Origin of the sequence: Shinella sp. AETb1-6, from assembly GCF_009826875.1 — a bacterium.
GTDB lineage: Bacteria > Pseudomonadota > Alphaproteobacteria > Rhizobiales > Rhizobiaceae > Shinella > Shinella sumterensis.
Genome location: NZ_WUMM01000006.1, coordinates 1 through 218918, shown reverse-complemented (window position 1 = coordinate 218918; position 218918 = coordinate 1). Strand labels below are relative to the sequence as shown.

General features: G+C 62.9%; 253 protein-coding genes, 4 tRNA genes and 2 pseudogenes (1 of these 259 running past the window's edge). 118 read left to right on the top strand and 141 right to left on the bottom strand.

Features of this window, described 5'->3' with window-relative positions:
• The 5 genes from rnr to rpmG all read left to right on the top strand — a co-directional run.
• On the top strand, positions 1 to 147 hold the 3' end of the coding sequence (rnr, locus tag GR158_RS12970) for a ribonuclease R (RefSeq protein WP_160871402.1). The gene continues 2205 nt to the left of window position 1, outside the view; the window shows 147 of its 2352 coding nt (coding positions 2206-2352); its start codon lies off the left edge, out of view; the stop codon is at positions 145 to 147.
• A gap of 63 nt (positions 148 to 210) precedes the next feature.
• Entirely contained in the window at positions 211 to 681 is a 471-nt protein-coding gene (locus GR158_RS12965) for a DUF983 domain-containing protein (protein WP_160871401.1), read from the top strand.
• Positions 678 to 1340 carry an NUDIX hydrolase gene (locus GR158_RS12960; RefSeq protein ID WP_202402266.1) on the top strand — a complete coding sequence of 221 codons (663 nt, stop codon included), beginning with the start codon at positions 678 to 680 and terminating at the stop codon, positions 1338 to 1340. Before GR158_RS12965 ends, GR158_RS12960 begins: the two co-directional genes overlap by 4 nt.
• A 13-nt stretch (positions 1341 to 1353) precedes the next feature.
• Positions 1354 to 2538: an MFS transporter gene (locus GR158_RS12955; RefSeq protein WP_134650719.1), complete on the top strand. Its 1185-nt coding sequence runs from the start codon at positions 1354 to 1356 to the stop codon at positions 2536 to 2538.
• Positions 2539 to 2632: 94 nt separating this feature from the next.
• Entirely contained in the window at positions 2633 to 2800 is a 168-nt protein-coding gene (rpmG, locus tag GR158_RS12950) for a 50S ribosomal protein L33 (RefSeq protein WP_134650720.1), read from the top strand.
• Between the two features lie 654 nt (positions 2801 to 3454).
• Here rpmG and GR158_RS12945 read toward each other — a convergent pair.
• The gene (locus GR158_RS12945; RefSeq protein WP_134650721.1) at positions 3455 to 4822 is read right to left on the bottom strand and encodes a PleD family two-component system response regulator; all 1368 of its coding nucleotides are present in this window, start codon (positions 4820 to 4822) and stop codon (positions 3455 to 3457) included.
• Positions 4823 to 4837: 15 nt separating this feature from the next.
• Positions 4838 to 5209, bottom strand: coding sequence for a response regulator (locus GR158_RS12940; protein ID WP_003547430.1), 372 nt, complete (start codon positions 5207 to 5209; stop codon positions 4838 to 4840).
• Between the two features lie 141 nt (positions 5210 to 5350).
• On the opposite strand from GR158_RS12940, the gene GR158_RS12935 reads away from it, so the two are divergent.
• From GR158_RS12935 to GR158_RS12925, 3 genes are all read left to right on the top strand, one after another.
• Positions 5351 to 5650 (top strand): DUF3572 domain-containing protein, encoded by a 300-nt coding sequence (locus GR158_RS12935; RefSeq protein ID WP_160871400.1) that lies wholly within the window; start codon positions 5351 to 5353, stop codon positions 5648 to 5650.
• Between the two features lie 82 nt (positions 5651 to 5732).
• Complete coding sequence (locus GR158_RS12930) at positions 5733 to 7109, top strand: DNA polymerase IV (protein WP_160871399.1); 1377 nt, start codon at positions 5733 to 5735, stop codon at positions 7107 to 7109.
• A 131-nt stretch (positions 7110 to 7240) separates the two neighbouring features.
• A complete protein-coding gene (locus GR158_RS12925; protein WP_160871398.1) occupies positions 7241 to 8551 on the top strand; it encodes a L,D-transpeptidase family protein in 1311 nt (436 codons plus the stop codon).
• A gap of 64 nt (positions 8552 to 8615) precedes the next feature.
• Here GR158_RS12925 and GR158_RS12920 read toward each other — a convergent pair whose 3' ends face one another.
• Both GR158_RS12920 and dnaE read right to left on the bottom strand, forming a co-directional pair.
• Positions 8616 to 9566: a tetratricopeptide repeat protein gene (locus tag GR158_RS12920; RefSeq protein ID WP_160871397.1), complete on the bottom strand. Its 951-nt coding sequence runs from the start codon at positions 9564 to 9566 to the stop codon at positions 8616 to 8618.
• Between the two features lie 118 nt (positions 9567 to 9684).
• Positions 9685 to 13179 carry a DNA polymerase III subunit alpha gene (gene dnaE, locus GR158_RS12915; protein WP_160871396.1) on the bottom strand — a complete coding sequence of 1165 codons (3495 nt, stop codon included), beginning with the start codon at positions 13177 to 13179 and terminating at the stop codon, positions 9685 to 9687.
• 144 nt (positions 13180 to 13323) lie between these two features.
• Between dnaE and GR158_RS12910 the strand changes: the two genes are divergently transcribed.
• Positions 13324 to 13527 (top strand): hypothetical protein, encoded by a 204-nt coding sequence (locus GR158_RS12910; protein WP_160871395.1) that lies wholly within the window; start codon positions 13324 to 13326, stop codon positions 13525 to 13527.
• Positions 13524 to 14102, top strand: a complete 579-nt coding sequence (locus GR158_RS12905) for a hypothetical protein (protein ID WP_160871394.1) — start codon at positions 13524 to 13526, stop codon at positions 14100 to 14102. Before GR158_RS12910 ends, GR158_RS12905 begins: the two co-directional genes overlap by 4 nt.
• 34 nt (positions 14103 to 14136) lie before the next feature.
• Here GR158_RS12905 and GR158_RS12900 read toward each other — a convergent pair whose 3' ends face one another.
• From GR158_RS12900 to GR158_RS12770, 27 genes are all read right to left on the bottom strand, one after another.
• Positions 14137 to 14823 (bottom strand): ABC transporter ATP-binding protein, encoded by a 687-nt coding sequence (locus tag GR158_RS12900; RefSeq protein ID WP_134650729.1) that lies wholly within the window; start codon positions 14821 to 14823, stop codon positions 14137 to 14139.
• An 11-nt stretch (positions 14824 to 14834) separates the two neighbouring features.
• Positions 14835 to 16133, bottom strand: a complete 1299-nt coding sequence (locus GR158_RS12895) for a lipoprotein-releasing ABC transporter permease subunit (protein WP_160871393.1) — start codon at positions 16131 to 16133, stop codon at positions 14835 to 14837.
• A 186-nt stretch (positions 16134 to 16319) separates the two neighbouring features.
• Positions 16320 to 17648, bottom strand: coding sequence for a proline--tRNA ligase (proS, locus tag GR158_RS12890; protein WP_160871392.1), 1329 nt, complete (start codon positions 17646 to 17648; stop codon positions 16320 to 16322).
• A gap of 718 nt (positions 17649 to 18366) precedes the next feature.
• On the bottom strand, positions 18367 to 18636 hold the full coding sequence (locus tag GR158_RS12885) for a DUF1467 family protein (RefSeq protein WP_160871391.1): 270 nt from the start codon (positions 18634 to 18636) through the stop codon (positions 18367 to 18369).
• A gap of 75 nt (positions 18637 to 18711) precedes the next feature.
• Positions 18712 to 19116, bottom strand: a complete 405-nt coding sequence (mce, locus tag GR158_RS12880) for a methylmalonyl-CoA epimerase (RefSeq protein WP_160871390.1) — start codon at positions 19114 to 19116, stop codon at positions 18712 to 18714.
• Between the two features lie 191 nt (positions 19117 to 19307).
• Entirely contained in the window at positions 19308 to 20975 is a 1668-nt protein-coding gene (locus GR158_RS12875) for a ribonuclease J (RefSeq protein ID WP_134650735.1), read from the bottom strand.
• Positions 20976 to 20990: 15 nt separating this feature from the next.
• On the bottom strand, positions 20991 to 21731 hold the full coding sequence (locus tag GR158_RS12870; RefSeq protein ID WP_134650740.1) for a biotin--[acetyl-CoA-carboxylase] ligase: 741 nt from the start codon (positions 21729 to 21731) through the stop codon (positions 20991 to 20993).
• A 23-nt stretch (positions 21732 to 21754) separates the two neighbouring features.
• Complete coding sequence (gene nuoN, locus GR158_RS12865) at positions 21755 to 23197, bottom strand: NADH-quinone oxidoreductase subunit NuoN (RefSeq protein ID WP_134650736.1); 1443 nt, start codon at positions 23195 to 23197, stop codon at positions 21755 to 21757.
• A 16-nt stretch (positions 23198 to 23213) separates the two neighbouring features.
• Positions 23214 to 24728: an NADH-quinone oxidoreductase subunit M gene (locus GR158_RS12860; RefSeq protein ID WP_134650737.1), complete on the bottom strand. Its 1515-nt coding sequence runs from the start codon at positions 24726 to 24728 to the stop codon at positions 23214 to 23216.
• Positions 24728 to 26725 carry an NADH-quinone oxidoreductase subunit L gene (nuoL, locus tag GR158_RS12855; RefSeq protein WP_160871389.1) on the bottom strand — a complete coding sequence of 666 codons (1998 nt, stop codon included), beginning with the start codon at positions 26723 to 26725 and terminating at the stop codon, positions 24728 to 24730. The genes GR158_RS12860 and nuoL overlap by 1 nt, the downstream gene beginning before the upstream one ends.
• A gap of 7 nt (positions 26726 to 26732) precedes the next feature.
• The gene (gene nuoK, locus GR158_RS12850; RefSeq protein ID WP_134650739.1) at positions 26733 to 27041 is read right to left on the bottom strand and encodes an NADH-quinone oxidoreductase subunit NuoK; all 309 of its coding nucleotides are present in this window, start codon (positions 27039 to 27041) and stop codon (positions 26733 to 26735) included.
• Between the two features lie 25 nt (positions 27042 to 27066).
• The gene (locus GR158_RS12845) at positions 27067 to 27681 is read right to left on the bottom strand and encodes an NADH-quinone oxidoreductase subunit J (RefSeq protein WP_160871388.1); all 615 of its coding nucleotides are present in this window, start codon (positions 27679 to 27681) and stop codon (positions 27067 to 27069) included.
• Positions 27682 to 27779: 98 nt separating this feature from the next.
• The gene (gene nuoI / locus GR158_RS12840; RefSeq protein ID WP_023513863.1) at positions 27780 to 28271 is read right to left on the bottom strand and encodes an NADH-quinone oxidoreductase subunit NuoI; all 492 of its coding nucleotides are present in this window, start codon (positions 28269 to 28271) and stop codon (positions 27780 to 27782) included.
• Between the two features lie 36 nt (positions 28272 to 28307).
• Positions 28308 to 29354 carry an NADH-quinone oxidoreductase subunit NuoH gene (nuoH, locus tag GR158_RS12835; RefSeq protein ID WP_134652270.1) on the bottom strand — a complete coding sequence of 349 codons (1047 nt, stop codon included), beginning with the start codon at positions 29352 to 29354 and terminating at the stop codon, positions 28308 to 28310.
• A gap of 20 nt (positions 29355 to 29374) precedes the next feature.
• Positions 29375 to 31453, bottom strand: coding sequence for an NADH-quinone oxidoreductase subunit NuoG (nuoG, locus tag GR158_RS12830; RefSeq protein ID WP_160871387.1), 2079 nt, complete (start codon positions 31451 to 31453; stop codon positions 29375 to 29377).
• Positions 31454 to 31548: 95 nt separating this feature from the next.
• Complete coding sequence (locus tag GR158_RS12825) at positions 31549 to 32229, bottom strand: hypothetical protein (protein ID WP_202402265.1); 681 nt, start codon at positions 32227 to 32229, stop codon at positions 31549 to 31551.
• A 4-nt stretch (positions 32230 to 32233) separates the two neighbouring features.
• Complete coding sequence (gene nuoF / locus GR158_RS12820; protein WP_160871386.1) at positions 32234 to 33538, bottom strand: NADH-quinone oxidoreductase subunit NuoF; 1305 nt, start codon at positions 33536 to 33538, stop codon at positions 32234 to 32236.
• Between the two features lie 11 nt (positions 33539 to 33549).
• Positions 33550 to 34683, bottom strand: a complete 1134-nt coding sequence (locus tag GR158_RS12815; RefSeq protein ID WP_160871385.1) for an NADH-quinone oxidoreductase subunit E — start codon at positions 34681 to 34683, stop codon at positions 33550 to 33552.
• A 16-nt stretch (positions 34684 to 34699) separates the two neighbouring features.
• Entirely contained in the window at positions 34700 to 34939 is a 240-nt protein-coding gene (locus GR158_RS12810) for a hypothetical protein (protein ID WP_134652280.1), read from the bottom strand.
• Positions 34939 to 36129, bottom strand: a complete 1191-nt coding sequence (locus GR158_RS12805) for an NADH-quinone oxidoreductase subunit D (RefSeq protein ID WP_134652282.1) — start codon at positions 36127 to 36129, stop codon at positions 34939 to 34941. Before GR158_RS12805 ends, GR158_RS12810 begins: the two co-directional genes overlap by 1 nt.
• 64 nt (positions 36130 to 36193) lie before the next feature.
• Entirely contained in the window at positions 36194 to 36580 is a 387-nt protein-coding gene (locus GR158_RS12800; RefSeq protein WP_160871486.1) for a four helix bundle protein, read from the bottom strand.
• Positions 36581 to 36622: 42 nt separating this feature from the next.
• On the bottom strand, positions 36623 to 37228 hold the full coding sequence (locus GR158_RS12795) for an NADH-quinone oxidoreductase subunit C (protein WP_134652283.1): 606 nt from the start codon (positions 37226 to 37228) through the stop codon (positions 36623 to 36625).
• A gap of 18 nt (positions 37229 to 37246) precedes the next feature.
• Positions 37247 to 37822 (bottom strand): NADH-quinone oxidoreductase subunit B family protein, encoded by a 576-nt coding sequence (locus GR158_RS12790; protein ID WP_134652285.1) that lies wholly within the window; start codon positions 37820 to 37822, stop codon positions 37247 to 37249.
• Positions 37813 to 38178 (bottom strand): NADH-quinone oxidoreductase subunit A, encoded by a 366-nt coding sequence (locus GR158_RS12785; protein ID WP_134652287.1) that lies wholly within the window; start codon positions 38176 to 38178, stop codon positions 37813 to 37815. Before GR158_RS12785 ends, GR158_RS12790 begins: the two co-directional genes overlap by 10 nt.
• 288 nt (positions 38179 to 38466) lie before the next feature.
• Positions 38467 to 39354 (bottom strand): prohibitin family protein, encoded by an 888-nt coding sequence (locus tag GR158_RS12780; RefSeq protein ID WP_160871384.1) that lies wholly within the window; start codon positions 39352 to 39354, stop codon positions 38467 to 38469.
• A 139-nt stretch (positions 39355 to 39493) separates the two neighbouring features.
• A tRNA-Asp gene (locus GR158_RS12775) sits at positions 39494 to 39570 on the bottom strand.
• A gap of 46 nt (positions 39571 to 39616) precedes the next feature.
• Positions 39617 to 39693: transfer RNA gene (locus GR158_RS12770), tRNA-Asp, on the bottom strand.
• Between the two features lie 245 nt (positions 39694 to 39938).
• Between GR158_RS12770 and GR158_RS12765 the strand changes: the two genes are divergently transcribed.
• From GR158_RS12765 to GR158_RS12715, 11 genes are all read left to right on the top strand, one after another.
• Positions 39939 to 40014 (top strand) — tRNA-Val (locus GR158_RS12765).
• An 80-nt stretch (positions 40015 to 40094) separates the two neighbouring features.
• Positions 40095 to 40907 (top strand): DUF6538 domain-containing protein, encoded by an 813-nt coding sequence (locus tag GR158_RS12760; protein WP_371731643.1) that lies wholly within the window; start codon positions 40095 to 40097, stop codon positions 40905 to 40907.
• Positions 40837 to 41301 carry a hypothetical protein gene (locus tag GR158_RS12755; protein ID WP_160871382.1) on the top strand — a complete coding sequence of 155 codons (465 nt, stop codon included), beginning with the start codon at positions 40837 to 40839 and terminating at the stop codon, positions 41299 to 41301. Before GR158_RS12760 ends, GR158_RS12755 begins: the two co-directional genes overlap by 71 nt.
• The gene (locus GR158_RS12750; protein WP_160871381.1) at positions 41276 to 43504 is read left to right on the top strand and encodes a hypothetical protein; all 2229 of its coding nucleotides are present in this window, start codon (positions 41276 to 41278) and stop codon (positions 43502 to 43504) included. Before GR158_RS12755 ends, GR158_RS12750 begins: the two co-directional genes overlap by 26 nt.
• Complete coding sequence (locus GR158_RS12745) at positions 43480 to 44223, top strand: ribonuclease HI (RefSeq protein ID WP_371731642.1); 744 nt, start codon at positions 43480 to 43482, stop codon at positions 44221 to 44223. The genes GR158_RS12750 and GR158_RS12745 overlap by 25 nt, the downstream gene beginning before the upstream one ends.
• A gap of 92 nt (positions 44224 to 44315) precedes the next feature.
• A complete protein-coding gene (locus GR158_RS12740; RefSeq protein WP_160871379.1) occupies positions 44316 to 44915 on the top strand; it encodes a hypothetical protein in 600 nt (199 codons plus the stop codon).
• Between the two features lie 15 nt (positions 44916 to 44930).
• Positions 44931 to 45458, top strand: a complete 528-nt coding sequence (locus GR158_RS12735; protein WP_160871378.1) for a hypothetical protein — start codon at positions 44931 to 44933, stop codon at positions 45456 to 45458.
• A 186-nt stretch (positions 45459 to 45644) separates the two neighbouring features.
• On the top strand, positions 45645 to 46001 hold the full coding sequence (locus tag GR158_RS12730; protein ID WP_160871377.1) for a BRO family protein: 357 nt from the start codon (positions 45645 to 45647) through the stop codon (positions 45999 to 46001).
• A gap of 633 nt (positions 46002 to 46634) precedes the next feature.
• The gene (locus GR158_RS12725) at positions 46635 to 46991 is read left to right on the top strand and encodes a MarR family winged helix-turn-helix transcriptional regulator (protein ID WP_160871376.1); all 357 of its coding nucleotides are present in this window, start codon (positions 46635 to 46637) and stop codon (positions 46989 to 46991) included.
• A 135-nt stretch (positions 46992 to 47126) separates the two neighbouring features.
• On the top strand, positions 47127 to 47684 hold the full coding sequence (locus tag GR158_RS12720; RefSeq protein ID WP_160871375.1) for a recombinase family protein: 558 nt from the start codon (positions 47127 to 47129) through the stop codon (positions 47682 to 47684).
• A gap of 113 nt (positions 47685 to 47797) precedes the next feature.
• Complete coding sequence (locus tag GR158_RS12715) at positions 47798 to 49177, top strand: HEPN domain-containing protein (protein ID WP_160871374.1); 1380 nt, start codon at positions 47798 to 47800, stop codon at positions 49175 to 49177.
• 51 nt (positions 49178 to 49228) lie between these two features.
• Here GR158_RS12715 and GR158_RS12710 read toward each other — a convergent pair whose 3' ends face one another.
• The 3 genes from GR158_RS12710 to GR158_RS12700 all read right to left on the bottom strand — a co-directional run bounded on the left by GR158_RS12710 (position 49229) and on the right by GR158_RS12700 (position 50327).
• Positions 49229 to 49516, bottom strand: a complete 288-nt coding sequence (locus tag GR158_RS12710; RefSeq protein WP_160871373.1) for a DUF2293 domain-containing protein — start codon at positions 49514 to 49516, stop codon at positions 49229 to 49231.
• 297 nt (positions 49517 to 49813) lie between these two features.
• The gene (locus tag GR158_RS12705; protein ID WP_160871372.1) at positions 49814 to 50122 is read right to left on the bottom strand and encodes a hypothetical protein; all 309 of its coding nucleotides are present in this window, start codon (positions 50120 to 50122) and stop codon (positions 49814 to 49816) included.
• Positions 50123 to 50177: 55 nt separating this feature from the next.
• Positions 50178 to 50327: a hypothetical protein gene (locus GR158_RS12700; protein ID WP_160871371.1), complete on the bottom strand. Its 150-nt coding sequence runs from the start codon at positions 50325 to 50327 to the stop codon at positions 50178 to 50180.
• A gap of 232 nt (positions 50328 to 50559) precedes the next feature.
• Between GR158_RS12700 and otsA the strand changes: the two genes are divergently transcribed.
• Entirely contained in the window at positions 50560 to 51984 is a 1425-nt protein-coding gene (gene otsA / locus GR158_RS12695) for an alpha,alpha-trehalose-phosphate synthase (UDP-forming) (protein WP_160871370.1), read from the top strand.
• Here the strand turns inward: otsA and GR158_RS12690 are convergent.
• Positions 51974 to 52249: a hypothetical protein gene (locus GR158_RS12690; RefSeq protein WP_134652295.1), complete on the bottom strand. Its 276-nt coding sequence runs from the start codon at positions 52247 to 52249 to the stop codon at positions 51974 to 51976. The genes otsA and GR158_RS12690 overlap by 11 nt on opposite strands.
• Before the next feature lie 112 nt (positions 52250 to 52361).
• On the opposite strand from GR158_RS12690, the gene GR158_RS12685 reads away from it, so the two are divergent.
• Positions 52362 to 52619, top strand: a complete 258-nt coding sequence (locus GR158_RS12685) for a PepSY domain-containing protein (RefSeq protein WP_160871369.1) — start codon at positions 52362 to 52364, stop codon at positions 52617 to 52619.
• A 24-nt stretch (positions 52620 to 52643) separates the two neighbouring features.
• A complete protein-coding gene (locus GR158_RS12680) occupies positions 52644 to 52793 on the top strand; it encodes a hypothetical protein (protein WP_160871368.1) in 150 nt (49 codons plus the stop codon).
• 11 nt (positions 52794 to 52804) lie between these two features.
• On the opposite strand, the gene GR158_RS12675 is transcribed toward GR158_RS12680, so the two are convergent.
• From GR158_RS12675 to GR158_RS12665, 3 genes are all read right to left on the bottom strand, one after another.
• Positions 52805 to 53068, bottom strand: coding sequence for a hypothetical protein (locus GR158_RS12675; RefSeq protein ID WP_134652299.1), 264 nt, complete (start codon positions 53066 to 53068; stop codon positions 52805 to 52807).
• 217 nt (positions 53069 to 53285) lie between these two features.
• Positions 53286 to 54041, bottom strand: coding sequence for a histidine utilization repressor (hutC, locus tag GR158_RS12670; protein ID WP_160871367.1), 756 nt, complete (start codon positions 54039 to 54041; stop codon positions 53286 to 53288).
• Positions 54042 to 54119: 78 nt separating this feature from the next.
• Positions 54120 to 55466 (bottom strand): formimidoylglutamate deiminase, encoded by a 1347-nt coding sequence (locus tag GR158_RS12665; protein WP_160871366.1) that lies wholly within the window; start codon positions 55464 to 55466, stop codon positions 54120 to 54122.
• 104 nt (positions 55467 to 55570) lie between these two features.
• On the opposite strand from GR158_RS12665, the gene hutI reads away from it, so the two are divergent.
• The 8 genes from hutI to GR158_RS12625 all read left to right on the top strand — a co-directional run bounded on the left by hutI (position 55571) and on the right by GR158_RS12625 (position 64674).
• Positions 55571 to 56794, top strand: a complete 1224-nt coding sequence (hutI, locus tag GR158_RS12660; RefSeq protein WP_160871365.1) for an imidazolonepropionase — start codon at positions 55571 to 55573, stop codon at positions 56792 to 56794.
• Positions 56795 to 56835: 41 nt separating this feature from the next.
• Positions 56836 to 58371, top strand: a complete 1536-nt coding sequence (gene hutH, locus GR158_RS12655; RefSeq protein WP_160871364.1) for a histidine ammonia-lyase — start codon at positions 56836 to 56838, stop codon at positions 58369 to 58371.
• A gap of 1 nt (position 58372) precedes the next feature.
• Positions 58373 to 59173: an N-formylglutamate deformylase gene (gene hutG, locus GR158_RS12650; RefSeq protein WP_160871363.1), complete on the top strand. Its 801-nt coding sequence runs from the start codon at positions 58373 to 58375 to the stop codon at positions 59171 to 59173.
• A 16-nt stretch (positions 59174 to 59189) separates the two neighbouring features.
• The gene (gene hutU / locus GR158_RS12645; RefSeq protein WP_160871362.1) at positions 59190 to 60866 is read left to right on the top strand and encodes a urocanate hydratase; all 1677 of its coding nucleotides are present in this window, start codon (positions 59190 to 59192) and stop codon (positions 60864 to 60866) included.
• 2 nt (positions 60867 to 60868) lie between these two features.
• Entirely contained in the window at positions 60869 to 61456 is a 588-nt protein-coding gene (locus tag GR158_RS12640) for a HutD family protein (RefSeq protein ID WP_160871361.1), read from the top strand.
• A 96-nt stretch (positions 61457 to 61552) separates the two neighbouring features.
• A complete protein-coding gene (locus tag GR158_RS12635) occupies positions 61553 to 62329 on the top strand; it encodes an ABC transporter substrate-binding protein (protein ID WP_160871360.1) in 777 nt (258 codons plus the stop codon).
• A 183-nt stretch (positions 62330 to 62512) separates the two neighbouring features.
• Entirely contained in the window at positions 62513 to 63469 is a 957-nt protein-coding gene (locus GR158_RS12630; protein ID WP_134652317.1) for a LysR family transcriptional regulator, read from the top strand.
• Between the two features lie 80 nt (positions 63470 to 63549).
• Positions 63550 to 64674: an FAD-binding oxidoreductase gene (locus GR158_RS12625; RefSeq protein WP_160871359.1), complete on the top strand. Its 1125-nt coding sequence runs from the start codon at positions 63550 to 63552 to the stop codon at positions 64672 to 64674.
• Between the two features lie 36 nt (positions 64675 to 64710).
• Here GR158_RS12625 and secD read toward each other — a convergent pair whose 3' ends face one another.
• From secD to GR158_RS12605, 4 genes are all read right to left on the bottom strand, one after another.
• The gene (gene secD / locus GR158_RS12620) at positions 64711 to 67248 is read right to left on the bottom strand and encodes a protein translocase subunit SecD (protein WP_160871358.1); all 2538 of its coding nucleotides are present in this window, start codon (positions 67246 to 67248) and stop codon (positions 64711 to 64713) included.
• A gap of 105 nt (positions 67249 to 67353) precedes the next feature.
• Positions 67354 to 67776, bottom strand: a complete 423-nt coding sequence (locus tag GR158_RS12615; protein WP_160871357.1) for a hypothetical protein — start codon at positions 67774 to 67776, stop codon at positions 67354 to 67356.
• A 139-nt stretch (positions 67777 to 67915) separates the two neighbouring features.
• Positions 67916 to 71380, bottom strand: coding sequence for an AAA family ATPase (locus tag GR158_RS12610; protein WP_160871356.1), 3465 nt, complete (start codon positions 71378 to 71380; stop codon positions 67916 to 67918).
• A gap of 1 nt (position 71381) precedes the next feature.
• Positions 71382 to 72650, bottom strand: coding sequence for a DNA repair exonuclease (locus tag GR158_RS12605; protein ID WP_160871355.1), 1269 nt, complete (start codon positions 72648 to 72650; stop codon positions 71382 to 71384).
• A gap of 227 nt (positions 72651 to 72877) precedes the next feature.
• On the opposite strand from GR158_RS12605, the gene GR158_RS12600 reads away from it, so the two are divergent.
• A complete protein-coding gene (locus GR158_RS12600; protein WP_134650955.1) occupies positions 72878 to 73372 on the top strand; it encodes a MarR family winged helix-turn-helix transcriptional regulator in 495 nt (164 codons plus the stop codon).
• A 111-nt stretch (positions 73373 to 73483) separates the two neighbouring features.
• Here the strand turns inward: GR158_RS12600 and GR158_RS12595 are convergent, their stop codons facing one another.
• From GR158_RS12595 to lon, 3 genes are all read right to left on the bottom strand, one after another.
• Positions 73484 to 75676: an esterase-like activity of phytase family protein gene (locus GR158_RS12595; protein ID WP_160871354.1), complete on the bottom strand. Its 2193-nt coding sequence runs from the start codon at positions 75674 to 75676 to the stop codon at positions 73484 to 73486.
• Between the two features lie 164 nt (positions 75677 to 75840).
• The gene (gene hupB, locus GR158_RS12590; RefSeq protein WP_023516583.1) at positions 75841 to 76116 is read right to left on the bottom strand and encodes a DNA-binding protein HupB; all 276 of its coding nucleotides are present in this window, start codon (positions 76114 to 76116) and stop codon (positions 75841 to 75843) included.
• 205 nt (positions 76117 to 76321) lie between these two features.
• Complete coding sequence (gene lon / locus GR158_RS12585; protein ID WP_160871353.1) at positions 76322 to 78745, bottom strand: endopeptidase La; 2424 nt, start codon at positions 78743 to 78745, stop codon at positions 76322 to 76324.
• A 464-nt stretch (positions 78746 to 79209) separates the two neighbouring features.
• Between lon and GR158_RS12580 the strand changes: the two genes are divergently transcribed.
• Positions 79210 to 79527, top strand: a complete 318-nt coding sequence (locus GR158_RS12580; protein ID WP_371731641.1) for a carboxymuconolactone decarboxylase family protein — start codon at positions 79210 to 79212, stop codon at positions 79525 to 79527.
• A gap of 62 nt (positions 79528 to 79589) precedes the next feature.
• Here the strand turns inward: GR158_RS12580 and clpX are convergent, their stop codons facing one another.
• From clpX to GR158_RS12565, 3 genes are all read right to left on the bottom strand, one after another.
• Positions 79590 to 80867 (bottom strand): ATP-dependent Clp protease ATP-binding subunit ClpX, encoded by a 1278-nt coding sequence (clpX, locus tag GR158_RS12575; protein WP_134650951.1) that lies wholly within the window; start codon positions 80865 to 80867, stop codon positions 79590 to 79592.
• 293 nt (positions 80868 to 81160) lie between these two features.
• The gene (gene clpP / locus GR158_RS12570; protein ID WP_160860377.1) at positions 81161 to 81793 is read right to left on the bottom strand and encodes an ATP-dependent Clp endopeptidase proteolytic subunit ClpP; all 633 of its coding nucleotides are present in this window, start codon (positions 81791 to 81793) and stop codon (positions 81161 to 81163) included.
• A 1-nt stretch (position 81794) separates the two neighbouring features.
• Positions 81795 to 82070, bottom strand: coding sequence for a hypothetical protein (locus tag GR158_RS12565; protein WP_134650949.1), 276 nt, complete (start codon positions 82068 to 82070; stop codon positions 81795 to 81797).
• Here GR158_RS12565 and ggt point away from each other — a divergent pair.
• Positions 82069 to 83820: a gamma-glutamyltransferase gene (gene ggt / locus GR158_RS12560; RefSeq protein WP_160871351.1), complete on the top strand. Its 1752-nt coding sequence runs from the start codon at positions 82069 to 82071 to the stop codon at positions 83818 to 83820. The genes GR158_RS12565 and ggt overlap by 2 nt on opposite strands.
• A gap of 78 nt (positions 83821 to 83898) precedes the next feature.
• Positions 83899 to 85149, top strand: a complete 1251-nt coding sequence (locus tag GR158_RS12555; RefSeq protein WP_160871350.1) for a cytochrome P450 — start codon at positions 83899 to 83901, stop codon at positions 85147 to 85149.
• 4 nt (positions 85150 to 85153) lie between these two features.
• Here the strand turns inward: GR158_RS12555 and GR158_RS12550 are convergent, their stop codons facing one another.
• On the bottom strand, positions 85154 to 85954 hold the full coding sequence (locus GR158_RS12550) for an SDR family oxidoreductase (RefSeq protein ID WP_160871349.1): 801 nt from the start codon (positions 85952 to 85954) through the stop codon (positions 85154 to 85156).
• A 109-nt stretch (positions 85955 to 86063) separates the two neighbouring features.
• Here GR158_RS12550 and GR158_RS12545 point away from each other — a divergent pair, with 109 nt between their 5' ends.
• A complete protein-coding gene (locus tag GR158_RS12545; RefSeq protein WP_160871348.1) occupies positions 86064 to 86537 on the top strand; it encodes a MarR family winged helix-turn-helix transcriptional regulator in 474 nt (157 codons plus the stop codon).
• Here GR158_RS12545 and GR158_RS12540 read toward each other — a convergent pair.
• The 4 genes from GR158_RS12540 to GR158_RS12525 all read right to left on the bottom strand — a co-directional run bounded on the left by GR158_RS12540 (position 86534) and on the right by GR158_RS12525 (position 89257).
• Positions 86534 to 86878 carry a cupin domain-containing protein gene (locus GR158_RS12540; protein ID WP_134650945.1) on the bottom strand — a complete coding sequence of 115 codons (345 nt, stop codon included), beginning with the start codon at positions 86876 to 86878 and terminating at the stop codon, positions 86534 to 86536. The genes GR158_RS12545 and GR158_RS12540 overlap by 4 nt on opposite strands.
• A 54-nt stretch (positions 86879 to 86932) precedes the next feature.
• Positions 86933 to 88216 carry an O-acetylhomoserine aminocarboxypropyltransferase gene (locus GR158_RS12535; RefSeq protein ID WP_160871347.1) on the bottom strand — a complete coding sequence of 428 codons (1284 nt, stop codon included), beginning with the start codon at positions 88214 to 88216 and terminating at the stop codon, positions 86933 to 86935.
• Positions 88217 to 88327: 111 nt separating this feature from the next.
• Positions 88328 to 88756, bottom strand: a complete 429-nt coding sequence (locus GR158_RS12530) for a CoA-binding protein (protein ID WP_160871346.1) — start codon at positions 88754 to 88756, stop codon at positions 88328 to 88330.
• Positions 88757 to 88819: 63 nt separating this feature from the next.
• Positions 88820 to 89257: a CoA-binding protein gene (locus GR158_RS12525; protein WP_160871345.1), complete on the bottom strand. Its 438-nt coding sequence runs from the start codon at positions 89255 to 89257 to the stop codon at positions 88820 to 88822.
• Positions 89258 to 89509: 252 nt separating this feature from the next.
• Between GR158_RS12525 and GR158_RS12520 the strand changes: the two genes are divergently transcribed.
• Positions 89510 to 90346 (top strand): EamA family transporter, encoded by an 837-nt coding sequence (locus GR158_RS12520; protein ID WP_160871344.1) that lies wholly within the window; start codon positions 89510 to 89512, stop codon positions 90344 to 90346.
• 1 nt (position 90347) lies between these two features.
• Here the strand turns inward: GR158_RS12520 and GR158_RS12515 are convergent, their stop codons facing one another.
• Positions 90348 to 91169 carry an enoyl-CoA hydratase gene (locus GR158_RS12515; protein ID WP_134650941.1) on the bottom strand — a complete coding sequence of 274 codons (822 nt, stop codon included), beginning with the start codon at positions 91167 to 91169 and terminating at the stop codon, positions 90348 to 90350.
• 135 nt (positions 91170 to 91304) lie between these two features.
• Between GR158_RS12515 and GR158_RS12510 the strand changes: the two genes are divergently transcribed.
• From GR158_RS12510 to rpsI, 3 genes are all read left to right on the top strand, one after another.
• Positions 91305 to 91736 carry a PaaI family thioesterase gene (locus tag GR158_RS12510; protein WP_160871343.1) on the top strand — a complete coding sequence of 144 codons (432 nt, stop codon included), beginning with the start codon at positions 91305 to 91307 and terminating at the stop codon, positions 91734 to 91736.
• A 229-nt stretch (positions 91737 to 91965) separates the two neighbouring features.
• A complete protein-coding gene (gene rplM, locus GR158_RS12505) occupies positions 91966 to 92430 on the top strand; it encodes a 50S ribosomal protein L13 (RefSeq protein ID WP_134650939.1) in 465 nt (154 codons plus the stop codon).
• A 2-nt stretch (positions 92431 to 92432) separates the two neighbouring features.
• Positions 92433 to 92909 (top strand): 30S ribosomal protein S9, encoded by a 477-nt coding sequence (gene rpsI / locus GR158_RS12500; RefSeq protein ID WP_134650938.1) that lies wholly within the window; start codon positions 92433 to 92435, stop codon positions 92907 to 92909.
• Between the two features lie 56 nt (positions 92910 to 92965).
• Here the strand turns inward: rpsI and GR158_RS12495 are convergent, their stop codons facing one another.
• Positions 92966 to 93904 carry a DMT family transporter gene (locus GR158_RS12495; RefSeq protein WP_160871342.1) on the bottom strand — a complete coding sequence of 313 codons (939 nt, stop codon included), beginning with the start codon at positions 93902 to 93904 and terminating at the stop codon, positions 92966 to 92968.
• Between the two features lie 85 nt (positions 93905 to 93989).
• Between GR158_RS12495 and GR158_RS12490 the strand changes: the two genes are divergently transcribed.
• The 4 genes from GR158_RS12490 to GR158_RS12475 all read left to right on the top strand — a co-directional run bounded on the left by GR158_RS12490 (position 93990) and on the right by GR158_RS12475 (position 97389).
• Positions 93990 to 94469, top strand: coding sequence for an Lrp/AsnC family transcriptional regulator (locus GR158_RS12490; protein WP_160871341.1), 480 nt, complete (start codon positions 93990 to 93992; stop codon positions 94467 to 94469).
• Positions 94470 to 94592: 123 nt separating this feature from the next.
• On the top strand, positions 94593 to 95546 hold the full coding sequence (gene speB, locus GR158_RS12485; RefSeq protein WP_160871340.1) for an agmatinase: 954 nt from the start codon (positions 94593 to 94595) through the stop codon (positions 95544 to 95546).
• The gene (gene argC / locus GR158_RS12480; protein ID WP_256365813.1) at positions 95543 to 96550 is read left to right on the top strand and encodes an N-acetyl-gamma-glutamyl-phosphate reductase; all 1008 of its coding nucleotides are present in this window, start codon (positions 95543 to 95545) and stop codon (positions 96548 to 96550) included. Before speB ends, argC begins: the two co-directional genes overlap by 4 nt.
• Positions 96547 to 97389, top strand: a complete 843-nt coding sequence (locus GR158_RS12475) for an aminoglycoside phosphotransferase family protein (protein WP_160871338.1) — start codon at positions 96547 to 96549, stop codon at positions 97387 to 97389. Before argC ends, GR158_RS12475 begins: the two co-directional genes overlap by 4 nt.
• Positions 97390 to 97394: 5 nt before the next feature.
• On the opposite strand, the gene GR158_RS12470 is transcribed toward GR158_RS12475, so the two are convergent.
• Positions 97395 to 98486 carry a COX15/CtaA family protein gene (locus GR158_RS12470; RefSeq protein WP_160871337.1) on the bottom strand — a complete coding sequence of 364 codons (1092 nt, stop codon included), beginning with the start codon at positions 98484 to 98486 and terminating at the stop codon, positions 97395 to 97397.
• 197 nt (positions 98487 to 98683) lie between these two features.
• Between GR158_RS12470 and GR158_RS12465 the strand changes: the two genes are divergently transcribed.
• The 3 genes from GR158_RS12465 to GR158_RS12455 all read left to right on the top strand — a co-directional run bounded on the left by GR158_RS12465 (position 98684) and on the right by GR158_RS12455 (position 101095).
• Positions 98684 to 98902: a DUF2842 domain-containing protein gene (locus GR158_RS12465; protein ID WP_134650931.1), complete on the top strand. Its 219-nt coding sequence runs from the start codon at positions 98684 to 98686 to the stop codon at positions 98900 to 98902.
• A 5-nt stretch (positions 98903 to 98907) separates the two neighbouring features.
• Positions 98908 to 99651 (top strand): metallophosphoesterase family protein, encoded by a 744-nt coding sequence (locus GR158_RS12460; RefSeq protein ID WP_160871336.1) that lies wholly within the window; start codon positions 98908 to 98910, stop codon positions 99649 to 99651.
• A 187-nt stretch (positions 99652 to 99838) separates the two neighbouring features.
• Positions 99839 to 101095 carry a GNAT family N-acetyltransferase gene (locus GR158_RS12455; RefSeq protein ID WP_246665644.1) on the top strand — a complete coding sequence of 419 codons (1257 nt, stop codon included), beginning with the start codon at positions 99839 to 99841 and terminating at the stop codon, positions 101093 to 101095.
• 4 nt (positions 101096 to 101099) lie between these two features.
• On the opposite strand, the gene GR158_RS12450 is transcribed toward GR158_RS12455, so the two are convergent.
• Complete coding sequence (locus GR158_RS12450; RefSeq protein WP_160871335.1) at positions 101100 to 103343, bottom strand: exopolysaccharide transport family protein; 2244 nt, start codon at positions 103341 to 103343, stop codon at positions 101100 to 101102.
• 192 nt (positions 103344 to 103535) lie between these two features.
• Between GR158_RS12450 and GR158_RS12445 the strand changes: the two genes are divergently transcribed.
• The 5 genes from GR158_RS12445 to GR158_RS12425 are packed head-to-tail and all read left to right on the top strand — an operon-like array spanning position 103536 to position 109311.
• Positions 103536 to 104111 (top strand): polysaccharide biosynthesis/export family protein, encoded by a 576-nt coding sequence (locus GR158_RS12445; protein ID WP_134650928.1) that lies wholly within the window; start codon positions 103536 to 103538, stop codon positions 104109 to 104111.
• Positions 104112 to 104116: 5 nt separating this feature from the next.
• Entirely contained in the window at positions 104117 to 105304 is a 1188-nt protein-coding gene (locus GR158_RS12440; protein WP_160871334.1) for a glycosyltransferase family 4 protein, read from the top strand.
• A gap of 55 nt (positions 105305 to 105359) precedes the next feature.
• Positions 105360 to 106916: an undecaprenyl-phosphate glucose phosphotransferase gene (locus tag GR158_RS12435; RefSeq protein ID WP_134650926.1), complete on the top strand. Its 1557-nt coding sequence runs from the start codon at positions 105360 to 105362 to the stop codon at positions 106914 to 106916.
• A complete protein-coding gene (locus GR158_RS12430) occupies positions 106913 to 108157 on the top strand; it encodes an O-antigen ligase (protein WP_246665643.1) in 1245 nt (414 codons plus the stop codon). The genes GR158_RS12435 and GR158_RS12430 overlap by 4 nt, the downstream gene beginning before the upstream one ends.
• The gene (locus GR158_RS12425; RefSeq protein ID WP_160871333.1) at positions 108157 to 109311 is read left to right on the top strand and encodes a glycosyltransferase family 4 protein; all 1155 of its coding nucleotides are present in this window, start codon (positions 108157 to 108159) and stop codon (positions 109309 to 109311) included. The genes GR158_RS12430 and GR158_RS12425 overlap by 1 nt, the downstream gene beginning before the upstream one ends.
• A gap of 65 nt (positions 109312 to 109376) precedes the next feature.
• On the opposite strand, the gene GR158_RS12420 is transcribed toward GR158_RS12425, so the two are convergent.
• Both GR158_RS12420 and GR158_RS12415 read right to left on the bottom strand, forming a co-directional pair.
• Complete coding sequence (locus tag GR158_RS12420; protein ID WP_134650924.1) at positions 109377 to 109628, bottom strand: GlsB/YeaQ/YmgE family stress response membrane protein; 252 nt, start codon at positions 109626 to 109628, stop codon at positions 109377 to 109379.
• 109 nt (positions 109629 to 109737) lie between these two features.
• A tRNA-Pro gene (locus GR158_RS12415) sits at positions 109738 to 109814 on the bottom strand.
• A gap of 594 nt (positions 109815 to 110408) precedes the next feature.
• Between GR158_RS12415 and GR158_RS12410 the strand changes: the two genes are divergently transcribed.
• From GR158_RS12410 to GR158_RS12390, 6 genes are all read left to right on the top strand, one after another.
• Complete coding sequence (locus GR158_RS12410; protein WP_160871332.1) at positions 110409 to 110615, top strand: dehydrogenase; 207 nt, start codon at positions 110409 to 110411, stop codon at positions 110613 to 110615.
• A complete protein-coding gene (locus GR158_RS25260; protein WP_210253302.1) occupies positions 110605 to 110931 on the top strand; it encodes a hypothetical protein in 327 nt (108 codons plus the stop codon). Before GR158_RS12410 ends, GR158_RS25260 begins: the two co-directional genes overlap by 11 nt.
• A 373-nt stretch (positions 110932 to 111304) precedes the next feature.
• Entirely contained in the window at positions 111305 to 111961 is a 657-nt protein-coding gene (locus GR158_RS12405; RefSeq protein ID WP_160871331.1) for an SOS response-associated peptidase, read from the top strand.
• A gap of 250 nt (positions 111962 to 112211) precedes the next feature.
• The gene (locus GR158_RS12400; protein WP_160871330.1) at positions 112212 to 112415 is read left to right on the top strand and encodes a hypothetical protein; all 204 of its coding nucleotides are present in this window, start codon (positions 112212 to 112214) and stop codon (positions 112413 to 112415) included.
• 844 nt (positions 112416 to 113259) lie between these two features.
• On the top strand, positions 113260 to 113484 hold the full coding sequence (locus GR158_RS12395; protein WP_160871329.1) for a DUF982 domain-containing protein: 225 nt from the start codon (positions 113260 to 113262) through the stop codon (positions 113482 to 113484).
• A 103-nt stretch (positions 113485 to 113587) separates the two neighbouring features.
• Complete coding sequence (locus tag GR158_RS12390) at positions 113588 to 114232, top strand: outer membrane protein (protein WP_160871328.1); 645 nt, start codon at positions 113588 to 113590, stop codon at positions 114230 to 114232.
• 44 nt (positions 114233 to 114276) lie between these two features.
• Here the strand turns inward: GR158_RS12390 and GR158_RS12385 are convergent, their stop codons facing one another.
• The 18 genes from GR158_RS12385 to GR158_RS12310 form a co-directional block, all read right to left on the bottom strand.
• Positions 114277 to 114708 carry a hypothetical protein gene (locus tag GR158_RS12385; protein ID WP_202402264.1) on the bottom strand — a complete coding sequence of 144 codons (432 nt, stop codon included), beginning with the start codon at positions 114706 to 114708 and terminating at the stop codon, positions 114277 to 114279.
• A complete protein-coding gene (locus GR158_RS25340; RefSeq protein WP_246665650.1) occupies positions 114708 to 114932 on the bottom strand; it encodes a hypothetical protein in 225 nt (74 codons plus the stop codon). The genes GR158_RS12385 and GR158_RS25340 overlap by 1 nt, the downstream gene beginning before the upstream one ends.
• A complete protein-coding gene (locus GR158_RS12380; protein ID WP_160871327.1) occupies positions 114835 to 115077 on the bottom strand; it encodes a hypothetical protein in 243 nt (80 codons plus the stop codon). Before GR158_RS12380 ends, GR158_RS25340 begins: the two co-directional genes overlap by 98 nt.
• On the bottom strand, positions 115074 to 115907 hold the full coding sequence (locus tag GR158_RS12375) for a glycoside hydrolase family 108 protein (RefSeq protein WP_160871326.1): 834 nt from the start codon (positions 115905 to 115907) through the stop codon (positions 115074 to 115076). The genes GR158_RS12380 and GR158_RS12375 overlap by 4 nt, the downstream gene beginning before the upstream one ends.
• A gap of 309 nt (positions 115908 to 116216) precedes the next feature.
• The gene (locus GR158_RS12370; protein WP_256365812.1) at positions 116217 to 117308 is read right to left on the bottom strand and encodes a glycosyltransferase family 4 protein; all 1092 of its coding nucleotides are present in this window, start codon (positions 117306 to 117308) and stop codon (positions 116217 to 116219) included.
• 84 nt (positions 117309 to 117392) lie between these two features.
• Positions 117393 to 119075, bottom strand: coding sequence for a hypothetical protein (locus GR158_RS12365; RefSeq protein WP_160871324.1), 1683 nt, complete (start codon positions 119073 to 119075; stop codon positions 117393 to 117395).
• Between the two features lie 12 nt (positions 119076 to 119087).
• Positions 119088 to 120683 (bottom strand): hypothetical protein, encoded by a 1596-nt coding sequence (locus GR158_RS12360; RefSeq protein ID WP_160871323.1) that lies wholly within the window; start codon positions 120681 to 120683, stop codon positions 119088 to 119090.
• Between the two features lie 77 nt (positions 120684 to 120760).
• Positions 120761 to 122152 carry a hypothetical protein gene (locus GR158_RS12355; protein ID WP_160871322.1) on the bottom strand — a complete coding sequence of 464 codons (1392 nt, stop codon included), beginning with the start codon at positions 122150 to 122152 and terminating at the stop codon, positions 120761 to 120763.
• 2 nt (positions 122153 to 122154) lie between these two features.
• On the bottom strand, positions 122155 to 123009 hold the full coding sequence (locus GR158_RS25145; RefSeq protein ID WP_202402263.1) for a hypothetical protein: 855 nt from the start codon (positions 123007 to 123009) through the stop codon (positions 122155 to 122157).
• A gap of 3 nt (positions 123010 to 123012) precedes the next feature.
• The gene (locus tag GR158_RS12350) at positions 123013 to 123945 is read right to left on the bottom strand and encodes a hypothetical protein (protein ID WP_160871321.1); all 933 of its coding nucleotides are present in this window, start codon (positions 123943 to 123945) and stop codon (positions 123013 to 123015) included.
• A 15-nt stretch (positions 123946 to 123960) separates the two neighbouring features.
• The gene (locus GR158_RS12345; RefSeq protein ID WP_160871320.1) at positions 123961 to 124761 is read right to left on the bottom strand and encodes a DUF2612 domain-containing protein; all 801 of its coding nucleotides are present in this window, start codon (positions 124759 to 124761) and stop codon (positions 123961 to 123963) included.
• Positions 124761 to 125651 carry a hypothetical protein gene (locus GR158_RS12340; protein ID WP_160871319.1) on the bottom strand — a complete coding sequence of 297 codons (891 nt, stop codon included), beginning with the start codon at positions 125649 to 125651 and terminating at the stop codon, positions 124761 to 124763. The genes GR158_RS12345 and GR158_RS12340 overlap by 1 nt, the downstream gene beginning before the upstream one ends.
• Positions 125648 to 126013 (bottom strand): hypothetical protein, encoded by a 366-nt coding sequence (locus tag GR158_RS12335; RefSeq protein WP_160871318.1) that lies wholly within the window; start codon positions 126011 to 126013, stop codon positions 125648 to 125650. The genes GR158_RS12340 and GR158_RS12335 overlap by 4 nt, the downstream gene beginning before the upstream one ends.
• On the bottom strand, positions 126010 to 126669 hold the full coding sequence (locus GR158_RS12330) for a Gp138 family membrane-puncturing spike protein (RefSeq protein ID WP_160871317.1): 660 nt from the start codon (positions 126667 to 126669) through the stop codon (positions 126010 to 126012). Before GR158_RS12330 ends, GR158_RS12335 begins: the two co-directional genes overlap by 4 nt.
• Complete coding sequence (locus GR158_RS12325; protein WP_160871316.1) at positions 126669 to 127637, bottom strand: hypothetical protein; 969 nt, start codon at positions 127635 to 127637, stop codon at positions 126669 to 126671. The genes GR158_RS12330 and GR158_RS12325 overlap by 1 nt, the downstream gene beginning before the upstream one ends.
• A complete protein-coding gene (locus GR158_RS12320; RefSeq protein WP_134652620.1) occupies positions 127637 to 127951 on the bottom strand; it encodes a hypothetical protein in 315 nt (104 codons plus the stop codon). The genes GR158_RS12325 and GR158_RS12320 overlap by 1 nt, the downstream gene beginning before the upstream one ends.
• Positions 127951 to 128523 carry a phage baseplate protein gene (locus GR158_RS12315; protein WP_134652618.1) on the bottom strand — a complete coding sequence of 191 codons (573 nt, stop codon included), beginning with the start codon at positions 128521 to 128523 and terminating at the stop codon, positions 127951 to 127953. The genes GR158_RS12320 and GR158_RS12315 overlap by 1 nt, the downstream gene beginning before the upstream one ends.
• Positions 128523 to 130193, bottom strand: coding sequence for a tape measure protein (locus tag GR158_RS12310; RefSeq protein WP_134652616.1), 1671 nt, complete (start codon positions 130191 to 130193; stop codon positions 128523 to 128525). The genes GR158_RS12315 and GR158_RS12310 overlap by 1 nt, the downstream gene beginning before the upstream one ends.
• Before the next feature lie 54 nt (positions 130194 to 130247).
• Between GR158_RS12310 and GR158_RS12305 the strand changes: the two genes are divergently transcribed.
• Both GR158_RS12305 and GR158_RS12300 read left to right on the top strand, forming a co-directional pair.
• Positions 130248 to 130571, top strand: coding sequence for a hypothetical protein (locus GR158_RS12305; protein ID WP_134652614.1), 324 nt, complete (start codon positions 130248 to 130250; stop codon positions 130569 to 130571).
• Positions 130556 to 131032 (top strand): thermonuclease family protein, encoded by a 477-nt coding sequence (locus GR158_RS12300; protein WP_134652612.1) that lies wholly within the window; start codon positions 130556 to 130558, stop codon positions 131030 to 131032. Before GR158_RS12305 ends, GR158_RS12300 begins: the two co-directional genes overlap by 16 nt.
• A gap of 178 nt (positions 131033 to 131210) precedes the next feature.
• Here GR158_RS12300 and GR158_RS12295 read toward each other — a convergent pair whose 3' ends face one another.
• Genes GR158_RS12295 through GR158_RS12240 form a run of 12 tightly spaced genes read right to left on the bottom strand, consistent with a single transcriptional unit; the run spans position 131211 to position 138317 of the window.
• Positions 131211 to 131648 (bottom strand): phage tail assembly chaperone, encoded by a 438-nt coding sequence (locus tag GR158_RS12295; protein WP_134652610.1) that lies wholly within the window; start codon positions 131646 to 131648, stop codon positions 131211 to 131213.
• Positions 131641 to 132075: a phage protein gene (locus tag GR158_RS12290; protein WP_134652608.1), complete on the bottom strand. Its 435-nt coding sequence runs from the start codon at positions 132073 to 132075 to the stop codon at positions 131641 to 131643. Before GR158_RS12290 ends, GR158_RS12295 begins: the two co-directional genes overlap by 8 nt.
• A 13-nt stretch (positions 132076 to 132088) precedes the next feature.
• Positions 132089 to 133231, bottom strand: coding sequence for a DUF3383 family protein (locus GR158_RS12285; RefSeq protein ID WP_134652606.1), 1143 nt, complete (start codon positions 133229 to 133231; stop codon positions 132089 to 132091).
• A gap of 32 nt (positions 133232 to 133263) precedes the next feature.
• Positions 133264 to 133773: a hypothetical protein gene (locus GR158_RS12280; RefSeq protein ID WP_160871315.1), complete on the bottom strand. Its 510-nt coding sequence runs from the start codon at positions 133771 to 133773 to the stop codon at positions 133264 to 133266.
• On the bottom strand, positions 133770 to 134096 hold the full coding sequence (locus GR158_RS12275) for a hypothetical protein (RefSeq protein WP_160871314.1): 327 nt from the start codon (positions 134094 to 134096) through the stop codon (positions 133770 to 133772). Before GR158_RS12275 ends, GR158_RS12280 begins: the two co-directional genes overlap by 4 nt.
• Positions 134093 to 134572, bottom strand: coding sequence for a hypothetical protein (locus GR158_RS12270; protein ID WP_160871313.1), 480 nt, complete (start codon positions 134570 to 134572; stop codon positions 134093 to 134095). The genes GR158_RS12275 and GR158_RS12270 overlap by 4 nt, the downstream gene beginning before the upstream one ends.
• Positions 134569 to 134784 carry a hypothetical protein gene (locus GR158_RS12265; protein WP_160871312.1) on the bottom strand — a complete coding sequence of 72 codons (216 nt, stop codon included), beginning with the start codon at positions 134782 to 134784 and terminating at the stop codon, positions 134569 to 134571. The genes GR158_RS12270 and GR158_RS12265 overlap by 4 nt, the downstream gene beginning before the upstream one ends.
• 10 nt (positions 134785 to 134794) lie before the next feature.
• The gene (locus GR158_RS12260) at positions 134795 to 135184 is read right to left on the bottom strand and encodes a DUF4054 domain-containing protein (protein ID WP_160871311.1); all 390 of its coding nucleotides are present in this window, start codon (positions 135182 to 135184) and stop codon (positions 134795 to 134797) included.
• Between the two features lie 49 nt (positions 135185 to 135233).
• Positions 135234 to 135746 (bottom strand): hypothetical protein, encoded by a 513-nt coding sequence (locus tag GR158_RS12255; protein WP_160871310.1) that lies wholly within the window; start codon positions 135744 to 135746, stop codon positions 135234 to 135236.
• Positions 135747 to 135756: 10 nt separating this feature from the next.
• Positions 135757 to 136695, bottom strand: coding sequence for a DUF2184 domain-containing protein (locus GR158_RS12250; protein WP_134652592.1), 939 nt, complete (start codon positions 136693 to 136695; stop codon positions 135757 to 135759).
• Positions 136696 to 136707: 12 nt separating this feature from the next.
• Positions 136708 to 137172, bottom strand: a complete 465-nt coding sequence (locus GR158_RS12245; protein ID WP_134652590.1) for a DUF2190 family protein — start codon at positions 137170 to 137172, stop codon at positions 136708 to 136710.
• Entirely contained in the window at positions 137172 to 138317 is a 1146-nt protein-coding gene (locus GR158_RS12240) for a DUF2213 domain-containing protein (protein WP_160871309.1), read from the bottom strand. Before GR158_RS12240 ends, GR158_RS12245 begins: the two co-directional genes overlap by 1 nt.
• A 35-nt stretch (positions 138318 to 138352) precedes the next feature.
• Between GR158_RS12240 and GR158_RS12235 the strand changes: the two genes are divergently transcribed.
• Positions 138353 to 138544 carry a hypothetical protein gene (locus GR158_RS12235; RefSeq protein WP_134653274.1) on the top strand — a complete coding sequence of 64 codons (192 nt, stop codon included), beginning with the start codon at positions 138353 to 138355 and terminating at the stop codon, positions 138542 to 138544.
• Here GR158_RS12235 and GR158_RS12230 read toward each other — a convergent pair.
• From GR158_RS12230 to GR158_RS12210, 5 genes are all read right to left on the bottom strand, one after another.
• Positions 138541 to 139230: a phage minor head protein gene (locus GR158_RS12230; protein ID WP_160871308.1), complete on the bottom strand. Its 690-nt coding sequence runs from the start codon at positions 139228 to 139230 to the stop codon at positions 138541 to 138543. The genes GR158_RS12235 and GR158_RS12230 overlap by 4 nt on opposite strands.
• A gap of 125 nt (positions 139231 to 139355) precedes the next feature.
• A complete protein-coding gene (locus GR158_RS12225) occupies positions 139356 to 141212 on the bottom strand; it encodes an anti-CBASS protein Acb1 family protein (protein ID WP_160871307.1) in 1857 nt (618 codons plus the stop codon).
• The gene (locus GR158_RS12220; RefSeq protein WP_160871306.1) at positions 141205 to 141363 is read right to left on the bottom strand and encodes a hypothetical protein; all 159 of its coding nucleotides are present in this window, start codon (positions 141361 to 141363) and stop codon (positions 141205 to 141207) included. Before GR158_RS12220 ends, GR158_RS12225 begins: the two co-directional genes overlap by 8 nt.
• A complete protein-coding gene (locus tag GR158_RS12215) occupies positions 141360 to 142694 on the bottom strand; it encodes a phage terminase large subunit (RefSeq protein WP_160871305.1) in 1335 nt (444 codons plus the stop codon). The genes GR158_RS12220 and GR158_RS12215 overlap by 4 nt, the downstream gene beginning before the upstream one ends.
• A gap of 3 nt (positions 142695 to 142697) precedes the next feature.
• Positions 142698 to 143243: a terminase small subunit gene (locus GR158_RS12210; protein ID WP_160871304.1), complete on the bottom strand. Its 546-nt coding sequence runs from the start codon at positions 143241 to 143243 to the stop codon at positions 142698 to 142700.
• An 89-nt stretch (positions 143244 to 143332) separates the two neighbouring features.
• On the opposite strand from GR158_RS12210, the gene GR158_RS12205 reads away from it, so the two are divergent.
• Together GR158_RS12205 and GR158_RS12200 are read left to right on the top strand one after the other, a co-directional pair.
• Positions 143333 to 143578: a BrnT family toxin gene (locus tag GR158_RS12205; protein ID WP_160871303.1), complete on the top strand. Its 246-nt coding sequence runs from the start codon at positions 143333 to 143335 to the stop codon at positions 143576 to 143578.
• Positions 143578 to 143889, top strand: a pseudogene (locus tag GR158_RS12200) (BrnA antitoxin family protein); the annotation flags it as partial. The gene GR158_RS12205 and the pseudogene GR158_RS12200, both read left to right, overlap by 1 nt.
• Before the next feature lie 139 nt (positions 143890 to 144028).
• Here GR158_RS12200 and GR158_RS12195 read toward each other — a convergent pair.
• The gene (locus GR158_RS12195; RefSeq protein WP_160871301.1) at positions 144029 to 144349 is read right to left on the bottom strand and encodes a hypothetical protein; all 321 of its coding nucleotides are present in this window, start codon (positions 144347 to 144349) and stop codon (positions 144029 to 144031) included.
• Positions 144350 to 144474: 125 nt separating this feature from the next.
• Between GR158_RS12195 and GR158_RS12190 the strand changes: the two genes are divergently transcribed.
• Positions 144475 to 145245: a hypothetical protein gene (locus tag GR158_RS12190; RefSeq protein WP_160871300.1), complete on the top strand. Its 771-nt coding sequence runs from the start codon at positions 144475 to 144477 to the stop codon at positions 145243 to 145245.
• A gap of 69 nt (positions 145246 to 145314) precedes the next feature.
• On the opposite strand, the gene GR158_RS12185 is transcribed toward GR158_RS12190, so the two are convergent.
• The 15 genes from GR158_RS12185 to GR158_RS12115 all read right to left on the bottom strand — a co-directional run bounded on the left by GR158_RS12185 (position 145315) and on the right by GR158_RS12115 (position 153034).
• Entirely contained in the window at positions 145315 to 145875 is a 561-nt protein-coding gene (locus GR158_RS12185) for a hypothetical protein (RefSeq protein WP_160871299.1), read from the bottom strand.
• Between the two features lie 2 nt (positions 145876 to 145877).
• Complete coding sequence (locus GR158_RS12180; RefSeq protein WP_160871298.1) at positions 145878 to 146363, bottom strand: helix-turn-helix domain-containing protein; 486 nt, start codon at positions 146361 to 146363, stop codon at positions 145878 to 145880.
• Positions 146360 to 147001: a hypothetical protein gene (locus GR158_RS12175; protein ID WP_160871297.1), complete on the bottom strand. Its 642-nt coding sequence runs from the start codon at positions 146999 to 147001 to the stop codon at positions 146360 to 146362. Before GR158_RS12175 ends, GR158_RS12180 begins: the two co-directional genes overlap by 4 nt.
• Positions 146994 to 147479, bottom strand: coding sequence for a DUF1376 domain-containing protein (locus tag GR158_RS12170; RefSeq protein ID WP_160871296.1), 486 nt, complete (start codon positions 147477 to 147479; stop codon positions 146994 to 146996). The genes GR158_RS12175 and GR158_RS12170 overlap by 8 nt, the downstream gene beginning before the upstream one ends.
• Positions 147476 to 148057: a hypothetical protein gene (locus GR158_RS12165; protein WP_160871295.1), complete on the bottom strand. Its 582-nt coding sequence runs from the start codon at positions 148055 to 148057 to the stop codon at positions 147476 to 147478. The genes GR158_RS12170 and GR158_RS12165 overlap by 4 nt, the downstream gene beginning before the upstream one ends.
• Positions 148054 to 148428 (bottom strand): DUF1064 domain-containing protein, encoded by a 375-nt coding sequence (locus GR158_RS12160; protein WP_160871294.1) that lies wholly within the window; start codon positions 148426 to 148428, stop codon positions 148054 to 148056. Before GR158_RS12160 ends, GR158_RS12165 begins: the two co-directional genes overlap by 4 nt.
• Positions 148425 to 149084 carry a methyltransferase gene (locus tag GR158_RS12155; protein WP_160871293.1) on the bottom strand — a complete coding sequence of 220 codons (660 nt, stop codon included), beginning with the start codon at positions 149082 to 149084 and terminating at the stop codon, positions 148425 to 148427. Before GR158_RS12155 ends, GR158_RS12160 begins: the two co-directional genes overlap by 4 nt.
• Positions 149081 to 149266, bottom strand: a complete 186-nt coding sequence (locus GR158_RS12150; RefSeq protein ID WP_160871292.1) for a hypothetical protein — start codon at positions 149264 to 149266, stop codon at positions 149081 to 149083. The genes GR158_RS12155 and GR158_RS12150 overlap by 4 nt, the downstream gene beginning before the upstream one ends.
• Positions 149263 to 150474, bottom strand: a complete 1212-nt coding sequence (locus GR158_RS12145; RefSeq protein WP_160871291.1) for a DNA cytosine methyltransferase — start codon at positions 150472 to 150474, stop codon at positions 149263 to 149265. The genes GR158_RS12150 and GR158_RS12145 overlap by 4 nt, the downstream gene beginning before the upstream one ends.
• Positions 150474 to 150641, bottom strand: coding sequence for a hypothetical protein (locus GR158_RS12140; RefSeq protein WP_160871290.1), 168 nt, complete (start codon positions 150639 to 150641; stop codon positions 150474 to 150476). The genes GR158_RS12145 and GR158_RS12140 overlap by 1 nt, the downstream gene beginning before the upstream one ends.
• A gap of 591 nt (positions 150642 to 151232) precedes the next feature.
• Positions 151233 to 151400 carry a hypothetical protein gene (locus GR158_RS12135; RefSeq protein ID WP_160871289.1) on the bottom strand — a complete coding sequence of 56 codons (168 nt, stop codon included), beginning with the start codon at positions 151398 to 151400 and terminating at the stop codon, positions 151233 to 151235.
• Positions 151397 to 151750, bottom strand: a complete 354-nt coding sequence (locus tag GR158_RS12130) for a hypothetical protein (protein ID WP_160871288.1) — start codon at positions 151748 to 151750, stop codon at positions 151397 to 151399. The genes GR158_RS12135 and GR158_RS12130 overlap by 4 nt, the downstream gene beginning before the upstream one ends.
• On the bottom strand, positions 151747 to 151932 hold the full coding sequence (locus GR158_RS12125) for a hypothetical protein (protein ID WP_160871287.1): 186 nt from the start codon (positions 151930 to 151932) through the stop codon (positions 151747 to 151749). The genes GR158_RS12130 and GR158_RS12125 overlap by 4 nt, the downstream gene beginning before the upstream one ends.
• Positions 151929 to 152816 (bottom strand): hypothetical protein, encoded by an 888-nt coding sequence (locus GR158_RS12120; protein ID WP_160871286.1) that lies wholly within the window; start codon positions 152814 to 152816, stop codon positions 151929 to 151931. The genes GR158_RS12125 and GR158_RS12120 overlap by 4 nt, the downstream gene beginning before the upstream one ends.
• A complete protein-coding gene (locus tag GR158_RS12115; RefSeq protein WP_160871285.1) occupies positions 152813 to 153034 on the bottom strand; it encodes a helix-turn-helix transcriptional regulator in 222 nt (73 codons plus the stop codon). The genes GR158_RS12120 and GR158_RS12115 overlap by 4 nt, the downstream gene beginning before the upstream one ends.
• 93 nt (positions 153035 to 153127) lie before the next feature.
• Between GR158_RS12115 and GR158_RS12110 the strand changes: the two genes are divergently transcribed.
• Complete coding sequence (locus GR158_RS12110; protein WP_160871284.1) at positions 153128 to 153559, top strand: helix-turn-helix transcriptional regulator; 432 nt, start codon at positions 153128 to 153130, stop codon at positions 153557 to 153559.
• 142 nt (positions 153560 to 153701) lie between these two features.
• On the opposite strand, the gene GR158_RS12105 is transcribed toward GR158_RS12110, so the two are convergent.
• Entirely contained in the window at positions 153702 to 153953 is a 252-nt protein-coding gene (locus GR158_RS12105; RefSeq protein WP_230640051.1) for a hypothetical protein, read from the bottom strand.
• Between the two features lie 193 nt (positions 153954 to 154146).
• On the opposite strand from GR158_RS12105, the gene GR158_RS12100 reads away from it, so the two are divergent.
• From GR158_RS12100 to GR158_RS11975, 27 genes and pseudogenes are all read left to right on the top strand, one after another.
• A complete protein-coding gene (locus GR158_RS12100; RefSeq protein WP_160871283.1) occupies positions 154147 to 154623 on the top strand; it encodes a hypothetical protein in 477 nt (158 codons plus the stop codon).
• An 8-nt stretch (positions 154624 to 154631) separates the two neighbouring features.
• A complete protein-coding gene (locus GR158_RS12095; protein WP_134649919.1) occupies positions 154632 to 154820 on the top strand; it encodes a hypothetical protein in 189 nt (62 codons plus the stop codon).
• Positions 154817 to 154993, top strand: coding sequence for a hypothetical protein (locus GR158_RS12090; RefSeq protein WP_160871282.1), 177 nt, complete (start codon positions 154817 to 154819; stop codon positions 154991 to 154993). The genes GR158_RS12095 and GR158_RS12090 overlap by 4 nt, the downstream gene beginning before the upstream one ends.
• A gap of 88 nt (positions 154994 to 155081) precedes the next feature.
• The gene (locus GR158_RS12085) at positions 155082 to 155726 is read left to right on the top strand and encodes a DUF433 domain-containing protein (RefSeq protein WP_160871281.1); all 645 of its coding nucleotides are present in this window, start codon (positions 155082 to 155084) and stop codon (positions 155724 to 155726) included.
• The gene (locus GR158_RS25635) at positions 155723 to 156106 is read left to right on the top strand and encodes a DUF5615 family PIN-like protein (RefSeq protein WP_160871280.1); all 384 of its coding nucleotides are present in this window, start codon (positions 155723 to 155725) and stop codon (positions 156104 to 156106) included. Before GR158_RS12085 ends, GR158_RS25635 begins: the two co-directional genes overlap by 4 nt.
• Before the next feature lie 895 nt (positions 156107 to 157001).
• The gene (locus GR158_RS12075; protein ID WP_160871279.1) at positions 157002 to 157745 is read left to right on the top strand and encodes a methyltransferase; all 744 of its coding nucleotides are present in this window, start codon (positions 157002 to 157004) and stop codon (positions 157743 to 157745) included.
• Between the two features lie 69 nt (positions 157746 to 157814).
• Positions 157815 to 158204 carry a hypothetical protein gene (locus GR158_RS12070; RefSeq protein ID WP_160871278.1) on the top strand — a complete coding sequence of 130 codons (390 nt, stop codon included), beginning with the start codon at positions 157815 to 157817 and terminating at the stop codon, positions 158202 to 158204.
• 2 nt (positions 158205 to 158206) lie between these two features.
• Complete coding sequence (locus GR158_RS12065) at positions 158207 to 158347, top strand: hypothetical protein (protein ID WP_160871277.1); 141 nt, start codon at positions 158207 to 158209, stop codon at positions 158345 to 158347.
• A 9-nt stretch (positions 158348 to 158356) separates the two neighbouring features.
• A complete protein-coding gene (locus GR158_RS12060; RefSeq protein WP_160871276.1) occupies positions 158357 to 158878 on the top strand; it encodes a siphovirus Gp157 family protein in 522 nt (173 codons plus the stop codon).
• Positions 158878 to 159366, top strand: coding sequence for an HNH endonuclease (locus GR158_RS12055; protein WP_160871275.1), 489 nt, complete (start codon positions 158878 to 158880; stop codon positions 159364 to 159366). The genes GR158_RS12060 and GR158_RS12055 overlap by 1 nt, the downstream gene beginning before the upstream one ends.
• A complete protein-coding gene (bet, locus tag GR158_RS12050) occupies positions 159354 to 160283 on the top strand; it encodes a phage recombination protein Bet (RefSeq protein WP_246665641.1) in 930 nt (309 codons plus the stop codon). Before GR158_RS12055 ends, bet begins: the two co-directional genes overlap by 13 nt.
• Before the next feature lies 1 nt (position 160284).
• Positions 160285 to 160725, top strand: coding sequence for a recombination protein NinB (locus tag GR158_RS12045; RefSeq protein ID WP_160871274.1), 441 nt, complete (start codon positions 160285 to 160287; stop codon positions 160723 to 160725).
• A complete protein-coding gene (locus GR158_RS12040; RefSeq protein WP_160871273.1) occupies positions 160722 to 160910 on the top strand; it encodes a hypothetical protein in 189 nt (62 codons plus the stop codon). The genes GR158_RS12045 and GR158_RS12040 overlap by 4 nt, the downstream gene beginning before the upstream one ends.
• Positions 160907 to 161140, top strand: coding sequence for a hypothetical protein (locus GR158_RS12035; protein WP_160871272.1), 234 nt, complete (start codon positions 160907 to 160909; stop codon positions 161138 to 161140). Before GR158_RS12040 ends, GR158_RS12035 begins: the two co-directional genes overlap by 4 nt.
• Entirely contained in the window at positions 161140 to 161568 is a 429-nt protein-coding gene (locus GR158_RS12030; RefSeq protein WP_246665640.1) for a DUF968 domain-containing protein, read from the top strand. Before GR158_RS12035 ends, GR158_RS12030 begins: the two co-directional genes overlap by 1 nt.
• Positions 161565 to 162005, top strand: coding sequence for a hypothetical protein (locus GR158_RS12025; RefSeq protein WP_160871271.1), 441 nt, complete (start codon positions 161565 to 161567; stop codon positions 162003 to 162005). Before GR158_RS12030 ends, GR158_RS12025 begins: the two co-directional genes overlap by 4 nt.
• Positions 162002 to 162295 carry a hypothetical protein gene (locus GR158_RS12020; RefSeq protein ID WP_160871270.1) on the top strand — a complete coding sequence of 98 codons (294 nt, stop codon included), beginning with the start codon at positions 162002 to 162004 and terminating at the stop codon, positions 162293 to 162295. Before GR158_RS12025 ends, GR158_RS12020 begins: the two co-directional genes overlap by 4 nt.
• Entirely contained in the window at positions 162292 to 162492 is a 201-nt protein-coding gene (locus GR158_RS12015) for a hypothetical protein (RefSeq protein WP_160871269.1), read from the top strand. Before GR158_RS12020 ends, GR158_RS12015 begins: the two co-directional genes overlap by 4 nt.
• 279 nt (positions 162493 to 162771) lie before the next feature.
• A complete protein-coding gene (locus tag GR158_RS12010) occupies positions 162772 to 163140 on the top strand; it encodes a hypothetical protein (RefSeq protein WP_160871268.1) in 369 nt (122 codons plus the stop codon).
• On the top strand, positions 163130 to 163396 hold the full coding sequence (locus GR158_RS25140; RefSeq protein ID WP_202402262.1) for a hypothetical protein: 267 nt from the start codon (positions 163130 to 163132) through the stop codon (positions 163394 to 163396). Before GR158_RS12010 ends, GR158_RS25140 begins: the two co-directional genes overlap by 11 nt.
• Positions 163393 to 163947: a hypothetical protein gene (locus GR158_RS12005; RefSeq protein ID WP_160871267.1), complete on the top strand. Its 555-nt coding sequence runs from the start codon at positions 163393 to 163395 to the stop codon at positions 163945 to 163947. The genes GR158_RS25140 and GR158_RS12005 overlap by 4 nt, the downstream gene beginning before the upstream one ends.
• On the top strand, positions 163940 to 164167 hold the full coding sequence (locus GR158_RS12000) for a hypothetical protein (RefSeq protein ID WP_160871266.1): 228 nt from the start codon (positions 163940 to 163942) through the stop codon (positions 164165 to 164167). Before GR158_RS12005 ends, GR158_RS12000 begins: the two co-directional genes overlap by 8 nt.
• Entirely contained in the window at positions 164164 to 164376 is a 213-nt protein-coding gene (locus tag GR158_RS11995; protein WP_160871265.1) for a hypothetical protein, read from the top strand. Before GR158_RS12000 ends, GR158_RS11995 begins: the two co-directional genes overlap by 4 nt.
• A complete protein-coding gene (locus GR158_RS11990) occupies positions 164369 to 164746 on the top strand; it encodes a hypothetical protein (protein WP_160871264.1) in 378 nt (125 codons plus the stop codon). Before GR158_RS11995 ends, GR158_RS11990 begins: the two co-directional genes overlap by 8 nt.
• A pseudogene (locus tag GR158_RS25335) lies at positions 164743 to 164916 on the top strand (DNA-binding protein); the annotation flags it as partial. The gene GR158_RS11990 and the pseudogene GR158_RS25335, both read left to right, overlap by 4 nt.
• A 20-nt stretch (positions 164917 to 164936) precedes the next feature.
• Positions 164937 to 166094 (top strand): site-specific integrase, encoded by a 1158-nt coding sequence (locus GR158_RS11980; protein WP_246665639.1) that lies wholly within the window; start codon positions 164937 to 164939, stop codon positions 166092 to 166094.
• Between the two features lie 539 nt (positions 166095 to 166633).
• Positions 166634 to 166852, top strand: coding sequence for a dehydrogenase (locus GR158_RS11975; RefSeq protein ID WP_160871261.1), 219 nt, complete (start codon positions 166634 to 166636; stop codon positions 166850 to 166852).
• A 67-nt stretch (positions 166853 to 166919) separates the two neighbouring features.
• Here the strand turns inward: GR158_RS11975 and GR158_RS11970 are convergent, their stop codons facing one another.
• The 6 genes from GR158_RS11970 to GR158_RS11945 form a co-directional block, all read right to left on the bottom strand.
• Positions 166920 to 167450, bottom strand: a complete 531-nt coding sequence (locus GR158_RS11970) for a MerR family transcriptional regulator (protein WP_134649898.1) — start codon at positions 167448 to 167450, stop codon at positions 166920 to 166922.
• Between the two features lie 130 nt (positions 167451 to 167580).
• Positions 167581 to 167919: an integration host factor subunit alpha gene (locus GR158_RS11965; protein ID WP_064329714.1), complete on the bottom strand. Its 339-nt coding sequence runs from the start codon at positions 167917 to 167919 to the stop codon at positions 167581 to 167583.
• 98 nt (positions 167920 to 168017) lie between these two features.
• Positions 168018 to 168989, bottom strand: a complete 972-nt coding sequence (locus GR158_RS11960; RefSeq protein ID WP_160871260.1) for a beta-ketoacyl-ACP synthase III — start codon at positions 168987 to 168989, stop codon at positions 168018 to 168020.
• On the bottom strand, positions 168986 to 170047 hold the full coding sequence (gene plsX, locus GR158_RS11955; RefSeq protein ID WP_160871259.1) for a phosphate acyltransferase PlsX: 1062 nt from the start codon (positions 170045 to 170047) through the stop codon (positions 168986 to 168988). Before plsX ends, GR158_RS11960 begins: the two co-directional genes overlap by 4 nt.
• Positions 170048 to 170162: 115 nt before the next feature.
• Positions 170163 to 170717: a DUF177 domain-containing protein gene (locus GR158_RS11950; protein ID WP_160871258.1), complete on the bottom strand. Its 555-nt coding sequence runs from the start codon at positions 170715 to 170717 to the stop codon at positions 170163 to 170165.
• A 16-nt stretch (positions 170718 to 170733) separates the two neighbouring features.
• A complete protein-coding gene (locus GR158_RS11945) occupies positions 170734 to 171288 on the bottom strand; it encodes a ubiquinol-cytochrome C chaperone family protein (protein ID WP_134649937.1) in 555 nt (184 codons plus the stop codon).
• A gap of 152 nt (positions 171289 to 171440) precedes the next feature.
• On the opposite strand from GR158_RS11945, the gene GR158_RS11940 reads away from it, so the two are divergent.
• The gene (locus tag GR158_RS11940; RefSeq protein ID WP_160871257.1) at positions 171441 to 171917 is read left to right on the top strand and encodes an outer membrane protein assembly factor BamE; all 477 of its coding nucleotides are present in this window, start codon (positions 171441 to 171443) and stop codon (positions 171915 to 171917) included.
• Between the two features lie 72 nt (positions 171918 to 171989).
• Here GR158_RS11940 and GR158_RS11935 read toward each other — a convergent pair whose 3' ends face one another.
• The 12 genes from GR158_RS11935 to GR158_RS11880 form a co-directional block, all read right to left on the bottom strand.
• Positions 171990 to 174125 carry a sodium-translocating pyrophosphatase gene (locus GR158_RS11935; RefSeq protein WP_160871256.1) on the bottom strand — a complete coding sequence of 712 codons (2136 nt, stop codon included), beginning with the start codon at positions 174123 to 174125 and terminating at the stop codon, positions 171990 to 171992.
• Between the two features lie 190 nt (positions 174126 to 174315).
• Positions 174316 to 175542, bottom strand: coding sequence for an MFS transporter (locus GR158_RS11930; protein WP_160871255.1), 1227 nt, complete (start codon positions 175540 to 175542; stop codon positions 174316 to 174318).
• Between the two features lie 14 nt (positions 175543 to 175556).
• Positions 175557 to 176039: a transcription antitermination factor NusB gene (gene nusB, locus GR158_RS11925; RefSeq protein WP_134649891.1), complete on the bottom strand. Its 483-nt coding sequence runs from the start codon at positions 176037 to 176039 to the stop codon at positions 175557 to 175559.
• Complete coding sequence (gene ribH, locus GR158_RS11920; protein WP_134649890.1) at positions 176036 to 176497, bottom strand: 6,7-dimethyl-8-ribityllumazine synthase; 462 nt, start codon at positions 176495 to 176497, stop codon at positions 176036 to 176038. Before ribH ends, nusB begins: the two co-directional genes overlap by 4 nt.
• Before the next feature lie 155 nt (positions 176498 to 176652).
• Positions 176653 to 177789 (bottom strand): diguanylate cyclase, encoded by a 1137-nt coding sequence (locus GR158_RS11915; protein WP_160871254.1) that lies wholly within the window; start codon positions 177787 to 177789, stop codon positions 176653 to 176655.
• Between the two features lie 132 nt (positions 177790 to 177921).
• Positions 177922 to 178536 (bottom strand): riboflavin synthase, encoded by a 615-nt coding sequence (locus tag GR158_RS11910; protein WP_134649888.1) that lies wholly within the window; start codon positions 178534 to 178536, stop codon positions 177922 to 177924.
• Entirely contained in the window at positions 178536 to 179651 is a 1116-nt protein-coding gene (ribD, locus tag GR158_RS11905) for a bifunctional diaminohydroxyphosphoribosylaminopyrimidine deaminase/5-amino-6-(5-phosphoribosylamino)uracil reductase RibD (RefSeq protein WP_160871253.1), read from the bottom strand. Before ribD ends, GR158_RS11910 begins: the two co-directional genes overlap by 1 nt.
• Positions 179652 to 180131, bottom strand: coding sequence for a transcriptional regulator NrdR (gene nrdR / locus GR158_RS11900; protein ID WP_134649886.1), 480 nt, complete (start codon positions 180129 to 180131; stop codon positions 179652 to 179654).
• Between the two features lie 66 nt (positions 180132 to 180197).
• Entirely contained in the window at positions 180198 to 181496 is a 1299-nt protein-coding gene (gene glyA / locus GR158_RS11895) for a serine hydroxymethyltransferase (protein ID WP_160871252.1), read from the bottom strand.
• A gap of 190 nt (positions 181497 to 181686) precedes the next feature.
• A complete protein-coding gene (locus GR158_RS11890) occupies positions 181687 to 183009 on the bottom strand; it encodes a murein L,D-transpeptidase (protein ID WP_134649884.1) in 1323 nt (440 codons plus the stop codon).
• Positions 183010 to 183283: 274 nt separating this feature from the next.
• Positions 183284 to 183796, bottom strand: coding sequence for a transcriptional regulator LdtR (gene ldtR / locus GR158_RS11885; protein ID WP_134649883.1), 513 nt, complete (start codon positions 183794 to 183796; stop codon positions 183284 to 183286).
• Between the two features lie 130 nt (positions 183797 to 183926).
• A complete protein-coding gene (locus GR158_RS11880; RefSeq protein WP_371731640.1) occupies positions 183927 to 184397 on the bottom strand; it encodes a DUF6163 family protein in 471 nt (156 codons plus the stop codon).
• Positions 184398 to 184523: 126 nt separating this feature from the next.
• On the opposite strand from GR158_RS11880, the gene hemB reads away from it, so the two are divergent.
• Positions 184524 to 185540, top strand: coding sequence for a porphobilinogen synthase (gene hemB, locus GR158_RS11875; RefSeq protein WP_134649881.1), 1017 nt, complete (start codon positions 184524 to 184526; stop codon positions 185538 to 185540).
• Between the two features lie 49 nt (positions 185541 to 185589).
• On the opposite strand, the gene GR158_RS11870 is transcribed toward hemB, so the two are convergent.
• Complete coding sequence (locus tag GR158_RS11870) at positions 185590 to 186096, bottom strand: hypothetical protein (protein ID WP_134649880.1); 507 nt, start codon at positions 186094 to 186096, stop codon at positions 185590 to 185592.
• A gap of 123 nt (positions 186097 to 186219) precedes the next feature.
• Between GR158_RS11870 and GR158_RS11865 the strand changes: the two genes are divergently transcribed.
• From GR158_RS11865 to GR158_RS11845, 5 genes are all read left to right on the top strand, one after another.
• The gene (locus tag GR158_RS11865) at positions 186220 to 186684 is read left to right on the top strand and encodes an RDD family protein (protein ID WP_160871250.1); all 465 of its coding nucleotides are present in this window, start codon (positions 186220 to 186222) and stop codon (positions 186682 to 186684) included.
• A gap of 105 nt (positions 186685 to 186789) precedes the next feature.
• Positions 186790 to 187554 carry an arginyltransferase gene (locus tag GR158_RS11860; protein WP_134649878.1) on the top strand — a complete coding sequence of 255 codons (765 nt, stop codon included), beginning with the start codon at positions 186790 to 186792 and terminating at the stop codon, positions 187552 to 187554.
• 18 nt (positions 187555 to 187572) lie between these two features.
• Positions 187573 to 188490, top strand: coding sequence for a DMT family transporter (locus GR158_RS11855; protein ID WP_134649877.1), 918 nt, complete (start codon positions 187573 to 187575; stop codon positions 188488 to 188490).
• A 55-nt stretch (positions 188491 to 188545) separates the two neighbouring features.
• A complete protein-coding gene (locus GR158_RS11850) occupies positions 188546 to 188767 on the top strand; it encodes an AbrB/MazE/SpoVT family DNA-binding domain-containing protein (protein WP_160871249.1) in 222 nt (73 codons plus the stop codon).
• A complete protein-coding gene (locus tag GR158_RS11845; protein WP_160871248.1) occupies positions 188764 to 189156 on the top strand; it encodes a type II toxin-antitoxin system death-on-curing family toxin in 393 nt (130 codons plus the stop codon). Before GR158_RS11850 ends, GR158_RS11845 begins: the two co-directional genes overlap by 4 nt.
• Here the strand turns inward: GR158_RS11845 and parC are convergent, their stop codons facing one another.
• The gene (gene parC / locus GR158_RS11840) at positions 189157 to 191409 is read right to left on the bottom strand and encodes a DNA topoisomerase IV subunit A (protein WP_134649874.1); all 2253 of its coding nucleotides are present in this window, start codon (positions 191407 to 191409) and stop codon (positions 189157 to 189159) included.
• A 208-nt stretch (positions 191410 to 191617) separates the two neighbouring features.
• On the opposite strand from parC, the gene GR158_RS11835 reads away from it, so the two are divergent.
• On the top strand, positions 191618 to 192808 hold the full coding sequence (locus GR158_RS11835) for a hypothetical protein (protein WP_160871247.1): 1191 nt from the start codon (positions 191618 to 191620) through the stop codon (positions 192806 to 192808).
• Positions 192809 to 192885: 77 nt separating this feature from the next.
• Here the strand turns inward: GR158_RS11835 and creD are convergent, their stop codons facing one another.
• The 6 genes from creD to GR158_RS11805 form a co-directional block, all read right to left on the bottom strand.
• Entirely contained in the window at positions 192886 to 194316 is a 1431-nt protein-coding gene (gene creD / locus GR158_RS11830; protein WP_160871246.1) for a cell envelope integrity protein CreD, read from the bottom strand.
• Between the two features lie 173 nt (positions 194317 to 194489).
• Positions 194490 to 194819 carry a DUF1236 domain-containing protein gene (locus GR158_RS11825; protein WP_134649871.1) on the bottom strand — a complete coding sequence of 110 codons (330 nt, stop codon included), beginning with the start codon at positions 194817 to 194819 and terminating at the stop codon, positions 194490 to 194492.
• 90 nt (positions 194820 to 194909) lie between these two features.
• Entirely contained in the window at positions 194910 to 196700 is a 1791-nt protein-coding gene (gene aspS / locus GR158_RS11820; RefSeq protein WP_160871245.1) for an aspartate--tRNA ligase, read from the bottom strand.
• 198 nt (positions 196701 to 196898) lie between these two features.
• Positions 196899 to 197207, bottom strand: a complete 309-nt coding sequence (locus tag GR158_RS11815; protein ID WP_160871244.1) for a hypothetical protein — start codon at positions 197205 to 197207, stop codon at positions 196899 to 196901.
• A 504-nt stretch (positions 197208 to 197711) separates the two neighbouring features.
• The gene (locus tag GR158_RS11810) at positions 197712 to 198311 is read right to left on the bottom strand and encodes an NUDIX domain-containing protein (protein WP_160871243.1); all 600 of its coding nucleotides are present in this window, start codon (positions 198309 to 198311) and stop codon (positions 197712 to 197714) included.
• Positions 198312 to 198337: 26 nt separating this feature from the next.
• Positions 198338 to 200518: a molybdopterin-dependent oxidoreductase gene (locus GR158_RS11805; RefSeq protein WP_160871242.1), complete on the bottom strand. Its 2181-nt coding sequence runs from the start codon at positions 200516 to 200518 to the stop codon at positions 198338 to 198340.
• Between the two features lie 35 nt (positions 200519 to 200553).
• Between GR158_RS11805 and GR158_RS11800 the strand changes: the two genes are divergently transcribed.
• From GR158_RS11800 to GR158_RS11790, 3 genes are read left to right on the top strand one after another with little or no spacing between them, the layout of a single operon-like run.
• Complete coding sequence (locus GR158_RS11800) at positions 200554 to 201414, top strand: 23S rRNA (adenine(2030)-N(6))-methyltransferase RlmJ (RefSeq protein WP_134649867.1); 861 nt, start codon at positions 200554 to 200556, stop codon at positions 201412 to 201414.
• Complete coding sequence (locus tag GR158_RS11795) at positions 201411 to 202217, top strand: ribonuclease T(2) (RefSeq protein WP_371731639.1); 807 nt, start codon at positions 201411 to 201413, stop codon at positions 202215 to 202217. Before GR158_RS11800 ends, GR158_RS11795 begins: the two co-directional genes overlap by 4 nt.
• A 31-nt stretch (positions 202218 to 202248) precedes the next feature.
• Complete coding sequence (locus GR158_RS11790; protein ID WP_160871241.1) at positions 202249 to 202839, top strand: glutathione S-transferase family protein; 591 nt, start codon at positions 202249 to 202251, stop codon at positions 202837 to 202839.
• Positions 202840 to 202909: 70 nt separating this feature from the next.
• Here the strand turns inward: GR158_RS11790 and GR158_RS11785 are convergent, their stop codons facing one another.
• The gene (locus GR158_RS11785; protein ID WP_134649865.1) at positions 202910 to 203548 is read right to left on the bottom strand and encodes an outer membrane protein; all 639 of its coding nucleotides are present in this window, start codon (positions 203546 to 203548) and stop codon (positions 202910 to 202912) included.
• A gap of 357 nt (positions 203549 to 203905) precedes the next feature.
• Here GR158_RS11785 and GR158_RS11780 point away from each other — a divergent pair, with 357 nt between their 5' ends.
• From GR158_RS11780 to GR158_RS11755, 6 genes are all read left to right on the top strand, one after another.
• Entirely contained in the window at positions 203906 to 204670 is a 765-nt protein-coding gene (locus GR158_RS11780) for an SDR family oxidoreductase (protein WP_202402261.1), read from the top strand.
• A complete protein-coding gene (uvrC, locus tag GR158_RS11775) occupies positions 204667 to 206718 on the top strand; it encodes an excinuclease ABC subunit UvrC (protein ID WP_160871239.1) in 2052 nt (683 codons plus the stop codon). The genes GR158_RS11780 and uvrC overlap by 4 nt, the downstream gene beginning before the upstream one ends.
• A gap of 58 nt (positions 206719 to 206776) precedes the next feature.
• Complete coding sequence (locus tag GR158_RS11770) at positions 206777 to 207250, top strand: hypothetical protein (protein WP_160871238.1); 474 nt, start codon at positions 206777 to 206779, stop codon at positions 207248 to 207250.
• 140 nt (positions 207251 to 207390) lie between these two features.
• The gene (gene pgsA / locus GR158_RS11765) at positions 207391 to 207975 is read left to right on the top strand and encodes a CDP-diacylglycerol--glycerol-3-phosphate 3-phosphatidyltransferase (protein ID WP_134649861.1); all 585 of its coding nucleotides are present in this window, start codon (positions 207391 to 207393) and stop codon (positions 207973 to 207975) included.
• A gap of 1 nt (position 207976) precedes the next feature.
• Entirely contained in the window at positions 207977 to 208231 is a 255-nt protein-coding gene (moaD, locus tag GR158_RS11760) for a molybdopterin converting factor subunit 1 (RefSeq protein WP_134649860.1), read from the top strand.
• A gap of 3 nt (positions 208232 to 208234) precedes the next feature.
• Entirely contained in the window at positions 208235 to 208708 is a 474-nt protein-coding gene (locus tag GR158_RS11755) for a molybdenum cofactor biosynthesis protein MoaE (protein WP_160871237.1), read from the top strand.
• Positions 208709 to 208729: 21 nt separating this feature from the next.
• On the opposite strand, the gene GR158_RS11750 is transcribed toward GR158_RS11755, so the two are convergent.
• On the bottom strand, positions 208730 to 209626 hold the full coding sequence (locus tag GR158_RS11750) for a branched-chain amino acid ABC transporter permease (protein ID WP_160871236.1): 897 nt from the start codon (positions 209624 to 209626) through the stop codon (positions 208730 to 208732).
• A 63-nt stretch (positions 209627 to 209689) separates the two neighbouring features.
• Between GR158_RS11750 and GR158_RS11745 the strand changes: the two genes are divergently transcribed.
• The 3 genes from GR158_RS11745 (at position 209690) to GR158_RS11735 (ending at position 211846) form a co-directional block, all read left to right on the top strand.
• A complete protein-coding gene (locus GR158_RS11745) occupies positions 209690 to 210244 on the top strand; it encodes a CGNR zinc finger domain-containing protein (protein ID WP_160871235.1) in 555 nt (184 codons plus the stop codon).
• The gene (locus GR158_RS11740) at positions 210241 to 210744 is read left to right on the top strand and encodes a hypothetical protein (RefSeq protein WP_160871234.1); all 504 of its coding nucleotides are present in this window, start codon (positions 210241 to 210243) and stop codon (positions 210742 to 210744) included. Before GR158_RS11745 ends, GR158_RS11740 begins: the two co-directional genes overlap by 4 nt.
• 187 nt (positions 210745 to 210931) lie before the next feature.
• A complete protein-coding gene (locus GR158_RS11735; protein WP_246665638.1) occupies positions 210932 to 211846 on the top strand; it encodes a glycosyltransferase family 8 protein in 915 nt (304 codons plus the stop codon).
• Between the two features lie 119 nt (positions 211847 to 211965).
• Here the strand turns inward: GR158_RS11735 and ndk are convergent, their stop codons facing one another.
• Both ndk and GR158_RS11725 read right to left on the bottom strand, forming a co-directional pair.
• Complete coding sequence (gene ndk / locus GR158_RS11730; protein ID WP_062274915.1) at positions 211966 to 212388, bottom strand: nucleoside-diphosphate kinase; 423 nt, start codon at positions 212386 to 212388, stop codon at positions 211966 to 211968.
• A 104-nt stretch (positions 212389 to 212492) separates the two neighbouring features.
• On the bottom strand, positions 212493 to 213182 hold the full coding sequence (locus GR158_RS11725; protein ID WP_160871233.1) for a glutathione S-transferase family protein: 690 nt from the start codon (positions 213180 to 213182) through the stop codon (positions 212493 to 212495).
• A gap of 124 nt (positions 213183 to 213306) precedes the next feature.
• Between GR158_RS11725 and GR158_RS11720 the strand changes: the two genes are divergently transcribed.
• From GR158_RS11720 to GR158_RS11700, 5 genes are all read left to right on the top strand, one after another.
• Entirely contained in the window at positions 213307 to 213822 is a 516-nt protein-coding gene (locus GR158_RS11720; RefSeq protein WP_160871232.1) for a DinB family protein, read from the top strand.
• A gap of 191 nt (positions 213823 to 214013) precedes the next feature.
• Positions 214014 to 214298 (top strand): hypothetical protein, encoded by a 285-nt coding sequence (locus GR158_RS11715; RefSeq protein ID WP_134649853.1) that lies wholly within the window; start codon positions 214014 to 214016, stop codon positions 214296 to 214298.
• Between the two features lie 178 nt (positions 214299 to 214476).
• On the top strand, positions 214477 to 215559 hold the full coding sequence (locus GR158_RS11710) for a diguanylate cyclase domain-containing protein (protein ID WP_160871231.1): 1083 nt from the start codon (positions 214477 to 214479) through the stop codon (positions 215557 to 215559).
• Between the two features lie 60 nt (positions 215560 to 215619).
• The gene (locus GR158_RS11705; protein ID WP_160871230.1) at positions 215620 to 217506 is read left to right on the top strand and encodes an ABC-F family ATP-binding cassette domain-containing protein; all 1887 of its coding nucleotides are present in this window, start codon (positions 215620 to 215622) and stop codon (positions 217504 to 217506) included.
• A gap of 191 nt (positions 217507 to 217697) precedes the next feature.
• Entirely contained in the window at positions 217698 to 218804 is a 1107-nt protein-coding gene (locus tag GR158_RS11700) for a TRAP transporter substrate-binding protein (protein WP_160871229.1), read from the top strand.
• The last annotated feature ends 114 nt before the right edge of the window (positions 218805 to 218918 follow it).

Below are 218918 nucleotides of genomic sequence, written 5' to 3'. Positions count from 1 at the left end.
CCGCTTGCCGGCGCGCTGCGCTTCGACATGGTCAGCGAAGGCCGCAAGATGCCGACGGCGGTCCGTTCGTTCCACAAGTCGGGCCGGCGCAAGGGATCGGCTCCTCGCCGCCAGCCGGGCACACGCCCGCCACGCGGCCGGCGCTAAGCCCAGACAGGACATGCCGGGCGCGGTTTACACAAGCGGCCTCCGGCAGGAAGGACAGGTGACATGCAAGCCAACGAGACCGGCGAGACGACGCAGCATTTCGGGGAGAGCGGACAGCCCGTTCCGAACGACCGGCCCGTGTGGCGTTCCATCCGTCGCGGCATGCTCAACCGCTGCCCGGCCTGCGGCACCGGCCGCCTGTTCCGCGCCTTCGTCAAGCCTGCCGATCACTGCGCGGCCTGCGGCCAGGATTTCACCCCCCAGCGTTCCGACGACCTGCCGCCCTATATCGTGATCACCATCGTCGGCCATATCGTGCTTGGCGGCTACATGGCGACAGACCTGATCCTGCCCCTGAACACATGGCAGCATCTCATGATCTGGGTGCCGATCACCATCATCATGGCGATTGCCCTGCTCCAGCCCGTCAAGGGCGGCACGATCGGCCTGCAATGGGCGCTGAAGATGCACGGTTTCGGCGACAAACCCGCCGATGACGCGGAAGCGCCGGCGCGCGGCGACAGCGTGGCATGACAGCCATCCGGCCCGTCGACGCCGCCTCGATCCTGCTTCTCGACCGGACGGGCACAAACGTTCGCGTCCTCGTGGGGCGGCGCAGCAGCAGGCATGTCTTCATGCCGGATGTCTATGTCTTCCCCGGCGGCCGGCGCGATGCCAACGACCGGCTTTTGCCCATCGCCAGCCCGCTTCATGCGCTCGCCTGCGAGAGGCTGGCGATTCGCGCCGGCGCGCGCTGTTCCGATTCGCGGCTGCGGGCGCTGGCCGTCGCGGCCATCCGCGAACTCTACGAGGAGACGGGAATCAGCGTCGGCACGCCGCTCGCCGATCCCGCAGGCAATGCCCTGCCCTTCCTGCCCGATCTGTCGCGGCTGCGCTTCCTTGCGCGCGCGATCACGCCCGCCGGCATGGTGCGCCGCTACGATACGCGGTTCTTCACGCTTTTCACCGACGAAGCCGGTGTCGATCCTGCCGCGGCGACAGCCAGTCACGAGCTGGAGGACCTGCGTTGGGTCAATATTTCTGATCAGACATGCGTTGAGATGCCCGACATAACCGTCTTGATCCTTGAAGAGCTGCAAAAAAGCCTTCAGGAAGACAAATCTCTGCCGTTTGGAAGAGCCGTGCCCTTGTATCACACGCGGCACGGACGCTTCCTTCGAGACCTGCTTTGAGGACAGACCGCATATGACGCAGCCGCAATCCGGCACATCCGGCCCGGTGGAACACATTCACTGGCGTTCTCTCATTGCAGCCGTCGCCGCGATCTCCGCCGTGGGACTTGCCATCGGGCTCGGGCTTCCGCTGCTGTCGATCATCATGGAGAAGCGCGGGATCTCGCCGACCCTCATCGGCATCAATTCCGCCATGGCGGGCGTCGCTGCGATGGTGGCCGCCCCCTTCACCACGCGTCTCGCGCACGGGCTGGGCACCTCGACGACGATGCTGCTGGCCATCGTGCTGGCGGCCATCAGCGGGCTGGGCTTCTACTATATCGAGAACTTCTGGCTGTGGTTTCCGCTGCGCCTCGTCTTCCACGGCGCGATCACCACCCTGTTCATCCTCTCCGAGTTCTGGATCAACGCCGCAGCACCGCCGCGCCGCCGAGGGCTGGTCCTGGGCATCTATGCGACGGTGCTGTCGCTCGGCTTCGCCGCCGGCCCGCTGCTCTTCTCGCTGCTCGGCAGCCAGGGCGTTCTGCCGTTTGCGGTCGGCGCCATGATCATCCTCCTCGCCGCCGTGCCCATCTTCATCGCACGGCGCGAGAGCCCCATCATCACCGAGAAGCCGGAAGCGCACTTCATGCGCTATGTGCTGCTCGTGCCCACGGCGACGGCGGCGGTCTTCGTATTCGGCGCGGTCGAGGTGGGCGGACTGTCCCTCTTCCCGATCTACGCCACCCGCGCGGGCTTCAGCGAGCCGCAGGCCGCCCTTCTCCTCACCGTCATGGGCATCGGCAACATGGCGTTCCAGATCCCCCTCGGCATGGTTTCCGACCGCATGCGCGACCGCCGGGGCCTGCTGACGATCATGGCCGTCATCGGCCTGATCGGCGCGCTGTCTCTGCCCCTGGTCTCGCAGAACTGGATTCTGATGGCCGTCGTGCTGTTCGTCTGGGGTGGCTGCGTTGCGGGGCTCTATACGGTCGGGCTCAGCCATCTCGGCTCGCGACTCGTCGGCGCGGACCTTGCGGCGGCCAATGCGGCCTTCATCTTCTGTTATGCGGTCGGCACGGTGGTGGGCCCGCAGGCCATCGGCGGGGCCATGGACGTCTCCGGCAATGACGGTTTTGCCTGGGCGATCGTCGCCTTCTTCGGCTTTTACCTCATACTTTCTCTTGGTCGGATGGTTTTCCGGCCGAAACAGGGTTGACTTTTCGGGCGCTATTTGTAGTTTCCGCGCAGATTTAAAGCCGTGGAGCAGACTGGCTGTCCGCGGCTTCGTTTTTCATAAAGGCAGGACGACCATGGCCAAGGCTACCACCATCAAGATCAAGCTGCTGTCGACGGCCGACACCGGTTTCTTCTACGTAACCAAGAAGAACAGCCGTACGATGACGGACAAGATGTCCAAGACGAAGTACGACCCGATCGCCAAGAAGCACGTCGAATTCAAGGAAACCAAGATCAAGTAATCTTGGGAACCTGAGCGGTTCGCAAAGGCGCGGGGCGGAAACGCCCGGCGCCTTTTTCTTTGCCGGAGATTCCGGCACTCCTTGCATAACGCGAATCGAAAACGCCGCCCTCCTTGCGGAGAGCGGCGCGGAATTGGGGGCCGGCCAGGCACGACGACGGCACGAGGATTCCGTAGTTGTCGTAACTGACCGACCGACCCCACGACCCAGGAGATGCGGCGGACCTAGCATCATGGGGTAACCGGTTGTACGGGATCACATCCCGTCCATGAGTTGAACATCGCCCGGAAACGAAAAAAAATCAACGAATTCTTAACGCTCCACCATCCGTACGTTGTCTCATAGTTAATCGCCGTCCGATTTTCTGTCACGAAAACGAGACAGTTTGCGGTGCCGTTGCAACCAAGTGGTGAACAGGACAAAAGCCGAACACATCAGAAGCCGCATGCACGGCCTGATTGCACAATCGACAAGATATTGATAAATTTCGGAAAAACGAAACCACGGCGCTATAGCCAGATTTCACTACAGCGGAACACGCTTCCGCAATTCGTTCCCGGGTCGTGAGCCGGCTTCTTAATTTTTGGCAGCCGGTATAAAAAGTCCATCCGGCCGGCGGCGCCGAGATGGCTGTGGACAAAGGTCGCGGTGCGTTCAGGCCGCCGCGGCCACGACCCGGTTACGGCCGGAACGCTTGGCCTCATAGAGCGCGTTGTCGGCACGTTTCAGCAGCGCATCCGGGGTGTCACCACCGGGCAGCATGGCGGCGATGCCGAGCGATGCCGTCACCGAAAGAGCGACATCCGTGCCCGGGATGCGGAACGGCTCGGACTCGACGATCGCGCGCAGCCGTTCGGCAACGCCGGCCGCCATGTCCGGTGTCGTGTCGGGCATGACGAGCACGAATTCTTCGCCGCCATAGCGGCAGGCGAGATCGGCGCCGCGCACGGCCGAACGGACGCGGCTTGCAAATTCCCTGAGCACGACATCGCCGGCGTCATGGCCATAGGTGTCATTGACGAGCTTGAAGCGATCGATGTCGGTAATGCAGACGGCGAGCGCCCTGCCCCGTGCGGCGGCACGGTCGATCAGAAGCTTGAGATGGTTGTCGAGATAACGACGGTTGTGCAGCCCGGTCAGCCCGTCCGTGACGGCAAGCTCGATCGTCTGGCGCACGCTGGCGCGCAGGCGGTCGTTGCAGCGCTTGCGGCGGATCTGCGTGAGGCTGCGGGCGATCAGCTCGTTGGGATCGATCGGCCGCATGATGTAATCCGTCACGCCCAGATCGAGCGCGCGCACGATCAGGTCGTCATCGCCCTGCTCGGCGATCAGCAGGATCGGCAGGAAGCGCGTGCGCTCGAGCGAACGCAGCTGCGAGCAGAGGCGCAGTGGATCGTAATCCTCGAAATTGGCATTGACGATGACCAGTTCGAAATTGCTCTCCGCCGCCTGGAAGACCGCCGCCTGCGGATCCGACATGCAGGTGACCTCGGCAATCGGCTTCAAGGCGCGTGCGATGCGGTCCTGCGAACTGCCGCGTCCGTCGACGAGCAGGATGTCGCCGGGCTCGTCGCCCAGGCCGGTTTCCAGCCCGTCCTCCAGCGAGATGGCGCGGGCCGTGGCCGCACGCAGCCGCAATTCGTCCGTCAGCATCTTGAGGCGAACGAGGCTCTTGACGCGCGACATGAGCTGCAGGTCGTTGACCGGCTTGGTCAGGAAATCGTCTGCGCCGGCTTTCAGGCCGCGCACGCGGTCGGACGGCTGGTCGAGCGCCGTCACCATGACGACGGGGATATGCGCGGTCCGCGGATTGGCCTTCAGCCGCTCGCAGACCTCAAAACCGTCGATGCCCGGCATCATGATGTCAAGCAGGATCAGATCGACCTGGGTGCGCTCGCAGATCGACAGCGCGTCGTAACCGTTCTCGGCCGTCAGGACATCAAAATACTCAGCAAGAAGCCGCGCTTCGAGCAGCTTCACGTTTGCGGGGATGTCGTCGACGACGAGGATGCGTGCGGTCATTCTGCGGCCCCTCGCTCAGGCGTCGCCGAGATAGGTCTTGATGGTTTCGATGAACTTCGGCACGGAAATGGGCTTGGAGACATAGGCCTCGCAGCCGCCCTGGCGAATGCGCTCCTCGTCACCCTTCATCGCGAATGCGGTAACGGCGATGACGGGAATGACGTGAAGCTCGTCGTCCTCTTTCAGCCATTTGGTGACCTCAAGCCCCGAAACTTCCGGAAGCTGGATGTCCATCAGGATCAGGTCCGGGCGGTGCTTGCGCGCCAGATCAAGGGCTTCCATGCCGTTGCGCGTCTGAATGGTCGTATAACCGGACGCCTCGATAAGGTCCCGGAAGAGCTTCATATTCAGCTCGTTGTCCTCGACAATCATGACCTGTTTGGGCATCGTGCGTCCCTGTTCCTCTGACCGGCCTTGCAACCTTCCGGTAGATAGATAAGTTGCGGCGGAGCCGAATTCAGCCAGCCGGACCGCATTCACTTTAGCGGCACTTGGTTGATTAAAAGGTAAATTTCCCAAGGAAAAACGATGAAGAGCCAGAAAGAGACAGCGGCGGGAGAGAGCGCCGAAGCGACCGCCATCGCCATCCTCGGCTGGCTCGCCGGCGAGCCGGAACTGCTTTCGCGTTTCCTTTCGCTGACGGGCGTCCTGCCATCGGACGTGCGCCATGCGATGGACGATCCCGGCTTTCGCGCCGGCCTCGTCGATTTCCTGATGGCGCATGAGCCCACCCTTCTCGACTTCTGCGCGGCAACCGGCACGCGGCCGGAAACCGTTGTGGCGGCCCATGCGGTCTTGTCGGGGCCGCACGGCGACATCGATTTTTGAACCGGCAACGACACCCGCCGTGCCTGTGCACTGCGCGACATCAGGCGACAGCCCGTCTTGAGACTCATGAACTTACGCGGTAATGTCGCGATGTTCAACTTTTGTTCCTGACATGCGCTCCGCTGCCACGCGATTTCCGGGTTTCTGTCGCGACTGCCTCTCCGGGCAGGTTGCGGACCTGCGCCGCTGTCGTGCCTGCGGCAGCCCGCGCCTTGTCCACCACCCCGAACTCAACGACCTGACGCTGGCCCATATCGACTGCGACGCCTTCTATGCGGCGATCGAGAAGCGCGACAATCCCGACCTGGCCGACAGACCGGTCATCATTGGGGGCGGCAAGCGAGGCGTGGTGTCCACCGCCTGTTATGTTGCGCGCATCCACGGCGTGCGCTCGGCCATGCCGATGTTCAAGGCGCTGGAAGCCTGCCCGGACGCGGTGGTGATCCGGCCCGACATGGAGAAGTATGCGCGCGTCGGCCGGCAGATACGCACCATGATGCAGGAACTGACGCCGCTGGTGCAGCCGCTGTCGATCGACGAGGCCTTCCTGGAGCTGAAAGGCACCGAGCGGCTGCATCACGACACGCCTGCCCGTGTGCTCGCCCGCTTCGCGCAGCGGGTCGAGAAGGAGGTGGGAATCACCATCTCCATCGGCCTGTCCTATTGCAAGTTCCTCGCCAAGGTCGCCTCCGACCTCAACAAGCCGCGCGGCTTCTCCGTCATCGGCGAGGCGGAGGCGCTCGCCTTCCTCAAGGACAAGCCGGTTCGCATCATCTGGGGCGTCGGCAAGGCCTTCGCGCAGACGCTGGAGAGCGACGGCATTCGCACGGTCGGCCAGCTCCAGACCATGGAGGAGACGGACCTGATGCGGCGCTACGGCATCATGGGCAAGCGCCTCTTCAACCTCTCCCGCGGGCAGGACGACCGCGAGGTCCACGCCAATGAAGCGGTCAAGAGCGTATCGGCGGAAACCACCTTCTTCGACGATATCTGGCGCTATGACGATCTTGTCGCCCATCTTCGCCAGCTCAGCGAAAAGGTCGCGAGCCGCCTGCGCAAGTCGCAGATCGCCGGCCATACGGTGGTGCTGAAGCTCAAGAGCGCCGATTTCAAGAGCCGGACGCGCAACCGCAAGCTCGAGGACCCCACCATGCTGGCCGACCGGATCTTCCGCACCGGCATGGAGCTCCTGCGCAAGGAAGCCGACGGCACGAAGTACCGGCTCATCGGCATCGGCGTCAGCGACCTGACGGATTCCGGCCGCGCCGACCCGCCCGACCTGGTCGATCCCGCCGCCAGCAGGCGCGCCGCGGCGGAAGCAGCGATGAACACGCTGCGCGACAAGTTCGGCAAGGCGAGCGTAGAGACCGGCTACACATTCGGCCGCTCCGGCCCCGAGAGAACTCACGGAAAAGTGAGCCTGAAGGCCGTGGGGAAATTCGACGACCCGAGCGAATAAATCCCGGCAAACCGGCGTTTTCCTGTGTATCGGGATGGCACCGCAGGGGACATCGGAACGGTGCATCAAGTGTTCCTTAAACCGGATGCACTAGGATTACCCCCGGTTTGTATTGCGTACGGGTGGGTTACATGAAGTTTCGTCTTGCCGCTGGCATGAGCATTCTGGGTCTGATGCTGAGTTGCACGAGCGCCCTTGGCGGCACGCTCGAAGGGCCGCTCCAGATCGTGGTTTCGAAGGATCTCCAGGAATTGAAGATCTACGATGGCGGCGTGGTCGTGGCGACCTCGCGCGTTTCCACCGGCAAGGCCGGCCACTCGACGCCGACGGGCATCTTCTCCATTCTCGAAAAGAAGCGCACGCACTTTTCCAATATCTATGACAGCGCGCCGATGCCCTTCATGCAGCGGCTGACCTGGTCGGGTATCGCGCTGCACGCCTCCAACAGCGTGCCCTCCTACCCGGCTTCGCACGGCTGCGTGCGCCTGCCCAACGATTTCGCCAAGACGCTGTTTTCCGCCACCCGTCGCGGCGGGCATGTCCTGATCTCCGACCGGGACGTCGCGCCGCAACGCGTGGTTCATGCCGCCCTCTTCAAGCCTTCTATCGTCGTGCCGGATACGCCCCTGCTTTCCGATGCCGGCCTGCGGCCTGCGCTGATCGAGGCCGGCGACAAGAGTGTCGAGGTCGCGATGACCGAGACCAAGCCGTCGGCGGTCGAACCCGTCGTCGTCAGGACCGAGCAGGACCCGATCCGTATCCTGATCACCCGCCGCGGCGAGCGCGAAGCGCTGCTCGACCTGCAAACGCTGCTCAACACGCTGGGTTACGACGCCGGCGCGCCGGACGGCCGCCACGGCAAGCAGACGATCACGGCGATCCGCGCCTTCCAGCTGGCGGAGGGATTGAAGGAGGACGGCATGGTGACGCCTGAGCTCGTTGCCGCCGTCTATGCCAAGGCCGGCAAGGGTGCACCGCCGAACGGCCAGATCCTCGTGCGGCAGAAGTTCAAGCCGCTCGTCGAGGAAGCGATCACCATCCGCCAGCCGGACGTCGCATTGGGCACGCATTTCCTGCTCGCGCGCGCCGTCGATGCCGACAAGGGCACGGCCGAATGGTACGGCGTGAGCATGGACAACCAGTTGCCGAAATCGACCCTGAAGCGGCTCGGAATCACCACCGAGGCGGACGCGAGCGCGCCGGACGCGATCGCCCGCACGCTGGACAGGCTGGATATCCCCGAGGATATGCGCAACCGTATTTCCGGCTTGATGGGCGAAGGCGCGTCGCTGTCCATTTCCGACACGGGGCTTGGCACGGAAACCGGCGACGGGACGGACTTCATCACCATCACACGCAAGGTGCAGAAGGCCGACGCGTCCGTCACGCAGGGCAGCAGGAAATCGAAAAAGAAAAAGTCGTCGGTGACGGTCATCAACTGACCCTCCGCGACGATGTCAACTAAGGCCACCCGGCATCCGGCGGGTGGCCTTTTGCTTTGCGTGTTCACTCGCCAAGGCGGCGCAGCAGCTCGTCGTAATCCTCCTGCGCCGTCGCCAGCTGGCCTTCGTCGCCGGCCGCGCGCAGACGCTCGATCCGGGTCAGCATGAAGGCCTTGGCGTCCTCCTTCCGTCCCAGCTCGTAGGCGAGCACGCCGCGCTGGAACAACAGGTCCTGCACGGTATCGAGGTCGTTATCCGCCTCGGCGATGGCCAGCACACGTTCCAGATACGGCTCGGCCTCCTGCTTTCGGCCCATCGCGTGCAGGTTCTGCGCCAGATTGGTCAGCACGGTCGTCAGGTTGGGGTGACTTTTGCCAAATATCTTCTCGCCGCGGGCGAGCACATCGAGATTGAGCGTGTAGGCCTGCTCGTAGAGCTTCGCCTCGTGCAGCTGATAGGCCTGCTTCTGGCGCACACCGGCACGCTGGTCGTCGCTGTAGCCGTCGTAACGGTCGGCGATCAGTGCCGCCTTGCCATATTGCTCGGCGGACAGCGCGTGGCTGGCGCTGTTGCCGGGGATCTTCGCGTAACCACCGAGAATTTCGGCATAGAGATAGCGGTCTTGAAGCTGGCGCCCGAGCGGGCGGCTGTCGCTGTCCGCCAGTGTCATGAGCTCCGCCAGGGCATCTATCCCGTCTTCAAACGGAACGACAGAAGAGCGGCTCGTGACGAGACCGATCATCGACAGGATGTCGCGGCGTTCGTCGATCAAATCCTGCCGCTTGCCGACATAGCTGCGCAAGACCTTCAGCTCCTCCACCGCGTCGGTGCCGCTGAACTGCACGTTCTCGTCGTCGACGCGGCTGCGCATCAGCGCGACCCGCTGGCGAAGTTGCGCATCGTCGGCCGGTGCGGCCTGCTTTTCGATGGTGATCGTCTCGCGTTCTGCCATGGCAATAGACGGAAGGCTGAGGACGGCGAAGAGGCAGTACACAAGGGCAGCGCGCAATCGCATCCGTTTCCTCCGGTTCCCTGTTGATGGTTACAGGTCAGGAATTGGCAAACGACGCCCTGAAGATCAAGATCGCAAACCGTCTTTTTGGACGGCCCGGGCGGCAGCGCAACGCGACCGCCTAGACCAACTCCACATCAAGCACGCCCGGCGCCGAGCGCAGGGCGGCTGCGATTTCGGGGGAGATGCGGAAGCGCTCGTTGAGTTCGACCTCGATTTCGCGCTGGCCGTTGTCCTTGATGACGATGAAGGACACGAGGCCGTCGCCCTTGGTGTTGAGATGGGCGGCGATGGACCGTAGCGGGCCGGAATCACGCACATAGACGCGCAGCGCCTTCTGCGTCTGCAACGCTTCCTCCTCCAGCGAACGCAGCGTCTGGATGCGCAGGCCGATGCCTTCCGGCCGCTCTTCCGCCTGGACCGTCATGACCAGCGATTTGCCGGGCTCCAGCAGATCGCGATACTGGTTCAGCATTTCGGAAAACAACACGGCCTCGAACTGGCCGGAGGAATCCGAGAAGGCGACGATGCCCATCTTGTTGCCGGTGCGCGTCTTGCGCTCCTGCTTGGATGTGACGGTGCCGGCAAGGCGGCCGGCCGTCGCGCCGCGCTTTACCGCGACGGAGAAGTCGCCGTAGGTCTGTACGCGCATCTTCGACAGGATGGGTTGATAGGTATCGAGCGGGTGGGCCGAAAGATAGAAGCCGAGCACCTGGAACTCGCGGTGCAGCTTTTCCGAGGCAAGCCATGGCGTGTAGGCCGGCAGCGTGATGACCTCGGGTCCCGTCGCGGCCCCCATGCCGAAAATATCGCCCTGCCCGCTCGTCTTGTTCTCCTGGGCGCGCTGGGCTGCGCCGAGCAGCCGGTCCAGCCCGGCGATCATCGCCGCCCGGTCATGGCCGAAGCAATCGAAGGCGCCGGCGATGATGAGGCTTTCGAAGACGCGGCGGTTGACGAATTTCGGATCGATGCGGGTGCAGAAATCCTCCAGGCTCTTGAACGGCGTCGTGCCGCGCACCTCGACGATGTGCTGCACGGCGGCCTCGCCGACACCCTTGATGGCGGCGAGCGCATAATAGATGCGGTTCTCACCCGTTTCGAAATGCGCAAAGGACGTCTGGACCGACGGCGGAATGACCGCGATGCCGAGGCGCCCGGCATCCTGCCGGAAATCGTTCAGCTTGTCGGTGTTGGACATATCGTAGGTCATCGACGCGGCGAGGAACTCGACCGGGTAATGCGCCTTCAGATAGGCCGTCTGGTAGGAGACGATGGCGTAGGCCGCGGCGTGCGACTTGTTGAAACCGTAATTGGCGAACTTGGCGAGCAGGTCGAAGATCAGGTCGGCTTGCGGCTTGGACACGCCGTTCCTGACCGCGCCCTCGACGAAACGGGCGCGCTGCTTGTCCATCTCCTCCTTGATCTTCTTGCCCATGGCTCGACGCAGCAGGTCGGCTTCGCCGAGCGAATAGCCCGAGAGCACCTGGGCGATCTGCATCACCTGCTCCTGGTAGACGATGACGCCCTGGGTCTCCTTGAGCAGGTGGTCGATCATCGGGTGGATCGACTCGATCTCCTCTTCGCCGTGCTTGCGCGCATTGTAGACCGGGATGTTTTCCATCGGGCCCGGGCGATAGAGCGCGACGAGCGCGATGATGTCCTCGATGCAGTCGGGCCGCATGCCGATCAGCGCCTTGCGCATGCCAGCACTTTCCACCTGGAACACGCCGACCGTTTCGCCGCGCGAGAGCATTTCGTAGGTCAGCTGGTCGTCGAGCGGCAGGCTTTCGAGCTTGACCTCGATGCCGCGCTTGCGAATGAAGTCGACGGCGGTTTTCAGGACGGTCAGCGTCTTCAGGCCGAGGAAGTCGAACTTCACGAGGCCCGCCTGCTCCACCCACTTCATGTTGAACTGGGTGACGGGCATGTCGGAACGCGGATCGCGGTACATCGGCACGAGCTGCGACAGCGGCCGATCGCCGATCACGATGCCGGCGGCGTGCGTGGAGGCGTGCCGGTAGAGGCCCTCGATCTTCTGGGCGATGTCGAGCAGGCGCGCGACGACCGGCTCCTTCTCCGCCTCTTCCTGCAGCTTGGGCTCCTCCTCGATCGCCTTGTAGAGCGGCGTCGGGTTGGCCGGGTTGTTCGGCACGAGCTTGCAGATCTTGTCGACCTGACCATAGGGCATTTCCAGCACGCGGCCGACGTCGCGCAGCGCGGCGCGGGCCTGCAGCGAACCGAAGGTGATGATCTGCGCCACCTGCTCGCGGCCGTATTTCTGCTGCACGTAGCGGATCACCTCTTCGCGGCGGTCCTGGCAGAAGTCGATGTCGAAGTCGGGCATCGAGACGCGTTCCGGATTGAGGAAGCGCTCGAAGAGCAGCGAGAAACGCAGCGGATCGACGTCGGTGATGGTGAGCGCATAGGCCACCAGCGAGCCCGCGCCCGAACCACGGCCCGGCCCGACGGGAATGTTGTGCTGCTTGGCCCATTTGATGAAGTCGGCAACGATGAGGAAGTAGCCGGGGAACTTCATGCGCTCGATGACGCTGAGTTCGAAATCCAGCCGCTCGCGGTAATCCTGCTCGGTATAACCCGGCGACAGCCCCAGAAGGGCCATGCGGCTTTCAAGGCCTTCCACCGATTGCCGGCGCAGCTCTGCCGATTCGGCCCGCTCGGCCTCTTCCGGATCATCCGTGGCGCCGGTGAAGCGCGGCAGGATCGGGCCGCGCGTCTTCAGAACGAAGGAGCAGCGCTGCGCGATCTCGACCGTGTTCTCCAAGGCCTCCGGCAGATCGGCGAACAGCGCCGCCATGTCCTTGCGGCTCTTGAGGTAGTGATCGGGCGACAGGCGGAACCGGTTGTCATCCGACACCATCGCATTATGCGCGACCGCCATCAGCGCGTCATGCGCGTCGTAATCGTCCGGCGCGGGAAAGAAGGGCTCGTTGGTCGCGACCAACGGCAAATCCTCGGCATAGGCGAGTTCGACCATGCGCCGCTCGTGCTGGCGGTCGTAACGGCCATGGCGCTGCAACTCGATATAGAGCCGGTCGCCGAAGGCCGCCTTCAGCGCCTTGAGCCGCGCCTTGGCGACGGCCGGCTGGCCGGCGAGATACGCCATGTCGACCGGACCGCCGAGCGCACCGGTCAGCGCGATCAGCCCCTCCGTGCCCTCCTCCAGCCAGCTTCTCGTGATGCGAACCGACTGGCCGCTCTCGCCGCCGAGATAGGCGCGGCTGACAAGCTCCACCATGCGCACATAACCGGCATCGGTTGCCGCCAACAGCACGATCGACGGCAGCTTGACGAGCTGCGCCTGCGAGCCGCGCCGCTCCCCCTCGCCTTCGTCTTCCATGTCGATCGACAGCTGGCAGCCGATCAGCGGCTGGATCCCGTCGCCGATCGCCTTCTGCGAAAACTCGAGCGCGGCGAACAGGTTGTTCGTGTCGGTGATGGCGATGGCCGGCTGCTGGTCGGACACCGCCTTGCCGATGATCTTCTTGATCGGCAAGGCGCCCTCGAGCAGCGAGAACGCAGAATGCACGCGCAGATGCACGAATTGCGGCGTTTCCGCGATCTTCTCGTTGTCTGAGCCCGGTGCCGCTTCCGCCATCTGCTTCGTCCTTTCAATCAGGCAGGAAGCTTAAGCGGATTCGCACCCGCCTCGTCCAGACGGTTCTTGCCCTTGCACCCGATATCCACGCGGCAAGGCGCATTCCGTTGACGGATGCGGCGAAAATGTCAGATGCCGAAGAGAATGACGGAGAAGCTGGCGACGAACATTGCCATGGTGGTGAAGGCTGCGAGATCGCGAAGAAAGTCGGTCATTGGTGTCTCCCTTTCCTTTTATGTTTTTATTTTGTTCCACTCTTGTTCTCATGTCAACAGTTTTCCACAGCCCCTCTGGACCGTCGCCGCCAAGCGCAATACGGTCTGGTCGATCAACGGAGAATTGAGATGAAGTCGTTTGCCGCCGCCCTGCTGTTTTCCACGACCGTTCTGCCCGCCGGCGCGATCGCCGCCGACTTTCCGGCAGAACGCATCATCGCCATGGCGAGTGGCGACTGGAACAAGGACGGAACCGCGGATCTCGCCGTCATCGCGACCCCGGAAAACGACGGCGACGACAACGGGCTCTATGTCTATCTGGCCAAACCGAACGAAAGTCGGCTGACAGTCGCGCTGTCGCTGCCAAACACCGTCTGGGGCAGCCTCACCCTGTTCGGCCAGGAGCCCGAGCTTGCCGCACTCGCCAACGGCTCCTTCACTTTGTCGACGAAGAACGAGACCATCGGCCGCGACCGTTGGCGCCAGTCGCTCACCATCGCCTATCGCAACTTCGATTTCATCGTGGCGGGCTACACCTTCACGTCCTACGACACGCTGAACCCCGACGGCGGGCAGGAATGCGACCTGAACGTCCTGACCGGCAAGGGAAAGAGCAGCGGCCGGCCGGTGGCCGGCCAGGCGCAGTTCGTTCTCCTGAAGGATTGGAAGGACGATATCGGCCGCTCGATCTGCGGCCTCGACAACTGATCCTGACGCGCGTCACCGCACGCCGGGTGCGGCCTCAGGCGAGTTCGCGCACGAGGCCGTCTTCGATCGTCACGCGGCGGTCCATCAGGCCCGCCAGCTCATGGTTGTGCGTGGCGATCATCGCAGCAAGCCCGGACTGGCGGGCAAGCGCCTCCAGCGCCTCGAAGACGTAGCCGGCGGTTTCCGGGTCGAGATTGCCGGTGGGCTCGTCGGCCAGAAGCAGAAGCGGCGCGTTGGCCACGGCGCGGGCAATCGCCACGCGCTGCTGCTCGCCGCCGGAAAGCTCCGAGGGCCGATGGTCGGCACGGTGGCCGATGCGCATGTAATCGAGCAGCTGCGCTGCGCGTTCGCGCGCTTCCGCCTTGGTGAGGCCGGAAATGAGCTGCGGCATCATGATGTTTTCGAGTGCCGTAAATTCCGGCAGCAGGTGGTGGAACTGGTAGACGAAGCCGATCTCGCCGCGGCGGATGGCCGTGCGCTCGTCATCGCCGAGCGTCGCGCAGGAATGGCCGTTGACGAGGACCTCGCCGGCATCGGGCTTTTCCAGCAGGCCCGCGATATGCAGCAGCGTCGATTTGCCGGTGCCGGACGGGGCGACGAGCGCGACCGTCTCGCCGCTTCGCAGCGTGAAATCGGCGCCGCGCAGGATCGACAGCGTGGTTTCGCCCTGGCCATAGTGCCGTTCGATGCCCTTCAGTTCCAAAGCGACGCGCGCAGTCATGCGTTCTGTTCCTATTCGTACCGAAGGGCCTGGACGGGATCGAGCTTGGAGGCGCGCCAGGCGGGGAAGATCGTCGCGAGGAACGACAGCGCCAGCGCCATGACGACCACCGATACCGTCTCGCCGGCATTCATGTCGGCGGGCAGCTGGCTCAGGAAGTAGAGTTCCGGGTTGAACAGCGTCGTGCCCGATATCCAGGAGAAGAACTGGCGGATGGATTCGACGTTGAGGCAGACGATGACGCCGAGCAGCACGCCGGCGAACGTGCCGACCGTACCGATGGCCGCGCCCGTCATGAAGAAGATGCGCATGATGGCGCCCGACGTCGCCCCCATGGTGCGCAGGATCGCGATGTCGCTGCCCTTGTCCTTCACCAGCATGATCAGGCCGGAAATGATGTTGAGCGCCGCGACCAGCACGATCAGCGTCAGGATCATGAACATGACGTTGCGCTCGACCTCGAGTGCGGAGAAGAACGTCTTGTTGCGCTGGCGCCAGTCGGTGATGAAGATCTGCCGCTCCGCTGCCGCCTCCAGCGGCTGGCGAAGTTCATCGACCGCATCCGGGTTCGACACGAACAGCTCGATCGACTGCACGATGCCTTCGGCATTGAAATAGAGCTGCGCTTCCTCGAGTGGCATGTAGATGATCGACGCATCGTATTCCGACATGCCGATCTCGAAGATCGCCGAAACCGTATAGGTCTTCACGCGCGGGTTGACGCCGAGCGGCGTCACGTCGCCGTCCGGCGCGACGAGCGTGATCTGCCCGCCCGCGCTGAGACCGAGCTGCTCGGCCATGCGCGCGCCGATCGCCACGCCGCCCGTGGCGAAGCCGACGAGATCGCCTTCCTTGATGTGATCGGAGACGGCCTTCATCTTGGCGAGATCTTCGGGACGCACGCCGCGCACCAGCGCGCCGGTGCCCGCCCCCGCCGTGCCCGAGGCCAGCGTCTGGCCCTCGACGAGCGGGATCGCCATGGTGACGCCGGCCACTTTCGAAAGCCGCTCGGCCAGCTGACCGTAGTTGGTCAGCGGCGTATCGATGGGCTGAACGATCATATGGCCGTTGATGCCGAGGATGCGGGAGATCAGCTCCGTACGGAAACCGTTCATGACCGCCATGACGATGATGAGCGTCGCCACGCCCAGCATGATGCCGATGAAGGAAAAGCCGGCAATGACCGAGATGAAGGCTTCCTTGCGCCGGGAGCGCAGGTAGCGCCAGGCGACCATCCGCTCGAAAGCGGAGAACGGGCGGCTCTTCTTGACGGCCTGGGCCTCTGTCGCCCCGCTCGCTGCGTCAGCCATGCTGTCTCCCTGTTACACCGGGAGCATGCCGCATGCCCCCCTCATCCGCCTGCCGGCACCTTCTCCCCGTGGGGGAGAAGGACAATGTCGCCACCTCCTCTTTCCTTGCCCCCGCCGGGGAGAAGGTGGCCCAAAGGGCCGGATGAGGGGGCGATTTCCGCATTCTCTGTTCCTGCTCTGCCCGTATCAATTCCCAGATGTCAGGCGGTTGATCGCCGCCTCGATGGTCAGCGTCTCGCGTTCGCCGGTCTTGCGATCCTTGATCTCGACCTCGCCATTGGCGATGCCACGCGGGCCGGCAATGATCTGGACCGGTGCGCCGATCAGGTCGGCAGTCGCGAATTTCGCACCCGCACGCTCGTCCTTGTCGTCGTAGAGAACGTCGATGCCGGCCTTCAGGAGCGCGTTGTAGATCGTCTCGCAGGCGGCGTCGCAGGCGGCATCGCCCGACTTCATGTTGATGACGATGGCCTCGAAGGGCGCGATGGCCTTGGGCCAGATGATGCCGTTCTCGTCATGCGAGGCTTCGATGATCGCCGGCACAAGGCGCGTCGGGCCGATGCCGTAGGAACCCATATGCACGGCATGTTCCTTGCCGTCGGGGCCCTGGACCTTGGCGCCCATCGTTTCGGAATACTTGGTGCCGAAATAGAAGATGTGGCCGACCTCGATGCCGCGGGCGGACAGGCGCTCGCCCTCCGGGATCGCATCGAAGGCCGCGGCATCATGCATTTCGGACGTGGCCGCATAACGCGACGTCCACTTGTCGAAGATCGCCTTCAGTTCCGCGGCATCCTCGAAGTTGGTGTCTTCCGAGGGAATGTCGAGGTTCAGGAAGTCCTTGTGACAGAACACTTCCGACTCGCCCGTATCGGCCAGGATGATGAATTCGTGGCTGAGGTCGCCGCCGATCGGGCCCGTATCGGCACGCATCGGAATGGCGCGCAGGCCCATGCGCGTGAAGGTGCGCAGATAGGCGGTGAACATGCGGTTATAGGCGTGGACCGCGCCTTCGCGGTTCAGGTCGAAGGAATAGGCGTCCTTCATCAGGAATTCGCGCGAGCGCATGGTGCCGAAACGCGGGCGGATCTCGTCGCGGAACTTCAGCTGGATATGGTAGAGATTGAGCGGCAGGTCCTTGTAGGACTTCACGAACGAGCGGAAGACGTCCGTGATCATCTCCTCGTTGGTCGGGCCGTAGAGCATCGGGCGCTCCTGGCGGTCCTTGATGCGCAGCATTTCCTTGCCATAGGCGTCGTAACGGCCGCTTTCCTGCCAGAGCTCGGCAGACTGCAGCGTCGGCATCAGAAGCTCGACGGCGCCGGCACGGTTCTGCTCCTCGCGGATGATCGCGTTCACCTTGTCCAGCACGCGCTTGCCGAGCGGCAGCCAGGTGTAGATGCCCTGGGACTGCTGCTTGATCATACCCGCACGCAGCATGAGCCGGTGGGAGACGATTTCAGCCTCCTTGGGATTTTCCTTGAGGATGGGCAGGAAGAAGCGGGAAAGACGCATAAGGAAGGGTTCCGAACTGACCGAACCGCCCTATGGGGGGAATCGGGCAAAATGACGTTGATTTTCACGCGTTCATAAACGCTTCGCGAAAGGAAGGAAACCCGGCAGGCCTCATGGGCGCGACGGCGCGAAGCACTGTCCACCGCTCTTGGCGGCTCGGAGGAATGTGGCAAAAAAAGGGGCGATCAATAACGGAAATTGCGCGCGGCTTGTCAATGGAAAAATTTTATTCCACTGTAGCAAAAATGCAAAAAAACCGGATGACAACGCCTAAGCTTTGGGCTAATTTCAGGTCACAAAACAGGCAGGAAGTGCAAATTCCAGCCAAATTCGCGGTCAAGTCTTGGGAGGATTAGATCTTTGGCGCGCGCAGACGCTGCCACCGCACAACGGATAGAGATCACGCGATACCTGTAAAACAAGGCTTTAAGCCTTGTTTTTTTTTGACTTCATGCCGACCCTTCCCGTTACGTCAGCATTTTTCGGCAATGTCCACGGGACATAGGCGCGCACCCTCTTACGCTGCGACACTCGGCCTCACCGGCGCATCTCCGCGCCTTCATTTCCAGATCGTCGAAATTCCGCCTGCCCGCGCCATTTACAGGATGCGTATAACGCCAAAGCGCGCGACGTGCCAAAGGAACGGATTTCCTGGATATCCGCGGAACAGGAATGGAATGCTTCGGCCCTTGTCGGGCCGTTAAGATATGCGGCAGGGCTATTCGAAGTCGGGATAGAGCTGCGGAAGGGAATCGATGCCGTAGCCGAAGCGCACGGACAGGATATACCAGCCGCCATAGATCAGCGCCGAGACAAGGGTGGTCATCAGGACCACACGACCGCCGCGAAAGCGCGCCGGCGCGCTTTCCACGGAGCCGGGCACCACCTCGTTCGCCTCGGCCTGCGTGCGCAGTCCGAACGGCAGGACGGCGAAAAGCGTCATCCACCAGACGATGAAATAAACGGCAAAGTAGGAAACGAATTGCATGGGCGGCCCTCGTGCGACAGCGCCCTTTTACGCCGGGCGAACGCGAAGTTCAAATGGAAGACGGGCGGCGCGCTGTCACACCTGTTCGAGCTCGACCAGAGTGCCGAGGAAATCCTTGGGATGCAGGAAAAGCACCGGCTTGCCGTGGGCGCCGGTCCTGGGGTTTCCGTCGCCCAGCACGCGCGCGCCACCGGCGACCAGCCGGTCACGCGCGGCGAAAATATCATCCACCTCGTAGCAGATATGGTGCATGCCGCCCGACGGCGCTTTTTCGAGGAAGGCCGCAATCGGCGATGCCTCGCCCAGCGGCTCCAGCAGTTCGACCTTGGTGTTCGGCAGTTCGACGAACACCACCGTCACGCCATGCTCCGGCAGTGCCTGCGCCTGCGATACCCTCGCGCCCAGCGTATCGCGATAGGTCGCCGTGGCCGCGGCGAGATCCGGCACGGCGATGGCGATGTGGTTGACCCTTCCGAGCATGTTATCCCCTCCGTTCAGAGCATCCTGCGTGGCCTGCCCCCTCATCCGCCTGCCGGCACCTTCTCCCCGAGGGGAGAAGGGAGAAAACGAGACGTCTGCAGTCTCCCCTTCTCCCCTCGGGGAGAAGGTGGCCCGAAGGGCCGGATGAGGGGGCCTGAGCGCTTCCGATATCATTCCCCCGACATCGGCAATCAGACCTTAGTCAGGAACACCGTCACGACGGGCTTCTTGCCCCAGATCTCGTTTGCGGTGGAACGCACCGCGCGGCGCACCGCTTCGCGCACCATTTCGAGATCCTTGCGGCGGGCCCGCGGAATGCTTTCGACGGCGCCGAGAATGGCATCGTAGAGCGTATCGCCCATATCCTCGCCCTCGTCGTCGAACTGCGGCAGGCCGAAGGGCTCGACCTCGGGATCGCCCATGAAATCGTAACGGCTGTCGAGCAGAACGCTGACGGCGACGTGGCCGACGAAGGCCAGCTTGCGCCGCTCGCCGATCCCCATCTCCTCGAAATCGCCGATCAGGTTGCCATCCTTGAAGATGCGGCCGAACGGGGCGTGATCGACGACTTCGGGCTCGCCGGGGGCAAGTTTCAGGACGTCGCCATTGCGCACGCGCGGGACCTTGCCGATGCCGGACTGTTCCGCAAGCTCGGCATGCGCCGTCAGATGGGCGGCCTCGCCGTGCACGGGCACGACGATCTTCGGGCGCACCCAGCCATACATCTGCTGCAGCTCGTGGCGACGGGGGTGGCCCGACACATGCACCAGCGCCTCGGAATCGGTGATGATATGGATGCCCTGCTCGATCAGGCCGTTCTTGATATCGTTGATCGCCTTCTCATTGCCGGGAATGGCGCGCGAGGAGAAGATGATCGTATCGCCGGCGGTGAAGGCGACGTTGCGCATCTCGTCGCGGGCGATCTTGGCCAGTGCCGCGCGCGGCTCGCCCTGGCTGCCGGTGAGGATCACCACGACCTTGTCGCGGGGAATGTAGCCGAATTCGTCCTCGGCAATGAACGGCTTGATGCCTTCCATCAGGCCGATGTCGCGCGCCACATCCGTCACGCGCTTCATGGAACTGCCGAGCAGCAGCACCTCGCGCCCGGCGGCCTCGGCGGCGCGCGCAATCGAGCGGATGCGCCCGACATTCGACGAGAAGGTGGTGATGCCGACCCGGCCCTCGGATGCCTCGATGATCTTGGTCAGGCTTTCCGACACCTCGCGCTCGGAAGGCGAAACGCCGTCGCGCAGGGCGTTGGTGCTGTCGCAGATCAGCGCCAGCACGCCCTCGTCGCCGAGCTTGCGGAAGCGCGTCTCGTCCGTCAGCGGACCAAGCGACGGCTCAAGGTCGATCTTCCAGTCGCCGGTATGGACGACCGTGCCGAGCGGCGTCTTGATCGCCAGCGACATGGGCTCGGGGATCGAGTGGTTGACGCCGATCGCCTCGATTTCGAAGGGCCCGACATGGATGCGGTCGCCCTGCTTGAAGATCGTGACGGGAATTTCGACGCGGCTGCGCTCGTAGTCGCGCTTGGCCTCCAGCATGCCGGCCGTGAAGGGCGAGGCATAGACCGGCACGTTGAGGCCGGGCCACAGGTCGTTCAGCGCGCCGTAATGGTCCTCATGCGCGTGGGTGATGATGATGCCCTTCAGCCGGTCGCGTTCCTTGGCCAGGAAGCGGATATCGGGCAGGACGAGATCGACGCCCGGCAAATCCGGTCCCGGGAAGGTGACGCCGCAATCGACCATGATCCACTGGCGGTTGGCCTTCGGGCCGTAGCCGTAGAGCGCCAGGTTCATGCCGATTTCGCCGACGCCGCCAAGCGGCAGGAACACCAGTTCGTCTTCTTGTGCCATCGTGTTCAAAACATCCTATCCAAAAAATACGTCGCCGGCCGCGATCAAGCGCGTGCCGCCGTCATCCGTCTCCAGCTTGAGGAGACCTGTATCATCAATTCCCGCAAAGCGCCCGGAAATCGAACGGTCCGGGAGATTGACCGTTATGTTTTCGCCGATGCCGCCGGCGACCTGCTTCCAGCGCTCCATGATCACGGCGATGCCCTGCCCGCCATCCCACAAGGACAGCGTCTTTGCCATCGACTGGAAGAGATGGGCGAAAAGTTCGTCGGGGGAAGCGGATACGCCGAAATCGCGCAGCGTGGCCACGGGATAGAGGCCCGCCTCCGGGGCGACGGCCACATTGATGCCGATGCCGATGACCAGCGCATGCCGGCCGTCGGCAAGCGTTTCCCCTTCCACCAGGATGCCGCAGACCTTGCGGCGCTCGATGAGGATGTCATTGGGCCACTTGATCAGCACATCGGGCGCATCGAGCGGCACCACGCGGCTGATCGCATCCTGCACCGCAACGGCGACGGCGAGCGGCAGGGAGCCGAGACGGTCCATCGGCGCCGCATCGATCAGCAACAGCGACGCGTAGAGATTGCCGGGCTCGGAGAACCATGCGCGGCCGCGCCGCCCGCGACCGCCGGTCTGGCGCACGGCGGTCACCCAGAGACCGGAAAGCGCGCCCTTTCGGGCGCGCTCCAGGCATTCCGTGTTGGTCGAACTCACATCCGTGAGCGCCTCGTGCCGGAAGTCGTCAAGCGACATCAGGCGAGGATGACCGGACCGGCTCAAAAGAAGGTCCGTGCCGCCGCTTCGGCTGCGTTGCCGATCGGCCCGCCGATCAGGATATAGCCGAGAACGAAGAGGCCGGAGAGACCGAAGACCAGCTTCAGCTCGCCCGACGTGCGCGCGAATTCGCCGGTCGGCTCGTCGAACCACATCACCTTGATGACCCGCAGGTAATAGTAGGCGCCGACGACCGACGACAGCACGCCGATGATGGCCAGCGCATAGAGATGCGCCTCGATCGCCGCCATGAACACGAAGTACTTGGCGAAGAAGCCGGCCATGGGCGGAATGCCGGCAAGCGAGAACATGAGGACCGTCAGGACGGTCGCCATGAAGGGATTGGTCGAGGACAGACCCGCGAGGTCGTTGATATCCTCGACATTGCCGCCTTCCTTGCGGCGCATGGCGAGGATGCAGGCGAAGGTGCCGAGCGTCATGACCATGTAGATGAGCATGTAGAGCGCAACGCCGCGCACACCGGCCATGGAGCCGGCGGCAAGGCCGACCAGCGCATAGCCCATATGGCCGATGGAGGAATAGGCCATCAGGCGCTTGATGTTCTTCTGGCCGATGGCGGCGAACGAACCGAGCAGCATCGAGGCGATCGAGATGAAGACGATGACCTGCTGCCAGTCGGCGACGACGGGCTCGAAGGCGTCGATGACGATGCGCACGAGCATGGCCATGGCGGCGACCTTCGGCGCGGCCGCGAAGAAGGCCGTGACCGGGGTGGGCGCGCCTTCATAGACGTCCGGCGTCCACATGTGGAACGGCACGGCGGAGATCTTGAAGGCAAGGCCGGCAAGGATGAAGACCAGGCCGAAGACGAGACCGAGCGAACGGCCCTCGGCGGTCAGCGCGGAGGCGATTTCCTGGAAGCCGATCTGGCCGGTGAAGCCGTAGACCAGCGACATGCCGTAGAGCAGCATGCCCGAGGACAGCGCGCCGAGCACGAAGTACTTCAGGCCGGCTTCCGTCGAGCGCAGGCTTTCGCGGTTGATGGCGGCGACGACATAAAGCGCGAGCGACTGGAGTTCCAGCGCCAGATACAGCGACAACAGGCTGTTGGCCGAGATCATCAGCAGCATGCCGAGCGTCGACAGCACGATCAGCACCGGGAACTCGAAGCGGTCGAGCTGGTCGGAACGCGCGTGACCGACCGTCATGACCATGGCCGTGATCGAGCCGATCAGCGCCAGCACCTTCATGAACCGCGCGAACGGGTCGGAAATGAAGGCGCCGCCATAGGCCTGGCCCTCGCCCGTGGCGAGCACCAGCCAGAGGCCGGAGATGATGAGCAGCGCGACGGCAAGACCGGTGACCGTCGTCCCGGAGCGTTCGCCCGAGAAGACACCGATCATCAGCAGGGCCAGGGCGCCAACGGCCAGAATGATCTCCGGCATCGAGAGCTGCAGGCTGGCGAGGATTGTATCAGCAGTCATGTCTAGGGTCCCGTCGTCAGTTCGCCAGAAGCGCAACAGAGTGCTGCGCCGCTTGCAGAGCCGCGGAATATTGGTTGAGCAGGGCGTCGACCGAAGCCGCCGTCACATCGAAGACCGGTGACGGATAGACACCGAAGAAGATGGTCAGGATACCCAGCGGATAAAGCAGGAGCTTTTCACGGCCCGAGAGATCGAGCAGCGACTTCAGGCTTTCCTTCTCGAGCGCACCGAAGATCACCCGGCGGTAGAGCCAGAGCGCATAGGCGGCCGAGAGGATGACGCCGGTGGTCGCAAAAAGCGCAACCCAGGTGTTGGCGCGGAAGACGCCGAGCAGCGTCATGAACTCGCCGACGAAGCCGGACGTGCCGGGAAGGCCGACATTCGCCATGGTGAACAGCATGAAGGCGACGGCGTATTTCGGCATGTTGTTGACGAGGCCGCCATAGGCCGAAATCTCGCGGGTATGCAGCCGGTCATAGACCACGCCGACGCAGAGGAAGAGCGCGCCCGAGACGATGCCGTGCGACAGCATCTGGAAGATGGCGCCCTGCAGGCCCTGCGCATTCGCCGCGAAGATGCCCATCGTGACATAGCCCATGTGGGCGACCGACGAATAGGCGATCAGCTTCTTGATGTCGTCCTGCATCATGGCCACCAGCGAGGTGTAGATGATGGCGATGACCGACAGCGTGAAGACGAAGGGCGCGAAATAGTCCGAGGCGAGCGGGAACATGGCGAGCGAGAAACGGATGAAACCGTAGCCGCCCAGCTTCAGGAGCACGCCCGCCAGGATGACCGAACCCGCCGTCGGCGCCTGAACGTGCGCGTCGGGAAGCCAGGTATGCACCGGCCACATCGGCATCTTCACCGCGAAGGATGCGAAGAAGGCGAGCCACAGCCAGGTCTGCATATGGGCCGGGAAGTTGTAGGCGAGCAGTTCCGTGATGTCGGTCGTGCCGGCCTGCCAGTACATCGCCATAATGGCGAGCAGCATCAGCACCGAGCCGAGCAGCGTGTAGAGGAAGAACTTGTAGGATGCGTAGACGCGATCCTTGCCGCCCCACACGCCGATGATGATGAACATCGGAATGAGGCCCGCTTCGAAGAACACGTAGAACAGCACGATGTCGAGCGAGACGAAGACGCCGACCATGAACACTTCCAGAAGCAGGAAGGCGATCATGTAGGCCTTCAGGCGCTTCTCGATGGTGTTCCAGCTCGCCAGCACGCAGAACGGCATCAGGAAGGTCGAGAGGATGACGAACAGCATGGAGATGCCGTCGACGCCCAGATGGTAGGAGATGCCGGTGCCGAGCCATTCATGCTTCTCGGTCATCTGGAAACCGGGGTTCGAATAGTCGAAGCCGATCCAGATGAAGAGCGAGAGCACGAAGGTGAAGACCGTCGTCAGCAGCGCGACATTCAGGATGTTGCGGCGGCCGTACGGGCTGTCTTCACGCGTCAGCAGCAGAAGCGCCACGCCGACGAGCGGGAGAAAGGTGACCGCTGAAAGAATGGGCCAATCGGTCATCAGAGGGAACTCCCGAGCATCATCCAGGTGACGAGTGCTGCAATACCCAGCAGCATCGCGAATGCGTAGTGATAGAGGTAACCGGTCTGGAGGCGCACGACACGGTCGGTGACGTCGACGACGCGGGCGGCGACACCGTTCGGGCCGAGACCGTCGATGACGGCGCCGTCACCCTTCTTCCAGAGGAACCGGCCCAGAGCCTTTGCCGAACGCACGAAGAGGAAATCGTACAGTTCGTCGAAGTACCACTTGTTGAGCAGGAACTGGTAGAGGCCGCGGTGCTGTTCCGCCAGGTATTTCGGGGTCTCCGGCGAGCGGATGTACATGTACCAGGCGGTGACGAAGCCGAGTGCCATGGCGGCGAACGGGCTCCACTTCACCCACAGCGGGACGTGGTGGTACTCGTTGACGAGGTCGTTGCCTGGCAGCGTGAACAGAGCGCCCTGCCAGAACTCGCCGTAGTGATGGCCGAAGAAATATTCGACGAAGATCACACCGGCGAAGATCGCGCCCACGCCCAGAATGTAGAGCGGGATCAGCATCACGGCCGGCGATTCGTGCACGTGGTGCATGACGTCTGCGGATGCGCGCGGCTTGCCGAAGAAGGTCATGAAGGCCAGGCGCCAGGAATAGAAGCTCGTGAAGAGCGCGGCGATGACCAGCAGCACGAAGGCGAAACCGGCAACCGGGCTGTGCGACGCGAAGGTCGATTCGATGATCGCATCCTTCGAGAAGAAGCCGGCGAAACCGATGACGGTGCCCGGAATGCCGACGCCGGTCAGCGCGAGCGTGCCGATCGTCATCATCCAGAAGGTGATGGGGATGTGCTTGCGCAGGCCGCCCATGTAGCGCATGTCCTGCTCGCCATCGACGGCGTGGATGACGGAACCCGCGCCGAGGAACAGCAGGGCCTTGAAGAAGGCGTGCGTGAACAGGTGGAAGACGGCCGCGCCATAGGCGCCGATGCCGAGCGCCACGAACATGTAGCCGAGCTGCGAGCAGGTCGAATAGGCGATCACGCGCTTGATGTCGTTCTGCACGAGGCCGACGGTCGCGGCGAAGAAGGCCGTGATCGCGCCGACGAGCGTGACGACCATCAGGGCGTCATGCGACAGTTCGAAGACCGGCGACATGCGGGCGACGAGGAAGACGCCTGCGGTGACCATGGTCGCGGCATGGATGAGGGCCGAAACCGGGGTCGGGCCTTCCATGGCGTCCGGAAGCCAGGTGTGCAGCAGGAACTGCGCCGACTTGCCCATCGCGCCCATGAAGAGCAGCAGGCAGGTGGCCGTCAGCGCATGCGACTTGTCGAGCGACATGCCGAACAGGTTGATGACGGGTTCGGCCGCATCCGCAGCCCCTTCGGCCGGCAGATAGGTGGCGGCGGTCGCGAAGATCGTTTCGAAATTGATCGAGCCGAACAGCACGAAGACGCAGGAAATGCCGAGAATGAAGCCGAAGTCACCGACGCGGTTGACGATGAACGCCTTCATGGCGGCCGCACTGGCCGAGGGCTTCTTGTACCAGAAACCGATCAGCAGATAGGACGCCAGACCCACGCCTTCCCAGCCGAAGAACATCTGCAGCAGGTTGTCGGCGGTCACCAGCATGAGCATGGCGAAGGTGAAGAGCGACAGATAGGCGAAGAAGCGCGGCCGATGCGGATCGTGGTGCATGTAGCCGATCGAGTAGATGTGCACGAGCGTCGAGACCGTGTTGACCACGACGAACATCACGGCCGTCAGCGTGTCGACGCGGAACGCCCATTCGACATCGAGGTTGCCGGACTGGATCCAGCGCAGCACGCTGACCTTGATCATCTCCGTCTCGCCCATGGCGACGTCGAAGAAGACGATCCACGACAGCACGGCGGCGATGATCATGAACCCGGACGTGACGTATTCCGACGCCTTGGCGCCGATGGCGTTGCCGCCGATGCCGGCGATCAGGAAGCCGATCAGCGGAAGAAAGACGATTGCCTTGATGATGGTATCCATGACCCGATCAGCCCTTCATCACGTTGACGTCTTCGACGGCGATCGAACCGCGGTTACGATAGAAGACGACGAGAATTGCAAGACCGATGGCCGCTTCCGCAGCCGCGACGGTCAGAATGAACAGCGCGAAGACCTGGCCGACGATGTCGTTCAGGAACGCCGAGAACGCGATCATGTTGATGTTGACCGCAAGCAGGATCAGTTCGATCGACATCAGGATGACGATGACGTTCTTCCGGTTGAGGAAGATGCCGAAGACGCCGAGGGTGAAGAGGATGGCGCTGACCGTGAGATAGTGGGAAATACCGATTTCCATGATGCTTTTCCTTGTCCGCGCGGCCTCAGATGCCCTGCCCGGGCTTCACCTTGACCACCTCGACGGCGGTTTCCGGCGTACGGGCAACCTGCTGCGAGATGTTCTGGCGCTTGATGTTTGGCTTGTGGCGCAGCGTCAGCACGATCGCGCCGATCATGGCGACGAGCAGCACGAGGCCGGCGATCTGGAAGAAGTAGACGTAGTGCGTATAGAGCACGTCGCCGAGTGCCGCCGTGTTGGTGCGCTCCGTCACCGGCGGGATCGGCATGGAGACGTTCGAGGCGATCTCCGGCGAAAGCGTCGAACCGCCGATGACGACGATGAGCTCGATGGCCAGGATGACGCCGATGAGCGCGCCGACCGGTGCATATTCAAGCACGCCCGCGCGCAAGGCGGCGAAGTCGATGTCCAGCATCATGACGACGAAGAGGAAGAGAACCGCCACGGCGCCGACATAGACGACCAGCAGGATCATCGCCAGGAACTCGGCGCCCGTCAAAAGGAACAGGCCCGCCGCGTTGAAGAAGGTGAGGATCAGGAACAGCACGGAATAAACCGGGTTCCTCGACGCGATCACCATGAAGGCGGACGCCACCGCCACGAAGGCGAACAGATAGAAGAATAGAGCCTGCAGACCCATTTTGGTGCCTTTTCGTCTTCCCCGGAGAAGGTCCCCCCTCCCCGTCGAAGCCTGACGACCCTCTCGTCAGGCACTTGAAATTCAATACGCCCCGCCGATCAGCGGTAAGGCGAGTCCATCGCGATGTTGCGGGCGATTTCCCGCTCCCAGCGATCGCCGTTCTCGAGGAGCTTCTGCTTGTCGTAGTAGAGCTCTTCGCGCGTCTCGGTCGAGAACTCGAAGTTCGGACCTTCGACGATGGCGTCGACCGGGCAGGCTTCCTGGCAGAAGCCGCAATAGATGCACTTCACCATGTCGATGTCGTAGCGCACCGTGCGGCGGGTGCCGTCGTTGCGGCGCGGACCGGCCTCGATGGTGATGGCCTGGGCAGGACAGATCGCCTCGCACAGCTTGCAGGCGATGCAGCGCTCTTCGCCATTCGGGTAACGGCGCAGCGCATGCTCGCCGCGGAAGCGCGGAGAGACCGGGCCCTTTTCGAAGGGATAGTTCACCGTTGCCTTCGGGCGGAAGAAGTAGCGCATCGACAGGAAGAACGCGCCGACGAATTCCTTGAGGAACAGCGAATTTACGGCTTGCGAAAGACTAGCCATTTCAAGCTCCAATGCTGCTGAGGCGGGAGACGGTCATCATGGCGACCAGCCCGTGAGCTTCAGCACGAATGCGGTAATGACGACCATGGCAAGCGAGATCGGAAGGAAGATCTTCCAGCCGAGACGCATGAGCTGGTCGTAGCGGTAGCGCGGCACGAAGGCCTTCACCATCGCGAACATGAAGAAGACGAGAAGCGCCTTCAGGACGAACCATACGATGCCCGGAACCCAGTTCAGGAACCAGACGTCGACCGGAGGCAGCCAGCCGCCGAGGAAAAGGATCGTGGTCAGCGCGCACATCAGGCAGATGGCGGCATATTCGCCGAGCATGAACATCATGTACGGGGTGGAGCCGTACTCGACCATGAAACCTGCGACGAGTTCGGATTCCGCTTCCGGAAGGTCGAAAGGCGGGCGGTTCGTCTCGGCCAGCGCCGAGATGAAGAAGACCACGAACATCGGGAACAGCGCCAGCCAGTGCCAGTCGAGGAACGACGGCGGCAGGCCGAGGCGCGTGCCGAGACCGTCGCTCTGCGCGTTGACGATATCCGACAGGTTCAGCGAACCGACGCAGAGCAGCACGGTGACGATGACGAAGCCGATCGACACTTCATAGGACACCATCTGCGCGGCCGAACGCAGCGCGCCGAGGAACGGGTACTTCGAGTTCGAAGCCCAGCCGCCCATGATGATGCCGTACACTTCGAGCGACGAGATCGCGAAGATGTAGAGGATGCCGACATTGATGTTGGCGATCATCCAGCCGTCGTTGACCGGGATCACCGCCCAGGTCGCCAGCGCCAGCGTCACCGAAACGAGCGGGGCCAGCAGGAAGATGACCTTGTTGGCCGTTGCCGGGATGACCGGCTCCTTGAAGACGAACTTCAGAAGGTCGGCGAAAGATTGCAGCAGGCCGAAGGGGCCGACGACGTTCGGGCCGCGGCGCAGCTGAACGGCCGCCCAGATCTTGCGGTCTGCCAGAAGGATGAAGGCGATCGACACCAGAAGCAGCACCAGCAGCAGAAGCGACTGGGCCACGATGATGAGGCCGGGCCAGACATAGGTCGAAATGAAAGCGTCCATAACGTCTTATTCCTTCGCGCTCATTCCGCCGCGGCTTTGAAATTGTTGCGGGCAAGCGCCGAGCATTCGGCCATGACCGCGGAGGCGCGCGCTATCGGGTTCGTCAAATAGAAGTCTTTGATCGGAGACGCAAACCCGGAATTCGCCATCGTCCCGCCTTTTTTCGCAAGGGCCGAGAGATCGGCGATTTCGCCCGGTGCGATCTCGTCGATCGCGGCGAAATGCGGATGCGCGGCATAGAGTTTTGCACGCAGCTGGACGAGCGAATCGAACGGCAGCTTCTTGCCGAGAACGTCGGAAAGCGCACGCAGGATCGCCCAGTCCTCGCGGGCGTCGCCCGGTGCGAAGCCGGCGCGGTTGCCCATCTGGACGCGGCCTTCCGTGTTGACCCAGGTGCCCGACTTCTCGGTATAGGTCGCGCCCGGCAGGATGACATCGGCGACATGCGCCGCGTTGTCGCCATGCGAGCCGATATAGACGGTGAAGGCGGACTTCTTCGCGAAGTCCATCTCGTCGGCGCCGAGCAGGAAGAGCACGTCCGTACCGTCAAGCATCTCGGCGGCCGTCTTGCCGCCCTCGCCCGGCACGAAGCCGAGGTCGAGCGCGCCGACGCGGGCGGCGGCGGTGTGCAGCACGGCAAGGCCGTTCCAGCCGGCCGTGACCGCACCGACAGTCTCCGCAAGCGCCGAGACAGCCGAGAGAACGGCGAGGCCATCGGCGCGCGACAGCGCGCCCTGGCCGACGATGATCATCGGACGCTCGGCCTTCTTCAGCGTTTCGGCAAACGAGATCGAACCGTTGATGAGGCCGGACAGCGTGTCCGTGCCGGCGCCGAGATATTCGTAGCCGTAGCGCAGTTCGCCCTGCTCGCCGATCACGCCGATCGGGAAGTTGTCCATGCGCCAGCGCTTGCGGATGCGGGCGTTGAGCACGGCGGCTTCGAGGCGCGGGTTGGAGCCGACGATGAGCAGCGCGTCGGCCTGCTCGATGCCTTCGATGGTCGGGTTGAAGATATAGCTTGCACGGCCGAGCGACGGATCGAGCACCGAACCGTCCTGGCGGCAATCGATGTTCACGGAACCGAGCGAGGTCATCAGCTCGCGCAGCGCGTAGATTTCCTCGACGGAGGCCAGATCGCCGGCGATGGCGCCGATGCGGTCGCCCGGCTTGCCGGCAACGGCGGCCTTGATGGCGCCGAAGGCCTCGGCCCAGGAGGCGGGCTGCAAGCGGCCGTCCTTGCGGACATACGGACGGTCGAGACGCTGGGTCTTCAGGCCGTCCCAGATGAAGCGGGTCTTGTCGGAGATCCACTCTTCGTTGATCTCTTCGTTGACGCGCGGCAGGATGCGCATGACTTCGCGACCGCGCGTATCGACGCGGATGGCCGAGCCGACGGCGTCCATGACGTCGATGGATTCGGTCTTGTTCAGCTCCCACGGACGGGCCGTGAAGGCGAAAGGCTTGGAGGTCAACGCGCCGACCGGGCAGAGGTCGACGACGTTGCCCTGGAGCTCCGAGGTCATCGCCTGCTCGAGATAGGTGGTGATCTCGGCGTCTTCACCGCGGCCGATCAGGCCGAGCTCGGTGATGCCGGCGACCTCGGTCGTGAAACGAACGCAGCGCGTGCAGTGAATGCAGCGGTTCATGATCGTCTTGACGAGCGGGCCGATATACTTGTCCTCGACCGCGCGCTTGTTCTCAGCGTAGCGCGACGAGTCGATGCCGAAGGCCATCGCCTGGTCCTGCAGGTCGCATTCGCCGCCCTGGTCGCAGATCGGGCAATCCAGCGGGTGGTTGATGAGCAGGAACTCCATCACGCCTTCGCGCGCCTTCTTGACCATCGGCGTGGTCGTGAAGACTTCCGGCGGTTCGCCGTTCGGGCCCGGCCGCAGGTCGCGCACGCCCATGGCGCAGGAGGCCGCCGGCTTCGGCGGGCCACCCTTCACCTCGACGAGGCACATGCGGCAGTTGCCGGCGACCGAAAGCCGCTCGTGGAAACAGAAGCGCGGAACTTCGGCGCCCGCCTCCTCGCACGCCTGAAGCAGCGTGAAGTGGTCAGGGACTTCGATTTCTTTTCCGTCGACGATCAGCTTTGCCATATCTCAATCCCGCTTTGACGCGAACCGCGTCTCACCAGCGCCATTCTCTCTCCGGCCTTCGGCCCGGGACATGACCCGGGCCTTCGCCTTCGTTTCTACTGCCGGTCCGGGCGGGTCTTTCCCCTGCCCTTCGCCAGCGTCCTTGCCTGCTCCACCCAGCCATCGCGGGCAATCCGCCCGCCAGCGCCGAGTTCGGCCTCGATCCTTGCGACATCCGCGTCCCCGAGGGCTGCGATGTCGGCGTAGCGCGTGAAGCCCATGCCGTTCAGCACCTGCTCCAGCTTCGGCCCGATGCCCGAAATCATCTTCAGGTCATCGGCCTTGGCGGCCTTCTTCACCGGCGCCGTGCGCACCGGCTTTTCGTCCGCCGGCTTCGGCGTCGCGGTCTTGTCCCGCGCCACCTTCGCCTTCCGTTCGACGGCGGGCGTCTGCGCCTTCGCCACCGGTTCCTTCGGCACCCCCCTCAGCACCGGCTTCGCCCCGACCGGCTCTGCCTTGGCCCTGGCGGCCAGATCCGCCGCCTCGTCCAGCACCGCCTTTGCCTGTCCCGTGGCACCCTGCATCAGCCCCAGCATCGCGCCGGCCATCTGGCCGGCAAGCCCGAAGCCGATCGCCGCCGTCGCGGCCATCGCCGCGACCGGATGCGCCATCAGCGGATGCAGCGGCACATCGGGCACATCCTTCAACCACTGCGCCATCCCGAAGGGGTCGTCGCCGGCCGCTTCGGCCGGCGGGACATTGGTGGCATTTCCATCCTGTCCGGCCGGCGTCTTCATCGTCTTACTCCGCTGCTTCCAGCACCGCGCCATGGTCCATGGCATTGGCGGTGTACTGGTCGATCCGCGCCTCGATCTCGGGGCGGAAATTGCGGATGAGGCCCTGGATCGGCCAGGCGGCCGCGTCGCCAAGTGCGCAGATCGTGTGACCTTCGATCTGCTTGGTGACGTCGAACAGCATGTCGATCTCGCGCTTCTGCGCGTTGCCGCGCACCATGCGCTCCATCACGCGCATCATCCAGCCCGTGCCTTCGCGGCAGGGCGTGCACTGGCCGCAGCTCTCGTGCTTGAAGAAGGCCGAGATGCGCCAGATCGCCTTGATGATGTCGGTGGAGCGATCCATGATGATCATGCCACCGGTGCCGAACGAGGACTTCACCTCGCGCAGGCCGTCGAAATCGAGCGTGACGTTCATCATGTCCTCGGCCTTGACGACCGGGCAGGATGCGCCGCCGGGAATGACAGCCAGCAGGTTGTCCCAGCCGCCGCGAATGCCGCCGCCGTGCTTCTCCACCATCTCCTTGAAGGAGATGCCCATGCTTTCCTCGACGGTGCAGGGCGTGTTGACGTGGCCCGACATCATGAACAGCTTGGTGCCGACATTGTTCGGGCGGCCGAACGAGGAGAACCAGCCGGCGCCGCGGCGCAGGATCGTCGGGGTGACGGCGATCGACTCGACGTTGTTGACGGTCGTCGGGCAACCGTAGAGGCCCATATTGGCCGGGAATGGCGGCTTCAGGCGCGGCTGGCCCTTCTTGCCCTCGAGGCTTTCGAGCAGTGCGGTCTCTTCGCCGCAGATATAGGCGCCGGCGCCGTGGTGGACGAAGACATCGATGTCATAGCCCAGCTTGTTGTTCTTGCCGAGCAGGCCCGCGTCGTAGCACTCGTCGATGGCCGCCTGAAGCGCCTCGCGCTCGCGGATGAACTCGCCGCGCACATAGATATAGGCGGCATGGGCGCCCATGGCGAAGGACGCGACGACGCAGCCCTCGATCAGCGTATGCGGATCGTGGCGCAGGATATCGCGGTCCTTGCAGGTGCCGGGCTCGGATTCGTCGGCGTTCACGACGAGGTAGTGCGGACGGCCGTCGGATTCCTTCGGCATGAAGGACCATTTGAGACCGGTCGGGAAGCCGGCGCCGCCGCGGCCGCGCAGGCCGGACGCCTTGATCTCGTTGATGATCCAGTCGCGGCCCTTTTCGAGAAGCTGCTTGGTGCCGTCCCACTGGCCACGGGCCATGGCGCCTTTCAGCGACCTGTCCTTGGTGCCGTAGATATTGGTGAAGATGCGATCCTGATCTTTAAGCATGGTTCACCTCTTTACCGCGGCTTCTTGCCGAAAACGCGGATGTATTCCGCTTCGCCGCCCTTGGCGAGCGCCTTGGCCTGCTTGACCCAGTCGTCGCGCTCGATGCGGCCCTTGAAGTTCAGATAGCCGTCGACCCACTCGCGCTCGGCCTTCTTCCAGGACGCGACCTGCGCAAAGGTGAAGATGCCGAGTTCGTGCAGGGTGCCCTCGATCTTCGGGCCGACGCCGGAGATCAGCTTGAGGTCGTCGACCGTGGCCGGGCGCTCGATGCCGGCCGGACGGTTCTTGTCGTTCAGCGACGGCTTGGCGACGGCAGCCGCCGGCTGCTTTTCGTCGGCGTCGCCACCCTCGGCGCGCGTTTCGCCCTTTACCTTGGCGTTGGCGGCGGCTTCCGCCTTGGACGTCAGCGGCGTCTTGACCGTCGGATCGGTTTCAGCGGCGTCCGTCTTCGGCTTGGCGGCATTCGACGGGGGAACGCTGACGCTCTCATCCGCCGTCTTGCGGCTGCGCGGCGCCGTCTTGCCGACGGCGGCGTCCGACGCGGTGAGGCTGGTGAGGCCGCCGGCCGGTGCGGAGAAGACGCGCTCGATCTGCGGACCGGTCGCCACTTCGGCGCCCTCGCCCGCGTCGAAACGGTCGATGATGGTCTCCAGCCGCTCGGGCGTCAGGTCTTCGTAGCTGTCCTTGAAGATCATGATCATCGGCGCGTTGACGCAGGCGCCCTGACACTCGACCTCTTCCCAGGACAGCGTGCCGCTCTCGTTGCGGTGGAAGGGCTCCGGATGGATGCGCTTCTTGCAGACATTGATCAACTCTTCCGCGCCGCGCAGCATGCAGGGCGTCGTGCCGCAGACCTGGATATGGGCGCGCGTACCGACCGGCAGAAGCTGGAACTGCGTGTAGAAGGTCGCGACTTCGAGCACGCGGATATAGGCCATGTCGAGCATGTCGGCGACGGATTCGATCGCCGCCTTGGTGACCCAGCCATCCTGTTCCTGCGCCCGCATGAGCAGCGGGATCACGGCCGACTGCTGGCGGCCCTGCGGATACTTGTTGATGGTCGCCCTGGCCCAGGCCGCATTCTCCTCGGTGAAGGCGAAGCTGGCGGGCTGAACATTATCATCGGCTAGTCGACGAACGGACATTCTGTAACGCCTTGTCTCAGTTAATCTGCCGGCACTGCGTTCTCGTCGTGTTGACGAACTCGCAGGCGTAGACAGACTTCTCTTTCTGCATGAATAGGACGTAACGGCTGCCATTCGGCGCCGCCGCCTTGATCTCATAGCCCTGCCCCGCCAGCTGGCCGATCGTCGACGACGCGTTGCCCTCGCCGCCCTCCTGCGCAAGCGCAGGCACGGCGGTCAGGACAGCGGCGACGATGGCAAGGGCGGCTTTCGGCATCAGCGGTCAACCTCGCCGAACACGATATCCAGCGAGCCCAGGATCGCCGAGACGTCGGCAAGCTGGTGGCCACGACAGATGAAATCCATCGCCTGCAGGTGGGCATAGCCCGGGGCGCGGATCTTGCAGCGATACGGCTTGTTGGTGCCGTCGGCGACGAGATAGACGCCGAATTCGCCCTTCGGCGCTTCGACGGCCGCATACACCTCGCCCGCCGGCACGTGATAGCCTTCGGTATAGAGCTTGAAGTGGTGGATGAGCGCTTCCATCGAACGCTTCATCTGGCCGCGCTTCGGCGGAACCATCTTGCCGTCGATGGAGGAGACCGGGCCGACCTTGGCGTCGCCGAGCAGGCGGTCGACGCACTGGCGCATGATCTTCGCCGATTCGCGCATCTCGATCATGCGGATGACATAACGGTCATAGCAGTCGCCGTTCTTGCCGATCGGAATGTCGAAGTCGAGGTCGGAATAGCACTCGTAGGGCTGCGAGCGACGCAGGTCCCAGGCCGCGCCCGAGCCACGCACCATCACGCCCGAGAAGCCCCAGGCCCAGCAGTCTTCCAGCTTCACGACGCCGATATCGACGTTGCGCTGCTTGAAGATGCGGTTGCCGGTCAGAAGCGCGTCGATATCGTCGACGGTCTTCAGGAACGGGTCGATCCACTTGCCGATATCTTCCACCAGCTCGTGCGGCAGGTCCTGATGCACGCCACCCGGACGGATATAGGCCGAGTGCATGCGCGCGCCGCAGGCACGCTCGTAGAACACCATCAGCTTTTCGCGCTCTTCGAAACCCCAGAGCGGCGGCGTCAGCGCGCCGACGTCCATGGCCTGGGTCGTGACGTTGAGCAGATGCGACAGGATGCGGCCGATCTCCGAATAGAGCACGCGGATCAGCTGCCCGCGGATCGGAACCTCCGTGCCCGTCAGCTTCTCGACGGCCAGCGCGAAAGCATGTTCCTGGTTCATCGGCGCGACGTAGTCGAGGCGGTCGAAATAGGGAACGGCCTGAAGATAGGTCTTCGTCTCGATCAGCTTCTCGGTGCCACGGTGCAGCAGGCCGATATGCGGATCGACGCGCTCGACGATTTCGCCGTCGAGTTCAAGAACCAGACGGAGAACCCCGTGCGCCGCAGGATGCTGCGGGCCGAAGTTGATGTTGAAATTGCGAACGTTGTGCTCGTTCATGGGCGCGCTCCGCGCTGGGAGGGAGTAGCGAATAGCGAATAGCGAATAGTGTTCGTCGATCGATTCATAGCTTGTCCTGCAGACTTCTGATCAGAGCGCGCAACATTTTTCCGATATCTTCCGAGCGATCGATCAGTTCTTTGAACTTATGATCCTCTAAAAAGCCTACCCTGTTGGCTATGATCAAATGGGTCTCGAACTCCTTCAAGGATCCTTGAGAAAATCTCAGAAACTGAATGAAATGAGCTGTGGTCTCTCGTCCATGGCCTTCCGCTATATTGGCCGCAACGGAGCCGGCCGCTCTTCGCATCTGGGACGTCAACCCGTAAAGCTCACTCCTCGGAAAATCTCCAGTGGTCTTATAGGCTTCGACAGCGAGTTCTATCGCCACCTGCCAGACTCGGAGTTCCTTATAGGAGTTTACCGTCTGCTTCTCCTTCGTCTCGGCGATAACTATTCGCTATTCGCTACTCGCTATTCGCGGTTACATTAATCAGTTCGTCTTCGCCTTCTCATCCCCCGGCAGCACGTAGTCCGTGCCTTCCCAGGGGGAGAGGAAGTCGAAGTTACGGAATTCCTGCTTCAGCTCGACCGGTTCGTACACGACGCGCTTGACCTCGTCGTCATAGCGCACTTCCACGAAACCGGTCGTCGGGAAGTCCTTGCGCAGCGGGTGCCCCTCGAAACCGTAGTCGGTGAGGATGCGGCGCAGGTCCGGGTGGCCGGTGAAGAGGATGCCGTACATGTCGTAGGCTTCGCGCTCGAACCAGTCGGCGCCCGGATAGACGGAACAGGCCGAGGGAACGGGAACGTCCTCGCCGGTCGCGACCTTGACGCGGATGCGCAGGTTCTGGCGCGGCGACAGGAGGTGGTAGACCACGTCGAAGCGCTCGGCGCGCGCCGGCCAGTCGACGCCGCAGATATCGATGAGATTGACGAAACCGCACTGCACGTCATCGCGCAGGAAGGTCAGAAGCTCGACGACGCGCGCGCCGTCGGTCTTCAGGGTGAGTTCGCCATAGGCGATGTCGGCGGACGACACCAGGCCGCCGGCGACTTCGCCGATGTGGGAGGAGAGCTCCCGCAGAGCTTCGCTCATATCTAAAGTCCCCTGCCCTTAACGCTCGATCGTACCGGTCCGGCGGATCTTCTTCTGCAGCAGGAGCACGCCGTAGAGGAGCGCTTCCGCCGTGGGAGGACAGCCTGGTACATAGATGTCGACCGGCACCACGCGGTCACAGCCGCGCACCACCGAGTAGGAATAATGATAGTAGCCGCCGCCATTGGCGCAGGAGCCCATCGAGATGACGTAGCGCGGTTCCGGCATCTGGTCATAGACCTTGCGGAGCGCGGGCGCCATCTTGTTGGTCAGCGTGCCGGCGACGATCATGACGTCGGACTGGCGCGGGCTGGCGCGCGGCGCAAAGCCGAAGCGCTCCACGTCGTAACGCGGCATGGAAAGCTGCATCATCTCGACGGCGCAGCAGGCCAGGCCGAAGGTCATCCACATCAGCGAGCCGGTACGGGCCCAGGTGATGAGCTCATCCGTGGAGGTGACGAGAAAACCCTTGTCGGCGAGCTCGTTGTTGATCTCGCCGAAGAAGGCATCGTTGCTGCCAATGGGCTTGCCGGTCGAGGGATCGATGATCCCCTTCGGCTGCGGCGCGACGAGCGTGTTGGATGCTACTCCCATTCGAGTGCTCCCTTCTTCCATTCGTAGATAAAGCCGATGGTCAGGACACCGAGGAAAACCATCATCGACCAGAAGCCGAACCAGCCCAGGTCGCCGAAGGAAACGGCCCAGGGGAAGAGGAAGGCCACTTCGAGGTCGAAGATGATGAAGAGGATCGACACCAGATAAAAGCGGATGTCGAATTTCATGCGCGCATCGTCAAAAGCGTTGAAGCCGCACTCGTAGGCGGAAAGCTTTTCCGAATCAGGGGCCTTGTATGCGACGGCAAACGGCGCGACCAGCAGCGCAAGGCCGATCACAAGCGCGATACCGATGAAGATGGCGATCGGAATATAGGAACCGAGAAGTTCAGTCATTGGCGTCCATCCTGCCTGCGATCGGCGCCGGAGAGACGCCTGTTGGTTCAAGACCTGCAAGCCGATAAAGTATGTTGCAACGCCCTGTCGTTAGCGCAGCGAGCGCCCCCGCGCAAGGCTTTGTCCCGCTTTCGCCGCAATCAATCTTCGCTTTTGAGACAGGAGCGGCGAAAGCCCGCGGGAAGCCGTTTAAATCGTTACGATTTCATGACGGGCGGCATTCGGGGCGTTTCGCCGCAGGCGCGGGCCAAAACCGCGCCTGCGCCTTTGTCGCCTTGGATTGAACCCTCAATTCGGGTTGAGGTTGAGCATGGGAACGGCGCCGCCCGGCAGCATGGTGCGCGGCAGCTGGCCATCCCATTTCTCCGCCTGCGTCAGCGCCACGAGGCCGGGATTGTCCTTCAGCGCGTCGCCCCGCGCCTTGATCGCTTCGGCCTCCGCCTCGCCGCGCAGGCGGATCGCTTCCGATTCGGCCTGCGCCGCCAGCCTGACGGCATCGGCCTGCGCCTGGGCCTCCGCACGCCGCGCATCGGCCTGGGCGCGCGCCTGCGTCACCGTGATTTCCGCCTGCACCTTCTCGCGCTCGGCGTTCTGCCGCAGGCGCTGCACCTCGACCTCGGCCAGCATGCGCTGCTCGATGCTTGCCTCGTAGGCATCCGAAAAATCGATGTTCTCGATCTGAACGCTATCGATGAGGACGGGGCCGGAGACGCCCTGCTGGATGGCGGAGGCGATTTCCGCGTTCAGCCGTCCGCGCTCCTGGATCGCCGTCACCGCATTGAAGCGGCCGAACACCGTCTTCGTCTCCTCGAAGACCTTGCGCTCGATCAGGCGCGACAGAAGCCCGTCCTCCCCACCATAGGTGGCGTAGACTTCCTGCACGCGGTCGGCGGGTATGCGATAGTTCACCGAAAGACGAATCTCCGCCGGCTGCTGATCGCGGCTGTAGGCTTCCATCTTCTCATAGACCACCGCCTTGGACTGTACGGACACGCGCACGATCGAATCGATGAAGGGCAGCTTGAAGCCGAGACCCGGCTCGGCCGTGCCGGAAATGGCGCCGTAGCGCAGGATCACGCCGCGCTCCCCCTGATCGACGGTGAACCAGGAGCCGAACAGAATGCTGAGCGCGACGAGCGCAGCGCACCCGGCCAGAATCATCGTGATGTTTCGCATGCGAATCCTCTCTCTTTTTTGACGCGTCGCTATATCCGAGACGCGGAGAGGCCTGCAAACATTCAGCGTGAGAAGCGGAAATCGCAGCTCGTTCTCCACATGAAGAAAAAGCAGGAAGAAACGGGAAGAGAAAGAAGAATGGCGCGAGTGACGGGGCTCGAACCCGCGACCTCCGGCGTGACAGGCCGGCACTCTAACCGACTGAGCTACACCCGCGCATCTTTTGGACCTTAAGTCCCGGATGATGGTCCGGCCTTTCGAGTGGCGCGAGTGACGGGGCTCGAACCCGCGACCTCCGGCGTGACAGGCCGGCACTCTAACCGACTGAGCTACACCCGCATTCCTCGAAAACGACCGGATGACAAGGCATCCGTCCCGAGCGGCCTTGGCCGTTCGATGAGCGGCTAACTACGGGGTTCGCCTTTGGGTGTCAAGCAGGTTTCAAGACAAAAGAATGACGCCGCACGAAATGTTTCCACACCCTCCCGCATCATCACCGCACCCTTCAAAAAAATGCAGAAAACTTTGCAATTGCCTCTTGCGGTTCGATCCGGTTCCGCATAGATCACAGCCACCAACGCGGCGGGCGATTAGCTCAGTTGGTAGAGCGCCTCGTTTACACCGAGGATGTCGGGAGTTCGAGTCTCTCATCGCCCACCATTTCATCCCCTTGAAATGATTGAACATATTGGAATTGCTTGAGTTCCGGCCGTCCCACTGGTACACAGCGGCGGTACACAATGAGCCTTGCAATGTCTTCACCTGTCCTTATCGGCAGACGCTATTATCTCCGCGTTCGCGTTCCCCAAGACCTGCTTAAGCTAGCCCCAGGACGAACTATCCACCTGCCAGTGGCGGGTGTATGGCGTCCGGTGAAACCCGGCACCAGCGTGAAGCTATCCCTTGAGACCGGCGATGCCGCGACCGCCAAGGCGCGCTTCGGTGAGGCTTATGCCGCACTCCTGTCCTTTTGGCAGGCGATGCGGTCGGCACCCACTCCACTTTCTCACAAGCAAATGCTGGCCTTGGCGGGCGAGGTCCGCAGCGTGTTTGTCGCCGCGTTCGACGATGCCCCAGGCCAGACACAAACTTGGGCCGCTGTCGTGGTGGCGAGTAGCAAGGCGCGTGACGGGCGCCTGCACCCGCTTAAGGTGCCGAGCGGCGACACCATCGCCATCGATATGGAGCGCCGCTTTGGGCCGCTCGTTGATATAAAGCTCGCACAAAAGGCTATCTCTATCCCCGCCGATCAACGGCCGGCACTGCTCCATCTTGTTGCCCAGGCCCTGGATGAATCAGCCCTTGTGAACCTCAATAAGGCCGGTGGTGACTATTCGGATACTGGGGAAACCAACAAATACCCGGCATTCGCCCCAACCGTTTCAGCGCCCCCTGCCCCCGTTCCCCGTGACGCTCCTGGAAGCGGCACCACCTTCTCCAGCGTGATAGATGAAGAAGTCCGCAGGCAAGAACGCCGTTCCAATGCGAGAGACCACCACGAAAAAGTTCCGCATTGCAGCCGAGGAGTTCCGGGATTTCCGCAAGAGCGATGATGCCACGTTGGTCACGGCGCGCGAGGCCGATGCGTGGAAACAAGCCATGCTGGAAAAGGCCAAGCTATCCAATAACACTGTAAAGCAACGCCTCCAGAATCTCCGCACGATTCTACAGTGGGCGCGTCAACACAGCCTCGGGGAGCTTTATCCTGCTGGCAATCCTTTGGACATCGTGAAGGCCCCCGCTTATCAGACAGTTGCCAGCGATGCCCGCACCTTCACTATGGAGGAAGCCGCAACGGTGCTGCTCGCGGCCCGGAAAGAATCGGCACCGGAACTACGGTGGCTGCCCTGGCTGTCGGCTTACTCCGGCGCTCGAATCAATGAGCTTGCTCAGTTAACGCGGCGGGACTTCTTCCGCCTGGATGATAGCTGGTTCTTCCGCCAATGAGGCCAACTGGAAGCAGTTCCGTGAGCGCAACCCTGAACTCAGTCGGGACGAGTTCCATCGACAGGTGACGGCCTTTGCCCGTGACCGCGATTTGATGGTGGAATACGACCCGGCCGTGAAAGCGCAGGGTGCCATCCTCCGGGATGTCCTCGGCAACTATGCGGAGATCGCGGCGAACCCCGGCCTCATAGACGGTCGCACCTTGCGTCCCGTTCGGGGCTTTGAGGGGATGACCCGCAATGACCATTATGTCCCGCGCATCTTCGACCTTGGTGCTATCCAGGAACACCTCACGCGCTTCGGTCACCGCACACTCTCCGGCCTCATTGCCCGAGGCATTCGTGAGGTCAATGAGGAGATCACCGAAGAGCTGGCCGATAAGTTCGCCTACAACTATGTGCGGAAGCTCCACTCGCTTTCAGCCGGCGAACTCCAGCAAATGTCTCGTGCGTTCTCAGGGGAGGACCTAGACGCTCTCAAGGCAAACCTCCTCCAGGACACCGACCTTTCCGAGGTGGACATAGACGCCCTCGTGGGCCACATGAAGCCGGGGAAGAAGGACGGCGCAGGCAAGCACGGCAAACGGCGCGCCTTCTATGATGAGAACTTCGGGCTCATGCTCCCGTTTTCCAATGGCCAGCCTGGGTCGCAGTTCGTCCGCATCTCCGACCTGTTCGTGAACGATGCTGATACGCTCATTCGCAGCTACTCGCGCCAGATGTCGGGCCGCATCGCCATGGCGCGCATGGAGATCAAGAATCCGAAGTGGAAGCCGGGTGACGCTGCCGATGAATACTTCGTCAAAGGCATCACCTCGGATGGCGAATGGCAGACGCTCATGAGCCGGGTGACGGACGTGGGCGACCAGAAGGGTGTCCAGGGCGCGACCTTGAAGGACATCAAGCGCCTCAACTGGGTCTATAACACCATCGTGGGGAAGCCCACTTGGGATGAGGGCTCGGAATGGAGCCAGCTCCTCCGCATGACCCGCGACTACAATTTCATCCGGGTCATGGGTCAGGTTGGCTTCGCCCAGCTCTCGGAAACCATGAACACCGTTTCCCAGCTTGGGCTAAAGGCTTCGCTCACCAACGTGCCATCGTTCCGTGCAATGTGGCGCAATGCCAAGACCGGCAAACTCGACGATGCGCTTGCCCAGGAATGGGAAGACATCACGGGCGTTGGTGCGGACTGGGTGCGTCACGCAACACATAGGAGGGAAGACCTCTTCGATAACCCGCTCGACACCTGGAATAACCCGGTGATGAAGGGGATCGATGACGCCCTCCATAAGGGCAAGCGGACGGTCTCAGCCATGTCCGGTATGGCTCCCGTTAACACGGCGCTCCAGCGCTGGACCGGCCGAGCGATCATGAACAAGTTCGCCTTGTTGGCACATGGGAAAACCAAGATGAACCCAAGGAGACTTGAGGCGCTCAACCTGGATGAGGCCCGCGCCGATGCGATCTACAAGAGCATCCGTGAGCATGCCACCTTCGAGAACGGTCGGCTTAAGGCATTGAATCTCGCTAAGTGGGCCGACCGTGATGCGGCGGCAAACTTTGAGTTCGCTTCCTTCCGCCTTAGTCGCTCCATCATCCAGGAGAATGACATCGGGCAGATGGCCATGTGGATGTCCGCGCCGCTGGCTAGGACGTTCCTCCAGTTCCGCTCGTTCGTTCTCGCCGCCTACACGAAGCAGACCCTCCAGGGCCTCAACTTCCGGGACACTGCAACGGCCACGGCCTTCCTGACCACGACCTTCGCGGCGTCCATGAGCTACATGGCGCGAACGTACCTCAACAGCATCGGCCGCAGCGACCGGGAGGAATACCTGGATAAGCGCCTTTCGCTCGGCAGCTTGGCAGCAGCGGGCGTGCAGAACTCCTCTTGGGCCACCATCATGCCGATGGCGGTGGACACATTTCTGGCAAGTCCCATCACGGGTAAGCCGGTTTTTGACGCCCGGTCCACCGCGCTAGGGTCCGATGCTTTCCTTGGCAATCCCTCGGCGGACCTGTTGCAGAGTTCATTAGAAGGGCTTGGGGTTGCCGGAAAGGTCGCGCACGGCGGCGGCTTCTCACAATCGGATGCCCGCACCCTGGCGCGCATCCTGCCGTTCCAAAACCTCAACGGGGTTTCCCAGCTACTCTCGGCGTTCATTCATCCGTTGCCAGAATGGTCACGAGACCCTCGCCGATAACGCGCAAAGATCACCCGCCAACCCAATCCCCTCGGTCCACAAGGGCCGGGGGCAAACCCCTAATCCCTAAAACGCCCATAGGACTCCATGGGCGCGATCTCTCACCAATTAGCCGCCCTGCTGCATCCGCAGCGGGAATGCGGCCCCATGACTCGCTACGAGGATTCTACGCCATGTCGCATGAACTACTTTCGCTCACATCCATCCGGGCGGGCCGACACTACGCCATTTTCAGTGATGGCGCGTGCCCCGGCAATCCAGGCCCGGGAGGGTGGGGTGTCGTTCTCCAACTTCGCGAAGGTGACACGCCAATCAGGCAAGCCGCGTTTGCTGGATACCAGCCTCCCAACACGACGAACGTCCGCATGGAAATGACCGCGGCACTCAAGGGCCTTTCCAAACTTCCCCCTGAAACCGACACGCCGGCTGTCATCACCATGGACAATAAGATGATCGTAGAGATGATGACATTAGGTGGCTTCGAGAAGTGGAAGGCCACAGGCTGGTGGCGGGGCACGAAGCCACTGCCCAATGCCGATCTATGGGAAGGTATCGACAAGGCGTTGGGCGCGCGCGATGTTCACTGGCAATGGGTACGAGGGCACGCCGGGCACCCCGAAAATGAAATTGCGGACATGCTAGCCAGTAATGCCGCAGCACGGCGATACATGGGCGACGGACGGAGTGTGCGTGCGGCCCATGAGCGTTTGTTTTTCTAACTGCGAATTACCCCTCACCATAGGAGGGAGCCTCTCCCCCCGCCCCCCCGAAACATTACTAAGGTATGGCCTTGGTGATCCTCCGATCAATCATGTCCATCATCCCATCCCAGCAGCGCCAAGCCTATCCAGGCAATGGCTATCTGCCCGCGACACCCGCAAGGATTCTCATGAACCCCGAACTATCTCCGCCGACCGCATCGGCCACCCTCACCGTTCGCCCCTCGCTCCCCGAGGATGTGGTCTTTCTCGCGCCAAAACTTTGCAAGGCGGACTTGGACGCCATCGTGGCTTGTGGTTCCCCGTCCGCTGCGGTTAGCCTTGAAAGAGGACTCTCCCATTCCATCTTCTGCCTGACCGCTGTTGACCTGGATGGCAACCCTGTCGCCATGTTTGGCAGCGTGGCATATCCGCAAGATGCCGCGATGGCCTCCTTGTGGCTCCTTGGCAGTGATGAGCTGCGAGACCACGAAGAATCGCTTTGCAAGGAAATTCAGCGATACCTTGCGCTCATACACACGGCACATCCGGTCGTTTCCGCGATGGTGGATTGCCGAAATGAGGTGGCAATTGAGCGGCTCCGTCGCTTCGGTTTCGAGCTTACCGGATACACCGTACCCGCTGCTGGTCCCGGCAACCTCCCCCTCCGCGAAGCGTACAGAGTAAGGAACGAACAATGCGTAATTCACTAGCAGGCGAGGCATGTCATGTGTGAACCATTTTCGATAATGGCCGCAGCGCTAGGCGCGGCTCAAACAGCCTTCGGCTACATGGGCGAGAAGCAGGCGGCGAAACAGCAGAATGCGATGGTGCAAGAGAACCAGCGCAATGCCAATCTCAGCGCCGCCCGTGAGTACACCGACATCCAGACCCGGCAAATCCAGGAAGAGGATGCGGCGTCCGCTCAGAAGCAAGACATCGCTCGTGAAGCCCGAGCAGCCCGTGCCGCCGCTATGGTCTCGGCCGGGGAAGCTGGGGTGTCCGGTCTCTCAGTCGATGCACTCCTCGCTGATGTCTATGGCAAGGAGGCCACCGCAAAGGACCGCATTTCGCAGAACACCGGCTTCACCACTCAGAACCTCACAAGGGAGTTGGATGGCGTCAAGGCGAAAGCCCGTGATCGCATCGCATCAATGCCGTGGGCAACCGGCCCGAGCCCGTTCGCAGCGGCGCTCAAGATCGGTGGTGTTGGGCTGGATGCGTATAGCCGGTATCAGAAGTCGAAGCCCGTTTGAGACCGAACGGCGAAAAGGATGAGGGCCACAATGCAGACACTGTGACCCTCGTTTTCTTGCCCCTCTAGCAAAACAGGGCCGGTGGCGGCTAGCGCTGCCAGACCACAAGCTAGCCAGTGCTGACCGCGTTGCCAAGGTCGAGATCAGGGTTTCTCATCACGCGCCAAGGCGGCGCAAGGAGAACCCATGACCAACACCAATGAACTCCGCACTTTCAATTTCCACGGCATTGAGCTGCGTATCCTTATTAAGGGAAGAGAGCCGTGGTTCATGGCAGTCGATGCCATTGACGCACTCGGCCTTCGGGCGAAGCAGGGCTCGTCTAAGCAGTACCTCTCTGGCCTGGATGACGATGAGCGGTTTCTTGTTGGGCGTTCAATGGTGGAGCAGGTCCACATTAGCTTCCCCAACCGAGGCGCAACGTTCATCTCCGAAAGCGGCCTCTACAAGCTCATCATGCGCTCGGACAAACCCGAGGCCCGCAAGTTCCAAGACTGGGTAACCCGTGAGGTGCTGCCGGCCATCCGCAAGACTGGTGGCTAGTGGTCTTCTGAAATCTGGGCAGGCTTGCGCTCCCAAGGCTTGAACCCAGCCTTCTCGCGTTCGCTGTTTACGTCAAGCAGACATAGCCCCATTAAGGCGTGGGTCACGACCGAAGCCGGGGGGACTCGCCAATCGAGTGTGTGGGCTTTGTAGTGGGCATCCACGAGGTCTACGAGCATATACGCGCTGATTTCCTGCTCCCGTATGCATCTGTTGACCCCCGTCCGCTGCGGCTTCATCCACGGCGGTTCACCTGGGGCCGAGGTCCGCGTCCAGTGGTCCATCACGCCGGCTAGATAAGCGGCCTGCTCAACCTTGGAGACCTCTTTCCATTTGGCGTAGTTGGAAATGTAACTGGCATTTGCAGCGCACGGCATCGCTAGCGCGAACGCCAGTGCCAGCTTGGGAATAGATCGGCTCACAGATAACGCCCCGGCTTGAAGAGTCGCGACCTTTCTACCGCAAAAATCCGAGGCGGCAATCGATATAGAGGAACCGCGCGAGGCCCCCCGTACCCCCTTCCCACCGCTGCCCCGCATTGCGGCACCTTCGTTTTCCATAGATATCCCGGGCGATTACCGTCTTGACCTTCCCTCACCCTCCGGCATCCTCCGGGCAAACAGGAGGATGCATATGGAATTGACGAAAGAGCGGCGCGGTGGGGCTATGACGAAGCAAGGGCTTCGTGAATTATTCCGTTATACGGAGGTCTTCCGAGAGATCAACGCTGAGATGCCCATGCAGATGGCTTCGATGTTTCTCATGATCGCAATGCGGCCGGGTATCCATCAGCGCGACCTCGGTGAGCTAGTGAACCTCAGCCAATCCTCAGTATCCCGCAACGTCAATGCGCTCGCTGCTGTCACCCGCCACGGAACGCCGGGGCTTGGCCTCGTGGAGCAGCGCATAGGAAGTCTTGGCGCGAAGACCCCGGAACTTCACCTGAGCATGGCCGGAAAGGCGCTGATCAAGCGACTTCTGGCGCCCTGAGGGCGTACTGTCCGATAAGGTATACCCACTTCGGTCAACGCAGCCGCGCCGTAAAATGTCCGATATGGATTGACATCGGATTTATCGGACGATATTCCGATTTCATCTTAGACCTTATCGGACAAAAGGTGTCTTATGAAAATCGGCTATGCTCGCGTTTCCTCTACCGGCCAGAACGAAGCCGCCCAGGTGGACCTCCTCAATCGCCACGGTGCAGAGGAAGTCTTCATTGACAAGGCCAGCGGCACCAGCCGCGAGGGGCGAGGAAAGCTGGCGGACGCCATTCGCTTCGCCCGCAAGGGGGACGTGTTGATGGTCACACGCCTGGACAGACTGGCGCGCTCTGTCTTGGACCTCCACGCCATCGCCCAGGAGCTACAGGCCAAGGGCGTTGACCTCATCGCCACCGAGCAGAACATCGACACCACGACACCCACAGGTCGCCTCATGTTCAACATGCTCGGTGCCATTGCCGAGTTTGAAACGGACCTTAGGAAAGAGCGGCAGCTTGAGGGCATCGCGAAAGCGAAGCAGGAGGGCCGCTACAAGGGGCGTCCCGTGACGGTCGATGGGGATGCCATAAGGGCGGCTTTGGCGGCTGGGGATAAGCCCGTGGCGGTGGCCAAGCGCTTCAACGTGGCTCGATCCACAGTTTATCGCATGATGGCGGAAGCGATAGCGGCCTCCACATGAAGAGGGCGAGCGCCGTCCTCTCGCGTCCGTGCCTGTTTGTCGGGGTGTCTACTTGTTTTCCATAGCAATTCTGACAAGAAATCATATCGGGCATTTGATGATCGGGATTAAACATGACTAAAGACCAGGAATGGGAGAGCACCTTAATATTGCACCCAGGCGCACAGGAAGCCTTGGAAAAAACAGCGATGGAGACGTTTGGTCTAGTTGAAAAAATTGAACTTCAAGAGCGGGAAAAGGAATTTTTTGGATGGTGGGAGCCTGATAGCACTATTCAAATAACTGATGAGAACATTGAGGAAGAGCCTGAGGCGTGGTTACCCGATGATTCCGGGGAAAGCTGTTTTGTATTTTCGTGGATTGACAGAACTCCTTACGGATTGAGGCCGCATAACTATGGAAAACTGCGAAGCTTGATAGACACCGCTCTAAAAACAAAATGGGCGAAAAACTCTCTTAGCACCGATTACATTAGAAAATGCTTCGTTGATTGGTATCGTTTAAAGACAAAATCGCAGAGCGACCTTTCGTTTTGCTCTCATTTCCTGACCATGGCTAGGAGAGACATAGTACGCAGGGACGTAGTAATTCCTGTTCAAAATTTGGCTGTTGAAGAGGGATTCGGATTTGGCACTGTCAAGGTCGTGCCTTTAAAGCCAAGTTTCTTTGATCAGTTGCAAGAGAGTTTAGCACCGCCAAATCATGATCAAAGAGATGATGTAATTTCGCTGATAACCCAAATGCGTAAGGATATGCGTCAATGTGGAGCAATAGAACTTAGCGTTTTGGCGGAAGTCGGTTACGCAAACGAGGCCGCACTAAATCTTGCCAGCGATGCCGTTGGCCTCCTCCGTTTCTTCTGCGGTGCAACTACTAATTCAACAAGAATGTCTCCTGTGGCAACTCTCGGCTCGCTAACGATACCCACACACCACGTTATTGTAACGACAACAAACGGAGCTTTTTCTTATACTACCGGCGTAAGCGTTGAAAACGTCGACTACTGGGGTATTAGCCGCGCTGCTGTAGAGACGTTAAAGCAGCGACACTATCTCGATGCCGTGGCCGGCCTGCTAAATGTCGATGAACTGACAGAGTTTAAGCGCGCCGTCCGTGCCGGAATCTTGGCCTTCTCCAGGGCAACGACCTTTCCGGAAATGGCTGACCGACTTGTGTTTGCTTTCTCAGCTATCGAGGGTTTAATGCTCCGAGATCAGAGCGAAGCTATTCAGCAAAATGTGGGTGAAAGGATTGCATTTTTGATTACCACCGAGCCGGCGCAACGCCAAGCGATAGTGGATAACATTAGAAAAGCCTATCGCATGCGCTCGCAGTACATCCATCATCGCCTTACGGCGCTTGATGTGGAGGTTCTTGACCAAGCGTTTCAGGATATCCGTTCAGCCCTTGCCACCGCCGCCGCCAGCATGAACAATTTTAAGACACGCGATGAATTCCTGGGGGCGATTGAGAAACGAAAATACGGCGCTTGATACAATTCAAAGTCGCTGGACGCGCGTGTCAGCATTTATTCACATTATGTTTTACTCTGGACACCTTTTCCAAACTCTAAGCATCGCCTGAATCTTCGGCTGAACGCGCCTCCTGGCCTCCTCCCTGTCCACCCCATGCAGCAACAGGGTTTCATATTCCGTCATTTCGTGACGCAGGATACTCTGCATGACGATGCCCACGGCACGCCCCAGCTTCACCCCAGGCGTCCACTCTCGGCCTGAGATTTCCTTGGCGAGATATTCCACGGCGAACTCAGGGCATCCAGGGTGTTTCTTGCGGATATGTCGGGCGACAATATCGAGGGGAAAGACAGTCATAATTACTACGAGGTCGATGGCGCGCGTTTAGGGTGCAGAGGCTGCCTAAGTCACCGTAAGCTCGCAGAATCGCAGCAGTCAAGGCACTACCTTTTCAAAGGAGTTAGCACACAGCACTTGACGGAGAGGACACGCGACTGGTACACAAACGTCTAATTCGGCAGGAATTTTATAAGCAAACTCAACGCGTTCTCGGCAGGGATACTGACTTCGAGTCTCTCATCGCCCACCATTTTCCCTTCACGCCAGGCTCTGTTTTCACAGGGCCTTTTTGCTTTTCGGGCCATAGAGAAGCTCCTACGCCTGCGCCGGGAAAAGCGTGTGGTTCGCCCATACGCTTCGGCCGATATCCTCGGCGGTCGCCCATTGGGCATCGGAGGGATTGAGCAAGGTCGGGAATCCGCTGTTCGCGTCGATTTCATCCGGGCTTCGAAAGCCTTGCTCGCATTCCTCGCAATGACCGTAGACATCGCCGGTATCCGTCTCGCGGAAGAGAAACAGCCGTCCGTTGCGGCATGCGGGGCAATTGCCAACATGGTAGGTCGTCATGGCGACCATGGTGGATGGGGCGGGAAGGATTGTCCAGGCTGGAAACCCGAACGTCATGGATATGATCCGCAGAGGCGCCGTCCGCAGATATCGTCGCAGACCCCGCCCGGCGCTACTCCACGGGCCCGACAGCGGGCGCCGGCACGATGGCGCCCTCGCCGGTCTCGGGGAATGGCGGGTCGACCTCGATGAGGAGAACGCTCACCACGAGGGCTGCAAGCGCGATAAGAAGAGCGGTGAAGGCGATGCCGGTTCTGTCCATGCCCATATCCTGCACTGCAATGTGCAAAAGGTGAGGCGACGCGCGCTCTATCCAGTGATGGGCAACATCACATCCGGGTTTCTCTTCGGAACCAAATCGGTGCCGGCGGGTTCATACTGCATTGCAATATGAAATCTGCCGGACTCCGCTCGTCTCGCAGGCCGCCTTCTGGATTGCCTTCCGAAGGCTTCCTGCCGAGCGTCGGGCCGGCCCAGACATGGTTCAAAAACTCATGAGTCGTCTTATCGTCGTTTCCAATCGCGTTCCCCTTCCCGCAAAGAACGGCGCAGCGTCTGCTGGCGGCCTCGCGGTCGCGCTTCAGTCCGCGCTGGCTGCGCGCGGCGGGCTCTGGCTGGGCTGGTCGGGAAAGATATGCAGCGACGAGCCTGTCGGCCCGCTGACGACGCTGAAGGACGGCAATATCGAATACGCGCTGACCGATCTCACCGACCTCGATGTCGAGGAATATTACCAGGGTTTCGCCAACCGGGTGCTTTGGCCGATCTGCCATTACCGGCTCGATCTCGCCGAATATGGCCGCCGGGAGATGACGGGATATTTTCGCGTCAACCAGTTCTTCGCCAGCCGCCTGCTGCCGCTGATCCAGAAGGACGACGTCATCTGGATCCACGACTACCATCTGATCCCCCTTGCGGAGGAACTTCGCCGGCAGGGCGTGAAGAACCGCATCGGCTTCTTCCTGCACATCCCCTGGCCCGCACCGGACGTTTTCCTGGCCATGCCGGTTCATGACGAGCTTTTGAAAAGCCTGACGGCCTATGATGTCATCGGTTTCCAGACCCGTCAGGACCGGGAGAACTTCGCCGCGTGCCTGGCGCGGCAGAACATTGGTGAACGCCTTGGCGAAGAGGAATTCAGCGCGGCGGGCCGCACCTTCATCGCACGCCCCTATCCGATCGGGATCGAGACCGACGAGTTCGCCAAGCTCGCGCGCCAGGCGGGGAACACCACCTTGCACAAGCGCATGCGCCAGAGCCTGGACGGAAAGGATCTCATCATCGGCGTCGACCGCCTCGACTATTCCAAGGGCATTACCCAGCGCATCGATGCCTTCGAGACCTTCCTGACGCGCCATCCCGATTACCAGCGCAAGGTCACCCTGCTGCAGATCACGCCGAAATCCCGTTCCGAGGTGCCGGAATACGAGGCGATGCAGAAAACCGTCGCGGAACAGGCGGGGCGCGTGAACGGCGCGCTCGGCACCGTCGACTGGGTGCCCATCCGCTATGTCAACCGCTCGCTGCGCCGCCCCGCCCTCGCCGGCCTGTACCGCATGGCCAAGGTCGCGCTCGTGACGCCGCTTCGCGACGGCATGAACCTTGTCGCCAAGGAGTTCGTCGCAGCGCAGGACGAGGACGATCCCGGCGTTCTGCTGCTTTCGCGCTTTGCGGGTGCGGCGCACGAACTGAAGGAGGCCATGCTGGTCAATCCCTACGATGTCGAAGGAACCGCCGACGTTATCGCGCGCAGCCTCGCCATGTCGCGCGAAGAGCGCCAGGCGCGCTGGAAAGGCATGATGGCGACGGTGCGCGAAAACAACGTGTTCACATGGTGCGATACGTTCCTTGGAGACCTCGCCGGCAACGAGGCGCCCGAAGGCGTCGAGCAGCCCCGCCTGAAAAGGGTCAGTCGTTGAATGCACCGTACCGGCGCCGGCTCACGATCTCGAGCGAGCGGTCGGGCAGGATCCGATAGATCTCGATATATTCATGCCCCGTCACCGCATCTCTCAGGCGATGGCTGAACGTGCTGCCGACCGGCGCCTTGGTGAGCTTGGTGTGAGGCTGGCCATTAAAGGTGATGCTGCCGGGCACCGGAGCGAGACCCTGCGCCAGAGCCGCCGGCGTCGCTGCGAGAATGGCAATAAAGCAGGCGATCGAAAGCTTGGCTGATGGAAACATGAGATTATCCCTTCTTCGCTTCTAATCGGCGAAGCGCCCATAGGTTCCGGCCGGCTGGAACTTCATTCCGCGCCAGCCGTTTCATGCCTGCAATTGAGATGGAGTATATCCGATGAAAAGAGCCGTCATCCTTATTGGTCTTCTCGCAGCCTTTCCCGCCGCCGCGCAGGAGGCCAACAAGCCGACGCCTGAAACGGGCAAGAAACCCTCGGAAATCCTGGCGATGATCGAGCAACGGCCGGGTTTCGACCGCCTGGAGGAAATGTCGTGGGAAGATGAGGGCTACTATGAAATCGTCTACCACACGACCGACAAGGCCCGCGTCGAAGTGAATATCGATCCGATGGGCAAGGCCGTCGAACACCGCTGATCGACGGTTGCCGGGAGAGGCACGATGCAGATGCGATTCAGTCCGACGGGCCTGGGGCTCATTCTCACCTTCGTGGTCATCATCGGCTCGGTGCTAAGCCTTGCGGTGGTGAAAAGCCAGAACGCGAATGCGGAGATCGTGACCGATTCGCCTGCGGAGTCGGGCAGCCCCTGAAGGCTGCCCGCTTAGTGCGTCGTGGGGATATCGTCTTCCTCCAGGAAGGAATGGATACCGTCACGCGCGATGGTGGCGAGGAACTCGTCGAAGGCTTCGCGATCGGTGGCGAAGGGCTCGTCCCACTCGAACAGATCCTCGTTCTGGGTCACGACCTCCAGCTTCCAGTCGTTCTGCGTGCCGGCCGGGCGGTAGATGTCGACGAGGACCGTGACGTCGTCCTCGGTGTATTCTCCGGAAAGCTCGGAATGTTCCAGCTTGGGCTTCTTGGTCATGCCGGCTCGTCCTGGAGGCGATGCCGGATTGTCCGCTCCGGCTCGCGTGATCGAAGAAAACTGCGAGGAACGGCCGGCGTGATCTCGCGGCAGCGACGTGACGTCAATCGGTCGCCCGACCCCGATCTAAAACTACCGGCAGTCGCGTTCCTCAAATCGTTGTGACAGAGCCGGCGGCGTGCGTCCACCCATTCCGTGGCGCGCCGGCGGCTTCTCCTCAGGCGAGCTTGGGATGCGTCGGGGCGAATTCGGCAACGAGTTCGTGCTTCTCGCCGGGATATGTCAAGAGCACGCGGGTCACGTAGAGGCCGCCGCTCCAGGTGCGGCGTTCCACCACGAGGCAGGGCGTGCCCGGCGCGATGGCGAGAAGTCCGGCCACACGGCTATCGGCCCCCACGGCACGGATGCGGTGTTCTGCTGCACTCCAGGGCACGCGGCTGATCAGCCACGCACCCGGGGCGATGTCGTCGAAGGTCTCGCTTGCGACCTCGGGCACGGCGTCGTGGTTGATCAGGCGTTCTTCCAGACAGAACGGCTGCACGCCCGCGAAATGAAGCGCCGTGACCTCGGTCACCCGAGCCTGCTGCGAAAGTTCCATCAGGCGCCGATCGGCAGCCCCGGCGGGACGGTCGAGGCGCGCGCGCTGCTCGTAGCGATAGGGCAATCCCAGCTGCTCGACCTCCAGGCGGATATCGTGGATTTCAAGCACGGCCGACTGCGCATGGGGATGGGTAACGAAACTGCCGGACTTGCGCCGGCGCTCGATCAGGCCGCGCTTGACCAGTTCGGTGATCGCCTTGTTCACGGTCATGCGCGAGCAGCGGTACTGCTCGGTCAGCTCGTGCTCGAAGGGGATGCGATAGCCGGGGGGCCATTCGCCCGACAGGATCCTGCCCTCCACATCTTCCAGGATGCGACGGTGCAGCGAGGGGGCCTTGGCTCCCTCATCCGGGCTCTCCTCGCCACTGGACATGCGCACCTCCGTTGCCGGACGCAGATTCGCCGGTCTTCCAATGTCATAGAAAAGGCCTTTGCGCCTTTCAATATGTCCTCAGGCGGCGGCGAGCGCTCGCATGACGGATGCGAAGCGGCGGCCGATCGCCTCGTGTTCGCGGTGGCGACCGGCTTCGACCCACTTGCGACCGTTCACCCAGACGCAATCCACCGCGGCGCCATTGGCAAAGATCCAGCCGTCGAGCAACGCGTCGCCTTCCAGATCGATGCCGTGGCGCGCCTTCAGGCTGACGAAATCCGCCGCGTGCCCGGTTGCGATGCCGGACGCCGCGCCGAGTGCCGAAGAACCGCCTGACAGCGCGCCGTCGAACAGCGCACGGCCCGTCGAGCCGCCGGGCGCCGCCAGCACGTTGCGGGCGCGGTGGAGCAGGCGCTGCGAATATTCCAGCTGGCGCAATTCATCCGGCGGGCCGATCAGCACGTTCGAATCGGACCCCACGCCGAACCGGCCGCCGGCGGCAATGAAATCAGGCGCGGGGAATGTTCCATCTCCTAGATTGGCTTCGGTCACGGGGCACAGGCCGGCAATGGCGCCGGCGCGCGCCATTCGCGCAGTCTCCGCCGCCGTCATGTGCGTGGCGTGGATGAAGCACCACCGGCCATCGACGGGCTGGCTGTCGAGCAGCCATTCCACCGGCCGGCGTCCGGACCAGGCGATGCAGTCCTCGACCTCCTTGACCTGTTCGGCGATGTGGATATGAACCGGCGCCTGGCCCGCCATGGCGACGACGGCGGAAAGCTCGTCCGGCGTCACCGCGCGCAGGCTGTGGGGAGCAACGCCGGTGATGCCGCCCGGAAGCGCATCCGTCAGCGCACGGCAGCGCTCCAGCAGCACGGCAAACGAATCGCGGTCGTTGATGAAGCGGCGCTGCCCTTCGCCCGGCGCGGTGCCGCCGAAACCGCCATGAGCGTAAAACACCGGCAGCAGGGTCATCGCGATACCGGTCGCCGATGCCGCCGCAGCGATACGGGACGCCATTTCGGCGATATCCGAATAGGGCCGGCCATCCCTGTCGTGGTGCAGGTAGTGGAATTCGCCGACGCGCGTGAAGCCGGCTTCCAGCATTTCCACATAGAGCTCGGCGGCAACGGCCTCCACATCGTCAGGCGTCATCGAGAGCGCGAACCGGTACATGACGTTGCGCCAGCTCCAGAACGAATCGCTGCCCGGCCCGCGGGTCTCGGCAAGGCCGGCCATGCCGCGCTGGAAGGCGTGGCTGTGCAGGTTCGGCATGCCGGCCACGATCGTGTCGTGGCGCTCGTCGCCGGCCTCGGGCGCCGCATCCGTCTCTAGTGCGCGGATGCGGCCCGACGCGATGTGCAGCCGCACGTTCTTCGCCCAGCCGCCCGTAAGCAGCGCCTGCCTTGCGTGAATGACGGACATGGTTCCCTCGTTCGCTGCTTCTCGTGCGCGACGTCAAATTGACCCTTGCACGCCCTTTCATTATGTATATACATTATAGGCATGACAGGGAAGAGGCAATCGCGATGACGACACCGGAAAAGGACACGCGCCGCGTCTGGCGCAATGCGCAGCTTGCCACGCTCGACGAACGCCTTCCGGGGCTCGGCATCATCGAAAACGGCGCGATTGCCGTGGAGGACAGACGCATCGCTTTCGCCGGCCCTCAATCGGAGCTTCCAGCCGCCTTTGCCAGCGCAGAGACCGTGGATTGCGAGGGCCGGTGGATCACGCCGGGTCTCATCGACTGCCACACCCACCTCGTGCATGCCGGCGATCGTGCCCATGAGTTTGAGCTTCGTCTCTCCGGCGCCTCCTATGAGGAGATCGCGCGGGCCGGCGGCGGCATCGTCTCCTCGGTCAAGGCGCTGCGCGCGGCGAGCGAAGACGAACTGGTGCGCCAGACGTTGCCCCGTCTCGATGCGCTGATCGCCGAGGGCGTGACGACGGTGGAGATCAAGTCCGGCTACGGGCTCGACACGGAAAACGAGCTGAAATCGTTGCGTGCCGCTCGCCGCATCGCCGAGGCGCGTGATATCACGGTGCGCACCACCTTTCTCGGGGCACACGCCCTACCGCCCGAAATGAACGGCGACAAGGCGGCCTATATCGACAAGGTGGTGGGCGACATGCTGCCGGCCGTCGCTGCCGAGGGGCTGGCGGACGCCGTCGATGGCTTCTGTGAGGGCATCGCCTTTTCGCCCGAGGACATGGCACGGGTGTTCGACGCGGCCAGGGCGCACGGCCTGCCGGTCAAGCTGCATGCTGACCAGCTTTCCAACCTGCACGGCGCGGCGCTCGCCGCCCGCTACGGCGCGCTTTCGGCCGATCACCTCGAATATACCGACGATGCCGGTGCTGCCGCCATGGCGAAGGCCGGCACCGTCGCCGTCATCCTGCCCGGCGCCTTCTATTTCATCCGCGAAACGAAGAAGCCGCCGGTCGCGCTCTTCCGCAAGCACGGCGTCAAGATGGCCGTCGCCACCGACAGCAATCCCGGCACCTCGCCGCTGACCTCGCTTCTCCTCACCATGAACATGGCCGCGACCCTGTTCGGCATGACCGTCGAGGAATGCATTGCAGGCGTCACCCGCGAGGCCGCGCGCGCGCTCGGCCTGGTCGACGAGGTGGGGACGCTGGAAGCCGGAAAGTGGGCCGATTTCGTCCTCTGGGACATCGGCCGGCCGGCGGAACTGGTCTACCGCATGGGCTTCAACCCCATGTTTGCCCGGGTCCGCAGCGGACAATAATCGCTCTTTGCGCAGCACCGTGCTGCATCGGGGAATGCACCATGACGATCACGCTCCACCCGGGTTCCGTGCCCTTGAAAACCCTTGAGGCCTTGTACTGGACGGGCGAGGCGACGCGTCTCGACGCCTCCTTCGACGCCGGCATCGCAAGGGCCGCCGCGCGCATCGCGGAGATCGCCGCCGGCGATCAGCCCGTCTACGGCATCAATACGGGCTTCGGCAAACTTGCATCGATCAAGATCGCACCAGCCGATGTCGCCACACTCCAGCGCAACCTCATTCTCTCGCACTGCTGCGGCGTCGGCAAACCGCTTGCCGAAAACATCGTGCGCCTCATCATGGCGCTGAAGCTGATCTCGCTCGGCCGGGGCGCCTCGGGTGTGCGCATCGAGATCGTTCGCCTCATCGAGGCCATGCAGGAAAAGGGCGTCATCCCCGTCATTCCCGAACAGGGCTCCGTCGGCGCGTCAGGCGATCTCGCGCCCCTCGCCCACATGACGGCCGTGATGATCGGCGAAGGCGAGGCCTATTATGACGGCGAGCGCCTGCCCGGCGGCGCGGCGCTTGCAAGGGCCGGCCTGAAACCGGTCGTGCTGGCCGCCAAGGAAGGCCTTGCGCTGATCAACGGCACCCAGGTTTCCACCGCGCTGGCGCTTGCCGGCCTGTTCCGCGCCCACCGCGCCGCCCAGGCCGCCCTCGTGACCGGCGCCCTCTCCACGGATGCCGCCATGGGCTCGTCCGCGCCGTTCCATCCCGATATCCACACGCTGCGCGGCCATAAAGGCCAGATCGATGCCGCCGCCGCGTTGCGTGCGCTGCTGGCCGGCTCCGTCATCCGCGAGAGCCACATCACGGGCGACGAGCGCGTACAGGATCCATACTGCATCCGCTGCCAGCCGCAGGTCGACGGCGCCTGCCTCGATCTTCTGCGTGTCGCAGCCCGCACGCTTGAAATCGAAGCCAATGCGGTCACCGACAATCCGCTGGTGCTCTCCGACAACAGCGTCGTCTCGGGCGGCAATTTCCACGCCGAGCCCGTCGCCTTCGCCGCCGACCAGATCGCGATTGCCGTCTGCGAAGTCGGGGCGATTGCCCAGCGCCGCATCGCTCTCCTGGTCGATCCTGCCCTTTCCTTCGGCCTGCCGGCCTTCCTCGCCAAGAAGCCGGGCCTCAATTCGGGGCTGATGATCGCGGAAGTGACCTCTGCCGCGCTGATGAGCGAGAACAAGCAGATGGCGCATCCGGCCTCGGTCGATTCGACGCCGACCTCCGCCAACCAGGAAGACCACGTTTCCATGGCCTGCCACGGCGCGCGCCGCCTGCTGCGCATGACGGAAAACCTCGCCGCCATCATCGGCATCGAGGCACTGACGGCCGCACAGGGCATCGAGTTCCGCGCGCCCCTCGTCACCAGCCCGGAACTGCAGAAGGTCGTCGCCGCACTGCGCACCGTCGTTCCGACGCTGGAGGAAGACCGCTACATGGCCCCCGACCTCGCGAGCGCGGGCACCTTCGTCTCGTCGGGCGCGCTGGCCGCCTCCGTATCCAAGGGCATCCTGCCGGTGCTGGAGGTCTGACATGGCGGTGTTCGAGACCCACCAAGGCAACGCGCCCGTCATCCTCGCCTTCCCGCATACCGGCACCGACGTGCCCGCCGAAATATGGGAACGCCTCAATGACAATGGCCGCCTCCTCGCCGATACCGACTGGCACATTCACAAACTCTATGACGGCCTGCTGCCCGCCGTGACGACGGTGCGCGCCACCTTCCACCGCTACGTCATCGACGCCAATCGCGACCCTGCCGGCATCAGCCTCTATCCCGGCCAGAACACGACGGGCCTCATTCCGCAGACGGATTTCGACGGCAAGGCGATCTGGAAGGACGGGCAGGCGCCGACAGAGGCCGATATCGCCCTCCGGCTTGCCGGCTTCCACGCGTCCTATCATGCGGCGCTTGCCGCCGAGATCGCGCGCGTCAAGGCGATCCATGGCGTGGCTGTCGTCTACGACTGCCACTCGATCCGCTCGCGCATTCCCTTCCTGTTCGAAGGCCGGCTGCCGGATTTCAACGTCGGCACCGATATGGGACGGACCTGCGCCAAAGCCATCGAAACGGCGACCTACGAGGTCTGCGCGAAGGCCGATGGTTATACCGACATCCTCAACGGCCGCTTCAAGGGCGGCTGGACGGTGCGCCACTACGGCAGGCCGGACACCGGCGTGCACGCCATCCAGATGGAACTGGCGCAGATAAGCCACCTCGCCAGCGAGGCCCCGCCCTTCGCCTATGACGAGGACAAGGCCGCGCGGCTGCGCGTCCACCTGAAAGACATCCTCCACCGCATCGCGGCGCTTGCCGCCACCCTTCCACGCTGACCCGGGAGCCGCAGCCATGACCGACAATCCCCGCCACAACATCCGCACGGTCCGCGCCGCCACCGGCACCGAGCGCACCGCCAAGAGCTGGCTCACCGAAGCGCCGCTGCGCATGCTGATGAACAACCTCGATCCCGATGTCGCGGAAAACCCGCACGAGCTGGTCGTCTATGGCGGCATCGGCCGTGCTGCCCGCACCTGGGCGGATTTCGACAGGATCGTCGCCTCGCTGCGCGATCTCGAGGACAACGAGACGCTGCTCGTGCAGTCGGGCAAGCCGGTCGGCATCTTCCGCACCCACAAGGATGCGCCGCGCGTGCTGATCGCCAACTCGAACCTCGTACCGCACTGGGCCACCTGGGACCATTTCAACGAACTGGACAGGAAGGGCCTTGCCATGTACGGCCAGATGACGGCCGGCTCGTGGATCTATATCGGCAGCCAAGGCATCGTGCAGGGCACCTACGAGACCTTCGTGGAGGCCGGCCGCCAGCATTATGGCGGCAATCTCAAGGGCAGATGGGTTCTGACCGGCGGCCTCGGCGGCATGGGCGGCGCCCAGCCGCTCGCCGCCGTCATGGCCGGCGCGTCCTGCCTTGCCGTCGAGTGCAATCCCGATTCGATCGAGTTCCGCCTGCGCACCCGCTATATCGACGAGAAGGCCGAGACGCTCGACGAGGCGCTCGCCATGATCGACCGCTGGACGAAGGCCGGCGAGGCCAAGTCCGTCGGCCTGCTCGGCAACGCCGCCGAAATCCTGCCGGAAATGGTCCGCCGCGGCATCCGCCCCGACATGGTCACCGACCAGACCTCCGCCCACGACCCAATCAACGGTTACCTGCCGAAGGGCTGGACGATGGCCGAGTGGAAGGCCAAGCGCGAAAGCGACCCGAAGGCCGTCGAAAAGGCCGCGCGGGCTTCCATGCGCGAGCACGTCCAAGCCATGATCGCCTTCCAGGACAGGGGCATCCCGACCTTCGACTACGGCAACAACATCCGGCAGGTCGCCAAGGACGAGGGCCTGGAAAACGCCTTCGCCTTCCCGGGCTTCGTGCCGGCCTATATCCGCCCGCTGTTCTGCCGCGGCATCGGGCCGTTCCGCTGGGCCGCGCTGTCCGGCGATCCCGAAGACATCTACAAGACCGACGCCAAGGTGAAGGAACTGCTGCCCGACAACGAGCACCTGCACAACTGGCTGGACATGGCCAGGGAACGCATCGCCTTCCAGGGCCTGCCTGCGCGCATCTGCTGGGTCGGCCTCGGCGACCGCCACCGCCTCGGCCTCGCCTTCAACGAGATGGTCCGGAACGGCGAGCTCAAGGCGCCTGTCGTGATCGGCCGCGACCACCTCGATTCGGGCTCCGTCGCCTCGCCGAACCGCGAGACGGAATCGATGAAGGACGGTTCGGACGCCGTGTCCGACTGGCCGCTGCTCAACGCGCTGCTCAACACCGCCTCGGGCGCGACATGGGTGTCGCTCCACCACGGCGGCGGCGTGGGCATGGGCTTCTCCCAGCATTCGGGCGTCGTGATCTGCTGCGACGGCACGGATGAGGCCGCCGAGCGCATCGGTCGCGTGCTGTGGAACGACCCGGCGACGGGCGTCATGCGCCATGCCGATGCGGGCTACGACATCGCGCTCGACTGCGCGAAGGAAAAGGGCCTGCGCCTGCCGGGCATTCTGGGCAACTGAGGATGCGGCTTCTTCGCAACGCAGACCATCGCCGCATGCCGTGGAAGAACGGCGGCGGCGAGACGGTCGAGGTGATCGTGCATCCGCACGGCGCCGGCCTCTCCGATTTCGGCTGGCGCGTCAGCATGGCGACGGTGGCGAGCGATGGGCCGTTCTCCCTCTTTCCCGGCATCGATCGCACGCTGGCGGTGCTTTCGGGCGACGGCATGGCGCTGTCCATCGAGGGGGTCGGCGACTGGCTGCTGACGCCGGCCTCGCAACCGCTGTCCTTCCCCGCCGATGCATCGACGACGGCCCGCCTGACGGGAGGCCCGATCACCGACCTCAACGTGATGACCCGGCGCGGCCATTTCAGTCACACCCTCTCGCGCCATGCCGTGAACGGCAGCTTGAGGCTTCCCGCCGCATCGGGAACACGCCTGCTCATGGCGCTCGATACGCTCGGCGTCGCCACACCGGACGGCCTTATCGGCCTCCAGCCGCTGGATGCCCTTCTGCTCGACGACAACATGCAGATCGAGATGATCCCGGTCAGCGACGAGGCCGCATTCTACGACATCCGCATCCTTCCCGCCGTGTCATCCGCATAAGCTGAAATGATAGCTGACATCATGGCTATCTATTTCGTTTATGCCCGAGCGCGCGCTACCGTTACGCCAGGTCACAAACACAACAGGGGAACGACCATGAAAAGAACGCTGCTTGCGCTGGCTGTCGCCGGTGCCGCCTTGATCAACGGCCAGGCTTCTGCCGAAACGCTGAAGATCGGGACCGAGGGCGCCTATCCGCCCTTCAACTTCCAGGATTCCACCGGAAAGCTCGGCGGTTTCGATGTCGAGATCGGCCTTGCGCTCTGCGAGAAGATGAAGGTCGAATGCGAGGTGGTGGCGCAGGACTGGGACGGCATCATCCCGGGCCTCATTGCCAAGAAATACGACATGATCATCGCGTCGATGTTCATCACCGAAGAGCGCAAGAAGCAGGTCGCCTTCAGCGATCCCTACTATCTTGCCGCCATGACCCATGCCGCGCCCAAGGGTGCGGGCATCACCGACTTCACCAATGAGGGCATGAAGGGCAAGACGATCGGCGCGCAGTCCGGCACGACCCAGGCCGATTATGTCGCGGCTGTCTATCCCGATGCCGATATCAAGCTCTACCCGACACAGGACGAGGTGAACCTCGACATGGCGAACGGCCGTCTCGATCTCCAGGTCGGCGACATGATCCCGCTGCTCGACTGGGTCACCAAGAACGAGGACGGCAAGGCCTGCTGCGAGCTCATCGGCAAGCCGATCACCGATCCGAAATTCGTCGGCGAAGGCGTCGGCATCGCCGTGCGCCAGGACGACAACGATCTTCGAGAGAAGCTCAACGCCGCACTCAAGGCGATCCGCGAGGACGGCACCTACCAGAAGATCAACGACAAGTACTTCTCCATCGATATCTATACGATGAAGTGAGCATGAGGGGCTTTGCGGCCCCTCATCCGGCCCGCCGACCACCTTCTCCCCGCAAGCGGGGAGAAGAAAATATGTGGCACGGCTGTCCGACCTTCTACACGCGATGCTGCAGCGGGATGAGGGCAGCCCGCCCCCACGGGCAAGCCCCCTTGCCTTCCCCCGCCCCGCCGTCATAGCTAGCGCATGCCGATCAATCGCCTCGAACGCTTCGCCCACAATCTCGACTGGAACCTGCTGCGCACCTTCGTCGTGGTGGTGGAGGAAGGCTCGATCACGCGGGCGGCAAACCGGCTTCTTCTGCAGCAGCCCGCCGTCAGCATGGCCTTGAAGCGGCTGGAGCAGTCCGTCGGCCACCGGCTCATCGACCGGAGCCCCGGCCGTTTCGAGCTGACGGAGGCCGGCGAGCGGCTGCACGATCTCTGCCACGACATCTTCACCGCCATCGTGCGCCTGCCCGAGGCGATGGAGACCTCCGGCGAGGACATAGCCGGCCACATCACCATTCATTCCGTCAGCCACGCCATGAACCCGGCCTGGGACCGCGCCATCGCCGATTTCTTCCGGCTGCACCCGCGCGTCACGGTGGGCGTGACCGTGGAGACGACGACGGATGTCATCCGCTCGGTGGAACGCGGCGTCGCGACGCTGGGCCTGTCGGACGGGATCATTCCGCCCGAGCTGGAAAAGACGCCCTTCTGCACCGAACGCTACGCGCTCTTCTGCGGCCGCGGCCACCGGCTGTTCGGCGTGCCGGATGTCCGGCTGGAGGACCTGCGCGGCGAACCCTATGTGAGCTTCCTTGCCGACGTGCTCGGCGGGCCGCATATGGGACCGGTAACGGCGGTGCGCGCCATCGGCTCCTTCGGCCAGCAGGTGCGGGCGCTGGCCTTCAATGTCGAGGAAGTGCTGCGCCTCGTGGTCGCCAATGCCGGCATCGGCATGCTGCCCTTGCACCTCACGGGGCCGGCCGTCGCTGCCGGCGATCTCTGGCAACTGCCGCCCTATGATGCGCTACCGGTCGCGGAGACGTTCCGCATCACCAATCCCGGTTCGACGCTCAACCCGGCCGAACGCGCCTTCCTCGCCCATATGGCGGATGTGCCGGCGTGGCATTGGGGCGAGCCGCATCAATCCGGCTGATATCCACCTTCACATCTATAAATTTGAAGAATGCCGACGGCTTGCTTACGGCTTCCCGTATTCGAACGCTGGAGGACGGCATGCAGACTTTCGACATCGCGATCATCGGCGGCGGCATTGCCGGCCTTTCGCTTGCCCATTTCGTCAGCCCGCACCGCTCCGTCGTCGTGCTGGAGCAGGAGGAAGCGCTCGGTTACCACAGCACCGGACGCTCGGCTGCGGAATTCACGCTGCGCGACAACCCGCCCCTGGTCAACGCGCTGGCGCGGGCCAGCCATGCCTTCATGACGGCGCCGCCGGAGGGTTTCGCTCCGGTTCCGCTCCTTATCGCCCGCGGCGGCATCCTGATTGGCACGCACGGCAAGGAGGCCCTGGTCAAGGCGCGTTTCGAAGAGGCCAGAGCGCTCGGTGTTGCCGTCGAATGGCTCGACGAGGCCGCCCTGCTTGCCCGTGCGCCCATCCTCGACCCGGCCTATGTCGCCGCCGCCTACTTCGACGCCGATTACTGGGACATCGAGGTGGATGCGCTGCTGCAAGCCTATGCGCGACACGCGCGCCATAACGGTGCCCGGATCCTTGAGAAGCGACAGCTGACATCAGCCAGGCGAACGGGGGCAAGCTGGCTGATCGAGACGAATGAGGAAACGATCCGCGCCCGCGTTCTGGTCAATGCGGCGGGCGGCTGGGCCGATACGGTCGCCGGTCTCGCCGGCGTGGCGCCGATGGGCATCGTGCCCCACCGGCGCACCGCCATCACGGTCGACCTGCCGGCAGGGACCGATGCGAATGCGCTGCCGGAGATCAACGAGATCGAGGACACGTTCTACCTCAAGCCGGAGGGCGGCCGCCTGCTCGCCTCGCCCGCCGACGCCACGCCCTGCGCGCCCGCCGATGTGCAGCCGGAAGAGCTCGATATCGCCTATGCCGCCCACTATGTCGAAGAAGCGACGGCGCTCGACGTGCGGCGTGTCTTCAAGAGCTGGGCCGGCATGCGCAGCTTCGCGCCGGACCATCTGCCGGTCGTCGGTTACGCCAGGGATGAGCCCGGTTTCTTCTGGCTTGCCGGTCAGGGCGGCTATGGCATCCTCACGTCGCCTGCACTCGGCAGCCTCGCCGCCGCGCTGCTGACGGATCAGCCCGTACCGGAACCGCTCGTCCGCGAGGGCATCGGGGCCGAAACGTTCAGCCCTCGCCGCTTCCCCTGAAACGAAACGGGCGCCTCAAGGGCGCCCGTTCTGATTTTAGGCTTCCGCAGCGGGCGTGCCGGGCGTGCCGGCCGTCCTCGTTGCGCTGCGATCCTTCCAGTAGCGGTTGAGGAACAGCAGGATCGGGCCGCCGATATAGATCGACGAGGTCGTCGCGACGATGACGCCGAACAGCATCGGCCAGGCGAAGGGCTTGACCGTGTCGCCACCCCAGATCGCCATCGGCAGCAGCGAGGCCGCAACGGCAACCGAGGTGAAGATGCATCGCATGACCACCTGGTTGATCGACAGATCGATCAGGTCCGAGAAGGGCATCGTCTTGTATTTTCGCATGTTCTCTCGCATGCGGTCGTACACGACCACCTTGTCGTTGACCGAGTAGCCGATCAGCGTCAGCACGGCGGCGATGGCCGTCAGGTTGAAGTCGATCTGCAGCAGCGCGAAGAAGCCGATCATCTTGGTGATATCGAGGATCAGCGTCGCGATGGCGCCCACGGCGAAGTGCCACTCGAAGCGCCACCAGATGTAGATCAGGATGGCGACCATGCCGAGACCCACGGCCAGGAAGCCGGAGCGGGCAAGCTCGGTGCTGACCGTCGGCCCCACCACTTCCGTCCGCTCGAAGCTGGCATCCGGAATGACTTCGGCCACACCGTCGCGGATCTTCTGCAAGGCTGCGGTCTGCACTTCCTCGCCGCCCGGCTGACGCTGGACGCGCACGAGAACCGACGTGCCCTGGCCGAATTCCTGCAACGCCACTTCGCCGAGGTTGAGGCCTTCCATCTTCGAGCGCAGCGGCCCCAGATCGATCGGCGTCTTGGACGTCGCCTCCACCTGAATACCGCCGACGAAGTCGATGCCGTAGTTCAGGCCCGGCGTGAAGAACAGGACGATCGAGCTTGTCGAGATGAAGGCCGACACGGCGATCGCGATATAGCGGCCGCGCATGAAGGAGAAGGTCGGCATGCTCCAGGTCTTGCCGAAGATCGAATGGATCTCGATCTTCTTCATCTTGCGCCAGATGACCGCCTCGCGCATCAGGAAGCGCACGAAGGTGATCGAGGTGAACATCGAGATCGCAAGGCCGATGATCATGGTGATGGCAAAGCCGCGCACCGGGCCGGAGCCGAACATGAAGAGCAGGACCATGCCGACCATGGTCGTCATGTTGCCGTCGACGATGGTCGCATAGGCCTTGTTGAAGCCGACATCGAGCGCCTTCATGGCACCGGCCCCGCCCGCCGTTTCCTCTCGGATACGCGCGTTGATGAGGATGTTGGCGTCAACGGCCATGCCGATGCCGAGAATGATACCGGCGATGCCGGGCAACGTGAGCGTCGAACCGAGAAGGCCGAGCAGGCCGATCGTCAGGATCGTGTGCAGCACGAGACCGAGATTGGCGATGAGGCCCCAGGAGCCGTAGAGCACCTGCATGAGCACGACGACGGCGGCAAGGCCGGCGAGACCGGTATAGAGGCCCATGCGGATCGAGTCCGAACCGAGGTTCGGGCCGACGGTGCGCTCTTCGATGATGGTGAGCGGCGCGGGCAGCGCGCCCGAACGCAGCAGTGCGGAAAGCACGGTCGCTTCCTGCGGGTTGAAGTTGCCCGAGATCTGGCCCTGGCCGCCGATGATCGGCTCGCGGATGACGGGCGCGGTCAGCACCTTGCCGTCGAGGACGATGGCGAAAGGCTTGCCGACATTGGCCTGCGTGATTTCAGCGAACTGGCGTGCACCGGTGGAATCGAAGCTGAACGAAACGATCGGCTCGCTCGTGCGCTGGTCGAAGCCGGCCTTGGCGTCGGCCAGACGGTCGCCGGAAATGGCGACACGCTCTTCGACGGCGTATTTGTTGTTGTCGTTGGCGCCGGGCAGGATCATCACGCCGCGGGGTGCAACGCCGTTCGGATCCACGGTCTGGTCGACCATGTGGAAGCTCATCTGCGCGGTCGAGCCGAGCAGCTGGCGAAGACGCGTCGGATCCTGGAGGCCGGGCAGCTGCACGAGAATGCGGTCGCCGCCGACACGCTGGATGAGCGGTTCGGCAACGCCGACCTGGTCGACGCGGCGGCGGATGATCTCGAGGCTCTGCTCGACGGCAGCCGACATGCGCTCGTTGATGCCCGCTTCCGTCAGCGTGACGTTGATCACCTGGCCGCTGGTGGCGACATCGATATCGGAGGAACCGGTGCCGAAGCCGAGTGTCGATGTCGGGGTGGCGAGCTTGCGCACTTCCGGCAGGACCTTGTCGAGCGCGGCCTGGTCGGGCAGCGTCACCGTCAGCGTCGTGCCGTTCAGACGCGCGGCGGAGGCGCGTTCGCCGGCCGTGCGCAGGATGGCGCGCGTATCGTTGAGCAGCGCATCCATGCGCGCCTTGCGCAGCGCTGCCGAATCCACCTCCAGAACGAGGTGCGAGCCGCCCTTCAGGTCGAGCCCGAGGGTGACGGGGTTGGCGGGCAGGTAGCGCCCGTATTTCGCCTGCTGTTCAGGCGTCAGCACGTTCGGCACGGCCGCAAACACCCCGAAGAGGATGAGAAGGGTCGAGACGATCAGTGCCCATTTGGACGTTTTCATGGGTTTGTTCCAGTTCGACTGCCGGAAAGGCGCGACTGCAAGCCGGCGCCGTCCGTGGGAGCGGTATTGTATCGAATGGCGCGGCGCGACAGGCGCCACGGGGCCTCAGGCAGCACGGGCCGGAGGCGCACGGCTGCGGAAGGCGGCGTGGCCGGCGCGTGCCGGCGCCACATCGTCGGCAGCCTGAAAAACCACATCGAGTGCGGTTTCGAAGGGATAGAGCCACGCGCCGCCCGACGAGAGCAAAGCCTTGCCACCGGCATCGCCCTCGGGCAGGCCGGCCTTGGCCTTGGCGGCCCGCCGCTCGGCATGGCCGCTCGCGGGGAACCACAGGTCATCGGCGGAGGTGGAGAGCGGCGACGGCGCGACGCCGCCCTCGGCGGCGGTCCGTTGCGGGTGCGCAGCCGCACGCGTGTCGTCAGGCAGGGAAAACTGCGAGAGGAACAGGGTGAAGAACAGCACGAGGAAGCCGACGGGTGCAAAACCCCGCTCCCAAGCCGTCCAGTCTTTCCCGTTCCTGATGGTCATGCCTGTCCGTGTTTCTCCACGCAGTGCGGACGCGAAGCAGGCTTCGCAGCGGCGCCGATGGTGCGCCAAGAACCATTTACGGCCCGCCAAGTCAAGTTCGCGGCCTTAACCCTTCGTTGACGATTGGACGTTTCAGCCCTCACAATTCATGGATCGTGACATCCGAGCAGGCTTCGCGCGCGAGATCGCGCAGATGCTGGTGGTGGGTGAGATAGATCACCTGCCCGCCCATCGCCATGTCACCCATCACCCTGAGCGTGTTCAGCGCCCGGCGGTCGTCGAAGGTTTCCATGATGTCGTCGGCGATGAAGGGCACGATCTCGCGGCTGGCGGCGATCTCGTGATAGCCGGCGACGCGCAGCGCCAGATAGAGCTGGAAGCGCGTGCCCTTGGAAAGATCTTTCGCGAGTTTCGAGCCGCCGGCGGCGGCATTCACCACCAGGAACTCGCCGTCCTTTTCCAGCACCGTGGACAGCCCGGCATATTCACCGCCGGTGATATCGCGGAACGTGTCGGAGGCCCGCTGCATCATCGCGCTCCTGTGACGTTCGCGGTACAGCCGCAGCGCCTGCTCCGCCGCCATGATGCCGGCGCGGGTCGCCAGGTAGCGGCGGGATTTCTCCGCAAGCTCGATCAGCGCGGTGCGCCGCCGTTCCTCCAGCGCCGCCGCCGCGTCGCTGCCGGCGACCTTTGCCAGCGCTTCCTCGGCCCGCACGCGCGCCAGATGATGCTCCTGCACCTCGCTGTCGAGCGCATCGAGCTGTACGGCGAGATCGGCCTTTTCCGCCTGAAGCTGGTCGCCGTCCACCGCCGCCAGCAGCGCCTCCGCCTCATCGACCGTGTCGGTGTGCATCTGCTCCACCAGACTGCGGGCGGCGTCGGCGACATGGGAGAGCACATCGTCGCGCTGGCGATAGGCTTCCAAAAGGCCGGCCGCCTCCGCAAGAGTGTCGCAGCCGAGGAAGGTGAATATCTCTGAGAGGCGGGCGGCGAGCACGGCGCGCCGCTCCTCCAGCGCCCCCGCCTCCTCCGCCAACCGCGCCAGCGTCTGGTCGATGGCCTCGCGCCGCTCACGCGTGCTGCGGGCGTCGGCGAGGCGGCGGGCAAGCGCGGCGACGACGGAGAGGCAATCGTTCGCGTCGAAGGGTTCGCCGAGACGTTCGGCGAGGCCGCGGGCGCGGTCGGCGTAATCCTGCTGATCGCGGCGCATGGCGGCGATGCGGTAATCGAGCTCGCCCTTGCGCTCGATGTTCTGGGCGAGCGCCTGCAAGGCGGGCAGCAGGGCGGCCAGCCGTTCCGGGTCGTCACCGGCCGCATCGCCTGCAAGCCATGTGCCCGCCACGTCCGCATTCCAGTCCTGCTGCCATGCCAGAAGGTCGGCCGCCGCTTCCTCCGCCGCCAGCCGCCGCGCCTCGACGTCGGCCTGCGCCCGCTCTAGGGCATCGGCGGCGGCCAGGCGCGCGGCGTGCGACGCGCGAAGCGCCTCCAACCGGTCCTCGGCCAGAACGAGAAGCTCATCGAAAGGGATCTCGGTCGCGTCGACGCCGAGCATCGGGGCCAGCCGCTCGGAAAGGGCCTGTGCCTCCGCGCCGACGAGGTTTGCCTCAACCCTGCAACGGGCAAGGTCGTCGGCCGCCTCCAGCGCCGCCGTTCGGCGTTCCAGCCATGCCAGCACCTCGGCCGGCGACAGGCTTTCGGCGAGCCCCAGCCCGCCCGCAAGCGCGGCGATGTCGGCCTCGACATCCCGCTGTCCCTGTTCCAGCCGCCCCGCCTCCTCCATGAGAACAGCAAGGCGCGCGGATGCTTCCGCCCCGGCGCGCTCGTGCAGGCGGATCTCGGACAGGCGGTCGGCGTTGCGCAGGCGCAGCTCCGCCGCGCGGTCGTCATCGCGCATCGCCGTCTCGAAGGCATCGGCCGTCGAGGCGTCGAGGCGTGCACGATGGGCGTGCCAGGCCGCATCACGGGCGGCGCGCAGGCGCTCGGTCTGCTCGTCGCTCACCGCACCGGTCACGGCCAGCAGCGCGTCGAGCTTTGCCCTGGCCGAGGCAACGTCCAGGCTGGCACCGGCGATCTGCTCCTGCTGGCGGCGCAAGGCTTCGGCCGCGACCTCGCTGCGCTTGCGCAGGGCATCGACATCGCCGGCCGCGGGAACGGCAAGCCGCCGCAAGGCCTCCGGCGCGCCGTCCCAGGGCAGAAGATGCGCCATGGCGTTTTCCGCCTCCTGCCCGGCGACGGCAGCGAGGCGACGGGCCGCGCGCAGCCGCCCGGACAGGTCGTTGGCGCGCGCAGCGCGCAGCGCGGTCGCAAGCGTGGTCTGCAACGCCGCATCGGTGCCGGCTTCGCCTTCGAAGGCCCCGGCATCCCCGCCCAAGGCCTCCAGCGCCTTCTGCGCATCCGCATGTTCGCGCTTCGCCGTCCCGGCACGCTCGGAAAGCGTTGCCCGGCGCGACAGACGTTTCATGAGCCGGTCGGCGAGACCGACGGGCAGCACGAGATCGGCCGGATCGGTATCCGGCGCGAGCGTGAGCGCGGCGAGCGCATCCGCCATCGTCGCCTCCAGCCGGTCGCGATCGGCCTCGCGCGCTGCAAGGTCCATGCCGGCGGTGCGGAAACGGGCTTCGAGCGCGGAACCCGACAGCGCGAGAATATCGGCCTCGGCATGCAGGATCGCGTCATCCTCCGGCAGGGCATCGCGCTCGTCGCCGTTCCTGTGGCGCTCGCGGTCCAGATACTCCGTGCGCGCCGCAATCTCCGCTTCCTCCCGCGCCAGCTCGCCCAGCAGGCTGCGCCAGCCCGGCGGCGGCGATTCCCCGAGTTCGAAGGCGGCCAGTTCGGCCCGCAGCGCGCGAAGGCGGCGCAGCGCCGGCAGCGCGCCAAGACTGCGCTCCACCTCGACCAACGCGCCACGCAGCCTGGTACGGGCCGCCGTCGCCGCGTCCAGCCTGATGGCAGCGGCGTCGCGCTCGCGCAAAAGCAGGCCGTAATCACGGGCGGCGACGTCGAGTACCTTGCGCTCGGCCGCCAGCGCCTCGATCTCGGCCTTGAGATTGGAAAGCCCGTGCTTGCGGCCGGACGGACGATAGAACTCGTCGGCCTCGGCCTTCAGCCCCGTCAGCGCAGAGGCCATGTCGGACAGGCCGGAACTGGCGGAAAACAGCATCGCGCCAAGCTCGCCCTCGCTTTTCAGAATGTCCTCGCCGCCCTTCTCGATGCTTTCGTCGTCGAGCGAGAACATCGTGCGGTAGGCGTGGCGGTCCATGCCGCCGAGCACGGAGGCGAAGAGCCCATCCGGCAACGGCCGGTCGTCGGCAGTGACGAGCGACGCCTGGTTGCGCTTCAGCCGGTAGGCTTCCTGCTGAGAAGCGCCGATCGACAGCAGGCCGCCGACGCGCATCAGCGAATAGGGATGCAGGAAGCCGTAGGCGCTGGATTTCTCGATGCCGAAGAGCAGGTCGAGATAGGCGGAAAACAGCGTCGACTTGCCGGCCTCGTTGGGGCCGTGCACGAGATGGAAATCCGGCTTGCCCGGCCGTGTCGCGCCGAAATCGAGACTGCGGTCGGTGAACTTGCCGTAGCGAATGAGATCGAGGCGGTCGAGGCGCATCCTATGTCCTCCCGCCTTCGCCGCCGAGGCGGGCCAGCACGGCGTCGGCACCCGTCAGCGCCAGTTCGGACAGCAGCGCCTCCTCGGCCGCCTCATCCGCGGCAAGCAGGCCGCGCGCCTCCTTCGGCAGCTGGCGCAGGAGATCGCTCAGCGCCTCGCGCAGGTCCTCGCGATAGGCATGGCTTTCCACCACATTCTCATGCATCAGCCGCGAAAGCTCGCCCACCGGCCCCGCATCGCCGCCGGCCGCGGCAGCCGGCACGGTCACGGAAAGCTCGACGGTCTCGATCCAGCATTCGCCGAGCGAGGCGGCGAGGTTCTGCGCTTCGGCAAGCAGCAGGTCCTCGTCGCGGCGCAGGCGCCAGGCGAGCGGCGTCGCCCCCGTCAGGAGCAGGCGCGCGACGAGATGCGCGCCACCGGCCGCCGCGCGCGCCGCGCCCAGTGCGGCCTCCACCCGGTCGAGCATGCCGCTCCAGTCGTCGATTGCGGAGAGATCGACTGTGACACGCTCGAACACGGCGACGGCAACGGCGCGCTCCTCGCAGGTGATCGTGCCGTCGTCATCGATATCGACGAGCGTGACGCCCTTCGGCCCGGCTTCGTTGATGTCGCGGCCCTGCGGATTGCCGGGCATGACGATCCAGGGCTTTTGCGCATGCACCCGCCGCTGGTGGATATGGCCGAGCGCCCAATAATCGAAACCATGCCCCGCAAGATCGGCAATGCCGACCGGCGCATAGGGATCGTGGCGGTTGGCACCGACCAGGCTGGTATGCATCACCCCGATATTCACGGCGTCCGCCACCGGCGCGCGGTAGGTCGGCAAGAGCGACGCCGGCGCGTGCGGATTGGCGAAGCTCACACCATGCACATGCACCTCGCGGCCGTTCGAGAGCGTGCCCGCCAGCACCGGCCGGCCGCGGCCGTCGAAGACATGCACATTCGGCGGAAAGGTCAGTTCGCGGGTGATCTGCGATTGCGCATCGTGATTGCCGCGAATGACGAAGACGCGGATGCCGGCGGCATCCAGCCTGCGCATCTGCTCCATCAGGAAGAGCGCGGTCGCCATGGAGGTCTGCGAGCCGTCATAGAGGTCGCCGGCGATCACCACCGCGTCCACCGCCTCCCCCAGCGCGAGATCGACGATGCGTTCGAGCGCCTTGCGCGTCGCCCCGCGCACGAGGTCGCCGAGCTCGGCGTTGCGCAGCGCAAGCGATGTCAGCGGTGAATCGAGATGCAGATCGGCAGTGTGGATGAAGCGGAAAGACATGGCCGGACAATCGCCTCCGCGTTCCGCGGGGTCAATGCCCGCGGTGGCACCGGCGGCGTTATGCAGGGGAAATCATCACGTTACCGCCAGGCCGGGAAAATCCTCGAAAAGCGGCATTTTACCTGACCGTCCGCATTTACAGCCATCGTTCAATATATATGATCAAATTATCCGAAAAACTTCGTGATCATTTGACATGGTCCCTCATAATACCTATATTTCCCCTCATGAGTAGCACGATAGAAATCTCCCAAGGCATGTTCAAACTCTACCATCAGGTCAGCCGCCTGGTGAACGAGTGCATGATGGACGAAGGCGTGTCGCTCGCCCGCAGCAAGTTCCTGCTTCTTCTGGAATGTCAGGGCCCCCAGCGGTCGACGGATATCGCCTGCGCGCTTGGTTTCGCACCCAGGACGGTGACGGAAGCGATCGACGGTCTCGAGCGTGACAAGCTCGTCATGCGCGAGCCCGATCCGAAGGACCGCCGTGCCAAGATCGTCTCGATCACGGATATGGGCCGCACGGTCATCTCCGCCGCCCAGCAGCCGCAGCACAAGACGATCGAAGCCATCTTCAGTGCACTGACCGAAGACCAGAAGCAGCATATGAAGGAAATCATCCGCTGTCTCAGCGAGAAGACCGAAGAGCTGCAACGGGAAAGAGACAAGCGTGCCGGCGATCTCGACGCCGCACCCCAGCGTTCCCTGCAGGACGCCGTCTAGTTTGAACATCATGAAAACCGAAAGGCCGGGATCGAAAGACCCCGGCCTTTTCTTTTCGGGTCCGGCCGCCCGCCGCCTCCCCTCCGGAGAGACGGCGCCGGGTCGCCCTGCTTACATGGTGTTGATCGGCCCGATGCCGAAGAACAGCGTCTCACCGGAGGAATCGTCCACGCCGTCATTGTCGGTGACGACGAAGCCGTTGCCGGCGGCGTCGATGGTGAAGCCCTCGACCTTGTCCACGACATAGCCGTTGGTGGCCTTGAGGTCGGGAATGAGGTCGCGGACCTCTTCCTTCTTCACGACCGGCAGGTCACCGCCGAGTTTGGCCGGCTTCAGGTCGGCAAGCGCCACGCGGAAGAGCTTCTTCAGCTTCGCGGCCTGGCCGACCTGGTTGTCGCGCTCGATCACATAGGCGTAGTCGCCGCTGGCGGTGATTTCCGACAGGCCGACCCAGCCGGCTTCGGCCTTTTCGAGCGGGTAGCGCACCGCGCCCCATTCCTTGGACGACGGCTTGTAGGAGACGAGCTTGACGAAGCCCTTCTCGTCGTCGCCCCATTCCCGCTGCACGGCCATCCACATCACCGTGTCGTCGCCTTCACCGACGCTGGTGATGCCCTCGAAGCCGAAGCGTTTTTCATGGGCGCGCAGCTCCGCGGGAATGGCGATTTCCGTCTGGATCTCGCCCTTGGCGTTCACGTTGATGATGGCATGGCTGTAGAGCTTGTCGGCGTCGCCCTCGTTGGCCAGCCAGAAGCCGCCCTCGCCGTCGGGCGTGATGCCCTCGATATCGAGTTTCTGCGCCGCCGCGCCGTTGCGCGTTATGCGCAGCGCATCGACGATCTTCGCCGGCTTCGCCGTGGCGTCGATCGTGAAGATGGTCGGCTGCGAGGCGTAGAAGGAATCGTTCACGGCATAGACGAAGCCCGGCTTTCCCGGCACGGGTGCAAGGCCCGACAGAGCGCCGAAGCCGATCAGTTCGCCGTCCTTTTCCGTCGAGACCAGTTGCGGATAGGCCGCCTCGCCTTCCCCGCGCTCGTAGATCATGACATGCGAGCGCGCGCCGCCGTCCTCGACCAGATCGGCTTCGTTGGCCGTCACGAACAGGTTGCGTGCCGGAATGGCGACGGCCCCTTCCGGTGCGATGCCGGAGGGCAGAAGCTGGAGAAGCGCGGGCTCGCCGCCGGTATCCTTGTAGACGCCGACGATGGAGGCGCGTTCGGCCAGCACGAAGAACAGGTTGTCCTCGCCGAACCTCGCCGCTTCCAGGCCTTCCGGTTCGATACCCTTCTTGTTGCGCTTGTCGGGATAGTGGCCGATCTTCACGATCTCACGCTCGAAGGCCGCGCCATTCTCGTAGAGAACCTTGCCCTGCTTGTCGAAGATGGTGAAGCCGCGCGCGCCGCCCTTCCAGTCACCCTCGTTGGCGACCACCAGGCGGTCGTCGTCCAGCCACTTCACGGCGTCGGGCTCGCGCGCGACATCCTTCATCTCGCCGGTGAATTTCAGCGCGCCGTCCTTCTTGGTGTCGATGCCCTCAAGGCTGACGATGCCGGCGGAGAAATGGCTCTTCACCGTGCCGGTCCTGGCGTCGACGACGACGATATGGTTGTTCTCCTGAAGCGTGACGGCCACTTCGTCCAGGCTGTTGAAGGATACGAACTCCGGTTCCGGATCCTCGCCGCCGACTTCGGCAAGCCCGGCCAGGTCCACGCGCTTGAGCGAGCCGCAATCGACCACGCCGTCCTTGACGGAGAGCAGCACCAGGTCGCCGGCCGGCATCTGCGGCAGCGCGCCGTCGTTCACGTCCTCGTCGCGCTCGTTTTCGATGGCGATGGCGGCGATCGTCTTGTCCTTGTTGAGCGCGATGGAGTCCGGCTGGCCGCCGATATCGCAGGTCGCCTCGACGGTCTTCGAAGCGAGATCCACCTGGGCCAGCACGCCCGAGGGATTGGTGTAGCTTTCACGCGTGTTGACGGCGACGAACACCTTGGCGCCGGCCACGGTCACCGACGTCGGCTCGCCCTCGAGCCTGACGGAGCCGCCGGCCTTCGGCGCCTTCGCATCGGTGATATCGACGAAGCCGATCGCCTTGTTCGGGCTGTCGGAATAGACCAGCGTGTTGCCGTCCTCGGTCGCGGCGATGATCTCGGCCGAGGTGGGCGTCGCCATGTCGGCGCCGTCTGGCAGATTATCGGCGACGGCAAAGGACGCGATGCGGTTGAAGACGGGCTCGGCGCTTGCGGCCGGAGCCACGGATGCGGCCAGCACGGCTGCCAGGGCGGCGGTGAGCGAACGGGTTTTCATGGGATCCTCCGGAATCCGGTTGAATGGAACCCGGCGGTTCTGCGGCCTTCCTGTTACAGAGACATGACAGCCCGCAAATAAAAAGGGGCCCGGACGAACCGGACCCCGACCCTGAATGTCAGGTATTGCGGCGGAGTGGATAACCGCTCTGCCCGACCTGAGGATCAGCCGTTGACGGCGTCCTTCAGGCCCTTGCCGGCCGAGAACTTCGGCACGTTGCGAGCCGGGATCTCGATCTCGGCGCCGGTCGAAAGGTTGCGGCCCTTCGAAGCTTCACGACGCGATACGGAGAAATTGCCGAAACCGACGAGACGAACGTCGCCGCCGTTCTTGAGTTCGCCCTGGATGGTTTCGAATACGGCGTCGACAGCCGATGCTGCATCCGTCTTCGACAGGCCCGACTTTTCAGCGACCGCGGATACGAGTTCATTCTTGTTCATGTTTCCACCCCTTTCATACGGTTTGAAACGACTCATACAAGTCGGGGGCAGAATACGCATCACCCCTCGCCTCGCAAGAAAATTTCGTCGCAATCGCCTGAGAATCCGGGCTTTACACACGCTTTTCAACGAAAAAGACCGGCCAGAGGGCCGGTCTTTTCCAGTTTCGGGTCCAAAAGCCGGGGTCTTTAGCCGGCGTAAGGCCTCAATGCGCGACCGTTCCGGCGCTATCTTCGGACGATTCGACGGCCGGAACCTTGGCCGCTTCGGCCGTTCCGTCCCACTCGATCGGCTCGGGCTTGCGCAGCAGCGCATGCTCGATGACCTCGCCCATGCGCGAGACCGGAACGATCTCCATGTTGTTCTTCACATTGTCCGGGATGTCAGCCAGATCCTTGGCGTTCTCTTCCGGGATCAGAACCTTCTTGATGCCGCCGCGAAGGGCCGCGAGCAGCTTTTCCTTGAGACCGCCGATCGGCAGCACCCGGCCGCGCAGCGTCACTTCGCCCGTCATCGCGATATCCTTCGAGACCGGAATGCCGGTCATGATGGAAACGATGGCGGTCGCCATGGCGATACCGGCCGACGGACCGTCCTTCGGCGTCGCGCCTTCCGGCACGTGCACGTGGATGTCGGTCTTGTCGAAGCGCGGCGGCTCGATGCCGAAATCGACGGCACGCGAGCGGACATAGGATGCCGCTGCCGAGATCGATTCCTTCATCACGTCCTTCAGGTTGCCCGTGACCGTCATGCGGCCCTTGCCACCCGGCAGGCTGACGCCTTCGATGGTAAGCAGTTCGCCGCCGACTTCCGTCCAGGCAAGACCCGTGACGACGCCGACCTGATCCTCACGCTCGGCTTCGCCGTGGCGGAAGCGCGGAACGCCCAGGAAGTCATGGATATTGTCAGCCGTGACCTCGACCTTCTGCGCCTTGCCCTTGATGATCTCGGTCACCGCCTTGCGGGCGAGTTTCATCAGTTCACGCTCGAAGTTACGCACACCGGCTTCGCGGGTGTACTGCTGGATGACCGCCATCAGCGCGCCGTCGGTGACCGAAAACTCCTTCGGCTGCAGCGCGTGGTCGCGGATCGCCTTCGGCAGCAGGTGCCTTTTCGCGATTTCCAGCTTTTCTTCTTCCGTGTAGCCGGCGATGCGGATCACTTCCATGCGGTCCATCAGGGGGGCCGGAATGTTCAGCGTGTTCGCCGTCGTCACGAACATGACGTTGGACAGGTCGTATTCGACTTCCAGGTAGTGATCCATGAAGGTCGAGTTCTGTTCCGGATCCAGCACCTCGAGCAGGGCCGAAGACGGGTCGCCGCGGAAATCCATGCCCATCTTGTCGATCTCGTCGAGCAGGAAGAGCGGGTTGGACTTCTTGGCCTTCTTCATCGACTGGATGACCTTGCCGGGCATCGAGCCGATATAGGTGCGGCGGTGACCGCGGATCTCGGCCTCGTCGCGCACGCCGCCGAGCGCCATGCGGATATACTCACGGCCGGTCGCCTTGGCGATCGACTTGGCGAGCGAAGTCTTGCCGACGCCCGGAGGGCCGACGAGGCACAGGATCGGGCCCTTGATCTTGGTCGAGCGGGCCTGCACGGCGAGATACTCGACGATGCGCTCCTTGACCTTGTCGAGACCGAAATGGTCCTCGTCGAGGATCTTTTCCGCCGCGTTGAGGTCGGTCTTGATCTTCGACTTCTTGCCCCACGGAATACCCGTGAGCCAGTCGAGATAGTTGCGCACGACGGTGGCTTCCGCCGACATCGGGCTCATCTGGCGCAGCTTCTTCAACTCGGCATCCGCCTTTTCGCGGGCCTCCTTGGAGAGCTTGACCTTGGCGATCTTCTCTTCCAGTTCGGCCATCTCGTCGCGGCCGTCCTCGCCGTCGCCGAGCTCCTTCTGGATCGCCTTCATCTGTTCATTGAGGTAGTACTCGCGCTGGGTCTTCTCCATCTGGCGTTTGACACGCGAGCGGATGCGCTTTTCGACCTGCAGGACGGAAATCTCGCCTTCCATGAAGCCGAGCGCCTTTTCAAGCCGCAGCTTGACGCTCGTCGTCTCAAGCATTTCCTGCTTCTCGACGATCTTGATGGACAGGTGCGAGGCGACCGTGTCGGCGAGCTTCGAATAGTCCTCGATCTGGCTTGCGGCACCGACGACCTCGGGAGAGATCTTCTTGTTGAGCTTGACGTAGTTCTCGAACTCGGAGACGACCGAGCGCGACAGCGCCTCGATCTCGACCGGGTCCTCATCCGGCTCCACCAGGACGTGGGCCGTGGCTTCGTAGAATTCCTCGCGATCAGTATAGCCGTCGATCTCGGCGCGCGCGCGGCCTTCGACCAGCACCTTCACGGTGCCGTCGGGCAGCTTCAGAAGCTGGAGAACGTTGGCCACGGTGCCGATGCGGTAGATGGCGTCGGTTTCCGGATCGTCGTCGGAAGCGTTGATCTGGGTGGCAAGCATGATCTGCTTGTCGGTGCCCATGACCTCTTCCAGCGCACGGATCGACTTCTCGCGACCGACGAACAACGGCACGATCATGTGCGGGAACACCACGATGTCGCGCAGGGGCAGGACCGGGAAGGCCGTGGATTCGTGCGGCGCAGACGTCTTTTTCGTCATGTCATTTCCTTTCAAACGTCCCGTTTCCGGGAACCGGACCGATCGGCACCTCAAGGCACCGGGCCGGCGATCTTTTCCATCCACAAGTGGCGTGCGGTTAACGCTTTTTCAAGCCCGGCGACAGGGAGCCCCCTTCCAGTCGCCGACCAGACGAACGAACATCAGGAACACTAGTCCTCCGCGCTGTCGCGGACCTTGCGGTCTTCCCACCGACGGCGCCACCGAGGCATTGGCAGGCAGATTCGCGGTCTTCCATATTCGCCTGCCGCGCCGCGTTTCGCAACGGCCTCCCGCGATATCGCCTGCCTTGCATCATGCCCTTTCCGGGCGCAAGCGGCCAATCACGAAATGTAGCGCGCAGCCGTTTCGCGATACCCGCAAAACCGTGCGTCTTGACCTGTCGCAAGACGGGCCGGCGCTCGATGTGCCAGAGTATCGGCGAGCAGAGCAGGAAAGGATCGCCCGTGAACGACACGTCTCTCGTCAGCAACGCATTCCAGACATTCATGAAGGACGCGCCCGCGCACAGCCAGGCCTGGCTGGAGGCCGTGGCGAAACTCGGCGCGGCTTCCGCGCTCGACGCCAAGACCCAGTCGCTCGCCTATATCGCCGTGCTCGCCGCCGCCCGGCTGGAAAGCGGGCTTGCCTTCCATGTGGCGGAAGCAAAGGCGGCCGGCGCAAGCCGCGAGGACGTCATAAGCGCCGTCCTGACGGGCCTGCCGGCGGTCGGCAACGGCGTCACCGCCGCCCTGCCCGCCGCCATCGCGGCCTACGATCGCTGAGGCTCACATGAAAAGACCCGCCCGTTGCCGGGCGGGTCCTCTGTCTGAAATGCTGCGACGGATCAGGCCGAAACGTTGGCCTTCTCGTCGGCGCGCTCGGAGTAGATGTAGAGCGGCCGGGCGGTGCCCTTGGCGACTTCGTCGGAAATGACGACTTCGCGCACGCCTTCCAGTTCCGGCAGTTCGAACATCGTGTCGAGCAGGATCTTCTCCATGATCGAGCGCAGGCCGCGGGCGCCCGTCTTGCGGACGATGGCCTTGCGGGCGATCTCGCGCAGCGCGTCCTCGTGGAAGGTCAGTTCGACGTCTTCCATCTCGAACAGGCGCTGGTACTGCTTGACGAGCGCGTTCTTCGGCTCCGACAGGATCTGGATCAGCGCATCCTCGTCGAGATCCTCGAGCGTCGCCAGGACCGGCAGACGACCGATGAACTCCGGGATGAGGCCGAACTTGACCAGGTCTTCCGGCTCCAGTTCGCGCAGGACCTCGCCGACGCGGCGGTCTTCCGGTGCGCGCACCATCGCGCCGAAGCCGATCGAGGTCTTCTCGCCGCGGGCGGAGATGATCTTGTCGAGGCCGGCAAAGGCGCCGCCGCAGATGAACAGGATGTTCGTCGTGTCGACCTGGAGGAATTCCTGCTGCGGATGCTTGCGGCCGCCCTGCGGGGGCACCGAGGCAACCGTGCCCTCCATGATCTTCAGAAGCGCCTGCTGCACGCCCTCGCCCGAGACGTCACGCGTGATCGACGGATTGTCGGACTTGCGCGAGATCTTGTCGACCTCGTCGATATAGACGATGCCGCGCTGCGCACGCTCGACATTGTAGTCGGCCGCCTGCAGGAGCTTGAGGATGATGTTTTCCACGTCCTCGCCGACGTAGCCGGCTTCGGTCAGCGTCGTGGCGTCGGCCATGGTGAACGGCACGTCGATGATACGGGCGAGCGTCTGGGCAAGGTACGTCTTGCCGCAGCCCGTCGGGCCGACCAGCATGATGTTCGACTTGGCCAGTTCCACGTCCGAGCCCTTGGCGGCGTGCGCCAGGCGCTTGTAGTGGTTGTGCACCGCGACCGAGAGGATGCGCTTGGCCTGCTGCTGGCCGATGACATATTCGTCGAGGACCTTGATGATATCCTGGGGCGTGGGAACGCCGTCGCGGGATTTCACCATCGAGGTCTTGTTCTCCTCGCGGATGATGTCCATGCACAATTCCACGCATTCATCGCAGATGAACACGGTCGGCCCGGCAATAAGCTTGCGGACCTCGTGCTGGCTCTTGCCGCAGAAGGAGCAGTAGAGGGTATTCTTGGAGTCGCCGCCGTTGCTGCCGCTGACCTTGCTCATATCACTTTCCTTCCAGCACGCCGTCCACCCCTCGCAAGATGGCCGGACACTCAAACCGCCTTTTCCGGAACGCTCGGGAAAGCGCAGCCCGTCAAGGCTTAGGGGGTACTAACCGAACGGGACGAAACAGCCCTGGCCGGTGGCAACGAATCCCCCACCGAAATACCGAATGCTAGGCTCTCACAAATCACCATAGCATTAACAGCCAATATTAGCGGCTTTGCCGCCGGGATAAAGCCCCGTGCACCTTACAAATGTGTCACAATAGCTTCATCCGCGGCAAAACCATGACATTACGCGCCTTCGACACCCTCGATCGCCTCGCGGCTGGTGATGACGCGGTCGACCAGGCCCCAGTCCTTCGCCTCGTCGGCGCTCATGAAATGGTCGCGGTCGAGCGTCTGTTCCACTTCCTCGTAGGTGCGGCCGCAATGCTTGACATAGACCTCGTTGAGCTTGCGCTTCATCTTGAGGATGTCCCTGGCGTGGCGCTCGATGTCGGACGCCTGGCCCTGGAAACCTCCCGAGGGCTGGTGCACCATGATGCGCGCATTCGGGGTGGCGAAACGCATGTCCTTGTGGCCGGCGGCCAGAAGCAGCGAGCCCATGGAGGCCGCCTGGCCGATGCACAGCGTCGACACGGCCGGCTTGATGAACTGCATCGTGTCGTAGATCGCCATGCCCGAGGTGACGACGCCACCCGGCGAATTGATGTAGAGCGCGATTTCCTTCTTCGGGTTTTCGGCCTCGAGGAAGAGAAGCTGCGCGCACACCAGCGTGGCGATGTGATCTTCCACCGGACCGGTCAGGAAGATGATGCGCTCCTTGAGGAGACGCGAATAGATGTCGTAGGAACGCTCGCCGCGGTTGGTCTGCTCGACGACCATCGGCACCAGAGCCATGGCGGTATCTACGGGATTTCTCATATCAATCCTTCATCTCAAGTGCCCTGAAACCCTCGCCCAAGCGTTGGGAATCAGCAAGTTTCGTATTCCCTACATAGAGTGTCAGGGTGGCTGACTTCAAGACGGCGCCATGTTTTGCGGCGCTGTATGCGAGAATGCGGTTAATCGGCGCAATGCGCGGCGGGGATTTCCACAACCGATCCGCCGACAGGGTGAAGGAAAGATGAATTCTTTCGCCCGCCTTGCTCCTCCCTGCCGTCGGCTGCACTATGTCGTCTCCAGCGGAGGCAATCCCCATGAAACGCGTCCTCATCGCCCTTGCAACCCTGGCCCTTGCCGGCACGCCCGCGCCGGCGCAGCAGGCATCCGACACCGTCGCTCCCGAGCGCGCCACGGGCCGTGCGGCCGCCGGCGTCGTCACCGCGACGAAGCACATGGTCGCCGCCGCCCATCCGCTCGCCGCCGAGGCGGGCGCGAAAATCCTCGATGAGGGCGGCAGCGCCATCGATGCCATGATCGCCGTCCAGACCGTGCTCGGCCTTGTGGAACCGCAATCCTCCGGCCTCGGCGGCGGCGCCTTCCTCGTCTATTACGATGCGCAGGCGAAACGGATCACCACGCTCGACGGCCGCGAGACCGCGCCGATGGAAGCGACGCCCACGCTTTTCCTCGACGAAAAGGGCGAGCCGCTGGCGTTTCTCGATGCCGTGGTCGGCGGCCGTTCGGTCGGCACGCCCGGCACCGTGATGCTGATGCAGGAGGCGCATAACCGCTGGGGCGCCATGGCGTGGAAGGATCTTTTCGCGCCCGCGCAGAAGCTGGCGAGCGACGGTTTCGCCGTGTCTTCGCGCCTCGCCGCCCTGGTCGCGGCCGAAGGCGACCGGCTGAAGACCTTCGAGCCGACGGCATCCTATTTCTTCGGTGCCGACGGCGCGCCGCTCAAGGCCGGCGCCATCCTCAGGAACCCCGCCTATGCCGAAACACTGTCGGCCATCGCCAATGGCGGCGCCGCCGCATTCTATGAAGGCGCGATCGCCGAGGCGATCGTCGATACGGTGCGCATGGCCGGACAGAATGCGGGCGTGCTGTCGCTCGCCGACCTCGCCAATTACCGGGTCAAGGAGCGCAAGCCCGTCTGCGTCGCCTATCGGGCGCTCGACGTGTGCGGCATGGGTCCGCCCTCCTCCGGTGCCGTTGCCATCGGCCAGATGCTCGGCATGCTGGAGAATTTCGACCTCAAGGCGCTCGGCAGGGACAATCCGGAAAGCTGGCGGCTGATCGGGGACGCCCAGCGCCTCGCCTTCGCCGACCGGGAGCGCTACCTCGCCGACACGGATTTCGTGCCGGCGCCCATCAAGGGCCTGACGGACAAGGCCTATCTCGGCGAACGCGCCAGGCTGCTGGACGGCGACGAGGCGCTCGGCGCGGATGCCGCGAGCGCCGGCAAGCCGGAATGGGATCATGCCTTCAACTTCGGCCGCGACGCGGCCATCGAACTGCCCTCCACCAGCCATTTCGTCATCGTCGACGACAAGGGCAATGTGGTTTCCATGACGACCACCATCGAGAACGGTTTCGGCTCCCGGCTGATGACCAACGGCTTCCTGCTCAACAACGAGCTCACGGATTTCTCATTCAAGACCCACGACGAGGGCCTGCCCGTCGCCAACCGCGTCGAGCCCGGCAAGCGGCCCCGCTCCTCCATGTCGCCGACCATCGTCCTCAAGGACGGCAAGCCGCTGCTTGCCATCGGCTCGCCCGGCGGCAGCCAGATCATCGGCTATGTCGCGCAGGCGCTGATCGCCTATATCGACTGGGGCATGGATGTCGGCGGGATCGTCGCGATGCCCCATCTCATCAACCGGTTCGGCACCTACGACATCGAAGCCGGCACCGATGCGGAAAAGCTTGCCGGACCGCTGAAGGACCTCGGTTACGAGGTGAAGATCGGCGAGATGAACTCCGGCCTGCACGCCATCGAACTCATCGCCGACGGCCTGAAAGGCGCAGCCGACCCGCGGCGCGAGGGTATCGCGGTGGGGAAATGATTTGATTGAGGCGACACGGTTGTTGAAGGCGTTTTGTCAAGCTTTCATGGGCTTGTGAAATCCGCTACGTCATCGTTTATGACGACGCCACATCTCCCCTTCCTGACCATCGATGCCGCCAACAGACGCGTTTCGCTGGATGGCCGCGATCCCGCTTTCTACCGCGACCCGAACGCGGTCTATGCGGCGCTCCACGCGCAGTGTCCCACCTTCTGGTGGGAGGAACAGAAGAAATGGTATTTCACGGGCTACGACCATGTGAACGGCCTGTTGCGCGACCGCCGTTTCGGCCGGCAGATCCTCCATGTGGCAAGCCGCGCGGAACTCGGGCTTCCCGAACCGCAGCCGCATGTCGCGCATTTCGATGCGGCCGAGGCCTGGTCGCTGCTGGAGCTGGAACCGCCGCAACACACCCGGCTGCGCACCCTCGTCAACCGCGCCTTCGTCTCGCGCATGATCGAGAAGCTGACGCCCGAGATCACCGATCTCTGCCATCAGGCCATCGACCGCTTCGAGAAGGACGGCAAGGTCGAGCTGCTCTCCGCCTTCGCCGATATCCTGCCGGTGACGATGATCGCCCGCATGATCGGCATTCCCGACGAAATGGGTCCGCAGCTCCTCAAGTGGTCCCACGCCTATGTGCGCATGTACATGTTCGGCCGCACCCATGCCGACGAGCTTGCCGCCGACAAGGCGGCACAGGAGTTTTCGGATTACGTGCGCGGCGTCATCGCCGAGCGCCGCGACGAACCGCGCGACGACCTGCTCTCGCACATGGTGCATACCGAACATCGCGGCCAGCTTCTGACCGATGACGAACTCATCTCCACGACCATCGTGCTGCTGAACGCCGGCCATGAGGCGACGGTGCACCAGATCGGCAATGCCGTGCGCACCATCCTGGAAAACGGCGCCGACCCCGCCGTGCTCTTCGCCGACCAAAAGGCGACGGAACGCACCGTGGAAGAGTGCCTGCGCATCTCCGCACCCGTGCACATCTTCGATCGTTTCGCGCTTGAGGACGTCGAACTCGACGGCATTAGCGTCCGCCGCGGCGACAAGGTGGCGATGATCCTCGCCGCCGCAAACCTCGATCCGAAGAAATTCTCCGATCCCCTGGTCTTCAAGCCGGATCGCGATGAAGGCGCCAACCTCTCCTTCGGCGCCGGTATCCATTTCTGCATCGGCGCGCCGCTGGCCCGGCTCGAGCTCAACATCGCGCTGCCGATCCTGTTCCAGCGCCTGCCCGGCCTGCGCATCGCAACGCCGCCCGTGGTCAAGGACGTCTATCACTTCCACGGTCTGGAGGCGCTGGAGCTGGAATGGTGACCTGTCAGGTCGCAGCGTAGCGCGCGGCCGGCTTGTTGTGCGAGATGTTCGGTCCCAGCGCGAAGCGGGCGGCTTCCAGCTTTTCCCAGTCGGCCTTTTCCGGCAGGGAGGGGATCGTCACCAGCTCGCCTTGATCGAGGCCGGCAAGGGCCGCGTCGACGAGATCGGAAACGTCCATCACGCGGCTCTGGTCCAGCGCGTCGATGGAGCCCCCTGCCCGGTCGAAGATTTCCGTCCGTGTCAGGCCGGGCAGAACGGCCTGGAGGCGCACGCCCGTGCCGTCGAGTTCCTTCGCCAGCGCCTGCGTGAAGGCCAGCACGAAGGCCTTGCTGCCGCTATAGGTGCCGTTGAAAAGTTCCGGCACGATGGCGACCGCCGAGGCGATATTGACGATGGTGCCCTTGCCGCGGGCGGAAAATGCCTGGGCGGCGGCAACGGCAAGGCGATTTGCGGCCGTCACGTTGAGCGCGATCATCGTGTCGAGATAATCGATATCGTCGGCAAGCAGCCCGCCCTTCGGGCCGATACCCGCATTGTTGACGAGCAGTGTGATCGCAGCGTCCTCGCGCAGGCGCTTTTCGACGAGGCGCAGGTCGGCGGCCACGGAGAGGTCGGCACGCAGGACGTCGACGGCAACGCCGTACTGCGCCTTCAGCGTCTCCGCCAGCGCCGACAGCCGCCCCGCATCGCGGGCGACGAGAACGAGGTCGTGGCCGCGGCGGGCCAGACGGTCGGCATAGGTGGCGCCGATGCCGGCGGATGCGCCCGTGACAAGGGCGGTTCCAGATGTGGATGAAGGGGTCATGGCAGGTCTCCGGTTTGAATTTAGTGGCATATACCATTATATTGGAGAGCGCTGTTTCCACTTGCAAGTGGGCCACCCGATTTTTATCGAGGACTGGACGAGGTGAGAGATGAACGAACCCGAAGGTGTCTGGCAGAACTGCACCAACAGCGCGATCCGCCGCGCGGCGCGCCAGCTTGGCCAGCTCTATGACGAAGCGATCGCGCCGAGCGGCCTCAAGGGTACGCAATTTTCGCTGATGTCGCAAATTGCGCTCGCCGGGCGGGACGGCGTCGCCCTCAAGCCGCTGGCGGAAGCGTTGGTGATGGACCTCTCCGCCCTCGGCCACACGCTGAAGCCGCTGACGCGGGATGGGCTGGTCGAGCTGATCGCGGACGAGAAGGACGGCCGCGTCCGGCGCGCCAGGCTGACGGCGCTGGGCATGGCGAGGCAGGAAGAAGCGCTCACGATGTGGCGCAATGCACAGGCGCGCTTCGATGCCGCCTTCGGCGCCGAGCGCTCGGCGGAGATGCGCGCTCTGCTCGGCTTCGTTGCCTCGCCCGGCTTCGCGAAGGCGTTCCGGGCGGGAAAACCGGACGCCTAGAGGCGAATGACGTAATCCTTGCGAGTCGTTTCAACGACTTCCCAGCTTCCCTTGAAGCCGGGTCTCAGGATCAGGCGGTCGCCGGCCTTGAGCTCGAACACCTCGCCCTCGTCGGACGTGACGATCGAATGGCCTTCGAGGATGTGGAAATACTCCCACTCGTCATACTGGATGCGCCACTTGCCCGGCGTCGATTGCCAGATGCCGGAATAGACGCCGCCGTCGGCTTCCTCGATGTTCCAGCTGGTGAAGACCGGATCGCCCGCGATCAGCCGGTCGGCGGCAGGGCGGCCGGTTTCCGGCTCCACGCCGGCGATGTCGAAGGGTTGTGCCTTGCTCATGCTGTCTTCCATAGGGAGGAATGTAAGGGCGGCCTGTTCGGCCGCCCCGTGGCGTCAGGCCTTGGCGAGGGCCTGTTCGATGTCGGCGATGATGTCGGCGGCGTCCTCGATGCCGATGGACAGGCGCACCACATCCGGGCCCGCGCCCGCCGCGACCTGTTGCTCTTCGGAGAGCTGGCGGTGGGTCGTCGAGGCCGGGTGGATCACCAGCGATCGCGTGTCGCCGATATTGGCGAGGTGCGAGAGCATTTCCAGCCCTTCCACGAAGCGCTTGCCCGCCTCGTAGCCGCCCTTCAGGCCGATGGTGAAGACGGCGCCCGCACCCTTCGGCGCATAACGCTGCTGGAGCGCGTGGTTGGGGTGGTCGTCGAGGCCGGCATAGTTGACCCAGGCGACCTTGTCGTGGCCCTTCAGCCACGTCGCGACGGCCAGCGCGTTGTCGGAGTGGCGCTGCATGCGCAGCGGCAGCGTCTCGATGCCGGTCAGGAGCTGGAAGGCGTTGAACGGCGAGATGGCAGGGCCGAAATCGCGCAGGCCCAGCACCCGGCAGGCAATGGCAAAGGCAAAGTTGCCGAAGGTCGAATGCAGCACCATGCCGGCATATTCCGGGCGCGGCTCGGACAGCGCGGGATATTTGCCCGACGCGGACCAGTCGAACGTGCCGCCGTCGACGATGATGCCGCCCATGGAGTTGCCGTGGCCGCCCATGAACTTGGTCAGCGAATGCACGACGATATCGGCACCGTGCTCCAGCGGGCGCAGCAGGTAGGGCGTCGCCATCGTGTTGTCGACGATGAGCGGCAGGCCGTGGCGGTGCGCGATCTCGGCAATGCCGGCGATATGGACGAAGGTGCCGCCCGGATTGGCGAGGCTTTCGATGAAGATGCCCTTCGTCTTGTCGTCGATCTGGCTTTCGAACGTGGAAAGGTCGTCGGTGTCGGCCCAGCGCACGTGCCAGTCGAAATTCTTGAAGGCATGGCCGAACTGGTTGATGGAGCCGCCATAGAGCCGCCGCGCGGCGATGAAGTTGTCGCCCGGGCGCATGATCGTATGGAACACCAACAGTTGCGCGGCATGGCCCGAGGCCACCGCAAGCGCCGCCGTACCGCCCTCCAGCGCGGCGACGCGCTCCTCGAGCACGGCCTGCGTGGGGTTCATGATGCGGGTGTAGATGTTGCCGAAGGCCTGCAGGCCGAAGAGCGAGGCAGCGTGGTCGGCGTCGTTGAACACGAAGCTGGCCGTCTGGTAGATCGGCGTCACGCGCGCGCCGGTCGTGGGGTCCGGCTGGGCGCCCGCATGGATGGCGAGCGTTGAAAAGCCCGGCTTGTTCTTCGTCATGGATGACCTCCCTTTTTAAAGTTCCGGCACTATTTCAGAGAGATAGCGGCCGGTCAAAGGGAGTTTTCCGCTCGCGCGCGGCTGCCGCAAAGCGCGCCATGCGCGATGCCGTCATCCGATGAGGCGCGGATATTCGATGGCCGGGCAGCGGTCCATCACGACCTTGATCCCGGCGGCTTCGGCCTTGGCCGCAGCCTCGTCGTGACGCACGGAAAGCTGCCCCCAGATGACTTTCGGCAGCGGCGAGAGCGTCAGCACCTCGTCCACGACGGCTGGAAGCGCATTGGCGGCGCGGAAGACATCGACCATGTCGATCGGCTCTTCGATATCGGCCAGACGGCCGACGACGCGCTGGCCGAGGATTTCCTTCCCCGCCTGCCCTGGATTGACCGGGATCACCCGATAGCCCTTGCGCAGCAGGAACGCCATGACGCGCTGGCTGGGGCGCTCCGGGTTCGGCGAGGCGCCGACGAGGGCAATCACCTTCGTCGCGCGCAGAATGTCGGCAAGATAATAGTCCGGATAGGAATCATGATTCATGGCGCGTTCCCGTTTTCGGGGAGAATTGGGGTAACGCTATGTGAAGTCAATGTTTGCCCGGTGTCACGATGCCTTGCGCATGAGCAGCGGATATTCCGTCACCGGGCAACGGTCCATCACGACGCGAATACCTGCGACTTGCGCCCGCGCGGCGGCGGCATCGTCGCGCACGGTGAACTGCCCCCACAGGACCTTCGGGCGTCGCGGCAGCGCCAGCACCTCGTCCACGACGGCACCGAACTGGCTGGCGGCGCGGAAAACGTCGACCATGTCGATCGGTTCAGGGATATCGGCGAGGCGGGCATGGACGGTCTGGCCGAGAATGGTCTTGCCCGCATGCCCGGGATTGACCGGAATGACATGGTAGCCCTTGCCGAGCAGGAAGCCCATGACGCCATGGCTCGGACGCGCATCGTTCGGTGACGCGCCGACGACGGCGATCGTGTGCACGCTGGAAAGGATATCGCGGATATAGCTGTCGGGATAATGGTCGTGGTTCATCGCTGCCTCCTCCGGCTGTCGCGAACGTCTCTCCCATGCCTTGCTGTTCGCCATTCTAGCGCGAAACCTTAAAGAAGAAGAGCGCCCCGGCAGGGCCTTTGCGGCGCGATCTGTGCCAATCCGGCGCAGTCATCACGGATTCTGCCGGTTCCATCACAAAAGTTGCGGCAGATCCCGATTGCAAATGTCAGGATTTGGGCGGATGAAGAGGTGCCTTCCCGTTCGCCCCGCCTGCCCCGCCGAGGTTCCAGATTGCCGTTCGACGTTCTTCTCCTCGTGCTTCTCGGCGCGGCCCTGCACGCGACGTGGAATGCGCTGGTCAAATCCGGAACCGACAAGTCGCTGGACGCCGCGATGGTGGCGCTCGGCGCCGGCGCTGTCGGCCTGTTCTTCCTGCCCTTCGTGCCGCTGCCGAAACCGGAGGCCTGGCCGTTCATCCTCGTCTCGGCCGTCCTGCAATTCGCCTATTTCCAGTTGGTGGCCGCGGCCTACCGGGCCGGCGATATCGGGCTCGTCTATCCACTGATGCGCGGGGTGGCGCCCCTTATCGTCGCCATGACGAGCGGCCTCGTGCTGGGCGAACACCTGACCACGACGGCCATGGCGGGCGTGCTGGTCATTTCGGCCGGCGTGCTGACGCTCGCGCTTGAATCGCGCCGCGGCGGGCGCCATGCCATCCTGCTGGCGCTGGCCAATGCCGTCGTCATCGCCACATATACATTTGTGGACGGCGCGGGCGCGCGCGTCTCGGGCAACGCGATTTCCTATACGCTCTGGATGGCACTGCTGCCGCCGGTCCTGCTGTTTGCCTGGGCGATCGCGCGGCGCGGCACCGCTCCGGTCTGGAGCCATGTCCGCCGCAACTGGGCGCGCGGCCTGTTCGGCGGCGCCGGTTCCATCGCGTCCTACGGGCTGGCGCTGTGGGCGATGACCAGGGCGCCGGTCGCGACGGTCGCCGCATTGCGCGAAACCGCCATCCTCTTCGCCCTCCTCATCTCCGTCTTCATCCTCAAGGAAAAGGCAAGCGTCTGGCGCTACCTCGCCGGCGCCGTCATCGCCTGCGGCGTGCTGGTGCTCAAGCTGGCGTAATCTATTTCCGATCCCACTCCGGCATACGCTTGTCCAGAAACGCGCCGATGCCCTCCTTTGCGTCGTCTGCCAGCATGTTCTCCACCATCGTCGCGACCGCCACATCATAGGCGTCCGCGACCGGCAGGCCGGCCTGGGCGCGGATCGCGGCCTTGCCGATACGCAGGGCCTGCGGCGACTTGGACGCGATGACGGCGGCGTATTTGTCGACGACCTGGCGCAGGTATTGCTGCGGGACGATGCGGTTGACGAGGCCGAAATCCTTGGCGGTGGACGCGTCGATGGTCTCGCCGGTCAGCAGCATCTCCATCGCCTGCTTGGGATGCGCCGCACGGGTCACGGCGACCATCGGCGTCGAGCAGAACAGGCCGATATTGACGCCGGGGGTGCAGAAGGTGGCGGTGTCCGTGCAGATGGCGAGGTCGCAGCTCGCGACGAGCTGGCAGCCGGCGGCGGTGGCAAGGCCGTCGATCTCGGCCACGACGGGCTGCGGCAGCGCGGCGATCTTCAGCATGATGTCGGCGGCCATGCGCATGGTCTTCTCGAAGAAGGCACGCCCGCCGTCGTCATCCGCGCGATGCATGGTCATTTCCTTGAGGTCATGGCCGGCGGAGAAGACCTTGCCGGTCGAGGCCAGCACGACGACGCGGATGGCGTCATCTGCCGCGACGGCATCAAGCGCCTCGGCAAGCGCCCGCATGGTGGCGATGGAGAGCGCGTTGGCCGGCGGGTTGTTCAGCGTGATACGCAACACCGGCGCCTGCCGCTCGATCCGCACCAGGCCGGCCGGCTCCTCTTTCCTGAACTCCACCACATCCGCCATGCTCGCCTCCTTGTCGTATCGTCCTGAGGTCCTACGCCGCGCCGCCGCCCGTTTCAAGCGCGGCAAGCTAGACTTTCAGCGGGCTTGCGAGAGAGGGAAAATCGGTCTGTAAACGCTAAAAAGGAGACGCCTGCGATGGAAGTGACGCCGATCATGGATCCGGAAGCGCTGAACCGCTTCCTCGAAACCGATTTTCCGCAGCTCCATACGGATGGGAAAGTGTTCGAGGTGATGGCGGTCGGCCCCGGAACGGTGACGCTGCGGCTCACGCCCAACGAGCGGCACCTGCGCCCTGGCGGCACGATTTCCGGCCCCACGCTCTTCGCGCTCGCCGATGTCGGCGCCTGGTGCGCGGTGCTCGCCCATATCGGGCCGGTGGCGCTTGCCGTTACCACCAATCTCAACATCAATTTCCTGCGGAAGCCCGCCCCCGGCCCTCTTTCCTGCATGTGCCGCCTCCTCAAGCTCGGCAAGCGGCTGGCGGTGGTGGACGCCTCGATTTTCGATGCCGGCGGCGAGGAACTCGTGGCCCATGCCACCGCGACCTACTCGATTCCACCGCGATAATTTGTGGTATCTTAATACCGTTATTGCAAGCCATTGTTTTTAAAGGACTATCTTTAGCATCCGCTGAACAACGTCGCTTGACGCCCTACCCGCTCTCGCTTATAAGCCGCACCAGATCGCGGTCCCCACGGGCCGCGTTCGATTTTTGGCATCCGCAAGGCGCCAAACCAAGCAACAAGAAATGCCCCAGGCCGCAAGGCTTCGGGACCCTACAGAAAGAGCTACTCCCATGGGTACCTTCGTACAGAAGCCCGCCGAGGTAGAGAAGAAGTGGATCCTCATCGACGCCGAAGGCCTCGTTGTCGGTCGCCTCGCTACCCTCATCGCGAACCGCCTGCGCGGCAAGCACAAGGCCACCTTCACGCCCCACGTCGACGACGGTGACAACATCATCGTGATCAACGCCGACAAGGTCGTCTTCACCGGCAAGAAGTACTCCGACAAGAAGTACTACTGGCACACCGGTTACCCGGGTGGCATCAAGGAGCGTACGGCTCGCCAGATCATCGAAGGCCGCTTCCCGGAGCGCGTTCTCGAGAAGGCTGTCGAGCGCATGGTTCCGCGCGGCCCGCTCGGCCGTCGCCAGATGAAGAACCTGCGCGTTTACGCCGGCGCCAACCACCCGCACGAAGCCCAGCAGCCCGTCGTTCTCGACGTCGCCAAGCTGAACAGCAAGAACACAAGGAGCGCCTGATAATGGCCGACCTCTCCTCGCTCAAGGACCTCGGCGTCGCCGCTGCAGCTCCGGCCGCTTCCGCCCCGGTTCACGTCAAGAAGGTTGACGCCCAGGGCCGTTCCTACGCCACCGGCAAGCGCAAGGACGCTGTCGCCCGCGTGTGGGTCAAGCCGGGCTCCGGCAAGATCACCGTCAACGGCAAGTCGTTCGAAGCTTACTTCGCACGCCCGGTCCTGCAGATGATCCTGCAGCAGCCGATCGTCGCAGCTGCCCGTGACGGCCAGTTCGACATCGACGCGACCGTCGCCGGCGGCGGCCTTTCCGGCCAGGCCGGTGCCGTTCGTCACGGCATCTCCAAGGCACTGACCTACTTCGAGCCGGCCCTGCGCTCGGTCCTGAAGAAGGGCGGCTTCCTGACCCGCGACTCGCGCGTCGTCGAACGCAAGAAGTACGGCAAGGCCAAGGCCCGTCGTTCGTTCCAGTTCTCCAAGCGTTAATCGCCCGGACGATTTTGGTTCAGGAAAGGCCGGGGCTCGCCCCGGCCTTTTTCGTTCTACGCTTCGGCTTTGCCGGTGCCTCTGGCGGATAATCCCGGCCTGCTGAAGAGGGCCACCGCCACCGCGACACCGGTGAGCTGCAGCGTTGCGCCGATCCACTCGGCCGCCTGCGGCCACCGCGCTTCGTACACAAACCCGTAAACGAGACCGAACACGGTTTCCGCCACGATGAGCTGCGCGGCAAGCGCGAGTGGCAATCTGGCGGAAGCGATCCCCCAGCAGAATGTCGCGATCCACGATCCCGCAATGCCCATGACCGCAGCCCAGCCGAGAAAGTTCACCATGTCGGGACCGGCAAGGGGCTGCGTCGAAAAAGAGGTCAGCGGCAGAAGTGCCATGCTGCCGATCGCCGCCCCTATCCCTTGTACGCCCGTCCAATGCAGGCCATCCGGCGCGTCGGCGGCGCGCATGACGGCGGCATTGGCGAGGCCGTAGGCGATCCAGATAACAAGCGCGGCCGAGGCCGCCAGGACGCCGAGCAGAACCGCCTTGCGCCCCTCCGGCCCGGCTGCCTCGATGACCGAGATGTTGACGATCGCCACGCCGGCGGCGATCAGCGCGAGCGGCGCAGCGAGCGCGCGCCACGGGGCAGACCGGTCCCGCCAGTTGGCGATCAACGCCAGCAGCACCGGCATGGTACCGATGACGAGCGGCGGTATGGCGGCGCCCGCCAGCCTGACCGCATAGGCGGCGGCGACGAAATATCCGACATAGCCCGCGCCGCCGAGAGACAGGCCGGTCAGCCAGCGCCTGCATGTCAGGCCGCGCGGGCGAAAGCGCGGATGCAGCATGAGCAGGACGGAAACCAGGCCGAATATCCCGTATCGTGCAACGGTGAGGTCCAAGGTGGAAGCGGGATCGACGGCGCGTGGCGCAATGAATGTGAGGCCCCACAACGCGCATGTTGCAAGGCCGGCCAGAAAACCAATCAGCATGGGTCACTCCTGTGATGCGCGATCATGGAGGGTGGACAGGCTGATTTCCATGGAGAACCGAAGGCAGAATCGCTATAATGCATCGATGAGCAGCGCAAAAATCCCCAATCGCCTTCAATATGAAAACTCATCCATCGATGCCGTCGATTCCCGAATCCTGGTAGCGCTCGATGCGGATTCACGGCTCTCCATGAGTGAACTCGCCCGCCTCGTCGGCATGTCCGCGCCGGCGGTGTCGGAGCGGGTGCGTCGGCTGGAGGCCGGCGGCGTCATCCGCGGCTTCACACTCGACGTCGATGCGCGCGCGCTCGGCTACCAGATTCGCGCTCTCGTGCGTATCAGGCCGCTGCCCGGCAAGCTGCATGTGGTGGAAAAGCTGATCCAGGATACGCCACAGTTCATCGAATGCGACAAGATCACGGGGGACGATCCCTTTCTCGCCCGCCTCGTCGTCCACTCGATCGAAGAAATGGACGATGTTCTCGAGGCGCTTTCCGACCATGCCGTCACCAGCACGGCCGTCATCAAGGGAACATCCGTCGCCCGGCGCCTGCCGCCGCTTTGAGGCGGATGCGTCATCGTCGCGAGGATACACGCATTCTTTTCAGCCACGGGGCTTGCCGCGGCGACGGCATTTTGCTGAAACAGGCGACCTTTTCGAAGGGCGACAGCAATCGGGAGCCTGACAGTGGCCAACAAGACGATCGATCACGCCATCACCGCAAAATCGCTGAAGAGCGCGGCCTCCGACCCGACGCATGCCGGAATCCTCTCCTTCATGCGCCGGCGCTACACCAAGGTGCTGAAGGATGTCGACGCCGTCGTCTGGGGCATTCCCTTCGATGCCGCGACCTCCAACCGTCCCGGCACGCGCTTCGGGCCGCAGGCGATCCGCCGGGCCTCCGCGATCATGGACAACGATCCGCAATATCCCTTCGAGCGCGACCTGTTCGAGGACATGGCCGTCATCGATTACGGCGATTGCCTGCTCGACTACGGCAACCACCAGAAGACGCCCGGCACCATCGAACGCGAGGCGAAGAAGATCCTGAAATCCGGCGCCTACATGCTGACGCTCGGCGGCGACCACTTCATCACGCTGCCGCTCTTGCGCGCCCATGCCGAGAAGTACGGCCCCCTCTCCCTCGTGCAGTTCGACGCGCACCAGGATACCTGGGCCGACGAGAAGGGCCGCATCGACCATGGCTCCTTCGTCGGCACCGCGGTCCGCGAAGGGCTGATCGATGCCGAGACGTCGATCCAGATCGGCATCCGCACCCATGCGCCTGAGGATTGCGGCATCCGCATCCTCTATGGCTATGATGTGGAGGAGATGAGTGCCGCCGAGCTCGCCGATGCAATCATCCATCATGTCGGCGACCGCGCGACCTATCTCACTTTCGACATCGACTGCCTCGACCCGGCCTATGCGCCCGGCACCGGCACGCCGGTCTCCGGTGGGCCGTCCAGCGCGCGTATCCTGTCGGTGCTGCGCAAGCTTGGCGCGCTCAATATCGTCGGCTCGGATGTAGTCGAGGTGGCGCCCGCCTATGACCATGCCGATATCACCGCCATCGCCGGCTCCACCATCGCCATGTACATGCTCGGCCTTCACGCCGAGGCGCTGGCCGAACGACGCTGAAACACGGCGTTGAATACGACGGGGCAAGGGGCTATATCGGCGGCGAACGCGCGAACAGGATGGGACAGCAGATGAAACCGAAGATCTTCATCGATGGCGAACACGGCACGACGGGCCTGCAGATCCGCACCCGCATGGCCGACCGCGCCGATGTCGAGCTCCTGTCCATCCCGGAAGCCGAGCGCCGCAACGCGCAACTGCGCGAAGACCTGCTGAACAGCGCCGATATCGCCATCCTCTGCCTGCCTGATGATGCGGCCAAGGAAGCCGTGGCCATGGTGGCGGGCAACAATTCCGTGCGCATCATCGACACCTCGACCGCCCATCGTATCAACCCGGACTGGGCCTACGGCTTTGCCGAAATGGATCGCGAGCAGCCGAAGAAGATCGCGGGCGCGCGTTACGTCGCCAATCCCGGCTGCTATCCGACGGGCGCCATCGGCCTCATCCGTCCGCTGCGCCTCGCCGGCATCCTGCCGGAGGATTACCCGGTCACCGTCAATGCCGTCTCCGGCTATACCGGCGGCGGCAAGCAGTTGATCGCGCAGATGGAAGATAAAGGCCATGCCGAGCATATCGCTTCGCCGCATTTCCTCTACGGCCTCACGCTGAAGCACAAGCATGTCCCGGAAATGCAGGTGCACGGGCTTCTCGGCCGCGCGCCGCTGTTTGCGCCCTCCGTCGGCAAGTTCCCGCAGGGCATGATCGTGCAGGTGCCGCTCCATCTCGCCGACCTCAAGGACAACGCCTCGCTCGGCTCCATCCACGAGGCGCTGGCGGACCACTATGCCGGCCAGGATATCGTCGAGGTGGTCGATCTCAAGGAAACCGCCAGCCTTCCCCGCGTCAACGCGGTGGAACTGGCCGATACCGACCGCATGAAGCTCTATGTCTTCGGCACGGCGGGCGCGCCGCATGTCAACCTCGTCGCGCTGCTGGACAATCTCGGCAAGGGTGCCTCGGGTGCCGCCGTGCAGAACATGGACCTGATGCTGGGCGCATGATGACGCCCGAGCCGGCCTTTCCCGACGAATGGCGGATTGAAAGCGCCAGTCTTCTTGCCGACACCGTCGCCGGGAGTGTCTACGAGGTCACGCTTGCCGGCGGCGAGAGCACCGTCGTCAAGCACCTGAAGCCGAAGGCGCTGGAGGACAGCCTGCGCGGCGCGGATTTCATGGCATGGCGGAATGGCGTCGGCTGCGTAAGACTTCTCGCCCGTTCCGGCACGATGCTGCTGATGGAACATGCGGGCAGGACGACGCTGAGGGATCACATGGCGTCACACGGCGACAGCGACGCAACGCGCATCGCCGCCAGCGTCCTGCTCGATTATCACCGTCCCTCCGACAGCCCGCCGCCCGCCAGCCTGCAACCGCTGTCACGCTACTTCGCAAGCCTCTTCGCCAAGGCCGAACGGGACCGCAAGGACGGCCTTGCAGGCCCCTATGCGGAAGCGGCGGCCATGGCGCAGGCGCTGCTGGCCGACCAGCGGGATATCAAGCCGCTGCACGGCGACCTGCACCACGAAAACATCATGCATGGACCGCGCGGCTGGATCATCATCGATCCCGCCGGGCTGATCGGCGATGCCGCGCTCGACGTCGCCAACATGTTCTCCAATCCGCTGGATCGGTTCGACCTCACGCGCGACGAAGCGCGGATCGCCCGCATGGCGGATGTCTTCGCGGAGACGCTCGGGCGCGATGTGCGCACCATCCTGCGCTACGCGTTCGCCTATGGCTGCTTGTCGGCCGCCTGGCATGACGAGGACGGCAACGAAGCCGACCGCGACGACGAACTGGCGGTGGCCGCCGCGATCCGCACCGTTCTCAGGCAGGCCTGACCGGATCACGCCCGCGCGTCGTCCCTGTCATATTCGCCGTAGAAGCCGCGCCAGTGCGCGACGGCGAAGCCGAGCACCACCAGTGCCCCGCCCTGGTGCGCCAGCGCCCAGCCGAGCGGCACCTGCCAGATCAGCGTGAGGATGCCGATGGTCGCCTGGAGACAGACGAGGCCGAACAGCACCAGCGCGCGGCGCGCATGAGTGGTCTCGGGCGCGGCGCGCAGCGAAGCGATCAGGTGCACGAGCGCCAGCGCAAACAGCACATAGGCGCCGATGCGGTGCACGAACTGCACGGTCTTCGGGTTTTCGAAGAGATTGATCCACCACGGCTGCTGCAGGAAGAGGCCGCCGGGTACGACGGCGCCGTCCATCAGCGGCCAGGTGTTGTAGGTGAAGCCGGCATGCAGGCCGGCGACAAGCGCGCCGAGATAGATCTGGAAGATCGCCATGCCGGCGATGATGCCGGCCATGCGGCGCGAGCCTTGCGTCGGGGCCTCATCGTCGCTGTGCGGCGCGAGGGCGCGCATCAGCCACACGGTCCCGGCGAAGATCAGACAGGCGATGGTGAGATGGGTGGCGAGCCGGTACTGGCTGACGGAGACGCGCTCGGCGAGGCCCGACGACACCATCCACCAGCCGATGAAGCCCTGGAAGCCGCCAAGCGCCAGAAGGCCGACGAGCGGCCAGCGCATCTTTCGCTCGATGCGGCCGGTCAGCCAGAAGAAGGCGAGCGGCACGGCGAAGACGAAGCCGATGGAGCGGGCGATCAGGCGGTGAGCCCATTCCCACCAGAAGATCGTCTTGAACTCGTCGACGGTCATGCCCTTGTTGACCTGCTCGTATTGCGGAATGCGCTTGTAGAGCTCGAATTCCTCCTGCCATTCCTGCGCGCCGATCGGCGGGATGACGCCATGGATGGGCTTCCATTCGGTGATGGAGAGGCCCGACCCGGTCAGGCGCGTCGCGCCGCCCACGAGCACCAGCACGAACAGCATGAACAGCACGAAACCCAGCCAGATGCGGACCTGCCGGCGATTGCACTCGATGCGGCCCGCGTCGTCGACGCTGCGATAGGCTGTTACGTTTGTGGCGCTCATTTCATCGGCTCCTTTGCCCGGAGCGGCGATCTGCCTGCCGCTGCGGCTTTTCCACGCAGTCGCGGGCACAAAATGGCCTGCACCCTTCGCCGCGAACTGCTCCGACGTTGATTTGCCCGACCGGGCCGTGCAAAACAAGGCCCGAAGCTTTGCGGCATGCCGTCGCGCCCTGCAGTCCCGCCGAACGAAGGTCCGAAATGCCCCCTCGCCTGAGAAAACTGATCGGCACGATCCTGATCATCATCCTCGTGCTCGTCTATGCGCTGGTCGCGACCACGGTCGCCGTCGCGACGCTGGGGGAATCGCCGTGGTATATCCACCTCCTCTATTTCACGCTCACCGGCCTTCTGTGGATCCTGCCGGCCATGCTGATCATCAAGTGGATGGAAAAGCCCGGCAAGCCGCGCGAGGAGTGACGGCAGTGCGCATTGCGGTGATTGCGGACATCCACGGAAATGATCTCGCACTGGAAGCCGTGCTGGCGGATATCGATCGCCGGGGCATTCGCGAGGTCGTCAATCTCGGCGATCACCTGAGCGGCGCCCTCAATGCAGGCCGCACCGCCGATATCCTGCTGTCGCGCGCCGATATCGCCTGCATCGCCGGCAACCATGACCACTGGCTCATCGAAAAACAGCCGGACGCCATGGGAAGCTGGGATCGCAGGGCGCATGCGCAGCTCGCCGCGCACCACCTCGACTGGCTGGCCCAGCTGCCGCCGACCCGTCTCGTCGCAGACACGGTCTTTCTCTGCCACGGCACGCCCGGGACGGATACCACCTACTGGCTCGATGAACCCTCCGGCGAAGGCGTAATGCAGCTTTCCCCCATCGAGCGGATCGAGGCGCTGGCCGGCGGCATCGACCACCCGGTCCTTCTCTGCGGCCATACCCATATCGCGCGCGCCGTGCGCTTGCGCGACGGCCGTCTGGTCGTCAACCCCGGCAGCGTCGGCTCACCCGCCTATGATGACGACGAACCGGTGCCCCACAAGGTCGAAACGGGTACGCCGCATGCGCGTTATGCCGTGATCGAGCGGCACGGAGACCGGTGGGACGCCACATTTCATCTCGTGGACTACGATCACATGGCCATGGCCCGTCTGGCGGAAAGCCGCGGCGAACTTGACTGGGCGCGTGCGCTCGCCACCGGCTGGCTGAGCTGACGATCCGGCGTCGACCGATCACCCCGAACGTTCGGATTTTCGGATTTTCGTTATGAAATTGCTAACCGCGCCGGCCAAATTCCCCGGGCATGCGCCGCGGGCGCACTGGATTTAAACCTTTTGCGCAAGCCTGGTGCCTATCGTGTTCAATGCGGCAAGACGGCCGCAGGTGCATAAAGGCGACACCATGGGAGCGATGCAACTCAATTTCCAGGCGATGCCATCCGAGCCGGCGCCGGCCGATGCGACGGCGGCCGGTGACGGTGCGCTCGCCTTCGGTCCTCTCTCCATCCGCCTGCACGACCGCATGGAACCCCTGGAAGCCGCATGGCGCGCGCTGGAGGCGGAAAACAACCTGTCGCTCCACCAGAGCTATGATTGGTGCCGGGCCTGGGCACGCACGCAGGGCACGAAGCTGCTGATCGTCGAGGGCGTATCCGGCGGCCGCACGCAGCTCATCCTGCCGCTCGAAATCGTGCGGCACGGGCCGGTGCGGATCGCCCGCCTGCTCGCCACCGATTTCAGCAACCTCAACACCGGCCTCTATACGCGCGCATTCCGGGCGCTTGCCTCGCCGCCCCGGTTTCGCAGGGCGCTGCGCCAGGCACGCGGCGACTTCGCCCGCCATTTCGACCTTCTCCTGCTCGACAAGGTGCCGCTCGAGTGGCGCGGTGAAACCAATCCGTTTGGCGACCTGCCGGCCGTCCTGAACCAGAACGCCGCCTTCCAGCTGCCGCTGCTGGGCGATTTCGAGCGCACGCTCGCCCAGATCAATGCCAAGAACCGGCGCAAGAAGTTCCGCAACGCCGAACGCCGTCTGATGGAGCTTGGCGGCTACGAGCACATCATCGCGCCGGCCGGGAACGAGGCGCTTGCGCTTCTGGAAACCTTCTTCCGTCAGAAGTCCGTTCGCTTCCAGGCGCTCGGCCTGCCGGATGTCTTCCGCGACGAGCGTACCCGTGATTTCTTCCGCGCGCTCGTGACCACGTCAGCGTCGGATACCGAATATCCGCTTCAGCTTCACGCGCTGCGCCTCACCGGCGCGCATGCGGGCCATATCGCCGCCATTGCCGGGCTGTCGCGCAAGGGCGACCACGTGATCTGCCAGTTCGGCTCGCTCGACGAAAGCGTCGCCGCGGGTGCCAGCCCCGGCGAGTTCCTGTTCCATCTGGCCATTCGCAAGCTGTGCCGGGAAGGCGTGGCGCTTTTCGATTTCGGCATCGGCGACCAGCTCTACAAACGCTCCTGGTGCACGATCGAGACGCCGCAATACGACCTGTTGTGGGCGACGACACCGGCCGGCAGCCTCGCGGCCGCGCTTCATCGCCTGAAGGCGGGCGCCAAGCGCTTCATCAAGCGCAATCCGCAGATCTACGCCTTCCTGCAACGCCGGCGCTCGGGGCGGCAGGCGGCCCGCGCCGGCACGGGCACGGGCACGGACTGATCCGTCAGGCCACGCGGCGGCCCGGATGGCGGGGCGGTTCGCCCGTCTCGCCGGTCATCAGCAGGATGTCGCTGTAGCCCGCCTCGTCGAAGGCGCCGATGAGGTCCACGACCTCGTCCTCGTCCGCACCGGGCAGCGAGAGGATGACGTCCGTCTCCCGGTCGCGGGTCAGGCGGCGCACGCCCTCCACCTCGGCCGGGCCGCATTCCACGATCACGGTATCATAGGCGTCCGACAGCGCGTCGATCACCATGGCCAGCCGGTCGATACCGCGCATGGCACGCCGGATATTGGCATTGCCGCGCGGAATGACATGGGCGGGAGAAAGACGATCGCCGTGGATGATGTCGCCGAAAGCGGCTTCGCCGACCAAAAGGTCGGTGATCCCCGCCAGGTGAACCGACTCCGCCATCAGGCGGGTCGGGCAGGCCGAGCCGGTCAGGTCGATGATGAGCGTGCGGCGATGCTCCTGCGCGATCCGGCGCGCCAGCATGACGGCGGCGGTCGAGCCGCGATCGCCCGACGGCGAGACCGAAATGGCCACGGAAATGTTGTTCTCGATCATGTGCCGGGCGACGGCATTCACCGAGAAATCGCCTTCGTCCTCTTCAACGGCAACCGTTTCGTCCGCCTCGGGCACGAGCGCCGGCTCCAGGTCTTCCTCGTCCTCCTCGACGGGACGGATGTCGGCGAGCAGCGACCGGGCCGGCGCATGCATGTCGCGAACGGCGACGTGCTCGGCGTGTTCCCGGCGAACGAGCGGCGGCTGGTCGGGCACGAACTCGGTCTCGGCAGCTTCATCCTCATTCTCTTCGCGGCGGCGGGCGGGCGTCGCCACCACACCGACCGGCTTCAGGGCGCGGCCGCTGAACAGTTCGGCGAGCAGGATGGCGATGGCGCTGAGCGCGAAACCGGCAACGCCGCCGACGATGGTGATCGGGATCACCTTTGGGAAAGCCACTTCCGTCGGTTCGACGGCCGCTGAAATCACGCGGGCATCGGCGGGTGTGGCGCCGTCGCCGGTGCGCGAGGTCGCCTCGCGGTAGCGGGCAAGGTAGGTTTCGAGCAGTTCGCGCTGGGCTGCGGCCTCGCGCTCCAGCGCCTTGAGGCCGACTTCGTCTTCACCGGCCCGCGCCGTATCCGCCTTGACCGTGTTGAGTTGCTGGACGAGCTGCGTCTCGCGCAGGCGTGCCGTCTTCGCCTCGTTCTCAAGGCTCGACAGGATCTTCTGGGTTTCCGACTTGATCTGCGCGCGAATACCAACGAGCTGCGAGCGCAGGCCCTTCAGCCTGGGATGTCCTTCCAAGAGCGATGTCGACAGGTCGGAAATCTGTCCCTGGATCTGCGCCTCGCTCTCCTTGAGGCGCTGGATCATCTGGGAGCCGACGACTTCGGTCAGCGTATCGGGCGCGCCGCCATTCTGCAGCACCGCGCGCACGCTTTCGGCCCGCGCCTCGGCGGTGGCACGCTCGCCGCGAACGCGGGCAAGCTCGGTCGAGATATCGTTGAGCTGGCGCACGGCGAAGGTCGAGTTCTCGCCTGTCGGCAGCAGGTCGGATTGCGAGCGGTACTCTGCGACCTTCTGCTCGGCCTCGCGCACCTTCTCGCGCAGGTTGACGATTTCGGGCTCCAGCCAGCGTGACGCCTCGGAATTGGTATCGAGCTTGGCGCCGCTTTGCAGCGACAGGTAGACCTTCGCCATCTCGTTGGGAATGGCGGCCGCAAGGCGGGGATCGCGCGAGGAGAACTCGATGCCGATGACGCGCGACTTCTCCACCTGGTAGACGACGAGCTTTTCGTTGAACTCCTTCAGCACGCGCTCTTCCGGCGGAAGATCGAGCGGGTTCTTCTTCAGGCCGAGCAGCACGAGCAGATCGGAGACGGCCGACGGCTTGGCGGTCGGGTCGAATTCTTCCAGCTCGTAGAGTTTCATGTTGCGCGCGACCTGCTTGATCAGGTCGGCGGATTTCAGCATCTGCACCTGGCTGGCAATGCCGAGTTCGTCGAAGGCCGGCTGCTCCCTGCCCTGCGAGCGGTCCTGGCCCGTCGTGAAGGCCGGCTCGCGGGTTTCGATGAGAAGGCGCGACTCACTCTTGTAGGTCGGCGTGATGGCGCTCGCGATGGCAAAGGCGAGGCCCGCGCCGGCAACTGTCGCCAGCAGCACGCGCATGCGGTGCCGCCAGATCGCGCCGAAAAGGCCGCCAAGGTCGATATCGACATCCTGCTGGCTCCCGTGAACGCCCGACATATCTCTACTCCAAACCGACGATTTCCGCGCACGGTAAACAAATATGGTAACCCAAGCGTTAACCATTCTGAGTTGCGTAAATAATGTTTGTTACTTTTGCGCGAGATAGTGCGCGATATCGCCGCATATTTACCGGCCATTAACCCTAACGGATGGATAACGAAGGCCACACTCTGATTTGGGACTGAGCGAATGACGTTCGCAACGATCAACAAGGGCTTGCTGCTTGCGCTGGCGCTTATCGTGCCGGCCGTTGCCGGCTGCAGCGGATACCGCCCTGCCCCGAAGGCCTTCCATGAAGCGACCATCCAGCCGTACCGCCTCGACAGCGGCGATCGCCTGCGCGTGACCGTCTTCGAGCAGGCCGGCCTGTCCAACACCTATACGATCGACCAGGCCGGTTATCTCGCCTTCCCGCTGATCGGCGCCGTGCCGGCACGCGGCCAGACCATCCAGGAACTGGAAAGCATCATCGCCGCGAAGCTGCGGCAGGGATACCTGCGCGACCCTGATGTCTCCATCGAGGTCGATCGCTACCGCTCGATCTACATCATGGGCGAGGTCGGCCAGGCCGGGCAGTACAGTTATGTCGCGGGCATGACCATCCAGAACGCCATCGCGGTCGCCGGCGGATTTTCGCCGCGCGCCAACCAGCGCGACGTGGACGTGACGCGCAAGATCAACGGCAAGATCGTCACGGGCCGCGTTTCCATCTCCGATCCCATCCTGGCCGGCGACACGATCTATGTTCGTGAACGGCTGTTCTGAGCATCATGGCGGACGATGGGGCTCTGCGAATCATTCACTGCTTCCGTTCCCCCATCGGTGGAATCTTCCGTCATGTGCGCGACCTCGCCGAATTCCACACGAAAGCCGGGCATGATGTCGGCATCATCTGCGACAGCCTCACCGGCGGCTCGTTCGAAGATGCGCTCTTCGACGAAATCCGCCCCTATCTCTCGCTCGGCCTCGTGCGCATGCCCATCAGCCGGTCCGTCGACCTTCGCGACATCGGCGCGTTCAGGAAAAGTTATCATGAAATAAAAGGTTTGCAGCCGGATGTCCTGCACGGGCACGGCGCCAAGGGTGGCGCCATTGCCCGGCTCATCGGCTCAGCCCTGCGGGTCAACAGGTATCGCGTAGCCCGCCTCTATTCGCCGCATGGCGGCAGCCTGCACTATACGAGCCGCACGGCGGCGGGCCTGGCGATCCTCACCGCCGAACGGCTCCTGGAGCGGCGCGGCGATGCCCTCACCTTCGTCTGCGACTACGAGCGTGACGCCTATATCGCGCGCGTCGGCACGCCGCGCGTACGCGCCGAGCGCATCTATAACGGCATTCACGATCGGGACTTCGAGATCGTCTATCCCCGCGAGGACGCCGTCGACTTCCTCTATATCGGCATGCTGCGCGACCTGAAGGGTCCGGATGTCTTCATCGAGGCCTTCGCGCAGACCGAGCGCCGCGTCGGGCGGCCGCTTTCGGCGCTGATCATCGGCGACGGGCCGGACAGGGCGAAGTACGAGCGACGCATCGTGGAAAGCGGTCTCGGCCGCCGCATCGGGCTGCTGCCCGCCATGAAGGCGCAGGAGGCCTTCGCGCTTGCCCGCACCGTGGTCGTTCCCTCGCGCGCGGAAGCGCTGCCCTATATCGTGCTGGAAGCGATCGCCGCCGGCCGGCCGGTCATCGCCAGCCGCGTCGGCGGCATCCCGGAAGTGCTGGGCCGCGACAGCCCCGCGCTGACGGAGCCGGGCGATGCCGCCTCCCTTGCCGCGGTGATGACACAGGCGATGAACGATCCGGTCTGGCTCCGCAAGGCGATGCCCGAGCCCGTCGCCTTCAGGAAGACGTTCTCCGCCCGGACCATGTCGGAGGCCTTGCTTGCGCTTTACCGGGACATTCTGGTCTCCCAGAGCGGCAAAACGCGGCCGTTCGGCGCGCGTGGCACCCGCCAGCCGTAAACGTTTCTTAGGGGCTTCATGCTATCTGAGGCTGAAAGCCTGCTGAGGTACAGCCATGAACCAGATCCAACCGCCCGACTCCTTCGATCCGGATAGCCTGCGCCGCAAGGTGTCGGAAATCCGCACGCTTTCGCAGGAGACGAAGTCGGGCGACGAGGAAACCGTCGAACTCAACCCGCTCGCGCGCAAGATCGCACAGCAGTTCCGCATCGACACCTTCTCCCCGTCCATGATCACGGGTCTGCTTCGGCTTTGCGAATTCGCGATGCTGCTGGTCATCGGCTACGCCATCCATGCCTTCTATGTCGGCATGGGGCTGACGGGATTCTATGCGCTCGTGCTGTTCGGCGGCGCCGCGGTCGGCGTGCTGACGCTCCAGCTTGCCGATAGCTATCAGATTCCGTCGCTTCGCTCGCCGCTGCGCATGATGCCGCGCATCCTGGCCGCGTGGGCTGCCGCCTTCGCCATCATGGCGCTGATGGTGTTCTTCTTCAAATCCGGGCAGCATTATTCGCGTATCTGGTTCGTCTCCTGGTTCGCCGTGGGCGCGGTCTATCTCGTCGTCGAGCGGCATATCATCGCCTATGCCATCCGCCGCTGGGCGCGCAACGGCACCATGGAGCGGCGCGCCGTCATCGTCGGCGGCGGCGAGCCGGCCAAGGAGTTGATCCGCACGCTGGAACAGCAGCCGGAAAACGATATCCGCATCTGCGGCATCTTCGACGACCGCGACGAGCGCCGTTCGCCCTCCGTCATCGCCGGCTATCCGAAGCTCGGCAACGTCGCCGAACTCGTGGAATTCGCCCGTCTCGCGCGCATCGACATGCTGATCATCTCGCTGCCGCTCTCGGCGGAAGCACGCATCCTGACGCTGCTCAAGAAGCTCTGGGTGCTGCCGGTCGACATTCGCCTTGCCGCGCATGCCAAGGGCCTGCGCTTCCGCCCGCGCAGCTATTCGCAGGTCGGCAGCATGCCGATGCTCGACATCTTCGACAAGCCCATCGCCGATTGGGACAATGTCGCCAAGCGCATCTTCGACCTGTTCTTCAGCATCGTCGCGCTCGTCCTGCTCTGGCCGGTCATGCTGGGCGCGGCCATTGCCGTCAAGCTCTCCTCGCCCGGGCCGATCATCTTCAAGCAGAAGCGCCACGGCTTCAACAACGAGATCATCGACGTCTACAAGTTCCGCTCGATGTACACGCATCTCTCCGACCCCTCGGCCCGCGCCGCCGTCACGAAGGGCGATCCGCGCGTCACTCCCGTCGGTCGCTTCCTGCGCAAGTCCTCGATCGACGAACTGCCGCAGCTGTTCAACGTGCTGAAGGGCGAGCTTTCGCTGGTCGGCCCGCGCCCGCACGCCGTGCAGGCCCAGTCGCACGACCGCAAATATGTCGACGTGGTCGATGGCTACTTCGCCCGCCACCGCGTCAAGCCCGGCGTCACCGGCTGGGCGCAGATCAACGGCTGGCGCGGCGAGATCGACCATGACGACAAGATCCGCTTCCGCACGGAATTCGATCTCCACTATATCGAGAACTGGTCGCTCTGGCTGGATCTCAAGATCCTGTTCCTGACGCCCTTCCGGCTACTCAACACGGAAAACGCCTATTGAGCGACGCGGCCCTCCCCTATGCCCCGCCGTTCCGGCCGCAGCTTGCGGCCGTCGGCGTGTTCGGCTCGATGCTGGTCGCGGTCGGCGTCTTCCTGTCCGGCTTCGTCATGAGCGAGCCGGCCCCCTACGAGCTGTTCATGGCGGGGCTCATCGGCCTCTGGGCCATCGTGGGGCTGCGCATCTCGCGCGGTGTGGCGCCCCTGCTCGTCCTGCTCGTCACCTTCAATGTCGGCGGCATGCTGTCGCTGACCGTGATGGACGATCTCTCGGGCGGGCCGATGTATGTCGCCGTCTCGCTGTTCCTGGCGCTGTCGAGCGTCTTCTTCGCCGCCATCATCGAGGCGCGCCATTCGCGTCTGGAGCTCATCTTCAGGGCCTGGGTCGCCGGCGCGCTCATCACCTCCATCCTCGGCATCCTCGGCTATTTCCATGCCTTTCCCGGCGCGGAAGCCTTTACGCTCTACGACCGCGCAAAGGGTGCCTTCCAGGACCCGAACGTCTTCGGCCCCTATCTCGTCGCGCCGTCGCTCTACCTGATGTACGGCCTGCTTTCCGGCCGCATTCTCGGCGCACCGCTGAAGATCGCCGGTGTGCTGATCCTGGCGCTCGGCGTCTTCCTGTCCTTTTCCCGCGCCGCCTGGGCGCTCTACCTGTTCTCGGTGGTGGCGCTCGTCTTCATCATGCTGCTGAAGGAGCGCACCGGCGCCTTCCGGCTGAAGATCCTCATCCTCAGCATATCGGCGGCCGGCCTCATGGTCATCGCGTTGCTCGTGGCGCTCCAGTTCGACAAGGTCGCGGACCTCTTTTCCAACCGCACCCAGCTCGTTCAGGATTACGACGGCGGGCATCTCGGCCGTTTCGACCGCCATCGCATCGGCTTCCTCATGTCCATGGAAAAGCCGCTCGGCATCGGCCCCATGGTGTTCAGCAAGATCTTTCCGGAAGACGAGCACAATATCTGGCTGAAGTCGCTGACGAGCTACGGCTGGCTCGGCTTCCTCTGCTATGTCTCCCTCATCGCCTGGACGCTCAGCGCCGGCTTCAAATACCTGCTGCGCAACCGGCCATGGCAGCCCTATCTGATGATCGCCCTCATCACCATCGTCGGCCACAGCGTGATCGGCTTCGTCATCGACACCGACCACTGGAGGCACTTCTACCTGCTGCTCGGCATCCTCTGGGGTTGTTTTGCGCTCGAGCGGCGCCATAACCTGCGCAGCGTCAAGGGCGCTGTCTCCTGATGAACGCAGCCCCGATCAGGAACCCAAGGCCCCTGCGCCTCCTGCAAATCCTGGAACCCAGCGGCGGCGGCTCCGGCCGGCATTTCATCGACCTGTGCCGGGGCATGCAGGCGCGCGGCCACAGCGTGCATGCCGTCTACTCCCCGGTGAGGGCGGAGGAGCGGTTCGTCGCCGAACTCACCGCGCTCGACCTCGCCGGCATCCATGTCGTGCCGATGAAACGGTCGCCGGGCCCGGCCGATTTCGGCGCCTGGCGTCAGCTGACCGGCGTCATGCGCCAGGCAGGCCCCTTCGATATCATTCACGGCCACAGCTCCAAGGCGGGCGCGCTCGCGCGTCTGCGCCTGCCGGGACGGCATGTGCCGCGGGTCTACACGCCGCATGCCTTCCGCACCATGGATCCCGGTCTCGGCAAGACAGGTCGCCGGGTCTATGGCCTGATCGAGACGATGCTCGCGCGCCTGCTGACCGACCGGCTGATCTGCGTCTCGAAGGACGAGTACGCGCATGCCCGCGGCCTCGGCATACCGCGTGAGAAACTCACCATCGTCGTCAACGGTGTCGAGACGCCGCCGGACGATACCCGCGCAGCCGTGCGCAGGGAACTCGGCATCCCCCCGGATGCGCTGCTCTACGGTTTCGTCGGCCGTCTCTGTCATCAGAAGGCGCCGGAACGGCTGGTGGCAGCCTTCGACCGCCTCGCAGGTCACCTGTCGCGCGCGCATCTCCTGATGATCGGCACGGGCGAGGCGCAGGAGGCGACGCGCAGCCGGATCAAGGCCAGCAGCCATGCCGGGCGCATGCACCTCACGACGCGCTTTACCGGGCCCGACGCGATGGCGGCGATCGACGTTCTCGTCATGCCAAGCCGTTACGAAGCCATGTCCTATGTGATGCTGGAGGCCGCCGCCGCCGGCAAGCCGCTTGTCCTGACCGATGTCGGCGGCGCCTCGATGGTGTTGAAGGACAAGCACAACGGCCTGCTGATCGAAAACACAGACGACCCCGAGCGGCTGGCGGACGCGATGCTGAACCTCGCCAGCCCGGACAGCCTCGCCCGCTACACCGCCGCCGCCGAGGCCCGCAGCGCCGACTACGCCCTGCACCGCATGATCGACGAGACCGAAGCGATCTACCGCAGCCTCGTCGCGTAAGGTGTGCGCAAACGAAAAAGGCCGCCTCTCCTCACGGAGAGACGGCCTTGGGAAACGTGTTTTCTCTATCGCCTGATAGCGCGCGCCACCGCGATGAGAATGCAGGCGCCGATGAAGCCCGCGATCAGATAACCGATCCAGCCGCCCAGCGAAACGCCGATAAGTCCGAGCAAAAGGTTCGCCAAGGCCGCGCCGACGATGCCCAGGAGGATGTTCATGAGAACGCCCATGTCGCTCTTCATGAACCGTTCCGCGAGCCAGCCCGCAATACCCCCGATGATGATGGCCGCAATCCAGCCGATGCCTGCTTCTTCCATGTCCGTTGCCCTCTCGCTCGAATGACACCGGCGAAAAGAGCCGGCGGCACGATAACGCGAAGAACCGGCAAAAGTTCCGGTGAAAATAGGATTGCGGGAGAAGGAGAATTGGTCGGAATGGCGGGATTCGAACCCACGACCCCTTGACCCCCAGTCAAGTGCGCTACCGGGCTGCGCTACATTCCGGACCGAGCAAACCCCTATTATCTCAGCCATTTGGATGCAAGCGGAAATTTGCACATTGGCACGAAAAAGGAACAGACGGCGTGGAAATGCAGCGGTGGGAACCTAAAGTCCCACCGGAGTCCCACCAGAGGTTCCGAATATGTTCTGGCGGCGCTTATTGACTCTTTCCTTCCTCAGGATCATTTACCGGCTCGGGCGGAACGTGAACACATGAAGAACGAGGGATGCGGCCCTTCGAAGGAGATGCCGCATGCCTGGAAATGGTACCTGGGCCGAAATGATAGCACTGGGTATGGACGTCACCGTTTACTGCGTCCCGTGCAATCGAAAGGTCGAGCTTGACCTAACGCAGTTCCCTCCGCACGAACCGGCTATTGGCCGGCGATACATGTGCACTAAATGCGGTGGCAAGGGGCAGCCCATATGCAGCACAGCGTCAAACAAGGACAGGCTGCCTAGCTAGGCGATCAAAACCCAAAGCCCTGTTGACTCAAGTTCAGATTAGAACATATTGAGAACAAACCGGCGATGCGGCCGCTACTCTGAACCCACCAATATGATGCCTGCTGTGGCATAGACACAGGAGAAGACGACGTGCGCCCGCTCGAAACGCGACCCGAAACTATATGCGCCATCGATGAAGCGCTCGCCTGGCACGACGGCGATGCGCGGGCGGCGATCGCCACCCTGATTGCCGACTGCGCCTATCTGCGCTGGCAGCTCGATCTTGCCACCCTGGCGATGGGCGCCGGCTTCACGCGGGGCTGGCATCCGAGTGCAGAACGGCCCGATGGCGTATAGGAAGGGCGAACTCACCCCCGCAGGCGTTGACCGTGACTGGCCTTTCCAGATCGCACGCTTGCACTCGCTCGGCACCGGCAAGCAAAGCGATGTGATAGACGCGTTCTGTGCCAACCTATCCCTCTGCCCTCGCGGTCACAGCGTTATATGGGAAGATGAATGGTATCAGGTCTATTGCTTTTCAAAACGAGAGGATGCTGAGGCATTCTTGCAGCACTTCGGCGGCGAGTGGTTTGACCCACGCGAGCGCGGCCGCGGCCACAAATGGCACTTCTGGTATAAGGGGAAGTTCGCCAATAAGCCCGTGAGGTGGTGACCCGATGTCGAGACTCACATACACCGCCGATATGGCGACCGAGCAGACAGACACCCACCCACACGCCCCCGACGAGCATTATTGCGAGCACCCCGGCTGCAATGAATGGGGCGGCTATGGCTTGGCCCGCTCCAGGGGCGAGCCCGTACGCTGGTGGTGCTGGGCTCACTATCCGTACAAGGAGCCGGGATCGGCCCGCACCGGAGGAGCCTTGCCGGCCTGAGACTGCCGCTTTATCTTCCAGACATCTGGAGGCACCCTATGCTGCGCGAAATCGGGTTCTGGGCCGTTATGCTGCTCTTCCTGGTATGCGCTGGAATGAGCGTGGTGGTTGGGATCGTCCGACTGTTCGGCCTCCTACTAGGAGAGTAGCATGTGCAATCTCTACAATGTCCGCACGAACCAGGAAGCCCTCCGCGAAATCACGCGAGTGATGCACGACAGACTCGGGAACCTGGAGCCGTCGCTGGATGTCTTCCCCGATTCCCCCGCCCCCGTTGTCCGAGAGGGAAAAGATGGCCGGGAGTTGGTCGCGCTGACATGGGGCATGCCCGAGCCCTTCGCCGTAAGCCAGGGAAAGCCGGAAAGAGGCGTAACGAACATTCGCAACACAACGTCGCCTCACTGGCGCCGGTGGTTGGGGCCCAACAGCCGCTGTCTCGTCCCGTGGACGACGTTCTGCGAGTGGGAAGACACCAGGCCGAAGAAGACCAAACGCTGGTTTGCCATCAACGAGGAACGGCCGCTGGCGTTCTTCGCCGGCATCTGGACGACATGGAACGGCGAGCGCGGCTCGCAGAAGAACCCGAGGCCGGGTGAGCATGAGCTTTTCGCCTTCCTCACGACAGACGCAAACAGCGTCGTGAAGCCGATCCACCCCAAGGCAATGCCCGTGATCCTCACGACCGACGAAGAGCGCGATGTCTGGATGCGAGCGCCATGGGACGAAGCAAAGGCTTTGCAGCGGCCGCTCCCCGATGACGGGCTTATCCTGCTGCCGGTAGAACTCGAGCAGCCGAGCTTCCTGTGACAATGGCCTACGCCATTTCCGCCGTGGGCGTCGTGGTTGCCTTGCTCGCATGGAAGACGCAAGCAATGTGGGCGATGTTTGCCGCCTCAGCCATCAATGCCGCGGTAGTGTGGTTCGTGCTCACGGCGTACCTTGGGCTATGACCGCCGATCGACCGAAGTACTCGCCAAAGCCGTGCAAATTGTCGCCACCAGAAGTTGCGCGTCCATAAAATAGTCGGTATATGCGGTACATCCATATGGAGGCAGTCATGTCCAGTGCAAACGACAATGCCGATACGGAACTGTTCAAAGCGGCGATGGCCTTGGTTCGTAAAAATTTCTCCGACGGCAAAACCGCCGCGGAGACAAAAGAAGAATTTGAACGACTCTACAGGGCGAAAATGCCGGCGCATCCTAACTCGGATTTGTGGGGCGATGATCCAGCCGAGGACACGCCTAAATCGCCCGCTTAAGGTATCCCGTCACGTTCAGACACCTTGAAAAAGAGCCGCGCGATCGAGGGAATACGTTTGACGCGCGGACGATTTAATGGAATTTTGTTGACAATGTTTCTCAGGTTCTGGACGTCGAGGTCAGACGATGCCGCATCGGACGAAAAAGGAAGCTCAAACGCGACTGGCGCTTGGCGTTGCTCGCGTCTCAGCCCTTCAGGGAGACGATGCGAGGGCATCACTTGAGAAGTTGAAAGAACATCTCGCAGTCGTTGATGCCCTCGAAAATTCGTGTGGCGGCGAGCTGCCGAAACAGGATTCCGACGTCACTTCCGATGACGCTGCATCTTCATAGGGTTCGCACGAAGGTCAGTGGCATGAAGCCACGCCATTTCGATGAAGTGCGCGAGCAACCAGTCGCATTCCATCGCCTTATCCTTTAGCTCACGAAGCATTGTCTCCGTGTATGCGACGTTTTCCTCGGGAGTCGGATCCGGCCTGCGAACAACGGGCCTATTCTCCACGGGAGCTTTCACGCGCAATTTCACAACCGCATTATCCATGAGAACATCTCCTCCAAGACGATTACTGCAACTTTACGTTACAGCGTATCTAGAGTTGATCAATCCCAATTAATGACAGATTAACAGTTACACGCATATATATGTGTTGCAGCGCAATACAACCCATTGACGTAACGGAGGCTTGCTCTCGCTACGGCACTCGACTGAGCTGCGTGCCCACCCGCTTATTCACTTTATCGTATGAGCAGAGGCGGCGGAACAACTACCTCGCACTACCGTTTCGCGACCACGACTAGTCTCGCGTAAGGTGAAGTATGGAAACGGGTCGATGGGAAGAGCCGGTGACGTTTGAGACCGCCAAACTCGGTCAGTACAGAACGATATCGAGTGCGGCGGAGGCAGCGCACGTTTTGATTTCGCAATGGCCGAGCGCCGCCGGCAAGGCTTATGCTGAGGCGCAAGACGTATGCCTCGCCGTGTTGGAAGGTCGTGAGCCGCCAGATGCCGCGCGGCAAGCCTTTCTTTTGGCCGCCGATGAGGCCGACGTATTCATCCGCAATGGGTGAACTCGAATTCATTTGCGAGAACAACTGTTGCGTGCCGGCTACAGCAAAGATGGCTCACTGAGAGTAACAATAGATCAACACACTCCAACCTGGGGCTCGACCGATGCGTAACGTTTTGCTTTCGACAGTTGCATTCTCTCTTATCGCGTTGACCGCTCACGCAGCTGACATGGCGGCCCCGATGACCTCTCCAGAAGCTGACTATGCCATGCCGTTTCAGTGGTCCGGCGCGTATGTTGGCGCCGATATCGGTCATGGCTGGCTGAATGGTGATTTCAGTGCGCTCGGCACTACCGTGAGCGAAGATTTCAACGGCGCAACGCTTGGCGGCTTTGTCGGCTACAATTGGCAGTTCTCGAACGGCTTCGTGACCGGCATCGAGGGCGATGTCTCCTATAATTGGAATGACCAAGAATTCGCAGGCGTAGAAGCTGGCACAGAGTGGGGCGGCTCGGTGAGAGGCCGCGTCGGCTTTGCGATCGATCGCGCTCTCGTCTACGGCGCCGGCGGTTGGACCGCGACACGCGGATTCGTCAAGGACATTCCGTCGGGCCAGGAATTCTCGAAGACTTTTAGCGGCTGGACCATCGGCGCAGGCGTCGAGTATGCGGTTACCGACAACGTCTTTGTCCGTGGTGAGTATCGCTACAATCACTTCGGCGATAAGGACATCGACGTCGGTCCTGGCATCATCAACGTCGATCTCGACCAGAGCGTCGTAAAGTTGGGCTTGGGTGTGAAATTCTAAGTCTCGCACGCCGCTCATTGATAACCCCGCTTCGGCGGGGTTTTTCATTCCCTCTCGGCGCCACGTCGCTGCCCGGCCTCCAGCCTCTGCAAGATTTCTCGAATGACCTTGATATCCCCGGACTGCGCCGACACCAGCGATTGCAAATCCTTGATCGCCGCTGATGTGGTCGCCGTGGTCTGCTCGGCCGCCGCGATGCGATAGGTCAGGTTATCGATCTTCCTGACTTCGCTTTCGATCGAGCGAAAGCGCTCCTCGGTGCGCCCTTCGACGCTCTTCACCTCGGCCAGGCGCTCCTTGTGATACTGCTCGTGCCCCATGCGCCAGCGTTGAAGCTCTTCCACGTCCCGCGTCGTATTGGCCCAGACATAGATGCCCGTCGCCAGCAAAGTCGCGAGGCTGACGAGTTGCAGGAGTGTATTGAGGTTCCATTCAAGCTTCGGCGCTCTGGATATGCCCATGGTCTTATCCTCCATCACTGCCCCGCTTCACCATGCCGCCGGCATTCGCCTACGCTCCACACGCCGCCGGCGCAAAGGCCGACAACGGTGCGATCGATCTTGCGTTGATCCGCCGGCGTCGCGCCACGCGCGCCGACGAGATCAGTCCCCACGACGCGGCGTAGGCCCGTCGCATCGGCCGGCCCCGAAGTTCCACAGCCCGCCGCCATCAAGGCACCGGTCATAAGCGCTGCGAGCATCGTCAGCCGCGTTGCGTGCGTCATTGTTCTGCCTTTCGATGGAGGTGCGCATGCTATCGGCGCCCTGGTTGCGGATCTCGGCATAAAGCCAGATGAGGGCGCAGGCCGCCGCGGCGCCAAGGATGATCTTCGACCAGTCAATCACGAACCGACCTCCGCCTTGATCTGCCGAACGGCGGCAATGATCTGGCTGCGCAGGAGGAGCAGGACGAGGAGGACGACGAGAAGGACCACGCCGCCGGCAAGGATAGCCTGCCAGTCAGCACCGGAAAGCCATCCGGTCAGGATCGTGAACACGCCGCCGCCAGCCGTCAGCTTCGTCCAGAGGTCGGATTTCTCCTTGACCTTGGTTTCGACCCTCTCCGGGACCACGGGCTTTTCAACCTCGACGTGGACTTTCTTCTCGATAATCGACGGGTTTTCCGGAGTCGGACGGCCCGACAGGCTCAGGGAGAATTTGCGAACCTCGTCAACGCGGCTCTGCCAGCCCTTGCCGAAGGTAGGCCACAGGAGCTTGCCCTTGAGCGCGCCAGCCGAACCCTTGGCCCGTTTCATGAAGGCAAGGCGTTCATCGCAGATGGCGTGAATGGTCGTCGCTGGCAGTGATTTCTTGATGGCCGAAATCGTGGCCGGGCCAATCTTGCCATCCTGCGGGACGCCCACAATCTTCTGTAGAGCCTTCGCCGCCCTTGATGGGCCGGAGTTCACGGCGTAATCGAAAACCGCCATGTCAATACCGTCAGGAAGAGAGGCGCCGTTTACAGCGTCCCAATAGAAGCGACGGTAAACCGTCTCGATCTGGGCATCATTGATCTTGCGCAGGTCGTCCTTCGTCGCGTTCGGCTTCACGTACCGGCGGAAGTTGGTCAGGGTGACGCCCTTCATCGTAGCGCCGCCGGGGTCCTTGGGATTGTCCGCCCATCCGCCCTCGTGCTTCAGGACGCGGGAAAGGCATTCGCGGAAGTTTCTGTCCATGTGGATTCCTTTGGTCGAGCGCCGGCATAGGCCGCACGGATGCGGACCCTTGCTGAAACAGGCGGGGTGGATGTCCTTGATTGAATGTGGGGGCGGGATGGCTTACAATCGGACCAACTTCACGAGGTCGTCATGTTCAACTGGCTTATGGAACGTCTATTCGGCCGCTGGTTTAGCTGGCGAGAGAATGGCGTTTACACCTATAGGCGTTGGCGTGCCGGGAAGTGGGAAACGCGGCCTATGGATGCCGGCGAGGCTGAAGAGGCTGAATGGATGGGCGCAATTAAGTAAGAGGAGCAGGCGGCGTAGTTAAGCCGCCTGAACCTCAAGGCTCTTCTCCGCCTGGGTTACCGCTCGCAAAATATTCTCAGCGCGAGCCTTCCAAGTATAACGCTCCAGAAACTCGCAATATGCTTGTTCGGCGATACCCTCCGCCAGCACCGCGTCGTCAAGAACCCGTCTTACCTGAGCTTCCCATGCATCGTAGTCAGCGGGCGGTACGAGCAAGCAGTTTACTTCGTGGTTAAGCACCTCGCGCAGGACTGGGAGATCTGATGCTACCATCGGGCGACGACTAGCCATGTACTCAAAGATTTTTAGCGGTGACATCCATCTTGATACATCACCCCGGCCCCCGGAAACTGAAACTTTCTCTTGATACGGAGCAAGCAGAACATCGAAAGCCTTAATATATTCCGGCACCATCACTGGCGGAAGATGACCATGGAATACGACATTTGATAATCCACTCATGCGCGCACTTTGCGCGGCGATGTCGTCGGCAGTCCCACCCAAGATGTGAAAGTCGACATCAGGCATGCTTCGCGCGAGCTTATCGATCACCTCGATACCTTTGCCGGAATAAAGATGCCCGGCATACCCCGCCCGGGGCCTGTTACTTTCAAAAAGCAGTGGCTTCACGTCGTCGACACGGTCAGCCGCATCGGCGGCCACTATGAAGCAGGAACCAGGAAGGGAAAACTGCTTAGAAAGTTCAGTTTTGAGCGCATGCGAGATCACGACGATAGCCACGCAGTTCCGATGCCGGGCGACCGCCTCGAAGATGGTAGCGTAGCGTTTCGACTCCTCAGAAAACGTGTCATGACGTTCAAGAATAACTCGCAGCCCAAGGTCAGCAGCAAGCAGCGCAGCTTCCGGAACCCGTGTGTACACAAGGTCCGGCCGCATTAAGCGAAGAATGCTTCGTAGGAAGAACCGGTGCGATCTAACAGCAACTCGGGGGAGTCGAATAGACGGTATCGTTACGTGACGAAAGCTTCTTTTGACACCGTAGTGCCGGAAGACATCGCGCACTCGAACTTTTGCCCGATCCGCCTGATACGTTGGCGAAAGTAGAGTAACTTGGTGCTCGTTCTCGGCCATGGCTGCGCACATTTTCATAACATGCACGCTATTAGCGGCCAGAGACGGCACTGGCCCAGAACATACATATGCGATTTTCATGCGGCGCCCCAGCCGAGTGATCTACTCGGTGTCGGATAGATCAAAAACGGTGTATACGCCAGCGGAAAAAGCAACCTTGACTGGCTCGGACAGGCTCGATGCATTCCTAATAACTACATAGTCTGCTCCTGTCTCCTTCCCGAACTGTATCCATTGCGAAGTAGTCTGCGGCCCAGCGGGACGAGCGGCTAGCTCCTTGTATCGGCTGAGCAAATCTATCTTCTCAGCGAACAGCTTGTGATTCGAGTACGCTAGCCAGCCCATATCCTTCCAGCCGAAGGAAAGAGGGCGTTCTGCAAATGCTCGAATCCTTGGCCCCTGGTCCGGAGAGAAGAACATTGTATCTGGGCTTGTGGATCGGGCAAACTCCATAACACGCTCCAGGGGATCGCTTGTGTTTGAACGACACACGACTTGGAAGCGCACTAGGCATTTCAAGCCCTGCACTACACTGCGGCTCTGAGGCCAGATCGGTGGCCAGTATGCCGCCGCTAACCACATCACCAGTAGCGCAATCGGAACGCTCGACCGGAGTGCTGCTCCTCGCACCACGGCGGCGCAAGCCCAAAATGACACGAACAGAAGCACAGGCACTAGGTATCGAAGAGACCGAATAAGATCCAACTGCGAGGGAGCTCGGTCGCTGAGCCTAGCTAAAATATCTTCAGCGACAGGAATGCCCCCTCCAAAAAGCACGAGCCCTAGCCCAAACACCACGACAAAGAGTGCCTTCCTATCCCGCCGCGCGGCGGCCAAACACGCACCGGCGACGAAGATTGCGAGTAGTGCAACTCGAGGGCCAGACAGTGCACGCGAAAATAGCGTCCAGATCCCTTGCAGTGGCTCGGAGTACCCTTGATCATATCGCATGAGCAAAGCTTCCCGCACGATGGACGGATCGGCGCCGGTAGCAGCCTGTGATATGCTTGAATAGTACATCCACATGTTGGGCAGCGCGATCGTCAAGAAGACCGCGCCACTTATTACACACAGCCAGACCGTTCGTAAAAAACCAGCCGAACAAAGCGAGGTCAGCCCCATAGCAAACATGAGCGAGAGTGCAACCGGTGGCGCTGAGGCGGGATGTATCCACATCCCCAGCCCAGCTAACCCAAATGTTACCAGCCAAAGGCGAATGTCAGTGTGAGCGCGAATGCCGAGCAGAAGCAAGAAGGGAAGTAATGTCGAGAACTGGACGCGGGGCTGTGGCTCATTGTAGAGGCCCCAATAATCCCCTACGATCATAGGCACCGCGACCGCGACGGTTAGCGCAAATAAGACCGACCACCAGTGGCTCGGCGACACCTCCTGAAAAAGCCGGTACCAACCGAACAGAAATAGGAACGTCACGATCGCGCCGAACACATGATACTCGAATCCGACGCCTCCTCCCCGCAAGTAGTCCGCAAGCTGGAAAAGGTAAACTGAGGCGTTTGTGTAGAAAGTGTAATTCTGCGGCGACGAGAAGACAAAGTCGTTTGCATACACCTCCGGCCTCAAGTCGGCGACCGCCCGCGTGAGTATCATAGTCATGTCACCGCCGAACGATGCAGCGATAGATCGCCCAAAAGAGGCGGAAAAATCCAAATACGCGATGAATGCGAACGCTAGGATCGAACATAGGGCCGGTCGCCCAGCGAACCAGCGGTGAGCACGGGCCGCGACCACCAGCACCGGCGCGAAACGAACTTTCAATTCAGACACAACCGCCTCCCGTCAGAGCGCTATCTCGTATCGCGCGGTCTTCACATCGGTCCGCGATACATAGCCCGACGGCGTTACCGACACACATCGACTCGTCACGACAAAGAAGTACTTTCTCACCTGTCTTAGGTCGATATTATCAAAGTCCGGAAACAGCCATGGCGCAGACCAAATGTGGTGTGGATAAATGTTGTACTTCGGATGACCATCGGCGCTAGCAAGACCGAGCATTCGGTAATGATGCATCTGGACAACCTTCGAGATCCTGTTGAGGTCTTCGGTTGGCAGATCCCACTCACTCGCTGTGGCGGGGCATGCTTCGTCGAGCTTCCTCCTAACGTCATCACGGCCCACGGTTCCCCAAGTTTTTGTCGGCAGAAAACCGTTAACGGGACGGGCAATGCGCTGTTGCGCCACGTTGATCGACTTCTCCAAAAAGAAGTTTGAAGGCACCCTCAGGATGGAGCCGGAAGCCGTTTCGACTTCAAAGTGAGCATCGTTGATCGCGCCGGTATCAAACCAAGCAAGCTTAACGATATTGAATGACAGTAACGGCGCTACCAGAACCAGAGCGCATCCGAAAAGTCTGATTGAAAATGTGGGGCCGTCCTTTAACCGCATCCGGCTAAATGCATAAACAAAAGCAAAGTTTAGTATCATCCATTTCCAAAAGAATATTGCTGTCAGTAGGAATATTCCAAAGTGCATAATATCGTAAAGCGATGTTAACCACGCAGATTGGCGAAGAGATAACAAGCATAACAACGAATAGAGTTGAATGACCAAGACGAAGGCGTTAAGCGGTATATTTGACCAAACGAGTGCAGGAACCAGCCAATCTTGATCCTGCATCATATTCAGTACGGTAAATCCTCCGACATCCGATGCATGGATTGCTAGCATGAAAGTTGGATTTTCCGTTACCCAAGTTAAAAGCGAGCCACCAGACAGGAAGAGCTTGAGCCATCCCGAGTGAAAATAGTTCGACAGGTGAACACCTGCCATCACGATGACCGCGCTGTTGAAGAACTGGCTTTTTTCAAGGACCGCAGCATCCGAAATTCGGTACCTTTTGCTCAACCAGTAGACGGATAGCAACAGGGACACGTACAATGCGAGATCAGGCATTATTATGAAGTCAGCACTCCACGGGGCTCCCAGCCCCGTAACCGCGTTTGTATGCAGCTTCGACCAAAACGCTGCCGTGGCGGGAATACATCCTAGAGCAGGCCGTGCAAATCCTAGCACGCCAAGCAAGACGGGCAACCAAACCGAGTTCAAAATTCCCGAAAGGCCGATGTCGTAAGTGGCATGCATACCGATCAAGTACGCCACGCAGCAGAAGTTAACAGACGCGCAAACCACTATGAAAGGACTAGGCAGCGACCTGATACCGACGGAGATGCCAGGAGCGATACACGCCAACAAGACAAGTAGAGAGAGCCACGAAGGTCCGAAATGGATGCCACCGAAAGTGTTAACGGCGTAAAAAATCGCCAGTGAGCCTGCCAACACCTTCAAACGCGAGCGGCTGACTCTATCCACCCGCTGAGAGATGTAATCCGAGATCGTTGTCGCCCATGCAATGAGTGGCGCCTGAGTAAGCATAGTTCCGCCCTACTATGATTGTTCCCTCACCCCGCAATATCGTGAATCGACCGGCGGGTCTTCATCTATCCGGATTTTTACAGCATGCTCACGCTGAAATCATCGATATAGGCAGTTCCGGAATCGTACCCGTTAACTGAAATAACGAAGGGCGCAGCCGTGTCGAAGGTGGTGTCAGTTACCACCAGGTCGCCGTCAACCTTCATTGCCACATTGTCGGCTACCTCGAAGGACAGCTTGTGCCACCCAAGAAACCTTGACTTGGCTGTGGCCACCCAGGCTCCAGACCCATGAAGCCGGTAGACATATTTTGATGCAGAACTGTTTGTGGAAATTCCGAGAACGATATCTTTCCCGCTGATCTTGTCCGTAATCCTGAACGTGTTCTGGAAGTTGCTGACGGATGTCATATCGTCATAGATCCAAATCTCGTAGGCCTTGTCGCGGCCCACACCATGCGAGTACACGCTAGGCCTTCCCTTACTCCCCGCCGCCAGTCTCAATCCGAAGCTGCCCGATTTTGCGATTGACCACGGGCCTACGCCGGCCGCCGTCCAGTCCCATTCAATTGGGCTTCCTATCGGTTGCAGTTTGGCGCATCCGATGCCCCTATACCCAAGGTTATCGGCGGCTCGCCCTGAGTAGAATATGCAGTCCTCAAACGCAAACGGAGTGGTCGTGTATCGATAATCGAAGGCGGTAGACGAGCCGCGTGGGATGATCGCTGACCATATCGATGGGCAAGGGAACGAAGCGCCATCGACGCTTGCGGTCTTGTGTATTGTGTAGCCTTGCAGCGTGGAAACGGACAGGTCGACCGGGATGGCGACAAACATCTCAAATCGATCTCCTGTCCAGCGCACTGAAGGGTAAATCGACGGATAACCCGTAACCTGAGTATCGGACGTCCATGACGTGGGGTCCGACTTATCCGCATACGCGCGCATGATGCGGGGTCCGGGGCTCTCGGCCATAGAGGTATAGAAGAGTATAAGCTTGTCGGGGTTCGCGGGATCTTCAAATACGCAAGGGGAGTGAGCCCGTGCCGCAATGCCTGTGAGCTTCCCGACGTAGGACCAGTTTTCAAGGTCCATCGATGTCAGAACGCAACTGTTGTAAGTCGTTGCCCCGCCGTTGAAGATTGCGCAAAACAGGTGATAGACGCCATCGATCCGAAGGATGGAAAAGGGCGCCAACCCGAGATCCGGCACGTCATCCTTGTCTATCACCTTGCCCTGCTTGGCCCAGACAAGGCCATCCTCAGATGTGGCACGTCCGATGCTCCCCTCTAGGCGGGGGTTCGCGCCGACATTTCGGGTTCCAGAGTAAAAGAGATTGAGAACGCCGTTATCGTCGCGGACGACAGCCGCACTATAGACAAAGTAGTCGTCCCACTCTCCCGGCGCACCACGAGGGATGATTGGAGTGGTTGATATCCGCTGGTATCCATTCTCGTGCGTGATGTTCATAATCAGAACTCGTAAAGAACGTTGACGATAGATCCGTTGTCGATAGTGTTTGAACCGCCTTCCGTCGTCATTCTGAGGCGGTCTAATTCTCCAACCAAAGCAATATAGCCGCCGCACAGTCCAGTGGCTGTCGTATCTGAAGACCCAACAGTACTGACGCAAGCCCAAGAGTTTCCTGCAACCCTTGTAATGATCATTTGCCCCTGGAATGTTGTTGCCGCGATAACACTGTTTTGGGTTCTGAAGCCGGCCGACAGATTGCTAGATGTTACAGACGACCCGGTGACATTTGATGCAGACCCGACATATCCGGTCGCAGCATACCCCCCTGATGTCCCAAGCTGAACCACGGGGTTGCTCGTGCCATTCGTGCTGAAGTTGACAAAGCTGACCGTTATGCGCTTCACGCCGGCCGGGATGCTCGGGAAGCTCAGGGCAGTCTCTACTCCGGTCGCAATCTGAGCAGCCATTGCGTTGATGCCGACCTTCTTCAGATCAACATCGGTGTCGGGCATCGTTATAGTTCTGGTCTGTCCTGCAGTGATGGCCGCGAGGCTGAAAGCGAGTTTTTTCGTCGGCGCGGCCGACGGCGAAAGAGTAAGATCGAGCGCATTGCCGCCCGATTTGTCCAGCTTTGCTGCGATGAGGGCAGCAGTGGTCGCGGCGAAGTTGGGATCGTCTCCAAGTGCGGCCGCCAGCTCGTTCAAGGTATCCAGCGCGCCTGGCGCGGCATCAATGACAAGGTCAAGGATCTGCCCGACGGTCAGTTTGACGGTTATGCCATCCTTCATGGCCGGCACGACGTGCGTGCGGCTCGGCAGTGCCGTAGGGCTCAGGTCTTCAATGGTGATTGCCATGCCTTATGCCCTCGCAGAAAACTGCATGGAAAGCCCGTTCGAATAGTCGTACATGACGGTCTGCGACAGACGGTACCGGTTCACATCGAACGCCGTCGGGCTCGGGGGGCCACTCGTCTTTGCGCCGATCACGAAATCGGGGGGGAACCCCGAGACATTGTTCGCTGCAATAGATGCAAGCGAGAAGTTGAAATCCTTCGGAGTACGCGCCCAGTTGATGGCCTGATCGAAATCAAAACGCGCCGCGTTCTGCCCCACGTCCCGACCATTCGTCCCTGTGACGAGGGCCTGCATGGCGAGGCGTTCACGGTTAACCAGATTGGTGATCGTGGGGACGTTGCTGGAGTTCGTGATCACCCTGGCAACAAGCATATCGTCGTAGCTGGTGTCGAAAGACGCGTTGGCCTCTGCCAGAGTGGAAGGGTTGTACGTCCCAGAGGCCAAGTCCTTCAGCGAGAACCCATCCGTCTTGTTCCAGCGGAGATGGTACGTCTTGCTCGCATCTGTGGCCAAGTCCGTCTGTACGGTTGCGTACGGCGAGATGCCGCGGTGCAGGAAGTTGACGCCGGCGGGCACACGCACCTGCCCCGTGGCCGGCGTGATGACCCCGAAGTGACCGTTTGTGTTCTGCACCTCCGGGAAGATCGGAAGCCGCGACGATGCCTGAAGCAGGGTCAGGTAGGTCGAAGGGTCGCCGCCGCCGGTGGAGGCGTCGATCTGGGCCTGAATTGCCTTCCTCAACTGTTCCATATCGCCGTTGTCCGGCGTCAACCCATTGAAGGTGATGACGTGGCCAATTTCGGACTGGAGAGACCAAAGCAGCCAGTTCCACAGGGGCAGACTGAACGGTCCGCAGCCGATTCCGCTCTGGATTTCATCAGCAGTGGGCACGCGCCGCTCGCCATCCCAGGCGAACGGGGGGTCAAAATCAGCCATTTTCGAGGTTCCTTATCAGCAGGAATAGGGTTTGAGATCGATCTCGCACATCATGTCGGCGCCCCGCGTAAGCGCGCCGGTCCAAAGTTCTTCGCCACCCTCGGTGACGAGAATGTCGCCCGCCTCGGTCGCCAGAGGCAGGCCGTCGGCTTCCCAATCCTCGCAGGGGCCGCCCCAGCCTTCGCCGAACCCGGCGACCAGGAACGTGCCGAAGTGCCAGCGGGATACGATGCCTGGCGCGAGCGGCAGCGCGCGAGGCACGATTTGCAGAATGGCCGTCTCGGCCTCGCTGAGTTCACGGAATGGAGCGAGGACCACACGTCCGTTGCCGGCATCGAGAACCGCCGCCTGCTCCCCATAGAGAACCTGTAAAGAGGCGGTCAGGTCTTCGAGGCTGTAACGCGACTGCATCTGGAAGGATCGAGAGATGAGCAGCTTCCGGTACATCTCGTCATCGTCGATACAGATCTCCGAAATGCCGTCCTCACCGCAGCCCTCCCACGAGCCAACCTCGCACGGGCCTATGATCGGCCGGTCGGTCGGAACACCCTCGCAAGCAAAGCCATACACGGGCTGGATGTCGCACACGCAGTGGCAGCGAGGGAAACCCATGCGCTTGCCGATCAGTGTCAGTTGATCACCAACGGCCGACTGGAGGTCGAAATGGCTCGGCAGATCGCAAATCGCCGTATGGATCTCCGCCACCTTCCTCATGTAGGTGCGGATCATGTGGAGGAGCTTCGGGCTTTCGCGATACTGCGTGAGGACCTTGTTGATTCCGTCCTCGACCATCGCATCAGGATCGACGCACGCCATCAGGGAGCCACCACGACCGCCACGTCATCAGCGGCGAGGGATGCGCGCTCGATGAACGCAATGTCGACGTCCTGGTTGTCGCCCTGCGAAATTCCATCCCTCTGCCCGTTGATGGAAACCACCTCGACGTTGGAAAACAGGCTCTCGATGATGGACCGGACACGATAGTAGGACACATCCTCCCCATTCAGGAGGAAGATCGAAGAGAGAAATGCCGCCTTGATCGCCGATGCGGCCGGCGGCGGGCAGCCGAGGGCATCGCGGCGCGTGCGGACGGTGATCGTCAGTTCCACGGGAACATCGATCGGGCGAAGGATGCGGAAGGACCGGCAGTAGCCGTCGATTACGCTCTCGACAATCTCAGTTCCGAAGATGGTCACGCCTGGCACGATGTACTGCCGGATTGCCCTGGCGATGTCTTCCCCTTCACCGCCCGTCACCGCAACGCAGATGGAGCCGGCCGGCATGCCGTTCTCGTCGACTTCGCCCGTGTCATTGACCCAGACATGGGAGTAAGTCACACCGTCCAGGGCCGCGATTGCTCGCGTGATATCCTGCAGGTCGATGCGGGCTTGGCCGGCATTCGTGATTGCGCGGCGGTATTCCTCATCGTTGGCTGTCCCTCGCCCGATAAGACGAATGCTGCCGAGGGTATCCAGCCGCGTTCCCTCTGCCTGATCCGGGTCATAGGACTGGTAGATGTCTTCTGCCTGCTCCCATAGCTTCGTGATGATCTCGGCCATCAGGCCGTTGACCTGACCGAGCGGTGACTGAGGGGTCTGGATCACGCCGGGACCGAACTCGGTCACCAGGGCGGCCTCGATCTCCGCAAGCGTCACAGTGAGCGGCTTGCGCGAGAAGCCTGTCGGCAGCACGCCATAGTCGGTCATAGGGCCACCTCTTCATCGAACATGGTCAGAACATTGATGCCGCGGATGATCAGGCCCCGCGTCGGCCGGTCGAAGGCGACAGAGAAGGACGTGATCTCCTCGATGCCGTCGGTATCAAGCAGTTCAGCCTTCACAACGCTTTCGGCGAGCGCCGGGTCGTATCCCTTGCCGAGGATCTGATCGAGCCACGGGACGCCGCAGGTCGTGTCAAGGAACCACTCACCGGAATAGGTCTGGAGGCGCTGCCGCCCGTGCTGGCCGACCGCTTCCGCATCCGTCACGACCGCAAGGCTGCCGTCGGCGCGCAGGAACAGGTCGTTTGTTGCCTCATCGATCGCGAGGCCGATGCGAACCGCTGTCATAGGACCATCGCTCGAAGCTTGGCGGCGAGCGCCGCGAATTGACCTTGATGAGTGAGCGGCCAGATGCCTGCCGATGAGCCGCCCGACACCGTCGTCGTCTCATTGCCGAGCAGTTCAACCACCTGCGCCAAGATGTCGAAGAGGTTCCCTTCGGCCCCGTTGAGCTGGAACTTGCCGTCGGGCGAGCCCTTCATTCCGAACGTGCCCGACGTGTTGAACCTCAGGTGGAAGTTGTCAGCGTCCGCGTTCTCAAGCGGGGATGCGAGACTGTCGCCGCCGGCGAGCGAGGCCCGCATTGTGGACAGGTGATAGGATCTGGCGTCATATGCGCCGCCGTCTCCGCCTTCTTCATAGTCATCCATCGCCCGCATCTGGGGCGCCAGCATAACCCGTGTGCCGGCTGCCACCGGGAACGTCATGCCCATGCCGTTGGTGCGCGGCTGGTCAACCGGCACCTCGTAAAGATCTGGCATGTCGACCTTCTGGCCGTTGTGCAGCGGCTTGTAGAGCGGACGAACGGTCGCGGTGCCCTTGGAAGCGTCGAACGACAGAACCTCGCCAGGGATCGGCCCCCACATGCTGTCCCGTTCGGCCTGCGCCTGCTGGCCCGTGATGTCGCGCGAGAGGTTCGTGGTCTTTCCGAGCAGGCCAACCATCAGCGCTTGATCCCCTCGTCTACCTTGCCGCCCTTGATGGCCTCACCAGTAATGTCGACCTTGAACTCACCGGTGTAGTTGTCGCCGGAGTAGGTGCACTCCGAGACCCGATACATCCCATCGGCAGCATTCATTTCGAGCGTCTGGCTCTTGATCTGCGCCCGCCTGTTAGGTCGGATTTCCGGGTTCAGGAGGGCCGAGACGCGCACCCCGTTGTCGGTGATGGCCGGTGTGCCGATCATGCCCGTCTCCGGCGTAATGAGCGCCACCGTGCCGACAAAGCCGTCACTTGGGACCAGTTCAAGGGTTTCGTTCTGGCTCGACCAGTAGAAGCCGTTGCCCCGGCCGATCGTGTCGAGTTCGCGCACGCAGGAGCCGCAAGCCGCATAGGGACGCTTGAAGGTCTTGCCCTCCAGTGCCTCGGGATACTTGAACTCGCCGCGGCTGAGGCCCTTGGCCTCCATCTGCTTCGCGATATCGTCAATCACGTCCTTGACGGGCGTGCCGGACGGGTAGCTCTTGCTGATCGTCGCCCTGCGGAAAGCGGCATCACCATCCCCGCAGGCGATCGTGGTGATGATGTTCGTCCCCTCGCGCTTGTGCTCGACGTCGCGAACCGCGCCCTTGAAGATGATGCCTACATTGCCGGAATACTCCGTCGCCACTCTGCCGAAATCCGATACGTACACGCCGTTTTCGTTTCGTCGGTAGTTGAGAACTCCAGGGCCCGCCATACCCGCAGGCGGCATATAGCCAGCCTCGAGCGTGATGGCGTCGAACTCCTTGCCCATCCCGTTACGCGTGGTCTCGGCGAGGTTGTAGAGCTTGATCTCCGCTGAGTTTGGCGAGGACGATATGCCCTTGCTGATGGAGAACTCGATCTTGATCTCATGGACTGAGACCAGGCCGGGATTGATGACCAGGCCGCCGTTGAACGAGGCCCTCACCTTTCTCAGGTACTGAAGCATCAGGCCGCCGCCAGTTCGGCATCAGAGGCATGGAAGAGCTTCACCGTTCCTGCGGGCAGCGCCTGCCGATCCGCGACCGCGCCCGGCGTGACGGCCGCGGCGAAGATTACTCCAAGGCCGAGATTGAACGGCGCCAGCAGATCGACGCCCGTCACGATGCGCCGGCCTTGCAGAACAGGCAGATCGTCAATGGCCAGATCGAAGCTCCAGCGCTCAGACGTCGGGTTATACCGCAGCCGGATCGTCACCCGGCGGTTGTTGATGATCGTGCCAAACTGTTGGTCGGCCGCATCGATGACGCGAAAGACTTCCATCAGTTGCCCGCCAAGCTCGAAAGGTAGGATTGATCGGCCGGCATGGCAGACACCACGCCCGCATCGCCGCGTTGGATGGTCTGTGACGCCCGATCGGGTGTAGCGCCGCCCTTGGCCCGCTCAGACGTGGCCGGCGCTGACCTGGTGCTCTTCTTGCCGCCGGGGTTACCGCGCTCGCTGTTGTCGCCCTCCGGGTCGGCCGCATAAGCCGTCCCGACAATGATCACCTCTTGCAGCTCCACCCTGCCCCGGAAGACGGACGAGAAACCGGCATCCCGCTCGGGATAGATTCCCTTCACGAGCATGTTGCTGAACACCTTCAGCCCTGTGACGAGCGTGAATGGCACACGCGATTCCTGAAAAGCCACCAGAGCGGCGAAGGTGGCGGCCGCATTCCCGCTTGCGACCTCCAGCCCGACCTTCTTCGGCATCACGACGGCATGGTCGGTTATCTTGGCTCCGGTCTCGATGGCGATCTCGGTGATGTCCAGTTCGGAACTGGGCTTCTCGGAAATCACGCAGTCGAGCGGGACCGGGCCGATGCTCGTAGAAAAGGCGATGATGGAGGACATCAGAAAGCATCGTCCTTCTCGAACCGAGACGCCCGCGCTGCGCCGGCGGTGGCGTTGCCGATCGCATTCCCGACAGCGTTGCCGGTAGCAGCAGACGCGTTTGCCACGCCGTTCACTACGACGTTCACGCCGCCGACGTTGACGCGCTGATCTCGGTTGTCAGCCATCGTATTGGTGACCGCCGCAGCGGATGCGCCGCCCTCCATCTTGGCGCGGTTCTCTTCAAGGTTCTGCAGCATGAACTTGTAGTCGAGCGCATCCTTGGTGAAGCCTGCGGTCGGGTTCTCGTCGGGCCTATCCACCCGGCGATTTCCGTCCATGTAGATGAACTTGCCTTCCTTATCGTAGCCGTGGCCTCCTTCGACATAGCCCGGCTTCGAGCGCGGGTTGTCGACGGCCTTCACCTGAGCGCCCTTGGCGTCCAGGCTGGCCAGATAGTCGAACCCGCTCTTGGCGAGGTAGAATGCAGCCGAGAACGCCCCGAGGGCAGCCGCCAGAGGCCAGACAGCGCCGGTGAACGTTCCCAAGATTGCGGCGGCACCAGAAAGCCCGAGCGCCGCAGTCCCAATAGCGGTGATTGCAGAGGCGACCGCATCGGGGTCAGCACCCAGGAAGTTGGCGAGCGAGTCCACGAAGTCGCCGATGACGGAATCACCGCCGCGGAGGTAGGTGAGGAAATCGTCGACGGCCAAGGCGAGCGCGCTGAACAGTGACACGACAGGGAAAAGGCGTATGCCGATCGCCAGAAGCGCCCACTTGAGCGATTCCCAGACGCCCTTATGCTCCTCGATCAGCTCGGCGATCGTGCCCCAATGCGCAGCAAGCCTCCAGCCGAACCGGGCGATGGCATCGGTGATCCATACGAAAGCCGCAGACCAAGACTTGGCCCACCGGTCGAGCGTTCCATCAAGGTCCAACTGGTTCAGGAAGTTGATGGCGCGGCCGAGCTGCCCTTTGACGGCATCGAAGAACCCCGCCTCCCCGATCCGGCGCTGAAAATCCGTCCATGTGTCGGACAGGTTCGAGATCATCCCGTTCCAGGTCTTCGACTGGCGAACCATGGCGCCGGAGAAGCGCTGGCCGAAGCGCTCCTGAATGAACTTTGTGATCTCCTCGCCGGTCTTCTTTGTCGTCTTGGTGAGGGTCTTGCCGTTCTCGGTCCACGAGAACGTCACTTGGTCGCCCGCCTGGCTGGCGCGGATACCGAACTCCTTCAAGCGCTCGAACTCGCCGGTGGACGCATCCGCGATCATCTCGACGGCATCGATCAGGCGCTTGCCCATTGCCGATGAAGCGTTGCCAAGATCCTCCATGAGCCCGTTCGTCGGGTCCATGCCGTAGGCCCGGAGCTTGACGAAGGCGGAGGTCAGTTCCTCCACCTCATACGGCGTCTTTTTCGCGAAGTCGCTGATCCAGTCGAGCGATGCACGAGCCTTTTCGGCGCTACCTTCCACGGTTTCGAGCGTGGCCTGGAAGCTCTCGAACTTGGCCGTGGTGGAGATGACCGACTTGCCAAGCGCAGCCGCTGCCGCTGCAGCAACCGTTCCGGCCGCAACCGCGAAGGTGGCGAGCCGCCGGGCAGCATCATCGATCGACTGCGTAAACGAGCGCAGCTTGTCTTGCCCCTTGACCTCATAGCCAAGGATAGCGACCAGTTCGTCAACGATCATTGATTGCAGACCTCAGTAGCCATATTGATGGGCACAACCCATGGGAGGATTTCGATGAAGAGTTTCGGACTTGCTATCTTCGCGCTTCTGGTTGCGGCGGCTTCAGTCGCGGCGGATAACTGGCGGGAGAAGGCCATCGCACTGGTCCAGGAAGAGCCGAAGGTCATCGAGGCGATGTTCCCTCAGCCAATTTCGCTATGGGTCTCGGTGCGCGATGACGGCTCAAATCGAGACGGATATGCAGATTACGTATGCTTGCTTTTGAGCGAGGCCGGCATGCCCGAAGGGGAACACATAACGATCAGAATCCTGGATGCCGCAGCGCTATCAAACGACCAAATGACCGAACTTGGCAGGAGCCAATGCTCAAAGGGTTAGTCATCACTCTCGCCCTCGCCGGCCCCGCATTTGCAGCAGAAGACATAACCGGCCGCGCCTCTGTCATCGATGGTGACACGATCGATATCCAAGGCGTCCGCATCCGGTTCGACGGTATTGATGCGCCCGAGAGCAGGCAGAGATGCCTCAACAGCGCCGGAGAAGCCTACCGCTGCGGCAAGACCTCAGCCGAAGCGCTAGACGCGTTCCTCGCCCAATCTCGGCCGGTTTCCTGCAAGAGGACCGGGCGAGACCGCAACCGGATCGTGGCAATCTGCACCCGTGCAGACGGAACCGACGTGAACCGATGGCTGGTCCGCAACGGTCACGCCATCGACTGGCCGAAATACAGCAAGGGACGGTATGCCGCTGAGCAGCGTGAGGCAGAAGCAGCGAGGGCCGGGATATGGGCCGGGATCTTCGAGTGGCCTTGTGTCGTGCGCGGCGCGCGCTGCGACTAATCCTTGCTCTTTTCCTGCATCGCCCCCTTCAGATCGAGCGCTTCATGAGCGTCCATGACGTCTTGAAGCGTGACCCATTGCCTTAGATCGGCCTGAGTATAGATCGGCGGGTCTGCAAGGATCGGCCGCCACAGCCACATGTTGAGGTTCGGGGCTATGCGCCCGACCTCGGCATTGGTCAGGCCCTTCCCGCCACCCCGCGGCTGCCACTGCCCGGCGCGGCGGAGAAAAAATCCCCGAACACCTCTTTCAGAACGAAGGCCACGACCGGGATGATGGCGCCGAAGTCTTCGGACAGGTCCCCGTCGAGGTCCATTGTCTCGTAGTGCCCCGACGGACGCTTGAGCTTGGCAAGCCCGACTATATCGCCGACCAGATGAGCGAATTCGTGGGGCTCCAGCCCCTCGAAGACGCCGGTGAGCACCCCGATGAACTTGACGCCGACCGCCTGCTTGGCTTCCTCGCTCTGGGCCGACCGAATCGCGCCGATAAGGTCGGGCAGCTGGTCGGCCACGCCGCCGGCCGCACGCATCAGCCGGGCTTGCAGGCGCAGCGCCTCAGATGCAAGGGGCCGGTCAACCCGGATTTCCATGTTCCGGATCTTACGCTCAGCCATTCGGAATCTCCGCATTGAACTCGCCGGTCACGAGGACCCATTCGCGAACCGTGGCATTCGCGCCCTTCGTGTCAGTCGGCGCGGTCTGGATGAAACACTTGTCTGCCGTCCCGCCCTCGCCGCTCGACGTGTCGTAGGCGGTGACCGGGAATGCCGTTGCCGGCGAAGCAAGAGCCTGCTGGCGCTTGAGCTTCTGCTGGAGCAGCCGGTGCGTCGGGCTGGTGTGCTGCAGCCGGAGCGTGATCGTCGCGCCGCGGTTGGCTGAGACGGAGAACAGGGCCGAGCCGTCGGCGCCGATGAGCATGGTGCCCTTGTCGGCGATCGGCGCGATGCTGATTGCATCGTCACCGTCCCAGAGGCCCTGGATGATCTGGCCATCGACCGTGTTGGCGGTATTGATGAATCCATATGCGGAAGTAAGTGCCATGGGTCAGGCCTCCTTAGAATGCCATCTGGTAGCGGACGACGGCATAGTGGACCGCGCCGGCATAGCGGAAGCGGCATTCGATGTTCGGCGCGATACGGGCCTTGCGCTGGCTTTCCGGCACGTCGAAGACGCTCGGAACGGTGATCTGCACCGCGGCCTCGTAATCGCCCGTCTCCGGGTTGAGGTCGTTGGCGACGATGCCGGCGCGAATGGCTTGCTGCATGACCGTGCGGACCGCGCCGGCCAAGACCTGCATGCCGCTGTCGTCGAAGCGGACGCGCGGGTTATTGAGGAAGATGCCCAGCATCTCCTCCTCTGTCCGGGCAATAATCCAGTCCGTCGCGTGGATCTCGTCGAGGAAGACGTTTGCCGTGAGGGTCGAGCCTTCGACGACAAAGTTGCGGCTGCCGATGTCGATATAGGTGTTGGCCATATGGCCGGCGGCTTCCGACTGGCCGACGCCGGGCGTGAAGCCCGTAACGGCGGTGAGCGCAGCGGAGCCGATGTTCACGGCGGGGATGCCCGGCAGATACTTGAACTTGGCGGTGTAGGCCGTGTTCGCTTCATCGAAGCTGCGGGTCTGCATGTACGCAGCGAGCGAAGCAGCGGGATAAACGTCTGCCGTCGTGTGATAGAACACGCCGGCGCGATCAAAGTCACCCTTGTTCGCCGCAGCAATCGACGTGGTAGCAGCCGGGTTCTCGGTGTCGTCATCGTTGCTGTCGATGATCGCGAGCTTCGGCTTTGCCTGGATCCAGGTCAGGAGGGCCGAGAGGGCCGCCACGTCGCGCAGATTGGCCGCGATGGTGAGGAAATACCAGTCGCTGTCGTAGGCATAGAGGAGATCGAGCTGAGCGGTCAGTTCCGGGCCCGTCATCGTGCCATCGTCGGCGACATGGCCGATCTTGAGCAAGCGCGGGCGCGGGTTCTGCGAGAACGCCGAGAGCGCGGCCTTGTAGGCGCTGGTGGTCGGCGCCCAGTCGGTGGCGACCTCTTCCATCGAGCCGTAGGCCTTGGTGCGGGCCGTCGTGTCGACTTTTCCCGCCACCGTCTCGGTGGTGATGATGAGTTGCGTCCCGAAGCCACGGCGGCTGGGGAAAGCGTCATTGCGCGAGACAGAGACGTCCACCACGCGCGAATAAGGGATCACCGCCATGGCGATTTCCTTTCTGGTTGGGTTTTCAGGGGTTATTCAGCCCGAGCGATTTCGAAGCTGTGTTCGTCGATTACGTCGACCTCGCCGACGCTGTCACGGATGATGCCGCGAACGATGATGTCCATCTGAGCGCGGGGCTGCCATGCATTGTTGATCCAGTCCGGTACGTCCCGGATGGCTGAGACCTCATGAACGTGCAGGCTTGGCATAAGCGGCTCCATGGCCTGCGATACCTTCATGGCCGATACGATCGGCCGAAGCCGATCGGTCGGGCTGGGGCCGTAAGCATGGACGGAGAACCGCCATTCCATTTCGATGACAGGATACGCCGTGACGATCTTCTCGCCGGCCGAGTTCTCCGCATCGGTCTCGGTGTATTCCGTCTGCTGGTGCCAGCGCCGTACCTCTGCGGTGCCAGTGTCGTTGACCATCACATAAGGCAGAGCCGGCGTCGGGCCGGACTGATGGGCCTTGATCGTGGCCGCTCCCGTCTTGGATTTGACCCAGCGGACGACGGCGCTGTGGACCTGATCATTGGTCATGCCAGTTTCCCCAGCGCAGCGCGATAGAACGCCCCCTCATCCCTCGGCCACACGAACAGAACCCGGTAGCGCACGCCCTTGTGGGTGATCACGTCGTCGAGAACGATGTCCGAACGGCTCCAGCACATCCAGCCGGCCTCCGCGCGGATACCCTCCGGCATGTCCATGAGCTGATTGCCCTTCACGGGCTGAATGGCAGCGAGGATCGTGACGCTTGCAGCCGCACCCGGCACCCACTCCCCATCATCGTTGTAGGCACCACCGCTCCGACTCCGGATGACGTTGACGGCCTCCCCGTCGATGGCAATGGCAACGTCGATCATGATCCGTCCCACACCTTATAGGTCACCGCGCCGCGCATCTCGCCGGAATCGATCAACGGATTGCTTGAGCCTTTGAGTTCAATGGTCGTCGGACTGTTCGGCGGCGACTGGAGCGACGTGATGCTCTCTTGCACATCGCCCTGCGCCATGATCCCGAGCTTCGCCAGCACGACCGAGATCGACGTCTTGCCTGTGAGCAGCTTGGCCGCCGACGCTCGCATGCCGTTCCGATACTTGCCCTTGTTGTCCCGCATGGCATTGCGGAGGAATGGCCGCTCTGGTACCGGGCCGCCCCAGCCACCGCCGGAAGCCCCGCCGCGCGTGCCGAACTCGTTCCAGACGGCTTTCTGGATATTGTCGCTGTCGGCCTCACCGGAAGGGAAGCCGACCTTTACTTTCTTCGGGCCGCGCAAGCTGAGTTGGATCTTCGACAGATCGACACGCCGGCGGCGCACCACATCGACCGTGAAACTCACGCCTGGCTGGCCTCGGAAGGCTCGGAAGGCTCGGAGGGCGTTTCGGGGACCTTGCGCGTGCGGCCGTCGATCGACAGGTCCTGCGAGGCCCTGACCAGCTTCTCCCCGGCCTCGGTCAGTTCGACATCGCGGCTCTTACCGGGATGAATGAACACGACGCCGCTGGTGGTGTGGACGCCCTGGCGCTCTTTGCCCTTGTTCGTCACTTTCATGGCTGTCTCCTCAGACAACGGCCACGGCCGGGAAGTTCCGGCGCATGATGGCCAAGTATTCCTGCCCGTATGCCGTGAGCATGTAGCCGCTCGCGGCACTTCCGCCCGACGATCCGCCGGGAGTGGCGAACTCCGTCTCGACGTCGCCAACCTTGCGGCGCTTGACAAGGCCCGTCCCTGCCGATCCTTGGCCGGATGCGGTGCGGCCCGGCTCGCCTTCGATCGTCAGCCAATGAGCGACGAGAAGCATCTGAGCGCGGGCGCGGTCCTTCTCGACCCACGTCTCGCCCACCTCTGCCACTGCATCGTCGATCATCAACTGGATCAGGGTATCGCTCACCGGCGCGAATTCCGGATGGCGGGTCTTGAAGGTTGTTGGAGTCGGGGTGGTGTAGGCCATCTTCCATCCTCTGGAAGGAATACCCGGCGGAAAACCGCCGGGCTATTCGTTACTTCTTGGATGCCTCTACGTATGCGGCCTTGTCTTCATCGCTCATTGCGTTGAAAGCATCGGCATCCGCCTTGGAAAGGCCCGACAACAGCATGGTTTCACCCTGCGTGACGTTGAACTTGCCGCCGCCATGATGTTCAGCCTTGAGCGCTGCCGGTTGGCCTGAGGCCCCGCGATCAGCGATCAGCTTTTCCAGATCAGCGACCTTGGCCTTTTCTGCCTGAAGCTCAGACTGAAGAGCAGAGTAGCTTGCGTCGAAACGCTTGCGCATCTCCGCCATCTCTTCGGTATCGCCGTTCTCATCACGCTCGCCGAGCGCCGACTTCTTCTTGCCCTTGCCGTCGATGATGAGAGACCCATCCTTGACGAGCGCCGCAACGACGGGGTGCTCTTTCGAGGCATCCCAGATCTCGGGCTCCACCGCGATGGAGCCGTGGCCGGGGACAACCTCGCCCGTGGGGAGGCCGATGCCTCCCGCGAGGGCATTTTCAATAGTGACCTGTTTGGACATGGCGGCCTCCTCAGATGCCATCGAGGTAGCGCATCGCGCCCGGACGGCGCACTTCCACGCCACCGGTGCGGAAGATGCCCGGAACCTCGAACTTCAGGAGCCGCTGCTCTGCCTGAAGCCAGCGCAGCGGCATGGGGACGTGCATTTTCACAACATCGGGCGTGCGGCGGTAGGCGACCATGCGCTGGGTGCTGCCGGCACCGGCTGTCTCAAGACCGAACACGGCACGAATGGTCAGCGGCCGACCGGTACGGGCCGTGTAGACGTTGGCCCGCAGGATGTAATCCAGCAGGTTGGTCTCGGACGTCGGGTCGAGACGTTTGCCGATCAGATAGTTGTACCGATCCTGGCTGATCAAGATGGTATCTGCCGTCTCGATGCCGTTCGATTCCGTGAAGATAAGCCCGAGCACGCGGTTGAAGTCGGCGACCACTTCATCCGGGGTTTTGGTCGGCCAGGTTGCCGTACCGCCTGCGCCGTTCGCGGCGGTGAGAGCGGTGACGCTGGTCGTGTTGATCAGGCCGGACATGCCGAGCTTCGACCGGCCGATGAACGCGAGGTTGTCGATGAACTGCTCGTACTTGCGGCGGGCCGCATCAGCGCGCTCATCCGTCAGGCGGATGCCGTATGCCTGAGCATGGGCAAGCTCCTGAAGATTGTAACGGTAGCCAATGCCGACCATGAAGACGCGGCTCGAACCCTTGTCGAGCTTGAAGTCGACAAAGTTGATGTCGTCGCCATCGGGTGCGAATTCACGGGCTTCGCCAATGTCATCGCCCATCGAAAAGAAGTCGATGGCCGTCGTCCAGTCCGGTGCGGAATTGTCGACCGGGACAAGTTCCCGGTACTGAAAGTCCGGATACTGGCGGGCATAGATGCCGGGCTCGATATAGTTCTGCGCGGTGCGCAGGAAGTTCAGCGCCAGAGCGGGCGCATCAGTCGTGAACATGGTGATGTCCCCTTATTTGGTGACGCCGAGGCGAAGCTTGGCGATCTGGTTGGTGGTAGAGGTGACCGTCGCCCATTCCGCGTTCTCGATCAGCTGGTTGGCGCTGGAGTTCGAGACATTGGTGAAGGTGCCGGTCGGTGTCATGTAGACGGGATCGCCCTGCGCAACGGCGACGAGCGCCGTGACCCAGATCGAACCGTTTTTCATCACGCTGATCTGGTCGTAGGCCTTGAAGACCTCGCCCTGTTCAAACGGGATCGTGCGATCCGCCACGGCGATGCCAGCGAACTTGCCAATGGCCGCCGGAAGAGCGACCGTATCCTCGACCGTGCCGAAGAGAACGCCGCGCCCGAACGGGATATCGGCGGAAGCGGCGGCCACGATCATCGAAATGATGTGATGTGGCTCCGTCGTGGCGATCATGCCGGGATAACCCTTCGGCGTATCGCGAGAGTAAGAGACGGGAGGGATTGCCATTATGCGGTCTCCTTCTGGTTACCCTGCCAGGCGTTGCGATCACGCTGAAGCATGGCTTCGTAGGCCTTGTTGCTGTCGGTGAGATTGGCCGGCGCGCTGAGGCCATCGGCGACGACGCGGGCGAACGGATCGGGGTTCTTCTTGGCGTCTTCGGCCAGGATGTCGAAGCGCGCATCGATGTAGGCCTCGGGCTTGCCGGCGAGAGCCGCATCGCCGAGCTTGGCGACGACCACGGCCTTGCGGATATCGGCGTCGGTCAGACCTTCGGTCTTCACGTCCTTGGCGATGGACTTGGCAACGGAGATGAGGTCCGCGCGGGCCTGCACCTTGGCGTCGAGAGCCTTCTCGTCGAGAACATTGGCCTTGAGGGCGTCGATTTCGGCGTCCTTTTTGGCCAATTCGGCGTCCTTGGCGGCGATAGCCGTCTGGTGCGCCTTCTCGGCGTCGATGAACTTCGTGTTGGCATCGGCAAGTCGCGACTGCAGCGTGCCGATCACCGTGGCTCCCTGGTCGGTTACTTCGACCGGGATGCCATCGACGGTAACCGTCTTCAGGGTCATGATCTTTTCCTTTTCGGGTTGCTGATCATTGGTCACAGGGGCGGCGCCCCACGAAATCGCACCGTCACCGATGCGAGCTTGAGAACCAGCCCGCGCCCGATCGACGATCGCGAGATGGTTGATCTTGATGTTCGATTGCTGGGCGTCGAAGGCCGAGCCATCCGGAGCCACCCCGTCACCCCAGACGAGTTCACAGGTGTAACCGGCCGAAAGCTCGCGCTTGCCGGTCTCGACGGCCTCGATCGCTGCGGCGTCCTTCAGGATCAGCGGCAGGTGGACCCACTCGCCATCCTTTTTGGCTGCCGTGCTGACCTCGCCGACGGCGAGCTTCTTCCAGTTGTCGGCGGTCACAGCCTCCGCCGGGTGATCCATGGTGACCGGGGCGTGCGTGAAGCTCTGGAGGCTGGCATCGGCAAAGACCTGATCAGCGGGGCGGTAGACGCGCACCACGGGCAGTTCCGGCTTGCCGACCTCGGCCCCCGCATAAAGCTGGATGCCCGTGCGGACCGAGCGCGCCTCGGCGACAAGATATCCATCGGCCGTCCGACGCGTGCCGGACACCGCTACAGCGTCGGTGAATTGCATGGACATTGATCCTTTGATGCGATTACATCGCCGGCATGACCGACGAACAGTTCCGAGCCCTGCGCACGTTAATCCTTGACCAGAACGTCAAGATCGAAGCGCTGGCGCTCGAAATTCGGAAGCTCAAGCGGTCGATCGAGACGACGGAAGTCATCCAGATCGGCCCCGATGACATCGGCGATCGAGTTGACATGCCCGATGACGTCAAGAGGCTGCTGGGCCTCTAGAACTCGACGATACCCCGCGCGATGCATCGGCAGTTTATGGGCTGGCCTGGCGGAAGCCCCTGCTCCGCGCCGGTGGCCTCGCCCCATTTGTAGACCTTGCCGTCCATCCTGCGATGACGCTCGCGAACCCGCTCGTCCCGGCTGGTCATCCACGAGTAGGACGTCACGCCTGCCTGCTCCTGCCGGATGCGGTTCATATCGCTGTTCAGCTTGGCCGTCTGGTCCCGGGCGATGAGCTTCGCCCGCCGATCGGAGATGCCGAAGCCCTCGGCCAGCGCCTTCCGCAGCGTGGTCACCGAGTTCCCGGCGATACTGTTGTCATAGACCGCCTGCTGGATCCGCTTGATTGTGTCGTCGGCCAGGCCGGTGATGAGCGCCGTGTTGCGACCGGCGGCGGCTTCCAGATACGCGGCGAGGTCTTCCATCTGCACCACAGACCGAAGATCGATGCCCAGCGTTCTCTTGGCGGTGGCCATGAACGCTTCCGTGTGCCGGACCGCCTCCAGACGCATGACCCGGTTCACCGTGTCCGATGCGATCCTCTGTAAGGCGGCGGTGAGTGCAGCCAGACGATTGAACCACGACGGGTCCGCATCCCTCGTCATCGCCAGGCGCTTTTGCGCAAGTTCCGACTGATAGAGCGGAATGACGCTTTCCCGCGTCTCCCGCGCCATCTCGGTCAGCATGGAGCGTAGGGCGGCGTAATACTCACGTTCGGTTGACAGCCTTGGCTCTATAGCAGGCAGCTCAGCCTTGGTGCCCTTTGCTCGGCCGGCAGACCGGCCAAGCTTGGCGAGTGAATAGCGGAGCATCATTCCTCGCGAATGCCGGCTTGCCAGTCTTCCTTGACCTCCTGGAAGATTTCCGGCCCCAGCTCGATCTTGCCGCGGAACGGCTCGATGCTGTCGATGTCCGGCGCATCCGGGTCATAGCTGATGGTGATGTGCGGCTGGTACTCTTCGTGATCCCACGACGCACCGTTCCGCTTCATATCCTCATGGCGCCACGACAGCGCGCTTGAGGCGAACGCCAGCACCTTCGCCTCGCCGTTCTGGCCGAACGCTTCCATGAGGCGCGGTCCGCCGGCGGGGATGGTCAAGCCGCCCTTGCCGTTGTCCGACCAGTTGTCGCCCATCTTCATCCAGTCGACCGGAGTGCGGCTGAACGTGATGGTGACGTGCAGGTCATCCGCCGGGAGCGTGGTCTTGAAACCCTGCCCCTTCGCCCATGCAATGAGTTCGTCGGCGTTCAGGACGTCACGACGGACATAGAGCGTGCGCGGTGCGGCATCGCCCATCTGCTGGCGCGCTGCCTCGGCTTCGGCCTTCGCTTGGGCCTCTGCTTCCTTGTTCGCCTCGAATTCCTTCTCCCAATCCGTGCCGGTCTCTTCCATGGCCTGGTCAAGGCCGGGATAGAAAGAGCTTTCGACGAGCTGGTTGGCCACGACTGTTCGCAGCTCTTCCGAGGTGAACAGGCCGGTGCGGCCGAAGATTTCGGAGGTCTCGGCATACAGCTTGCCGATCTCTGCCTGCTCCTTCTCCGTCATCTGCTTGAGCGGGGACCACTCGTAGAAGATTTCCGCCGGGCGGCTACCGAGTGCAGAGCGGATCAGGCATTCATCGAGCCGATACAGCGCGGGCGTCATCTCCAGCGACTGGATGGACGACACCCGGTCGTAATAGTTGTTCATGTCCGATTCGCCGGTGGCGCTCATGCCTGCTGGCGATTGGCCAAGAAGGCGGGTCACCGGGATATCGGCTGCGCCGGCTGCCATCTGCAAGAACGTCTGCATGATTTCCGGCAGCTGGGCGAAGGTCACCTGTTTCCGCTCGTATTCCTCCTCTTTGTCGAGGATCAGGGCACGGTTGACGCCCTTGGCGGTTGCGGCAAGGGCGAAACGTTCCAGCAGACGGCTGCTGTATGCCGGATCGGAAAGGCTCGTCATGAAATCCGGTATCCGGAACACGTCAACGTTCGCCTCGAACACGAGGGACGCAATGTTGGCCGCCGTGGCGTCGGCATTCTTCATCGCCGTGTAGACGGCTTCCAGGATGCTGTCGCCCCAGCCTTGGTTCGGCCCCTGCGACAAGAGATTGTCAGCATGGGGTGCGCCTACGAACACAGCAAGGCGCGACGGATGGATACGGACCATCGAAGCTGTCGACGAGCCCGTGACCTCGTAGTAAGCGGGGCGGCCATAGAACTCCGAAAGAACGTCCTGGCTGATCTCACCAGCGGAGACATCGCGGCGGCCCAACACCGTGAGGTACTTGACCCCGCCCTTGCTGATGCGCTCCGGTTCGAGCGGCTGCATCAGGTCCGTGTCGCCAGTGCCGATGTACAGCGCAGCCCCGCCCCACAGGCGGGCCTTGACCTTCACCTCAAGCAGTTTGTGCCAGAACCCGAGACGCTTTTCCTCAGCCTCGATAAGCTCAATCTGATCCTGTTCCGCTTGCCAGTCGCGGCCCTTGCGGACGGCGTCCATGGCCGGGATGTCCACGATCTTCCGGCCAAGCCAGTTGCTCTTGTAGATCGCGGCCAGCTGGTAGTCGTCGAGGTACTGCAGGACATATGCGGCGCTCGCGATCTTGTCGCGCATCGGATCGCCAAGGCCGGCGACGACAGACCGAAGGCTGTCATTCGTCCGAAGCTGTACGACATTACCCATTGCGCTTGTCCCTGAGTTTCGGCGGGTTTTTCACCACGTCCCGAGCAATCCGCGGCAGAGCTTTAACCACACCCTTCACGCCGCCCTGCTTGCGGGCCTCGGCAATCATCTGCCGGCGCTTTTCACAGGAGCCACAGGCCATCGGCGTCATCCAACGTTTGAGAGGGTATAGTTCGAGCCGGTCAGCATGAGTTCTGTCAGCGCCCAGACAAGAGCGTCGGCACGGTCAGGTGATCCATCGCCGAGGTATCCCGACGGTGTGAAGTTGCACATCTGGTCTTCGAGGTCTGGGAAGTCACCGACATGATGAACCTTCCCCTGCTCGTAGAGAGCGCTGATCGGCTCTGCGCGTACCGCCTTGCCACGGCTGGCGACGACTTCCTTGAAGGCAGCCCTCTTATCGGCTGTCGCAACGGTGAAGCGCACCATGTCGCCACCGAAGTTGCGCTCACCGATGATCCGGTGGGCCCCGTGCCGATGATAGAGGTCTACCGCCCGCCTACCCCATCCTTCAGGGGACATCTGGCAGGTGCCATCCTCAATGATATAGCCGTGACCATCGACACCGAGACCCGCAACGATGATGCCGATATCGTCGCCACCATCATCCCCTCGCGTGCCGGAAGGGTCGATCGATACAACGATGCGGCGCATTTCAGGCAATGTCGCCACGCGGAGACTATCAATCCCCGGCATGGTCTTGCCGTCCGGTGCCTTGCGGTCCTCAAGCGCCCACAGCGCACCGCTGACTTCGCTGGCCCACTCACCTGCCTCAAACCGCAGTCGCTTGGCCGCCGACATCGACGCGAGGACATCGAAGTATTCTGCCGGCAGATTGTCCACGTTGTCCGCAGGATTTACCTGCATCTCAACGTAGTCTTCCGGCTTCGCCAGCGTCTCTTTCGTTCCCGGCTTCATCTTGGCCCGGAACATCTGATAGCTCCAATGGAGCTTAGATGGCGGGTTGCAGTCGAAGTAGGCCTTCAGCGCCAGGAATGTGCGGCCGGTGGCCAGCGCGATTGCCGGTGCCAGTTTGCATTTTTGGGCCAGGCGCGACATCGCCGTCTCGACCGACGCCCATGGTATCTGGCTGCTCTCGTTGAAGTAGAGCGTGGCGTATTCCTGACCGAGGATCTTTTCGACCCGCTCCTTGTCATCGAGGCCCGCAATCCAGATCTGTGATCCGTTCGGCAGTTCGATGTAGAAGTCCGTCTTATCGAACCGGACGCGAAGGGACGGGAAACACAGCGACAGCACCTTCGGCAAGGTGTCCGACCAAACCGATGTCTTGGCGTGGTTGAACCGGAAACGGAAGATGACGTGCCGAGATCCCGGCGCGTTGATAGCTCGCTGGATCAGCGCGCGCACCAGAACGAAGGTCTTTCCCGATCGAGACCCGCCGCGAAGCATAATATTGCGGGCGGGGCTGGCCAGGAGGCGGTTAGCCTCGCGCTGCTTCTCCGTTAATTTTACTGGTTCCATGCATCACAGATTGGCATCCTCTGCGGATACGGTCAGGTTCATCTCTCCGGAATGCTCGTGCTTCTCAACGATGAAGCCCATCAGCTTGGCCAGATCCATCAGCGCCGCCCGCTTGTCATGCATCTTGATCTTCACACCGGTCTGGGTCAGCGACACTTCCGACACGGCGGCGGCAGCCTCATCGCTGATCATGTCGCTCGGGACCAGTTCGACAGGGTAGATGCCTAGGCCGTTCGGGCTGGCGTTCTCAGATTCAGTATCGACCGGGCTTCGGCCCCAACGGACAGCCTCACGGATGTCGAGGAAGGCGATCTTCGCCAGCTCGGCGGCAACACGTTCCTTCGTGATGGCAAGCTTGTCGATGACGCGCTCATTGACCTTTCCTGTGATCTCATCGACCCGTGCTGAAATCCTCTCATTTCCTCTCAATCGAGCTGCATTCCCATCATGCGGCTTGAACCCAGCTTCTGCATACGCTTCGGTTGCCGTCTTGCCTTTGGCGAGCGCCTGGGCGAACTTCTCATGCCGGGCATTTTTCAGGACTGGCATGGGCTAACCTTGAATTATCGTACATATTAAATAGTTTCCGTGTACGAATATTGTTGCACCTTAACGATTTTCCGTGTACGAATAATCCCATGAAGATCGTATGGGACGAACCGAAGCGCGAAAAGAACATTGCCAAGCACGGCTTGGACTTCGCTGACCTGTCTTTCGAGTTCTTCCTGTCTTCGAAGATCGTTCCGTCGAAGGACCGTCGCCACGTCGCCATCGGCGAATTCAACGGCATGATTATCATCGCCGTCGTCTTCAAGCCGCTCGGCTCGGAAGCGTTGTCCGTTATCTCGATGCGACCGGCCAGCACCAAGGAAAGGAAGCTGTGATGACCAGCAAATTCTCCTCAAAGCGCCCCCTCACCCAAGAGGAAGAGGCCGAAGTTCAGAAGATGATTTCCGCCGACCCGGATAACCCGGAATTGACCGACGATCAGATCGCCAACGCCAAGCCATTTGCCGAGGCTTTCCCCGGCATGGCGAGGGCCATGGAGCGGGAAATCGCAAAGCGGGGCCGACCCCGTGTCGAGAGCCCGAAGGAGGCCGTTACCATACGGCTCGACCCTGATGTGGTTGCCGCCTACCGAGAACGCGGGCCGGAGTGGCGCGCCCGTATGGCCGATGTAGTCGCCCAAGCACTGGACGGCGGCGAGATAATCGTCAACGCGAAGATGGAGCCCAAGGAGCATCCTAGACGCCGCAAGGCACGAGCTTAGGTCATGAGAAGGCTGCGCTGAGAAGCCGGACCTAAGCCCGGCTCTCGTTTCGGGTATGCGGGGGTTAGATGCCCGCTCGGGCGCCGATGTCAGGGTCGATATGGCGGTAGGCTTCGACGGCGACGGGCGTGCTGGCAACGTTCAGGCTGGAGAGGTCGACCGAACTTCGGGTGGCCGCGCTGTGGGGCTCGGCCGACGGGGCGATGACGCTGAGGCAGACGACGTCGGCATAGACCTGATGGATCATCAGCTTCTCGATCGAGGCCTTGACGGATTCGTAGACACCGGGATCGGTCGGCGTGGCCGCGACGGCCGGCGCTGCGATGGTGAAAGCCATGGCCGCAAGGGCGAGGCCGGCACAGATCAGACTTCGGATGCTGTTCATGCTCTTTCCTTTCTGCTGGGGTGGAGGGGTTAGGCGGCGAGCATTAACGCTGAGGCAAGACGGTACTTGCTCGCCAAAAAGATTCAGGGTTGAATGCGGACAGGGGACGCAATCTGGGGGAATGTATGCGTATTTTTGCGAGTTGGTCGGGCGAGGAAAGCAAGCAGATCGCAGAACTGCTGAAATCTTGGATACCGTGCGTCATACAAGACGCCGAGGTGTACGTTTCCTCTCAAGACATAGGCAAAGGTGAGCGTTGGTTGGCGTCAGTCTCCAACAACCTCGCCGAGATTGACTTCGGAATTATCGTCGTCACTAAGACAAACGTCGCGGCGCCATGGATCTTATTTGAGGCTGGAGCTTTATCGAAAAGCGTCAAAGGCATTGTCGCCCCGCTTTTATGTGGTGTCGAAAATTTTGAGGCAGCAAAATCGCCACTAACTCAGTTTCAATATGCTCGACCAGTTGCGGAGGAGATGAAAGATTTGATGCTGCAGATCAATACATTCTGCGCAAAACCACTTGATCAGACGAGAGTTGAAGCATCGTTCAATAAATGGTGGCCAGACTTTGAAGCCTCTTATTCGACGATCGAGCTACCTGACGCCAAAGCCCCAAAAAGGGAAACCGACAACGCTCGCCTACAGAACATTGAGGAAGGACTAAGCGAAGTGATGTTTGAGCTGAGGAGGATGCGCCAAGTTGGGTTTGGCCATCCCGCGCCCCCAATGGTGCCTCCCTCGATTGAGCTGGCGCAAGAACTGAACAGCCTTAGTGTGATGGAAGCAAAAGCCCTGTCTAAGGGCGACCTTGCGAAAGCTACCTCTCTAAGGGCGCGGCGGGAATATCTCAACGCACGAAAGAAAGGATACGAACTAGGTAACAAGAATGAGTGACCTAGGCTAAGCACAAATCACCACTATAGATTTCCTATACCTCATTCGGGTTGCGAGCGGAATCCCTGTTCAAGCACTTTTTCGCCGTTTCCCGCGATTTTCATAGCCAAAATGAACGGCAAGCGCGGTAAGCCCCTGCTTCAGCATTTCTACATAGGCACGCTGGAGGTTCTTGCTCTGCGCGAGATCAGCGACCGCCCGCCCCTCGCCGGCCACCTTCACCATGACGTCATAGCCGATGCCAAGGACGCGGCGGCAGTCGGCGAGGTCAATCCCGGCCTGTATCTGCCGATCGGAAAGCGCCGAGCGTGGGCCGCCGCCATCGACCGGTTCGCGACTGTAGTCGAATGATCCAGCGCCAGCGCCGCCCAGCGCCTCCCATATGCGGCGGAACCGCTCGCCTGCCTTGGCCTGGGCCTCATCGATGAGCTTCCGTTGCTCCAGTACGACGAGCGCGCTTTCCTTCATGTTCTTCACCGCCATGGTCTTCTTCGGGTTCCATGTCTCACCGTCGTGCGCCCCGTTGTAGAGCGGGTTGTCGATCTCGCTCATTTCCGGCTTGGCCTGGCTGTGTCCGACCGAAGCCAGATTGATCGTGCCGAGCTTTGCCTTCCTGCCCCGTCTTGCCATACTCATACCTCCTCGCTGTCGACGCGCGCCTGGTGCGCCCGGACGCCATGAAGCGCTGTCGTGTGATCCCGCCCACCGAACAGCCGGCCGATCTCATGCCATGAGGCAGACGGCTTCACGCTCATCTTGATCTCCCACATGAGCTTTTGGCGGAAATGGGCGATCTTCCGCTTCCGGCATGGCCCGACGACCAGTTCGAACGACATGCGCTCTTCCTGGCAGCGCTTGAGGATATGCTCGGTGCAAGGACCGCTTGCCGCAATCATCTGCCACCTGCGGAACGCCTTCACATGGGCGTCGTGGAAGTGGAGCTTCACGGGTGGGAGCCGCCGGCGCACCGTCACCATCGGGTCAGATTCGACAGGGGCCGGGACCGGTGAGGCGATCTTGCGAGGTGGTCGGCCAAGCAGCCGGCGGCGCACGGCGGCATGATCCGCAATCATCGCGGCGGCGCTGGTGAACGTCTTCGCTGTGAACTGGATGTTCATGAGCGTTTCCCCTTCACAAGTCGAGTTTCGGGAAGCTTCGAGACATGCGGCCGGCGAATGCGGAGCTTGTCCATCTCCGCCTTGTCCTCCGGCGTCATTCCGGAATGGGTATGCCCGATCACTGGCAGCGGTGCGCCAGCGTTCGCCGAAGCGATGAGTGCTCGCACCCTCTGCCTGACAGCCGGGTCGGCCCGCTCTATCGCGATTGCCGCGCGCCTTGCCTCGTCCTCTGCCCGCTCGAACAAGCGTTCGGCCTCATTGCGAAGCCCATTCTTCTCGCCGATAAATGGCGCGATGATCGACCTGGCGTGACGCGCGAACTCGGCGCAAGTCGGCATGAACTGGCCGGTATGGTTCTCGACCCGGCCGGCGAGGAAGTCGTTCGTGGCTTCCGAGACGGCCCACTCCGGCAGATCGGCGCAGGCGGTCCGGAACTCCTTGGCGAAGTCGGCCATCTCCACGTCCGGCTGGGGGCGTAGCTGGCCGCGAAGTCGGACCGCAGCGTCTCGCAGCGCGCCGGTATCGCAGCGGCGCAGCAAGGCATCGATCTCGGAAACCCGGATGCTGATTTCCCTCGCCCGGCGGCGGTAGCGCTCAGGAAGGCGTTCGAAGATATCGGCAGGGACTAGATCACCCATCGGCAAAAGCCTCCTTCAACTCGCAGATGTCAGATTTTTTTTGCGCGCCTGCGCGCTTAGAAAAACCGTTAGGTTTTGTATTGGTGGTTATGGATGGATAGCATTGCTCAAGCATCTCCTGAGCATCACCCTTTTTCGTTTTATTCCAGCGGGTTGCGGCGGCATCGCTCGCTTTCTGCTTTCTATCGACAGCCAATCGACGTTCTTTCTTGAGACGCTTCTGCACCCACATTTTGCTGCGGCCATCGAGGTGCCAGAACGTCATGATCCTTGGCTTCATCTTCGCCCAACGTGCCGGCGCAACCTTCGCGAGGCCTGAAAGCGTCTGATCATCGTCCGGCAGGGAGTTCGACGGCGCTTCCCAGGCGGCCATGAGCAACAGGAGGTACGCACCGTGCTCCTCCGTCGAGAGATGGCGGGTGTCCCGGTGATAGTCCTCGACCCACAAGGGCATGTATGGGAGACGGCGCTTGCTCATCGGCCGTACTCGTCTCGGAAGCCGCAGATGGTGAAGACCATCTTCCGCACGCCGTTCGTCCACAGCGGGCTTTCGAATATCTCTCCCCCTGTCGCGCGAAGAAGGCGGAGGTGGTTCTTGCGGAAAAGCGACACGTCGCGAAGCGTGTCCGCGGCGGCATCGTGGAACTCCGCCCCGTCGCACTCGACGGCGAAGCGCAGACCGTTCCGCAGATGCACCATGAAATCGACCCGGTACCGGCCGATATCGACCTGCGGGACAATGATGATGGGCGAGGACAACGGCCACTCTTCCGGCAGAGCCGTCATCGCCCGTGCGAAGAGCGGCGCTTCGGAACGTATCGGCGCATAGTTTCTGCCAAGCATGTGCAGGAGTGCCACCTGCTCGATCGGGCTTTCGAGGAGATCCAGCACGTCGGCGAAGTCCGATCGCGCCGCTTCGGCTTGATCATCATCCAGTTCGATCAGTTCGTTCGTCCTGGCAATCTCGGCGCGCCAGTGGACATCGCCCTGCTTCCAGTCCTGTTTCGGCAGGAGCCCTTGGCCGATGATTTCGGATTCGCGATGGGCGTACTTCATTTGACCACCTCGACCTCTATGCCGAAGCACGCCTTCATGAGCTTGGCCTTGAGACGAAAAGCAGGCGTGGCCGGCGCGCCTTTCACATCGACGACACGCCGACGGCAGACGGTGCGGTCGAAGAACACGAAATCGGCAACGTAAAAGGCGACGTGGACCCCGTTCGGTGCTAGGTCGTACCCGCGCTGAAGTTCGATATCCGTCACCTCGCCAGCACGCTCACGAACCTTCAGGTCGGCGTAGAAGCGAGCCTCGGCTTTTGAATCGAACAGGATGCCGTCGAGCAACGTCTTCTCAGCGCCGTACTTGCTGCGCTTCGGCTTCGATGACAGGAGGGCTTGGCCCTGCTCTCTGGTGAGGTGGAGCGTCATGCGGCCACCTCGCGGTAAGCCGCATAGTCTTCGGGGCGCTCAAGCTTCTTCCGGCATGGCGGGATCCAAACCAGCTTTGTTCCCGCCACACCTTTCTGCCAGACCAGCCAGCAATACGACGTGGCGGTCGATCCGGTCGCAGTCAGGCGTCCCTTCACCATCGGCACGCGCTCGGAGAACTGGGCAACGATTGACGGAGGGTTTTTGCTGAACAGTTTTTCGTAGCGGCCCACACCCTCAAGGAAAGAGGTGCGAACGATCATCGCCACACCTTCACCAGCCATGCCACGGCCCTGCGCGATGAACTGTTCAGCGAGGCGGAAGGGAGGATTACTGATAATCCAATCAACTCCCCAGCCCGGAATGTTTAGCATTCGCGGCGTGTAAGGCATAAGGAAGTCGTGCCGGAACGCGCCGTCCAGCCCATAATCATGAACATCAGATGCCCACACAGCCGAGAAGTATTCCCCAAGCGGATCGGACATGTGGCCGCGATTGCAGGCAGGCTCCCAAACGGTCTTGCCGGTTAGATTACAGCCGGTCAGCACGTGCTCGCAGAGCGCCCGCGTAGCCCATGGCTGCGTCGGGAAATCGTCGAGGCTATCGTGTGGCTCACTGCGCTGCTGCATAACGGCGGATGATGTGTTCTGGCTCATGCGCTCGCCCTCAGCTTCTCAAGCGCTGAAAGCTCTACCTTGAGGCGCTCCAGCGTGCGCGACTTCACCTTGATGCGCTTGAGCTTCACGCCGTTGTCGGCGCGCTGCATCGAGTTCTTGAGCCGGAATATCTCCTGTTCCAGCTCGGCTATCTCTTCCTTGAGGAGGGTGATGTCGTTCATGCCGCCCTCCCATAAGCAACGGCTAGCGCGCGTTCGGTCCGGAGGATCGCACGGCCTATGGCTTCGGGGATTTGCGGGACGACGGCATCGCCGAACGCTTCGACAATGAGGCTTGCTGCAGAAGTCCCTTTTGGACCGCCGACTGCAATGCGCGTGCCAGCCACCCAGGCGGAAAGCCCATCATCCAGTTGTAGGTGAGCGGCAAGGTCATCGAGGGACCAGTCAGTCCGCCATTCTGCAACGCGGCCGCAATCTGCCGTGCGTACTGCCATTTGTCGGATGCTCGGTCCCGCATCGCCCCGTCCAGCACAGCGTCCATCGTCGGCGATTTCCGCTTGTCGTACGCCGGCGACCATGCATCCATCCGCTTGTCGCGCTTGGTCGGGGTCGGCAAGGTTTCCTGCGCCGCCAAATACGTGTTCAGGTTCGTCCCGTTCGGGCGATCCCGGTAGTCCGGGCCATGTGTCGCGTCGCTCTTCCGGGGCGTAGGGAGCATCGCGGTCACATTCGTCGCAAGACCAAGGCCAGCGGATACCGTGCTCGCAGACGTGGCCAGGGCCGATCTTTGCTGCGCTTCCCACGCGTCCCGTGCCTTCGGGGGCATGATCTCCCGCATGCTTATGCCGCGCCGGCCATCCGCGTCGTATCGTGGACCACCCTTCATGTCCCGCTTCAGAGGTGTCGGTAACCTGAGCGAGGTCGCATCCGATAAGCCAGCTTCGGGGCCGCTCGTGGTTGGCGCCGATGTCTCCAGCACGTACCACGAACGTCCAGCAGGTGTAGCCGAGTTCCTCCAGCGCAGCGAGGACGGCGTCAGCGCCCCGAGTTCGGAGATTAGAGCTGTTCTCAAGAGCGAACCAACGAGGACGGCACTCTCCGATGATGCGGATGGCTTCGAAATAGAGGCCGCTGCGCGCGCCTTCGACCCCTTTTCCTTTGGTGTTGGCTGAACTGATGTCTTGGCATGGGGGGCTTCCGACGACGACTGACGGAAGTCGTCCGAAATCTCGGAGAATTCGATCTGCCGTGAGGGTGCAAACATCGTCATAGATCCTGACGCCTGGGTTGTTCTGCGAGTAGATCTCCCGGCGCCATTCGACGAACTCACAGGCGGCCATGGTCTTGAAGCCAGCGCGATGCATCCCGAGCGACCAACCGCCAGCGGCGGCGCTGAACAAGTCGAGCACTTCGATCTGGTGTGGCTGCATCACTCGCCCTCCTCGATCTCGTCCTTAAGCTCCGGCGCCAGCCAGAATGCGAGCTGCTTGGATGAGCGCATGAGCGAGCGTGCGAGGGCTACCCGCTTGCATTGCCACCAGGAGCGCAGTGGCGTTTTCGATTTCGCGTTCGAGTTCGCGTGCTTCTTCCCGTCCATAGTGGACTCCCGTCTTCGTCTCGATTGCGTGAAGTTCGTCGGCGCTGATGGAGACGCGAGGATCCGCGTACCAAACGTCTTTCGTTCGGGAGACCGACCAGCCGAGTTTGCGGGCGGCTGCGGTAATCCGCGCCTTCACGCTCCCGTGCGAGGGAGGCGCGATCCGATGCCTCAAGGCCTTCTGGCAGAATTCAACTGTCGACATTTTCGGACTAATCCTATCGATTTTCGGCATTTCGCGATTTCTCCTGTGTCAATTTCGTCTTGCTACAGAGCGAAGGGAGACACAGTGAAACGACCTTCAAATTCCAGTGGAGACGAAGCGAGCCGCTTCCCGCATGCGGCGGGTGAGTTACCCGCTTCGTCTCTCAGGTCCGCCGCTGGCGAGACCGTTGTTCAGTTCCCCAGCCCCGCCGCAAAATCAGCTGGGGCCAGAGAGGGCGCCGGGGTTTCCCCGGCTTCGGCGTCCTCGTTCGTTTCCTTGGGAAGCGCCGTGCACGCAGTCGTTCTGCGGCTCAAAGGCGATTTCCCGAGGATAAGGGTGATGGCCGGCGCGCCCTGGGAGGAGGAGCAAGCGCGCCGGCCTCTCAATCAGCCGCCGGAGGGGGACGAGCCGCGCTGATTGAAATGGATCTGGTCGCCTTCGGTGGCTCCGGAGAACTCTCCGCGTCCGTCGTCTCGGTCGGCCAAGGCGTATGCGACCGCCGTCGCGCCGCAGAGGATCGTGAAGCCGATGATGCCGTAGATGAGCCAGCTCATGCGTCCACCTCGACGAGCTTCCCGGTCTTGTTCAGAAGGTTGCGGAGGATGGACATGCCAAGGTCAGTGCCGCGCTCGACGGCAGGCCGGAAGCGCCACGCCGAAAAGCCTGGCTCGAACTTGAAGCCGTGCGCAGTGACAAAGTGGGAGTTATCCAACTCCGCAAGCAGAAGACATACTTCGCCGGAAATCGCCGTGGTCCTGATGTCGCGGACGGCGTAGACGCAGCCCCTTACCGGATACTTGGCGCCTAGACTGATTGCGCGTGCTCGCGGCACGATGCCATCCCCGACACGAGGGGTATCGTCGACGAGAACGACCTTCTGCCCAACACGGAAATTGCATGTCATGCTGCCTTCCTCCTCGGACGGGATTGATGGGAACGGGAACTGGAGCGCTCGACTTCGAGCATCACGGCCCGGTCGATCTCGCGCGGGCGAACATCGAGGCCCAGGCGCATGTCTGTCAGCGCTACCTCGGCTCGGCTTTCGAGAGTGTCGTGGTGGTCTTCAATGCGAGAGACGATGTTCATGCCATCTCCTCGCTTTTCTGCATCGCCCGACGGCAGGACCAGCAATGATCACGTGTGCCGCTGGCGCAATTCTCCGGGTGTTGGCAGTTGGGACGGAAGGAAACCTTCGGCTTGGCGGGGAGAGCGGCATTGGCGGCGCCCTCCCCTGTGTTCGAGGTTTGGGTTTCATCACCCGCGCCGGGAGCGCTGCTCGTTACTACAATGGCTCCTCCTTCTCCGGGTTGATCGGACTGGCGGTCGGACGACGGCGGTTCAACGCCAGCGGCGTTCGCAAGTCGGGCGCTACTACCCTTCACTTCAGCGATTGCGCCGTCGTCCGATTGGGAATTGGTGTTGGTGGCACGCTCCGATTTGGCGCTTATGAGACCCGACGTCGTCGCGTCGGGCCGGCCTGGATGGCTGGAACCACCCATTTTTACGCCGCCGGCATCTGTGCTTGGTATGCTCGGTTCGCCACCGGAAACCGCCGGATGTGCGGGCCGGGTAATCTCTTCCGCCGTTACCGGCGCTGTTCTGATGTCTTCGTGCTTGGTGAGGATGGAAAGGCCAGCGTCGGAGCGGCGAGCGGCCGAATAGCTGTTGCCCTCACGTGCACGTGCGCGTGTGAGGAGCGAGACATAGTCGTCGACGCGCTCGCCCTTTTCCTCGCGCTTCTCCTTCGCCTTCTCGTCAAGGCGCATCTCGCCAATCGCGCCCTTGAGCGCGGCGACTTCGGCGGAGACGTGCTTGCCGTCCCAGCCAAGGCCGCGCAACTCTTCGCGCAGATCAGCGTAGATCTGTTTCAGGTCATCTGCCGCCTGCTGGCGCATGTCCTCGGCCTCATTGATGAGGCGGGCAACGCGAGCGGCCATATCGTCGGGGATGGTGTGAGGCTCACCGATCATGCCGCGGCTCCCGAGGCGGCGACTAGACCGGCCAGATCGGGTCGAAGCTCATGAGGCGGGATGCCTGTGGCCTCAGAAACAGCTTGAAGGTTCTCAGCAGGAATGCGCCGTTTTCCAGTCTCATATCGAGACCATTGCACGCCACTAACGCCGACGAGTTCGCCGGCCTCTTCGATGCTGAGTTTGCGCGCCTTGCGCCATGTCCTGATCTTTTCCATGAACGGAAATTACCATATTGGCAATTTCAGTCAACGAGGAAAATTACCATATTGGCTATTCATGCCGAATATGCCGGGAAGTAGGTTTCCGGTATGGTAAAAACGCGCGCCACCGACAAGCAGCCCGACGGGGTCTTCATCATCGAGCGGATGGAGACGGAGGGGCTTAATAATAAATTGATCGCGGAAAAGATGGATACGAGTGACGTTAACGTCTCTCGCCTCCTCACGGGCAAGCGCGGCTTGGATTTAGGGTGGCTACAGGCGTTCGCGGCTGCGCTTAACGTCCACGTATCAGAGTTATTCCTTCATCCCCAACGCGACATGGGTCGGAAGGCCAGCGACGAGGAAATTTTGGCGCTTCTTCGCCGCGTCCCCGGCCTTGACGACCGAGGCGTGGAGCTCGCGTTCACGGTAATCTCAAATCATCTGTCGGTCAGTCGGTCGCCCAAACCATCATCATCTTCCGTTGATGATCAATCCGGTACTCCCAGTCCCCGCCGTGGATCCTCTTCATCTCAGTAGCTATTCGAGCAGCTGATCGCTCTATCACGACAGAGGGTTCAAAAGCCGGCCCCTCTGCCATGTCTCGCAGCGTTGCAACAGTATCAGCGTTACGAACCGGAGGCGGTTTCGCGTATCTGATCGCCATGATGCCCGCGCCCTCCTAGATCGGCTGCATGTTGCTGACTTCCTCGGGCTTCTCATCGCCGTGGAAATAGATCAGCTTCGGCTCGCCGAAGTCGCCACTCTCGGGGTCTCCTTCCATCACGGTCGCAAAGACCATCGGCTTCTGTAGCGCCAGGCGCTCGGCCATCCGGCGCGCATGCATGACGCTTGTCGCCTGCACCGGGATATCCGGCTTCATCGCGCCACGCTTGGCCGGGGAGAAGGATTGAACCACGAAAAACTCTGCCATGTTCATGCTCCTTGGGATTTTGGGATGCCCTTAGCATGACTCGAAAACCAGAACAGAACAAGAACAAAATTAGGAAAATAGTCATACTCGTTAACGGCTACCATATGCAGCGATTACACGTAATGAGAGTCGCGTTCCCTTGTGCGCCGGTGGAATCAAGATATCGTACAGTCAGTCGTTTTGGGGGAACAAAATGCTGGGATTTCTTGCAGACTTGCCGTCGTGGGTGACTTACGCCCTTGTCGGCGGTGTTCTGGGTGCAACCTTCGGTGCGGCTGGACACCTGATCGGGAAGGCCACGGGGCTTAAATGGACGCGTTACGCGGCTATCGTGGGGATAGTCCTCACTAAGCCGGTTGTTGAGCAGGTTATGGCACCAATTATCGTGAACGATAAGCTCAATGCCGGGCTGCCGAAGATGATAGATGATATCACCCGCATGGACCGAATTGAGTACCAGGGTAAGACCTTCCGGTATTTTTACACAATCACATCAACGACGGGCTTGGAGGACGTCAAAGAAGAGGAACTCAAGAAGGCGAGTATTTCTCAAATGTGCGACTATTGGAAACCGAAACTACTCAGTGGGGAAACCGATGCCGCTGAGTACAATTATGCGCTTGGCGCCCGGAGTGCCAGCTTCTCTGTCGTCCTCTCTGACTGTATCTGAGGCCGCTCATGGCGAAGAAACCCAAACCTCCCCGCGAACGCGCCGCCCGCGCCCTTTGCAGCCATTTCGGCGTGCCGGAGAACATCGTCCGGGACAAGAAGCCGATGTGGACGCAGTACCTAGATATGGCGGATGCAGCGCTACAGGCCGCATTGTCTCCAGAGGAGTGGGAGAGGATGAAGGCGGAAGGCCCATGAAGATCACCATCGAGCTTTCAGCCGATGAAGCCGTTGCCCTGCGCCGGCTCGCCTACGAAACCGGGGAGGAATTGGAAGAGGCTGCGCGTACCGGCCTGCGGGAGTTTCTGATCGGGACCGGGATGCTGGAGATGATCGAGGGCGATAATGATAATGAGGTCAGCCAAACGTAAGGGGACGACGCATTGAGCGGGGTTGACACACAAGAATATTTGATCCGTAGGCCATATTCTTAACCGCGACACGCGCTATAATCGCTGCATGACTCAGACACTTGACAATGTAATAGCTCTGTTCACCGTTGATCAGGCATCTCGCCTGACCGGCGTGAGCAGGCGTCAACTTGGGTCGTGGGCTCGCGATGGTTTTTTTGCGCCAAGCGTTTCTCCCGGCGAGGGCGGCCCGTTCACACGCCTCTACTCTTTTAAGGATCTCCTCTCGCTCAAGGTGCTGAACCAGCTTCGCAACGACACGCGAGTAAGTATGGACCACCTGAAAGAGGTGAAGCGTGACCTTGCGCACCTCGGCGAAGACCTTTGGGTAAAAAGCACTCTATACCTTCTGGGAAAAAAGGTCGTTATCGAGCGCGACGACGAGACACGCCACGAGGCTGGAAGCGGACAGGAAGTCTTCCAGATCCCCCTGAAGATTATCGTCGGAGGCATGCGGGAGCGCATTCGTGAAATGAACAAGCGTGGCGCAGACGAGGTCGGCCACATTGAGCGTACTCGCGGGATCGTCGGGAATAAGCCCGTAATTGCTGGGACTCGGATTCCAGTCTCGTCTATCAAGGAATTTTCGGAAGCCGGGTTTAGCGTAGACCAAATCATGAAAGAGTACCCGTCCCTTGATCGAATGGACGTGGAAGCTGCCATTGCATTCAAGGACAAGCGCAACGCTGCATGAAGTTCTTACTGGATGAGGGGGTTCCGGTATCAGTGGGCAGCGTTCTTGAAGGCGCTGGGCACGAAGTTATTCTATTTGACAATAGCGGATTGGCCAAAGGCACCCCTGATCCAGTAGTTTGCGCGGCCGCAGAATCCCATGACGCGGTTCTAGTCGCTGCGGACCACGACATGAAAATGCTTGCCCGCGGGCACGGTATCACAAAGGCCAGGTTCAAAACGTTGGGGCTTGTGCGCTTTGAATGTAAGAAGCCAGATTGCTCAACTAGAATCGGTGTTGCGCTATCGCTTATCGAACACGAGTGGGGCAAGGTTGCTGATGGCACGTGCGAGAGGCTATTTATTGTCATTGGAGACAACTCGATACGCACACACCGATAATGCTAAGAACCACAGCAGACGTTTGCAAGCCCGCCTTCACCAGCGGGCTTTTTCATATCGAAATCATCCGATCCCACACCGGCGCTGAGACCAAATCTCTCGGATGATTTCCCGCGCACGACTTGCCGCTAGGTGCATCGGTTGAGCCGCGACATCAACAGTTCGAAGTTCACCGACCGGCCGGCGCCGATAGTGAACTCTCTCTGAGCGTGATCTACGCCGTATCTGCCGTGATATCAGCGTGACATTGGCGTTCGCGTCTTCCGGCGTCTAAGCGTCCTCGAAAGACGGAAGTTGAAAAACTCCGCCCGTTCGAGTTATGAATCGCCTAGCTGAAGCAATGGATCAAGGATGCCTAGAGATATACTGAAAGCGCTCCCGGAAAAGGTGTCGGAAACGCTTGCCTTTATGAAGGTGCCCGAGACTGCGGAGACCGAGGCGCGAATTATAGAGGACTTACTAGTTTACGGCGTACGGGTGAGCCGGCGAACCATGAAGCGGTACAAAGCACGCTTGCCGAATGGAAGGTACATAGCCGCGCTCAACTTTTTCGATCTTGAGCGTATGCTTAGAAAGCTCCAGTGTGACAACGCCAATCTGACTCCAGAGAGAGCGATCTCCGTGGCTGGTCCCACGTAGCACCGGCCCACGCCTCCCCGCGATACCGAGCCAAGGGTATCGCCTTTTGTCCCGCCACTGCGCGGGGCTTTTCGTTCCTGCATCCCCTCGCCCGGCCGGTCCATCCTGCCGGGTTTTTCGTGTGGTGATTCTAGCAGGTTTGGTGACGGGGGCAAGAAAATTACCAAATCGGCAATTTCCCTATTGACCATCACTTACCATTTCGGTAATTTCTCCTCATCGCCCCGACACACCGGGAACATGAGGAGCAAGGGAAATGCCACAGATTGCCGAGAACGTTCTGAAGGTTCTGGACGCCGCTATTGTGGAAGGCTCGAAAGTCTTCCTGACCGGTCAGCTTGACCGCAAACTCTATACCGAGACTGACAAGGTGCTTCAGGCCGCAGGCGGCAAGTGGAACCGCTCGGCAAAGGCTCACATCTTCGATGGTGATGCCAACGACGCTCTGGAGCCGATCATCCTGACCGGAGAATACAGCCGCACAAAGCAGGACTTTGGCCAGTTCGACACGCCTTCTGATCTCGCTGACGAGGCTGTCGGGATGTCCGATATCGATGCGGGCATGCTGGTTCTGGAGCCGAACATTGGCCTTGGTAACATCGCCGTCGCCGCAGAACGTGCCGGAGCGGTCATCACGGGCTTTGAGGTCGATGTGACCCGCGCCGCCAAGGCGCACTCGCTGCTGCCAAAGGCGAACATCAAGGTCACTGATTTCCTTACCGAGGACCCGACGCCGATCTTCGACCGCGTCGTGATGAACCCGCCCTTCGCCAAGCAGGACGACATTCGCCACGTCTTGCACGCCTTCAAGTTCCTCAAGCCCGGCGGTCGCCTCGTCGCGATCATGTCGGCGAGCGTCATGTTCCGCGATAACAAGCTCACGACCGAGTTTCGCGAGTTCGTCTCGGCACACGGAGGCTGCATCAAGCGCCTGCCTGAAGGCTCGTTCAAGTCCAGCGGGACCGGCGTCAACACCTGCATCGTCACCATCAACGCCTGACCGATCTTTAGCGGCATCCGCCTCTCCCATGGGGCGGATATCGATAGAGATGAACCTGAGGAAACCGACATGCATCGCACTCAGTTCTGCACCGCCCGCGAAACGATCATGATCAAGCTCGCGACTTCGACCGGCTTCTACTTCGAAGAGGGCGAGCGCCACGGCAAGACATACGACAACCTTCGCCACTGCGTCACGCGTCTGACGATGGACAATGCGGCGGCCTACCTGCGCTTCGACCTCGACACCCTTTCGGCCGAGGACGTCACCGAAGAATTCGCCGCCGAATGGCTCCAGACGTTCAAGGGCTCGCCGGAGGATGAAGACCAGCTTCCCATCTACGTCCGCACCTCGCAGGCGTGGGACGCGTGGTGCGAAGCCTACACCGTCGAGAACGGCCTTGCGTTCACGCGGCGCGGACACGGCACGCTCAATCATCGCCAGCAGTTCGGACGCTGATCATGCGTCCGGTCTATCTCATCCTTGAGGAAGCGAACACCGGCGCTGCCAAGCATGGCAACGCCTGCCTGATCCTCCTCGCCTTCATTGTTTTCGCAATCGTCATCGGAGCCGGCCTCACGGTCGGGCCGGTCAACCTATAGGAGCGCGCCGTGTCGAACGCTGAGCATTCCATCGTCCGCAACACTGAATACGCCAAGCGCCTGCTGGCCGATCTCCGCGCCAGCGGGGATGCTCACGACGCCGAACTGGTTGCCGACAGCATCGAAGGTGAGACCGGGCTTCATGAGGCTATCGAAGCAGCCCTTGCCGAGATTGACGAGTGCGATGTCATCGTGGCCGGCCTCAAGGCCAAGGAAGCAGAGTTTGCCAGCCGCCGCGCCGCCGCCGAGAAGCGTATTGAGCGCATCCGCGCGATGATCGAGCAGGCGATGCTAGCAACCGAGCAGACCTCGTTCCGCCTGACCACGGGCACCGTGACGCTGACCAAGCGCGCCGCCGGCCTGATCATCACCAACGAGGCCGACATTCCCGGTGAATTCTGGGTTGAGCAGGAGCGCCCCGCGCCGAAGCTCGACAAGAAGGCCCTGCTCCGCGCGCTCAACGAGAAGAGAGCCGTCCCAGGCGCCGGCCTCGACAACGGTAGTTTCAGCCTTTCCGTTCGGAGGAAGTGATGATCACTCTGGCACGGCTTAAGTCACTGCTGTCATACGACCCAGAGACTGGGGTGTTCACCCGTATCCAAGCCGCTGGGACAGCAAAGGCGGGCGACGCCGCAGGGACGATAACCACCCAAGGGTACGTGCAAATCAGCGTGGATGGGGAATTGTTCCTCGGCCACCGGCTCGCTTGGTTTTACACGTACGGACGATGGCCGGATGCCCACACGGACCATGTGGACGGCGATCGCGCGAATAATCGCATCGCCAACCTGCGCGAAGCGTCAGCCGCTCAGAACTGCAGCAATCACGGCCCACAGACAAACAACACCTCCGGGGCGAAGGGCGTCTATTGGTCGAAAATCAGAAAAAAGTGGGTCGCGCAGATCGGGGTCGCCAAACGCGTGATCAATCTCGGCGGGTTCGAAGAATTCGAAGCTGCTGTGAAAGCCCGTGCCGCGGCGGAAGTTCAATATCAGGGAGAATTCAGATGCCAGAGGTGATGACGCGTTTCGATTTGACCGCCCGTCAGGTCGCCCTTGTGAAGGACACCGTTGCAAAGGACTGCAACGGCGACGAATTCTCGCTGTTCATGGAGGTGGCGCGGGCCAAGGGGCTCGATCCGTTCCTAGGCCAGATCATCCCAATGGTCTTTTCCAAGGACAATGCGGCAAAGCGCAAACTGACGATCATCATCAGTCGCGACGGGCAGCGCGTCATTGCGCAGCGTTGTGGCGACTATCGCCCCGCCAGCAAGCCGCCGGAGTACGAGCGCGACAAGGATCTGATTTCCCCCCTGAACCCACAGGGCATCGTGTCTGCGACGGTTTATCTGTGGAAGCAGGACCCAAAGACCAGCGATTGGTACGAGGTCGCCGGCCAAGCCTTCTGGGAGGAGTTCGCGCCCGTTTCCGATGAGTGGGTCTATGACCAAGAGGCTGGCAAACGCAAGCCGACAGGCAAAAAGGTTCTCGACAGTTCGGGCAACTGGTGCCGCATGCCGCGCCTGATGATCGCGAAGTGCGCAGAAATGCAGGCATTGCGCGCCGGCTGGCCCGAGCAGTTCACCGGGCTCTACGATGAAGCAGAAATGGATCGCGCCAAGGTTCTCGACCTGTCGGCTACCGAGATTGTCGAGCATGACCGGCAGGAAAGCCGCCTCAAGGCTGTCGGCGCCAAGGATTCGATCACCGTCACCTGGGGCGACAACTGGACGCTGGAGAATGTTCCGGTCGGCCAGCTCGCAGACCGAGCAATGGAGTTCATCAAGAGCGAGACGCCCGAGAAGGTCGCAAAGTGGCGGGACGCCAACCGCGAGCCCCTTCGCGAATTTTGGGCGCGTGCGCCGGGCGATGCCGCGCACCTGAAAAAGGCGATCGAGGCGAAGATTGCCGGCAATCACGTTCTGATGGCGGGCTGACATGGAAAAGCAGCGCTTCATCCTCATTAACGACAGGGTTCGCCGGAATGCGGTGGACGCTGTCATTCGAGCCGCCGCCGGCAGCGCGGTGACCGTCGGCGCGGCAACGCGCAGCCTCGATCAGAACGCGAAGTTTCACGCGATCTGCACCGATATCGCCAACTCTCCCATGACATGGGCCGGCAAGCGCCGGTCCGCAGAGGAATGGAAGGTTCTGCTCGTCTCCGGCCACACCAAGGCGACGGAAGGCGAAGTCGAGTTCGTTCCGGGCCTCGAGGGGGAGTTCGTGAACATCCGCGAATCTACCGCCCGTATGTCGGTGAAGCGTGCTGCCAGCCTCATCACCTACGCCCTCGCCTTCTGCGACACGAACGGCGTCCACCTGACCGAGACCATCCGCGGCGGCTTCCACGAGGCTGCGAACGATAGGAGAGTGGCATGACAGACGCTGAGAAGCTGAAAAAGGCCGAGACCGCCATTTCCTACCTCCTCAATCGATCGAGGAGAGATGACAAGCTCTACTACCAGATCGGGTTCGGAACTGAAGCTTTCCGGCTTCTGACGGATGCGTTCGCCGCCCTGACCGGCGAAGAGGTCGCAGTCGTAGAGAGGAGGTACGGCGCATGACCAGCACCATCCGCGTCAAAGGCTACGAGCGCCGCAAGCCCGAGAAGGCACCTGATCCGTTTCAGGATATAATCGACGCCCGTATCGCGCGCCGTCGAGCGACGGCGGAGGGTTTCGCCCGCATTCATTCCTACCGGGACAGCATCGACTACTCGGCCGGGCCGAACGCTTTAACCGCGATCGTTGGGAAGCTCCGCCGGCTTGTCGTCGACTGGAAGGCGGTGAAGTGATGGCGATGCGCATCAACACCGCTGCCTTCCGCACCGAACCCGAACCGCCCAAGCGCCGACCGAAGAAACGGAGCGATTACCTGTCGTTCCTGCACAAGCTACCGTGCGTCGTGACCGGCCGGTTTGGCGTCGAGGCGGCCCACGTCTCCTATGCCAACATCTTCCACGGCCATTTCGGTCGGGGAAAGCAGACGAAGGCACCGGATCGGTTCGCCCTGCCCCTGTATCCCGACGAGCATCGGGCGCAGCATTCCATGAATGAGCGAGAATACTGGACCTCCAAGGGCATCAACCCGCACGAGCTGGCGAATACCCTCTTCGGCATCTGGTCGGATTACGACGAGCCCGAGGCCGTCACCCACTGCACCCATCGTATCAACCAGGGCTTGGCAATGGCCGGCCGGCTGCCTTCGAAGGATTCCGCATGATCAAGAAGATAGAAGACGGCGGGGCCCTTCAAAAGATCGGGATACGGGTCTCACCTCTATCAAACCGGATTGTCCTCGCACGCTTCGGGAAATCCCCGAACGTCGCACTAGAGTCCCGGGATGCCATGAACGAGTTCCTTCAAGCTCTGGTCCAGTACGCATTCAATGGCAGGATGCCCGACGAGGATGAAGGTATAACCATCGACTTCGGAGGAGGAAGCGAGCAGTTCACCGCCGTTATCCGCCGTAAATCCACAGTGGCGGCGGCCTGCCACGTCAACAGCGGGGCGTATAGGCAAATATCGGTCGACGAGTGGAAAGCACTCGGCGGCGACGGGAACCCGCTCTGCGACTGGCATGAGGGGATTGGTTACGTCGTCTACGATGAGAAGGCTCTTGAACAGTTTCGGGCAAAGACAGCCGGCGGTGAAGCATGAGCGACCTGTCCTCACTAATCGCAGGCCAGTGGCGCCCCATTTCTGAGGCCGACAAGGATATAGCCTATATCCACGATATGGCCGGTCTCCGCATCGGCGGGTCTCATCCGATCTGGGTTCGCGACGAAGACGGTCGGGTCTACGAGGCCCTTTGGTCCGACGACGGCAAACGCGCCTACTGGTGGGACATCGAGGGCGAAAGCCCGGTCGATCCCGTCGAGTTCATGCCGCACCCGCTCGACCCGCGATTTCCTCCCCGCGCTCTTGATCAGAAAGGCGGGACGGAATGAGAAGCGCCCGCAAATTCATCAAACCGTCTTCGGGCTGGGGATCGGCGGGCACGCGCCGGAAGATTTGCACCAGCCTACCGCCCGAAGTCATGGAGCAACTGAGCCTTCATGCCGAGCGGGAAGGAAAGTCGATCTCCTCCACCATTGCCGACCTCGTGAAGGCCGGCCTTGATCAGAAAGGCTCCTCCAATGAGTGAGAGCGTGAAGCATACCCGCGCCCCATGGGAAGTTGTGCAGGGTTCCACGACCGGTCGCCTTGTCGTGTCCCCTATGTCTCCGAAGTCAAAGCGGAATGTGGCGCACGTCGGTGGACCAGACCGTGATGCCAACGCCTGCCTGATCGCTGCGGCTCCTGAACTCTTGGAGGCTGCGCGGCGGTTGGTTTCGACTTACGCCGACTTCCAAGATGGGAACGGAGAGGCTTGTCAGGACGTCGAATTTGCCAAAGCCGCCATAACCAAAGCGGAGGCGCGCCCATGACCTCCCCCGTATCAGCCATAGAGGCAATAGAGAAGGCGCTGGACGAGTTTGACCGAGAGGTTCAGGAGCAGCTTTCTGCGGAAAGTGAAAGGGCAGACCTCTGGGAGGAGCTTGATGTAAACGCTTCTGATCTTCGTGAAGTCCTCTCCCTCGCCCGCCAGGCAGAGGCGTTGCAGCGGGAGAATGCGGAGCTGCGGGAAGCGCTGAAGCCGTTTGCCGAATGCGTGCCTGAATGGGACGGCGAACCTGATTCCCTCCATGTCTTCTTTGAATGGAACGACGAAAACGCCCCAGTTCCAAGCCTGCCGGTCGCAGACTTCCGCCGCGCCCGCGCACTCCTCGGAGGATCTGAACATGCAGAGTGAGTACTTCGGACATGACGATGACGCATGGGATCAGAATACCGGAAAGCCCGGCATCCAACTTTTCGCCAATGCCGTTCAGGTTTGGGCTTTCAGCAATGCCAATGCTGGTCAGCCATCTAACGTCGCGGCAGCGGCTTCGGCATTCGCTGTCGAGCCACTTATGATCAAGCTGGCGGTCGAGGCTCACTATTGGATGTACCTCTCCGGCCCCGACGACGATTTCACGAAGTTGCAGATCGAGCACGAGGGCGAATGATGGACCCGATCAAAATAGCAGATGCGATAGAAGCCTGCGATTGGTCAGGCTGCTCCATTGGCAACAAGGAAATCTTGAAATCAGCGGTTTCAGCCCTCCGCACCGCCGCCCTGTCCGATCAAGAGCGGGCGGTAGAGGTAAACGTTGGCCTACGAGGGGCAAGGGAAATCGCGTCACGCGACCTCGCCTCCGTCTCCTCAGTCAAAATACCTTCCGCCCTTGTCGATGTGCCGGTAGAGCCGGTGGCTTGGCAGCGCCGGACGGATAGTTTCGGCTGGCAGATCGTAAACGCCGAAGACCTCGATCACTATCGGGCGAAGGGCGCGGAACTGCGCCCCCTCTACACCCGCCCTCCCCATAGAGAAGGAGAGGACAGCGCGGAGGTGTGGCCGGAAGAGCCAACAGAAGCCATGATGCGCGTCCTGTTCACACTCAACAGCGGCACGGCGAGAACAACGGAAGAGGTGACGGCTGTTTACCGACAGCTTCTCGCCCTCGCCGCCACGCGCAGCGCTTCCGCCACAAGTGCGAAGTGGTGCGCCGATGAGTGAGATCATCCGCCTTTATCTGCCGTGGTTCATGTCGGCCGTCACGATCTGGATGACGCTGCTTGCCGGCAACAAGCACCGCTCCGCCTGGCTGATCGGACTTGGCAACCAGCTTCTCTGGCTCGTCTGGATCATCACGACCGCCGCGTGGGGGCTCCTGCCCATGAACGCCGCGCTCTGGATCGTCTACGGCCGCAATCATCTGAAATGGAGGAAGGCATGAGCGATCTGAAACCGTTCCTCGAAGACATGCTGTCCATGTCCACCGGGAAAGACGGCAGGACGCTCGAAATTCATTTCAGCCGCCCCGTCACCAAGGAAGACAGGCAAGCCTTCGCCGACGCGCATAATGCCATCGTGCGCGGGCAGCTTGCCGCCAGCAAACCAACTGGAACCTCCCCTATCCGCCAGAGAGGAGAGAGCGATGGCTAGATCATACGGAATGTTTCGGGCGAAGTGCGGACATGAGGGCTGCACAGAGTTTGCTCGCTACGAGGCAGGCACCCGGAAACACTATCTCGACCTCTCTCTACGTTATGGAAACGGCAAATGGCGGTGTGTCCGCCACAGCCAGCCGGACGAGGTGCTGTCTTCAACAAACACAAAGCTTGTGAACGAGCTTCGGGTGATAGTGGACGACGGCCATTCATACTGGGGGAAAGAGCGGGCTTCCAGCGGCTTCAAGCATGGCCCGGGCTTCAAAGCCTTTGCTGAGGATTTCCCCGAAGGAACCGTGCTCAGGATAACCGCTGAAATCGTTCCGGCGCCCTCCCGCAACGCACTGGATAAGGAGCGGGGATGACGGCGCAAGAACCAATCCTGCTCACTCCGGAATCGGCCGCATCCCGTCTCGGGATATCGACGCGGCAACTTCGGGACTTGACCGACCACGGTCAGTTGCGATGGATTAACATCGGCCTCGGCAAGAAACGTCCGACACGGCGCTACACGCCGGCTGACCTGGAGGCCTTCATTGAGGAGCGGGCGGAAAAATGTCGGTCTACAAGAAGAACGGAAGAGACACATATTCCTACGACTTCGAGATACGGGGTCGTAGATTTTCAGGCAATACGGGAGCAACGTCGAAGCGAGAAGCAAAGCGCTTCGAGGACGCCCAGAAGGAAATAGAGCGGGCGAAGCTGGCCGAAGAAGCAAAATTCTTCGCGCCGACAATGACCTTCGAAATCGCTTCGTCCCGATATTGGCTGGAAGTCGGCCAGCATCACAAGAATGCCGATACCACCCTCGCAAACCTCGAATGGCTGCGCAACGCCATAGGCCGGAACACGGAAATGGAATCGCTAACGGATTCCATCGTGGCGAGCCTGGTTGCCAAGCGCCGCGGCGAACGGGTGCGTCGACATGGAAAGAACGGGAAGCTTCACCTTGGCAAGCTTATCGAGCCGGCCACGGTAAACCGCACCTGTACCCAACCCCTTCGGGAAATCTATCTGCGCGCGCGTGACGTGTGGAAGATCAAGGTCGCTGAGATCGACTTCGGCCGCCACATGCTGGACGAGCGACAGGAGCGGGTTCGCGAGGCAACGCCGGACGAAGAGGACGCTATCCTCGGGGAGCTTTCGCGCGGCTATGACAAGGCCGTGCGTTTCGCCTTCCTGACCGGGTGCCGGCGAATGGAAATCCTCGGGCTCGAATGGCCCATGGTGGACTTCTTCTCCCGAAACTTCAAGGTCATGGGCAAAGGCGGCAAGGAACGCGTCATTCCTATGTCGGAGGAGATCTTCCGCCTGCTATGGGAGGAGAAGGACCATCACACCATCAAGGTCTTCACTTTCGAGGCGCGCAGGACGCGGAAAAAGGAAAAGCTGGAGCGAGGGAAACGCTACCCCTTGACGGAATCCGGGCTCAAGAGCGCGATGCGCAGAGCCGTGCCGAATGCTGGCGTGGAGAACTTCCGATTCCACGACACCCGCCACACGGCGGCGACACGCGTGCTTCGGAAGTCGAACCTGAGGGTCGCGCAATTGCTGCTTGGGCACTCTGACGTGAAGACGACGACGAAATACGCTCACGCCTTGAACGACGATATCAGGGCAGCTCTGGACGCTGCATCTCGCCCCACCACGAACCCCACCAACGAAGGTTCAGAAGAAGCCAAGAGTATGAATAATAAGGGAGAAAAGCGCTAAGGGGGTCGTTCCCCCAGTCAAGTGCGCTACCGGGCTGCGCTACATTCCGGACCGAGCAAACCCCTATAGTCTGGATGTTTTGGATGCAAGCCCAAAAATCGGCGTCCGGAACAAATGTGGATAAATGTCCCGTCACCGGACGTCGCAGGGGGACACTCCGCTTGCGGCCCCATGGTGAAAGGCCCGCCGTCGGCTCCATGCCGCGCGATATGTGGGTGCCGCACAGGCTTCATCGCTTATGGTATCGGCTTTTCTTTCGCCAACCGTACCGGATTCGGCGCTTTCGACCTTTCCGGACATAAGACGAAAGTCGTAGAAGCATTCTGCCCGCCTTGATTTTTGCGGGCACTCCCCGCGTCACCGCGAGCCAAGCGTGACGCCTGCTTGCCCCGCCTTCGGCGGGGCTTTTTCCCCAAGTTGCCTTCGTCCGCCAACCGGCCCTTGACTCGCGGAGCAACCGGAACATAATAAGAACATTCATGGCCGAGGCGTCTGCTTTCAGACCCTTGGACGCTCTGATCCATTCCCGGGAGAATCACATGCAGCCGCTTTGCGAGCCTGTAACCGACGCGGCGACTCTTGATGCGGCAGGCGACCCCGTGGATGCCGCCCTCGCCTGGCATGGCGGCGATGCGCGGGCGACCATCGAGACCCTGCTTGCCGACTGCGCGCATCTGCAACGCCAGCTCGACCTGATGCGTGCTGCGATGGGACGCGGCTTCACGCGAGGCTGGGAGCCTTCCGTGCGACGGGATTAGCGAGCGTGGCCGAGGAGCCATGCGGTCGCGCACGGCGACGACCGCTCAGCAGGCGCATACGGGTGCCTTAACGTACCTGGTCCAGCAGGCGCTTGCACTCCAGGAGGTCGTAGAGCGCCTCCTGCAACAGGGCGCGGTCTTCCTTGCCGACGCTGGTCTTGCCGAGCGAGATTTCCGGCGTTTCGTCTCCACCGCCGACAAAGGAAAAGAAGCGGCGGCTGGACGGCGCCTTGGCGCGGCCGACGATCTGGTCCTCGTCGCTGCCGGCCTTCGGCGGCGACGGCTCCTCGTGGCTGGCCGCGGCCAGCGCCTCGACCGTAGCCAAGTCGCCGCTGGCAATGGCCGCGACGAACTTGTTGCCGTTGAGCTTCAGGAGCTTCTGCACGCCCTTGATCGTATAGCCGTGATCGTAGAGCAGGTGGCGGATGCCCTTGAGCAGATCGACATCCTCGGGGCGGTAGTAGCGCCGTCCGCCGCCGCGCTTCATCGGCTTGATCTGCGTGAACCGCGTCTCCCAGAAGCGCAGGACATGCTGCGGCAGATCGAGATCGTCGGCGACCTCGCTGATGGTGCGGAAAGCGTCCGGACTCTTGTCCATACTGGCCTCGATGAAAGGTTACGGCGGCAGCATACACGATATGCAGCCGAATCGTATTCATTTCAGCGAGTTGCCGGGCGATATTCAAGTTTCAAATTGCCGGTGGCGGGGCGATTACCCCGAAAAGCGCTCAGGAGGCGGGCGAAGCCGGCTTCTGTTTCGCCTTGCGCGCGAGATGGGCTTTCAGGACACGCTGCTTGAGCACGTTCGAGGCCTTGAAGGTCATGACGCGGCGCGGCGAGATCGGCACTTCCTCGCCGGTCTTGGGATTGCGGCCGATGCGTTCGTTCTTGTCGCGCACCTGGAAGGTGGCGAAGGAGGAGAGCTTGACGCTTTCGCCCCGCACGATGGCGTTGCAGATCTCATCGATCACGGTTTCGACGAGCTCTGCGGATTCAGTCCTCGAAAGGCCGACTTTCCGGAAAACCGATTCGGCCAAATCTGCGCGTGTCACCGTCTTGCCGCTCATCGTTCCTCACCGATTTCCTATTGAAAGCGTATGGTTAGTCGCGGAAGACTATTGTCCTTGCAAGCCCGGGTCAAGCCGCACCTGCGGTGGGCGCCATCCTACCAACGTAGCAGCACCGCGCCCCAGGTGAAACCGCCGCCCATGGCTTCCAGCAGAACCACGTCTCCCTGCTTGATGCGTCCGTCCTGCGCGGCCGCAGCCAGCGCGAGCGGGATGGAGGCCGCCGACGTGTTGCCGTGCAGGTCGACGGTGATCACGACCTTCTCCTCGGGAATGCCGAGTTTCTTGGCCGAACCGTCGATGATGCGCTTGTTGGCCTGGTGCGGCACCAGCCAGTCGACGTCGTCGGCCGTGAAGCCGGTCGCGTCGAAGGCCGAGACGATCACGTCCGTGATCATGCCCACCGCATGCTTGAAGACCTCGCGGCCCTCCATGCGCAGGTGGCCGACCGTGCCCGTGGTCGAGGGGCCGCCGTCGACATAGAGCTTGTCGCGGTGCGCGCCGTCGGAGCGCAGCTGCGCCGTCAGCACGCCGCGGTCGGCGGTGGTGCCCGCCCCTTCCTGCGCCTCGAGCACGATGGCGCCCGCGCCGTCGCCGAACAGCACGCAGGTCGTGCGGTCGGTCCAGTCGAGGATGCGCGAGAAGGTTTCCGCGCCGATGACGAGGACGCGCCTGGCTAGGCCGCCGCGAATATAGGCGTCGGCCGTCGTCACGGCATAGACGAAGCCCGAACAGACGGCCTGCACGTCGAAGGCGAAGCCATGGTGCATGCCCAGGCGGTTCTGGATGTTGACGGCGGTCGCCGGGAAGGTGTTGTCGGGCGTGGAGGTCGCCACGATGATCACGTCGATATCGGCGGCGGTGAGGCCGGCCTTGTCGAGGGCCGCGCGCCCGGCCGCTTCGCCGAGCGAGGCGGTCGTCTCGCCCTCACCGGCAATGTAGCGCTGGCGGATGCCGGTGCGCTGCACGATCCACTCGTCGGACGTGTCGACCGTCTTTTCCAGCTCGGCATTGGTGACCACCCGTTTGGGAAGCGCCGTTCCGAAACCACGGACAACTGAACGGATCATTTCGATACCTCATCGCTCACGCTCTGGGCGCCCTCGACGGGGCGGCCGGCATGATATTTCTGCAAATCTCTTTCGATCTTGTCTTTCAGGCCGTTGCGGACCATGTCGTAGCCGACATCCACCGCAGCGGCGAAACCCTCGGCATCCGTGCCGCCATGGCTCTTGATGACGATGCCGTTCAGGCCGAGGAACACGCCGCCATTGACCTTGCGCGGGTCCATCTTCTCCCGCACGCTGTCGAACGCGCTCTTGGCGAGGATGTAGCCGAGCTTGGCGAGCCAGGTGCGCGACATGGCCGCGCGCAGATATTCCGCGATCTGGCGCGCGGTGCCTTCCGCCGCCTTCAGCGCGATATTGCCGGCAAAACCTTCCGTCACCACCACATCCACCGTGCCGCGACCGATATCGTCGCCTTCCACGAAGCCATAGTAGTCGATCGTGTCGAAATTGGCCTCGCGGATGAGCTGGCCGGCGGCCTTCACCTCTTCCTGGCCCTTGATCTCCTCGACGCCGACATTGAGCAGGCCGAGCGTCGGCTTGTCGATCTCGAAGAGCGCGCGCGCCATGGCGCCGCCCATCAGCGCGAAGTCGAAGAGCTGGTTGGCGTCCGCGCCGATCGTCGCGCCGATGTCGAGCACGATGCTCTCACCCTTCAGCGTCGGCCAGATGCCGGCGATGGCGGGCCGTTCGATATTGGCCATCATGCGCAGGCAGAATTTCGACATCGCCATCAGCGCGCCGGTATTGCCGGCGGAAACGGCGACATCGGCCTCGCCCTTGGCCACCGCATCGATGGCCTGCCACATGGAGGCCTTGCCACGGCCGCGGCGCAGCGCCTGGCTCGGCTTCTCATCCATGGCCACCGCGATGTCGCAGTGATGAAACGTGCTGGCGGCCTTCAGTTTCGGGTGTTGCGCCAGAAGAGGCTCGCATTCGGCGGCGTTGCCAAAGAGCACGAAGCGGATTTCGGGATGGCGCTCGAGAGCCTTGGCTGCACCAGGGATGGCCACGGACGGGCCGAAATCGCCACCCATGACATCGACGGAAATTCTGACCACGCGTGTATTGCCTTAGTTTTGTTTCCAACGGCAGAAGAGCCGCCCCAGCGGAATTCGGCCAAAATACCGCTTTTCGCCGGGGGCACAACTGAATTATCGGACGCCCTTGAGGCGTTCAGTCTTTTTTCCAGTCCTTGAGAACAGCAAAAGGCGACGGTTTTCGGTCGTCCTTGTCGGTGCTCTCGATATGGCCTGCAAAGGCGATATCGGGCTTGCGCGGATAGGGATCGATGGCGAGCGCGACGTGCTCCGCGGCCACCACGCCGGCATCGATCGTGTCGCCGGTGAAGATTTCCGGCGCGTCCGGGCCTTCCGGATCGAGCAGCATTTCCCCGCCCTCGGCCGCGACCGGCATGCGCGCGAGCTTGGAGCCCTCCGGCACGAACACGACCTCGACAGGCTCGTCGATATGCGCTTCCACCGGATCGAGCGTCACCACGCAGGCCTGCACGATGTCGGCGGTCACGCGGCCCTTCAGGCGGATGCCGTCGCGCTTCCAGCGTTTCACCTCGAAGGCCGCCGTCAGCGCCTTCACCTCCAGCACGGACCAGAGCCTGGCGAGGCCCGCCAGTTCCTCGGCATTCGCAGCGATCTTCACCTCCACCGGGTTGGCGGAAATATGCCCCACCTTGACCGGGTAGGAGAACGGCGTCTCGTCATTGTGCTTCATCGTCTTGCCTTTCGCCTCACACGGCCTGTGCGGGCGCGCGCGGTTCCAGGACCGTGAGCGCGCCGACCGCAATCGCATCCTCGCCAACGCCGGCCATGGCCGTTTCTGCGTCGAAGAGATAAGCGGCCAGGCCGTCCATGGAAGGGGCGCCCTCGCCGCCTTCCGGGTAGATGTTGCGCCGCAGCGCAGCTGCCAGCGCATCACGGTCGGCGGCATCGAACGCCGCCGCGTATGACTCCAGCCGGCCGTAGAACATGCCGGCGAATTTCTTCATGCGCTTGGGCACGCCGGCATCGCCAACGCCGAGTTCGCGAATCGAATGATCGACGTCCTCGAAGAAGGCATCGACGATCTCCTGGGCGATTTCCTGACCCGATGTCGCGCTCGCGCGGGTGCGGCGGAAGTAGAGGATCAATATCGCCGAGAGCATCTCGAAGCGGCCCATCACCGTGTCGGGAACATCAAGCGCTTCATAGAGATAGGGATGGCGCGCGGCCGTTGTAAGCGTCGCATATTGTTTTTCGACAATGCGCCGGTTGCCGTTTTTTTTGCCGAACAGGCCAAAAATCATCATAAAGCCTAGTTTTGCCTGATTCAAACCATGGTGCCGTCGCAAGTCATGTTGCATGACGGTCGAAGCTGGTTTACCGAAGCATGCATGAATTGCAATGGCTGCGCGGCCATCATCGTCCCGGGGATAGTGTTAAGAGAGATGCTGTGAATATGAAGCTGTTGCGTAGTGCCGCCGTTGCCGCCACCCTCTCCGCATCCGTTCTGGCAGGCTGCCAGAGCATGGGCATGGGCGAGGTAATGCACCAGGGCTACGTCATCGACCAGGAAACGCTTGCACTTGCCCCCGTCGGCTCGTCGCGCGAACAGGTCCTGCTCTCGCTCGGCTCGCCCTCCTCGACGGCGACGTTCGACAACGAGGTCTTCTACTACATATCCCAGAAACGCACGCGCCCGATGGCTTTCATGAAGCCCAAAGTCGTGGAGCAGAGCGTTCTGGCCGTCTATTTCGACAAGGACGGCAATGTCGAGCGCCTCGCCCACTACACGCTGCAGGACGGCAAGGTCTTCGACATGATCAAGCGCGTCACGCCGACGGGCGGCGCCGAGACGACCTTCCTCGGCCAGCTGCTGCGCGGTGGCGCAAACCCCGGTGCAATGATGAGAAGCATGCTGGGCGGCAACAACTAAGCGCGCACCGCAAGGACAAAAGGAAACCGCGGGGATCGCTCCCCGCGGTTTTTGTTTGCGCGGTTTTCAGGGTCAGGCGAGGACGGCCAGCAGCAGCAGCGCCACGATATTGGTGATCTTGATCGCCGGGTTGACCGCGGGGCCCGCCGTGTCCTTGTAGGGATCACCGACGGTATCGCCGGTCACGGAGGCCTTGTGCGCTTCCGAACCCTTCATGTGCCGGTTGCCGTCCTTGTCGACGAAACCGTCCTCGAAGCTCTTCTTCGCGTTGTCCCAGGCGCCGCCGCCGGATGTCATCGAAATGGCGACGAACAGGCCGTTGACGATCACGCCGAGCAGCGAGGCGCCGAGCGCGGCGAAGGCGGATGCCTTGGAGCCCGAGATCAGCAGCACGCCGAAATAGACGACGAGCGGCGCCAGCACCGGCAGGAGCGACGGCACGATCATCTCGCGGATGGCCGCCTTGGTCAGCATGTCGACGGCGCGGCCGTAGTCGGGCCGTTCCGTTCCCGCCATGATGCCCGGCTTTTCGCGGAACTGCCGGCGCACCTCCTCGACGATCGAGCCCGCCGCACGCCCCACCGCCGTCATCGCGATGCCGCCGAAGAGATAGGGGATGAGACCGCCGAAGATCAGGCCTGCGACCACATAGGGGTTGGAGAGGTCGAAGGAGATCGTGCCGATATCCGCGAAATACGGATACTTGTCGCCATTGGCGGCGAAGTAGGCAAGGTCGTTCGAATAGGCCGCAAACAGCACCAGCGCGCCGAGGCCGGCCGAACCGATCGCGTAACCCTTGGTCACGGCCTTCGTCGTGTTGCCGACGGCGTCGAGCGCGTCGGTCGACTTGCGCACCTCCGGGTCGAGGCCGGACATTTCGGCAATGCCGCCGGCATTGTCGGTGACCGGGCCGAAGGCGTCGAGCGCCACGATCATGCCGGCAATGCCCAGCATGCCGGTGACGGCGATGCCGGTGCCGAAGAGGCCGCCCAGCTGGTAGGTGGCGATGATGCCGCCGACGATGACGATGGCCGGCAGCGCCGTCGATTCCAGCGACACCGCGAGGCCCTGGATGACGTTGGTGCCGTGGCCGGTCACCGATGCCTGGGCAATCGAGTTGACCGGGCGCTTGTTGGTGCCGGTATAGTATTCGGTGATGACCACGATCAGCGCCGTCACGATGAGGCCGAGAAGGCCGCAGATGAACAGGTTCGTGCCGGTGATCTCCTTGCCGGCCACCGTGCCGATCACGCCCCAGCCGACGGTCAGCGTGGTCGCCGCGGCAAGGCCGAGGATCGACAGCAGGCCGGTCACGACGAGGCCCTTGTAGAGGGCGCCCATGATCGAGCCGTTTGTGCCGAGCTTGACGAAGAACGAGCCGACGATCGAGGTGATGATGCACGCGCCGCAAATGGCGAGCGGATAGATCATCGCCGACGCCAGAACGGGCGTCCCGGCAAAGAAGATCGCCGCAAGAACCATGGTGGCGACGACCGTCACCGCATAGGTCTCGAAGAGGTCGGCCGCCATGCCGGCGCAGTCGCCGACATTGTCGCCCACATTGTCGGCGATGGTGGCGGGGTTGCGCGGGTCGTCTTCGGGAATGCCGGCTTCCACCTTGCCGACGAGGTCGCCGCCCACGTCGGCGCCCTTCGTGAAGATACCGCCGCCGAGACGGGCAAAGATGGAGATCAGCGAGGCGCCGAAGCCGAGCGCGACGAGCGAATCGATGACCTCGCGCGAGGCGGGCTCCTGCCCGAGGACGCCGGTGAGGACCCAGTAGTAGATCGACACGCCGAGAAGGGCGAGGCCGGCCACCAGCATGCCGGTGATCGCGCCCGACTTGAAGGCGATGTCGAGGCCGGAGGACAGGCTGACGGACGCGGCCTGGGCCGTGCGCACATTGGCGCGGACGGACACATGCATGCCGATGAAGCCGGCAACGCCCGACAGCACGGCGCCGATCAGGAACCCGATGGCAGCCGTTGCGGAAAGAAGCAGCCAGGTGCCGACGAAGACGACAACACCGACCAGGGCAATGGTCTTGTACTGCCGGGTGAGATAGGCCTGCGCCCCTTCCCGGATATAACCTGCAATTTCCTGCATGCGGGCATTCCCCTGGTCGGCGGCAAGCACCGACCGTGTCGCCCAGATGGCATAGACCACCGAGAGCAACCCGCATGCGATAACGCCAAGCAATATGGTCATTTCGCTCTTTCCTCCTTGGATGCCGCGGGGCCTCTCCCGCAGCGCTATGCGTCCGCGCCCGGTTTGCCTCCTCACAAGCCGGGTGCCGGCGCGAGGCCAGAGTGCGTTTGCGAATCGGCCGCGTCAAGCCGCCGCATCTCGCCACACGCGTCGAGGGAGCGGATTTTGCCGCCGCGGCCGATGCGGACCGTCAGGCCGCCTTGCGGCGGTTGCGCAAGAGGAGGATCAGGACGAGGAAGAGGCTGACGCCGGTGACGGGCCAGAACATCATGTTGATGGCCTGCCAGCCATAGGCGGTGAACACCTTGCCGGAGGAGAAGGAGGCGAGCGCCACCGTGCCGAACAGGATGATGTCGTGGAAGCCCTGCACCTTGTCGGCCTCGTGCGGCCGGTAGCTGGAGGCGACGATGGCCGTCGAGCCGATGAAGCCGAAGTTCCAGCCGACGCCGAGCAGGATGAGCGCCCCCCAGAAGTTCCACAGCTCGATGCCCATATGCGCGATGCCCGCGCAGGCCATCAGGATGACGAGGCCGGCAGCCACGACCGCCTCGCTGCCGAAGCGCTGGATCAGCATGCCGGTGACGAAGCTCGGCGCGAACATGGCCAGCACATGCCACTGGATGCCGAGCGTGGCGAGATCCGGCGAGAAGCCGCAGCCGATGACCATGGCGAGCGGTGCGCCGGTCATCATGAAGGTCATCAGCGCATAGGTGGAAATGCCGCAGATCATGCCCGTCAGGAAGCGCTGCGTGAGCACGATCTCGCCGAGCGGCCGGGCCGGCTCGCCGCTCGCCGCACCCGCCGCCTTGTGGTCGGGCAGGCGCAGGAAGAAGAACAGCAGGATGGCAGCACCGCACAGCGGCACGAGCGCCACGAAGGCGCCCGCGAACATCACCGGCTCGAACAGGTCCCTGGTGAAGATCACCACCTGGGGGCCGAGCATCGCCGAGAGCACGCCGCCCGCCAGGATCCAGGAGATCGCGCGCGGCTTGTAGAAGGACGGCGAGGCATCGGCGGCGGCGAAACGGATCTTCTGCGCGAAACCGCTGGCAATGCCCACCAGCAGGAAGCCCAGGGCGAACAGCCAGAAATCGCTTCGGAACAGCGCGATGGCCGCGACCAGCCCGCCGCCGGCGCCCACCAGCGACCCGACCATGAAGCCATGCGCACGGCCGAGCAGGCGCGCGGCGATGGCGACCAGCACGGCGCCGAGCGCCACGCCGATGTTGAAGCCGGTAAGCGGCGCGGTCGCGAGCGACTTGTCCTGTCCCAAGAGATTGTAGCCGGCAAGGCCGCCGACCGAGAAGACGATCGGTCCGGCGGACGCGAGAAGCGCCTGCGCCAGCGTCAGCAGGAACACGTTGCGGCGCGCGGCCGAAAGCTCCCGTTCAAGACCTTCGACCGTATTCGCGCTCATGCCTGTCTACCGCTTTACTTGCGTTGTTCGACCCGGACCTGCTTGGCGATGCGGTCGAGGACGGCATTCACCAGCTTGGGTTCGTCTTCCTCGAAGAACGCCTTGGCGATCTCGACATATTCGGTGACGATGACCGCCACCGGCACATCCTTGCGCTCCTTGAGCTCGAACGTGCCGGCACGCAGGATGGCGCGCACGGTGGAATCGAGACGCGACAGCGCCCAGTCGTCCTGCAGGGCCGCGCCGATCATCGGATCGAGCTGGCGCTGGTCGCGCACGACGCCCGACACGATGGAGCGGAACCAGCCGGCATCGGCCTTGAGGTAGGTGTCGCCGTCGATTTCCTGTCCGAGCCTGTGCGTCTCGTACTCGGCGACGATCTCGAGAACGCCGGTGCCGCCGACATCCATCTGGTAGAGCGCCTGCACGGCGGCAAGACGCGCGGCACCGCGCTGGTTGGCCGGCTTGACGGGGTGGGAATTGTTTTCGCTGGTCACTGTTCGCCGCCCAGTTTCTTCTTCAGCTCGATCATGGTGAGGGCCGCACGGGCGGCAAAGCCGCCCTTGTCGCCTTCCGAACGACGGGCGCGCGCCCAGGCCTGCTCGTCGTTCTCGACGGTCAGGATGCCGTTGCCGATCGGCAGGCTCTCGCTGACGGCGATGTCCATCAGCGCGCGGCAGGATTCGTTGGCGACGATATCGAAATGATAGGTCTCGCCACGGATGACCATGCCGAGCGCGACGAAACCGTCATACCAGGTGCCGCCATTGTCCATGCCGTCGAGCGCCATGGCGACGGCGGCGGGAATTTCCAGCGCGCCCATGACGGTCACGACATCGAAGGTGGCGCCGGCGGCTTCCAGCGCGTGTTTCGCGCCGTCGAGCATCGCATCGGCCATGTCGTCATAGAAGCGCGCTTCGACGATCAGAAGATGAGGATTATCGGTGTTGGCCATGAATCACCTGAAAATGGAGCAGGCCCGGCATGGCGGGCAGAGGCGGCGGTCAAACCATGCCGAACGAGGCTTGGCAAGCAATTTCCGCCGCCTGCGGCGTTTTCGGCCCCGCAGACGGGCTTGCGGGCCTGCGGCAGCCCCGTTCAGGCCGGTCGTCAGGCGGCAAGCGATACGCGATTGCGGCCGTTGTGCTTGGAGGTGTAGAGCGCCTTGTCCGCATTGCTCAGCAGCGCGTCGAAGCTCAAGCCGGTGTCGCTGCCGAAGGCGATGCCGGCGCTGACGGTGCAGTTGATCGAGCCCTTTCCGATAGGAATGAGCCGTGCGGCGAAATCCGCCCGGATGCGTTCCGCAACGCGCGCCACGCGGTCCAGCACGGCGCGGTCCATGACCACCACGAATTCCTCGCCGCCAAGGCGGGCGATGCAGGCGGCGGTTCCGCAGGCCTCCACGAGGACTTCGGCAAAGCACTTCAGCACCGCATCGCCGGCGGCATGGCCGTACTGATCGTTCACGGCCTTGAAGTTGTCGAGGTCGAAGGCGATGGCCGCACGATGGGCGAAGACGGTCTCCTCGCCGTAGCGGTCGAAAAGCGCGCGGCGGTTGAGAAGGCCGGTGAGGGCATCGGTCATCGCCGTGCGCTGGTGTGCGCCGGCGATGCGCCACTGGTTCAGCGCCAGCGACATGGCGCCGATGCCGGTTATGCCGAGGATCGCCGCGATCAGATTGAGATTTTCCGCCCAGTTGTCCGGCGCATGGCCGATCGACCACTGGCGCTGCTCCAGAAGCACGCCGGCGCAAAGCACGAAGGAGGTCGCCACCAGAACGTAGAGCGCGACAATACCGGTCAGCGGCAGCGGCGCTTCCGCACGGCCGAGCCAGTACTCCCATGCCGTCGCGACAAGCGTTGCCGCGATCACGAGGTTCAGCGCGATGAGCGCTACACCGTCGAGGCCGAACGGGATCCATGGAATGCTGACAGCCGACGATGCGAGGAACACGGCGGCAATGCGCCAGCGTCCGCGCCGGCCGGTGCGGAAGCGGTAGGCCGCGCCGTAGATGAAGGCGAAACCGCCGAACTGGAGCACGAAGGCAAGGCAGGTGATGCCGATGCTGGCATTCTCGACATAGAGGCTATAGACGCCGACCGCCGCCACGATGATGCCGATGCCGATCGCCCAGGACAACAGGAAACGCTCCACGCGGGCCGACAACCAGGACGCAAACAAGGTGGCGGAAAGGCAAAAGCCGGACAGCCCGATCGCAAGGAGCAGGGTGTTGTAGTCTGGCGTCATGCAGGGGCGGTCTCCAGCGGTCCAATGCGCCACCCTAAAGACGCAGAAGTATCCAGAGTCTTACGCCCCTTGTTAAATTTTGCCGGTGTCCCGTATCAGTCCACGCCGGCGTCGCCCGGCGTCACGCGCGAGTCACGGCTTGGCCGGAAACTCCGCCAGGCGCGCGGCATAGCGGGCCATGGTATCGACCTCGAAATTGACGAAGTCCCCCGCCTTGCGTTCGCCCCAGGTTGTGACCTCCAGCGTGTGGCGGATGAGCAGCACGTCGAACACCGCACCGTCCACCGCGTTGACGGTCAGCGACGTGCCGTCGAGCGCGACCGATCCCTTCGGCGCGACGAAGCGCTCCAGTCCCTCGGGCGCGCGGATGCGGAAACGGGTGGCATCGCCCTCGGCCTCGACGGACAGGATTTCGGCCTTGCCATCGACATGGCCGGAAACGATATGGCCGCCCAGTTCGTCGCCGATCTTCAGCGAACGCTCGAGATTGATGCGGGTGCCGGTGGTCCAGCTGCCGATGGTGGTGAGGCGCAGGGCCTCTTCCCAGGCCTCCACCTCGAACCAGCGGGCATTCGACCCCTCTTCCGGCAAAGCGGTGACGGTGAGGCAGGTGCCGGAATGGGCGATGGATGCGCCCATGTCGATGGTCGCCGGGTCGTAGGCGGTGCGCACACGCAGGCGAACCCCCTCGTTCATCGGCTCGACCTTTTCCACCGTTCCAATATCCGTGACAATGCCGGTAAACATCAATCGTCTCTTTCGTATTCTTCCAGAAGGTCAGCGCCGTAACGGGCCGTATGGCGAAGTGAAAAGCCCTCCGGCGCGCGCCCTGGCACAGATGGGCCCGGCACACATGGGGATGGCACCCCGTCGCTGCCAAGGGGGGCTGCGCCGCCAAACAGCAGGATGCGGTCGACAAGGCCGGCATCGAGGAAGGAACGCGCCGTGCGCGCACCGCCCTCCACGAGCAGCGAGGATATCCCGCGCGTGGCCAGCGCCACAAGCAGCGTGTCGAGCTTGCGCGGGTCGCATTCCACCACCTCGACGCCAAGGCTCTCCAGCGCGTCGCGCCGGTCGACGAAAGCGCGATCGGTGTCACCGTCGTTTTCGGCGACAAGCAGCACCGGCACGTCGCGCGCCGTGCGCGCCAGCTTCGACGTCACCGGCAGTTCCAGCCGCGGATCCAGCACGATGCGGACCGGCGAGCGGGCTTCCAGTCCCGGCAAGCGGCAGGTCAGTTCGGGATCGTCGGCAAGGGCGGTGCCGATGCCGACAAGGATCGCGTCCGTCTCGGCGCGCAGCACATGCACCTGCCCGCGCGATACCGGCCCCGTGATCGCCACCTGCCCTGCCCCGAGCCGGCCGAGCATGCCGTCGCTCGAAACCGCAAGTTTCAGAGTCATATACGGCCGCTTCTTCGTCTGCCGCGTGAGATAAGCGGCGAGCGCGGCGCGGCCTTCAACCTCCAGCACGCCCGTCTCCACGGCAATGCCGGCCGCCTCCAGCATGGACAGTCCCCTGCCCGCCACGCGGATGTCGGGATCGGTGACGGATACGACGACGCGGGCGACGCCGGCGGCGATGAGCGCATCGGCACAGGGCGGCGTCTTGCCGTGATGGGAGCAGGGTTCGAGCGTGACATAGGCCGTTGCGCCACGCGCCGCCGCGCCGGCTTCGGCGAGCGCCTGCGTTTCGGCATGCGGCCGTCCGCCGGGCGCGGTCACGGCGGAGCCGAGAACCACGCCATCCTTGACGATCAGGCAGGCGACGGAAGGATTGGTGGCCGTCAGGCCGAGATTGCGGCGGCTGAGGCGAAGTGCTGCCGCCATGAACCTGATGTCGTCGCGCGCGCCGCCGGACATCTAGCCATCGACGCCCGGGTCACGGGCGATCTTGGCGGCGACCTCGGCGAGGATCTTCTCGAAGTCGTCGACATGGGAGAAGTCGCGGTAGACGGAGGCGTAACGCACGAAGCCCACGTCATCGAGCGCCTTCAGCGCCTCCAGCACCTGGAGGCCGATTTCCTCCGAGGCGATTTCCGTCTCGCCGGAGCTTTCCAGCCGGCGCACGATCCCTGAGACGGCGCGCTCGATACGGTCGCGGTCGACGGGCCGCTTGCGAAGCGCGATCTCGAAGGATTTCAAAAGCTTGTCGCGGTCGAAGGGGGCCTTGCGGCCCGTCTTCTTGACCACCATGAGATCACGCAGCTGCACCCGCTCGAAGGTGGTGAACCGACCGCCGCAATCCGGGCAGATGCGCCGGCGGCGAATGGCGGCCCCGTCCTCTGCGGGACGGGAATCCTTCACCTGCGTATCTTCCGAACCGCAATAGGGGCAGCGCATGAATTCTCCTTGCTCTGCGCGGTTCCCGGCGGAAACCGCGCAACACCGTATCCTGGAACGACCGGCTTACATGTAGGAATACATGGGGAAGCGTTCGGTCAGCTTGACGACCTTGTCGCGCACGCCGGCTTCGACACTCGCATTGCCCTCGTCCGAATTGGCGACCTTGAGGCCGTCGAGAACCTCGACGATCAGGTTGCCGATTTCCTTGAACTCGGCTTCCTTGAAGCCGCGGGTCGTACCGGCCGGCGTGCCGAGGCGGACGCCCGAGGTGACGAAGGGCTTTTCAGGATCGAACGGGATGCCGTTCTTGTTGCAGGTGACGTAGGCGCGGCCCAGCGCTGCTTCCGCACGCTTGCCGGTCGCGTTCTTCTTGCGAAGGTCGACGAGCATCAGGTGGTTGTCCGTGCCGCCCGAAACGATGTCGAGGCCGCCGGCCTTCAGCGTCTCGGCGAGCGCCTTGGCGTTCTTGACGATCTGCGCGGCGTATTCCTTGAACTCCGGCTGCAATGCTTCACCGAAGGCCACGGCCTTGGCGGCGATGATGTGCATCAGCGGACCGCCCTGGAGACCCGGGAAGACGGCCGAGTTGATCTTCTTGGCGATGTCCTCGTCGTTCGTCAGCACGACGCCGCCGCGCGGGCCGCGCAGCGACTTGTGCGTGGTCGTCGTGGCGACGTGGCAATGCGGGAACGGCGACGGATGCTGGCCACCGGCGACGAGGCCGGCGATATGGGCCATGTCGACCATGAGATAGGCGCCGACTTCATCGGCGATCTCGCGGAAGCGCTTCCAGTCCCAGATGCGGGAATAGGCGGTGCCGCCGGCGATGATGAGCTTCGGCTTGTTCTTGCGGGCCTTCTCGGCGACATCGTCCATGTCGAGCAGGTTGTCGCCTTCGCGAACGCCGTAGGACACGACGTTGAACCACTTGCCGGACATGTTGACCGGCGAACCGTGCGTCAGGTGTCCGCCCGAGTTCAGGTCGAGGCCCATGAAGGTGTCGCCCGGCTGGAGCAGCGCGAGGAAGACGGCCTGGTTCATCTGCGAGCCGGAATTCGGCTGCACGTTGGCGAAGTTGACGCCGAACAGCTTCTTGGCGCGCTCGATGGCGAGTTCCTCGGCGATGTCGACGAACTGGCAGCCGCCGTAGTAGCGCTTGCCCGGGTAGCCCTCGGCATACTTGTTCGTCATGATCGAGCCCTGGGCTTCGAGCACGGCGCGCGACACGATGTTTTCGGAGGCGATCAGCTCGATTTCATGACGCTGGCGACCGAGTTCCTTCTGGATCGCGCCGAAAATATCCGGATCCGTATCGGCAAGGTTACGCGTGAAGAAAACGTCGGTGGCAGAAGTCTGGCTCATCCTCGAGGCTCCTTAAGGGTGGTGGCACGGTGTTTATCGTCCTCGCATGGCAAGGGCAATATCCGCTCCACGGTTTGCGCCATTTCAACGCATCTTCTGCAACAAAAACGACAGAGCGCGAAGACCTGAAAAGCAAAAGCCCCGCGATCCCTTGGGATGCGGGGCTTTCGACGGTTTTGAGCCGATTGCCTTATTGCGGCAGCAGATTGCTCTCGACGGACTGGCCGCCTTCCTGGTTGTAGCCGGTCTGGAGCGCCAGTTCCGTAGCGCCGTCCATCTGGTAGATGTCGTCGCGGAACTGCACGACGCGGTCGCGGGCCGACCATGCCGAGATGTAGACGAAGTAGACCGGCACCTCGGTCGCCAGCCGGATCGGCGAGCTGACGCGGGAGTTGATGACCTGCTCGATCTTCTCGCGCGACCAGCCGGGCGTGTCGCGCAGCAGCCAGGTCGTCAGGTCGCGCACGTTCTGCACGCGCACGCAGCCGGAGGATTCGAAGCGCATCAGCTTGTTGAACAGGCCCTGCTGGGGCGTGTCGTGCATGTATTCGTTGTTCGGATTGTGGAAGTTGATCTTCGTCGAGGACATGGCGTTGATCTTGCCCGGGTCCTGGCGGAACATCAGGTTCGGCGCCTTCTCGGCATTCCAGTCCACGGTTTCCGGCGCCACTTCCTGGCCCTTGCCGTCGATGAGGCGGATGTTGTTGCGCGCCAGATAGGTCGGGTCCTGACGCATCAGCGGCACGATGTCCTTCTCGATGATCGAGCGGGGCGCCGTCCAGTAGGGGTTGAGGATGACCTCATAGATCTTGGAATTGATGATGTGCGTCGGACGGCTCATGCGGCCGACCACGGCGACGTGGCGCGAGGCCACGCGACCGCCTTCCACCGCCTCGATATAGGCGGCCGGGATGTTCACCATCACATAGCGCTGGCCGAGGTCGCCCGACATGGTCTGCAGGCGAACGAGGTTGGTGTTCAGCTGGCTGAGGCGGGTCGTGGCGGGCACGTTCATGGCCTTCAGCGTGTATTCGCCGAGAACGCCGTCCTGCGGAAGGCCGTGGCGGGCCTGGAAACGCTTGACCGCGCCATCGACGTAGGAATCGAAGGAGTCGGAAATGCCGGCGGCCCGCGGCAGGTCGCCCGAGATGATCAGGCGCTGGCGAAGCGCCTGCACGCCGGAATCGACGACGCCGATCTGCAGCTTCTGGGACGAATTGACCTGCGGCCAGCCGCCGTTCGACACGATCTGCTGGTAATCGGAAATCGCCTGCTGGATGTTGGGGACCGAACCCGAGCCCAGGATCGGATTGTTGGACTGGACGGCTGCGGATGCACGCGAGGCCTGTGCATCGAACTGGTCGTCCCAGTTGCCGCGGCGCGGTGCATTCAGGACATCGTCAAGCGCCGTCTGGGCCAGAGCCGGGCCGGCAACGGCGGCGGCGCCGAAGGTTGCGGCGGAGCGCAGAAATGCGCGGCGCGAGAACACATCAGTTTCGGTTTTGCGAGACATCTATCCTACCATCTCCTGAGACGCCGTTCAAAGCGGCGGGCGCGCGGGCACGTGAACCGCGGTTCATACCCGATGCAGCTATCACGAACAGGGTTAACAAACGCAAACCGGCCGTGCCGCCCGCGCATACCTTAAGCCCAGCGTTCGGGTGTCATAGCAATATGGCCAATTCGTGTCTCGGCGGGCGGCGTAGAGCCTTGCACGAAAACGTGAAAAGCCGGACGCGCAGGGAACGCGGCCGGCTTTTGAGGAGGAGGTCGAGACGCTGGAGCGCTTACAGGCGGTACAGGATCGAGTCGTTCCAGAAGCGGTCGAGACGCTGGAGCAGCTTGTTCATCTGGTTGAACTCGCCTTCGCCGATGCCGCCGACCTTCTGGATCGAGCCGATATGGCGCTCGTAGAGCCTTGCGACGGTTTCGGCGATTTCCTGGCCGCTTTCCGTCAGGCTGATGCGGACCGAGCGACGGTCGATGCGCGAGCGCTGGTGGTTGATGAAGCCGAGATCGACCAGCTTCTTGACGTTGTAGGAAACGTTCGAGCCGAGATAGTAACCGCGCGAGCGCAGCTCGCCGGCGGTCAGTTCCGAGTTGCCGATGTTGAAGAGGAGCAGCGCCTGGACGGCGTTGACATCGGAGCGACCGGCACGGTCGAACTCGTCCTTGATCACATCGAGCAGGCGGCGGTGCAGACGCTCGACGAGGTGGAGGGATTCCAGATAGAGGTTGCGGATCGCATCTTCCTGCTGATCGACGACCGGGGCCTGCTGGGGCTTCATCTTGGTGTTCATTGTTACTGCCTCACTGTTTTGTTTGGCGGTGTGGTTTGTTTTCCCGCCTTGAGTGAGAACCTAACGAATGCATCTAAAATTCTACTTAAACCGCAGCCTTAACAGCGCCTTACCAGAGGCCGATGCTGTCTCACGGTGAATCAGTTCTTACCGTGCGGGCCTGACGGCGGCGCTGGAGGAAGAGCGCGGCGTGGAAAATCAGGAAGGTTGCGGCCACCGCGACATGCGCGAAGACCAGCAGCCGGTTGATGCCGAAGACGGACGGAAAGACCTCGTGCATGGCGATCTCGGTTGCCGCCGCGATGAGCCATATCACCGGCCCCCAGGAGACGAGAAGCCACAGGCCGACGGCGGCGACAGGAAACAGAACCGCAAGCGCGGTCGCGGCGGCCTTCCATGCCGGCGGCAGCAGGTCGAAACGCCCTGCCCCGCCCAGCGAGAGGCCGGTCAGCATGGCCCAGTATTGAAGCGCGAACCAAAGCGACGTCACCGCCACGAGCCGCAGGAACAGCACGAACAGCGTTTCGGTCAGGCTTGGCCTCGGGCCCTTGGCAGAATCAGCGAGCATGCGGCCGACAGTAAGGGCAAGGTTTGTCCGCATAAAGAGCGCCCCGGCATTTTGCGCCGCGCATGGCCATATGCCGCAGCCCTCCCGATCGCTCGCGATTTGATTGACGGGGCCGGCGTGGTAAGGAGCGGAAAACACATCCAGCAAGGAAGCGGCATCATGACCGGCAGCAGAAACATCGTCGACGAGATCACCGGGCACCGCCGCATGCGGCGCAACCGGAAGGCCGACTGGACGAGACGGCTGGTGCAGGAAAACCGCCTGACGGTCGACGATCTCATCTGGCCCGCCTTCGTCGTGCCCGGCACCAATGTCGTCGACCCCGTCGCCGCCATGCCGGGCGTCAACCGGATGAGCATCGACAAGCTGGTCGAGGCGGCGAAGGAAGCGGCCGATCTCGGCATTCCGGCCATCGCCACCTTCCCCAATATCGACATGGCGCTGCGCGACGAAACCGGTTCCCACTGTCTTGCCGCAAACAACCTCATCAACGAGGCGACCCGCGCCATCAAGCAGGCCGTGCCCAATATCGGCGTCATTACCGATGTCGCGCTCGATCCCTTCACCAGCCACGGCCATGACGGCGTGCTGCGCGGCGATGTCATCGTCAACGACGAGACGGTCGAGCTGGTCGCCAGGGCGGCGGTCATCCAGGCCGATGCCGGTTCCGACATCATCGCGCCGTCGGAAATGATGGACGGCCGCATCGGCGTGATCCGTCGCGCGCTGGACGAGGCCGGGCACCAGAATGTCGGCATCATGGCCTATGCCACCAAGTTCGCCTCCGCCTTCTACGGCCCGTACCGCGACGCCATCGGCACCGGCGGCCTGCTGAAGGGCGACAAGAAGACCTATTACATCGATCCGGCCAACGGCACCGAGGCGATCCGCGATGCCGCGCTCGATGTCGAGGAAGGCGCCGACACGCTCATGGTCAAGCCCGGCCTGCCCTATCTCGACATCTGTTGGCGCATGAAGGAAGCCTTCGGGCTTCCCGTCTTCGCCTATCAGGTCTCGGGCGAATACAGCCAGATCAAGGCCGCCGCGCTGAACGGCTGGATCGACGGCGAGCGCGTGATGCTCGAAACCCTGCTCGCCTTCAAGCGCGCCGGCTGCGACGGCATCCTCAGCTATTTCGCCATGGATGTCGCGCGGCATCTCGCGAAGCGGGGATAATCCTTCGCGTCGGGCCGAACTCGCCTTTCGGGCGTAAGGTGAATTCAGATCAAAAGATAAGCGGGATCGTGATTATGACGATCATGGCGGTAAAATAGGTCCGGGAGCATCCTTTCCCGAACAAAGGATTAGCCGCAATCTCCGCGATCGACATAAGATAGACGGCGCAAAAGAGAAGCATGCAGGCATGCCAATAGGCGCCCCACAATAGGGGCGCCATTGCGAATCCGAATACCACGGATGCGCTCGCAGAGGCGAAACCGACTGTCCTCGCGGCCACATGCGCGATTAGCGCCTGTACGCGCTTCATCTCGCGCTTGCTGCGCTGCCATTCCCACAGGCCCTTGGCGAACCAAAGGAAGATGGTCGCGAGGAAGAGCGAATAGAAGGGAATATGTTCGAACAGCAGGTCGCCGCCCCAGTTCGCCTTGGCGAAGTAGTTGTAGCCGACATATTGCAGCAAACCGAAAGACAACCCGACAGACGCAAAGAAAGGGGCGTCCTTGCGCAGATCCTCACCGGCGTGCATCCATGGTCCTTGATTGTTTTCCTTCATCAGTATCTCCTTGCATTTTGATTTTCGGGCCGCAGCCTTAAAACGGAGATAAGGAACTCCATCCGTTGTTTTCCGCGCAAAAATTCCCATATCTGGATTATGTTCCACGACGGAGACAGGCAGATGAGCGCTGATTTCAACGAAGCGCGGGTTCCGACGACGGACTGGCAGGCCTATCGCGGCGTGCTGTCGCGGCGCGTCTTCGCTTTCCTGATCGACTACGCGATCATCGCGCTGCTCTGGGTGCCTGCTGCCGTGGTGGTCTTCTTCCTCGGCATCCTGACGCTCGGCCTCGGCTTCTTCCTCTATCCGGCGCTGTTCACCATCGTCGCGTTGTTCTATTTCGGCTTCACGATGGGCGGGCCGAGCCAGGCCAGTGCGGGCATGAACGCCATGGGCCTCATGCTGGCCCGGACGGATGGCCGTCCGATCGACTTCCTGACGGCCGTCGTGCATCTCGTCCTGTTCTGGATCGGCAATGTGGTGCTGACGCCCTTCATTGTGCTTGTCGGCCTCTTCACCGATCGCGGCCGCCTGCTGCACGATCTTCTTCTCGGCACGGTGGTGGTTCGCCGCGATCGTTATTGAGGGGACGAAAACACACGGACGAAATCCGCCAGTTGACCTTTTCCCGAACTAGGCCATGGTATTGGCATAGAAGTGTCACAGAGCGACGGGTACGCCTTACGGCCGATGAACACGCACGCAACATCCTCCCCGCAATTCTATCTCACCGCGCCGGCGGCTTGCCCCTATCTGCCGCAGGAGATGGAGCGGAAGGTGTTTACCCATCTGGTGGGTGAGCGCGCGCCTGAACTCAACGATCTCCTCACCCAGGGCGGCTTCCGCCGCTCGCAGAACATCGCCTACCGCCCGGCCTGCGAAAGCTGCCGGGCCTGCATCTCGGTGCGCATCCTCGTCAACGAGTTCGAGCCGCGCCGCACCATGCGGCGTGTGCTGGCCGCCAATGCCGATCTCGTCTCGCGCGATTACCCCGCCGAACCCTCCAGCGAGCAGTATTCGCTGTTCCGCGGTTACCTCGATGCCCGCCATCAGAAGGGCGGCATGTCGGACATGTCGGTGCTCGACTATGCGATGATGGTGGAGGACACCCACGTCAACACGCGCATCATCGAGTATCGTCTGCGCGAAGAAGGCGCGGGCCTCAAGGAGCGTCCGCAAGGCGAATTGCTGGCGGTCGCGCTCACCGACCGCATGGGAGACGGCCTTTCCATGGTCTATTCCTTCTACGATACCGAGCGGGCCGATCGTTCGCTCGGCACCTTCATGATCCTCGACCATATCAGGCGTGCCAGGGCGCTCGGCCTGCCACATGTCTATCTCGGCTATTGGGTCAAGGGATCGCGCAAAATGGACTATAAAACAAAGTTTTTGCCGCAAGAGCACCTGATGCCGCGCGGATGGGAGCGCTATGATGGGGATAGTGCAGCCTCGTAGTCGATTCCCGGTCCCGCCTTGCCCCATACGAACGATCCCGCCCTTCACCGCAAGGGTCTTCTGATAACCGCCATCGGCGGTCTCGCCCTCTCCTTCGATATCCCGCTGATCCGTTCCGCCCATGGCGAGTTCTGGTCGATGGTCGTCGTCCGGAACGTAGCCGTTTTCGGGATGGCGCTCGTCCTGTGGGCCGGGCTGAATTTCGTGCTGCGCCGCAGGACCGTTCTGGTGCCCGGCCGCGTCGGCCTTCTGATCGCGCTGTTCTACGGCATCAACGGCCTCACCTTCATGCTGGCGGTGTTCAACACCACCACCGCCAATGTGGTTTTCATCCTCGCCTTCACCTCGATGTTCGCGGCGATCCTTTCCTGGATTTTCCTCGGCGAGCGTCCGTCCAATGCGACGCTCCTCACCATGGCCGCCATGGGCGGTGGGGTTCTGCTGATCGTCCATGACGGGCTGTCCAGCGGAAACGTCTTCGGCGACGCGATGGCGGCCTGCTCCGCCTTCCTGCTTGCGGCATCCTTGACGCTCAGTCGCAAAAGCGGCGCGGAAATGGGCTTCGTTCCGCTGGTCGCCACCCTGCTGCCGGGCGTTCTCGCGGTGTTTTTCCTGCCGCCCGGCGGCCTTATCGTCGCCGAACCGTTCTATATCCTGCTCAACGGCCTCGTGCTGCTGCCCCTCGCCTTCTGGTGCCTGGCCACCGGCCCGCGCTACCTCTCGGCACCGGAAGTCGGCATGTTCTATCTCGTGGAGACGGTGCTGGCGCCCGTCTGGGTGTGGATCGCCTTCTCCGAAACCCCCACGACGCAGACGCTGATCGGCGGGGCCATTCTCACCCTCGCCCTGCTCGGCCACTCGCTGTGGCAGATGCGTTCCAAATCCCGCGCCGCACAGGCAAACGGCGTGGCAGTGGAGCTCCCCCTCACGCACTGATCCTTGAGACTGGCCGGGGCGCATGTTATAACTTGGTTATAACGGAGCTAAAACCATGAACATCACCATCCGCAAGATCGGCAATTCGGAAGGCATCATCATCCCCAAGGACGTCCTCGACCGCATGGGCGTCAAGGCGGGGGACGAGATCGTGCTGCACGAAGAGAACGGTGAAATCAAACTCTCCGCGCAGAACGCAGACCTTACGGAGCAGCTCAAGGCGGCGCGGATGGGTATGGAGAAATACCGCGTCGCCCTGCGCGAACTTGCCAAATGAGCACGATCAAATGGCTTTCCCGCCAAGCCGTCGAGATCATGCACCAGGAGCAATTGCTCGAGCATGGCGGACTGAGCGGCCTCAAGGACGAGAACGCCCTGGAAGCAGCGCTCGCACGGCCGCTCAACAAGTCCGCCTACGGCGATCCCGACATCTTCGAACTGGCCGCGGCGTACCTCTATGGCCTCGTCCGCAACCACCCGTTCTCCGATGGCAACAAACGCACGGGGTTTCTCGCCGCCTTCACGTTCCTGCTGCTGAACGGATTCCTGATCGAGGCTTCGCAAGCCGATATCATCGCCTTCGTCCTCGCCGTCGCGGCGGGCGAGATCGATGAAGAGGGCGCGACGCGGTTTTTGCGCGACGTCAGCGTCCCCTATCCCGGATGATCAGCCGCTGAACCTGCCGCTGCGGGGGAAACCCTTCGGCACGGTTCGGCCGGCAGTGGCGCGGTCGCCCAGCCATTCGGCCAGCTCGTCCCTGTTGCGCACGAAGTTGCGGCCGGCGCTGTCGTCCCAGGACAGGCCGTCCTCCATCGCAAAGCAGCGGATGTCGGAGACGCCGCCGTCCTTGTAGCGCTGCAGGCGCACGCCCTTGCCGCGCGACATCTCGGGCAGCTGCGACAGCGGGAAGACCAGCATCTTGCGGTTTTCACCGACGACGGCCACATGATCGCCGCGCACCGGCACGACGAGCTTGGCCTCATCCGGCATGCCGACATTCATCACCTGCTTGCCCTTGCGGGTGTTGGCGACCATTTCGGTTTCCGAAACGATGAAGCCGTTGCCGGCCTGCGAGGCGACAATGACCTTGCGCGCGGGATCGTGCACGAAGGCCGTCAGCACGTCCTGATCGTTCTCCATGTCGACCATGATGCGCAGCGGCTCGCCGTGGCCACGCCCGCCCGGCAGCTTGTCGGCGCCGAGCGTGAAGACCTTGCCGCCCGTCGTCATGATCAGCACCTTGTCCGTGGTCTGCGCGGGGAAGGCCACCTTCAGCGCATCGCCTTCCTTGAACTGGAGGCCGGACGTATCGGCGATGTGCCCCTTCAGCGCGCGCACCCAGCCCTTTTCGGAGATGACGACCGTTACCGGCTCCTTCTCGATCATCGCCTGCTGGATGGCCTCGATATCGGCGTCGGGGGCGCTTGCGAACTGCGTGCGGCGGCGGCCGAGTTCGGTCGCCTTGGCGAATTTCTTGCGGACCTCGCCGATCTCCCAGGCGACCGTCTGCCACTGCTTCTCGTCGGAGGCAAGCAGCGCCTCGATCTCCGCCTTTTCCTTCGATAGCGTGTCGAACTCGGTGCGGATCTCGAATTCCTCGAGCTTGCGCAGCGAACGCAGGCGCATGTTGAGGATCGCTTCGGCCTGGACGTCCGTCAGCGAGAAGGTCTCCATGAGAGACGTCTTCGGCTCGTCCTCCTCGCGGATGATGCGGATCACCTCGTCGAGGTTGAGATAGGCGATCAGGTAACCGCCGAGGATTTCCAGCCGGCGGTCGATGGCGGCCAGGCGGAAGCGCGAACGGCGCTGGAGCACGTCGCGGCGATGATCGAGCCACTCGACGAGAACGTCCTTCAGGCCCATGACCTTCGGCACGCGCCCCATCGACAGAACGTTCATGTTGAGCGGAATGCGGCTTTCCAGCTCGGAGAGCTTGAAAAGCGATTCCATCAGGATCGTCGGATCGACGGTGCGGCTCTTGGGCACCAGCACGATGCGCACGTCTTCCGCCGATTCGTCGCGGATATCCTCCAGAAGCGGCAGCTTGCGGGCGATCAGCAGTTCGGCGATCTTCTCGATCAGGCGCGACTTCTGCACCTGATAGGGAATTTCGGTGATGACGATCTGGTAGCCGCCACGGCCCAGATCCTCGGTCTCCCACTTGGAGCGCACGCGGAAACCGCCGCGGCCCGTCCTGTAGGCCTCGATGATGCTTTCACGGCTGTCGATGATGACGCCGCCCGTGGGCAGGTCCGGGCCCTGCACGAATTCGACCAGCTTCTCGACATCGGCATCGCGGTTGCGGATCAGGTGAAGTGCTGCGTCGCACAGTTCGTGCACGTTGTGCGAGGGAATGGACGTCGCCATGCCGACCGCGATGCCGGACGAACCGTTCGCCAGGAGGTTCGGGAAGGCGCCCGGCAGCACGACCGGCTCGTCGTCTTCCTCGTTGTAGGTCTTGCGGAAGTCGACCGCATCCTGATCGATGCCCTCGAGCAGCAGCATCGCGACCTCGGTCATGCGCGCTTCGGTGTATCGATAGGCGGCCGCATTGTCGCCATCGATATTGCCGAAGTTGCCCTGCCCGTCGACGATCGGATAGCGCTGCGAGAAGTCCTGCGCGAGACGCACGAGGGCGTCGTAGACCGACTGGTCGCCGTGCGGGTGGAATTTACCGATGACGTCGCCGACGATACGCGCGCATTTCTTGAAGGAGGAATTGGACCTGAGGCCCATCTCGCTCATGGCATGGATGATACGGCGGTGAACCGGCTTCAGGCCGTCGCGCACATCCGGCAGTGCGCGCTGCGTGATGGTCGACAGCGCATAGGCCAGGTAGCGCTCTTCAAGCGCCGCCTTGAGGTCAATAGGCTGGATGTGGTCGTCTCCGCCATCAGGCGGCAAAGCGTTTTGTCCCATGGGTCTTGACTAACCTTCATACCGATTCGCGGCAAGGAATCCGGGCGATCCGCCTGTGGATAGCGCTTGTAAAGGCTGTTGGTGAAATCGCCGCGGGACACAAGAAATACATGGAAAGTTGCAAACAGCCGAATATAGTCGCCCCGCCGCTCGTCTAGAGGCGGTACGGCAAGGCAGCCGTTCAGAAAACCAGAAAGAGAGCCAATCAATGATGCGCACCTCCCACTTCCGCAGCCTTCTCGCAGGCGCCGCGCTCGCCACCCTGGCAAGCCCCGCTTTCGCGCTTGACGGTGCGGACCTGATGACCAAGCTGAACGCCACCTATGCCACGAGCGGCGTTTCTGTCGGTTACTCGAATGTTGCCGTCGACGGCTCCACCGTGACGCTGGAAGGCACCGAACTGAAGGCAACCGGCACCGACACCCCGATCAAGCTCGGCACCGTCACCATGGAAGGCGTCGAAGAAGACGGCGACGGCGGCTACACGATCGAAACCATCGGCTTCGAAGACGTCAACGTCACCGAAGCAGAATCCACCGTCTCGGCGAAGGACCTCGCCCTCAACGGCGTCGTCGTGCCCGGCAAGATCGTTCCCGGCACGCTGGAATCGCTGCTGATGTACGAATCCGCCAGCGCCGGCCCGATCAGCGTCACCGCCAAGGGCAAGGAAGTGTTCTCCCTGTCCGGCATGGAGACCAACATCACCCGCATGGACAATGATGCGGGCCTGGAATTCGACGCCAAGCTCTCCGACCTGAAGGCGGACCTGACGAGTGTCGAAGACCCCAAGGCGAAGGACACGCTCAACAAGCTCGGCATCCAGACGCTGGAAGGCGAAGTCTCGATGGCCGGCAACTGGGAACTGGCCAGCGGCAAGCTCGCCGTCGACGAATATGCCTTCGACTTCAAGGATATCGGCCGCCTGAACCTGCAGCTCGCCTTCTCGGGCTACACGCTCGACTTCATCAAGAACATGCAGGAAGCGCTCAAGGCCGCCGAAGCCAATCCGAACAAGGAAGAGGCCAACGCCGCCATGGGCATGGCCATGATGGGCCTCGTCCAGCAGCTGACCTTCAACAACGCCACCATCTCGTTCGAGGACGCCTCGATCACCAAGAAGCTGCTCGACTATGCCGGCAGCGAACAGGGTGTCACGGGCGACCAGATGGCACAGTCGCTGAAGGGCCTGGTTCCGATCATGATCGCGCAGCTCAACATGCCCGACCTGCAGAACCAGATCTCGGCTGCCGTCAACACCTACCTGGACGACCCGAAGAGCATCAAGATCAGCGCCGAGCCGAAGGAGCCGGTGCCGTTCCCGATGATCATGGGTGCCGCCATGGGCGCGCCGCAGACCATTCCGCAGGTCCTCGGCGTCACCGTCACGGCCAACGAATAAGGCCCGCCCTTCGGCGTTTCGCCTGACATTGAAGGCCCGGAGCATCGCTCCGGGCCTTTTGCGTTTCGGGCTCCGCATCAGGGCTGCGCCGGGACGTCGCGTCCCGACCAGTCCACCCGGCGCGTCGCATACATGGTTGCGGCAATGGCGATGAAGGAGATGATCGCCCCGGCCAGCAGGGCATATTCATCCTCGCGCAGCACCAGATACATGATGCCGTAGGCCGCCAGCAGTACCGTGCCGAGGGCCACGCCGTTCCTGCGGCTTGCCGTCGCGCTGCCGAGATAGGCGGAGATGAGGAGCGTCGTCGCGATGGCGGCGATGGCGTAGGCGAGCGTGAAGCCCGTATGCTCGGCCAGCGCCAGCAAGAGCACGTAGAAGACGATGAGCGCCAGGCCCGTCAGCACATACTGGATCCAGTGCACCATGCGCCCGCCTTTCAGCTCCACGACGAAGACGGCGAGGAAGACGAGCGAGATGAAGCCGATGGAGTATTTCAGCGTGCGCGACACGACCTGGTAGAACTGCACGGGTTCCACGAGGTTGATGCTCATCAGGCTCTCCGACAAGGGCAGCATGGAACCCGACACGGCCTTGTCGATGCCGCGCGCGAGATAGGGGATCGTCCACGTCGCGGTGAAGTCCTTGTCGGTGATGGTTTTCTTCTCCGGCAGGAACAGGCCCTCGAAGCCCGGATGCGGCCAGTTCGCCTTCGCCTGGAAGCTCGTCGTCTGCCCGGCGGGCGCCACGGCGAAGCTGCGCGAGCCGTTCAGCGACAAGGCGATGTCGAAGGCAAATCCCTTTTCGATCAGCGCCCGGTCGATCGGGCGGTGGACGCCGGCATTCGACTGCGACCTGCCGTAATCCATCGTGCCGGCCACGCCCATCGCGGAAATCTGCCGCATGCCGGGATCGAACGGAAGGACCGGGCCATTGTCGATCTTCACGCCCGCATCGGAGCGGATGCCGGTGATGTCGTTGATGTTGAGCACGAGGATGGCGCGGCTGAAATCCGGCGTGCCGTCGAACCGGGCGAGATCCTGCAGGATGCCGGCGCCGAAGCGGCCCTTGAGCGTGAGGGCGCCGTTATAGACCGGCAGCGTGTAGATCGACAGGCGGCGTTCCTCCGCCTTGAGGTCGGCCGTCACGTCCAGCGTCTCGGGCATGACGAGCGCCCATTCCGTGACCCTTTCGACCAGGGTGCGCCCGTCCACCTGCCGGCTGCGCATCACCTCGAACGGCACGGCGATATAGGGACCGTTGACCGCCTGATCCCCGCCCCAGCCGTGGGAAATGCGGTTGGAGACCTCCCTCGCCCGGTCGGCGCGCTCTTCGGTGAGGCCCCAGACGAGGAGCAGCGGCACGAGAAGCGCCACCGAAATGACGCCGATCATGATGAACTTGACGCCGGGCGAGCGCAGCAAGGCGCCGAGATTGCCGCGCGGCTCCGCATAAGGCAGCGGCCGGGGTGGTGCGGAAGCAGGATCGTCGGAATGCGGTTCGGTCATGGAAGTCCCTCCAGTCGTTGTTCGCCATTATAGGCGCGCTCACGCTAGGGGTGCATTTCGACCGATTGTTCGCGGAATTGGGATCGAGTGACGGCGAATTCGCGGCATTGTCGCGCTGCGGTCACGGATAGCGGAAACCCGGCGCAGGGGCCGGGTTTCCAATGGGTGTAGGCTTATTCGAGGACCTGAACCACGGTGCGGGTCTGCGGATCGACGATCACGCGGCGCTCGTTGACCACGGTGTAGCCGTAATCGGTGTAGCCCTCGACCGGATAGATTTCGACGGTCTCGGGAATGACGCGGCCTTCGAGGACATCGCCCTCATAGGTCACGGACGGCACCTGTTGTTCCAGAACGTAGGTGCGCACGCCGCCGGGGACCACGACCGTCGATTCGGTCATGACCGGATCGGTCTGCTGGATGATGACCGTATCCTGGGCGTAGGCCGTTGCGGACAGCGAGAGAAAGGCGGCCGCGCCGGCGAGAATGAGCTTGCTGGTCATGTTCGTTCTCCTTTGTCGATGGCAGAAGAACGGTCATGAGGCCGAAGGGTTCCCTCGGGCGGGACGGCGATGCGTCCCGCCCTTGGAAAATCAGTCCTTCTTCTGCGACGGCACGACGCGCAATGCCAGTTCGCGAAGCTGCGTCGGCGTGGCCGGCGACGGGGCGTTCATCAGGAGGTCCTGCGCCTGCTGGTTCATCGGGAACAGCGAGATTTCGCGCAGGTTCTTCGCACCGACGAGCAGCATGACGACACGGTCGATGCCGAAGGCGCAGCCGCCGTGCGGGGGCGCGCCGTACTGGAACGCGCGGTAGAGGCCGCCGAAGCGCTCTTCCACGTCCTGCTGGCTGAGGCCGACCTTCTCGAAGGCCTTGACCATCAGTTCCGGCGACTGGTTACGGATCGAGCCGGAGGCGATCTCGAAGCCGTTGCACACCGCGTCGTACTGGTAGGCCTTCAGTTCCAGCGGGTCCTTGCTGTCGAAGGCTTCCAGGCCACCCTGCGGCATGGAGAAGGGGTTGTGGGCGAAGTCGATCTTCTTTTCGTCCTCGTTGTATTCGTAGAACGGGAAGTCGACGATCCAGCACATTTCGAAGCGGTCGCGATCGACGAGGTTCAGCTCCTCGCCGGCACGCGTGCGGGCTTCGCCGGCGAACTTGTAGAACTTGGCCGGATCGCCGGCGACGAAGAAGCAGGCATCGCCGTCATCGAGGCCGAGCTGCGTGCGGATGGCTTCCGTGCGCTCCTCGCCGATGTTCTTGGCGAGCGGGCCCGCACCTTCCAGCTTGTCGGCTTCCTTGCGCCAGAAGATGTAGCCGAGGCCGGGCTGGCCGGTCGACTGCGCCCAGGCGTTCATGCGGTCGCAGAAGGCGCGGCTGCCGCCGGTCTTGGCCGGGATCGCCCAGACCTGGACCTTCGGGTTGGACGCGATCATGTTGGCGAAGACCTTGAAGCCCGAGCCGGCGAAATGATCGGTGACGGCTTCCATGACGATCGGGTTGCGCAGGTCGGGCTTGTCGGAGCCGTATTTGCGGATCGCTTCGTCATAGGGGATGCGCGGCCACTGCTTGGTGACGGGCTTGCCTTCGGCGAATTCTTCGAAGACGGCCGTCATCATCGGCTCCATCGTTTCCCAGACGTCTTCCTGGGTGACGAAGCTCATCTCGACGTCGAGCTGGTAGAACTCGCCCGGCAGGCGGTCGGCGCGCGGGTCTTCGTCGCGGAAGCACGGCGCGATCTGGAAATAGCGGTCGAAACCGGCGACCATCAGGAGCTGCTTGTACTGCTGCGGGGCCTGCGGCAGGGCGAAGAACTTGCCCTCATGGATGCGCGACGGCACGAGGAAGTCGCGCGCGCCTTCCGGCGAGGAGGCCGTCAGGATCGGCGTGGTGTATTCGGCAAAGCCCGCCTCGCCCATGCCCTTGCGCATGGCCGAGATGATCTGCGTGCGCTTGACGATGTTCCTGTGCAGCGTCTCGCGGCGCAGGTCGATGAAGCGATACTTCAGGCGGACGTCTTCCGGGTATTCCGGCTCGCCGAAGACCGGCAGCGGCAGTTCCTTGGCGGCCGAGAGAACCTCGATATCCTGCGCGTAGAGCTCGATCTCGCCCGTGGGCATGCCCTTGTTGACGGTGTCTTCCGTGCGCGCCTTGACGAGGCCGTCGATGCGGATGACCCACTCGCCGCGGACCGTCTCGGCCGTCTTGAAGGCCGGGCTATCAGGGTCGGCGACGACCTGGGTGATGCCGTAATGGTCGCGCAGGTCGATGAAGAGCACGCCGCCATGATCTCGCACGCGGTGGACCCAGCCGGAGAGACGGACAGTCTGGCCGACGTCGGACTTGCGGAGGGCGGCGCAGGTGTGGCTGCGGTAACGGTGCATCGTGGTATCCTGAAATGCTGACGGGCCACGCGGGAACATCCCGGCGCGGCCACCCAAGAAAAATCGGGCGGACAAGCGCATGACCCGACCCGTTTGTCAAGGCTTGGCGGGCCTTGCGACGGCCCGGCAGGGGCTGGAGGGCCTGCCTTGCCGCGGTACCGGACATCGGCCGACAACGTGGCGCGCCGCCCTTCCCGCTCACCGGTCACGCGGCGGCGAATCGAAAGCCGCCATGCCCAGCCGCGCCACCCTGTCTCCCCAGCACCGCACGGCGGCGCGGAAGGCGGCGGCCGGCGGCGCGTCGAGATCGGTCACGCAGAGCGGCAGGAGAAGCGCCGGCTTGCCCGCGACCGGCCGAAGGGGCCCGAGGCAGATGCCGGCGCGGCGGCAGCGGCGCAGCCCGCACCAGTGGCGCGGGCAGGATGCCGCAAGCGCCGCCAGCCGGCAGAGCGTTTCGTGTTCGAGGCTGTCGGATGCGGGCAGGCTTTCGGTTTGCGATGCGGTCATGGAGACGGCTCCTGCGACAGTGCCCACGCGACGCGTCGCGTCCGTGGTTTGGCTCTCTTCTCAATGGCCCGGGCCAGCCGGGATCGGACGGGGCGCCGGAGCTGCCTCATCTGTAAGTGTATTTAATGGCACCTTCCGGCACCCCGTTCGGTGTCTTTTGCCCGGCAACTGCGGTTTCTCTGCAAGAACCGGCGCCTTCTCCAGGGCGACCGCTCACCGGCAGGCGCCGGGGCGGTGCGAAAGGCCGGCAAGGCTACGCCATTGCGACCAGTCGCCGGTTCCCTTGTGTGCCACACAGGCACGCCCCTGCTGCCAGGAGCCGGGAGGGAAACCATTTTCTGCCGGGCCCCTTGCCTGCGACATGCGTCGGTATCGACAGACAAGGGCACCGGTCCCGCCTCGCCGGCAACGCACTCCGGTGTATCCGCGGCGGGACACGCGCATTATCGGCCGGCTGCGAAGAGCGGGGACGTTTCGCGGCAACATTTTTCGTCGCGGAAGGGCTTAGATATTGAAATCGCTGCGGTTCAGCATGAGCCACTGCAGCATCATAATGGTCTTTGCATCCACGATTCCGCCGGTCGCGATGAGGCCGACAGCCTCCTCGACGGGCATTTCGACGACCTCGATATCCTCGCCTTCATGATCGACGCCACCGCCCTTGCCGTCACGCCTGTTGGCATCGATGCGGGCGGCAAAGCAGGAGACGCGCTCGGTGAGCGTGCCGGGGCTGGAATACATGTCGAAGACATGACGCAGGCCGCTTATGGCATAGCCGGTCTCCTCCATCGCCTCGCGGGCGATGGCGTCTTGCGGGCTGTCATCATCCAGGAGGCCGGCGGGCACTTCCAGCAGGAAGCCGTCCGGATGGCCGCCGAAGAAGGCGCCGGGGCGGAACTGGCGCACCAGCACGACCGAGCGGCGGTCGGGATCGACCAGCAGGATGGCGGCAGCTGCACCGTGATCGTGCACCTCGCGGTCGAGCCGCTCGACGCGGCCATCGGCGCGGGTCTGCTCGACGACGATGGTGCTGAGCCGGATGAAGCGCTTCCACACCGTCTGCTGGTCGACGATGCGGATGGCGGACGAAGCGGGGGCCGTCATGGAAAGTCCTTGCGATGTGTGGGCGGTCATGTCCTGCGCAGCCAGACACGGTTATCGTGGAAGGCGGCGCCGCCATAGGGCGCGACGGGATCGGCGCCGGTCAGCACATTGATGCCCTCGCCGTCCAGGTGGGCGGAATTCGGCCAGATGCCCTCGGCGATCAGCACGCCGGGCTTGACGGCATCCGTGACCTTCGCATGCAGGCGGATATCGCCGCGTGCGTTGCCAAGCTGCACGACATCGCCTTCCGCAATAGCGTTGGCGCGCGCATCCTCCGGGTGGATCATCACCTCCGGGCGGCCTTCGCGCTCGCGCGAGCTCTTCATCTCCGTGAAGGAGGAATTGAGGAAGGTGCGGGCCGGCGAGGTTGCGAGGCGGAACGGATGTTCGGCATCCGGCGTCTCGATGATCTCGACATGGTCAGGAAATTCCGGCAGCGCCTCATGCGGCCCGAAGGCGCCCAGCGCCCTGGGCGGCCGGTTCGGGGCGGGCGTTCCCGTCCAGTCCGGCCGGAAACGGAACTTGCCGTCCGGGAAGCCGAAGCCTTTCACGAAATGCGCCGTCTCGAAATCCGGCTGGCAATCGATCCACTTCTCTTCCTTCAGCCCGTCGAAATCCATGTCGTAGGCGGGCAGCATGCGGGTGATGTGCTCCTGCTCGGTGAGGCCGAAGCCCGGCTTGTCCGCGACGCCCAGGCGCCTGGCCAGTTCCTCGATGACGAAGAGATTGGTGCGCACCGTGGCCGGCGGCTCCACCAGCTTGGGGCCGAGCAGGATGTGCTGCTGGCCGCCGCCGCGATAGATATCGTCATGCTCGACGAACATGGTGGCGGGCAGCACGATATCGGCCAATTTCGCCGTATCCGTCATGAACTGCTCGTGCACGGCGACGAAGAGATCGTCGCGCAGGAAACCCTGCTTCACGAGGCGCTGTTCGGGCGCGACATTCACGGGATTGGTGTTCTGGATCAGCATGGCCGTGACGGGACCGCCCTGGCGCAGGGCGACCGCGTCGCCCGTCAGGATGCGGCCGATCTGCGACTGGTCGAGCGCGCGGATATCGGGATCGGCATAGGACAGGCCCATCAGTTCCGACTTGCGCAGACGGAAGATGCCGGAATTGCTGTGGAAGGCCCCGCCGCCCTCATATTGCCAGGAGCCCAGCACGGTGGCGATGGAGAGCGCCGCATGCATGGCGACCGCGCCGTTGCGGCTGCGGGTGAAGCCGTAGCCGAGACGGAAGAAGCTCTTCTTCGTCTGCCCGACCAGCGCGGCGAAGGCCTCGATCTCGGCGACACCGAGGCCGGTGATGCCGGCGGCCCATTGCGGCGTGCGGGTGGCGAGATGCGCCTCCAGCCCGGCCGGATCATCGGCATACTTGGCCATATAGGCGCGGTCGGCATGACCATCGCGGAAGGCGACGTGCATGACGGCGCAGGCAAGCGCCGCATCCGTGCCAGGGCGCAGCTTGAGCGCCAGATCGGCCTGCTTCATCGTGGGATTGTCGTAGATATCGATGACGACGATCTTGGCGCCGCGCTCCTTGCGGGCCCTGACCGCGTGGGTCATCACGTTGACCTGCGTGGCCACCGCGTTCGTGCCCCAGATCACCACGCAATCGGACGCGGCCATCTCGCGCGGATCGGGGCCGCGCAGCGCGCCGGCGCCCATCACGAAGCCGGTCCAGGCGGTGTTGGTGCAGATCGAATCGAAGAAGCCGGAATAGCGCTTGGCGTGGCGCAGGCGCTCGATGGAATCGCGCTGCACGAGGCCCATCGTGCCGGCGTAATAATAGGGCCAGACGGCCTCCGCGCCATGGGCCTGCTCGGCCTTGACGAAATTCTCGGCGATCGCGTCGAGTGCGGCCTCCCAGGAGATGTCGCCCCATTCGCCGCTGCCCTTCCCGCCCTTGCGGACGAGCGGCTTCATCAGCCTGTCGGGATGATAGAGGCGCTCGGCATAGCGGGCGACCTTGGCGCAGATGACGCCGGCCGTGTAGCTGTTGTCGGCGCTGCCCTTGATGCGGCCCATGCGTCCATCCGCGCCGATCTCGACATCGAGCGCGCAGGTGGAGGGACAGTCGTGCGGGCAGGCCGAATGGACGGTCCGCGGTTTTCCGAGATTTGGTGTCGCAACGTTCATGGCTTTTGTATATTGCAGGGCGCGAACGGCCAAAAGGCAAATCATTCTACCATCGCAACAATTCATCGTCGCATCAGAGCGCGTGATCGCGCGGGAACGCCATGAACTATCGCCACGTCTACCATGCCGGCAATTTCGCGGATGTGCTCAAGCATGCCGTGCTCGCGCGCCTCGTCACCTACATGCAGGGCAAGGACAAGGCGTTCCGCGTGCTCGACACCCATGCCGGCATCGGGCTCTACGACCTCTCGGGCATCGAGGCGCAGAAGACGGGCGAATGGCGCGACGGCATCGGCCGGCTGCTTGCCGGCGACCTGCCGGCGGATGTGGCCGATATCCTGGCGCCCTATCTCAAGGCCGTTCAGGAACTGAATCCGCAAGGCGGGCTAACCTATTATCCCGGCTCGCCAAAACTGGCCCGCATGCTGTTTCGCCCGCAGGACCGGCTCTCGGCCATGGAGCTGCATCCCGACGATTACGAAACGCTGCACCGGCTGTTCGACGGCGACTTCCAGAGCCGCATCACCCATCTCGACGGCTGGCTTTCGCTCGGCGCGCATCTGCCGCCCAAGGAAAAGCGCGGCATCGTGCTGGTCGATCCGCCCTTCGAGATCGAGGGCGAATACGAGCGGCTGGTGGACGGGCTGGAAAAGGCCGTGCGGCGGTTTCCGGGCGGCGTCTACTGCTTGTGGTATCCGCTGAAGAAGGGTGCGCCCATCGCGCAATTCCATGCCGCGCTGAAGGCGACGGGCATTGCCAAGATGCTGTGCGCGGAGCTTTCGGTGAAGAGCGACCGCGAAACGACGGGCCTGACCGGCTCCGGCCTCGTCGTCGTCAACCCGCCCTTCACGCTGAAGGCGGAACTCGACGTGCTGCTCCCCTTCCTCAAGGCGCGGCTGGCGCAGGACCGCTTCGCCTCGGCGCGGTCGTTCTGGCTCGCCGGCGAGAACAAGGCCTCTTGACCTTTGGCACGCGGCGACAACAATCGCGCGCCGAACCGGGAGACCGCCATGCCCTCTTTGCCTACCGCCGCCGCATGACGGTCCGGCTGCCCTCCTCCATACCGCTGCGCACCGTGGCGTTGCTGCTGTCAGGCATGGCGCTGCTTGCCGGTTGCGGCGAGGACAAGCCTGCCGAAAAGCCGAAAGGTGAGACGAGTCGCAAGGAAACAGCCGCACCGGCGCGCGTGCCGCTCGGCAAGGGTTTCGACTTCTATGTGCTGTCGCTATCCTGGTCGCCGACCTGGTGCGCCGACAATGACGAGGGCGGCCGCACGCAGCAATGCCGGCGCGGCGAAAACAACGGCTTCATCGTGCACGGGCTCTGGCCGCAGAACGATCGCGGCTATCCCGAGTATTGCGCGACGCGCGAATCGGATCGCGTGCCCGAAAACCTCGGCCGCACCGTGCTCGACATCATTCCCTCCATGGGCCTGATCGGCCATCAATGGCGCAAGCACGGCAGCTGTTCGGGTCTTTCGCAGAAGGACTATTTCGCGGCGACGCGCGCGGCATTCGAGCGGGTGCGCATTCCCGCAAGCCTCGACGCCGGCAAGGGACAGCGGCTTTCGCCCGACGGGGTGGAGGCGGCCTTCATCGCCGACAATCCGGGGCTGTCCGCCCAGGGCATCGCGGTGACCTGCGAGGCCGGGCGGCTGGAGGAGGTGCGCATCTGCATGACGGCGGACCTCGCGTTTCGCACCTGCCCGCAGGTCGACCGCGCCGCCTGCCGCGCCAAGAGCATCGAACAGCCGCCGGCTCGCTGACCTTTCTTTCTTCAACGACACAGGACCCGCCATGAAGATCTTCTATTCCTCCACCTCGCCCTATTCGACCAAGGTGCGCATGGCCGCGCAATATGCCGGGCTTGCCGCCGAAGCGGTCGTCGCCGATACCGCCAAGGACCCGGCCGAGCTGCTTGCGGCCAACCCGCTCGGAAAGATCCCGGCGCTCGTGACGGACGACGGCCTTGCCGTCTTCGACAGCCGGGCGATCATGAACTACATCGACCGCCAGTCGCGCGGCGCGCTCTATCCGCGCAATGCGGTCAAGCGCACGGAGGTGGACGTGCTGGAGGCGACGGCCGACGGGATCTGCGACTGCCTGCTCGCCATCGTCTACGAGCGCCGTTCCCGCCCGGAGGACAAGGTGTATCAGCCCTGGATCGACCGGCAGTGGCAGAAGGTGGAACGCGCGCTCGACCATCTCGAGGCCAACATGCCGCGGCTCGGCAAGAAGCCGAATGCCGGCCATTTCGCGCTCGCCGCCATGCTGCGCTACATCGAGCTGCGCTTTGCCGGGCAATGGCAGCGCGGCCGGCCGAAGCTGAAGCGCTACCTCACCCGCTTCGAGGCGGTGTTTCCCGATTACGCCGCGTTCAAGGATTGAGCGCGGAGCCCCAAACACAAAAAGGCCGCAGATCGCTCCGCGGCCTTTTTTCATTCCAGAGCCCTGGGGCTTAGAACTTCACGCCCATACCGACGCGAACGCTGTGGTCTTCGAAGCCGCTGCGCTGGCCGGCACCGTTGAAGGTCTTCTTGCCGTAGTCGCTGTAGCGGTATTCGACGCGTGCGGTGATGTTGTCCGTCACCATGGTTTCGACACCGGCGCCGGCCGTCCAGCCGAGCAGGGTCGCATCATCCTTGGCGCCGGTGGCGTTGTTGGTCACCTTGACGCCCGAAGCGGCGACACCGGCCGTACCGTAGACGAGAACCGGGTTCAGGTCGACGCCGACGCGGCCGCGGATCGAGCCGTTGACGCCCTGCTTGGCGGTGAAGCCGTTGGCGGTGTGGTCGACGCCCGAGTAGTTCAGGTCGGCTTCCGGACCGTAGACCAGCTGGCCGTTCTGCATGTTGTAGCCGCCGTAGACGCCGCCGCCGAGAGCGTGGCCACGCTCGCTGCCCTGGTTGTTGAACTTGCCCTTCTGCCAGGTGGCGTTACCACCGACATAGGCGCCGGACCAGTTCTTCACGACCGGCTCGGAATATTCAGCAGCCGGAGCCTGCGGGATGTCATCGATGGCATCCGCAGCGTGAGCGGCCTGGAAGGCGACCATGGAAACGGTCGAAGCGACGAGGGTGGCGATAAGTGTACGCATGTTATTCTCCTTTTACTAAACGACGCCCTCTTGGGGAGGCTGTCGGGCGCCGTCATCCAATTCAGTCCCGCCCGGTTGAGGTGAAATTGAATAAAGATTGAGGAAATGAAAGAGCCAAAATGTGAAATCATTGTGGCAGACGCAGGGCGAAATCTGGATGTGACTTTTCCGCACCAGGTAATTCATTAACCATAATTTCAGTTGTGAAGAAAACGATGAAAATATACTTCAAATTACTTCGAAGTCTCTTTTGCGGTTAATTTTTCCGCAACCAATTGTCCGGGGGAGTTTAAGCCTGCGCCCGGATGTCTATATCTTTGGCCGGTTAATCAAATGAATCGGCAGGACGGACATTTCTTGAAAAAACCCCTGAAGACGGCCCTGGTGACGGGCGGGGCCAAGCGCATCGGCAAAGCCATCGTCGACGATCTCGCCGCCAACGGCTTCGCGGTCGCCATTCACGCCAACACATCGCTCGATGAGGCCGAGGCGCTCGCGGCCACAATCAGGGCACGCGGCCAGACCGCGTACGCGGTGCAGTGCGACCTTGCGGACGGTGCGGCGACGGCCGGCCTGATCGCAGCGGCCCGCGCGGCCGTCGGCCCGCTCGACCTCCTCGTCAACAACGCCTCCCTCTTCAAGCCCGACACGGTGGCGGATTTCGACGACGCCCTGTGGGACCGGCATTTCGCCGTGCATGTGAAGGCGCCCTCCATCCTGGCGCGCGATTTCGTGCGGCAATTGCCGGAGGGCGTGGCCGGCTCCATCGTCAACATCATTGACCAGCGCGTCTGGAACCCGACGCCGCGCTACTATTCCTACACGCTCTCCAAATCGGCGCTGTGGATGGCGACGCGCACCATGGCGCAGAGCTTTGCGCCCGGCGTGCGGGTCAACGCCATCGGCCCCGGCCCGTCCCTGCCCAACGAGCGCCAGGACGACGAAGCGTTCCGGGCCCAGATCGACGGGCTGATCCTGCGCCGCGGGCCCGATCTCACGGAATTCGGCCGCACAGTTCGCTTTTTGTTCGACACGCCGTCCATTACCGGGCAAATGATAGCGCTCGACGGCGGGCAGCATCTCGCCTGGGAAACCCCCGACGTCGCGGAGAATGCGGAATGAACGGCCGGAAGGTGGAGGATGGCGGCATCCTCTATGACGAAAACGAGACGGACGAGGACGACGAGCTGCTGGAAGGCGCCGCACCGGCCGCCGATTCTCCTGCCGTCGCGACCGGCGGCATGGACTGGAACGAAGGCGGCGACGTGCCGGAAGGCCTGACCGGCGCCGACCTGATCCAGCATTTCGTCAAGCGCCTGCCCAACAGCCCCGGCGTCTACCGCATGTTCAACGCGGCAGGCGACGTGCTCTATGTCGGCAAGGCGCGCAGCCTGAAGAAGCGCGTGAGCAACTATGCGCAGGGCCGCGTGCATTCGAATCGTCTCGCGCAGATGGTGCGCCAGACGGCCAACATGGAATTCGTGACGACGCGCACGGAGACCGAGGCGCTGCTGCTCGAGGCCAATCTCATCAAGCGCCTGCGCCCGCGCTTCAACGTGCTTCTGCGCGACGACAAGTCGTTTCCCTATATCCTCCTGACCGGCGACAGCCGGGCGCCGGCGATCTTCAAGCATCGCGGCGCGCGCTCGCGCAAGGGCGACTATTTCGGTCCCTTCGCCTCGGCGGGTGCGGTGGGCCGCACGATCAATTCTCTGCAACGCGCCTTCCTGCTGCGCACCTGCACCGACAGCGTCTTCGAAACCCGCACGCGGCCCTGCCTGCTTTATCAGATCAAGCGCTGTTCGGGCCCCTGCACGCACGAAATCCGTGACGCCGACTATGCCGAACTGGTGCAGGAGGCGAAGGACTTCCTTTCGGGCAAGAGCCAGAAGGTGAAGGCGCATATGGCGGACGCCATGAACGCGGCCGCCGAAGATCTCGATTTCGAGCGCGCCGCCGTGTTCCGCGACCGGCTGGCGGCGCTTTCCCACGTCCAGAGCCACCAGGGCATCAACCCGGCCGGGGTGGAGGAAGCCGATATCTTCGCCATCCATCACGAGGGCGGGATTTCCTGCATCCAGGTGTTCTTCTTCCGCACGGGACAGAACTGGGGCAACCGCGCCTATTTCCCCAAGGCCGACCCGCAGCTTTCCGGCGCGGAAGTGCTCAACGCCTTCCTTGCGCAGTTCTACGACGACAAGCCCTGTCCGCGGCAGATCCTGCTGTCGGAGCCGGTGGAGGAAATGGAGCTCCTGTCGCAAGCGCTTTCCGAGCGATCGAGCTACAAGGTGACGATCTCGGTGCCGCAGCGCGGCGAGAAGAAGGACCTCGTGGACCATGTGATGGCCAATGCCCGCGAGGCGCATGGCCGCAAGCTGGCGGAGACCGCCTCGCAGAGCCGGCTGCTCGAAGGCTTTGCCGCGACCTTCAAGCTGCCTTATGTGCCGCGCCGCATCGAGATCTACGACAACTCGCACATCATGGGCACCAATGCCGTGGGCGGCATGGTGGTGGCCGGGCCGGAAGGCTTCGTGAAGGGGCAGTACCGCAAGTTCAACATCAAATCGACGGAGATCACGCCCGGCGACGACTTCGGCATGATGAAGGAAGTGATGACCCGCCGCTTCTCGCGCCTGATCAAGGAAGAGGGCCTGCCGGACCGCACCGCCGCCGACACGGGCGCGGATGCCGCCGACCTGCCCTTTCCCGCCTGGCCCGACGTCATCCTCATCGACGGCGGCCAGGGCCAGATGACGGCAGTGCGGGCGATCCTGGAAGAACTGGGCATCACCGACCAGGTGATCGCCATCGGCGTCGCCAAGGGCGCGGACCGCGAGGCCGGGCGCGAGCGCTTTTTCATGCGCGGCATTCCCGATTTCTCCCTGCCGCCGCGCGACCCGGTGCTTTACTTCGTGCAGCGCATGCGCGACGAGGCGCACCGCTTCGCCATCGGCTCGCACCGGGCGCGCCGCAAGAAGGAAATGGTCAAGAACCCGCTCGACGAGATCGGTGGCATCGGCCCGACGCGCAAGCGCGCGCTCTTGCAGCATTTCGGCACGGCGAAAGCCGTTTCCCGCGCGGCCATGTCCGACCTGATGGCCGTCGCCGGCATTTCGGAAAGCGTGGCGCGCATCGTCTACAACCATTTCCACGACGATTCGGCGGGATAGGCGGCGTCCCCCCGGCCGGCCACTCGACATCGATGTTTCCAACCGACAGCGAGATCCAATGACCGTCTTTCCCGCAAGAGCGCTCCTGGCCGCCGGCACGACCCTGCTGGCCACCGCCGCCGGCGCGCAGACGACGACGGGCATGGCCCAGATGCTGAGCATGACGGGCCATTGCGACCGGCTGCGTCTGGGCGAACGGGACCTGACCGCCACCTGCTCGGCCAAGCTGGTGAAAATCATCAATCCGAACGGGCGCATCAGCGTCTATTTCCTGCTGGCGGACAGTCGGGCCGTCAGCTTCTCCGGCATGGACGACAAGGACGCGGCGCCCGATACCGACGTAATGCATCTCGACAAGGTGTTCACGACGCGTCTGGACACGCTCGACGCACCGGATGCCTTTCCGGCGAGCGGCACGTGCCGCTTCGGCAATACAATGAAGGGGCCGATGACCATCGCCTGCGAGGGCACCTTCACGGAAGGCGGCACCTTCTCGGCGTTGTTCACCACCGACGGTTCGCCGCCGACATGACATGGTTTTGCGCGCCGGCAGGGCTTTCGCGCCGCGTCATTGTGCCCTGCTCCGTAAATTCGCCAAGAATTGCCGGAAACAAAGGTTGACGGCACTCTCACAAAGACCTCATCTAGCAGAAATCGAGAGACTGAGAATCCATGGCTTCCCGCGCATACAGCATACCCAACCTGCTCACCTACGCCCGCATCGTCGCGGTGCCGCTGATCGTTCTGTGCTTCTTCATCGAAGGGCGGCTCGAATCGTCGGATTTCGCGCGGTGGACGGCGCTCGTCCTTTTCGCCGTGGCGTCGATCACGGACTATCTGGACGGCTATCTCGCGCGCATCTGGAACCAGACCTCCAATATCGGCCGCATGCTCGACCCGATCGCCGACAAGCTGCTGGTCGCCTCGGTGCTGCTGCTGATGGCCGCCGACGGCACCATTGCCGGCTGGACGATCTGGGCGGCGATCATCATCCTGTGCCGCGAGATCCTCGTTTCGGGCCTGCGCGAATATCTCGCCGACCTCAAGGTCAGCGTGCCGGTGACGCGCATCGCCAAGTGGAAGACGGCCATCCAGATGTTCGCCATCGCCTTCCTCCTGGCCGGCCCCGCCGGCGAGCAGGTGCTGCCCTTCACGACGGAGATCGGCATCACGCTGCTGTGGATCGCCGCAGCGATCACCATGTATACGGGCTACGACTATTTCCGCGTCGGCCTGAAGCACATCGTGGACGAGTGAGATGACGCGGCTCGTCTATTTCGCCTGGGTGCGCGAGCGGATCGGCAAGGGCGAGGAAGACATCGACCTGCCCGCCGACGTGACGACGGGGGCAGCGCTCCTCGGCTATCTGAAGACGCTCGGCGACGGCTATGCCCATGCGCTGGAGCATGAAAGCGTCATCCGCATCGCCATCAACCAGGAGCATGTCGAGCACGACGAGCCGATCGCCGGCGCGCGCGAGATCGCGCTGTTTCCGCCGATGACGGGGGGCTGACCAGTGGCCGGCGCGGCCCCTGCCCCTGTCGTCGTTCGCGTGCAGCGCGACGACTTCGATGCGGCGGCCGAAACGGCGCGGCTCGTGGCCGGACGCGCCTCGGCCGGCGCTATCGTGAGCTTCACCGGGCTTTGCCGCGACGAAGGCGGCCGTCTCTCGGCGCTCGAACTGGAACACTATCCCGGCATGGCGGAGGCGCAGATCGAGCGCATCTGCCGCACGGCCGTCACGCGCTTCTCGCTTTTGGGCATCGCCGCCATCCACCGGGTCGGGCGGATCGCGCCGGGGGAAAACATCGTGCTGGTGATTGCCGCCGCACCGCACCGCCACGCCGCCTTCGACGGCGCATCCTTCGTGATGGACTATCTCAAGACCGCCGCGCCCTTCTGGAAGAAGGAGCACTTCGCCGACGGGTCCGAAGGCGGCTGGGTGGCGGCGAAGGACAGCGACGACACGGCGCTGGAGAAGTGGTCGTAACGGCGGCCGTGCGGTCCGCATCTATATAACGGGCCGCTCGCGCCGGAAGATGATCAGGAGCAGCACCAGCGCGGCGATGACGACCACGTCGCGCCAGAGGAAGGAGCCGTAGGCGCTCCACAGGGTTTCCGTAAGGCCGATGGCGGCCCCGCCGAGGGCCGACCGCAAGGGGTTTCCCGCCCCGCCGAGCGCGGCGATGAACAGCACCTTCACGCCGAAGACCAGCCCCGCGCCGAAATCCATGTTGCCGTAATAGGAGACGGCCAGCATGCCCGTGAGGCTGGCGAACAGCGCGGCCAGCGCATATGCCGACAGGTAGACGCTGGCCGAATCGATGCCGCAGAGTTCCGCCGCCCGCCTGTCCTGCGAGACCGCGCGCCAGCGGCGGCCCCAGCGGGAGCGGGCAAGGAAGACCGCGCCGAGCGCGATCATGGCCAGCATGGCAAGCGTGTTGGCCAGTTGCAGCACGGTGAGCGCCACCGGGAAAGCCGCATCGTTCCAGAAGACGACGGGCGTGGCGAGGAGCGGCGGCAGCCACAGGCTGCGCGCATCCGACGCCAGCCGCGCCGTTTCCATGAGGACCAGCACCACGCCGAGCGCGGCGACCACGACCGTATTGTCGGAGGAAAAGGCGAGCGGGCGCATCACATGGCGCCCCACCAGAACGGCGGCGCCGAGGCTGTAGACCAGCGCGCCGAGCGCGCCGAAGCCGAGCGCGGCGGGCAGGACGAGCCAGAGCTGGTTCCAGCCGTAGCCGGCAAACAGCACGAAAAGCTGGGCGGCGAAGGCGAAGAGCGCGCCATAGGCGATGTCGGCGCGCCGGGTCACGGCGAAGGCGATGGAATAGCCGAAGGCGAGCACCGCATAGAGCGCGGCCACAGGCACGGCATTGGCGATCTGCTGAAGAAAATAGGCCATGGCGCTTTCCCGATCCGCCAAAATTATAACTGGCAAAATTGCTTTTACCAGTTAGAATATCGCATGACCTTTTCCTGGACCCCGCATCGTTTTTCCGGTGGCGCGCTGGCGCTCGATGTCGCCAACTCCGTGGTGCTGCGCGACGACCCGGCGCGGCGGATCGACCGGTTCGCCGATCCCGCCGCCATGGACGCCTTCTGTGCGGGGGCGAGTGCCTACGGGGCCGAGCGCGACCTGTTCGGCGCGCTCGCGCCGGTGCACGACGATGCACGCAGCGGGCTCGTCGCGCTGCGCGAGGCGATCGACGCGCATTTCCGCGCCGAAATCGAGGGCACGGCAAGGCCGGACCTGCTCGCGGACCTGCTGGAGGCGATCGCCGCGACGCTGCGCCGGTCCGGCACGCGCGCGCAGGCGCTGGATACCGCCACGGCGCGCTCGGCGCTGATGCTGCTGGCGCAGCCGCAACCGGACAGGCTGAAGATCTGCCCCAACTGCCGCTGGCTGTTCATCGACCGCAGCCGCAACCGCTCGCGCGCCTGGTGCGACATGGCGGTGTGCGGCAACCGGGTGAAGGCGAACCGCCACTATCGCCGCCGGCGCGGAGACCCCGGACCATGAAACGCCCTCTGCTTGCGCTGCTTCCCCTCGCCCTGCTTCTCTCCGCCTGCCAGCGCGAGACCGGCCCCGACCCGCTGAAGCTGACGGGCAAGATGTTCGTCTTCAACTACCGGCTGGCCTATGCGACCTATCTCGTGACGCTGGAAAAGACGCAGCCCCTGCCCGACGGATCGGTCGTGCGGGCGTCGTTCGAGAACCCGGCCGGCGGCGCGCCGCTCACGCTGGAGCGCAAACTCTTCGCCAGCCTGCCGCGCGTGGTGCTGGAAAGCCCCGACGTGACCTGCGTGAAGAAGAACCACCCCTACAAGGTGTCGATCCGCGTGCTGGGACCGGGCGGAGAGCAACTGCAATCGCTGGAAACCGAGGTGACCTCCAGCCTCGACCAGGACATCCTGCCCGCCAAACCCCTCGTCATCGGCCCCGCCTACGAGAAGAACCCCGCGGTCTTCAAGGACGGCAAGGCGCCCGCGCATTTCGAGACGGCGACGTGCGCGGGATAGGCGAAAGAGAATGCGGATGCGGTCATGCCGCAATCCCGACAAGAACAACGCAATGCGCACATCAATCGGCGGGTTTCCGACGCGGTCCCTTCCGAACCGGGGCGGCATCGTATATTGACGCTCCCGGCGGCGTGCCCGCGCGGCCGGCCAAAAGTTTCATGCCCTTACCGGTCGGAGTGCCGTCTTCATGTCACCAACCCCCGCTCTGAACTATGGTGCGATTGCCTGCGCCGACGCCAATATGCTGCCGGCCGCCTGCTGCGCTTTGCTGTCGATCCACACCAACCTGAAGGCCATCAACGCAAAACTTCTGCTGCTGGCGCTCGGCGCGGAGGAAAAACAGCTCAAAGAGATCGCCGCCTTCGCAGAACGGCATTCGATCACCATCGACGTGCTGCCCGACCCGACGCCGAGGGTGGATGGACCCGCCTTCGGGCGGTGGTCGCGCGCAACGCTGGCGCGGCTTTACATGGATCTCATCGTCCCCGACACTATCGACCGACTTCTCTACATCGACGCGGATGCGGTCGCCGTGGCATCACTGGATGAGCTTTTCCAGGCGGACCTCGGCGTCAAGGCGCTCGGTGCGGTCGACGACTACGTCATGGCTTTTCCGGAGAAGATCGAGCGCCGGCAGCAAAGGATCGGACTGAAGAGCGGCGGGCGATATTTCAATGCCGGGGTTTTGCTGTTCGACTGGAAAAGAAGCCTCGAGGACGGCCTGATCCGAAAGGCGCGCGAGACGTTCGAACGGGAACCGGAGCGGTTTCCGTCGCACGATCAGGATGTGCTGAACATCGCCTATGATGGGAACTGGCATCGGCTCGACGCGCGCTACAACGCGCAGACCGGTATCCTGCCCTTCATCAAACAGCCGGCCATCGTGCATTTCACAGGACGCAAGAAGCCGTGGCAGGCCGTGATGCCATGGACGCACCGGCGTATGAAGGCGCTCTACCGCCAGGCGCTCGAAGGCACCGCATGGGCGCCGTTCTGCAAGGCCTCTTCTCTTACCGATAACATGGCGAGCTTTGCCGGCCACTATTCCACGCTGCTGACGACGCTATCGAAGACTGCCAGGGTTCGCGCCCATTTTCGGTGATGATGCGCGCGACAGATAAGGCCAGCCCAAACACCACCACCGCAAACGAAAACCGGGACCTTTCGGTCCCGGTTTCATAATTATTTCAATATCTTCCGGCCGGGGCCGGAGGAAGTGATTCAGCCGACGATTTCGGTGTCGGAGAACCAGTACTTGATTTCCTGGGCGGCGGTTTCCGGGGCGTCGGAGCCGTGGACCGAGTTCTCGCCGATGGAGAGAGCGTGGGTCTTGCGGATGGTGCCTTCGTCGGCGTTGGCCGGGTTGGTGGCGCCCATGATCTCGCGGTTCTTCAGGATGGCGTTCTCGCCTTCCAGGACCTGGACGACCGTCGGGCCCGAGGTCATGCCTTCGACGAGCTCGCCGAAGAAGGGACGCTCCTTGTGCACGGCGTAAAAGCCTTCGGCTTCGCGCTTGCTCATCCAGACGCGCTTGGACGCCACGACGCGCAGGCCTGCGTCTTCGAGCATCTTGGTGATGGCGCCGGTGAGGTTGCGCTTCGTCGCGTCCGGCTTGATCATCGAAAAGGTGCGTTCAATCGCCATTTTTAGGTTTCCCTTGGTTTTCCGGTGAAAGTGGCGGTTCAATAGCTGCCAATGCCCGGCAAAACAAGGGGGTGGCGATGTTTGGCGCCTTCAGGATGAAAGTTTCATGCCGCCGTCACGCGCCGCCCCGCGCCGTCGTGCAGATCAAGGCAGCGCTCGAACCACAGGGCAACCGGATCGTCCGCCTCCAGCACCTTCGTGCCCGCCGTGGTGCGCAGCCATTGCAGCGCACCGAAGACGATATAGTCGGCGAAAAGCGGGCCATCACCGCCGATGAACGGCTGCACGTTCAGCATATTGCGCAACGGCTGGAGCTTCTTCGCGAAGCCCTCGATCTCCTGTTTTCCGGCCGCGGCGATATCCTCCAGCGACGCGCCGAGGCGCCCTTCGCGGCTGCGGCGGAAATAATCGCGGTCGACGGGGCCGAGCAGGTCGTGAATATCCAGAATGGCGATGCGGGTGACGGCCATGTGCAGGGTCGACTGCGACCATGCCTCGATGAAGCGCGCCATGGCCTTGCCGCCCTCGCCGCCGAACAGCGTGGGGCGATCCGGGTAGGCCTCGTCGAGATAAAGGGCGATATCGAAACTGTCGCGCACGAGCCTGTCGCCATCGCGCAGCAGCGGCACCGTCGCGGTCGCGCCGTCCTCGATTGCGGGTATCTCGGTGAAGCCGACGGGGACCGTCCGGTAATCCAGCCCCTTGTGGGCAAGCGACATCACCGTCTTCCACACATGGGGCGAAAACTGGCGGGTCTTGTCGGTACCGGCAAGCGCGTAGAGCAATCGGGTCATGGGAAGCCTCCGTTCAGCGCATTGAAACGCACGGCGGGCGCGGCTTCAAATCAGATAATTTCATGCGTCGCATTCATCCACGAAATGCACGGCGCCTTATACTGGCCGATCCAAGGAGAACCAGATGCACGATCACTACCGGATGTTTTGCGCCTATAACGGCTGGGCGAATGCCAAACTCTATGACGCGGTCGCCAAGCTCGACGACGCCGATTTTCGCCGCGACCTCGGCGCGTTCTTCCGCTCGCTGCACGGCACGCTCAACCATCTGCTCGCCGCCGACCGCATCTGGCTGAAACGCTTCACGGGCGAAGGCGACGCGCCGACCAGCCTCGCCGCCATCCTATACGAGGATTTCGAAGGGCTTCATGCGGCACGGCGGAAGGAGGACGAGCGGCTTGGCGCCTTCATCGATTCGCTCAGCGAAGCGCAGATCGCCGCCGACGTGACCTACAGTCCGCTCAGCAATCCGGGCGAGATAACCCACCCGCTCGGCCTTGCGCTTACCCATGTCTTCAACCACCAGACCCACCATCGCGGACAGTGCCATGCCATGCTGACGGCGCTGGGCGGACCGAGCGTGCCGCTCGACCTCACCTATTTCGTCCGCAGCGAGGGAAAGGCTTTTCTGCACATCTGAGGTGCGGAGACGGGTCGACTCCTGCAATAGTAGTGATACAGTTGAGGAATATGGAAGCGCTCGACACCGATTTCGGGGGCTGCGGCATGCGTGTCACCCAGGTGACAGCCATGCGGCGATCGGTGGCAGCATAGTCGCTTCCGTTGGGGCCACGCTCATGGCGCGTGCCTCGCCCGATGAGAGGAAAGCTTATGGCAAGAACGAACGAAGAGTGGGCAGCCCTGCTCGGCAGTACGCTTTGCAAGATGGCGCGTGTGTATGGCACCGATGCCCCGAACGCCTACCTGCCGGAGGAGTGCTACCCGGTCATTGAGAAGACCTTCGAGGTGGCGCTGAAGGATGCGCGGGCGGAGGGCTATGCCGCCGCGTTGCGCGACCTGCAGCAGAACCGCATCGCGCGGGCCGCAAAGAAGCAGCGCCTGACGGTAATCGGCCAGGTGATGCGGGCCCTGCCCCTTGCGCGGCGCACCGCCTGACGGAACGGCCGGCGTCCATAGCGGGTGTCGCACAGCGATACACCCGATGGACCCGGCAATCGTCAGGAGACGGCCCATCGTTCGTGAGCGAACGTAAAATTAACCGCGCAATCCGATAGTTACGCCGACAATTCCTGCGCGTGGGCAAACCTGCCCGCGCCGAACCCGACGGCGTTTCATGAACAGCAAGGCGTCCACCGCTTCAAAGGACACACAACAGGCCGTTCCGCCGATCGCGGCGCGCATCGCGCAGCTGATGGCGAACCTCGGCATCGCAGCGCTTCCGCGCAATTACGAGCTGTTGTTCGAAGCACTGAACGGCAATGCCGGCGTGGCGCGGGAGATCGCGGCGCTGGGCAAGACGCCCGACCAGCTTTCGCTCGATGCCATCGCGCTACGGCATGCCCTGCCCAGCCACAATGCGCTGGCGGCCGGCAAGGCGGCCGACGACGCCGTGCGCGTGCTCTGCGAAATCGCCAAAACCGCCGAGGAGAGCCAGCGCCAGCGCGCCGTCGCCGTGCAGGAACTGGAGGAAATCGCCGCCCGGATGAAGCGTGACCCGGTGCTCGGCATTTCCGACTTCGCCAGCGATGCGACGCGGCTTCTTTCCCTCATGCAGGATATTCTCGGCACCGACCGGATGGCGTCCGCCCGCATCGGCGACCTGCAATCCCATCTCGACAGTCTGCGCTCAGGCCTCGTCACAAGCCGCGAGGCGCTGACCCACGACGCGGTGACGGGGCTTGCGAACAAGGCCGCATTGCTCGGCCATCTCAAGGGTATCTTCGAGGACAAGGCTGCGGCGGGCACATGCGCACTGCTGGTGTTCCGCGTCGAGCAGCTGCGCGAATTTGCCGAAAGCCACGCCGCCGGGGCGGACGAGAAGACGGTGAAGCGGCTGGCCACCCTCTTCCGCCAGTCGGTGAAGAAGAACGACCTCGTCGCGCGCACCGGGCCGGACCTCTTCTGCTTGCTGCTCAGCGACGTGACACGCGAGATCGCCACCGGTATCGCCCGGCGGATGGCCGACAAGGTGGCGGACATGCCGTTTCCCTTCCTCGACCGCGAACTGCCGGCGGGCTTCCTGACGCTGACGGCCGGTCTCTCGATGACCGATTCGGCAAAGACGCCCGTAATGCTCTGCGAACAGGCCGACCAGGCGCTGGCCTATGCGTCGGAGACGGGGATGGCGCTGCGCATCTACTCCGCGGAGGTGGCCGAGCGGGCCGGCCGCACCTATCGCGGCGGCGCGGCCGCCTGAGACGGTGCCGCGCGCGCAAAAGCGCTTCGCACTTTCGCGGGATTTGGTTATAGACCCGCCATGATCACGATTTCCGGCCTCACCGCCCGCATCGCCGGGCGTCTCCTCATCGACAACGCGTCGCTTTCGCTGCCTTCGGGCACGAAGGCGGGTCTCGTCGGGCGCAACGGCACCGGCAAGTCCACGCTGTTTCGCATCATCACCGGCGCGCTCTCGCCGGAGGCCGGGACGATCACGCTGCCGAAGAATGCACGCATCGGCCAGGTGGCGCAGGAAGCCCCCGGCACGGACGACGCGCTGATCGAGATCGTGCTGGCCGCCGACAAGGAACGCGCCGCGCTTCTCAAGGAGGCGGAGACGGCCAGCGATCCGCACCGCATCGCCGAAATCCAGACGCGGCTCACCGATATCGGCGCGCATTCGGCCGAGGCGCGTGCGGCGAGCATTCTTGCCGGTCTCGGCTTCGACCACGAGGCGCAGCAGCGGCCGGCGAAAAGCTTCTCCGGCGGCTGGCGCATGCGCGTGGCGCTGGCGGCCGTGCTGTTTTCCGAGCCGGACCTGCTTTTGCTCGACGAGCCGACAAACTATCTCGACCTCGAAGGCACGCTGTGGCTGGAAGACTATGTGCGGCGCTATCCGCACAGCGTGATCATCATCAGCCACGACCGCGACCTGCTCAACACGGCCGTCAACGCCATCGTGCATCTCGACCAGCAGAAGCTGACCTTCTATCGCGGCTCCTACGACCAGTTCGAGCGCCAGAAGGCCGAGAACGACGAATTGCAGATGAAGGCGAAGGCCAAGAACGACGCCGCGCGCAAGCACCTGCAAAGCTTCATCGATCGCTTCCGCGCGAAGGCGACGAAGGCGCGGCAGGCGCAAAGCCGCATCAAGGCGCTGGAGCGCATGGGCACGGTGGCCGCCGTCATCGAGACCCAGGTGCAGCCGATCACCTTTCCCGAGCCGGAAAAGCAGCCGGCCTCGCCGATCATCGCCATCGAGGGCGGCGCGGTGGGCTATGCGCCGGGCAAGCCGATCCTCAGGCAGATCAACCTGCGCATCGACAATGACGACCGCATCGCGCTGCTCGGCTCGAACGGCAACGGCAAGTCGACCTTCGCCAAGTTCATCTCGGGCCGGCTGGAGGCGGAATCGGGCGTGGTCAAGCGGGCGCCGGGGCTGAAGATCGGCTTCTTCGCGCAGCACCAGCTGGACGACCTCATTCCCGACCAGTCGCCCGTCGAGCATGTGCGCCGGCTGATGCCGGAGGCGCCGGAAGCCAAGGTGCGCGCCCGCGTGGCCCAGATGGGGCTTGCGACGGAAAAGATGTCCACGCCCGCCAAGGACCTTTCGGGGGGCGAAAAGGCGCGCCTCCTCATGGGCCTTGCCGCCTTCGACGCGCCGAACCTGCTCATTCTCGACGAGCCGACCAACCACCTCGACATCGACAGCCGCCGCGCGCTGATCGAGGCGCTGAACGATTACGAGGGCGCCGTCATCCTCATCTCGCACGACCGGCACCTGATCGAGGCGACCGTCGACCGGCTGTGGCTGGTCAACAACGGCACCGTGAAGGCTTTCGAAGGCGATATGGAGGATTATCGCGGCCTCATCGTGCAATCCGGAAAGCGGGACGACAAGGACAAGCCGGCGGCGAGCGGCGATACCGCCAACAAGGCCGACCAGCGCAAGGCCAATGCCGACCGGCGCGCGCAATTTGCGCCGCTCAAGAAAAAGATCAACGAAATCGAATCCCTGACGGCGAAACTGAACAAGCAGATTCAACTGCTTGATGCGGAACTTGCGGACCCCGCGCTCTACGAGAAGAGCCCGGCCAAGGCCGCCGAGAAGGCCAAGCTGCGCGCCATGGCCGCCGACAAGCTCAACGAGGCCGAGGAGCAATGGCTGGAGCTTTCGGCGGAATACGAAGAGGCGATGGCCGGGTAACAAACCCGGCCGGCCCGGCACAACGCCTGCAAAACCAGCGTGTCGCGCGCGCCGTCCTCTAAGACGAAAGTCGTAGCGAGCGGGATTTATCCTGCCCCATCTTCGCTTGAAACCCGCATCCCGGCATGATTAGCTTTCCCCGGTCACACAGGGTGGGGTTGAGGAGCCCTGCCCGCCACTGGGAGGAAACCATGGATCGCCGTTCGTTCATCAAGAAAGCCGGTGTCGCAGGTGTGGGCGGCGCAGCCTCCGCCGTGCTCGCTGCGCCGGCCCTCGCGCAAAGCAACCCGAAGGTCAACTGGCGCCTCGCCTCGTCGTTCCCGAAATCGCTCGATACGATCTATGGCGGTGCGGAGGTGCTGTCGAAATACCTTTCCGAAGCCACCGACGGCAATTTCCAGATCCAGGTCTTCGCGGCCGGCGAAATCGTGCCGGGCCTCCAGGCCGCCGACGCCGCATCCGCCGGCACCGTGGAAGCCGCCCACACCGTGTCCTACTACTACTGGGGCAAGGACCCGGTCTGGGCGCTGGGCGCGGCCGTGCCCTTCGCGCTCAATGCGCGCGGCATGAATGCCTGGCAGTACCACGGCGGCGGCATCGACCTGTTCAACGAGTTCCTGGCGACCCAGGGCCTGATCGGCTTTCCGGGCGGCAATACCGGCGTGCAGATGGGCGGCTGGTTCCGCAAGGAAATCAAGACCGTCGCCGACCTCCAGGGCCTGAAGATGCGCATCGGCGGCTTCGCGGGCAAGGTCGTGGAAAAGCTCGGCGTCGTGCCGCAGCAGATCGCCGGCGGCGACATCTATCCTGCTCTGGAAAAGGGCACGATCGACGCCGCCGAATGGACCACGCCCTATGACGACGAGAAGCTCGGCTTCGTGAAGGTCGCGCCCTACTACTACTATCCCGGCTTCTGGGAAGGCGGCCCGACGGTGCACGCCCTGTTCAACAAGGCGGCCTACGAAGGTCTTCCGAAGAATTACCAGTCGCTGCTGCGCACCGCCTGCCAGGCGACCGACGCCGACATGCTGCAGAAATACGACTGGCTGAACCCGCCGGCGATCAAGCGCCTCGTCGCGGCCGGCGCCAAGCTCAGCCCGTTCAGCCAGGAGATCCTGTCGGCCTGCTTCGACGCGGCCAACGAGGTCTATGCGGAGATGGAAGCGGCAAACCCGATGTTCAAGAAAATATGGGATTCCATCAAGGCCTTCCGCGGCGAGTATTACCTCAACCTGCAGATCGCAGAGTACAACTACGACACCTTCATGATGCTCCAGCAGCGCGCCAACAAGCTGTAAGGGAAGGTATCGGACGGGATATGAGAAACCCCGGAGCGGCGACGCTCCGGGGTTTTCGTTTGTTTGAGTGTCGCCGGATGGGCAGCGCTTTGCGGTGCCCATCCGGCTGCCGCC

Excerpts from the sequence above, each read along its gene's own strand:
- GR158_RS12965 (WP_160871401.1), top strand. The coding sequence starts at position 211 with ATGCAAGCCAACGAGACCGGCGAGACGACGCAGCATTTCGGGGAGAGC.
- GR158_RS12960 (WP_202402266.1), top strand. The coding sequence starts at position 678 with ATGACAGCCATCCGGCCCGTCGACGCCGCCTCGATCCTGCTTCTCGAC.
- GR158_RS12955 (WP_134650719.1), top strand. The coding sequence starts at position 1,354 with ATGACGCAGCCGCAATCCGGCACATCCGGCCCGGTGGAACACATTCAC.
- rpmG (WP_134650720.1), top strand. The coding sequence starts at position 2,633 with ATGGCCAAGGCTACCACCATCAAGATCAAGCTGCTGTCGACGGCCGAC.
- GR158_RS12945 (WP_134650721.1), bottom strand. The coding sequence starts at position 4,822 with ATGACCGCACGCATCCTCGTCGTCGACGACATCCCCGCAAACGTGAAG.
- GR158_RS12940 (WP_003547430.1), bottom strand. The coding sequence starts at position 5,209 with ATGCCCAAACAGGTCATGATTGTCGAGGACAACGAGCTGAATATGAAG.
- GR158_RS12935 (WP_160871400.1), top strand. The coding sequence starts at position 5,351 with ATGAAGAGCCAGAAAGAGACAGCGGCGGGAGAGAGCGCCGAAGCGACC.
- GR158_RS12930 (WP_160871399.1), top strand. The coding sequence starts at position 5,733 with ATGTCGCGATGTTCAACTTTTGTTCCTGACATGCGCTCCGCTGCCACG.
- GR158_RS12925 (WP_160871398.1), top strand. The coding sequence starts at position 7,241 with ATGAAGTTTCGTCTTGCCGCTGGCATGAGCATTCTGGGTCTGATGCTG.
- GR158_RS12920 (WP_160871397.1), bottom strand. The coding sequence starts at position 9,566 with ATGCGATTGCGCGCTGCCCTTGTGTACTGCCTCTTCGCCGTCCTCAGC.
- dnaE (WP_160871396.1), bottom strand. The coding sequence starts at position 13,179 with ATGGCGGAAGCGGCACCGGGCTCAGACAACGAGAAGATCGCGGAAACG.
- GR158_RS12910 (WP_160871395.1), top strand. The coding sequence starts at position 13,324 with ATGACGGAGAAGCTGGCGACGAACATTGCCATGGTGGTGAAGGCTGCG.
- GR158_RS12905 (WP_160871394.1), top strand. The coding sequence starts at position 13,524 with ATGAAGTCGTTTGCCGCCGCCCTGCTGTTTTCCACGACCGTTCTGCCC.
- GR158_RS12900 (WP_134650729.1), bottom strand. The coding sequence starts at position 14,823 with ATGACTGCGCGCGTCGCTTTGGAACTGAAGGGCATCGAACGGCACTAT.
- GR158_RS12895 (WP_160871393.1), bottom strand. The coding sequence starts at position 16,133 with ATGGCTGACGCAGCGAGCGGGGCGACAGAGGCCCAGGCCGTCAAGAAG.
- proS (WP_160871392.1), bottom strand. The coding sequence starts at position 17,648 with ATGCGTCTTTCCCGCTTCTTCCTGCCCATCCTCAAGGAAAATCCCAAG.
- GR158_RS12885 (WP_160871391.1), bottom strand. The coding sequence starts at position 18,636 with ATGCAATTCGTTTCCTACTTTGCCGTTTATTTCATCGTCTGGTGGATG.
- mce (WP_160871390.1), bottom strand. The coding sequence starts at position 19,116 with ATGCTCGGAAGGGTCAACCACATCGCCATCGCCGTGCCGGATCTCGCC.
- GR158_RS12875 (WP_134650735.1), bottom strand. The coding sequence starts at position 20,975 with ATGGCACAAGAAGACGAACTGGTGTTCCTGCCGCTTGGCGGCGTCGGC.
- GR158_RS12870 (WP_134650740.1), bottom strand. The coding sequence starts at position 21,731 with ATGTCGCTTGACGACTTCCGGCACGAGGCGCTCACGGATGTGAGTTCG.
- nuoN (WP_134650736.1), bottom strand. The coding sequence starts at position 23,197 with ATGACTGCTGATACAATCCTCGCCAGCCTGCAGCTCTCGATGCCGGAG.
- GR158_RS12860 (WP_134650737.1), bottom strand. The coding sequence starts at position 24,728 with ATGACCGATTGGCCCATTCTTTCAGCGGTCACCTTTCTCCCGCTCGTC.
- nuoL (WP_160871389.1), bottom strand. The coding sequence starts at position 26,725 with ATGGATACCATCATCAAGGCAATCGTCTTTCTTCCGCTGATCGGCTTC.
- nuoK (WP_134650739.1), bottom strand. The coding sequence starts at position 27,041 with ATGGAAATCGGTATTTCCCACTATCTCACGGTCAGCGCCATCCTCTTC.
- GR158_RS12845 (WP_160871388.1), bottom strand. The coding sequence starts at position 27,681 with ATGGGTCTGCAGGCTCTATTCTTCTATCTGTTCGCCTTCGTGGCGGTG.
- nuoI (WP_023513863.1), bottom strand. The coding sequence starts at position 28,271 with ATGGCTAGTCTTTCGCAAGCCGTAAATTCGCTGTTCCTCAAGGAATTC.
- nuoH (WP_134652270.1), bottom strand. The coding sequence starts at position 29,354 with ATGGACGCTTTCATTTCGACCTATGTCTGGCCCGGCCTCATCATCGTG.
- nuoG (WP_160871387.1), bottom strand. The coding sequence starts at position 31,453 with ATGGCAAAGCTGATCGTCGACGGAAAAGAAATCGAAGTCCCTGACCAC.
- GR158_RS12825 (WP_202402265.1), bottom strand. The coding sequence starts at position 32,229 with ATGAAGACGCCGGCCGGACAGGATGGAAATGCCACCAATGTCCCGCCG.
- nuoF (WP_160871386.1), bottom strand. The coding sequence starts at position 33,538 with ATGCTTAAAGATCAGGATCGCATCTTCACCAATATCTACGGCACCAAG.
- GR158_RS12815 (WP_160871385.1), bottom strand. The coding sequence starts at position 34,683 with ATGTCCGTTCGTCGACTAGCCGATGATAATGTTCAGCCCGCCAGCTTC.
- GR158_RS12810 (WP_134652280.1), bottom strand. The coding sequence starts at position 34,939 with ATGCCGAAAGCCGCCCTTGCCATCGTCGCCGCTGTCCTGACCGCCGTG.
- GR158_RS12805 (WP_134652282.1), bottom strand. The coding sequence starts at position 36,129 with ATGAACGAGCACAACGTTCGCAATTTCAACATCAACTTCGGCCCGCAG.
- GR158_RS12795 (WP_134652283.1), bottom strand. The coding sequence starts at position 37,228 with ATGAGCGAAGCTCTGCGGGAGCTCTCCTCCCACATCGGCGAAGTCGCC.
- GR158_RS12790 (WP_134652285.1), bottom strand. The coding sequence starts at position 37,822 with ATGGGAGTAGCATCCAACACGCTCGTCGCGCCGCAGCCGAAGGGGATC.
- GR158_RS12785 (WP_134652287.1), bottom strand. The coding sequence starts at position 38,178 with ATGACTGAACTTCTCGGTTCCTATATTCCGATCGCCATCTTCATCGGT.
- GR158_RS12780 (WP_160871384.1), bottom strand. The coding sequence starts at position 39,354 with ATGCGAAACATCACGATGATTCTGGCCGGGTGCGCTGCGCTCGTCGCG.
- GR158_RS12760 (WP_371731643.1), top strand. The coding sequence starts at position 40,095 with ATGAGCCTTGCAATGTCTTCACCTGTCCTTATCGGCAGACGCTATTAT.
- GR158_RS12755 (WP_160871382.1), top strand. The coding sequence starts at position 40,837 with ATGCGAGAGACCACCACGAAAAAGTTCCGCATTGCAGCCGAGGAGTTC.
- GR158_RS12750 (WP_160871381.1), top strand. The coding sequence starts at position 41,276 with ATGATAGCTGGTTCTTCCGCCAATGAGGCCAACTGGAAGCAGTTCCGT.
- GR158_RS12745 (WP_371731642.1), top strand. The coding sequence starts at position 43,480 with ATGGTCACGAGACCCTCGCCGATAACGCGCAAAGATCACCCGCCAACC.
- GR158_RS12740 (WP_160871379.1), top strand. The coding sequence starts at position 44,316 with ATGTCCATCATCCCATCCCAGCAGCGCCAAGCCTATCCAGGCAATGGC.
- GR158_RS12735 (WP_160871378.1), top strand. The coding sequence starts at position 44,931 with ATGTGTGAACCATTTTCGATAATGGCCGCAGCGCTAGGCGCGGCTCAA.
- GR158_RS12730 (WP_160871377.1), top strand. The coding sequence starts at position 45,645 with ATGACCAACACCAATGAACTCCGCACTTTCAATTTCCACGGCATTGAG.
- GR158_RS12725 (WP_160871376.1), top strand. The coding sequence starts at position 46,635 with ATGGAATTGACGAAAGAGCGGCGCGGTGGGGCTATGACGAAGCAAGGG.
- GR158_RS12720 (WP_160871375.1), top strand. The coding sequence starts at position 47,127 with ATGAAAATCGGCTATGCTCGCGTTTCCTCTACCGGCCAGAACGAAGCC.
- GR158_RS12715 (WP_160871374.1), top strand. The coding sequence starts at position 47,798 with ATGACTAAAGACCAGGAATGGGAGAGCACCTTAATATTGCACCCAGGC.
- GR158_RS12710 (WP_160871373.1), bottom strand. The coding sequence starts at position 49,516 with ATGACTGTCTTTCCCCTCGATATTGTCGCCCGACATATCCGCAAGAAA.
- GR158_RS12705 (WP_160871372.1), bottom strand. The coding sequence starts at position 50,122 with ATGACGTTCGGGTTTCCAGCCTGGACAATCCTTCCCGCCCCATCCACC.
- GR158_RS12700 (WP_160871371.1), bottom strand. The coding sequence starts at position 50,327 with ATGGACAGAACCGGCATCGCCTTCACCGCTCTTCTTATCGCGCTTGCA.
- otsA (WP_160871370.1), top strand. The coding sequence starts at position 50,560 with ATGAGTCGTCTTATCGTCGTTTCCAATCGCGTTCCCCTTCCCGCAAAG.
- GR158_RS12690 (WP_134652295.1), bottom strand. The coding sequence starts at position 52,249 with ATGTTTCCATCAGCCAAGCTTTCGATCGCCTGCTTTATTGCCATTCTC.
- GR158_RS12685 (WP_160871369.1), top strand. The coding sequence starts at position 52,362 with ATGAAAAGAGCCGTCATCCTTATTGGTCTTCTCGCAGCCTTTCCCGCC.
- GR158_RS12680 (WP_160871368.1), top strand. The coding sequence starts at position 52,644 with ATGCAGATGCGATTCAGTCCGACGGGCCTGGGGCTCATTCTCACCTTC.
- GR158_RS12675 (WP_134652299.1), bottom strand. The coding sequence starts at position 53,068 with ATGACCAAGAAGCCCAAGCTGGAACATTCCGAGCTTTCCGGAGAATAC.
- hutC (WP_160871367.1), bottom strand. The coding sequence starts at position 54,041 with ATGTCCAGTGGCGAGGAGAGCCCGGATGAGGGAGCCAAGGCCCCCTCG.
- GR158_RS12665 (WP_160871366.1), bottom strand. The coding sequence starts at position 55,466 with ATGTCCGTCATTCACGCAAGGCAGGCGCTGCTTACGGGCGGCTGGGCG.
- hutI (WP_160871365.1), top strand. The coding sequence starts at position 55,571 with ATGACGACACCGGAAAAGGACACGCGCCGCGTCTGGCGCAATGCGCAG.
- hutH (WP_160871364.1), top strand. The coding sequence starts at position 56,836 with ATGACGATCACGCTCCACCCGGGTTCCGTGCCCTTGAAAACCCTTGAG.
- hutG (WP_160871363.1), top strand. The coding sequence starts at position 58,373 with ATGGCGGTGTTCGAGACCCACCAAGGCAACGCGCCCGTCATCCTCGCC.
- hutU (WP_160871362.1), top strand. The coding sequence starts at position 59,190 with ATGACCGACAATCCCCGCCACAACATCCGCACGGTCCGCGCCGCCACC.
- GR158_RS12640 (WP_160871361.1), top strand. The coding sequence starts at position 60,869 with ATGCGGCTTCTTCGCAACGCAGACCATCGCCGCATGCCGTGGAAGAAC.
- GR158_RS12635 (WP_160871360.1), top strand. The coding sequence starts at position 61,553 with ATGAAAAGAACGCTGCTTGCGCTGGCTGTCGCCGGTGCCGCCTTGATC.
- GR158_RS12630 (WP_134652317.1), top strand. The coding sequence starts at position 62,513 with ATGCCGATCAATCGCCTCGAACGCTTCGCCCACAATCTCGACTGGAAC.
- GR158_RS12625 (WP_160871359.1), top strand. The coding sequence starts at position 63,550 with ATGCAGACTTTCGACATCGCGATCATCGGCGGCGGCATTGCCGGCCTT.
- secD (WP_160871358.1), bottom strand. The coding sequence starts at position 67,248 with ATGAAAACGTCCAAATGGGCACTGATCGTCTCGACCCTTCTCATCCTC.
- GR158_RS12615 (WP_160871357.1), bottom strand. The coding sequence starts at position 67,776 with ATGACCATCAGGAACGGGAAAGACTGGACGGCTTGGGAGCGGGGTTTT.
- GR158_RS12610 (WP_160871356.1), bottom strand. The coding sequence starts at position 71,380 with ATGCGCCTCGACCGCCTCGATCTCATTCGCTACGGCAAGTTCACCGAC.
- GR158_RS12605 (WP_160871355.1), bottom strand. The coding sequence starts at position 72,650 with ATGTCTTTCCGCTTCATCCACACTGCCGATCTGCATCTCGATTCACCG.
- GR158_RS12600 (WP_134650955.1), top strand. The coding sequence starts at position 72,878 with ATGAGTAGCACGATAGAAATCTCCCAAGGCATGTTCAAACTCTACCAT.
- GR158_RS12595 (WP_160871354.1), bottom strand. The coding sequence starts at position 75,676 with ATGAAAACCCGTTCGCTCACCGCCGCCCTGGCAGCCGTGCTGGCCGCA.
- hupB (WP_023516583.1), bottom strand. The coding sequence starts at position 76,116 with ATGAACAAGAATGAACTCGTATCCGCGGTCGCTGAAAAGTCGGGCCTG.
- lon (WP_160871353.1), bottom strand. The coding sequence starts at position 78,745 with ATGACGAAAAAGACGTCTGCGCCGCACGAATCCACGGCCTTCCCGGTC.
- clpX (WP_134650951.1), bottom strand. The coding sequence starts at position 80,867 with ATGAGCAAGGTCAGCGGCAGCAACGGCGGCGACTCCAAGAATACCCTC.
- clpP (WP_160860377.1), bottom strand. The coding sequence starts at position 81,793 with ATGAGAAATCCCGTAGATACCGCCATGGCTCTGGTGCCGATGGTCGTC.
- ggt (WP_160871351.1), top strand. The coding sequence starts at position 82,069 with ATGAAACGCGTCCTCATCGCCCTTGCAACCCTGGCCCTTGCCGGCACG.
- GR158_RS12565 (WP_134650949.1), bottom strand. The coding sequence starts at position 82,070 with ATGGGGATTGCCTCCGCTGGAGACGACATAGTGCAGCCGACGGCAGGG.
- GR158_RS12555 (WP_160871350.1), top strand. The coding sequence starts at position 83,899 with ATGACGACGCCACATCTCCCCTTCCTGACCATCGATGCCGCCAACAGA.
- GR158_RS12550 (WP_160871349.1), bottom strand. The coding sequence starts at position 85,954 with ATGACCCCTTCATCCACATCTGGAACCGCCCTTGTCACGGGCGCATCC.
- GR158_RS12545 (WP_160871348.1), top strand. The coding sequence starts at position 86,064 with ATGAACGAACCCGAAGGTGTCTGGCAGAACTGCACCAACAGCGCGATC.
- GR158_RS12540 (WP_134650945.1), bottom strand. The coding sequence starts at position 86,878 with ATGAGCAAGGCACAACCCTTCGACATCGCCGGCGTGGAGCCGGAAACC.
- GR158_RS12535 (WP_160871347.1), bottom strand. The coding sequence starts at position 88,216 with ATGACGAAGAACAAGCCGGGCTTTTCAACGCTCGCCATCCATGCGGGC.
- GR158_RS12530 (WP_160871346.1), bottom strand. The coding sequence starts at position 88,756 with ATGAATCATGATTCCTATCCGGACTATTATCTTGCCGACATTCTGCGC.
- GR158_RS12525 (WP_160871345.1), bottom strand. The coding sequence starts at position 89,257 with ATGAACCACGACCATTATCCCGACAGCTATATCCGCGATATCCTTTCC.
- GR158_RS12515 (WP_134650941.1), bottom strand. The coding sequence starts at position 91,169 with ATGGCGGATGTGGTGGAGTTCAGGAAAGAGGAGCCGGCCGGCCTGGTG.
- GR158_RS12510 (WP_160871343.1), top strand. The coding sequence starts at position 91,305 with ATGGAAGTGACGCCGATCATGGATCCGGAAGCGCTGAACCGCTTCCTC.
- rplM (WP_134650939.1), top strand. The coding sequence starts at position 91,966 with ATGGGTACCTTCGTACAGAAGCCCGCCGAGGTAGAGAAGAAGTGGATC.
- rpsI (WP_134650938.1), top strand. The coding sequence starts at position 92,433 with ATGGCCGACCTCTCCTCGCTCAAGGACCTCGGCGTCGCCGCTGCAGCT.
- GR158_RS12495 (WP_160871342.1), bottom strand. The coding sequence starts at position 93,904 with ATGCTGATTGGTTTTCTGGCCGGCCTTGCAACATGCGCGTTGTGGGGC.
- GR158_RS12490 (WP_160871341.1), top strand. The coding sequence starts at position 93,990 with ATGAGCAGCGCAAAAATCCCCAATCGCCTTCAATATGAAAACTCATCC.
- GR158_RS12475 (WP_160871338.1), top strand. The coding sequence starts at position 96,547 with ATGATGACGCCCGAGCCGGCCTTTCCCGACGAATGGCGGATTGAAAGC.
- GR158_RS12470 (WP_160871337.1), bottom strand. The coding sequence starts at position 98,486 with ATGAGCGCCACAAACGTAACAGCCTATCGCAGCGTCGACGACGCGGGC.
- GR158_RS12465 (WP_134650931.1), top strand. The coding sequence starts at position 98,684 with ATGCCCCCTCGCCTGAGAAAACTGATCGGCACGATCCTGATCATCATC.
- GR158_RS12455 (WP_246665644.1), top strand. The coding sequence starts at position 99,839 with ATGGGAGCGATGCAACTCAATTTCCAGGCGATGCCATCCGAGCCGGCG.
- GR158_RS12450 (WP_160871335.1), bottom strand. The coding sequence starts at position 103,343 with ATGTCGGGCGTTCACGGGAGCCAGCAGGATGTCGATATCGACCTTGGC.
- GR158_RS12445 (WP_134650928.1), top strand. The coding sequence starts at position 103,536 with ATGACGTTCGCAACGATCAACAAGGGCTTGCTGCTTGCGCTGGCGCTT.
- GR158_RS12440 (WP_160871334.1), top strand. The coding sequence starts at position 104,117 with ATGGCGGACGATGGGGCTCTGCGAATCATTCACTGCTTCCGTTCCCCC.
- GR158_RS12435 (WP_134650926.1), top strand. The coding sequence starts at position 105,360 with ATGAACCAGATCCAACCGCCCGACTCCTTCGATCCGGATAGCCTGCGC.
- GR158_RS12425 (WP_160871333.1), top strand. The coding sequence starts at position 108,157 with ATGAACGCAGCCCCGATCAGGAACCCAAGGCCCCTGCGCCTCCTGCAA.
- GR158_RS12420 (WP_134650924.1), bottom strand. The coding sequence starts at position 109,628 with ATGGAAGAAGCAGGCATCGGCTGGATTGCGGCCATCATCATCGGGGGT.
- GR158_RS25260 (WP_210253302.1), top strand. The coding sequence starts at position 110,605 with ATGGCGTATAGGAAGGGCGAACTCACCCCCGCAGGCGTTGACCGTGAC.
- GR158_RS12405 (WP_160871331.1), top strand. The coding sequence starts at position 111,305 with ATGTGCAATCTCTACAATGTCCGCACGAACCAGGAAGCCCTCCGCGAA.
- GR158_RS12400 (WP_160871330.1), top strand. The coding sequence starts at position 112,212 with ATGTCCAGTGCAAACGACAATGCCGATACGGAACTGTTCAAAGCGGCG.
- GR158_RS12390 (WP_160871328.1), top strand. The coding sequence starts at position 113,588 with ATGCGTAACGTTTTGCTTTCGACAGTTGCATTCTCTCTTATCGCGTTG.
- GR158_RS12385 (WP_202402264.1), bottom strand. The coding sequence starts at position 114,708 with ATGGAGGATAAGACCATGGGCATATCCAGAGCGCCGAAGCTTGAATGG.
- GR158_RS25340 (WP_246665650.1), bottom strand. The coding sequence starts at position 114,932 with ATGCTCGCAGCGCTTATGACCGGTGCCTTGATGGCGGCGGGCTGTGGA.
- GR158_RS12375 (WP_160871326.1), bottom strand. The coding sequence starts at position 115,907 with ATGGACAGAAACTTCCGCGAATGCCTTTCCCGCGTCCTGAAGCACGAG.
- GR158_RS12370 (WP_256365812.1), bottom strand. The coding sequence starts at position 117,308 with ATGAAAATGTGCGCAGCCATGGCCGAGAACGAGCACCAAGTTACTCTA.
- GR158_RS12360 (WP_160871323.1), bottom strand. The coding sequence starts at position 120,683 with ATGCTTACTCAGGCGCCACTCATTGCATGGGCGACAACGATCTCGGAT.
- GR158_RS12355 (WP_160871322.1), bottom strand. The coding sequence starts at position 122,152 with ATGAACATCACGCACGAGAATGGATACCAGCGGATATCAACCACTCCA.
- GR158_RS25145 (WP_202402263.1), bottom strand. The coding sequence starts at position 123,009 with ATGGCAATCACCATTGAAGACCTGAGCCCTACGGCACTGCCGAGCCGC.
- GR158_RS12350 (WP_160871321.1), bottom strand. The coding sequence starts at position 123,945 with ATGGCTGATTTTGACCCCCCGTTCGCCTGGGATGGCGAGCGGCGCGTG.
- GR158_RS12345 (WP_160871320.1), bottom strand. The coding sequence starts at position 124,761 with ATGGCGTGCGTCGATCCTGATGCGATGGTCGAGGACGGAATCAACAAG.
- GR158_RS12340 (WP_160871319.1), bottom strand. The coding sequence starts at position 125,651 with ATGACCGACTATGGCGTGCTGCCGACAGGCTTCTCGCGCAAGCCGCTC.
- GR158_RS12335 (WP_160871318.1), bottom strand. The coding sequence starts at position 126,013 with ATGACAGCGGTTCGCATCGGCCTCGCGATCGATGAGGCAACAAACGAC.
- GR158_RS12330 (WP_160871317.1), bottom strand. The coding sequence starts at position 126,669 with ATGGTTGGCCTGCTCGGAAAGACCACGAACCTCTCGCGCGACATCACG.
- GR158_RS12325 (WP_160871316.1), bottom strand. The coding sequence starts at position 127,637 with ATGCTTCAGTACCTGAGAAAGGTGAGGGCCTCGTTCAACGGCGGCCTG.
- GR158_RS12320 (WP_134652620.1), bottom strand. The coding sequence starts at position 127,951 with ATGGAAGTCTTTCGCGTCATCGATGCGGCCGACCAACAGTTTGGCACG.
- GR158_RS12315 (WP_134652618.1), bottom strand. The coding sequence starts at position 128,523 with ATGTCCTCCATCATCGCCTTTTCTACGAGCATCGGCCCGGTCCCGCTC.
- GR158_RS12310 (WP_134652616.1), bottom strand. The coding sequence starts at position 130,193 with ATGATCGTTGACGAACTGGTCGCTATCCTTGGCTATGAGGTCAAGGGG.
- GR158_RS12305 (WP_134652614.1), top strand. The coding sequence starts at position 130,248 with ATGAAGAGTTTCGGACTTGCTATCTTCGCGCTTCTGGTTGCGGCGGCT.
- GR158_RS12300 (WP_134652612.1), top strand. The coding sequence starts at position 130,556 with ATGCTCAAAGGGTTAGTCATCACTCTCGCCCTCGCCGGCCCCGCATTT.
- GR158_RS12295 (WP_134652610.1), bottom strand. The coding sequence starts at position 131,648 with ATGGCTGAGCGTAAGATCCGGAACATGGAAATCCGGGTTGACCGGCCC.
- GR158_RS12290 (WP_134652608.1), bottom strand. The coding sequence starts at position 132,075 with ATGGCACTTACTTCCGCATATGGATTCATCAATACCGCCAACACGGTC.
- GR158_RS12285 (WP_134652606.1), bottom strand. The coding sequence starts at position 133,231 with ATGGCGGTGATCCCTTATTCGCGCGTGGTGGACGTCTCTGTCTCGCGC.
- GR158_RS12280 (WP_160871315.1), bottom strand. The coding sequence starts at position 133,773 with ATGACCAATGATCAGGTCCACAGCGCCGTCGTCCGCTGGGTCAAATCC.
- GR158_RS12275 (WP_160871314.1), bottom strand. The coding sequence starts at position 134,096 with ATGATCGACGTTGCCATTGCCATCGACGGGGAGGCCGTCAACGTCATC.
- GR158_RS12265 (WP_160871312.1), bottom strand. The coding sequence starts at position 134,784 with ATGAAAGTGACGAACAAGGGCAAAGAGCGCCAGGGCGTCCACACCACC.
- GR158_RS12260 (WP_160871311.1), bottom strand. The coding sequence starts at position 135,184 with ATGGCCTACACCACCCCGACTCCAACAACCTTCAAGACCCGCCATCCG.
- GR158_RS12255 (WP_160871310.1), bottom strand. The coding sequence starts at position 135,746 with ATGTCCAAACAGGTCACTATTGAAAATGCCCTCGCGGGAGGCATCGGC.
- GR158_RS12250 (WP_134652592.1), bottom strand. The coding sequence starts at position 136,695 with ATGTTCACGACTGATGCGCCCGCTCTGGCGCTGAACTTCCTGCGCACC.
- GR158_RS12245 (WP_134652590.1), bottom strand. The coding sequence starts at position 137,172 with ATGGCAATCCCTCCCGTCTCTTACTCTCGCGATACGCCGAAGGGTTAT.
- GR158_RS12240 (WP_160871309.1), bottom strand. The coding sequence starts at position 138,317 with ATGCAATTCACCGACGCTGTAGCGGTGTCCGGCACGCGTCGGACGGCC.
- GR158_RS12235 (WP_134653274.1), top strand. The coding sequence starts at position 138,353 with ATGACCGACGAACAGTTCCGAGCCCTGCGCACGTTAATCCTTGACCAG.
- GR158_RS12230 (WP_160871308.1), bottom strand. The coding sequence starts at position 139,230 with ATGCTGACCGAGATGGCGCGGGAGACGCGGGAAAGCGTCATTCCGCTC.
- GR158_RS12225 (WP_160871307.1), bottom strand. The coding sequence starts at position 141,212 with ATGGGTAATGTCGTACAGCTTCGGACGAATGACAGCCTTCGGTCTGTC.
- GR158_RS12220 (WP_160871306.1), bottom strand. The coding sequence starts at position 141,363 with ATGACGCCGATGGCCTGTGGCTCCTGTGAAAAGCGCCGGCAGATGATT.
- GR158_RS12215 (WP_160871305.1), bottom strand. The coding sequence starts at position 142,694 with ATGGAACCAGTAAAATTAACGGAGAAGCAGCGCGAGGCTAACCGCCTC.
- GR158_RS12210 (WP_160871304.1), bottom strand. The coding sequence starts at position 143,243 with ATGCCAGTCCTGAAAAATGCCCGGCATGAGAAGTTCGCCCAGGCGCTC.
- GR158_RS12205 (WP_160871303.1), top strand. The coding sequence starts at position 143,333 with ATGAAGATCGTATGGGACGAACCGAAGCGCGAAAAGAACATTGCCAAG.
- GR158_RS12195 (WP_160871301.1), bottom strand. The coding sequence starts at position 144,349 with ATGAACAGCATCCGAAGTCTGATCTGTGCCGGCCTCGCCCTTGCGGCC.
- GR158_RS12190 (WP_160871300.1), top strand. The coding sequence starts at position 144,475 with ATGCGTATTTTTGCGAGTTGGTCGGGCGAGGAAAGCAAGCAGATCGCA.
- GR158_RS12185 (WP_160871299.1), bottom strand. The coding sequence starts at position 145,875 with ATGGCAAGACGGGGCAGGAAGGCAAAGCTCGGCACGATCAATCTGGCT.
- GR158_RS12180 (WP_160871298.1), bottom strand. The coding sequence starts at position 146,363 with ATGAACATCCAGTTCACAGCGAAGACGTTCACCAGCGCCGCCGCGATG.
- GR158_RS12175 (WP_160871297.1), bottom strand. The coding sequence starts at position 147,001 with ATGGGTGATCTAGTCCCTGCCGATATCTTCGAACGCCTTCCTGAGCGC.
- GR158_RS12170 (WP_160871296.1), bottom strand. The coding sequence starts at position 147,479 with ATGAGCAAGCGCCGTCTCCCATACATGCCCTTGTGGGTCGAGGACTAT.
- GR158_RS12165 (WP_160871295.1), bottom strand. The coding sequence starts at position 148,057 with ATGAAGTACGCCCATCGCGAATCCGAAATCATCGGCCAAGGGCTCCTG.
- GR158_RS12160 (WP_160871294.1), bottom strand. The coding sequence starts at position 148,428 with ATGACGCTCCACCTCACCAGAGAGCAGGGCCAAGCCCTCCTGTCATCG.
- GR158_RS12155 (WP_160871293.1), bottom strand. The coding sequence starts at position 149,084 with ATGAGCCAGAACACATCATCCGCCGTTATGCAGCAGCGCAGTGAGCCA.
- GR158_RS12150 (WP_160871292.1), bottom strand. The coding sequence starts at position 149,266 with ATGAACGACATCACCCTCCTCAAGGAAGAGATAGCCGAGCTGGAACAG.
- GR158_RS12145 (WP_160871291.1), bottom strand. The coding sequence starts at position 150,474 with ATGCAGCCACACCAGATCGAAGTGCTCGACTTGTTCAGCGCCGCCGCT.
- GR158_RS12140 (WP_160871290.1), bottom strand. The coding sequence starts at position 150,641 with ATGGACGGGAAGAAGCACGCGAACTCGAACGCGAAATCGAAAACGCCA.
- GR158_RS12135 (WP_160871289.1), bottom strand. The coding sequence starts at position 151,400 with ATGAGCTGGCTCATCTACGGCATCATCGGCTTCACGATCCTCTGCGGC.
- GR158_RS12130 (WP_160871288.1), bottom strand. The coding sequence starts at position 151,750 with ATGACATGCAATTTCCGTGTTGGGCAGAAGGTCGTTCTCGTCGACGAT.
- GR158_RS12125 (WP_160871287.1), bottom strand. The coding sequence starts at position 151,932 with ATGAACATCGTCTCTCGCATTGAAGACCACCACGACACTCTCGAAAGC.
- GR158_RS12120 (WP_160871286.1), bottom strand. The coding sequence starts at position 152,816 with ATGATCGGTGAGCCTCACACCATCCCCGACGATATGGCCGCTCGCGTT.
- GR158_RS12115 (WP_160871285.1), bottom strand. The coding sequence starts at position 153,034 with ATGGAAAAGATCAGGACATGGCGCAAGGCGCGCAAACTCAGCATCGAA.
- GR158_RS12110 (WP_160871284.1), top strand. The coding sequence starts at position 153,128 with ATGGTAAAAACGCGCGCCACCGACAAGCAGCCCGACGGGGTCTTCATC.
- GR158_RS12105 (WP_230640051.1), bottom strand. The coding sequence starts at position 153,953 with ATGGCAGAGTTTTTCGTGGTTCAATCCTTCTCCCCGGCCAAGCGTGGC.
- GR158_RS12100 (WP_160871283.1), top strand. The coding sequence starts at position 154,147 with ATGCTGGGATTTCTTGCAGACTTGCCGTCGTGGGTGACTTACGCCCTT.
- GR158_RS12095 (WP_134649919.1), top strand. The coding sequence starts at position 154,632 with ATGGCGAAGAAACCCAAACCTCCCCGCGAACGCGCCGCCCGCGCCCTT.
- GR158_RS12090 (WP_160871282.1), top strand. The coding sequence starts at position 154,817 with ATGAAGATCACCATCGAGCTTTCAGCCGATGAAGCCGTTGCCCTGCGC.
- GR158_RS12085 (WP_160871281.1), top strand. The coding sequence starts at position 155,082 with ATGACTCAGACACTTGACAATGTAATAGCTCTGTTCACCGTTGATCAG.
- GR158_RS25635 (WP_160871280.1), top strand. The coding sequence starts at position 155,723 with ATGAAGTTCTTACTGGATGAGGGGGTTCCGGTATCAGTGGGCAGCGTT.
- GR158_RS12075 (WP_160871279.1), top strand. The coding sequence starts at position 157,002 with ATGCCACAGATTGCCGAGAACGTTCTGAAGGTTCTGGACGCCGCTATT.
- GR158_RS12070 (WP_160871278.1), top strand. The coding sequence starts at position 157,815 with ATGCATCGCACTCAGTTCTGCACCGCCCGCGAAACGATCATGATCAAG.
- GR158_RS12065 (WP_160871277.1), top strand. The coding sequence starts at position 158,207 with ATGCGTCCGGTCTATCTCATCCTTGAGGAAGCGAACACCGGCGCTGCC.
- GR158_RS12055 (WP_160871275.1), top strand. The coding sequence starts at position 158,878 with ATGATCACTCTGGCACGGCTTAAGTCACTGCTGTCATACGACCCAGAG.
- bet (WP_246665641.1), top strand. The coding sequence starts at position 159,354 with ATGCCAGAGGTGATGACGCGTTTCGATTTGACCGCCCGTCAGGTCGCC.
- GR158_RS12045 (WP_160871274.1), top strand. The coding sequence starts at position 160,285 with ATGGAAAAGCAGCGCTTCATCCTCATTAACGACAGGGTTCGCCGGAAT.
- GR158_RS12040 (WP_160871273.1), top strand. The coding sequence starts at position 160,722 with ATGACAGACGCTGAGAAGCTGAAAAAGGCCGAGACCGCCATTTCCTAC.
- GR158_RS12035 (WP_160871272.1), top strand. The coding sequence starts at position 160,907 with ATGACCAGCACCATCCGCGTCAAAGGCTACGAGCGCCGCAAGCCCGAG.
- GR158_RS12030 (WP_246665640.1), top strand. The coding sequence starts at position 161,140 with ATGGCGATGCGCATCAACACCGCTGCCTTCCGCACCGAACCCGAACCG.
- GR158_RS12025 (WP_160871271.1), top strand. The coding sequence starts at position 161,565 with ATGATCAAGAAGATAGAAGACGGCGGGGCCCTTCAAAAGATCGGGATA.
- GR158_RS12020 (WP_160871270.1), top strand. The coding sequence starts at position 162,002 with ATGAGCGACCTGTCCTCACTAATCGCAGGCCAGTGGCGCCCCATTTCT.
- GR158_RS12015 (WP_160871269.1), top strand. The coding sequence starts at position 162,292 with ATGAGAAGCGCCCGCAAATTCATCAAACCGTCTTCGGGCTGGGGATCG.
- GR158_RS12010 (WP_160871268.1), top strand. The coding sequence starts at position 162,772 with ATGACCTCCCCCGTATCAGCCATAGAGGCAATAGAGAAGGCGCTGGAC.
- GR158_RS25140 (WP_202402262.1), top strand. The coding sequence starts at position 163,130 with ATGCAGAGTGAGTACTTCGGACATGACGATGACGCATGGGATCAGAAT.
- GR158_RS12005 (WP_160871267.1), top strand. The coding sequence starts at position 163,393 with ATGATGGACCCGATCAAAATAGCAGATGCGATAGAAGCCTGCGATTGG.
- GR158_RS12000 (WP_160871266.1), top strand. The coding sequence starts at position 163,940 with ATGAGTGAGATCATCCGCCTTTATCTGCCGTGGTTCATGTCGGCCGTC.
- GR158_RS11995 (WP_160871265.1), top strand. The coding sequence starts at position 164,164 with ATGAGCGATCTGAAACCGTTCCTCGAAGACATGCTGTCCATGTCCACC.
- GR158_RS11990 (WP_160871264.1), top strand. The coding sequence starts at position 164,369 with ATGGCTAGATCATACGGAATGTTTCGGGCGAAGTGCGGACATGAGGGC.
- GR158_RS11980 (WP_246665639.1), top strand. The coding sequence starts at position 164,937 with ATGTCGGTCTACAAGAAGAACGGAAGAGACACATATTCCTACGACTTC.
- GR158_RS11975 (WP_160871261.1), top strand. The coding sequence starts at position 166,634 with ATGCAGCCGCTTTGCGAGCCTGTAACCGACGCGGCGACTCTTGATGCG.
- GR158_RS11970 (WP_134649898.1), bottom strand. The coding sequence starts at position 167,450 with ATGGACAAGAGTCCGGACGCTTTCCGCACCATCAGCGAGGTCGCCGAC.
- GR158_RS11965 (WP_064329714.1), bottom strand. The coding sequence starts at position 167,919 with ATGAGCGGCAAGACGGTGACACGCGCAGATTTGGCCGAATCGGTTTTC.
- GR158_RS11960 (WP_160871260.1), bottom strand. The coding sequence starts at position 168,989 with ATGATCCGTTCAGTTGTCCGTGGTTTCGGAACGGCGCTTCCCAAACGG.
- GR158_RS11950 (WP_160871258.1), bottom strand. The coding sequence starts at position 170,717 with ATGAAGCACAATGACGAGACGCCGTTCTCCTACCCGGTCAAGGTGGGG.
- GR158_RS11945 (WP_134649937.1), bottom strand. The coding sequence starts at position 171,288 with ATGATTTTTGGCCTGTTCGGCAAAAAAAACGGCAACCGGCGCATTGTC.
- GR158_RS11940 (WP_160871257.1), top strand. The coding sequence starts at position 171,441 with ATGAAGCTGTTGCGTAGTGCCGCCGTTGCCGCCACCCTCTCCGCATCC.
- GR158_RS11935 (WP_160871256.1), bottom strand. The coding sequence starts at position 174,125 with ATGACCATATTGCTTGGCGTTATCGCATGCGGGTTGCTCTCGGTGGTC.
- GR158_RS11930 (WP_160871255.1), bottom strand. The coding sequence starts at position 175,542 with ATGAGCGCGAATACGGTCGAAGGTCTTGAACGGGAGCTTTCGGCCGCG.
- ribH (WP_134649890.1), bottom strand. The coding sequence starts at position 176,497 with ATGGCCAACACCGATAATCCTCATCTTCTGATCGTCGAAGCGCGCTTC.
- GR158_RS11915 (WP_160871254.1), bottom strand. The coding sequence starts at position 177,789 with ATGACGCCAGACTACAACACCCTGCTCCTTGCGATCGGGCTGTCCGGC.
- GR158_RS11910 (WP_134649888.1), bottom strand. The coding sequence starts at position 178,536 with ATGTTTACCGGCATTGTCACGGATATTGGAACGGTGGAAAAGGTCGAG.
- ribD (WP_160871253.1), bottom strand. The coding sequence starts at position 179,651 with ATGTCCGGCGGCGCGCGCGACGACATCAGGTTCATGGCGGCAGCACTT.
- nrdR (WP_134649886.1), bottom strand. The coding sequence starts at position 180,131 with ATGCGCTGCCCCTATTGCGGTTCGGAAGATACGCAGGTGAAGGATTCC.
- glyA (WP_160871252.1), bottom strand. The coding sequence starts at position 181,496 with ATGAGCCAGACTTCTGCCACCGACGTTTTCTTCACGCGTAACCTTGCC.
- GR158_RS11890 (WP_134649884.1), bottom strand. The coding sequence starts at position 183,009 with ATGTCTCGCAAAACCGAAACTGATGTGTTCTCGCGCCGCGCATTTCTG.
- ldtR (WP_134649883.1), bottom strand. The coding sequence starts at position 183,796 with ATGAACACCAAGATGAAGCCCCAGCAGGCCCCGGTCGTCGATCAGCAG.
- GR158_RS11880 (WP_371731640.1), bottom strand. The coding sequence starts at position 184,397 with ATGCGGACAAACCTTGCCCTTACTGTCGGCCGCATGCTCGCTGATTCT.
- hemB (WP_134649881.1), top strand. The coding sequence starts at position 184,524 with ATGACCGGCAGCAGAAACATCGTCGACGAGATCACCGGGCACCGCCGC.
- GR158_RS11870 (WP_134649880.1), bottom strand. The coding sequence starts at position 186,096 with ATGAAGGAAAACAATCAAGGACCATGGATGCACGCCGGTGAGGATCTG.
- GR158_RS11865 (WP_160871250.1), top strand. The coding sequence starts at position 186,220 with ATGAGCGCTGATTTCAACGAAGCGCGGGTTCCGACGACGGACTGGCAG.
- GR158_RS11860 (WP_134649878.1), top strand. The coding sequence starts at position 186,790 with ATGAACACGCACGCAACATCCTCCCCGCAATTCTATCTCACCGCGCCG.
- GR158_RS11850 (WP_160871249.1), top strand. The coding sequence starts at position 188,546 with ATGAACATCACCATCCGCAAGATCGGCAATTCGGAAGGCATCATCATC.
- GR158_RS11845 (WP_160871248.1), top strand. The coding sequence starts at position 188,764 with ATGAGCACGATCAAATGGCTTTCCCGCCAAGCCGTCGAGATCATGCAC.
- parC (WP_134649874.1), bottom strand. The coding sequence starts at position 191,409 with ATGGGACAAAACGCTTTGCCGCCTGATGGCGGAGACGACCACATCCAG.
- GR158_RS11835 (WP_160871247.1), top strand. The coding sequence starts at position 191,618 with ATGATGCGCACCTCCCACTTCCGCAGCCTTCTCGCAGGCGCCGCGCTC.
- creD (WP_160871246.1), bottom strand. The coding sequence starts at position 194,316 with ATGACCGAACCGCATTCCGACGATCCTGCTTCCGCACCACCCCGGCCG.
- GR158_RS11825 (WP_134649871.1), bottom strand. The coding sequence starts at position 194,819 with ATGACCAGCAAGCTCATTCTCGCCGGCGCGGCCGCCTTTCTCTCGCTG.
- aspS (WP_160871245.1), bottom strand. The coding sequence starts at position 196,700 with ATGCACCGTTACCGCAGCCACACCTGCGCCGCCCTCCGCAAGTCCGAC.
- GR158_RS11815 (WP_160871244.1), bottom strand. The coding sequence starts at position 197,207 with ATGACCGCATCGCAAACCGAAAGCCTGCCCGCATCCGACAGCCTCGAA.
- GR158_RS11810 (WP_160871243.1), bottom strand. The coding sequence starts at position 198,311 with ATGACGGCCCCCGCTTCGTCCGCCATCCGCATCGTCGACCAGCAGACG.
- GR158_RS11805 (WP_160871242.1), bottom strand. The coding sequence starts at position 200,518 with ATGAATTGTTGCGATGGTAGAATGATTTGCCTTTTGGCCGTTCGCGCC.
- GR158_RS11800 (WP_134649867.1), top strand. The coding sequence starts at position 200,554 with ATGAACTATCGCCACGTCTACCATGCCGGCAATTTCGCGGATGTGCTC.
- GR158_RS11790 (WP_160871241.1), top strand. The coding sequence starts at position 202,249 with ATGAAGATCTTCTATTCCTCCACCTCGCCCTATTCGACCAAGGTGCGC.
- GR158_RS11785 (WP_134649865.1), bottom strand. The coding sequence starts at position 203,548 with ATGCGTACACTTATCGCCACCCTCGTCGCTTCGACCGTTTCCATGGTC.
- uvrC (WP_160871239.1), top strand. The coding sequence starts at position 204,667 with ATGAACGGCCGGAAGGTGGAGGATGGCGGCATCCTCTATGACGAAAAC.
- GR158_RS11770 (WP_160871238.1), top strand. The coding sequence starts at position 206,777 with ATGACCGTCTTTCCCGCAAGAGCGCTCCTGGCCGCCGGCACGACCCTG.
- pgsA (WP_134649861.1), top strand. The coding sequence starts at position 207,391 with ATGGCTTCCCGCGCATACAGCATACCCAACCTGCTCACCTACGCCCGC.
- moaD (WP_134649860.1), top strand. The coding sequence starts at position 207,977 with ATGACGCGGCTCGTCTATTTCGCCTGGGTGCGCGAGCGGATCGGCAAG.
- GR158_RS11750 (WP_160871236.1), bottom strand. The coding sequence starts at position 209,626 with ATGGCCTATTTTCTTCAGCAGATCGCCAATGCCGTGCCTGTGGCCGCG.
- GR158_RS11745 (WP_160871235.1), top strand. The coding sequence starts at position 209,690 with ATGACCTTTTCCTGGACCCCGCATCGTTTTTCCGGTGGCGCGCTGGCG.
- GR158_RS11740 (WP_160871234.1), top strand. The coding sequence starts at position 210,241 with ATGAAACGCCCTCTGCTTGCGCTGCTTCCCCTCGCCCTGCTTCTCTCC.
- GR158_RS11735 (WP_246665638.1), top strand. The coding sequence starts at position 210,932 with ATGTCACCAACCCCCGCTCTGAACTATGGTGCGATTGCCTGCGCCGAC.
- ndk (WP_062274915.1), bottom strand. The coding sequence starts at position 212,388 with ATGGCGATTGAACGCACCTTTTCGATGATCAAGCCGGACGCGACGAAG.
- GR158_RS11725 (WP_160871233.1), bottom strand. The coding sequence starts at position 213,182 with ATGACCCGATTGCTCTACGCGCTTGCCGGTACCGACAAGACCCGCCAG.
- GR158_RS11720 (WP_160871232.1), top strand. The coding sequence starts at position 213,307 with ATGCACGATCACTACCGGATGTTTTGCGCCTATAACGGCTGGGCGAAT.
- GR158_RS11715 (WP_134649853.1), top strand. The coding sequence starts at position 214,014 with ATGGCAAGAACGAACGAAGAGTGGGCAGCCCTGCTCGGCAGTACGCTT.
- GR158_RS11710 (WP_160871231.1), top strand. The coding sequence starts at position 214,477 with ATGAACAGCAAGGCGTCCACCGCTTCAAAGGACACACAACAGGCCGTT.
- GR158_RS11705 (WP_160871230.1), top strand. The coding sequence starts at position 215,620 with ATGATCACGATTTCCGGCCTCACCGCCCGCATCGCCGGGCGTCTCCTC.
- GR158_RS11700 (WP_160871229.1), top strand. The coding sequence starts at position 217,698 with ATGGATCGCCGTTCGTTCATCAAGAAAGCCGGTGTCGCAGGTGTGGGC.